Raw genomic sequence first — 228,468 nt, 5'->3', positions numbered from 1 at the left:
AAACCCAGGGTGGCGGACTGGCTGATGGAGCGCCCCTGGCCGGCCCGCTCCAGGCGCACGCCGCGGCAGCCGCGCACGAGCAGGGTGACGGGGCCGCGAAGGACGATGAAGCGCAGTTGCAGGGTGAGCCAGGCATGCAGGCTGCCCAGGCGCCAGTGGCTCGATATCGCCAGCGGCTGATTCGAGTCGCAGACCAGGCCGACGAGTCCCCGTGGCTGGAAGACCAATGCGCTGCCGGCCGGCAGGTGGACGACGGCCACTTCCAGCAGCGGGTCGTCGCTGGCGGATATCGTCACGCACGCTTCCTCGCCGCTGTGCAGGCGGGTCAGCGCCACCATGCCGGCGGCCAGGCTGGTGAACGGGAAGCGCCAGTCCAGCAGCCATTGCGTGCGCTTGGTGCTGCTGACGGGCGACGATTGCAGGTATTCGGGATGGATCAGCATCTGCTGGCCGGGCTGCAGCAGCAAGCCCTGCGAGACGGCGGAGATGCGCGATTCGCCCTGCGGCGGCAGTGGCAGTGAACTGCCCGCGACTTGCAGTTCGCGCGCGATCGACAGCGGCGGCAAACGGGAAGCGACGGGCGCCAGCACGAAGTAAAAGAAGGCCTTGATGGCGGCGGGCAGCAGGATGGCCGACAGCACCAGCAGGGCGGCCGTGGGCGCCACGTCCATGACGGGCGCGCGCCAGCGGGCTATCCAGTTGCGCGCCAGTTGTCCTTCACCGGCCGCGATGGCCTTTTGCACGGGCGCCAGGGCGGCGCTCAAGGCTTGCTCGTCGATGGCAAATGGGGCCGGACGGGCGGCGTTGCCGGTGCGGGTGCGCTGCGCCGCCCAGGCCTGATACGCTTGCAGGTTGATCTCGCGCAAACGCTGCCCCTGCGCTTCCAGCTGCGACAGCTGTGCGTAGGCGTCGCTGCCGGGCAGGCGCGCCGCCAGCGGGTGCTGCGTTTCCAGTTGCCGGCGCTGGCGCAGATTATTTTGCAGTGCAGCATATGCGCCCACGTGTTCCGCATGCAGGCGCGCCAGCGTGTGCCGCGCATCTTCGCCGCTGACCGCCGCTTGCAGGGCCGTCAGATAGCGGGCTTCCTGCGCCAGCACTTCGATCTCCACGCGGCGCGCCGCTTCCTCCTGCGCATGCCGGGCCAGGGTGCTCGCGTCGGGCAGGGGAAGGGTGAACAGCGACGCTTGCTGCCGCGCACGCAAGGCCGTCAATTGCGCCTGCACTTGCGCCAGGCGCGCGGCGATGGCCGCGTGCGAGGCCGTTTGCAGGGCGTTGACCCGCGCAGTGGCGGCAGCGGCCAGGCCGGCGCCATGGCTGTCGGCGCCGTCGGCGGCCAGCTTGAGCGCGGCGACAGCCTCGCTGCCGGTGCTGTAGGCGCGCCATTCGGCCAGCAGCAGGCGTCCGGCCAGCAGGATGACGATGAACAGCGCGAACTGCAGCGCGTGGCGCAGCAGGAAGCGCAGGATGGCCGTCAGCAGCTGGCGCAAGGAGGAGTCGCCTTAGGTGGCCGCGCTATCGGCGTCGGCGCAGCATTTTTTGTATTTCTTGCCGCTGCCGCAGTGGCACGGGTCGTTGCGGCCCGTCTTCGGCACTTCGCGTAAGACGGTGGCGCCGGGCTGGCTTTGGGCCTGGCTTTTCAGGTGGCGCTGGCGCGCCCAGGCCGCGTTGATGGCGATCACGGACGGAATCACGCCATCCATGGCCGTTTCGGCCGCATCGTCGTCGAGCTCGCCGGCCGTGGCCAGGTACTGGAACGGCGCCAGGTACTCCGGGTGGCTGACGGCCAGGGCCGCCCACTGGGGCTTGTCCAGGCTCGTGCCAAGGACAAAACCGGCGCACCAGGCGGGCACGCTCCATTCGGGGCCGCACACGTAGATGGGCTCGAAGCTGTCCGGGTCCTTCGCCAGCCATTCGACCATGTAGGCGTGGTGGCGTTGCGCCAGGCTGGCCGCCCGTTCGCTGGCTTCGTCCTGTGCCGGCAAGGCGCTGCCGGCCGCCTTGTCCCAGACCCAGGGCAGCCATTGTTCCGGCGCGATCTGTTTCGGACTCAGGGCGACGGCCGTGAGAAAACCTTCCAGCATCGACACATCCATGGCACGGCCGGCCAGGGCGGGCGCGGCCAGCAGGGTGTCGAGTTCGGCGTATTCGTCGTCGGAGAGGGGCGTGGTGGTGGAGAGGCTGGACATGGAATTTTTCAGTAATGTGGGTGGATGGCCGCTGGCCCTGGCGGTATTGTACCGTCCGGCACGGGGGAAACGGCTGCCGAATGAAAAACGGCGGCCCGCAGGCCGCCGTTTTGATCTACAACAAGACGCTTACTTCACGCCGTGCATCAGTTTGTTGATCAGCGGTGCGATCAGGAACAGGATCACGCCGGCGCCCAGCAGGGACCAGAAGCCGAAGGTGTAGCCGGACAGGGCCGACTGTACCGACATGCCGCTTTCGCCGCTGACGTGGCTGGCGAAGATGCCGGACAGGTTGTTGCCGATACCGGTTGACAGGAACCAGCCGCCCATGCCCAGGCCGACCAGGCGTACTGGCGCCAGCTTGGTGACCATCGACAGGCCGATAGGCGACAGGCACAGCTCGCCGATCGATTGCAGCATGTACACGGTCGCCAAGGTCCAGAACGGGATCTTGTTGTCGGCGCCAACCAGGCTCGACAGTGCGAAGATCAGCAGGCCGAAGGCCAGCGCATTGCCCAGCAAGCCCAGGCCGAATTTACGCGGGATCGATGGATTGACGTTGTGGCGCGCCAGGAAGACCCAGACGGCGGCGATGATCGGCGCAAAGACGATGATGGCGACCGAATTGACGGTCTGGAAGTAGGCGGTCGGGAAGATGGCGAAGCCCAGATCGCGGTTGACGATCTTGTCGGCCAGGAAGGTAAACGAGCTGCCTGCCTGTTCGAAGAACATCCAGAACAGGATGTTGAAGACGAAGATCAGCAGCATGGCGATGACGCGGTCGCGCGCCACTTTACCGTTGCGTATGCCTTCGATCATCAGCATCACGGCCAGGCCGACGAACAGCACGGTCAGGACGATCTGCAGCTTTTCAGCGCCGACGGTCAGCAGGAAGTACATCAGCGGGATCACGCACAGGGAGCCGACGGCCACCCAGACGACGCGCATCGGGCTGCCGGCACCGGCTTCCGGTGCGCCGATGCCCTTCAGGGCGCGGCGGCCGATGGCGAACCATACCAGGCTGATCAGCATGCCGAAACCGGACGCCATGAAGACCATCTTGTACGCAGGCATGTCGCTGGTGCCGAAGATCGACCCGGCCAGCCATTGCGTAAAGACGGGGGCGACCATGGCGCCCATGTTGATACCCATGTAGAAGATCGTGAAACCGCTGTCGCGGCGCGGATCGGCCGTTGTGTACAGCTTGCCGACCATGGTCGAGATGTTCGGCTTGAACATGCCGTTACCGACGATCATGGTGGCCAGGCCCAGGTTGAAGATGTCCTGGTTCGGTACCGAGATGCAGAACAGGCCGGCAGCCATGAAGACGGCGCCCAGCAGGATGGAGCGCTGGTAACCGATGACCCGGTCGGCGATGTAACCGCCGAACAGGGCGCCGGCGTACACCAGCGCGAGGAAGGAACCGTAGGTAAGGTTGGCCGCTGCCTGTCCCGAACCGTCGCCGCCGTGGAACTGGGCCACGATGTACAGTACCAGCGCCCAGCGAACTCCGTAGAACGCGAAGCGTTCCCAGAATTCAGTCATGAACAACATCCACAATGGGCTTGGATGGCCCATAATCTGCTTGAACTCGGGAATAACGGCTTCCTTGTTGGGCGTAGTCGCACCGCTCATGCGGTTCCTCCTGAAAAATTATTATAGTCAATCGATACAACGAACTTATGGAAGCCTGCGGGCGGCGGGGACTCTCATGAAGAACCTCACGCACGGGAATTCCAATAGGCTGGCATTCTAATCTACAAATTGCGCTGAGCGAAGATTTCGATTCGCATTAGCAAGAATGACTGTTTCATATTGGTCAAACCGGTTTGCAGGCAAGGGCGGCCCCGGCGATTTTGCGGCGGCACAGCACAACTTGCCTGACTTGTCGTATATTGAGGCTGCAAGACCTTCGAGCATCGATTTTTAAAGGGATTTTTCGCATTATGGAACACGACGTTATCGATACTCTGGTTTCACCGGAAGGCCGCCTGGACGTGCTCTCCAAGACTGAAGTCAACAAACTGCTCGACACCAGCCAGGGCGGCCTGTACAACACTTTCCGCCGCTGCGCGCTGGCGGTCCTGAATTGCGGCAGCACCATCGACGATGGCCGCGCCCTGCTGGAGCGCTACCAGTCGTTTGAAATCTCCATCATCCAGCGCGAGCGCGGCATCAAGCTCGACATCAAGGGCGCGCCGGCCATCGCCTTTGTCGACGGCAAGATGATCAAGGGCATCCACGAGCACCTGTTTGCCGTGCTGCGCGACATCATCTTCGTCAGCGATGAAGTGACGGGCAACCCGAAATTCGATTTGCAGAGCACGGAAGGCGTGACGGACGCCGTCTTCCACATCCTGCGCAACGCCAACGTGCTGCAAACCCAGCTCAACCCGAACCTGGTCGTGTGCTGGGGCGGCCACTCGATCAACCGTGCCGAATACAATTATTCGAAGGAAGTGGGCTACCAGCTGGGCTTGCGCAGCCTCGACATCTGCACCGGCTGCGGCCCCGGCGCCATGAAGGGCCCCATGAAGGGCGCCACCATCGGCCACGCCAAGCAGCGCCTGCACAATGGACGGTATCTCGGCATCACCGAGCCGGGCATCATCGCGGCCGAGTCGCCGAACCCCATCGTCAACGACCTCGTCATCATGCCGGACATCGAAAAACGCCTGGAAGCGTTCGTGCGCGCGGGCCACGGCATCGTCGTGTTCCCCGGCGGCGCCGGCACGGCCGAAGAGATTCTGTACATCCTCGGTATTTTGTTGCACCCGGACAATGCCGAGATTCCATTCCCGCTGATCTTCACGGGTCCGGAAACGTCGCGCGAGTACTTCGTGCAGATCAACCAGTTCATCAGCGATACCCTGGGCCCGGAAGCGCAGCAGCGTTATAAAATCATCATCGACGACCCGGAACTGGTGGCGCGCGAAATGCTCGAAGGCATCCGCCAGGTGCGCGAATTCCGCAAGGCGCACAGCGACGCGTATTACTTCAATTGGCTGCTGAAGATCGACCACGAATTCCAGAAGCCGTTCCAGCCCACGCATGAAAACATGCGCAACCTGAGCCTGCACAAGAACCAGCCCACGCACTTGCTGGCGGCCCAGCTGCGCCGCGCGTTCTCGGGCGTGGTGGCGGGCAACGTCAAGGATGACGGCATCCGCTCGATCGAAAAGCACGGCAACTTCGAAATCCACGGCGACAAATCCATCGCCGGCCCGATGGATGCGCTGCTCGCTTCCTTCGTGGCGCAGCACCGCATGAAATTGGCGGGCACGGCGTACGTGCCTTGCTATACCGTGGTCCAGTAAGTCGTTTTTCAAGCAGCGCCGCCCACCCCCTGCGTTTGCGGGGGGAGGGCGGCGCCTTTTCATCCGCGTTCCCAGCCATGCCCCCATCGTGTTCTTTCGCCGCCACAGGCAATCAAATCGCTTGCGTCATCGATTCGTGGGTGCTATCTTTGGAACCGGTTCCAAAATAAAAATATGCATATCAACAGGTAGTGGAGAGCAACCTTGGATTCAGTACGCGGCAATAAAAAGACAGTCTCCGGCGAGCCGGCACGGCCCGTGACCATCGCCCAGGTGGCGCGCGAGGCGGGCGTGTCGAAGACGAGCGTGTCGCGCTTTCTCGGCGGCGAACTGGACGCCCTGTCCGAAAACATCCGCCAGCAGATCACCAGCACCATCGCGCGCCTCGGCTACCAGCCGAACCAGATGGCGCGCGGCCTCAAGCGCGGCCGCACGCGCCTGATCGGCATGGTCGTGGCGGACATGCTGAACCCTTACACGGTGGCCGTGCTGCAAGGCGTGGAAGCGGCGTGCCAGCAACATGGCTATACCTTGATCTTGTGTAATACAGGCAATGACGAACAGCGCGAACGCCAGTCGCTTGCCGCGCTGCGCTCGTACAGCGTGGAAGGGCTGATCGTCAACACGCAGGGGCGCAACATCGAGTCGTCCGACTTGCAGCAGGCGGGCATGCCCATCGTGCTGGTCGACCGCCGCATCGAGGGTAGCGATTTCGACCTGGTGGGCCTGGACAATGTGCAGGCGGGCCGGCTGGCCACCGCGCATCTGATCGAACAGGGTTTCGACGCCATCGCCTTCGTCGCGCCGCCCTTGACGGGCGTCAGTTCGCGGCTGATGCGCGCCGAGGGTTTCCAGGCCGTGATGGCCGAACATCCGGATTGCGTGGGCGAAGTGCTGGCGGTGGACCTGGACGACCGGCCCTCCATCGACGCGCAGGTGCGTCTATGCCTGGCGCAGTGGCGCGGCCGCCGCGTGGCGCTGCTGGCGTCGAACGGCATGGTGGCGCTGGAACTGGCGCTGATGCTGCAGCGCCTGGCCTTGCGCATGCCGCAGGACGTGGGCTTGCTGGGCTTTGACGAATTGCCGTGGTCGCCGCTGGCGGGCCTGAGCACGATCGAGCAGCAGACGTACGAGATCGGCTTTTCGGCGATGACGTGCATGCTGTCGCGCCTGCAGGGCGATCAGTGCCCGCCGCGCGAGGTGCTGTTGCCAGGCAAGTTGATTGTGCGCAATTCCACCCGGAGCGGGGAGGTGCGCAAGGACGGCGATTGACGGAAGAGGGCGTACGCCCTTTTTTTTGGGAAGGTGATGGAACCGGTTTCATGAATTGTATTCACACTGGAAAGGGGCGTGGATAGTCAGGCAGGGCAATGGCAGGAGGTTGGTACGACACGGCAAGAGACGATCTGAATCGTCCATTTGACAATATTCCCGGAAGCGCCTCGACGAGGCCGGTACCGGGATCACAGGAGACGGAAACATGAAGATGACCACACTGTTCTATTCGAAAATACTGGCTTGCGCACTGGCAGCCACGTGCACCCTGGGCGCGGCGGCCGACGCCGGCGCGCAGACGCTTGGCGACCTGATCAAGAAAGGCAAGCTGACCATCGGCGTGGTCAGCGGCACGCCGCCGTTTGGCAGCATCGACGCCAAGGGCGCGCCCGTCGGCTATGACGTCGACGTCGCCAACCTGATCGGCAAATACCTGAACCTGCCCGTGGAAGTGGTGCCCCTGACGGCGCCGTCGCGCGTGCCGTCGCTGGAATCGGGCAAGGTCGATTTCCTCGTGGCCACCCTGGCGCCCACGCCGGAACGGGCCAAGACCCTGATGTTCACCATGCCCTACAGCGCGTTCGAACTGGCCATCGTCGCGCCGGTCGGCGGCAAACTCAAGGCCCTGGCCGACTTGAAGGGCAAGAAGGTGGGCGTGACGCGCGGCACCACGAATGACACGGCGCTGAGCCGCATGGCCCCGGCCGGCACCAGCATCGTGCGTTTCGAAGATGACGCCACCGTCACCCAGGCCTTGCTCAGCAAGCAGGTCGACGCCGTCTCGATTCCCAGCACGATGGCGCTGGACATCATCAAGACGCGCGGCGCGGGCAAGATCGAAGTCCGCTTCGCCTACTCGTTGCAGCCCAACTCGATGGCGGTGCGCCGCGGCGACTTCGAACTGCACCAGTGGCTCAACAACTTCATCTACTACGTCAAGCTGAACGGCGAACTCGACGCCATCGCGCGCAAGTGGAGCGGCGCACCGCTGCCGGCGCTGCCGACCTTCTGATACCGCGACCCGCACAGGGAAAGTGTTCGTCCGCACGGCGCGCCGCCACGGTGGCGCGGCCGGGGATGCGCACGTAGACAAGGAGTTGAGTATGCCGTATGAATTTCATTTCGAACTCGTCATGCAATCGCTGGACCGCCTGCTGTGGGGCGCGGCGCTGACGATACGCCTGAGCGCCCTGTCCATGGTGCTGGGGCTGGCGGTGGGCGTGTGCGCCGCCGTCATCCTGAAGAACGGTCCCACCTATGCCCGCACGGCGGTGCGCGCGTATGTGGAGGTGATCCGCAGCACGCCGTTCCTGGTGCAGCTGTTCATCATCTACTTTGGCTTGCCGTCGCTGGGCCTGCAGCTCGACGCGAACGGTGCGGCCCTGGTCGCCATGACGGTCAACCTGGGCGCCTACGCGGCGGAAATCGTGCGCGCCGGCATCGGCGCCGTGCATCCGTCGCAGCTGGAAGCGGCCCAGGCGCTAGGCATGACGCGCTGGCAGGTGATGCGCCACGTGGTACTGCTGCCGGCGTTGGAAAAGGTGTATCCGGCGCTGGCCAGCCAGTTCACGCTGATGATGCTCGCCTCGAGCGTCGTGTCGGCCATTTCCGCCGAAGAGCTGACCGCCGCCGCCCACCTGCTCGACGCGGAAACCTTCCGCAGCTTCGAGATCTACATCGTCGTGATGGTGCTGTACATCCTGCTGGCCCTGTTGTTCCGCTTCGGCTTCTGGGTGCTGGGCCAGATCGTCTTCAAACGCCGCCGCCGTCTGGGCGCGGTGCGCATGGGAGCATGACATGATCAGTGACTTTTCCTGGGATAACCTGCAATTCCTGCTCGAGGCCACGCGCTGGACCATCGGCCTGTCGCTGATCGTCTTTATCACGGGCGGCATCGCCGGCTTCGCGGTGGCGCTGCTGCGCACGGCGCGCAGCCGATTCCTGCGCTGCATCAGCGCCCTGTACATCCAGCTGATCCAGGGCACGCCCGTGCTGATCGTGCTGTTTTTGACCTATTACGGGCTGGCCCTGTTCGGCTACAAGCTGTCGCCGGTCATCGCGGCCGGCGCGGCGATGACGATCTTTGCCAGCGCCTACCTGGGCGAGATCTGGCGCGGCTGCATCGAAGGCGTGCAGCGGCAGCAGTGGGAGGCGTCCGCCGCGCTGGCGCTGAACCGCTACCAGCAGCTGCGCTACGTCATCCTGCCGCAGGCGCTGCGCCATTCGCTGCCGCCGACGGTGGGCTTCATGGTGCAGATCATCAAGAACACCTCGATCACCTCGATCATCGGCGTGGTGGAACTGACGCGGGCAGGGCAACTGGTCAGCAATGCGACCTTCCTGCCTTTCATCGTCTTCCCCATCGTCGCCCTGATCTACTTCGCGCTGTGCTATCCGCTGTCGCGCTACAGCCATTCACTGGAAAGGAAATTCCATGCCCATCGTTGAAATCGACCATATCAGCAAGAGCTTCGGCGCCAACCACGTGCTCAAGGGCGTGTCGTTCGCCGTCGAGCGGGGCCAGGTGATCGCCGTGATCGGCCGCAGCGGCTCCGGCAAGAGCACCATGTTGCGCTGTATCAATGGCCTGGAAACCATCGACAGCGGCAGCATCGTCGTGGCCGGCCACACGCTGACGGCGCGCCAGGAACATCTGCTCGACTTGCGCAAGGATGTCGGCATGGTCTTTCAGAGCTACAACCTGTTTCCCCACCTGACCGTGGAAGAAAACGTCATGCTGGCGCCGCGCATCGTCAAGAAGGTGCCCGACGCCCAGGGCCGCGCCACGGCGCTGCGCGTGCTCAAGCAGGTGGGCCTGGACCACAAGCGCGAGGCCTATCCCGAGCAGCTGTCGGGCGGCCAGCAGCAGCGCGTGGCGATCGCCCGCTCGCTGGCGATGGAGCCGCAAGTGATGCTGTTCGACGAAGTGACGTCGGCGCTCGACCCGGAACTGACGCAGGAAGTGCTGAAGGTGATGGAAGAGCTGGCGCAGGCGGGCATGACGATGCTGCTGGTGACGCACGAGATGGAGTTCGCGCGGCGCATGGCCGACGTCACCGTCTTCATGCACCAGGGATTGGTGTGGGAGAGCGGGCCGTCGGAAGCCTTTTTCAGCAATCCGCAAACGCCCGAAGCGCGTCAGTTCGTCGGTGCGGGAGCGATCAAGTGAGCCCCGTCCTGGTGGCGGCGTCGGCCTATGGCGCAAGCAGGGTAAGGCAGCTGGGGCAAAGCCAGTTCATCGACGTGGTGGCCGATGCGGGCGGCGCCGGCATCGAGATCCGCCGCGAACTGTTTACTTCCGACTTGCCGGACCTGGCGCGCATGGGCGCGGCGGTGGCCGCGCGCGGCCTGTACTGCGTGTATTCCACGCCCATCGAATTGTGGGGCGCGGACGGATTGCCGCAGCACGCGCTGCTGCAGCAGATGCTGGACGAGGCGGCGCGTCTGGGCGCGCGCTACCTGAAGGTGTCGCTCGGCCATTACCCGGCCGCGCCGGAGCTGGCGGCCTTGCACGCCCAACTGACGGCGGCGCCCGTGGCGCTGCTGGTGGAAAACGACCAGACGGCCCACGGCGGCAAGCTGGCGCCGATGGCGCGCTTCCTGGCGGCGGCGGACGAAGCGGGGCTGCCGGTGGGGCTGACCTTCGACATCGGCAACTGGCGCTGGGTGGGCGAGGATGCGCAGCAGGCGGCGCGCCTGCTGGCGCCGTACGTGCGCTATGTGCATTGCAAGGCTGTCCTTGACGACGGCGGAAGGCTGTCCGCCTGCGCCGTTTCCGACGCCGATCCGGCCTGGCGCGCCGTCTTCGCGCATTTCGCGCCGGGCGTGCAGCGGGCCATCGAATTCCCGCTCGAGGGCGCCGACCTGGTGGCCGAAACGGGCCGCTACATTCAGATGCTGGAGGCCGCATGATCAAACACGAAATGGTGTCAGGCGATTACGCGCTTGACGTCGTCACCTATGGCGAGGCGATGGCGATGTTCGTTGCCGAGCAAACGGGTGACCTGGCGGCCGTGGCGCACTTCACGCGCCGCCTGGCCGGCGCCGAGACGAATGTCGCCATCGGCCTGGCGCGCCTGGGGTTGAAGGTCGGCTGGCTGAGCCGGGTGGGCGACGATTCCTTCGGCCGCTTCATCCGCGCCAGCGTGCAGGCCGAAGGCGTCGATTGCAGCCGGGTCGTCACCGTCGCCGGCCAGTCCAGCGCCTTCCTGCTCAAGGAAAAGGCCGAGAATGGCGCCGATCCGCTGGTCGAATACTTCCGCAAGGGTTCCGCCGCCAGCCGGCTGGCGCCCGAGCACTTCGATCCCGCCTATTTCCTGTCCGCGCGCCACCTGCACGCCACGGGCGTGGCCGCGGCGCTGTCCGAGACCAGCCTGGCGTTCGCCGGCCAGGCGCTCGACTTCATGCGCGCCAACGGCCGGAGCGTGTCGTTCGACCCGAACCTGCGGCCCTCGCTGTGGCCGTCGCAAGCCGTCATGGTCGAACAGATCAACCGCCTCGCCGCCAAGGCGGACTGGGTGCTGCCCGGCCTGGGGGAGGGAAAAATCCTCACCGGCCACGACCTGCCGCACGACGTCGCCGGCTTTTACCTGCAGCGGGGCGCGCGGCTGGTGGTCGTCAAGCTGGGCGCCGACGGCGCCTATTACCGCACGGCCGAGGGCGACAGCGGCATGGTGCCGGGCGAGCGTGTGGCCAACGTGGTCGACACGGTGGGCGCCGGCGACGGCTTCGCGGCCGGCCTGGTCAGCGCCTTGCTGGAAGGCTTGCCGCTGGCGCAGGCGGTAGGGCGCGGCAACCGGGTCGGCGCCTTCGCCATCCAGGTGGCCGGCGACATGGAAGGCTTGCCGACCCGCGCCCAGCTCGACGCGCTGGTCCCATCTTGAACCGAACAGGGGAAATAATCGTGAAAAAACATGTGGTTGTGTATAAAAAGCTGGCCGAACCGCTGCTGGCGCGCCTGCGCGCCGAATGCGAGGTGACGTATTTCGAGGCGATCGATGCGGGCAACCGCGCCGCATTCGCCGCCGCCATCCGCGGCGCGCACGGCTTGCTGGGCGCCAGCGTGCGCCTGGACCGTGAATTGCTGGACCCGGCGGAAGGGCTGCGCATCATTTCCACCATTTCGGTGGGCGTCGACCAGTTCGACGTCGATTATTTGCGCGAACGGGGCATCCTGCTGGCCAATACGCCGGACGTGCTGACGGAAACGACGGCCGACACGATCTTCGCGCTGATCCTCGCCAGCGCGCGGCGCGTCGTCGAACTGGCCGAATTCGTCAAGGCGGGACGCTGGACGCGCAGCGTGGGCGAAAGCCAGTATGGCGTCAACGTGCATGGCAAGACCATCGGCATGCTGGGCATGGGCCGCATCGGCCGCGCCGTCGCCCGCCGTGCCGCGCTGGGTTTCGGCATGCAGGTGCTGTACGTGAACGGCGAAGCCGTGCCCGAGGTGGAGGCGGCGCTGGGTGCGCGCCAGGTAGCGCTCGACGACTTGCTGGCCGGGTCGGACTTCGTCTGCGTGGTGCTGCCGCTGACGGCGCAGACGGAACGCATGATGGGCCGGCGCGAATTCGCGCTGATGCGCCCCGGCGCCATCTTCATCAACGGTTCGCGCGGGCGCATCGTCGACGAGGCGGCGCTGATCGAGGCGCTGCAGCAGGGCAGCATCCACGGCGCCGGTCTCGACGTGTTCGAGCGCGAACCGCTGGCGCCGGACAATCCGCTGCCGCACATGGCGAACGTGGTGGCGCTGCCGCACATCGGTTCGGCCACGCACGAAACGCGCTACGCCATGGCGCAGCAGGCCGTGGACAACCTGCTGGCAGGCCTGCGCGGCGAGCGTCCGCGCCACCTGGTGAGCCAGGGACAGTTTTCACAAGAAGATAGACAGGGCAAGACATGAAGAAGAAGGTAGTAGGGGCAATGATCATCGGCGCCGGCAGCGGCTTGTGCTGCGCGCAGTCGAACGTGGCCGTGTACGGCATCATGGACATGGGCGTGGTGTCCGAGAGCGGCGGCGCCGGCGGCAGGGTGCTCAAGCTGACGAGCGGCATCGCCAATGGCTCGCGGCTGGGTTTCAAGGGCAGCGAAGACCTGGGCGGCGGCATGACGGCGCTGTTTACAATGGATGCGGGCATCCTGGCCGACACGGGCGCTTCGGCCCAGGGCGGCCTGCTGTTCGGGCGCCAGGCCTTCGTCGGCCTGGGCGGCGCGGCGGGCACGCTGCGCCTGGGCCGCCAGTACACGTTCATCGACAGCAGCCTGGGGGCGCTGGACCCGTTCTACCTGGGTTTTGCGGGCAGGATGAGCAACGTCTTCACGGCCGGCTACATCAGCCGCGTCGACAACAGCATCACCTACAGCTCGCCCGTGCGCGGCGGCCTTTCCGGCGAACTGGCGTACGGTTTCGGCGAAGTGCCCGGTGATGCTTCGGCCAGGCGCTACACGGGCGCGGCAGCCACCTATGCCAGCGGGCCTCTGTATGTGCGCCTGGCGCACCAGGATGCCAACACCCTGTCAAACGCGCTGGTGGCGGGCAGGGCGCGCAACACGGTGCTGGGCGCCACCTGGGACTTCGGCGTGGTCAAGGCGCATGGCGCCGTCGCCGTCAGCAAGAGCACGGCGGGCGCCGCCACCACGGTCGACAGCGCGGACCTGATGCTGGGCGCCACCGTGCCTTTTGGCCCGCACCGCGTCCTGTTCTCGTACGTGCGGCGCGACGACCGGCGCGCCGCCAACGGCGACGCTTCCCAGGTCGGCATCGGCTACACCTACGCGCTGTCGAAGCGCAGCACCTTGTACGCGGCATACGCGCATATCGACAACCGCAACGGCGCCGCCTACGTGGTGGGCAACGCCACCGACAACGGCACCGGCAACCAGGCCTGGAACCTCGGCCTGCGCCACACTTTTTAACGGGAGAATCGAATGAAGAAAATCGGATGGATACTGGTCGGCGCCAGCACCGTGGCGCGCGAATGGATGGTCGACGCGATCCGCCAGCAGGGCGATGCTGAGGTGCTGGCCGTGGTCAGCCGGGACGCCGCGCGCGGCGCCGCCTTTGCCGAGCAGTTCGGCATCGCCGCCAGCTATACGGACCTCGATGCGGCGCTGGCGCATCCGGGCGCGGACGCCGTGTACATCAGCACCACCAACGAATGGCACATGGCGCAGACCTTGCAGGCGGCGCGCGCCGGCAAGCACGTGCTGTGCGAAAAGCCGCTGGCGCTGAACCTGGACGACGCCCGCCGCATGGTCGACGGCTGCGCCGAAGCGGGCGTGGTGCTGGGGATTAACCACCACCTGCGCAACGCCGCCAGCCACGGCAAGGTACGCGAGCTGATACGCGCCGGCGAGATCGGCCAGCCCCTGTATTGCCGTGTGCTGCACGCGAACAACCTGCCGCAGCATTTGCGCGGCTGGCGCCTGGACGCGCCGGAATCGGGCGGCGTCACGCTCGACATGTTCGTGCACGACGTCGACACCCTGCGCTTCCTGCTGGATGCGGAGCCGCGCCACGTCACCGCCTGCGCCACCAGCGGCGGCATGACGGTGGCCGGGCTGGAAGAGGGCCTGATGGCCGTCATCGAGTTCGACAACGGCACCCTGGTGCAGGTGCACGACGCGTTCAACGCGCCGCATTCGCTGTCCGGCGTGGAAATCATCGGCACCAAGGGCACCATCTTTGCCACCGGCGTGATGACGCAGCGCCCCGTCGGCAGCATTACCCTGACGCGCGACAGCGGCAGCGTCGACATCTACGTCGAGCATGAAAACCTGTACGTGCGCTCGGTACGCGCCTTCCAGCGCGCCATGCGCGGCGAAGGGCAGCCTGCCGCCACCGGCGACGACGGCATGCGCGCGCTCGCCACCGCATTGGCGGCGCAGCAGGCCAGCCGCAGCCACCAGCGCGTAACCCTGGCCGGCTGACGGACTGCGGCAGGCGTAAAAAAACCGCCTGATCGCGAGACCAGGCGGCTTTTTTTGCCTTGAAGCATCGAACGCCTGAAAAATCGTAGCGAGCGGATGGGAGTTGCGGCTAAGAAGCGCAACTGTGCTATAGCACAGTGAGCATCGCAGGCCGCAAATCGCGACGCGCAGTAGATTTTTCAGGTGTTCATCACTCTTCGCGGCGCAGATGAGGGAACAGCAGCACGTCGCGGATGTTCGGCGAATCCGTGATGATCATCATCAGGCGGTCGATGCCGATGCCGCAGCCACCGGCTGGCGGCATGCCGTATTCCAGCGCGCGGATGTAGTCGGCGTCGTAGAACATCGCCTCTTCATCGCCGGCGTCCTTGGCGGCCACTTGCGCCAGGAAGCGGGCCGACTGGTCTTCCGCATCGTTCAACTCGGAGAACCCGTTGGCGATTTCGCGGCCCACCATGAACAGCTCGAAGCGTTCCGTGATGCCGGCCACCGTGTCGGAAGCGCGCGCCAGTGGCGACACTTCGACCGGGTAATCGATGATGTAGGTCGGTTCCCACAGCTGCGCTTCAGCCGTTTCTTCGAACAGCGCCAGTTGCAGCGCGCCCAGGCCGGCCGTGGCGAACGGCTTGACGCCGAATTTCTTCAGCTCTTCCTTGATGAATTCGGCATCGTTCAACTGCTCGGCGGTGTAGCCTGGAGCATACTTGTTGATCGCTTCGACGATGGTCAGACGGTGGAACGGTTTTGCCAGGTCCAGTTCGCGGCCGCCGTAGGTCAGGGTGGCGGTGCCGTGCGCATCGATGGCGGCCTGGCGGATGACGGCTTCCGTGAAGTCCATCAGCCATTTGTAGTCGGTGTAGGCCGCGTAGAATTCCATCATCGTGAATTCAGGGTTGTGACGGATCGACACGCCTTCGTTGCGGAAGTTGCGGTTGATCTCGAACACGCGGTCGAAGCCGCCCACGACCAGGCGCTTCAGGTACAGCTCGGGCGCGATGCGCAGGAACATCTGCATGTCGAGCGCATTGTGGTGCGTGATGAACGGTTTTGCCGCGGCGCCGCCCGGAATCGTGTGCAGCATCGGCGTTTCCACTTCCATGAACTCGTTCTTTTCCATGAAGCGGCGGATCGACGAGATGGCGGCGGTACGCGCCTTGAAGGTGCGGCGCGTCTCTTCGTTCATGATCAGGTCGACGTAGCGCTGGCGGTACTTCGTTTCCTGGTCGGCCAGGCCGTGGAATTTGTCCGGCAGCGGACGCAGCGACTTGGTGATCAGGCGCAGTTCCGTGACCTTGATGGTCAGTTCGTCCGTCTTGGTCTTGAACAGGGTGCCCGTCACGCCCAGGATATCGCCCAGGTCATAGTGGTGCAGGGCGGCCATGGCCGCTTCGCCGGTCAGGTCCAAGGTGGCGTAGATCTGGATGCGGCCGTCGGCCTTCGGGCCGGAGGCGTCTTGCAGGGTGGCGAAAGCGGCTTTTTTGCCCGCTTCGCGCTTGAGCATCATGCGGCCAGCCAGCACCACGGTGACAGGTTCGGCTTCCAGCTCTTCGCGCGTCTTGCCGCCGTATTGCGCGTGCAGGTCGGCCGCCTTGTGCTCGGGGCGGAAATCGTTCGGGAAGGCGACGCCTTGTTCGCGCAGTGCTGCCAGCTTGACGCGGCGCTCGGCGATGATCTTGTTTTCATCGGGGGCGGCGGCTTGTTCTTGGATATCCGTAGTCATGGTGTTCTTCGTTGGTGATTATTGATGATGTGGCGCCAGCGCTGGCGCCACGCTGGCAAACAGTGCGTCGACGTCGAGTGCGGAGAAATCCGGCACGATGGCAATGACGTTGTCGAAGGCGGCAAACGCCTCGGCCGGCAGGGTGGTGGTGAGCACCACGACGCGCATGCCGGCGCGGCGCGCCGCTTCCACGCCCAGGGGCGCGTCTTCGAAGACGATGCAGTCTTGCGGCAGCGCGCCGGCCAGCAGCGCGCCTTTCAGGAAAACGTCCGGGTGCGGCTTGCCCCGTTCCACGTCGGCAGCGCCGACGATGGCGTCGAAGCGGTGGCGCAGGTCCAGGCCATCGAGCGTGAACGCGATGTTCTCGTCCGGCGCGGCCGTGCCCACCACCAGCCCGACGCCAGCCTGGCGCGCGCTGGCGATCAGCCGGTCGAAGCCAGGCACCGTGGCCAGGTGCGGGCCATACAGTTCGCGGTAGACGACTTCCTTTTCCGCCAGCAGGGTGACATGGTCGGCATCCGCGCCCAGGTACTTGGCAATGATTTCGTGTCCCTGCCGTCCCGCCGTGTCGCGGAAAAAGGCGTCCGCGTCCAGCGCATGGCCGTGGCGTTCAAAGAACGCCAGCCACGACGTCGTGTGGAAGGCCATGTTGTCGACGATCGTGCCATCCATGTCGAACAGGAAGGCGCGCTGCGCCGGAGCGGATGCGTTCATCCTTATACGCCTTGCTTGAGCGAGGCGGAGATGAAGTCGTCGATGTCGCCATCGAGCACGCCCTTGGTATTGCCCGTCTCGAAACCGGTGCGCAAGTCCTTGATGCGGGACTGGTCCAGCACGTAGGAGCGGATCTGGTGACCCCAGCCCACGTCCGTCTTCGAGTCTTCCAGCTTCTGCTGTTCGCTCATGCGCTTGCGCAGTTCATGCTCGTACAGCTTCGCTTTCAGCATTTCCATCGCTTCGGCGCGGTTGCGGTGCTGCGAACGGTCGTTCTGGCACTGCACCACGATGCCGGTCGGCGCGTGGGTCATGCGGACGGCGGAGTCGGTCTTGTTGATGTGCTGACCGCCGGCGCCCGACGCGCGGTAGGTATCGACGCGGATATCGGCCGGGTTGACGTCGATCTCGATCGAATCGTCGACTTCCGGATACACGAACAGCGACGTAAACGAGGTGTGGCGGCCGTTGGCCGAGTCGAATGGCGACTTGCGCACCAGGCGGTGCACGCCCGTTTCCGTGCGCAGGAAGCCGTAGGCGTGATCGCCCTCGACCTTCAGGGTGGCCGTCTTGATGCCGGCGACCTCGCCGTCGGACTGCTCCAGGATTTCGACCTTGAAGCCCTTGCGTTCGCAATAGCGCAGGTACTGGCGCAGCAGCATCGAGGCCCAGTCCTGGGCTTCCGTACCGCCGGCGCCGGCCTGGATGTCGATGAAGCAGTTGTTCGGGTCCATCGGATTGTTGAACATCCGGCGGAATTCCATGCTTTCGATGACCTTGCGGATTTCCTGCACGTCCTGCTCGATCGCTTCCAGGGTCTCGTCGTCGCCTTCTTCGCGGGCCATGTCGAACAGGTCGCGGGTGTCGCGCAGGTCGGCATCGGCCTTGGCGAGCGTGAAGACGATGGCTTCCAGCGCCTTCTTCTCTTTACCGAGGTCCTGGGCGCGCTTCGGATCGTTCCAGACGGTTGGATCTTCCAGCTCTTCGTTGACTTGTTCTAGTTTCTCCGACTTGACAGTGAAGTCAAAGATACCTCCGAAGTTCGGCTTCGCGGACCGTCAGGTCGTTGAGCAGGGCGGAGATGATATTGATGCGTTCGGCTTCCATAATGTTCTGGTCTTCTATGGTGAAATCAAACCCTGAATTATACGCGAGCGCGGCCGGTTTCTGATGCCGGCAGCGCCGAATCGATGCCGCACGGGGCAATAAAATGACGATTTTGCTGTATTTACGACAATATTTTTGCCTTGATAGGGGCTGCCGTGCTGCGTATGATGCTGGCGATATTGTCTTTCCACAGGAATACATCATGCTTCAACTTCCCCGTCTCGCCCTGTTACCGCTGCTGCTGGCCGGCTGCGGCGCCTTGCCGCCCGCCGCCACGGGACCCGCCCGGTCGCCATCGGCCGCGCCGGCCGGCAGCAGCGCCACCCTGGCCCTGCTGGAGACGACGGACTTGCACGCGAATGTGCTCAGTTATGATTACTACAAGCTGCAGGCGGAACCGTCGATCGGCCTGGAACGCACGGCGGCCTTGATCGCCCAGGCGCGCGCGCAGTTTCCGAACAATCTCTTGCTCGACAACGGCGACACCATCCAGGGCACGGCCCTGGCCGACTACCAGGCCCTCGTGAAACCGCTGGCTTGCGACCAGACCCTGGCCATCTACAAGGCCATGAATTTGCTGAAAGTGGACGGCGGCGGCATCGGCAACCACGAATTCAACTACGGCCTGGCGTTTTTGAGCCAGGTGACGGGCAACCGCTTCGACGTCGACAGCGTCGACGCCAGCAAACCGCGCTGCGCCGGTCCCGCATTCCCGCAAGTGCTGGCCAACGTCTACAGCGTCAAGACGGGCCAGCCCCTGTTTGCGCCATATCACATCATCGACAAGCAGATCATGGCCACCGGCCCCGATGGCAAGGCCATCACCGCCACCGTGAAGGTGGGCATCATCAGCTTCGCGCCGCCCACCATCATGGCCTGGGACAAGCGCTGGCTGGAAGGCCGCGTCTACACGCAGGGCGTGCGCGAGACGGCGGAAAAATTCATTCCCGAGATGCGCGCCAGGGGCGCCGAGCTGGTGGTGGCGATCTCGCACGGCGGCCTCGATGACAGCCCGTATTCGCCGACCATGGAAAACGGCAATTACTACCTGTCGCAAGTGCCGGGCGTGGACGCCATGCTGATCGGCCATTCGCACCAGCTGTTCCCGAATGCCGCCAGCACGGTGCCGCAGTTTAATTTGCCCGGCGTCGACAAGGTCAAAGGGCTGGTCAATGGCGTGCCGACCGTGATGGCCAATTTGTGGGGCAAGCACCTGGGCGTGATCGGTTTGCGCCTGCGCCACGACGGCAAGCAGTGGGTGGTCGACAAGAGCGCCACGACGGTGGAAGCGCGCGGCATCCAGAACGCGGACAAGAGTTACGTCCAGCCCGACGCAGCCATCGCCGCACTGGTGGCCGAGGAGCACGCGGCGACGATCGCCTACGTGCAGACGCCGGTCGGCGCCACGGATTTCCGCATGTCGACGTATTTCGCCGACGTGGGCGACGTCAGCGCCATCGAAGTGGTGAACCAGGCGCAAGCGGGCTACCTGGCCGCCTACGTGAAGGCGAACCTGCCGCAATATGCCAATCTGCCCGTGCTGTCGATGTCGTCGCCGTTCAAGAGCGGCTCGGCCGGCGTGTCCGATTACACGGACGTCAAGGCGGGCAATGTGGCGCTGAACAACGCGGCCGATTTGTATCTGTATCCGAACGCGCTGTACGGCGTGAAGATGAATGGCATCGAATTGAAGGCCTGGCTGGAGCAGTCGGCGCGGCGCTTCAATACCATCGATGTCAACAAGACGGAGCCGCAGGAACTGATCAACACGGCCCATCCGAGCTACAACTTCGATACGCTCACCAGCGCCGACGTGCGCTACCAGATCGACGTCACGCAGCCGCCGGGCCGTCGCATCCAGGGCTTGACGTTCAAGGGCAAGCCGGTGGACGCGGGCCAGGAATTTCTCATCGCGACAAATAACTACCGCGCCAGCGGCGGCGGCAATTTCCCCGGCCTCGATGGCAGCAAGACGGTGGTGGCGTCGCCCGACAACAACCGCGAACTGCTGATCGCCTACGTCACGCAGCAGAAACACCTGACGCGCGCGAAAAACGGTTCCGCGCGCAGCTGGCGCTTCGCCAGGGTTGCCACCAAAGGCCCCGTGGTCTTCCATTCCGCGCCGAACGTGATCGAGCTGGCGAAAGCGGCCGGCATCGACAACGTCACGCAGTTGAAGCTTGATGACGGTGCCGGCAAGGGCTTTGCGCTGTATCAGCTCGACCTGTCGAAATGAAGGCATGGGTGTTTGCCGTCGCCCTGGCCGTATCGCCACTGGCATCGGCAGGGCCGGATGTCACGGCCCAGGCCAAGGTCTTGATGCGCGCGGGCGAGGCGAGCCAGCCGCAGGCGCGCGCCCTGTTCGAGCACGCGGCGGGGCAGGGCAGCGGTCCTGCCGCGTATTACCTGGGATTAATGCACAAGAACGGCATGGGCGGCCCGCAGGACAGCGCCGCCGCGTTGCGCTGGCTGGAACTGGCCGCGCAACGCGGCGTGGCGCCAGCCATGTTCATCGTGGCGAACATGCTGCAGGAGACTGATCAGGAACAGGCACGTCACTGGCTGGATGCCGCCTGCGACCTGGAATACCCGGAAGCGCTGCAGCAGAAGTCCGTCGCCCTGGCCGAAGGGCGCATGGGCTATGCGCACAGCGAGGAACAGGCAAACCTGTACTTGAAGATGGCCACGCATGCGATGGGGCACAGGGCGGAAGAGCCGTGATTGTTCGCCAGGTCAGGTTCGCAGGCTATTTGCAGCCTCGGCAATGGCCAGCGGGTTGCGCGACAGCAGGGCGGCGGCCAGGTCCAGCAGGCCTGCCGCCGCCTTGATGGCCGCGTGCGTGTGCCCGATGTCGGCCACGGTTTTCCTGCCTTGGTCGATGGCCGTGTTCACATTGGCCAATGCCTGCTGCGCACTCTGGTTGATCAGGTAGATGCCGTGGGCGCGGAAAAAGGACACCATCTGATCCAGGTGGCTTTCATATTGCTTGAGATCATGCAGCACGGCTGACGGCGTCGGCGGCGTGCGGTCGGTCAGCGCGATGCGCAGCTCCAGTACCTGGTTCGAGGCCTGTGCCAGCTTGTCGGCGATTTCCGTGGTTTGTTTTTCATCGAGTGCGATAACGTTGCCCATGTCCGACTCCTACCAGGGGGATGGTGAATAATTGGCGGCCTGTTTTTGCAGGGTATCGACTTGCTTGGCAAAAGTGTCCAGTTGACGCTCCAATGCCGGGTCTTGCATGGACTTGGCACGCAAGGTGCTGAGACTGTTTTGCAATTCCGTCATGGCGGCAAGATAGGCGTTGATGACCTTGCCACGCTCCTGCAGCTGCCGCCCGTCAAGGTAGAGCTTGGCCTTCAGATAGTTGCTGGTCACGGGTTCCCTGGCGGCAGCGTTGTCGAGCGAGCGATTCAGGGATGCCAGCGTCAGGCTCTCGTCGTGCAGATTGGCCTGGTAGTTTTGCTGCGCATATTTTTTCAGCGCATTGCTGATGATATAAATATCGTCTTCGCGCGCCAGCAGTTCGTTGATTCCCGACTGCTGTCTTTGCTGCGTGACGATCTGGCTGATCAGTGCGCTCAGGCGCGTGACTTTGTCCAGCTGGTCGGCGTCGAGCACCGGCGCCGTGCCGCCGGACTGCTGCAAGGCGCCCAGCGAACCGCCAAGGGCGCCGATCTCCTCCTTGTAGTTCGCCAGCTTGTCGTTGGCCAGCGCGGCAAGTACTTCCGCGTAGCGTTTCAATACATCGTTCAGTTCGGCTGTGCCCGCCAATTGCGCCGCATAGTCCTTGCAGCGCCGGAGCAGGTCCTGTTCCGTTTCCTGCGCAACGTAGGGGCGGTCGGTGATGATGCTGTTGCGCCGTACATTATTGGTGCAACTGCTCATGGAGTGCGTCAGCATGGGTTTGAATACTTTCGTTATCGCCACCGTCTGTCCCGCGAACTTGTCGACCGGCGTGAAGTTCTTGCAGGCGCTACTCATGCCGGCGATCAGCAGGCAGGCGCAGATGCTTGTCATGGGCTGGCGCATAGGGTCTCCATGGTAGGGAAGGGATTGCCGCCATGGCCGGTTGACCCTGGTTCAATGACCATATCACCATTGCATCGCCATACTTTTGACGCAGATCAGACATATGCATCGTGTGTCATGGTGTAGCACCTGTGTCAATTTGCGCCATATTTTCCTTACAAAAGACTGACAACAGGCCTGCAATTGCGGCTTTTCCGCATGTTGCGACGCGTCATATGTAGTTGTTGCTGGTGCATGTTTACTCACCTACAATGATTTATCGATGGGGCGGTTATCCAGCGTACGACTATAAAAATAAGTGGCATTAAAAACGTTGTATCAGAGGAGATGACAATGAATTTGAAACAGAAATTGCTCGTGGCAAGTTTGGTTTTGGGTTTCTCGCAGGCGGCAGTCGCAGCCGACCCCATCAAGATTGGCGTGTCCGGACCGTTTACGGGCGGTTCCGCGCCGATGGGCGTGTCGATGCGCGACGGCGTCAAGCTGGCCGTCGCTGAAATCAATGCCAAAGGCGGCGTGCTGGGCCGTTCCCTGCTGCTCATCGAGCGCGATGACGAAGCGAAGAACGAACGCGGCGTGCAGATCGCCCAGGAGCTGATCAACAAGGAAAAGGTCGCCGCCACCGTCGGCTACATCAACACGGGCGTGGCCCTCGCTTCGCAGCGCTTCTACCAGGAAGCGAAGATTCCCGTCATGAACAATGTGGCGACGGGTTCCATCGTCACCAAGCAATTCGCCGACCAGCCGGAAAACTACATCTTCCGCAATGCTGCCAATGACACCATCCAGTCCGGCATGATCGTGCATGAGGCGATCGAAAACCGCAAGTTCAAGAAAGTGGCGATCCTGGCCGACTCCACCAACTATGGCCAGCTGGGCCGTGAAGACCTGGAAAAGGCGCTCGACAAGAAGGGCATCAAGCCCGTTGTCGTGGAAAAATACAACATCAAGGACGTCGACATGACGGCCCAGCTGCTGAAAGCCAAGCAGGCGGGGGCGGAAGTCGTGCTGACCTACGGCATCGGCCCGGAACTGGCGCAGATCGCCAACGGCATGGAAAAACTGGGCTGGAAAGTGCCGCTGATCGGCAGCTGGACCCTGGCCATGGGTAACTTCATCGACAACGCGGGCAAGAACGGCAACGGCACGCGCATGCCGCAAACCTTCATCCAGGACGCCAGCACGCCGAAGCGCAAGGCCTTCATCGACGCCTACGTGGCCGCCTACAAGCCATCGGGCGGACGCATGCCGTCGGCCGTGTCGGCTGCGCAAGGCTACGATTCCATCTACCTGCTGGCCGCGGCCATCACGCAGGCGGGCGGCACGGACGGCCCGAAAGTGCGCGCCGCGCTGGAAAACCTGAACGAGAAGGTGGAAGGCGCCGTCACCACCTACAACAAACCGTTCAGCAAGACCAACCATGAAGCGATCACGGCCGACCTGACCGTGTTTGGCGAAGTCAAGGACGGCAAGGTCGTCCTCGCGAAATAAGCCTGGCGGACAGTCGCCGCGCAGTGGCCAGCCTTGAGGAATCAGGACTGGCCATTTTTTCATCTTTCGTCTTCCGGGGAATACCATGGAAATCTTCCTGCAGCTCGTCTTCAGCGGCATCGCGCTGGGCATGATCTATGCCGTCATCGCTTTCGGCTACCAGCTGACCTTTGCCACTTCCGGCACCCTCAATTTCGGCCAGGGCGAATCCCTGATGCTGGGCGCGCTCGTGGGCCTCTCCCTGGTGGGCACCATCCATGGCGGGCCGTACATGAGCTATCTGCTGATGATCCCCATCGTCATCGTCTTCGGCGCCTTGCAGGGCGTGTTCGTCGAATGGATAGGCGTGCGGCCCGCCATCAAGATCAAGTCCGAATTCGGCTGGATCATGTCGACCATCGCGCTGGCCATCATCTTCAAGAATGTGGCGGAAAATATCTGGGGCAAGGATGACCTGATGTTCCCGTCGCCGCTGTCGGCCGCGCCGTTCCAGGTATTCGGCGCCAACGTGCAGCAGATGCAGGTGGCCGTCATCGTCGGCGCACTGGCCATCATGCTGGCCGTGGAAGTATTCAACCGCAAATCGATCTATGGCAAGGCCGTCGTGGCGACGGCCAACGACCGCGACGCGGCCGGTTTGATGGGCATCAACACGGGCATGGTCATCACCTTTTCCTATGCGCTGTCATCGGCCACGGCCGCCTTTGCGGGCGTGCTGGTGGCGCCGCTGACCCTGACGGGCGCGACCATGGGCGCTTCGCTGGGCTTGAAAGCGTTTGCCGTGGCCATCATCGGCGGCCTGACGTCGGGCGTGGGCGCCATCGTCGGCGGGCTGATCCTGGGCATCGCCGAGACGACCACCGGCTACTACATCTCCACCGGCTACAAGGAAGTGCCTGGCCTGCTGCTCCTGCTGCTGGTGCTGGCCATCAAGCCGTCCGGCCTGTTCGGCAAAGCCGCGATCAAGAAAGTCTGAGGACGACATGAACAAGAAAATCACCATGCTGGCGTTGAGCGCGGCGGGATTGGCCGTGCTCGCGCTGTTCCCCATCGTCATTCCGAACCCATATTACATCCACCTGGCCGAGACCATATTGATCTATGCCATCCTGCTGTTCGGTCTCGATATCGTCGTCGGCTACACGGGGCAGGTGTCGCTGGGCCACGCTGGCCTGTTCGGCATCGGCTCCTACGCCACGGGCGTGCTGGTGTTCAAGCTGGGTGCGCCGTTCTGGCTGGCCATCCCCGCCAGCATCCTGGGCGCGGCCGTCTTCGGCGCCATCCTGGCCTTGCCGGCCCTGCGCGTGACGGGGCCCTACCTGGCGATGGTGACCCTGGCCTTCGGCACCATCGTGCAAATCCTGATCAATGAAATGAGCTTCCTGACGGAAGGGCCGATGGGCATCAAGATCCACAAGCCCGTCCTGTTCGGCCACAAGCTTTCCGAGGTCGAGTACTACTACATGGTCGCCGCGCTGCTGGTGATCTCGCTGGTGGTGGTGCACCGCATTTTGAAGTCGAACCTGGGCCGCGCCTTCGAAGCCTTGCGCGACAGCCCCATCGCCTCGGACTGCATGGGCGTGTCCGTGTATCGCTACAAGGTGTATGCCTTCGTCATCAGCGCCGGTTTCGCGGGCCTGGCCGGCAGCCTGTATGCGTATTCGGAAGAATACATCTCGCCCAATACCTACAACTTCGAGCTGACGATATTGTTCCTGCTGGCCGTCATCATGGGCGGACGCAAGACGCGTTCCGGCGCGCTGATCGGCGCCCTGATCGTCGTCATGCTGCCCAGCCTGCTGTCGGACATCGAATTGTTCCGCAAGATCGCCGTCGGCGCCGCCGTGCTGGGCGTGATCGGTTCCATCGTCATGCTGGCGAAGAAGCGCTCCACCGTGCGCGGCGTGCTCGTGCCCCTGGTGGCCACCATCGGCCTGGCCGCGTATTCGTACAAGCTGGAAAACATGGTCGACTGGCGCCTGACCATCTTCGGCCTGATGACCTTATTTGTCGTGTACTACCTGCAGGACGGCATCGTCGGCTTCCTGATGAGCTTTATCGGCAAGGGCCGGCGCCATGTGGAAGCCGTCGCTTCGCACGGCGTGGCGCCGTTCGACCACGCCCAGGGCGGGCAGCAGGGCGCGACCTTGCTGCGCGTGGACCAGGCCCTGATGCAGTTCGGCGGCCTGAAAGCGCTGAACCAGGTGGACTTGAACGTCACGCAAGGTTCCGTGCACGGCTTGATCGGGCCGAACGGCTCGGGCAAGAGCACGATGATGAACGTGCTGACGGGGATCTACAAGCCGACGGCGGGCAAGGTGGAATTTGCCGGCGTGGTGATCTCCGGCCGCACGCCGTCCGAAATCGCGCTGGGCGGCGTGGCGCGCACCTTCCAGAACGTGCAGCTGTTCGGCGAGATGACGGCGACGGAAAACGTGCTGGTGGGCCTGCACAACACGTTCAAATCGAACGTGCTGGACGTGATGCTGCATACGCCCCGCTACAAGCGCGAAGAGAAGGCGGCGCGCGAGCGGGCCGCCAGCATCCTCGAATTCGTCGGCCTGGCCGACCTGGCCAACGAAGAGGCGCGCAATTTGCCGTACGGCAAGCAGCGGCTGCTGGAAATCGGCCGTGCGCTGGGCCTGAACCCGCGCCTGCTGTTGCTCGACGAGCCGGCGGCGGGCCTGACGGCGCCCGACATCAAGGAATTGATGGCCATCATCCGCAAGATCCGCGAGCACGGCATCACCATCATCCTGATCGAGCATCACATGGACGTGGTGATGGCCCTGTCGGACGTGGTGACGGTGCTGGACTTCGGCCAGAAGATTGCCGAAGGCGTGCCGAGTGCCGTGCAGGGTGACCCGAAGGTGATCGAAGCCTACCTGGGCGGCAGCGCCGAAACCCTGGCGCCAGCGGCGCACTGAGAGGAAGACCATGCTGACCATTAACAATCTGCACGCCGCCTACGGCAAAGTCGAAGTCTTGCACGGCATTTCGCTCGACGTCCCGAAAGGCAAGCTGGTGACCCTGATCGGTTCGAACGGGGCCGGCAAGACCACCACCATGCGCGCCATTTCCGGCATGCTGAAACCCAAATCCGGCACTGTCACCCTGGGCGGCAAGGATGTCACGGGGCTCGATTCGCACCGCATCGCCCGCGCGGGACTGGCCCATTCGCCGGAAGGCAGGAGGGTGTTCGCCTCGATGTCGGTGACGGACAACCTGCTGCTGGGCGCCTTCCCCCGTTTTACGCGGGCGCGCCCGAAAGGCGACATCAAGGGCGACCTGGACAAGGCGTTGGAACTGTTCCCCCGCCTGAAGGAGCGGCGCGACCAGCTGGCCGGCACCTTGTCGGGCGGCGAGCAGCAAATGCTGGCCATGGCCCGCGCCGTGATGCTGAACCCGGAAGTGATCCTGCTGGACGAGCCGTCGATGGGCCTGGCGCCGATTCTGGTGGAAGAAGTCTTCCGCATCATCACGCGCTTGAAGGCGGAAGGCGTGACCATGCTGCTGGTCGAGCAATTCGCCGCCGCCGCCCTGAACGTGGCCGATTACGGCTACGTGCTGGAAAACGGCAGCATTTCCGTGCACGGGCCGGCGGAAAGCCTGAAAAATGATCCGAAGGTGATCGCGGCTTACCTGGGCGGCGGGCATTGAACATGGCTGGACAATGCGCTTGCTGCGCATTGTCAAATCCTCTACACTGCGCTTCCCAATCCGCAGTGTAGAAAAAGGCATCATGCGCAGCGCCAGCCCGTTTTCCCCGCTTTTCCCTCCGCTTTTATCCCCGCTTTTTTTCCTGCTCTTGCCCGCCGCGGCCTGCGCCGACGATGCGCCGCTGCAAAAGGTTGAAATTACCGCCGCCAGCGGCGTACAGCAGCGGCGCGACGACACGGCCGCGAAGATCATCGTCAGCCGCGACGACCTGGCCCAATATGGCGACAGCAGCCTGGCCGCGACGTTGAAACGCCAGCCCGGCGTCTCCATCGTCGGCGGCGAGGTGCGCATGCGGGGCCTGGGGGCCGGCTACACGCAGATGCTGATCAACGGCGACCCCGCGCCACCGGGTTTTTCCATCGAATCGATCGCACCCGAGATGATCGAGCGCATCGAGATTTTGCGCAGCGCGACGGCCGAATACAGCATGCAAGCCGTCGCCGGCAGCATCAACGTGGTCTTGCGCAAGGGCGCCAGCGGCGCCGAGCGCGAAGGGAAGTTGGGCACGGGCCGGCAGGATGGCCGCTGGCAGCCTGCCGCGTCGCTGCGCGTGGCGGACAAGCTGTCCGGTTTCGCCTATGCGCTGACGGGCGCTCTGGAGCGCACGGCCGACGATGTGGCGGGAAGGATGACTGAAACAAGCGCAGATGCCACCGGCACGCTGCTGGCGCAGCGTACAACGCGCACGCGCAATGCTTCGTCCGTCAACAAGGCCAGCCTGACGCCGCGCCTGCACTGGACCCTGGACAAGGGCGACACCATCACCTGGCAAAGCCTGCTGGACTGGTACCGCACGGGGTTTGACGGCGTGGCGCGCGAAACGACCTTGCTGGGGGCGGCCTCCAGTTATCCGCGCAATGGCGCCACCTCGCAAGCCAGCGTGTTTTCAGCGCGCAGCGATGTGAGCTGGGCGCATGCGCTGGGGGCGGTGGGCAAGCTGACGGCCAGGCTGGGCGTCAACCACAACCGGCGCGACACGGATTATGTTTTCCATGGCGAGGCGGCCGCTGGCGCGCCCCTGCTGCTGCGCGGCGTGGTTTCCGACGCTGTCGACGACAGCGTCAACAGCAGCGGCAAGTACCTGGGCCGGCTCGGTGGCGGCCACGCCCTGAGCCTGGGCTGGGATGGCAGCCTGATACGCCGCAGCGAGTCGCGCCGCCAGCGCGACACGTATCTTGCCGGCGGTGCGCCGTATGCGCTCGATGAAGACTACACGGCCGACGTGCGGCGCCTAGCCCTGTATGCGCAGGATGAATGGGAGGTGACGCCGCGCCTGCAAATGTATGCGGGCGTGCGCTGGGAGGGCTTGCAGACGGCGACCGAGGGCCGCACCTTGAGCGAAGTGCGCACGCGGGCCAGCGTCTGGAGTCCCGTGGCGCAGCTGCTGTGGAAGTTGCCGCAGCAGGAGCGCGACCAGCTGCGGCTGGCGCTGGCGCGCACCTACAAGGCGCCCACCACGCGCAACCTGGTGCCGCGCCGCTATACCGTCAACAATGGCAACAGTGCCAATAATCCCGATTTCCAGGGCAATCCCGACCTGCGCCCGGAACTGGCGTGGGGGCTGGACGCGGCGTATGAAAGCTATTTTGGCAAGAGCGGCGTGGCCAGCCTGTCGGCATTCACGCGGCGCATCAGCGACGTTACCGTGCAGCGCCTGTTCCTGCACGACGGCGTCTGGACGGCCAGCCCGTTCAACAATGGCGTGGCCATGGTGCGCGGCATCGAGCTGGATGTGAAATTTCCCGTGCGGACCTGGTGGGCGCAGGCGCCCGACGTCGACGTGCGCGCCAATGCGGGGCGCAACTGGTCCAAGGTCGCCGCCGTGCCGGGTCCCGGCAACCGACTGGCCAGCCAGGTGCCGGTCACGCTCAACCTGGGACTCGATTACCGGCGCTCGCCGGGGATGAGCATGGGCGGCAATCTGAACGTGCAGACGGGCGGCCTGGCGCGGCTCGATGCGCACGCCGGCAGCCATGCGGGCGTGCGGCGCACGCTCGACGCGTATGCGCTGTGGCAGCCGGACGCGAAAACGCGCGTGCGCCTGTCGGCGGCCAACCTGCTGCACCAGCAACAGGTGCAGGGGCAATCCTGGGGGGATGATGCAGGCCGCAGCGACAGCGTGACGACCCTCGATGGCAGCGTTGCGCTGCGCCTGATGCTCGAGCGCAGCCTGTAGGCATCAGTGTTTGGTGGGCTTTTCCTGCTGCACCAGAATGAACGGGCTGACGACGACGGCCCACAGCGCGGCATCGGCCGCCTGCCAGTCCAGCGCCTGCTGGTCCGACACCTTGGCGACCTTGCCATCGACCATCCATTGCGTGATGGTGGCCTTGTCGTCGTGCGAGATGCGCACGGCCACTTCGACCAGGTCCAGTTCATTGGCGACCCAGACGACGTTGCCTTGGGCGAAATGCTTTTCCAGCTCGCTCCAGGCCAGGCGGGCCGTTTCGCTGTTCACTTTGAGGCGCAGTTCGGTGTCTTTTTCAGGATTGGTTTGCATGCGAAATATCAGGTTGCGGTGAGTCGGGTGCCGGTGCGCGCGGTTTATTTGCCTGGCAAGGCTTCCACCAGCGGCGTCGGCGTACCCCGCCATGTTAACCGATAGGCGGCGCCTTTGCGAACATTGCCGACCAGGGCAGGACGGAAGCAGGCCAGGTTGGTGCCGCTGGCGTGACGCACGCTGGGGAAGATGACGCCCATGGAGCCCGCTTCGAGCAGGATGGCGGCCAGGTCTTGCGAGGCGATGTAGCTGGCCGGATCCAGGCAAGCCTGGTAGCGCTGCTGGCCGCGCAAGTCGTGGAAACTGGCGGAAAAATCGGCCAGCAGCGACTGGTAGTTGACGCTGTCGTCGAAATAATCGATTTCCTGGTATTCCACGGTCTTGTGGAAAATGATCTCGGCCAGCGCCGTTTTCATGTCGAAGGCGCAATACCAGGCACCCCGTTCGCCATCGTTGAAACGCGCCCCTTCCGGGCGGGCATACGTGTAGGCGGCGTTGATGATACGGAAGTGCGGCACGCCAAAAACCAGCTCGTCCACGCCAATTCCTGGCGCGCCGCCGTACTCGGCCACCAGGCGCGCGTTGGTCGCGTTGTCGAGCTCGAACAGCTCGCGCAGGTGATCGTCGTTCTCGGCCAGGGGCGCCAGCACGGAGTCTTCCATGTCGGCGAAGCGCGAGGGAATCAGGCGGCAAGTGTCGATCTGGCGCAAGGCGGCCAGCGGCGGCAGGTGCTCATTCGGGGCGGCAGGCACGATCACAGCCCTCCGCGGCGCGCGTCGAGCAGCTTGCGCACCGTCTGCATGGCCAGCAAGCCGCCGGCCAGCATCTGCGACAGGGGCGTGCGGCCGCCGAAGATGGGATTCTTGTTGGGCAAACTCACCCATTCGTCGGCCAGCTTGTCGCCGTACAGGATGTGCAAGGCCTTGTAGATGCCCAGCAAATAGGAAATGCGCGTGATGCGGTCCACTTCCAGCACGCGGTCCGGGTGCTTCTTCCACTCGTACCAGGCGCTGCTGGACAGGCCGCCCAGCAATTCGCGCGCATCGTCGTCGCGCAGCTTCCAGGCGGCGGCCAGCTTGAAAAACCCTTTCAAGGCCGCTTGCGACAATCGCTCGCGCTCGGCTTTGGCATTCAGGTCGACGAGCACGGCCGGCTCGAAGCGGCTCTTGGGGTAGGCGTAGGCGAGGTTCATGGCATGTCCTTCGTTAAAACTCTGTATATGGACTATTTATACTCCTTTTCTGGATTCGTTGCAATGGCCGCGCGCATGCAAAACGGGGCGCGCCAGGACGGGAGTCCCGGAGCGCCCCGTTGGCGGGCCCCGTTCGTTTATCTTGCCGTGACGGTGACGGGCACGGTGAGCTGCGCCGTCAAGCCGTTACTGTCCAGCGCCACGATCTTCAGCGCATAGCTGCCGGCCACCGGTTGCGGCCAGCTGGCCGTGATGGTCATGCCGCTCATGGAAAACTGCATGCCCAGCGGCGCGCCGAGGATGGAGATCCACAGGGCGTTCGCGCCGGGCGCCGTCAGCACGATGCTGCCGCTCATGGCCTTGCCGGCCACGCCCGTCATGGCGGCGGCGCTGATCGTGGGGCCGGCGGCGGCGATTTTTACCGTGGCCACGGCCTGGCCCGTCAAACCCGTCTTGCTGTCCCTGGCGATGACGGTCACGCTGTAGCTGCCCAGCACGGGGCTGGCCCAGCTGACGACGCCGGCGGCGCTGACGGCCATGCCGGACGGCGCGCCCGACAGGCTGTAGGTGACGGGGTTGGGCGCCACCGTCGTGGCGGCGAACGACAGGGCCACGCCCGGCTTGCCGCTCACGCTGGCTACCGTGACGACGGGGGGCAGCGGGGCGGCGATGGCCACCGTATAGATGCCTTTGCCGCTCAGGCCAGTCTTGCTGTCCGTGGCCGTCACGGTGACGGCGTAGGTGCCGGCCACCGGGGCGGCCCAGCTCACCAGTCCGGCGCTGCTGATGGTCATGCCGGCCGGCGCGCCGGCGAGCGTGTAGCTGACGGGGTTGGGGGCGGAGACGCTGACATTGAACGCCAGGGCCGTGCCAACCTTGCCCGTGATGGCGCCGGCGCCGACGACGGGCGGCGCGACGGGGGTAATGACGATGGCGTACACGCCCTGGCCACTGAGGCCGCTGACGGTATCCTTGGCTACCATGGTCACGGCATACGTGCCCGCGACGGGGGCGGCCCAGCTGACCACGCCCGTGGCGGCGATGCTCATGCCGGCCGGCGCGCCCAGCATGGTGTAGCTGAGGGGATTGGCCGCGGTGGCCGAGACGGTGAACGATAGCGGCTTGCCGGCCGCGCCGCTGATGCTGGCCGGCGCCACCACGGGCGCGGCGGGGGCAATCTGCGTGCCCGACAGGCCGGCCAGCAGGCTTTTCACGTTCGGCGTGCCCAGGCCGCCCAGCGGGTCATAGCCGACCCTGGCCGTGCACACGCTGCACGTGCCGTTGCTGCCGCGCGTGATGTCGGCAAAGCTGCTGGCGAAGGTGCCGGGCACGCTGGCGATCTGGCCGTACAAGATGTTGTGCGGCAATCCGAGTGCCGCCTTCGCTTGCAGTGCGCGGCTGGCGTTGGCGATGGCGACCAGGCCGGCCCATTGCGGCGTGGACAGGCTGGTGCCGCCGATGCTGAGCCAGCTGGCGGTGCTGCTGCCGGGTGTCATCACGGCCGTGTACTGGCCTGTGGCGGGGTCGGCATTGAAGGCCACGTCGGCCACGTTGCGGCGCAGCAAGTTGGTCAGGCCGGGCACGCTGGCCGTCTGGTAGGCGGGCAGTGCCGTATAGGCGCTGATGCCGCCGCCCGTGCCGGACCAGGCCGTTTCGCTGCGCACGCCGCTGCCGCTGTAGCTGAGCGTGGTGCCGCCCACGGCCAGCACGTTGGACGACACGGACGGCCAGGACACGCCGCTGCCCGAATCGCCCGTGGCGGCCAGGTAGCTCATGTTCTTGCCCGTGAAGGCGCTGTCGACGGATGCTGTCCAGTTGCCTTCGGCGGCGCCAAAGCTCATCGACACGACGCCAGGCCCCATCTGGTTGGCCAGGCGTACGGCGCCCAGCAGGCTGTTGATGGAAGCGTCGGGCGCCTCGATCAGCACGATGCGCGCCAGCGGCGCCGTGGCATGCGCCCACTGCACGTCGAGCGCGATTTCCATGGCCCAGCCTGAGTTATACGCGGGCGCCGTGGCCGTCATGGTGCTCGATGGCGTGTTGTAGACAACAGAAAATTCACAGCCGCTGGCCGGGGCGGGCGGCAGGGGCAGGGTGGCATTCGTGGCGATAGCCTTGGTGGTGCAGCCGGGCAAGCCGAATTTCTGGTTGAAGATGGCCAGTTCGGCCGCCGCGTTCGGGTTGTGCATGGCGTCGACGATGTAGATGGTCTGTCCCGCGCCCAGCTGTGCCGCCTGGGCTGGCGTCAGCGCCGTGCCGGCCGCCGGCAGGGCGGGCAAGTCGTAGGCGGCGCGGATTTGCGCGGGAGAATAGGTCGCCACCACGCTGCTGCCGGCCATGGGCGCGGCGATGTCGCCCGCACCGCCGTCCAGCAAGGGGGCGATATCCTGTGCCGCCTGTTCCGAGGCGGCGATTTTTTGCGCCGTCAGGCGGCGCGTGGTCATTTCCCGCATGGCGCCGGGCACGTTTTGCAAGTGCGGCCGCCAGTGGGCCGAGCCGCTGCTGTTGGCGCTGTCGCGCCCATCGGGCGCATCGAGCAGGGCCGGGGCTGCATGGAACATCGGTTGCACCACCAGCGCGCCGACGGCGGCGGGGACGACGGGCACCTCGACAGTGAACTGTGTCGCGGCCGTGGCGATGGCGGCAGGCGGCGTGGAAGTCTCCTGGCCGGGGCCGCAAGCGGCCAGCAGGAGGGCGGTTGTGGCGCCCAGCAGCAGGCGCCCGTGACGGTGATGCGGGGGAATGATTTTTTTCATGGCGAAACTCTCCGAGTTGGGCGAGGGCCACATCTCGACAATGCTTCCAGGCTGGCGCCGCGCGCTGGCGGTCCCGGCCCTGCATTGGCAGCCCCGCTGCCGTGGCGCTTGCGCGCGGTAGGCCGGTGGCTTTGCGTCCCCGCCTTTCGACGGGTTTGCCCTCAAAACTGATCATGCATCATTGGGAATTTTCTGATGCGTCATCGATTTTAGCGAATTTGCCAAATAAGTGTTAACTATTTTCAATCAATATTTTTATTTATGCAATAAAATGTGGCAAATTTGCCTATTGATGGATGGAATCTTGTCAGGCTGATTAAGTCTTAAAAGCAAGGTTATCAAGGGTATACCGAGGCGTGACAGTGTTTTTTCACGGCAACGGCGCTTGCACTTTTTGTTTTCTAATGAATCTAACGAATTTGCTAAATATGCGATCTTTCCGGTCTCAATCCTCGAACACCATGCCCGGATACGGCGCTGCGCGGCAGGCCGCCAGCCGCTGCGCCAGGCTGCCAGCATGGGCTTCCAGCCGGTGGCCGTCCGGGTCGAGAAAATACAGGGAATCGCCGGCGCTGCGGTTTTGCTGCCATTCGGGCACGCCGGCGGCGCGCAGGCGGGCGGCAAAGGCGGTGAAGTCTTCCGGGGCAATGGAAAACGCATAGTGCGTATAGGCGGGGCTGGCCAGCGCGGCCGTGCCCTGTCCATCCAGCGACAGGCACAGCCACAAATCCCCGGCCGACAGATACGCGCCCCTGTCCCAGCGCGCATGCAGGTGCAGACCCAAGGTGTCGCGGTAAAAGGCCATGCTGCGCGCCAGGTCGCGCACGGACAGGGTGAGGTGGTTCAGGCCGGTCAACATGGGGCTGCTTTCAGGTGGAGTGGAGGCCGGTTCCAGCTTCCGCAGTGGTTTGATGCGACATTGCTGCAGGTAAACATGAGACACAGCAATAAGACCGCAAACGTCGCAACATCTGACACAACCGTAGCGAGCGGAAGGAAGAGGTGGTCGAGAAGCGCAACCGTACTTCCAGTACGGTGAGCATCGCAGGCGACCTATGCCGACGCGCAGTAGGTGGTGTCAGGTGTCACTACGCAGGCTCGGCGTGCTCCACCATGAGTTGTACTTTGGTCGTGCCATTGTATTCATTCGCATCGAGCCGGAAGGCGACCCGCGTGCGCTCGCCCAGGGCGTCCGTGTGGCCGAACCAGATGGCGTCGAAGCGCACGCCGTTCTTTTCCAGCAACAGTTTCAAATGGCGCTCTTTTAATATGCGCTGGCTGACGACGCGGAATTCGTCGCAAAAGACGGGCGGGGCGAAGCCCTGGCCCCACACTTGCTCATCCATCAGCTCGATGAAGGCCGTCGTGTAATACGCGTCTTCCAGCGGGCCGTCCGTTTCCACCACCCGTTCCAGCTGTTGCTGGCTGAGCCAGGCCTGGCCTACGGCTTCGAAGGCCTGGGAAAAGGCGTCGAAGGCGTCGGCGCGGATGGTCAAGCCCGCCGCCATGGCGTGGCCGCCGAACTTGTCGATCAGGCTGGGCGCCCGTTTCGACACGAGGTCGAGCGCGTCGCGCAAGTGAAAGCCGGGGATCGAGCGTCCGGAACCTTTGATCCAGCCGTCCGCGCCCGGTGCGAACGTGATGGTCGGACGATAAAACTTTTCCTTCAGGCGCGAAGCGACGATGCCGATCACGCCCTGGTGCCAGGATTCATCGAAGACGCTGATGGTGCTGCTGTTGGCCGGTTCGAAAGCATCGAGGTGCAGCAGGGCCGTATCCTGCATTTCCGCCTCGATTTCGCGGCGCTTCAGGTTGATGTCGTTCAGTTGCTGGGCCAGCGCCCAGGCGCGGCCTTCGTCGTCCGTGACCAGGCATTCGATGCCCAGGGACATGTCCTGCAGGCGGCCGGCCGCATTCAGGCGCGGTCCCAGGGCAAAACCCAGGTCGAACGGCGTGGCGCTGCGCGCTTCGCGGCCCGCCACGCGGAACAGGGCGGCCACGCCCGCGTGCATATTGCCCTTGCGCATGCGCTTGAGACCTTGCGCGACGAGGATGCGGTTGTTCGTATCGAGACGCACCACGTCGGCCACCGTGCCCAGCGCCACCAGGTCGAGCAGGTTGTCGAGCTTGGGTTGCGTTTGCGCATCGAAGATGCCGCGCCGGCGCAGCTCGGCGCGCAAGGCCAGCAAGACGTAGAACACGACGCCCACGCCCGCCAGATGTTTACTAGGGAAACCGCAGGCGGGCTGGTTCGGGTTGACGATGACGGCTGCGTCGGGCAGGGTGTCGGCCGGCAAATGGTGGTCGGTGACAACCACCTGGATGCCGCGCCGGTTGGCCTCGGCCACGCCGTCGATGCTGGCGATGCCGTTGTCGACGGTGATGATGATGTCGGGCGACTTTTCTCGGGCGGTGAGTTCGACGATTTCCGGCGTCAGGCCGTAACCGTATTCAAAACGGTTGGGCACGATGAAGTCGACGTCGGCGCCCATGGCGCGCAAGCCGCGGATGGCGACGGCGCAGGCGGTGGCGCCGTCGCAGTCGTAGTCGGCCACGATGACCATGCGTTTCTTGGCAGCAATGGCGTCGGCCAGGAAGACGCCGGCCGCGCCGATGTGCAGCAAGCCGGACGGCGGTATCAAGTCCTTGGCCTCAATCGAGAGCTCTTTCGCGTCGGACAGGCCGCGCGACGCGTACAAGCGGGCCAGCACGGGGTGGATGCCGCCCTGGCGCAGCAGTTCGGATTCGCGGTAGGGGCAGGGACGGGTGGCGATGCGGGTACGGGTCATGATGTTTTCAACTTGTTCAGGGTAATCGCGCGCCAGAATTTGCGCTGCGCATGCTTGCTGGTGGTGCAGGCTAGCCAGGCGTCGCGGTGGCTCAGCACCAGGCGCAGCTGGCCCAGGCGGCCATCCTTGAGGGCCGCCAGCAGGGGCGCGAACCAGTCCGCCTCCAGCGCTTGCAACTGTTGCAGCCACATGCCCCATTCCTGCGCCTGCGCCGCTTCGGTCAATCCGCCCAGCACGACAATCGCATCCTGTTGGCTTGCCAGCACACTGTTTGGACTGGCATCGCGCTGCGCCGGTTCCGCCAGCGCGGCCAGCCAGCCCGGTGCGTCTTTCGTATGCAGGCTGGCCGCGCAGCGCGCAGGCGCAGATGCAGCCAGGCTGCCGCCCCAGATCCAGAAGGAATTGATGGCTTTCAAGCCCCGCGCTTCGCGTGCCGCGTTGACGGGATGTTCATGCCACAGCATCTGCACTTCGTTCTGCAGGCGGCGCGCGGCGCGCGCATGCTCGCCTTCCGGCATCCACACGGACAGGTCTTGCGTGGTGGCGGCGTCCGGCGTGGCGCACTGCAAGTCGCTCCAGCCATCGGCGCGCATGAACCAGGTGCCCGCGTCGCCATACGCCAGGGGCTGGCCGATTTCGTCGAAATACGGACGCGCCGTCTCGAACAGCGTGCGGCCATCGGCCTCGCTCAGCTTGAGCTGGCGCAAGTCTTCCAGGCTGATATGGCTGCGGGCGATGGCCAGGTGGGCCGGCTGCAGCAGGAAGTAGCGCGCGCCCGGTTCCGGCGCCAGACCGTAGCCGCGCATGGCCTGGGCCGCAAAGGCCGCCTGCGCCGCCTTGCCGTTGGGCGCGGGCGACAGGGTCAAGGCATGCGCCAGCCACGCTTCGTGCGGCAGCAGGCGGTTGGCGTTGTCAAAAGTTTCCAAATTGCAAGTGGAGGTGCGCGACAGCAGGGCCGCCAGGGCGGGTGCCTGCAAGACCTTGAGCAGGTCGGCAGCCAGTTCGGCATTGGGCAAGGCGAAGGGCAGGACGAGGGTAAGTTGATTCATCCCGAGATTGTAGGCGATTGTGGCGGTGGGGGAGTAGTTCCCGCGCTTTTTCCCTTGACGGCGGGCGCGGGAAAAGTCGCGCCACGGTGATGTGTTTCACGCATGAGTGTCATTTGTGTGGCACACTGCGCGCTCGCATATTACGTTGTCGCGGGAGCGCATGAGCATCATCAAACAATTTCCTTTTGAGTGGCAGGTTGGCGTGCGCTATACGCGTGCCGGGAAGCGCAGCGGCCGCAACAGCTTCATTTCCTTCATCTCCCTTATTTCCGTGGCCGGCATCGGCCTGGGCGTGGCCGCCCTGATCGTCGTCCTCTCCGTCATGAACGGCTTCCAGAAGGAAGTCACCGACCGGCTGATGTCGGTGCTGGCCCACGTCGAGGTGTTCGATACCAGCGGCTCCATGCCGAATTGGCAGGCGCAGGAGCGCGCCGCCTACGCCAACCCGCAAGTGAAAGCCGTGTCGCCGTTCGTGGAAACCCAGGGCATGCTGCTCAACGACGAAACCATGCGCCCGTCCGTCGTGCGCGGCGTGCTGCCGCAGCAGGAAGCCACCGTCTCCAGCGTGGCGAGCCAGATGAAGCAGGGCAGTTTCAAGGACCTCACGCCCGGCTCGTACAACATCGTGCTGGGCATCGACCTGGCCAAGGCGCTGGGCGTGCAGGTGGGGCAGAACGTCACCCTGATGCTGGAACGCGAGCCGAAGGCGGGCGATCCGGCCAACGGCATCGTCATGCCGCGCATGCGCGCGCTGAAAGTCGCCGGCATCTTCGAGGCCGGCCACAATGAACTCGATGGCAGCCTGGCGTTTGTCAACATGCAGGATGCGGAGCAGCTGCTGCAGCTCGACGGCCCGTCCGGCCTGCGTTTGCGCCTGCACGACATGAACCAGGCGCCGCAGGTGGCGCGCGAATTGAAAGCGTCGATGCCGGGCCAGCTGTGGATGCGCGACTGGTCGCGCGCCAGCGCCAGCTGGTATGCGCTGGTGCAAAGCCAGAAGAACATGATGTTCATCATCCTCAGCATGATCATCGCCGTGGCCGCGTTCAACCTCGTCTCGACCCTGGTCATGTCGGTCACCGACAAGCAGGCCGACATCGCCATTTTGCGCACCCTGGGCGCCTCGCCGTTCTCGATCATGAAGATATTCATGATCCAGGGCGCGCTGGTTGGCTTGCTGGGGAGTGCGCTGGGCGTGATCGGCGGCGTCGTGCTGGCGCTGAACGTGGGCGTCATCGTGCCCTTCATCGAAGGCATCTTCGGCCTGCACTTCATCTCGAAGGAAATCTACCAGATCAGCGCCGTGCCGTCGGACGTGCACTGGCTGGACGTGGCGCAGATCGGCCTGATCGCCTTTGGCCTGGCGCTGGTGGCGACCATCTACCCGAGCTGGCGCGCCGCGCGCGTCAAACCGGCCGAGGCGCTGCGCTACGAATAACACTCCAAGAAACGATAAAGACCGCCTGAACAATGAGTATTTTCAAGAATTTGCCCTTCGAATGGCTGGTTGGCCTGCGCTACACGCGGGCCGGCAAGCGCAGTGGCCGTAACAGTTTTATCTCCTTCATCTCGCTCATTTCCATGGCCGGCATCGGCCTGGGCGTGGCGGCGCTGATCGTCGTGCTGTCCGTGATGAACGGCTTCCAGAAGGAAGTGACGGACCGCATGCTGTCCGTGCTGGCCCACGTGGAAGTGTTCGACAACAGCGGCAGCATGCCGGACTGGCGCGCCGAAGCGGCGCAGGCGTTCAAGAATCCCGCCGTGAAAGGCGCCGCGCCGTTTGTGGAAACGCAAGGCATGCTGCTGCGCGACGATGCGCTGCGCCCCGCCATCGTGCGCGGCGTGCTGCCCGAGGAAGAGCCGAACGTCTCCGACGTGGCCGGCCAGACGCGCATGGGCAGCTTCAAGGCGCTGCAGCCGGGCACCTTCAATATCGTGCTGGGCATCGAACTGGCGCGCGCGCTGCGCGTCAACCTGGGAGAAAAAGTCACCTTGATGCTGGCGCAGGGCCAGGTCACGCCTGCCGGCGTGCTGCCGCGCATGCGCAGCTTCACCGTCAGCGGCATCTTCCAGGCGGGCCACAATGAATTCGACGCGGGTTTGGCCTTCATCAATATCGAAGACGGCCAGCGCTTGCTGCGCCTGGACGGTCCATCGGGCCTGCGTTTGCGCCTGGCCGACATGAACCAGGCGCCGCAAGTGGCGGCGGAGCTGAAAAAATCCATGCCGGGCGACCTGTGGCTGCGCGACTGGTCCAAGCTGAACGCCAACTGGTTCGCCGCCGTGCAGACGGAAAAGCGCATGATGTTCATCATTCTGACCCTGATCATCGCGGTGGCCGCCTTCAACCTGGTCTCGACCCTGGTGATGACGGTGACGGACAAGCAGGCCGATATCGCGATTTTGCGCACCCTGGGCGCATCGCCCCGTTCCATCATGAAGATCTTCATGATCCAGGGCGCGCTGGTGGGCATCCTGGGCACCATCCTGGGCGTGGGCGGCGGCGTGCTGGTGGCCATGAACATCGACGTCATCGTGCCCTTCATCGAGCACCTGCTGGGCGTGCAGTTCCTCTCCAAGGACATCTATTTCATCAGCACCGTGCCGTCCGACCTGCGCTGGCCCGACGTCACCAAGATCGGCGTGCTGGCCGTGATTCTCGCCTTCCTGGCGACCCTGTACCCAAGCTGGTGGGCCGCCCGCGTGAAACCTGCGGAAGCCCTGCGCTATGAATAAACCACTGACTATGACCATGACCGATCTGAACAAACCTGCCTCCAACGGCGCCTCCGCCGATTCCGTCGTCCTCAGCTGCCGCGGCCTGGGCAAGACTTTCACGCAGGGCAGCTACAAGGTGCAGGTCCTGGCCGGCATCGACATCGACGTCCACCGCGGCGAGCGCGTCGCCATCGTCGGTGCTTCCGGCTCGGGCAAGTCGACCCTGCTGCACCTGCTGGGCGGACTCGATACGCCCACCAGCGGCAAGGTGACCCTGCTGGGCAAGGATTTCGCCACCCTCAGCGAAAAGGCGCGCGGCGACTTGCGCAACGCCTCGCTGGGCTTCGTCTACCAGTTCCACCACCTGCTGCCCGAGTTTTCCGCGCTGGACAACGTCGCCATGCCGCTGATGATACGGCGCATGAAGCGCGCGCCCGCCACCGAGCTGGCGCAGCAGATCCTCACGCGCGTGAACCTGGCCAAGCGCGTCACGCACACGCCGGGCGAATTGTCGGGCGGCGAGCGCCAGCGCGTGGCCCTGGCCCGCGCCCTCGTCACGCAGCCGGCCTGCGTGCTGGCCGATGAACCGACGGGCAACCTCGATCACGCCACGGCCGAACAGATTTTCGACCTGATGCTGGAATTGTCGCGCACCCTGGGCACGGCCTTCGTCATCGTCACGCACGATATCGAGCTGGCCAAGCGCTGCGACCGCGTGCTGCGCCTGACGGACGAAGGGCTGCAGCCGTACCAATACTAGGAATTCGCCATGTGGATCGACACGCACTGCCACCTCGACGCGCATGAATTCGGCAGCGAATCGCTGCAGGTGGCGGCGCGCGCGCAGCAGCAGGGCGTGGGCATGATCGTCATTCCCGCCGTCGAACGGGCCAATTTCAGCATCGTGCGCGATCTGGCGGCAACGGCGCCCAACGCCTGCTATGCCCTTGGTATACACCCGATCTACGTGCCGCACGCCACGGACGACGATTTGATCGCCCTGCGCGAGGCCGTGCAAGCCGCCATGGCCGACCCGCGTTTTGTCGCCATCGGCGAAATCGGCCTCGATTTCTTCATTCCCATGCTGTGCGAACCGGCCATGCGCGCCAAACAGGAGCATTTCCTGCGCGAGCAGCTGAAGATTGCCCGCGATTTCGATTTGCCAGTCTTGACGCACGTGCGCCGCTCGCAGGATATCGTGCTCAAACATGCGCGCCAGATCCGCCCGAACGGCGGCATCGCGCATGCCTTCAACGGCAGCTTCCAGCAGGCGCAAGGTTATATCGACCTCGGTTTCAAGCTGGGGTTTGGCGGCGCCATGACGTTTACGCGCGCGCTGCAGATACGCCGCATGGCCGCCGACCTGCCTTTGGAAGCCATCGTGCTGGAGACGGACGCGCCCGACATTTCCCCCAGCTGGATCCACCCTGGCCGCAACAGCCCCGAAGAATTGCCGCGCATCGGCGCCGTGCTGGCCGAACTGCGCGGCCTTGATATTGCGCAAGTGGCGCTTGCCACCAGCGCCAACGCGCGCGCCGTGATGCCCCGATTACCCCTGATGGAGTGAGACCATGAACAAGAAAATGCTTGCGGGCGCCCTGGCAGCCTGTATGTCCACCGTGTTGGCGCCCGCCCAGGCGGCGACCGGCGCCCAGTGCGACGGCATGCCGCGCCTCGACGTCACCACGCCGGCCGGCTTTTGCGTGGCCGTGCTGGCCGACGGCCTGAAATTCCCGCGCGGCGTGCTGCCGCTGACGAATGGCGACATCGTCGTCACGGACATGGCGGGATGGGCGCCGAAGCAGGGTAAATTGTGGCTGTTGCAGCCCAAGGCGGCCGGTGGCGGCTACGAGCGCAAGCTGCTGCTCGACAAGCTCGATCGCCCGAACGGCATCGTGCAGGGACCGGACGGCATGGTCTACGTGGGCGAGGTGGGGCGCATCTTCCGCTTCGACTTGCGCGATCCGGCCCGCGCCATCACCGACGTGATCGGCGGCACGGCCAAGACGCCGCGCCTGCCGGGCCTCGGTTTGCACCTGCTGACGAACATGCGTTTCAGCCCCAAGGGCGACCTGTATGTGAACGTGGGGTCGAGTACCGACCATTGCGAGAACGACGGCAAGGCGCCCGATCCGGCCAAGGCTTGTCCATCGGCGGAAGGCCTGGAAGCGCTGGGCGCCATCCGCGAATACACGATGGCGTGGCCGGCCGGCACGGTGACGAGCTGGCGCACGCATGCGCGCGGCTTGCGCAATTCGATGGCGCTGGCCTTCCATCCGGCCACGGGCGAGCTGTGGCAGGCGGAAAACTCGCGCGATGCCATCCAGGCCGCCATGCCGCAGCTGAAAAGCGACGAAAACCTGCCGCATGAAGAACTCAATTTGATCAAGGCCGACCGGCACTATGGCTGGCCGTACTGCTACGACGACAATGTCGCCAGTCCCGAGTATCCGAAGACGGCTTGCGACGCCCAGTATGCGGCGCCGCAGCGCCTGCTGCCCGGCCACGCCGCGCCGCTGGGCATGACCTTTTACACGGCCAGCCGCTACCCGGCGTTGTACAAGAATAGCCTGATCATCGGCTACCACGGCTACCGCAGCAATGGCCACCGCCTGGTGGCCCTGTTGCCCGACAAGGCCGGCGCGCCGCTGGGCAAGTCCGTCGAGTTGATCGGCAACTGGGAGCGCAAGGGCAAGCAGGGCAGGGGCGCTCCTGTCGACGTGAAGCAGGGGCAGGATGGCGATATCTATATGGCCGATGACCATAATGGGCTGGTGTTGAAACTGCATTACGAGGCGGGCAAACCGTAATGCATATCGCTTGACCTCGCTCAGTGCGGGGGCTGCCGCATCCTCCTACAATCGGCCTGAGGTTCCCTATCGTCCAGGGGCAACGGGAGGCCGGCGTGAAACCCGCATTCATCAATCTGCGTGAAAATTACTCGAGCGTGGCGGCCGTCGACCAGGCGGCCTTGTTCGGCGAAATCGGCTGGGAAGACTTGATCGGCAAGGACAGCTTTGCCAATACCTGCGCCATCCGCGTCAGCCTGGCCCTGATCAAGGCCGGCGTCCAGGTCAGGGGCCGCATGGCCATCCGCAAGGGGCCGTTCAAGGGCGCGCTGATCGAACCGGGACAGGCCAAGCTGGCGCACATGCTGGCCAGCCCGTCGATGTTCGGCGCGCCCGAAAAATTCGCCAGGAATGCCGCCATCGCCGGCATCGGCCAGCGCCAGGGCCTCGTCGCCTTCTTCCGCATCCCCGGCTACCTGGGCGGCGCGGGCGGGCATATCGATATCCTGCTGCCGTCCATCGGCGTCAAGGAGTGCGGCACCGAATGCTACTGGGAGTGTGGCGAGGTCTGGTTCTGGCCACTCCGTTGACGCTTGCTTTCTACGCTTGTTTGAACTTCTTCGAACGTCCGCGCGAAGCCGCATTGTGCGCGCGCAGGATGGAATCGACCCGCTCGGACGCATCGCGCGACAGGTTTTGCGCCACGGCGATATCGGGGAAGAATTCGGGCAGGCGGTAGCTGAGCCACGCATACGCGGAATAGTAGCGACACGTGTCTTCCACCTGCTGCAGATTCTGCGTGCCGCCGCCATACGCGTGCTGGCGCAAGGTAGACGTTTTTCCCTGCGACAGATTCTTCGCCCAGTGTTCCCACGCCGTTTGCAGGGACGGCACCTTGCTCGATATCGGCACCAGCGACAGGGTGAACTTGTCGGTCACGGACAGGGGCAGGGTGTCGAGCCAGATGGCGCGCTCTTTCTGGTCTTCCGTGATGCGGGGGAAGAAAAAGCCATCCGGCACGTCGATATTGTGGATGAAGCGGCGCAGCAGTTTCGACAGCGACAGCTCGCCCGTCACCGATGAAATGCGGTGCAGGTGTTCCAGCGACGGCGCCACGGCAAAGCCGCTGGTGTTCAGCGGATGCAGTTTTTCCTTCAGCAGCGCGCGCATCACTTCATGCGTCTCGTTGTCGTAGCCGGCCACGAGTCCCTCTTCATGCACGCCGTAGCGGCCTGCGCGCCCGGCGATCTGGCGCGCCAGCGCGGCCGAAATCTCTTCCTCCTCGCGGCCATTGTATTTGACGCAGGTGGTCATGACGATGCGCGCGATCGGCATGTTCAGGCCCATCGCCAGCGCGTCCGTGCCGACGACGATATCGGCCGTGCCGTCGCGGAAGCGCTGCGCCTGCGCGCGCCGCACTTCCGGCGACAGGTTGCCGTACACAGTGGCCACCGACAACCCCGTTTCCGTGATCATGTCGCGCCACATCAGCACTTCGCGGCGCGAAAAGGCGATGACGGCGTCGCCGCGGCGCAGGTTGCGCACCTTGCGCACGGCCGTAGGCTCCATCGACAGGGGCGCCATGCGTTTCAGGACATGCACCTCCAGCGGGCAGTCCAGGCGCTCGGCCAGCGCCTCGATGGCGCGCCGCGCTTCGGGCGCCCCCACCAGGTAGACGGTGTGGGCGGGCGCGCCGCAGACGGCCGCCGTCCATGCGGCGCCCCGGTCCGGGTCGGCCAGCATCTGGATTTCATCGATGACGGCCACTTCGACGACGGTTTTCGTGTCCAGCATTTCCACCGTGCTGGCCACGTGCGTGGCGCCGTCGACGACCCGGCGCTCCTCGCCCGTGATCAGGCTCACGGCCAGCGGCTTGCCGTGCGGCGCGGCTTCCTGCAGGCGTTCGTAGTTTTCCAGGGCCAGCAGGCGCAAGGGGGCCAGGTAGATGCCGCTCTTTGCCTTGACCAGCGCTTCCATGGCGCGGTGCGTCTTGCCGGAATTCGTGGGCCCGAGCAGGGCGACGAAGCGGCGCGGCAGGCGGCGCGCCATCTCGAACGAGGCGGGATATTCTGCCAGGTTGATGCTCTGGCGCGTGCGCGCCGCATGCTGTTCTTCCTGCTGGCGCTCGATGGCGTGATTGAAACGCTGGCGGATGCGGTCGAACACCATGCCGGCCGGCTCCGACGTCTGCATGTCGGCCAGTGTGTGCAGGAAGACCATCGGGTCCGTGTCCACGTCCTCGCTCAAGCCCGCGATATCGGCGACGAAATCGATCACGTGCTGGCGCAGCTCCTCGAAGACGGCGGCGCTGGCCCGTTCGCGCACCAGGGCCAGCTTGGTCTCGCGGTCCATCTTGCGCCACTTGGCCGGCCGCGCCAGCACGCCCTGGCTTGGTACCAGCGCATATGGCACCACCAGGTGGCCCGCCTTGACGACGCCGGAAAAGCGCACGAAGACGCGGCCTTCCATCTTGACGAGGCGGATATGCTCGGCCAGTTCCCCCAGTTCCGCGACCAGGGTGGCGTCGTTATTGTCTTCAGTGCTGTCGGAAATGTCGGTGGAAGTATCGGGAGGAAGTGCGGAGGAAGTCATGTCGTGCCTGGGTGTTGAAGTAAGCGAGGCCGATTATACCGTGCGCAGGGTAAAGATTTTGTCCGGCGCGCGGTGCGGCCGCTGCAGCAGCGCTGATCTTGAAAGCGGTGATACCTGGGCTGGATAAGCTTCCGGCAAGCGTGGAAAACAGCGCTTCCACGGTATCGCGAATCAGGTTGCCTGGATGCGAAAAGGGCAGGCGATATCTGACGGTTTGCGCTTGCCGGTTTTTGCCTGTTGCGCTTATATCCGGCTGAAAAATTATCAAATATATTTTTATTAATAATGTTTAATTTTTTTAATTTAATTGTGGAATCTAAATTATCTTAACATTGATGGTGACAGAGAGTCTGTTTCTATCAGCGTATGGCGACGATATTTACATGGTGTGCAGATTGTTTTTTTGCGGGGCAGGCTTGCACATATTCGCTTGCGTGCATCGGCAATAAATAAACGCCGCGTTGTTCCAATGGCTCCAACGGCAGCCGGCGCGCCGATGACGGCCACCGAGACTGCAGATTTGAAATTCAACCTGGCGCACAGTGAGCGAACCGCGCCTGCAATGTTGATTGCATGAGCAATTGTGCAGCGGGGTGAAATGAATTGAATTATCTTGACAATTAATAATGGTGAGCTGATCATGGCCTCAGATTTTTCGAGGAAGTTTTGGCATGTTTTCAAAAACATCTGAAATCGACGGCGATATGCGGCATTATTTTCGCTGGCGGTCTTGCTATCGGCTGGGGCGTGCCGAATTTATATGAACGGCTGCAGCGTGCGTATGGCGAAAGGAATCACAGCGCGTATTTTGCCGGCACCGCCACCAAGGTTGTTGTGTATGGCACGCAGACCTGTTCTTATTGCGCGAAAGGGCGCGCCTGTCTCCAGGATTTCCACTTCGCGCTGACGCACAGCCAGCTAGCGATGAACCAAGACATACCTGTGTATGTGGCCCTGCGCCGGAGGATGGCGCGCGCAGGGATTCATCAGCCATCCGACTTGAGGAGAACACCATGAATAAAAAGCTCGCTGCGTTTCTTTTTGCGACCGGTCTCGGTTTAGCCGTGACTGCGACGCCAGCCTTTGCCAGCTGCTATAGCGCCTGCGCCGCCGAATGGCGGGCTTGCATTGCCAGCGGTACGTCTCAAGCCGAGTGCGGCGCCGAGCGGTCCGCCTGCCAGCAAGGCTGCAATTGACAGGAGAGCGCAGCCCGCCAGCGTAGCCTGTTGCCATCGACACCAGCAAGCCATGGCGTCGATGGCAGTTCAGGCGGCACGCGCGCGTACCAGGCGCAGGCCCCAGCCGGTGGCGATCTTGCCATCGCCGTCTTGCAGCGGCGCCATGGCCTCCATGAGCGCGCTGCGCAGGCGCCGCCTGGCGCCGTCGTCCAAGCGGTCGATATCGTAGGTGTCCAGCAGGGCGGTCCACAATTCGCCCGGCGTGGGCGTCCATGGCACGTCGATATCGTCAAACGCGACGTCTGCGAAACCGGCATCGAGCAGTTCGCGCCAGCCCGCTTCCGATCCAGCGCGCCGGTCGCCGAAGCGCATGCTTGGCAGCGCGTCACTGGCGATCGGCTTGAACACGCGCATGAAAACGTCGTTGACTTCGCCCAGCAAGAATGTCCGGCCGACGATGGCCGCAAACTGGCCAGCGGGACGCAGCACGCGGCGCATTTCGCGCACGACTTGTTCTATGTCGTTCATCAGCATCAGCGCCATGTGCGACACGAGATAATCGACGCTGGCCGATGGCAGGTCCAGCGCCTGGGCGCGTCCCAGCAGCAGCCGCACGGAAGCGGGCAGGGCTGCGCGCGCGGCGGCCAGTTCCGTTTCGCTCATGTCGGCGCCGAGCAATTGTAGCCGGGGCTGCCGCCTGGCTGCCAGCAAACCCAGCAGATGGCCATCGCCGCAGGCCAGATCGAGCACGCTCGATGGCTTGTCCGCGCTTGGTATCAGGCTGGTCAGCACGTCGTAGGACGAGGCCCAGCCGCGGGCGCGGGAACTGGCCGGCAGATGGGCAAACGCGGCGCTGGTGACGCCCACTTGCCTTTGATGAAAGTCCTGCAAATAGGTTTCGGCCGCTGTCAGTGGTGTCATGCAAGGTTCGCAAGTCATGGCGCCTTGGCGCCGGATGGTCATCTTAGCATGCGGAAAGTGTCGCCAGCGGTGGCGGCGGATGGCGTGCAGGGCCGCGCTTATCCACGCCACCATTGCGCCAGATCAGAGGGGAAATAATGGGAAAGGGCACAGTGGCTGAATCCCTTTCGCGTCGAGTTCCCATGCGCACCCTGATACTCGGCTTTGCCGCTGGCGCCGCCTGGTTGCAGACGCAGGCAAGCTTGCCGCCGCATGCGGGCGTGCTGCTGTGGGGGATCGTGGGCGCAGGGTGGGCGGCGAGTGTGGCGCTGCGCCGTCACGCGCGCTGGGGCTCCGGCTGGCGCTGCTTTGTTGCGCTTGCCGCTGGCGTGGGACTGGGCTTTTATTGGGCGGCCTGGCTGGCCCAGGCCGCCATGGCGCCGCAGCTGGCGCTGGCCGATGAAGGGCAGGACATCATCGTCACGGGCACCGTTGCCAGCCTGCCGTATCGCTTCGAGCAGGGCGTACGTTTCAATTTTGCCGTGGAAAAGGCGGTTGGCGCACAGGTTCCTCCCTTGATCGCCCTGTCCTGGTACGCGGGTTTTCGCGATGAGGTGACGAACGAGGTGGGCGACGTGCAGCCGGGCGAGCGCTGGCGCCTCACCGTGCGGCTGCAGCGTCCGCATGGCAATGCGAATCCCATGGGCTTCGACTACGAGGCGTGGCTGCTGGAGCAGGGCGTGCGCGCCACGGGCTATGTGCGGCCGCAGCCGCGCGCCGATACGCCGAACGTGCGCCTGGCTGCCTTCGTGCCCGGCTTTGGCAATGTGGTGGAAGCGAGCCGCGCGGCCTTGCGCGCGCGCATACTGCGCAGCCTGGAAGATAGGCAGTATGCGGGCGTGATCGTGGCGCTGGTGGTGGGCGACCAGCGCGCCATCCCCCAGTCGGACTGGCAAGTATTCAACCGCACGGGCGTGAGCCACTTGATCTCTATCTCGGGTTTGCACATCACGATGATCGCGGGACTGTTCGCCCTGGGCGCAGGCACGCTGTGGCGGCGCTCGTTTTTTACCGACTGGCAACTGCCCTTGCGGCTGCCGGCGCAAAAGGTGGCGGCGCTGGCCGGCGCGTTGGCAGCGTTCCTGTATGTGCTGCTGGCAGGCTTCGGCGTGCCCGCGCAACGTACCTTGTATATGTTGCTGGTGGTGGCGCTGGCCCTGTGGCTGGGGCGCATTACCAGCATCGGCCATATCCTGTGCCTGGCGCTGGGCGTGGTGGTGCTGCTCGACCCGTGGGCCGTGCTATGGCCTGGTTTCTGGCTGTCGTTCGGCGCCGTCGCCACCATGCTGTATGCGACGGCAGGCCGCACCACGGTGCCCTTGCCGCAGCAGGCGGGACGTTGGCGCCGCCTGCGCGCGGCCGTGGCGCTGGGCGCGCACACGCAGTATGTCGTGACGGTGGGGCTGGTACCGTTGACGATGCTGCTGTTTTCGCAAGTCTCACTGGTTTCTCCTGTCGCCAATGCGCTGGCTATTCCCGTCATCAGCCTGGTCGTCACGCCCCTGTCTCTGGCTGGCAGCCTGCTGCCGGCGCCCCTTTCCGATGGACTGTTGCTGCTGGCGCACGCCATCGTGCAGATGCTGGCACAGGTGCTGGACTGGCTGGGTGCGCGCCGCTTTGCCGTGTGGACGGCGCCCGCGCCGCCAATGTGGAGTTTTTGCTGGGCATTGTTCGGCACGGCATGGCTGCTGGCACCACGGGGATGGCCCCATCGCTGGGCCGGCATGCTGGGCTGGCTGCCCTTGCTGACGGCCTTGCCGTCCAGCCCGCCGCCGGGCCAGCTATGGGTGACTGCCTTTGACGTGGGACAAGGCATGGCCGTGCTGGTGGAAACGCACGGCCACCGCCTGCTGTACGACACGGGCCCCGCCTACAGTCTCGATTCCGATGGCGCCAGCCGGGTCATCGTGCCTTACCTGCGCGCGCGCGGCATCGCCAGGCTCGACGGCGTGATCATTTCCCACAGCGACCTCGATCACGCGGGCGGCGCTGTATCCTTGCTGGAAAACGTGCAAGTCGGCTGGCTGGCCTCGTCCCTGTTCGACGGCCACCCGGCCATCGAGGCCCGTCGCCAAGCCCGGCTCCCGTACCTGCACTGTACGGCGGGCCAGAGCTGGACCTGGGAAGGGGTGCATTTCGCCATGTTGCACCCCTTGCCCGCCAGCCATACGGACATCAGCTTGACGCCGAACGCCCGCAGCTGCACCGTGAAAATCACGGCAGGCAAGCATGCCATCTTGCTGGCCGGCGACATCGAAGCGGCGCAGGAAGCGCAATTGCTGGCGCGGTCGATGGAGGGCGAACTGGCGGCCGACGTGCTGCTGGCGCCGCACCACGGCAGCGGCACGTCATCGACGCCGGCGTTTTTGAGCGCCGTCCATCCGGCCCTGGCCATTTTCCAGGTGGGGCACCGCAACCGCTATAAACATCCGAAGGCGCAGGTGTATGCGCGCTATGGCGACATGGGCATTACCCGCTTGCGCACGGATGTCGAAGGGGCGGTGGCGATGGCGTTTGGGGACAATATCGAGGTGACGCAGTATCGGGCCAGTCGACCGCGCTACTGGCATTAAATAAAGCTCTGCGGTGTCGCTAAACTTTATAGGTCTTTTTTTGTTAAAGAGCTTTTTCTATTGCGGAGTAGCTTATAAAGTGTAACCATAAACACTTCACTGTGCGATCAAGCGAATTTATTTCATTTCTATCAAGGGTGTAGGGTGTCTTTGGTAATGTCTTGTTATCTAAAAGTGCGGAAAAAGAGCATTCCTTCAGATAAAGTCCCATGCATTGGGGAGTTTTGCCGGTTTATAGGGTAAGTAGTGCATGTTAGTGAGTTAATTGTTTCTAAGGTGATTTGTTGGATATTCGAATATTTTTGCGATCTATGAGAAAGTAAATTGCCGTAAATGTTATTTTGGATTTTTTGTAATAAATTTATATCGAGTATTGATTATGAGTAATTTGTTAATTATTTTTTTGCGTTGCAATAATATTTACGGGATTGGGTAATATTTAAAGGTGTTGCGTGTTATTTAAAAGCATGAATTTAAGTTTCGCAATTAAAAATCATTATTTTTGTTGGTATTTTTATTTGTATTTTATCCTTCATTATTTTTGACAATATGTGCCATATGCCTACGATTGCAGGAGTTAAAGTTTTTCCACCAAATTCTTGGGATGAGTTCGAAGATATTACATTGTCTGCCGTGAAAATTCGATGGGAAAGTCCAGATTTTTTTCGTAATGGTCGCCCAGGACAGCGCCAAGATGGTGTTGATATTTTTGGAATAATAAACGGAGTGACACCAATTGGGATTCAGTGTAAGAATACAGTAGATGAATTGTCAGAAAAAATAATTTTGAAAGAAATAAGAAATGCGGAGTCGTTTAATCCTCCAATTGCAATTTTGTACGTTGCGACAACGTTAAATCGTGATGCTAGGTTGCAGGAGAAGGTACGTATTCTGTCCGCAGAAAGGACGCTTCAAGGGAAATTTCCGGTACACGTACTTTTCTGGAGTGAGGTTGTGTTTGATTTGACTAAAGATAAGGCTGAGTTTTTTAAGTATTATCCTGATTATGCTCCAGAGCCATTGCAAACATCAGTTCAATCCGATAATGGTCATCTAGTGTTCAGTATTGAACAGATGAGAATAGAACGCCATCCTTCATTTTCAGGAAAATCTATCCGAAGGCTAGCATTGATTAAGGTAGGTGGTTTGGTAACTTTTTTTGGAGGTGTGTCATTATTTTTGACGTTATTTTCCTCGTTTTTTGGAGTATTTTCAAATTGGACTCCTTTGGCGATGTTGATTTTTTTTGTCGGGATGATGCTATTGGTTACTCCGTCGGTACTCAAGCGGCGGAGATTTGAGTGTATTTGGCTGAGGAGATTTTATGTGGAATTGAGTGCAGCGGACAATTTGTATATTAATAGCCTTACTGCAATATGTCCTTGGTGTGAGTCAAATATGGTTTTGCGTCATTGCGGTGATAAGGATGAGTCCAAGGAGGATATTTTTATTTGTGAAAGAAATCCTAGGCAGCACACAGTGATATTGGATCCTACTCTGTTACCGGAAATTGAGGATTAGTCTTTTCGAGAGGTATGGGAAGGAGATTTGTGAATTTTTTTTGGTTATTGGGTTTGTTTTATTTGTTTTTATTTTTGAGGAATATTTATTTTGAATTTTTAAAATTTCCACCTTGTTTTAAATTTAATTTTTCTTTTATTTTTTTGTGTTGCTAAATTGTGATAGCGTTTTAACATCTCTCTGTAAAATAAATGAACTTTGGTGCCAGTGCTGAATGACCGTTCTTGAGTCCGAAGATGCCAACTCTGCTGCGCACTGTTGCCGGCATCGGTCAATTGCAACTAGCTCGTCCTTTCATCGGGTATCTCCAGTCCCCGCTGCCGGACATACTCCAGAAACAACCGCGCCCCCTTGGCCATCCTCGACGTGCCGTAGACGGCATGAATGCTGGGGTCCAGCTCCTTCGATGACGTCAGCCGGTACGCCGTACAGACCCTGCGCAGGGTGCCGTTGGCCACGGCCGGTTCCGCCAGCCAGCTGGCCAGGCGCACGATGCCGGCGCCTTCCAGGGCCGCCTGGAAGGTGGCGATGCCGGAAGTGAAGCGGAAGCGGGGCTGCACCTGGTAGCGCACGTTGCGTTCGCTGGAAACGAAATGCCAGTCGCGCAGGATGCGGGGGGCCGAGTGCATGATGATGTCGTGGCCGGCCAGCTCTTCCGGTTCCCCGGGCGCACCCATGCGTTCTATATAGTCGGGCGAGGCGTACATGTAGCGGCGGTAATTCCACAGGGGGTAGCCGATCAGCTCGCTGGACTGGGGAAAGGCGCCGCGGATGGCAAAGTCCAGCTTTTCCTGGATGGGGTCGATGGATTTGTCCGAGAAATGGATATCCACCGACACGTTCGGGTAGTCGCGCGAGAATTGCGCCACCACTTTCGGCAGGAAGCCCAGCGAGAGGATTTCCGGCGCCGACAGGCGTACCCAGCCTTGCGGGGAATTGCTCAGTTCCGCCAGTTGGTCTTCCGCCTCGGCCTGCGTTTCCAGCAAGTGCTTGGCCGACGCGTAATACGTTTCGCCGGCCGTCGTCAGGGTGAACTGCTTTTGCGTGCGCAGGATCAGCTCGGCGCCGATGGCGTCTTCGAGGAACTGGATGGCGCGCGTGACGGCTGACGGCGAGCGCCCCAGCATGCGCGCCGCGTGGATGAAGCTGCGCTTTTCCACCACGGTGCAAAAGGCGCGGATCTCCCACATCAGTTTCATCGACATTGCGTGACTCCCGGCAAAAGAGGCCAGTAGACCGCACGGGGCGCATTCCGTCAAGCGTTACGCCTGATTGCGTTTTCCGCAATATGAAGTTGCATCCGGAAAAATCCACGGCGCCTATACTGCCGCTGTCGCCCATTCCTCATTGCCTATCATGTTGACCATCTCGCTGCTGTGTTTATTTGCCTTCTTTGCCGGCCTGATCGATGCCGCCGTGGGCGGGGGCGGGCTGATACAGCTGCCGGCCCTGTTCAACCTGATGCCGAACATGGCCTCGACCTCCTTGCTGGGCACGAACAAACTGGCCTCCGCCTGCGGCACCACGTTTGCCGCCCGCTCGTTTGTCGGCAAGGTGCACATCCCGTGGCTGCTGGTGCTGCCGGCCGTGGCCAGCGCCTTTGTCATGTCCTTCATCGGCGCGGCCGCCGTGTCGTATGTGCCGCAGCAGGTGGTGCGTCCCATGGTGCTGGTGTTGATCATCATCATGGCCATCTACACCTTCATCAAGAAGGATTTCGGCACGACACGCGAAGCGCGCCCCATCGGGCCGCGCGAACGCATCCTCGCCATCGTCATCGGCGGCGCCATCGGCTTCTATGACGGCCTGTTCGGGCCGGGCACGGGCAGTTTCCTGATTTTCCTGTTCATCCGCGTCTTCGGCTTCGATTTCATCCTCGCCTCGGCCTGCTCGAAACTGGTGAATATCGCCACCAACGTGGCCGCGCTGGCCTTTTTCATTCCCGCCGGTCACGTGGTGTATGCCGTGGCTGCGCCGATGGCTGTGTGCAATATCCTGGGCGCCCTGACGGGCACCTGGATCGCCGTGCGCCGCGGCGCCGCCTTCGTGCGCATTTTGTTCCTCGTGCTGCTGGTGTTGCTGATCGTCAAGTTGTCCTACGACATCTTCTTCAAGTAAGTTTCTGAACGACAACAAGCCATGAAAACCATCCAGGGCGTGCTGTGGGACAACGATGGCGTGCTGGTCAACACCGAGCAGCTGTTTTACGAAAGCAACCGCGACTTGCTCTTGCCCTACGGCATAGACCTGACGCCGAAGCAATTCTTTGACTGGTTCCTGGACAATAACTATGGCGCCTGGCATGTGCTGCTGGGGCAGGACCATGATATCGAGCTGGTCGAGCGCCTGCGGGCCGAGCGCACCGCGCTGTTCGCGCAACGCTTGCGCCAGGCGCGCCAGCTGGCCATGCCCGGCATCGGGCAAGTGCTGGCGGCGCTGCGCCCGCACGTGGCCATGGGCGTCGTCACCAGTGCCTACGAACAGCATTTCCGGATCAGCCATGCGGCCACGGGCTTGTTGCGCCACTTCGATTTCGTGCTCACGCGTGAAATGTATGGCGAAAGCAAGCCGGCGCCCGACGGCTACCAGCTGGGTTTGCAGCGCCTTGGCCTGGCCGCCGCCGACTGCGTGGCCGTGGAAGACTCGCCGCGCGGCTTGCGCGCCGCCAATGCGGCCGGACTGGAATGCATCGTCGTGCGCAATCCCATGAACCGTCACCATGCGTTCGACGACGCTTTTTGCGTCGTGGATTCAAACGCCGAGCTGGGCGAAGTGCTGGCGGCGTTCGTGCCCGGCATGGCCCATGCGCCCCGGCAATTAGAGTCCTTCCTCTGATACGTCTTGCCGGCATGCCATTACAATTGTTTATCGCATTCACCGGCACCGACCCACGATGACCCTCCCGCAACTGCACTTTGCCCATGCCAACAGTTATCCAGCCGGCACTTACCGCAAGCTGTTTGGCTTGCTGGGACAGCATTACACCGTGCAGGCGCTCGACATGCATGCGCACGATCCCGAATACCCCGTCAGCACGGGCTGGCCAGAGCTGGTGCGCGAGTATATCGACGACCTGGAGCGCCGCTACAGCGCGCCCGTGATCCTCGTCGGCCATTCGCTGGGCGGCATGCTCAGCGTCATGGTGGCCAAGCAGCGTCCCGACCTGGTGCGCTGCGTGGTCTTGCTCGATTCGCCCGTGGTGGCGGGCTGGCGCGCCTTGCTGGTGCGGCTGGCGCGCAACACGGCGCTGGGCGAGCGTTACTCTCCCGCCCGTTTTTCCGCCCGGCGGCGCAAGCTGTGGCCCGATGCGCAAGCTGCGTATGAGCATTTTGCCGCCAAGGACATGTTCGCCATCTGGGCGCCGCAAGTCTTGCGCGATTACATCGACAGCGGCCTGGCGCCACATCCGGACGGGGTGCAGTTGCGCTTTACGCGCGAAGTGGAAACGCAGGTCTACCGCAGCTTGCCGCACCACATCGGCGGCCTCGTCAAGGACGGATTTCCAGTGCCCATCGGTTTTATCGGCGGCACGGAATCGGTGGAATGCCGCCAGGCGGGCTTGACGGCCACGCGCAAGCTGGTCGGCAAATTTTTCCGCCAGGTGCCGGGCGGGCATCTGTTTCCCATGGAAAACCCGGAACTGACGGCGCAAGTGGTGCGCGAGATGATCACCTCGCTGTTGGCTAAACACTAGCCGACTGGCAAGGATTTTCAGCGGGCAAGGGCCAAAAGTGGCGGTTTTTCGCGTAAAATCCTGCCATCCGGGCCACGCCTGCAGCAGGCGTGCGGCCCCAGCCATTCCGATATTCTAGAAAGATACCCCTGCGATGACGATTAAAAGCGATAAATGGATACGCCGCATGGCGGAAACAACGGGCATGATCGAGCCGTTCGAACCGGGCCAGGTCAAGGAACGCGACGGCAACCGCATCGTTTCCTACGGCACCTCCAGCTATGGCTATGACATCCGTTGCGCCGACGAGTTCAAGTTGTTCACCAACATCAACACCACCATCGTCGATCCGAAGGATTTCGACGCGAACAACTTCGTCGACGTGTCCGGCAAGGGTTATTGCATCATCCCGCCGAACTCGTTCGCGCTGGCCCGTACCGTCGAGTATTTCCGCATTCCCCGCAACGTGCTGACGATTTGCCTGGGCAAGAGCACGTATGCGCGCTGCGGCATCATCGTCAACGTCACCCCGTTCGAACCGGAATGGGAAGGCTATGTGACCCTGGAGTTTTCCAACACGACACCGCTGCCGGCGAAAATCTACGCCAACGAAGGCGTGGCGCAAGTGCTGTTCTTCGAGTCCGATGAAGTGTGCGAAACGTCGTACAAGGACCGCGGCGGCAAATACCAGGGCCAGGTCGGCGTAACGCTACCCAAGACCTGATTGCGGTGAAGGGAGGGGCGCCAGCCGTCTTTCCCTGTCTTTACCTGCCTTTACACCTGCGGCACTACATCCGCGCCCATGCTTGCCGTTAACCTTGGTATCGAAACACTGAGGAGGCATCATGGTAGCGGCAATCGGTTCAGGCGGCGCGGTCAGCGCGGCGGGGAGCGCCAGTTCGGGCAGCAGTTCGCAGATCGCGGCGCTGCAAAAGCAGATCACGGCGGCGCAAAAGCAGTTGACGGAGTCGCAGAAGGGCGAGCAGACGGAGGCGTCGCAAAAGCTGCAGCAGCAGCTGGCGCAGCAAATCCAGGCCTTGCAGGCGCAAATTGCCCAGTTGCAAGCTGCCGCCGCGCAGAAGGCGGCGCAGCAAGATGCTCAGCCGGCCAGCAGCGCCGATACGGCGACGAGCCCGGCCAAATCGACCTCGTCTACCCTGGGCAGCATCATCGATACGCAAGCGTAACAGCAACTCCGCGCATAAAAGACGCCAGGCTCGCCGACAGGTCAGCCTGGCGTTTTGACGGGCAACAACATTTCCACGCACAGTCCGCCACCGCTGCGCAAGCTGGCCCCGATGCGGCCGCCATGGGCGTTGATGACGTGCTGGGCGATGGCCAGGCCCAGGCCATGGCCGTCCGTGCTGTGCTGGGTATTGCTGGCGCGGAAGAAAGGTTCAAAAATGCGGGCCAGGTCGGCGCTGGCCACGCCGGGTCCCCGGTCCAGCACGGCGATGCGCAAGCAATCATGCTGGCGCGACAGTTCGACATCCACCGTGCCGCCGTCGGGGCTGTGCTTGATAGCATTGCGCACCACGTTTTCCACGGCGCGCGCCAGCAGTTCGGGCTGGCCCGTGACGCTGGCGTCGGCCATGGCCGCGTCGACCGCCAGGTCGATGCCCATCAGGCGCGCCCTGGCTTCATAGCGGGCGTCGTCCACGATGTCGTGCACGAGGTCGGCGATGCCGACGTCTTCGCTGTGCGCGTGCCCCGCGCCCGCTTGCACGGCGCCCGCTTCCAGCCGCGACAGGGTCAGCAGTTCACCGATCAGCTTATCCATGCGCTCGCTTTCGCGTTCGATGCGCTGCATCGAGGCGGCCATCTTTTCCGGCTGCTGGTGCGCCAGGCCGATGGCGGCCTGCAAGCGCGCCAGCGGCGAGCGCAGCTCATGCGAGACATCATGCAGCAAGCGCCTCTGGCTGTCCATGAGGCTGCGCAAACGGCCCGTCATGCGGTCGAAATCGCGTCCCAGGTCCGTCAATTCATCGCCGCGCTTGCCGCTGGCGTGGAAGCGCGGCGCCAGGTTGCCGTGCGAGGCGGCCTCGAACGCCTGCCGCAGGTCGCGGATGGGACGCGCAAAATACCAGGCCAGCAAAAAGGCGAACAGCAGGCTGGCGGCGATGGCGGCGGCCAGGGGAATGAAAGTGCGATAGGGGCTGTCCATGCGCGGGCCGGGCGGCATGCCGCGGCCGAATTCGCCGCGTGGCGGCGGGGCGCCCGCTTCGCTGGGGCGTGGACCTGGTCCCATGGTGCGCGGGCCGCTCAGGGTGACGGCGTTGAGCGTGTCGCGCGCGGCGCCCGCCTCGGCATTGCGGAAGCGTTCGGACGAGGGCAGGAACAGCAGGTAGCGCTTGCCGTCGCTGCCGGCCACGTCGCGCACGACGGGATGAGCCTGGCTTTGTTGCAGCATGGCGCGCGCCTTGGCCAGCATGGCGGGATGCACGGCGCGGCCCATCAATTCTTGCCCTTTGGCATCGACAGCAAACACGCGCATGCGTTCGAGCTTGCCCAGGAATTGCCGCAAGGCCTGGCTGCCGCCCGCTTCCACGGTGGCGCTGGCGGCCTCGATGATCATTTGCGCGGGCGGGCTGGTGTCGATGTCGAGGGCCCGTTCCTGCTGCGCGGCCCGGTTTTTCAGCCAGAAGGTGCCGCCGATGCCGATGGTGGCCGTCACTTGCGCCAGCATGATGCACAGAAAAAACTTCCAGAACAGACGGCCCACGCTTACTCCTTGATCAGCTGGTAGCCGAGACGGTACACGGTTTGCAGGCAGGAACGGCCATCGGCCAGGCTGCCCAGCTTGCGGCGCAGGCTGCTCAAATGCACGTCGATATTGCGGTCGAAGCGGGCCATGGGCCGGCCCAGGCCCAGTTCGGACAGCTGATTCTTGCTCACGGGCTTGCCCGCATGGCGCACCAGCACTTCCAGCAGGTTGAATTCCGTGCTCGTCAGCTCCAGGTGCGCGCCGGCCCAGGCAACGCGGCGCTGTTCCGGCCACATCGTCAACTGGCCCACGGTCAGCGGCGCCAGGCCCGACGTGTCCTGCGGCGCCGCTTGCGCACGGCGCAGGATGGCGCGGATGCGCGCCGTCAACTCGCGCGGCGTGCACGGTTTTGTCACGTAATCGTCGGCGCCCAGCTCCAGGCCTACGATGCGGTCCGTATCGTCGCCGCGCGCCGTCAGCATCAGGATGGGCAGGTTGCTGCCGGCGCGGATGCGGCGCAGGGTTTCCAGGCCATTCATGCGCGGCATCATGACGTCGAGGATGGCGATGGCGTACAGGCCCGTCAGCGCCTCGGCCGCGCCGCTTTCGCCGTCATGCACGGCGCGGGCGTCAAAACCTTCCTGCGTCAGGTATTCCTGGAACATGCCGACCAGTTCCACGTCGTCATCGATTAACAAAACCTTGCTCATGCCTGTGCTTTTTTCGGGTGAATATCGCCCGATGATAGCAGTCAAAGGGGGCCGTTCAGGGCGGTTTTACCCGCTTTTACATACGTCCGCTTACATTTGCGCACCTTCCTTTACACGCTTTTACGCCGCCCTAACGTTGCTTTACATGCCAGACGCCCACAATCAGGGCTGATCGCCACGAAAGGAAAGCCCGATGAAATACCTGAGTATTGCCGTATCCCTGTTGCTGCTGTCCGCCTGCAGCATGCCGCTGCTGGCGCTGGCCCAGCAAGAAGCTGCACCCATGGAAGGGCCGCCGCCCGGCCTGCTTCACGGACCCGGCGGACCCGGTGCGCCGGGCTTGCCGCCATTCCTGCGCGGCATCGACTTGAGCGAAGCGCAGCAGGACAAGATTTTCGCCGCCACCTATGCCCAGGCGCCCTTGCTGCGGGAACAGGAAAAGATCGCCTTCAAGGCCCATGCGCAACTGCGCGCGCTGGCCGCGTCCAGCGCCTACGACGATGCGAAGGCCAGCGCGCTGGCCAGCACGGCGGCGCAAGCCATGGCGCAGATCAGCTTGCAGCAGGCGCGGCTGGAACAGCAATTGCTGGCCGTGCTGACGCCGGAGCAGCGCAAGCAGGCGCAGCAGCGGGGCGACAGCCGCCCCGGCCCGCGCCGCCCCCAATAAGCACAGGAGAGTGAGATGAGCATCAGTGCCTTGAGTTCGACCAGCGCCGCCAGCCAGCTGAGCGCGTTCAGCCGCCTGGGCGGCGGCAACAATACCGGCAGTACCAGCGGCGCGGGCGGCACGCGGCCGTCAAAACCCGACGATGGCGCATTTCTCGACGCTATTTCCAGCGCCTTGTCATCGATCGGCGTGACGGTCGATGCCAGCGATGGCGAAAGCGCGACGGACGGCACCAGCGCCGCCGGCAGCGGCGACGCGGGCCAGGCGCTGGGCGCCTTCCTGCACCAGCTGATGGGCAGCCTGCATGCACAGAGCGGTGGCGGTGCTGGCGGGCAAGAAGAGGGGGCAGAGCCGCCTTCGGGGCCGCCACCCGGCGGTGGCGCGCGCGGCGGTCCCGGCAATATCGAGTCGGATTTGCAAAGCCTGCTGCAAAAACTCTCGTCGTCCGGCAGCGATGCCAGCGACAGCGCGCAGAGCGCGGACAGCAGCGTGACGGACTTGCAGTCCAGCTTTGCCAGCCTGCTCAGCGCGCTGGGCGGCGATGAGGGCGGCACGAGCAGCAGCAGCAGCAAACTGAGCAGTTTCCTGCAGGCGCTGTCGGGCAGCCTGGGCGCGGCGAGTGCGGGCGGCAGCCTGTCCGCCAGCGGCAACCTGGTCGATACAACGGCTTGAGCCATGGAACGCAAGCTCGCCATCGCCGCCAGGAAGGCGCTCGCGCAACGGGCCACGCAGGCGCTGTTCCTGTGCGCCAGCCTGAGTCCTGCCTTGGCGAGCTTGCCCTATTTGATGGAATATATATGGACTTACATGATCACGGTCTGGCATCCGACCTCGAAATGATGCGGCAACAGGCGTTTGAACGGCGGCAAGTCCTGCGCTGGCTGCTGGCCGGCGCCGCCACCTTGCCGTTGATGAGCTGCGGCGGCGGGTCGGACGCCAGCGGCACGGCCGCGAGCGGCGGCGTCACAGGTACGTCCGGCGGCGCCGGCAGCGTCACGATACCGACCGCGGGCGCCTGCACGGTGATTCCCGAGGAAACGGGCGGGCCGTATCCGGCCGATGGCACGAACACGAATGGCGGCAGCATCATCAACGTGCTGAACCAGTCGGGCGTGGTGCGCAGCGATATCCGCGCCAGTTTCAACGGCGCCACTGGCGTGGCGGCAGGCGTGCCCTTGACCATCAATTTGCAGTTGCTCAACGCCAGCGGCGGCTGCGCCAGCCTGGCCGGCTACGCCGTCTATCTGTGGCATTGCGACCGCGACGGCCTGTATTCGCTGTATTCGAGCGGCGTGACGGCGCAAAATTATTTGCGCGGCGTGCAGGAAACGGACAGCGCGGGCAACCTTGCCTTCACGACCATCTTTCCCGGCTGCTACGCGGGGCGCATGCCGCACGTGCATTTCGAGGTCTATCCCAGTCTGGTCAAGGCTGCTTCTGCCGCGAACCGCATCAAGACGTCGCAGTTCACGTTCCCGATGGCAACGCTGAACGAGGCTTACGCGGCCAGCGGCTACACGGCCAGCGTGCGCAACCTGGCGCAGATCAGCTATGCCACCGACAATGTCTTTGCCGACGGCACCAGCTTGCAGATGGCGACGGTGACGGGCAATGCCACCGATGGTTATGTGGTCACCCTGACGGTGGCCGTGAACGGTTAAGTTGCCGTCATGAAACCGAGGTCGCGCCGGCTGAAGTTGCCGATGTTCGGGAACACGTCGGCCAGCTGGCTGTCGGCCACGCCGAACCATTTGGCCAGGGTGGCGCCATACTGGTCGACGGAGGTGGTCGGCAGCAGGGAGCCGGAACCCACGTCCAGCTCATGGCCCAGGCCCGTGGCGGGGAAGGCGCCGTAGATGTCGCGGCCCTTCACGGCGCCGCCCACGACAAAGTGGTGCGCGCCCCAGCCGTGATCCGTGCCGTCGCCGTTGCTGCTGAAGGTGCGGCCGAAGTCCGACGCCGTAAACGTCGTCACCTGGCGCCGCACGTCGGCGCCCTGCAGGGTGGCCAGGGTCGCGTCGAAATACGCGAGCGCGTGCGCCAGACGCGCCATCAGGTCGCCGTGCAATTCCTTTTGGCGGTCATGCGTGTCGAAACTGCCCAGTGTCACATAGAACACTTGCCGTTTCGCCCCCAGGGGACCGCGCCCGCCGATGATGCGCGCCACCGTCTGCAATTGCACGGCCAGCTGGTTGACGCTGGACGCGCCCGTGTTCGGGTTGATGTAGGGCGGCGGATTGGGCACGCCGCCCGCGCCGGCCGCCAGCATGGCGCCGCTCAGCACGCTCTGGCTGGAAATGGCGCGCTGCACCGTCGCCACGTGTTCCTGCTCCATCATGTCGTCGCCCGCCGTGCTGATGATGTCGCGCAAGGCGGTCTCGCCTTCGGTGGTGCCGAACAGGTAGCCGCCGCCGATATTGCGGATCGGCACGGCGCCTGCCTGGCCCACCTGGAACTGGCGCACCTGGCGCCCGCTCAGGAACAGCGCGTTTGACGCGGCCGAGATGGCCGTAAACGTCGCATTCGCGTTACCCGTGCCGAGCAGGTCGCCCAGGCGTCCGCCCCAGCCGATGCTGGCGCCTTCCGGCAAGCCCGATTGCCAGGTCGATTGCTGGTCGTTATGCGAAAACAGTTTCGGCGGCAGCGCCACATTGCCCGCCTTGTATTGCGCCAGGGTCAGGGGCTGGATCAGGGTGCCCACGTTGGCAACGATGGCGGCGCGGCCGCCGTCGAACAGGTCTTTCACGGGAGCGAGGGCGGGGTGCAGGGCAAAGCTGCGGCCCGTTTGCGCCGTGGCCGGCGTGATCGGCAGCACGCCGCCCGTTTCGCCGACGCCGGGCAGGTGGATCGAATCGTTGCTGCCCGTGTTGCGCAGGCGCAGGTATTCGCTCCACGATGGCGTGTCCGTGGCCAGCACCGTGTTGAAGGAATCGTTGCCGCCGGTCATGAACAGGCAGACGAGGGCCTTGTAGTCGTCGGCGGACTGGGCCGCGGCCTGGCCCATGGCGGCCAGGTTGAGGGCGAATGGCGTGGCCGCGCTGCCGGCCAGGCCCAGCATGGAGCCGAGGAAGCGGCGGCGCGAGAAATGAGAGGTGATGGTCATGCTGCTTCCTTATTTTTGAACCAGGTATTCAGGCGAGGCCATGGCCAGGAAAATGGCCAGGTGCACGCGGTAGGTTTTTGCCGTCGTCACTTGCGCGGCATTGCTGCCGCTGGCAGGGGGAATCGCGATGCTCGTGACGGCCGCCAGGATCTTGCCGCGCAGCCGGGACGACATATTGCCGGACATTAACAGCAAGTTGACCCGGTCCAGCAAGGCGGCGGGCTGGTCGGCCAGGGCCACTTCGGCCGAGTAGTCGGCTTGCACGGCGCTGTTTTCCGCCACGCCGCCGCGGATGGCGTCCTGCATGAAGTTCAGGTAACCGGTGACGGATGGCTCCGACGTGATCTGCATTTCCGGCGCCACCAGGCCCGCCGTCGCCAGCGCCGAATTGGGCGGCACGTACGAGGGGCGGAAGTAGTTGAAGACGGACGGCGCGTTCATGGGATTCTGCCCCAGTCCCGACAGCGGATCGCTCAGGTAATAGATGCGGTACTGCAAGGCCGCATCTTTGGCGTGAAAGGCGCGCATCCAGTTGCCCAGACGCACAAGCGGTTCGCGCAATTTGCCCGTGCGCAGGCTGCTGCCGGCTGGCGCCAGCGCGTCGGGGTCGAGCAGCACGGCGCGGATCACGGCCTGCATGTCGCCGCGCACGCCAGAACCATTATTGGCGAAGGCGGCCGCAACCCTGCCCACATAGGCCGGGCTGGGGTTGCTGGTCACCAGGCGCTGGATCAGCTGGCGGCCGAAGAAGGGGCCGGCATTCGGATGGTTGAACAGGGTGTCGAGGACCAGCGCCATGTCCGCTTCGCCGCCGGCGGCGCCCGCCGCGCTCACGCCCAGAAAGCGCTTTTCGCTGGTGGAGTGGTACGCCGCATAGTTCTGCATCGGTTTCCAGTCGCGGTCCGGATCGGCCACGCTGCCAAAGAAACGGTTCGCGCCCTGGTCCGGGCCGGCCCAGCTCCAGCCCGTAAATACTTTTGCCAGGCCGCCCACATCGTCGCGCGTGTAGGTGTCGATGGGCTTGCCGCCGGACAATTTCAATGAACCATCCGCATTCAGCTGGTACAGGCCGATGGTAAACAGCTGCATCACTTCGCGCGCGAAATTCTCGTCGGGCGTACGCGTGGCCGATTCCTTCTGGTTGCGCAGGTGCGACAGGTACAGCCCCATCATCGGATGGGTGGCCACGCCCTGCAGCAGGTTGCGGAAGTTGCCGAACGCATGTTGCCCCAGCATGTCGTAATAGCTGGCGACGCCCCGCGTTTGCGTCCATACGCTCTCGTTTTGCGTGGACACGACGAAGATTTCCGACAGGGCAAAGGCCACGCGCTGGCGCAACTGGTCGTCGCCGCGCACGGCTTGCTGCCAGAACGACTCGTAAAAGTCGTTCGGCACGGCCTTGGTGGCCGCCGTGCCCGCCACGGGATACTTGGCGTCGATATATTTGCGGTGCAAGGTTTGCGGCTTGGAAAACTGCGCGCGGAACCAGGCGTCGCTGTCGCTGGCGGCGAGGGCGTCGATGGCCGCCATGTCCGGCCCGAACGTGGCGCGGCCCAGGAAACGCGACGCTTCCGCGCGCGTGAAGGTGGCTGTCTGGTTGGCCGGCGGCGTGGTCAGGGGCGGCGGCGGGATCGTGTCGCCCGGCTTGGTACCGGGGGTGGCCGGATCGCCGGGGGCGGTGGTCGCGGGCGGCACGACCGATATGTCCGGGTTCTGGGTGGCGCCGGTCTTGCTGTCGCCGCCACCGCCGCAGGCGGCAAGCAGGCTGAGTAATGTGATGGCCAATAAACGGCGCAAGGTAGGGTCTATCATTTAGTTTCTTTCAGGCAATCAAATTCTGGCCCATTAATTGTAGGGCTTGCCTACCAAAATCCTGTTTCCAATTAACTATTTACGTGTTGGCCACGTTTATTTTTATCGTCCGTTGGTATGGTATTGGTGGTGTTTTTGGCGGGGTAGCGCGAAGTTTGCTTTTTAAAAATGAAAAATATTTTTTGCCGATAGCGGGCACTGTGGCGGATAGGCGACGTAATCATTCCTGCCAATTAAGCTTGTTTGAAAGCTCATCTTGACAACGAAACCCGCTTCGCCGGAAACCATGGTTTTTACGCTATCGGCGAAACGCCGTTCGCCGTCCTGTCCCATTCTTCCCCTGCGCCGGACTGGCATGGCCCTTGCATCAGGGAGGCATGGGCCACCCGCCCGCCTTCCACCGGAGCCTGTCATGACCAGCCGCCTGCTCGCCTATCGTCCCGAAATGGAATTGCCTGACGCGCCGGGCATGCTGCCGCTGCAGCAGGAAGATGCGCTGGCGCTGGCGGCGCAGTTGCTGGAATTGCAAGGGCCGGCCCAATTCGATGCTTTCCTGGCGCACCAGCTGGGCGCCACCGCGGCGGGCCAGCAAGTGCGCGGCACGCCGCTGGAAGGGCCGCTGCGCCAGTTGCTGGGCAAGGTGGTGGCGCCCTTGCTGCCACTGCATGGTGGCTCGCCGCAGGCGCTCAAGCGGCGCGCTGCGGCCATCTTCGGCATGGAACTGGAAGGATTGAGCCCGGAAGACAAGGAATTCGAACTGGCGCGCCAGGTCGTGCACCTGATCGATGCCGTCAACACGGCGCTGGTGCAGGACGGCGTCCTGGGCGCGCGCGACCCCAGGACGCGGGTGGACGCGGCCCTGCTGCAAGTGGCACGCCGCGTGGCGCCAGGCTTGCTCAGGCAGGCGGCGCAAACGCCGGGACGGGATGCTGGCCATTGGCGCCGCGAGGGCGGGCACATCGTCGTGCTCGATTGTTAGCCGGACGGCTGCTGCGTCCGGCACTGTTATGTCAACCGAGGTGCTAACTTTGAGGAGTTCATCATGCATGACTTGGATCGTACGACCCTGGAATACGGACAGGAAATGTCCGGCTTTGAAGCGGAACAGTTCGAGTTTGGCCAGGGCGATTGGAGCGGCGAGGGCGGCGCGAGCGCCATGTTTTCCGAGGCCGAGGAGATGGAACTGGCGAATGAATTGTTGTCGGTCAGCAATGAAGCCGAACTGGAACAGTTTCTCGGCAATTTCCTGCGCAAGGCCGCCTCCGTGGCGGGCGGCATCATCAAGTCGCCCGTGGGACAAGCGATCGGCGGCGTGCTCAAGGGCGTGGCGAAGAAGGCCATTCCCCTGGCGGGCGGCGCCATCGGCGGCTATTTCGGCGGCCCGCTGGGCGCCAAGATCGGCAGCGGCCTGGCCTCGGCCGCCGGCAGCGCTCTGGGGCTGGAAGCGGAAGCGTCGTCGAACGAAGACCGCGAATTCGAGGGCGCGAAGCAGTTCGTGCGCCTGGCGGCCGATACCGTCAACCGCGCCGCGCAAGCGCGCGGCAATGGCGACCCGCGCGCCGTCGCCCAGGCGGCGGCCAGCGCGGCGGCGCGCCAGTTCGCGCCAGGCTTGCTGGGCCGCCCGGGCGGCCAGGTCGCCACGCAGAACGGCAGCGGCCCAGCTGCGGGGGGCGGCATGGCGCCGGCCGGCGTGCGCAGCCAGGCCGGCATGCGGCCATCCAGCGGCCGCTGGGCGCGCCAGGGCCACAAGATCGTTCTGTACGGCGTGTGACATCATGGCCATCGGCGCTTATGCAGCCTGGATGCTGGAGCAGGAGGCGCGCTCGCTGCTGACGCGGCTGGCGCGGCTGGAACCGTTTGCGCTGATCGAGCCGACGGTGCTGGCGGCGTCCCTGATGCCCGGCGCCCAGTCGGCCATCGAAAGCCAGCTGGTGCAGGGCCGGCGCGCCTTGCGGCGCATGGTGGCCCAGTTCCAGTGGTGGCTGCAGCGCGAGCACGCCGACGGCGCCAGCATGGCCACGGCCGCCGAGGCCCAGCGCCGCTTCACTTTCCTGCGCCTGAAGTTCAATGCCGCGCTGACCCAGTTCGACCTGTTCAACGAAGTCATCACCCAGCGCAGCGAGCACAAGACGGGCGTGTGGCTGGCCGGCCTCGACATCGTTGCCGCCGATGCGCTGGCGCTGCCCGGCGATGTCTACCAGGCGCCGCCCGTCATCTGCTACCTGGACCGGGGGCCTGGCGCGGCCATCCGCCGCGCGCGCACGCGCCTGCCTGGCGGCGGTGACAATCCCGTCGCCATCATCCGCCTGCCGCGCGAACGCATGATCGGCAGCGGCATCGCCTCGTCGCTGGTGCACGAAATAGGCCACCAGGGCGCGGCGCTGCTGGACCTGGTGGCGTCCTTGCGGCCCGTGCTGCAAGCCATGCAGCACGGCGGCAGCGGCCTGGTGCACGTGTGGCAGTTGTGGGAGCGGTGGATTTCCGAGATCGTGGCCGACTTCTGGTCGCTGGCGCGGGTCGGCGTGGCCGCCACCCTGGGCCTGATCGGCGTGGTGAGCCTGCCGCGCGTGTTTGTCTTCCGCCTGAATATCGACGATCCCCATCCGGTGCCATGGCTGCGGGTGCGCCTGAGCTGCGCCATGGGACGGGCCTTGTATCCGCATCCGCAGTGGGACCGCCTGGAACAGTTGTGGCTATCGTACTACCCGCTGGCCGGCTTGCCGCCGGCCCGGCAGCGGCTGCTGGAACAGTTGCAGGCCAGTATGGATGCCCTGGTGGGCTTGCTGGTGCAGCACCGGCCGCCGGCCTTGCGCGGCGGCTCGCTGGTCGAAGCCATGGCCGTGCACACGCGCCAGCCGGCCATGCTGGCGCAGCTGTTTCGCAGCTGGACCCTGGCGCCGGCGCAGATGTACCAGGCGACGCCGACCCTGGTGTTCGCCGTGCTGGGCCAGGCGCGCGCCAGCGGCACCTTGAGCCCGGAAGACGAAAGCGAGCTGCTGGGGCGTTTGCTGACCCACTGGGCCCTGCGCAGCACCCTGGACACGTCGGAGCTGTGCGCGGATGTCGTGCGGCATGGCCGCCGGTCCGGCAGGCCGTTTGATTATCCATTGAGGAGAATGACATGAGCAGCAAGATGAGCAGCAAGATGAGCAGCAATATGGGTGGCAAGATGGGCAGCAGGAGCGGGGCGGCGGGCCAGGCGGGGCCGAAACAGCAGGGCGGCAGCATCGTCGTCACCGTGCACGAGCAGGACAGCGGGGCCATGGTCGTCAATGCCGCGATCAGCCTGTACCGGGGCGCCGACGCGGACTGCCATGATTTCAATGCCGCCGCCTGGCAAGCCGACCCCGCCATGCTGGTCGGCGTGCGCTGGACGGATGGCCGTGGCGGCACCGTGTTTGCCGACCTGGCGACGGGCAGCTACGTGGGCGTGTATGGCAATTTCCCCGCCACGGCGCCCCAGTGCGTGACGGTGCAGGCCGGCTGCAGTGCCGTGCTGTGCTTCAAGCCGCAGCTCAACCCGCAGGTGGGGCTGGCCTTCGAAACGCCGGACTGCCATCCCAGCGACTGCAATTTCGGCAGGGTGGGCGACCGCGCCGTGGCCACCGTCTCGTTTGACGGCGATCAAAGCGCGGACGGGCGCGACCAGGTGCAGGTGCTGGCCGCCGCGCCATGGGTACCCATGCGCGGCACGCCGAACGCCTTTTCCACACCCGTGCGGCGCGCCGGCATGCACCGTTTCATGGCGCAGATGATGCTGTCGCAGCGGCCCGACCTGCGCGGCGCCTTGCCCGTGCCGGAAGGGCTGAGTCCGAACGCCATGCTGGCCGTGGATGCGGAATACGAGACGGAAGAGCGCCAGCCGCAGCCCATCTCGGGCAATGTGGGCGTGTCGCTGACGCGCACGGAAACGGAACCGACGGAAGACTTGCCCCTGTGGACCTTGATACGCAACAGCACCGAGGCGATGTCGTTTACAAATTACCTGCATTTCATGGACAGCCTGTTTTGCGGTGACCTAGCCGCCGTGCGCGGCTTCGAGCAGGAGCGCTTCGTCAAAAAGGCCGACATGTTCCAGCAGCTCAAGCAGCGCCGCGCGCTGCCGTTCTCCGATTCGGACTCCTACCGCGTGCTGAAAGTGGCGACGGAAGCGTTCGTGATGGTCAATTGCGGCGTGCTGAACCAGCCGCTGGCCTTCAATCCGGCCGAAGACAACGCCTATCTGGACCGGCGCGACATCCCCCAGGGGCGCGACCTGGAAACCGTGCTGCGCAACGATTACCTGGAAAACATCGACGGCTTCCAGACCTTGCCCTATCTGGCCGTGATCCGGCGCAAATTGCCCGACATCCCCATCAGCATCCCGCGCGGCCAGGAAGGCGAAGTGGACCTGTGCTTCGGCATCATCCAGGAAAAGCTGGCCAATCCCTGCCTGCTGGAACTGATCTGGTCGTACTGGCACGAAGAGGGCATGCTGGTGCAGACCATGAACGCCATCGCGCAACGCTTCCAGAACCTGCGCGCCCCCGGCGGCGGCCTCGACCCCCTGTCGAACACGGAAATCGACATGCTGCGCCCGCTGAATAACTTGCTGTGGGGCTACACCCAGGATGAGCAGCACCGGCTCACCGTGGTGCGCCGCAACTATGAGTATGACCATCACTACGGCGTGCGCCTGGACGGCAAGGCAGTGCAGCACTTCCGGCCGGCCGACAGCCGCTCCAAATTCCTGGAAGCATTCCACCACCTGCTGCGCCTGTTGACCTCGTTCTACAAGCAGGATGACGACACCACCGTGAAGGCGGACGCCTTCCCCGTGCTGAATGCCTTGAAGGAAATTCATTTGATCCTGTCGCAGGGCGCGCACAACCAGTTCGGCGACTTGCCGTCCACGGCGCGCATCGAGATGCTGATGCAGCAATGGATGCTGGCGCGCCCCGAATTCCGCGAATTCTTGCCGACGCGCGTGATGGTGGCCTATCCGGAACCGTGGATGGACCGGGTCGATGCCATGAAGAAACTGCAAGGCTGGACGGATACGAGCGTGATGCATTTCCGTAACCTGGCCATCTTTGGCGAGCAATTGCTGCTTTCCGTGCGCTATGGCAACTGGAGCGACATCTACGAACCCACGCAGGCGTTCAACTGGGCGCGCTTCTGGCGCCCGCAAGTGCAGGGCTATATCCACGGCTACCGCGCCGCCACCGGGGTCGACCTATCCGTCGACAGCAGCGACCCGGCGATCGAAGCAACGATGCCCTCGGTATTGCTGCGCCAGCGCCTGAGCCAGCAGCTGCGCAGCGTCTAGGACGGGAGCGGGGCGCGTGCATGCTCGATTTTACCAGTGCGCTGTACCTGGGCATGCGCCATCCGGCGGCTACGCTGGCGCCGTGGAGCAGCCTGACTCAGGGACAGCCGGCCGCGCTGCAGGAGCCGCCCGGCGCGCAAACCCTGGCAGCAAGCCTGGCTGCGCTGCAAGGCTGCGAGGCCGCTTGCGTGCTGCCGTCGACCCTGCACCTGTTCTGGGACCTGTTCGGCATGCTCGCTGCCGAGCGGCTGGTGATCCTCGTCGATGGCGGCAGCTACGCCATCGCGCGTTGGGGCGCCGAGCGGGCGCAGGCGCTGGGCTTGCCCCTGCGGATGTTCCCCAGCGGCGAGATGGCGGTGCTGCGGCGCCTGGCGGCGGACTGGGGCCGGCAGGGGCGGCGCCCGCTGATCCTGGCCGATGGCTATGTGCCGGGCAGCGAACAGGTCTTGCCGCTGGCCAGCTACGCGGCCCTGGCGCGCCAGGGGGGCGGCTATCTGCTGCTGGACGACACGCAGGTGCTGGGCGTGATGGGCACGGCTGGTGGCGGCTCGGCGCGGCTGCATGGCTTGCCGGGCGGCTACGACAAGGGGGGCAGCCACCTGATCGTCGGCGCCTCGCTGGCCAAGGGCTTTGGCGTGCCGCTGGCCGTGCTGGCCGGCAGCGGCAACTTGCTGCGGCGCTTCGCGGCGCGCAGCCAGACGCGCGTGCATGCCAGTCCGCCTTCGGCAGCCGTGCTGGCGGCGGCGCGGCGCGCGCTCGCGCTCAATGCGCGCCATGGCGATGCCTTGCGCGCCAGGCTGGCGGAGCGGGTGGCGCAATGGAGGGCGGGGATGGCGGCGGCCGGCATCGCCTGCCAGGGTGGCAGCTTTCCCGTGCAGCGCCTGCCCGGCCGCGCCCATTTGCAACAGGTCTTGCGCGCAGCGGGCGTGCTGTCGCTGGCGCAAGCGGGGGACGGTCCCGGCGCGCTGACTTTTCTGCTGCGGGCCGACCAGACGTCGCGGCAACTGGAGCAGGCGATGGGCTTGCTTGAACATCACATCAGGAGGCGATATGAACGAAGCGTTTGAAATGCTGCCCTTTGCGGGGCAGCCGGGAGCGGCCGGCGAGCAGGAATGGCAGGGGGAGTGGTCTCTAGAGTGGTCGCAGGAGTGGCAAGGGGAGGAAGAGGGCGAGGCCGAATGGGAGGGCGAGCGCTGGGCCCCCGGTGGCGCGCGCGGGGGCATGCGCGGCGGCGGGCTGCGCGCGCGGCCTCCCCTGCGCGGACAGCGCCGTCCCGCGCCGCCGCGCTACCAGGCGAATCCGGCGCGCAGGCCGCCGCGTCCCGCACCGCCGCCCTTGCCCTATCTGCCGCCGCGCTACCGGGGCTGGGGCGGTTATGTGCCCCTCTACCCGACCCTCTATCCGCAGGCCTATCCCGTGGCGGAGCCGGCGTTTGGCGACCAGCCGGAACCGGAGCCGGGCATCGATGCGGGCCAGGGACAGGATCAAGGGCAGGGCCAGGACGATGGCGGGCAACAAGGTGAAATCCCGCCCACCCTGGCCGGCACCATGGGCCGGGTGCCGGAAGCGGCCGCCTTGACCTACCAGGCGCTGGGGCCGCTGGCCAATGCCTTGCGCGACCCGAATGGCCGCGGCCCGGGCCTGTACGTGGTCGAATTCGATGCGGGCGGACGGCGCCGCGCCTACAGCGGCCAGACGGACGATCTGCACCGCCGTTTGCTGCAGCACCGGCTGTGCGGCCAGATGATGGGCGTCGACTTGAGCGGTCACCAGGTGTACGTGGCGGCCCTGTCCTCGGCGGCGCAGCGGCGCCGCATCGAGCAGCGCATCCACGACGACATGTTCGCCAACCAGCGCGGCGTGCTGACCAACCAGCGGCGCGAACTGGAACTGGCCGTGCTGGGTGAAATGTGGAACTGACGACAGCGCTTTGACGACTGCGAAGGAGTACATCATGCATCAACTTGAATGTGAATGCGCGCAATGCCGCCAGCGGGCCGGCGCCGCGTTTGAAGTGCTGGAATTTGGCGAAACCTGGTCCGGCAAGGGGAGCGCCCCGGCCGTCTTCAGCGAAGAGGAAGAGCTGCAGCTGGCCATGGAATTGCTGGAAGTGTCCAGCGAGGAGGAACTGGAACAGTTTCTCGGCAACGTCTTCAAGAGCGTGTGGAAGGGCGTCAAGAAGGTGGGTGCTACCATCGCCAAGGTGGCCAAGCCCCTGGGCGGCGCCTTGAAGGCCGTGGCCAAGACGGCCTTGCCCTTTGTCGGCGGCGCCCTCGGTTCGATGATACCGATACCGGGCGTGGGCACGGCGCTCGGTTCGGCCCTGGGGCGCGCCGCCAGCAATGCGCTGGAACTGGAAATGGAAGCCGAGGCGCCGGCCGACCGCGAACTGGAGCTGGCGCGCCGCTTCGTGCGCATCGCCGGGCAGGCGGCGCGCCTGGCGGCCGACGGCGACGGCAGCGCGCGCGCCGTGGAAAGCGCGCTGACGCGGGCCCTGCACCAGCAACTGCCGCACTTCCGCTCGGCCGCGCCGCAGGGCGAGGACGAGAGCGGGCGTTGGCGCCGGCGCGGCAACCGCATCGTCGTCATGGGCGACTGGCAATAGCGCGGCAAGATGATCATCGACTGCCATTGCCATGCGGGACCGGGCGACGGCTTGAGCGGGCCGTGGGACGGCGATGCGCCGCTGCAAGCCTATCTGCGCCGCGCGCAGGCGGCCGGCATCGCCCGCAGCGTGCTGTTCGCCACCTTCCACTCCGATTACGCCATCGCCAACCATGGCGTGGCGCGCCTGGTCGCCTCCGATCCGCAGCGTTTCTACGGTTTTGCCTTCGTGCATGCGCGGCGCGACCGGGGCCGCATCCAGGATCTGGTGCGCACGGCCGTCGAGCGCTACGGTTTTGTCGGCATCAAGGCGCACCGCCTGGATGCGCGCATCAGCGGCGAAGTGTGCGACGCGGCGCGCTTCTTCGGCTTGCCCGTGCTGTACGACCCGGCCGGCGAAGTGGCCGTGGCCGAACTGCTGGCGCAGCAGTATCCCGACGTCGATTTCATCCTGCCCCATCTGGGCAGCTTCGGCGACGACTGGGCCGCGCAGCTGGCGCTGGTCGACCATCTGGCGCGCCACCGCAACATCCATGCGGACAGCTCGGGCGTGCGCCGCTTCGACTTGCTGCAGCAGGCCGTGCAGCGCGCGGGGCCGCACAAGGTCTTGTTCGGCTCGGATGGCCCCTGGCTGCATCCGGGGCTGGAATTGCACAAGATTCAGCTGCTGGGCTTGCCGCCGGCCGATGCGGCTTTGATCACGGGTGGCAATTTCTTGCGGCTGGCGCGGCTGGCTTGAGGCAGATCAAGGAGCGGTCGCCTTGCGGCGTATCTGCAGGGCGCGGTCGGTCACGCCCAGGCGGGCGGCGGCGCGCTGGTTGTTGCCGTGTTCCTCGGCCAGCACGAGGCGGATGGCCATGTCGGTGGCGCAGCGTGCGATGTGCGACAGCTTGCAGCCCTGAGCCAGGGCCCGCCGCACGGCCGCTTCGAAGTGCTGGTCGGGCCAGGGCGGCGCCAGCAGCCGTTCTTCGGGGGGCAGGGCGCCGATGGTGATGGGACCGGGGCCGCAATGGCGGTGCCAGATGCGCGTGACGGTCTGGCGCAGCTCGCGCACATTGCCCGGATAGTCGCGCAGCAGCAGGTATTCGCGCACGGCGGCGTCCAGCGGGGGCGGCTGCTGCTGGGCCAGTTCGGCGAGGAAATGCCGTGCCAGTGGCAAGATGTCGTCCTGGCGCTCGCGCAACGGCGGCGTCTGGCAACGCCAGCCGGCGATGCGGTAATACAGGTCGGCGCGGAAGGCGCCGCGCGCCACCTCGTCTTCCAGTGCGCGGTTGGTGGCGCAGACGAGGCGAAATTGCGTCGGTTGCCAGGTATTGCCGCCCACGCGCTTGTATTTGCGTTCCTGGATGGCGCGCAGCAGCTGCGCCTGCAGGGGCAGTTGCAGTTCGCCCACTTCGTCGAGGAAGAGCACGCCGCCGTCAGCCAGGGCGAAAGCGCCGTCGCGCGGTGCCGCCGCGCCCGTAAACGCGCCCCGTTCATGGCCGAACAGTTCGCTGCCCGCCAGTTCCGGCGACAGGGTGGTGCAGTCGAGGATGGTGAAGTCGCCCCGGCAGTTGCCCAGGCGGTGGACCAGTTGCGCCAGCAAATCCTTGCCCGTGCCCGTCTCGCCCGTGATCAGCATCGGGGCCTGGCTGAAGGCGGCCATTTCCACCACCTGGTGCAGCAAGGCGGTCCAGGCAGCGCTGCCGCCCACCAGTTGCTGGCGCACGGCGCTGGACGCCAGCAGCTGCGCCACGGCTTGCCAGCGCTGCAGGCGCGCCAGCACCTGGCCCGCATCGACGGCGCCGCCAGGCCACAGCAGCACATCGAGCGCGCCGGCCGCCAGCAGGGCCCGCTGTTGCGCGCAGCTGAGGGCCTGGCCGCAGGCGGCGATGGCCAGCACGCGGGCTTGGCTGCACAGCGCCGGCAGCGCTTGCAGCAGCGCCGTATTGGCTTCGGCGAACAGCACGATGCCCGTTCCATCTGCTTCGCCATCGTGCCGCCGGGCTATAGTTACCTGAGCCTGCTTCAAGGCCGTCGCCAGCATGGCGCCACTGCCAGCCGCCGCCTGCTGCATGATTTCCAGCCACACCTTGAGCGTCATAGGCCTGCCGTCACGAGGGCACGAGTCGCCCATCTTAGAAGCCCGATACCGCAGCCGTTTGATCTGGCACAAGCGTGCGCGGTAGCCGGAAATGAAAAACGCCGCCTGATCTGCATCAGGCGGCGCTAGTGAGCGCGGTTCCAGCAACGTCATCAAGCAACGTCACGAGAATGGCTAAAAACGTTCAGGGCAAGGCGCATTGCCGAAGACAGTACGAATAGTGCGGCTAGGCAATGCAACGCAGCCATGGACGATTTTTAGGCGTTCTCATCCATCTTGACGCAGTCGACGAAATATCCGCGTTTGCCATCGACTTCGCGTTTCACGAGGCCATGCACATCCGTCTCGAAGCCGGGGAAGCGCTCGTTGAAGTCGCGTGCGAAGCGCAGGTAGTCGACGATGGTCTTGTTGAAGCGCTCGCCCGGGATCAGCAGCGGGATGCCTGGTGGGTACGGCGTCAGCAGGATGGACGTGATGCGGCCTTCCAGTTCGTCGATGGCCACGCGCTCGATTTCGCGGTGCGCCATCTTGGCGAACGCGTCCGACGGCTTCATGGCCGGGATCATGTCCGACAGATACATTTCCGTCGTCAAACGGGCCACGTCGTAAGCCTTGTAGAAATCGTGGATTTGCTGGCACAGGTCGCGCAAGCCCATTTTTTCGTAGCGTGGGTTGGCCGCCGCAAATTCCGGCAGGATGCGCCACATCGGCTGGTTCTTGTCGTAGTCGTCCTTGAATTGTTGCAAGGCCGTCAACAGGGTATTCCAGCGGCCCTTGGTGATGCCGATGGTAAACATGATGAAGAACGAGTACAGGCCGCATTTTTCAATGATGACGCCGTGCTCGGCCAGGTACTTGGTGACGATGGACGCGGGGATGCCCGTGTCGCCGAACTGGCCATCCAGCGACAGGCCCGGGTTGACGATGGTCGCCTTGATCGGGTCGAGCATGTTGAAGCCGGGAGCGAGGTCGCCGAAACCGTGCCAGTCATCTTCGGCGCGTATCATCCAGTCTTCCTGCTGGCCCATGCCTTCGTCGTTGAAGCTGGCCGGACCCCACACCTGGAACCACCAGTCCTGGCCCCATTCCTGGTCGATCTTCTTCATGGCGCGGCGGAAATCGAGCGCTTCCATGATCGATTCTTCCACCAGGGCCGTGCCGCCCGGCGCTTCCATCATGGCTGCGGCCACGTCGCACGAGGCGATGATGGAATACTGCGGCGAGGTCGAGGTGTGCATCAGGTAAGCCTCGTTGAAGGCGTCCTGGTCCAGCTTGACCGTGTCCGATTCGCGCACGAGGATTTGCGAGGCCTGCGACAGGCCGGCCAGCAATTTGTGCGTGGACTGGGTCGAGAAGATCATCGATTCCTTGGCGCGCGGACGGTCCTTGCCGATGGCGTGCATATTCTTGTAGAAATCGTGGAAGGTGGCGTGCGGCAGCCATGCTTCATCGAAGTGCAGGGTGTCGATCTTGCCGTCCAGCATTTCGCGCAGGGTTTCCACGTTGTAGATCACGCCATCGTAGGTCGATTGCGTGATGGTCAGGATGCGCGGCTTCTTGTTCTTCGCTTCGCGCGCGAACGGATTCGCTTCGATCTTGCGGGCAATGCTTTCCGGCGTGAATTCATGCAGCGGGATAGGGCCGATGATGCCCAGGTGATTGCGCGTCGGCATCAGGAACACGGGAATGGCGCCGCACATGATGATCGAATGCAAGATTGACTTGTGGCAATTGCGGTCGACGACGACGATGTCGCCTGGCGCCACGGTCGAATGCCACACCATCTTGTTCGAGGTCGAGGTGCCGTTCGTGACGAAATAGCAATGGTCGGCATTGAAGATGCGCGCCGCATTGCGTTCGGACGCGGCGACAGGGCCGGTATGGTCGAGCAGCTGGCCCAGTTCCTCGACGGCGTTGCAGACGTCGGCGCGCAACATGTTTTCACCGAAGAACTGGTGGAACATCTGGCCGATCGGCGACTTCAGGAAGGCCACGCCGCCCGAGTGGCCGGGGCAGTGCCACGAGTAGGAACCGTCGTTGGCGTAGTGCACCAGCGCGCGGAAGAACGGCGGCGACAGGCCATCCAGGTAGGATTTCGCTTCGCGGATGATGTGGCGCGCGACGAATTCCGGCGTATCTTCGAACATGTGGATGAAACCATGCAGTTCGCGCAGGATATCGTTGGGAATATGGCGCGAGGTGCGCGTTTCGCCGTACAGGTAAATAGGGATGTCGGCGTTCTTGTAGCGGATTTCCTCGACGAAGGCGCGCAGCGACTTCAAAGCGTGATCGGTTTCCTCGATGGAACCGGCGCCGAATTCTTCATCGTCGATCGACAGCACGAAGGCTGACGCGCGCGATTGCTGCTGGGCAAATTGCGACAAATCGCCGTAGCTGGTCACGCCCAGCACTTCCATGCCTTCTTTTTCCATTGCGGCGGCAAGGGCGCGAATGCCCAGGCCGGACGTATTTTCAGAACGGAAATCCTCGTCAATGATGACGATGGGGAAACGAAATTTCATGCATGTCTCCAAAAAAGCAAGCCGCCCCTGACAGATGTGAAGGGGCGGACTAGGGCGCGACGGTCAGGCGGTAGTGCAACCCGGCAGCCACATAAAAAAAATAAGAACGGGATTCTCGCAGAAATGCGGCCTCTGCGGGAAAAAAATATCACCCCAAAGCGCCACAAGCTTGCGCTAGCGTGACGCAACGGTGTGACAGGGGTATTACAGCAACATTCTGTTAATCAACATCAACCTTATCAGGCTTTGCGTTGCAAGGTGACAAAGGCGTAAGGCAGGCCGGATTTCTCCGAAACATGCGCTTCGCGCGCGGTTTCTTGCCACACGGCATGATCCACGGCGGGGAAAAACGCGTCGCAATCGAACGTCTGGCCGATTTCCGTGATGATCAGGCGCTGCGCCAGGGCCAGCGACTGTCTATAGATGTCGGCCCCGCCGATGACATAGCCTTCGGCGCCGTCCAGCAGGGCGATGGCCGCTTCCAGCGACGGCGCCGCTTCCACGCCTTCATGGCGCCAGTCCGGATTGCGCGTGATGACGATATTGCGGCGGTTCGGCAGCGGGCGGCCGATGGAATCGAAGGTCTTGCGGCCCATGAGGATGGGGTGGCCCGTCGTCAAGCGCTTGAAATGCGCCAGGTCTTCCGGCAATTTCCACGGCAGGGTGTTGTCGATGCCGATGCCGCCTTGCTGGTCGGTGGCGACGATGATGGTCAGTAAGCTCATTGGTTCTGTGAAAAAGGTGGGGGCGAGGCCCGATGCCCGTCATTATCGTTGAAATTGCCGGCAGCCTCCAGATGCGCACGCATGGCTTGCGCCAGCGCGCCTGGCGCTTCCAGCGGAATCATGTGGCCGGTGTCGTCTTTGAGTATGTGCAAGGTGGCTTGCGGCAGGCGGGCGGCCATGGCGCGCAGGTCGTCGGGATCGACGAGCTTGTCGTCTTCGGCGCCCACGATCAGCACGGGGAAATCGAGTTCCGGCAAGCGCGCCATCAGGTCGGGGCGGTCTATCGTGGTGAGAAATTGTGCCAGCAGCACCTCCTTGCCCAGGTCCAGCCCCATCTGCTGGATCAGGCCCGTGATCGCGCCGTCCTGCAAGTGCGACGGGTGCAGCAATTCGCGCAGGCGCTGGCGCGTGATGCCCGTATAGGCATTGCGCTCGAGCATGGCGACGATGCGCTGGCGCGCTTCGACCTCCGCCGGCAGCAAACCTTTGGCCGAATTGGCGATCAAAGTGAGGGATTTCACACGCTGCGGATGCGCCAGCGCGTGTTCGAGCGCCAGGTAGGCGCCCAGCGAAAAGCCCACCAGATGGGCTTGCGGAGCGCTTTGGCTGGCGATCATCTGCTGCATCTGCGGGCGCGTGCGCGCCTGGTGCAGGGGCATGTGCCGCAGCTCAAAGGCGTCGCCCAGGGCAGGCGCCAGGTGCGACCACAGGCGTGCGTCGCACAGGGTGCCAGGAATGCAGTCGAGTCGTATATTGATCAAGGACAAACCTAGTGTGAAAAAATTTTTGTCGAGCGGCATTATCCGTCATTTTGCGCATGGGGACAGCGGCACGATTTTTCCGTATGGCATTATTTTCAATAGTGCGCGGCTGGCAAGCCGGAACTTTATGGTAGGCTCATGGCTCATCAAGCCGGCGTGCCGGCGACGTGACCTGAAACACCGAATGCAACCCCCACATTAAAGAGGAATTACCATGGCGATCAGTTTGCAAAAAGGCGGCAATGTCAACCTGAGCAAAGAAGCTCCCGGCTTGAAGAAAATCGTGATTGGCCTGGGCTGGGACCCGCGCGCCACCGATGGCGCCGCTTTTGACCTGGACGGCAGCGCTTTCCTGCTGAAAACGGATGGCAAGGCCCGTTCCGATGCCGATTTCATTTTTTATAATAACCTGAAGTCGGCTGACGGCTCCATCGTCCACGCGGGCGACAACACGACCGGCGGCGGCGATGGCGACGACGAGAAAGTGGCCGTCGACCTGGCCAGCGTGCCCGCCGACATCGACAAGATCGCCATCGCCGTGACTATCCACGACGCGGAAAATCGCAAGCAGAACTTCGGCATGGTGGGCAAGGCCTACATCCGCTGCCTGAACGGCGACAACGGCGCGGAAATCGCCCGCTACGACCTGTCGGAAGACGGCTCGACGGAAGCGGCCATGATCTTCGGCGAAATCTACCGCGCCGGCAGCGAATGGAAATTCAAGGCCATCGGCCAAGGTTTCAAGGGCGGACTCGGCCCGCTGGCACGCTCGTTCGGCATCAACGCCTAAGAGCTCCGGAAAACGGCCCATGGCCGCGTTGCGTCACCTCGCCGTACTATTCGTACTGTCTTCGGTGACGCGCCTTGCCCTGAACCGTTGTCCGAAGCTCTTTTAGCTTTGTATAGAACCCAAAACGGCAGTCCATGGCGGCGTTGCGCCGCCATGGACTGACTGTACATTCGTACTGTCTTCGGACGACGCGCCTTGCCTTGAGCCGTTGTCCGAAGCTCCCATACCTGAATAAATAATCGCATGGAAAACCTGATCAAGGGGCAGCGCCTGGCGCTGTCCGGCCTCGTCACGGGCAACGTCGTGCAACTGGGACTCGCCAGCGCTGGCGTGCCGCTGGACTTTGCCTGTTTCGGCCTCGACGCCAACGGCAAGCTGTCCGACGACCGCTACATGACTTTCTTTAACCAGCCGCGCACGCCGTGCGGCGGCGTGGAAGCGGCGGCGCCGTCCGGCGATGCGGCCGGTTTCAGCTATCAGCTGGACCGCTTGCCGTCTTCCATCGAGCGCCTGGTCGTCACGGCCGCCATCGATGGCGCGGCCACCATGGCGCAGCTGGGCAGCGGCTACCTGCGCTTACAGGACGGCGGGCGCGAGCTGGCCCGCTACACGTATGCGGGATCTGATTTTGCGCAAGAAAAAGCTGTCATGCTGGGCGAGTTCTACCGCAAGGACGGCGGCTGGCGCTTCATGGCCGTGGGCCAGGGTTTCAATGGCGGCCTGGACGCTCTGGTCGCCCATTTCGGCGGCGAAGTGGCGCAGGCGGCAGCGGAGCCGGCGCCGCCGCCCAAAATTTCCCTGTCGAAAATCTCGCTGACCAAGGCGGGCCAGACGCACAAGGTGTCGCTGCAAAAGGGCGCGGGCGCGCCGGGCAAGCTCACCGTCAAGGCAAGCTGGGTCGATAACGGCGATGGCGACGACGATAACGACGACCTCGATTTAAGAGTCGGCATCCTCTTGCCGAACGGCCAGATGCGCTTCATCCAGGCGCCCGATACGCCGGGCAGCTTCGACGTCATGCCGTACGTGCGCCACCTGGGCGACGTGGCGGGCGCATCGGGCAAGGAACCGGCCACGGAAACGGTGGAAGTCAATCCCGCGCTGGCGCAACAGTACGGCGGCACGGTGGGCCTCGTCTTCAGCGTGTATTCGGCGCTGGCCAATGGCGCCGTGTCGGTCGCTTCCATGCGGCCGAAGATGGTCATGCAATATGGCGAGCAGATCGTCGAGTGCGCGTTCGACTTCCGCCTGTCCAAGGCGGCCGAGGACGATTCCGTCTACACCTATGTGATCGGCATGGCGCGCATCACGCCCGACAGCATCATCCTCGAACCGTCCGGCAAGACGTCGGAACCGGGCAGCGAAGCCACGCCGTGGCTGAGCTGGCAGGGCGAGAACCTGCAACTGGCCTTCAACGGTCCCGTCGTCTTCAAGGGCGAGGACAAGGAAGACGAAGATGATTTTAACGCGGACAATCCGCGCCGCTATATCGCCTAGGAGGCACTGATGGAAACCTTGTCCAAGGGACAGCGCTTGCCGCTGGCCAATCTCGTTCCCGACGGCGTGCTGCAGGTGGGCGTCGCTGCGCAGGGGCTGGCGCTCGACGTGGCCTGTTTCGGCCTCGACGCCAACGGCAAACTGTCCGACGAGCGCTACATGACCTTTTTCAACCAGCCGCGCACGCCGTGCGGCGGCGTGGAAGCGCGCCCCGGCAGCGGCGGCGACATGGCCGAGTTTGCCTTGCAGCTGGCGCGCTTGCCGGCCGGCATAGACCGCCTCGTCGTGACGGCGTCCATCGATGGCGGCGGCGTGATGTCGCAGCTGCAAGCCGGCCACGTGCGCCTGCAGGCGGGCGGACGCGAGCTGGCCCGCTTCGCCTTCGCGGGTAGTGATTTCGCACAGGAAAAAGCCGTGATGCTGGCGGAAATCTACCGCAAGGATGGCGGCTGGCGCTGCATGGCCGTGGGGCAAGGTTTTAATGGCGGACTGGACGCGCTGGTGCGCCACTTCGGCGGCGAAGTCGACCAGGCCGCTTCTGCTGCCCCTGCGGCGGTTTCGGCCGTCATGCAGGCAAAGATCAACCTGGAAAAACGGGTCGAACGGGAAGCGCCGCAACTGGTCAGCCTCGTCAAGCAGGCGGGTGTGTCGCTGCAAAAAGTGGGTTTGCTTGACCACCGCGCCAAGGTGTGTTTGTGCCTGGATATTTCCGGCTCCATGGGACGACTATATAAAGAGGGGCTGGTGCAGCGCTTTGCCGAACGCATCCTGGCCCTGGGCTGCAAGTTCGACGACGATGGCGAGATCGATGTTTTCCTGTTCGGCAAGAATGTCCACCATCCGGCGCCCATGGCCTTGAGCAATTGCAATACCTACGTGGGCCAGGCCATACAGCGCCATCCGCTGGAAGGCGACACGCGCTATGGCGCCGCCATGCAGGCGATACGCGCATTTTATTTCCCCGATGGCGCCGGCGGCGAGCGCACGCGGCCCGTCGCCGCGGAATTGCCCGTGTACGTGATGTTCGTCACCGATGGCGGCACGAGCGACCAGGCGACGACGGAGAAACAATTACGCTGGGCCAGCCATGAACCGATCTTTTGGCAATTCATGGGCATCGGCAAGGGGCGCAAATCGAAAAGCAAGTTTCTCGCCGCCTTTGCCGATTCCGACTTCCCCTTCCTGGAAAAGCTCGACGAATTGCAGGGTCGCCTGGTCGACAATGCCAATTACTTTTCCGTCAGCTCGCCCGACGAGCACAGCGATGCGGAACTGTATGACTTATTGATGACGGAATATCCGGGCTGGCTGAAGCTGGCGCGCGGCAAGGGCTTGTTGAGGTAGCGCAAAGGTGGCGCAAAGGTCATCGGATGAGGCTATGCGACCACAAGTGCGAGAGATTTGTAAATTGAAGTAAATAACAATGGTTCGCATTTGCTTTGCTCCTTGCAATCGTGGCATGCTTTGAGAATGTGCTCTCACGCTGCGGCGTAGTGCCTCATCCGTAGCGTCTCGATTATTTTTTAAGCCAATGCATAAAATCCTCTTTCACTGTCTGGCGGGCGGCAGCCTGCTCGTGTCCGGCGCCGCTGTCCAGGCGCAAACCGTCACCGGCGATACCGTCGTCAAGCCCGCACCGGCCAAGGCGCCCGCCGTCGATGCTCCCGCTACCGTCAGCGTGACGGCCGAACGCCCCACGGGCCGCATCGACCGGCAAGTCTACGACGTCAAGTCCGACGTGGGCAGCACCAACGGCACGGCGGCCGATGCCTTGAACAATGTGCCTTCGGTGGCCGTCGACCCCGACGGTTCCGTGTCCTTGCGCGGCAGCAGCAATGTGCAGATATTGATCGATGGCAAACCGTCGGCCATGCTGCAGGGCGACTCGCGCGGCGCTACGTTGAACGCCATGGCGGCCGACGATATCGAATCCGTGGAAGTGATCAACAATCCCGGCGCCCAGTTCGGCAACGAAGCCGGTGGCGGCCCGATCCTGAACCTGGTGATGCGGCGCAACCGCAAGCCGGGCGGCTTTGCCACCGTCAACGCGAATGCGGGCATCGCCGGGCGCTACAACAGCTCCGTCTCCGGCACCTACAATGAAGGGCCATGGGGCTACCAGGGCGGCATCAACGTGCGCCATGACGGCCGCAATTCCGTGGGCGAAGTCAGCCGTGAACGCCTGGACCGCGGCACGGGCGCCTTTGCCCCCAGCAGCCAGAGCTCCACGAACAATGGCTTGAACGATTCGCTGGGCTTGCACGGCACCGTCAATTACAACCTGAATGCGAACGACACCCTGGCCGCCAGCGTGTCGTACAACGGGCGCAGCAACGACCAGCGCTCGCTGGACCGTTACATCAACGGCGACAGCACGGGCAGCACCATCGGCGACTATGTGCGCAGCACCGTGCGCAACGGCGACAGCCGCAACTACAGCTGGGGCGGGCGCTATGACCACAAGGGCGAGTTGCCCGGCGAAACCCTGAAAATCGACTTGCGCGTGTCGTCGTCGACCAACGAGAGCGACAGCGATTACGCGAATGCCTATGCGATCGCGCCCGTCAACGCGTTTGACAGCCGCGCGCGCCAGCATAGCGAGACGGGCAACCGCATCGTCGACTTCAGCGGCGACTACGAGCGTCCGCTGGCGGGCGGCACGGCCAAGCTGGGCTACAAGGTGGCCGACAACAAGAGCAGTTTCGACACTTTATATACGGACATCAATCCGGCCAGCCTGGCCGAGACCGTCAATCCCATGCGCAGCAACCGTTTCGAGCTCGACGAGCGCACCATCGCGCTGTACGGCTCTTACCAGATGCGCCTGAGCGAACGCTGGGGCGCGCTGGCCGGCTTGCGCGCCGAATACACGGACTTGAACGTGCGCCAGATCACCAGTGGCGTTGAGGCTGGCAACAATTACGTCAACTATATTCCCAGCCTGTTCGCCACCTATAAAGTCAGCGACGAGAGCAATTTGCGCTTCAGCTACGCGCACCGCATCCGCCGCCCGAATGCGGGCGATCTGAACCCCTACGTGGTCTACCGCGACGAGTTCAATGTGTCGGCCGGCAACCCCAAGCTGAAACCCACGCAGACGGATTCCTTCGAAATCGGCTATGAAACGAAGATCGCGGGCCTGGAAAGCAGCTTGCGCGCCTACCACCGGCGCGACACGGACGCCATCGTCGATTACCGCTATTTTATTAGCGACAATGTGCTGCTGACCACGCGGGAAAACGGCGAAGGCAGCCATTCGAGCGGCCTGGAATTCAGCGTCAGCGGCAAGCTGACGCCGTCCCTGACCCTGAACACGAGCGGCAACCTGGCGCGCAGCCAGCAGACGAGTTCCGACGACCTGGGCAACCGCAGCACGCGCACGGCCAACGCACTGAGCGGCCGCGCGCGCCTCAATTACCAGATCAATGCGGATAACCAGCTGCAACTTGCCCTGCAAATGCAGGGCAAGATGCTGTCGGGACAGGGCTACCGCTCGCCGAACAACACGCTGAACCTCAGTTTACGCCACACGGTGACACCGCAATTGAGCCTGGTCATGAATGTGACCGATGTGTTCAGCAGCAACAAGATGGAAACCGTCATCAACAGCGCCTCGCTGCGCGAAACGAGCACGCGCCGTTTTGACGGCCGCATGATTTATGTGGGCTTGTCGTACCGCCTGGGCGGCGCCACGTCGGCGGCCAAGGAGGGCGAACGGGAGCCGCGCTTCGGTCCGCCGGGCGGACGGGGGCCAGGCGGCCCCGGTCCCGGCGGACCGGGCGGCGAAGCAGGCTAGGCCGCCCACGCGATTTCGCGCAGGAAGTCGATGAAATCGTCCATATGGAGCTCGAAGCGCCATTCGCCTGCGCCATGTCTGGCGCGGTACACGGGCAAGTCGCCGTCGATGCTTCTTTCTTCCAGGTGTACGCAGTACGGGTCGCCGCCCGCATCGGCAATCACCACGAGCTTCGACTGCCAGCTCGCGATGTTGTGATGATGCACGGCATGGACGGCGTAGCCGTGCTGGGCCTCCACCAGCTCCGCCGCGCCGTACAGATGCAGGCCCTGCGGGAAGCGCTTGCCGTCGACATGCACGCGCAGCGGCGAATAGAATTGCAGGAAATGGCGGTAGATTTCCGGCAAGACCCATTGCGCGTCGATCTCGGCCATGTCCTTGGCGCTGGCCATGGTCAGCCAGTTCGACGGTTGCGCCAGGTCTTGCTCGCGCTGGCGCCGCAGCGCCAGTTTCCGCTCCAGGAAGGCGGCTGCTACTTGCAGGCGCGACCGCGGCTTGGCCAGCGTCTCATGCTTGGCGGGCGCCTTGTAGCCTGCACCGTCAGGGTAGCCGTCCGCTTGCCAGTCCAACACGGCGCTTAGTCGCAGCTGCTCTGCCTTCCAGTGGCCGGGATCGGACGGCAAGTCCTGGTCAAACGGCTGGCGGCTGAACACGGCCAGGCTCTTGATCGCCTTGGCGCGCACTTCCAGCCTGGTGGCGCCGGACGCTGCCAGCGCCACCAGGGGCGCATACGCGTCCACGCCTATACTTTTCAGCAAGCCATCGACGCCCCAGTACGCCAGTGCGGGCTGCTCCAGTGCCCAGGCGAAAAAGGCCGCATGTTGACTGCCTTCCACCAGATGCACGATATCCGTCATCAAAAAGGTGCGCCAGTGCAGCAGTTGTCCATCGCGCGCATACGCCGTCAGGATGTCGAGCACGGCCAGCCTGTCGTCCGCGGCATGCTTTTTCAGCAGCCGCTCTTTCAGCCTGGCGAACTTGCTGCCATCCGTTTCGTCAAACAGCTTGCGGTGCAGGGCTGCCAGCGGTGTGACCGCCATCAGACGGCCATCGCCGCCTTGATGGGCGCATGGTGTTCATAGCCTTCCAGCGAGAAATCCGACGGTTCGATCTTTTCCAGCCATTCCGGCTCGTACTTGCCCGTTTTCGCGTAGTCGGGCACGCGCTCGGAAATGACGAAACGGGGCGCCGGGAACGGCGTGCGCTTCAATTGTTCTTCCACCATGTCGAGGTGGTTTTCATAGATGTGCGCGTCGCCGATGAAGTAGGTGAACCAGCGCGGCGTGTAGCCCGTCAGGCGCGCCACCAGGTGCAGCAGGGCGGCGCCTTCGGCGATGTTGAACGGCGTGCCCAGGCCGATATCGTTGCTGCGTACATATAAACACAGCGAGATTTCGCGCGTGCTGGCGTTCGGGATGAACTGGTACAGCAAATGGCAGGCGGGCAGGGCGACGGCGTCCAGCACGGCCGGGTTCCAGCCGTGGAACAGGATGCGGCGGCTGCCCGGGTTGCTCATGATGGTGTCCAGGCATTCGCGCAACTGGTCGACGGCCTTGTACAGCAGCACTTTTTGCACGCCGTTCTCGACGATGGGGGCGATCAAGGTAAAGCCGTTGGCTTGCGCATCGGCGATCTGTGCGGGCTGGTCGGCGTCGAGCAGCTTATATGCGGGCCATTGGCGCCATTGCACGCCGTACACGGGGCCCAGGTCATCCTCGCCTTCGCGGTAGGGGTTGGCCAGCCATTGCGCGTTTTCATTGGCGTTCTGGTCCCAGACCTTGCAGCCCAGGGCGCGGAACTCGGCCGCGTTGCGCGAGGCGCGCAGGAAGGCGCACAATTCGCCGATCACGGATTTGAAAGCCAGTTTCTTGGTTGTCACGGCAGGGAAGTTGCCGTTGGCCAAGTCGAAACGCATCATGGCGCCCGGCACGCTCAGGGTGCGGATGCCCGTGCGGTTGTCTTGCCAGCTGCCCGTTTCGAGCACGGTCTTGATCAAATCTTGATATTGCTGCATGTATTTCTCCAACGGTAAGGATGGTGATTGTAACGCAGGCGCGACAGGCGGGCCGCGGCCCACGCACATAATTACGCTGCCGTCTTACCTGCAAACATGACTCTGTGGTAATTTGTGTGTCCTTGAAGAAATACATAGAAACGGCAGATGCTGCACCATGTTCTTGCGACAATTTGTAAATAATAATAACGCCGCCGTGGTGGAGATGAGCAGGGCCGATTTTCTCAAGGCTAACCTGCGCCTGATCCTCGCCTGGCCCTTGCTGGGCCTGATCCTGTGCGCGGTATTGTGGACGGCCACCTTGCTGCAGCTGGAAGCGGAAAAGAAGGTGGCGCAGCAGCAGGCGCTCGACAGCGTGTCTTCCTTGTCGAAAGCATATGGCCAGTACCTGCTGCGCACCCTGGAGCAGATGGACCAGCTGACCTTGCAGCTCAAGTATGAATGGGAAAACTCGCGCGGCCAGCTGCGCCTCGATCAATTGAAGACGCAGGGCATGTATGCCTTGCCGCAATTTGCCATCGTCGCCATCCTCGACCGCAAGGGCCATCCCGTGACGGCCACGGCGCCGCTGCAGCGGCTGCGCGTCAACGAGCGCAGCGATTTCCTGTTGCGCCACTGGCGCAGCAATTCCAGCGCGCTGCGCATCGCGCTGGGGAGGGCCAGCGAGGCGGCCCCGTCAGCGCCGGGCGCCGGCGAAAGCCTCGTGCATTTCACGCGCCGGCTGGAAGACGAGGATGGCAACTTCGACGGCGTGCTGCTCATTTCCATCCATTCCAGCTATTTTTCCGAATTCTATAACAGTGTTAATTTTGGCAAGTTCGGCATGTCGGCCATGGTGGGCGAAGAGGGCGAGCTGTTCAGTACGCGCCTGGGCTCGCGCGTGCTGCCGACCCAGAGCGGCCAGGGCACGCCGTTTCTCGACACCAGCTTCCTGGAAACGGAGAGCGGCGCCCTGCATTCGGGCGGCAGGATAGCTTTTTCCGACAAGCAAAATCGTTATGTGGGCTGGCAGGCGCTGAAAGCCTATCCGTTTACGGCCGTGGTCGGACTGTCGGACGGCGAAATGCTGCATCCCTACGAGGAAACGCGCACGATTTATCTCGGCATCGCCCTGGCCGTCACCGTGCTGCTGCTGGCCTTTGCCGCCGTCGCCACCGTGCTGTCGCTACGCCTGGCGTGGCGCCACCACCAGTCCGAAGGCGTGCGCAACGCCTACCGCATGGCCACCGAAGGCACGAGCGACGGCTTTTATATCATCGCCGCCCTGCGCGGCGCGGATGGTAGCATCCTCGACTTCGAGATCGTCGATTGCAACGAGCCGGGCGCCGGCTACTTTGGCGTGCGCCGCGAACAGTTGCTGGGCATGCGCCTGCAGTCGCGCGCCCACGAGCCGTATTTCCGCGACTTGATCCATAATTACCGGGCCGCCATGGTCTCCGGCTTTTCCGAGGAAGAGATCGAGTTGCCAGAAGGCAACCCCTTCAAGCTGCGCTGGATACGCCGGCGCCTGGTGCGCAGCGGCGACCGCCTGGCCGTCACCCTGCAAGACATCAGCACGGCCAAGGAGCACGAGCGCGACTTGCGCCGCCTGGCCAATGAAGACGGCTTGACGGGCTTGCCCAACCGCTACTGGCTGCAGCAATTCCTGCCCGGCGCCCTGGGCCGCGCCGCCATCGCGCGGCACATGCTGGCGCTGCTGTTCATCGACCTGGACGGCTTCAAGGATATCAACGACACGCAGGGCCACGCGGAGGGCGACAAGGTGCTGCGCGCCGCCTCCTTGCGCCTGAAGGCCGTGCTGCGCCCGGGCGACCACGTGGTGCGCCTGGGCGGCGACGAATTCGTCGTCGTGCTCGACCCGGTGGAGGACGACAGCCGCGCCGAGCAGGTGGCGCAGCGCATCGCCATCGCCTTCGACGAACCGTTTTACCTGGGCAGCGAACGCCACAAGATGGGCGCCTCGATCGGCATCAGCCTGTATCCGCGCGATGGCGCTGAGACGGAAGTGCTGCTGAAGAACGCCGATATCGCCATGTATGCCGTCAAAGTGGCGGGCAAGGGCCATCACCGCTTTTTCCAGCCGGAATTGTTCGAAACCATCCGCAACCGCCGCGAACTGGAGCAAAGCCTGGTGGCGGCGCTGGAGCAGGATCAGTTCCTCGTCGTCTACCAGCCGAGGGTCGACGCCATGAGCGGGCAGCTGTGCAGCATGGAGGCGCTGGTGCGCTGGCACCATCCGCAGCACGGCATGGTGCCGCCGCTGGAATTCATTCCCGTGGCCGAGAGCAGCGGCCTGATTTCCCAGCTGGGCGAAGTCGTCATCGAAAAGGTGTGCCTGCAGATGGCGCGCTGGCAAGCCAGCGGACTGGAACTGGTACCAGTCTCCATCAACGTCTCGGCGCGCCAGTTTGGCCGCGGCGACGTGCACCAGGTACTGGCGTCCGCGCTGACGCGCCACCGCATCGATGCGCGCCTGATCGAGGTGGAAATCACGGAATCGGCCATGATGGATGAACAGAACCGCGCCGTGGAGCAGTTGTCCGCCATCCGCGCGCTGGGCGTGCGCCTGCTGGTCGACGATTTCGGCACCGGCTATTCCTCGCTGTCGCAGCTGCAGAAGTTCGCCATGGATGGCTTGAAGATCGACCGCGCCTTCACCATGGAGCTGGGCCGCTCGGAGCAGGGCGAAGTGTTCGTGCGCGCCATCCTGTCGATGGCGCATGCGCTGGGCATGAGCGTGGTGGCCGAAGGGGTGGAGACGCGCGAGCAGCTCGACATCCTGCGCACCCTGCAATGCAATGAGGTGCAGGGCTATTTCATCTCGCGCCCCGTGCCGGCGGAACAGATGCTGTCGCTGATGCATCAGCGCTTTCTGATACCGCTTCCAGCCCCTGCATTGGCACTGTAGAAGGTCGTATGCGCAAGAAAAACAACGCCGTTTCATAAAAAGAGCGAACGTTCGCTTTTTTCTAAAAAATATTATATGCTTCGCTCATGCCGTCAGTGAATTGGAGTTCACGGCGGCAAGAAAAGTGCAAGACGGGGCAGCTGGATATGCCCGCGATAGTGTGCCGAAGACAATTTCATATAATAAAGAGAGACCAACTTGAAACATAAATATCTGCCCCTCCTGATCGTTGCCGCATTCGCCGGCATTTCCTCCACCGCACAAGCATCGGGCTACCGTTTTGGCTCGCAAAGCGTTTCCGCCCAGGGCACGGCCGATGCCAGTGGCGCCGAAGCGGCCGACGCATCGACCATTTTCTACAACCCGGCCGGCCTGTCGCGCCTGGAAGGCACGCAATTCGTTGGCGGCGGTACTTTGGTGGTACCGCATTCGACCTACACGGATGCGGGTTCGAAGCCTTTCTTCCCTGGTAATCGCACGCCGTACGCGGCCACCAAGGACTATGCGCCGGACGCCGTATTCGCGCCTGCGCTGTACGCCAGCAAGAAAATCAATGACCAGTGGACCGTCGGTGCCGGCCTGTTCGTGCCGTATGGCGCCAAGCTCGACTACGGCAATGACTGGTATGGCCGCTACGCGATCACCAATATCAAGCTCGAAGCCATCGCCCTGAATCCTTCCGTGTCGTTCAAGCTGGACCAGCACCACTCGTTCGGTTTCGGCATCACGGCTGAATACATGAAGGCGGAACTGGGCCAGGGCGTGGACGTGCCGGGTTCGGTTGCCTTCCTGGGCAAGTTCGCGCCTAGCGCATCGCAGGCATTCCTGGCCAATATCGCCAAGACCCAGGGCCTGGCCGCCGCGCAAGCTGCGGGCGCGGCGTTGCAGGGCCAAATCAAGGATGGCCATGCGTCGATGGATGGTCATGACTGGGGCTTTGGCTTCAATCTCGGCTATCTGTACCAGCTGAACGAAGGCACGCGCTTCGGTATCGCCTACCGCTCGTCGATTTCGCACAAGCTCAAAGGCAGCACCATCTGGGATTTCTCGCAAGTGACGAGCAATCCTGCCGTGAACGGCTTCATCGCCAAGGCCTCGAACAAGGTCAATTCCGAGGCGCTGGTGGAACTGCGCACGCCGGAAACCCTGTCGATCAATGCCTTCCACCAGATAGATGATCGTTGGGCCTTGATGGGCGACGTCACCTGGACCCGCACTTCGCGCCTGCAGAACCTGGACATCCAGTTCCCGCCGACGGCCGAAGGCGCCGAGCGCATCCGCCAGAACTGGAAAGATACCTATCGCGTCTCGCTGGGCACCAACTACAAGTACAGCGAAAACCTGCTGTTGCGCGCCGGTATCGCCCACGACCAGGCGCCAGTACGCAGTGCCGAACTGCGCCACCCGGCCTTGCCGGACAGCGACCGCATGCAGTACTCGATCGGCGCGAACTGGAAGCTGAACGCCAATTCCTCGATCGACCTGGCGTACAGCTATATCGACTTCAAGGACGCCAGTGTCAACTACACGAATGACTGCTCGCCTGTCAAAACTGGCTGCACCGGCAACGGTGAAACCACCAAGGGCCTGTTCAAGACCCGCATGCAGTTGATCGGTCTCGCTTATAACTACAAGTTCTAAGCAGGTAGTGGCGGCCAACCCAGCTGCCATGAAAGAAAAAAAGCGCCTTCGGGCGCTTTTTTTTTGGTGTCACGATTGTCAATTAATCCCTGGCGCGCATGGCCTGGTCCAGCAGGGTCAAGGCCAGCCGCACGCTGTCGTCGGGCAGTTCCAGCAACTGGTCTCCCACATACCATTCCACCACGCTGTGCCCGGGGAGGGCTGCGTGGCTGGCGCGGCTGAACAGCCAGATGCCGTGGTCGGCGGCCACCTGGTTGCGGATGGCGATGGCCCGTTCGCGCGAGACGGGCAAGTGCAGGTGCAGCATGTTCGCTTGCGGACTGGCGGGATTGACGGCAATGGCCGGGAAGTCGCGCAGCAGCGCGTACAGCCACTGCGTGCGCGCAAAATACCGCGGCATGGCGGCGAGGCGCGCGTCGAACTGCATGGCGGCGGCCACCACGTAGGGCGTGCGGTGCACGATATTGCCGCCCTGGCGGCGGAACCACTCGCGCGCCCGTTCGACGAACGAGCGGCTGCCGGCCAGCATGGCGCCGCCGAGGCCGCCGATGCCCTTGTACAGCGACACGTAGACGGAGTCAAAACCTGCGCAGATGGCGGGCAGGGACTGGCCAAAACCCGCTTGCGCCTCCCACAGGCGCGCGCCATCCATGTGCAGGTGAATATTGTGCTCGCGGCAGTGCTGCTTGATCTGGCTCAAGTCTTCCCAGGAAGGGCACTGGCCGCCGATTTCGCGCATCGGCAGTTCCAGCTGCGCGGCGCCCAGATGATCGGGCACGGCGCGCAAGTCGTCCACCGTCCAAGGGCGGTGCGGGTCGCCGATCATCAAACCCTTGAAATGATCGAGCAATTCATGGTTGCCCCGCTCGTGGCGCAGGATGTGCGAGGTGGGATGCAGCGCCACCAGGCGCGAGCCCCGGTCCTGGCACGCCAGGCGCAGGGCCGTGACCTGCGTCATGGTGCCCGTGATGCAGAACACGGCCGCTTCGAAACCGAGCAGGCTGGCGATCTTGTTCTCGAACTGTTCGATCAGCGCGCCTTCGCCGTAGGTATCGTGCGCAACATCGTTGGCGTCGCACCAGGCGGCCATGGCGGCGAAGGTGGCGCTTGGGGCGGGCTGGCGGTGACCGGGCAGGACGGTATGGCAGCGCTGGCGCAGTTCGAGTTCGGTCACGGTGGTTTCCTTACAGGGTGGCCGTGGCCAGTTTCGCGCCGAAGCCGATGAACATGGCGCCCACGCCGCCGCCCATGCCGGCCGACAGGCGGCGACGGCGGCGGAAGGTCTCGGCCAGGCGCGCGCCGACAAAAATGATGGCCGTCAGGTAGGTAAAGCTGATCACCTGGCAGATCAGGCCCAGGCCGATGAAGGACAGTACGGGATTCGGGAAGGCCGGGTCGACGAACTGGATGAAGAAGGAAATGAAGAACAAAATGGCCTTCGGGTTCATCAGGCTGATGATCAGGGCCTTGCGGAACGGGTCGCTTTCCTTGACGGGGGCAGGGACGGCCGCCGCTTCGCCTTCGGCCGGTGCCGGCGCGCGCAGCTTGCGCCAGCAGCCGATCAGCATCTGCAGGCCGATCCAGCCCAGGTAGGCGGCGCCGATGTATTTCACCACGTAGAACAGGGCCGGGCTGGCTTTCAGCAGGGAGGCCACGCCGCAGGCCGACAGCACCATCAGTATCAGGTCGCCGGCGAAGATACCGAAGGCGCCCTGGTAGGCGGGACGCACGCCGCGCTGGGCGGCGACCGACAGCACATACATGGAATTGGGACCGGGCAGGATGACGATGAAGATGGTCCCCAATAAAAAGGTCCAGAAATCGGTGATGCCCAGGTTGGCGTGGAAAAGTGCGTTCATGGCTGTTTTTGCTTAGTTGATCTGTACGTTGTGAAATTGCAGTGCGGCAAGGTTCGCATAGATGCCTTTCATTGCGACCAGCGACGCATGCGTGCCTGTCTCGACGATCTTGCCGTCTTCCATGACGATGATGCGGTCGGCGCGCTGCACGGTGGCCAGACGGTGGGCGATGATGACCGTGGTGCGGCCTACCATGGCCGCTTCCAGCGCCTTTTGCACCAGGCGTTCCGATTCTGCGTCCAGCGCGCTGGTGGCTTCATCGAGCAGCAGCAGCGGCGGGTTTTTCAGCAGGGCGCGGGCGATGGCGATGCGCTGGCGCTGGCCGCCGGACAGGCGCACGCCCCGTTCGCCGAGGAAGGATTTGTAGCCGTTCGGCAGGCGCTCGATGAATTCGTGGGCGGCCGCCATCTTCGCCGCGGCGATCACTTCCTCGTCGCTGGCGCCGGCGCGGCCGTAGCGGATGTTTTCCATGGCGTCGGCCGAGAAAATCACGGTATCCTGCGGCACGATGCCGATGGCGTCGCGCAGGGTGTGCAGGTCCAGCTGCTTGATATCCACGCCATCGAGGCGGATGCTGCCGCTTTGCGGGTCATAGAAGCGCAGGAACAGCTGGAACAGGGTGGTCTTGCCGGCGCCGGAAGGGCCGACGACGGCCACCGTTTCGCCGGCGCGGATGTCGAGGCTGACGTGATCCAGCGCGTGGGTGTCCGGGCGCGACGGGTAGGAGAACATGACATTGTCCAATGTCAAGGCGGCGCCGGTGGCGGCGCGCGCGGGCAGCGGCAGCGGCGTGGCCGGCGATGCGATTTCCGATTTGACGGCCATCAATTCCAGCAGGCGCTCGGTGGCGCCGGCGGCGCGCTGCGCTTCGCCCATGACTTCGGACAGGGCGCCGATGGCGCCGGCCACGATGGAGGCGTACAGGATGAACTGGCCCAGGTCGCCGCCCGTCATCGAGCCTTCCAGCACGGCGCGCGCGCCCAGCCACAGCACGAAGACGATGGTGCCGAACACCAGCAGGATGGCGATCATGGTGAGCAGGGCGCGGGCGCGGATGCGGCGCATGGCCGTCATGAAGGCGCCTTCGACGGAGTCGCCGAAGCGTTTCGATTCGATTTTCTCGTGCGTGAACGCTTGCACGGTGGGCATGGCGTTGAGGATTTCGCCGGCCATGGCCGACGCGTCGGCGATGCGGTCCTGCGAGTCGCGCGACAGCTTGCGCACCTTGCGGCCAAACACGATGATGGGCACGACGACGAGTATCAAGAGGCCGATGATGATGCCCGCCAGCTTGGCGCTGGTGACGAACAGCATCACCAGGCCGCCCAGGAACAGCAGCACATTGCGCAGCGCCATGGAGATGCTGGTGCCGACGACGGCCTGTATCAGGGTCGTGTCGGTGGTGATGCGCGACAGGACTTCGCCCGTCTGCGTGGTTTCAAAGAATTCGGGGCTTTGCGTGACGACGTGGCGGTACACGGCGCTGCGGATGTCGGCCGTGACGCGCTCGCCCAGCCACGACACCGTGTAAAAACGCGCGGCCGTGGCCAGCGCCAGGATGGACGCCACGCCGAACAGGGCGAGGAAGACCAGGTCGACGTGCTGGATGCTCTTCGAGCCGGCCGCGCCGCCGAAACCGAGGTCGATCATCTGCTTGAAGGCGGCGGGAATGGCCAGGGTGGAGGCGGCGGCCACCACCAGCGCGATACCGGCCAGGAAGAACTGCTTGCGGTACGGCGTCAAAAAGGGCATCAAGCCCTTGAATGCGGCCAGGCTGCCTTTTTTCAGTTCGCGGCTGGTGCCGGTGTCGGGAGTCGGTGCGGTGCTTGCTGTACTGGTACTGCCTGTTTCTGTGCTGGTTGTCATTGTTTTTCGCTTTGATTTACATATTCGGTAGTGCTTACAACTTCATCGGCTGGACATAGCCCGTCATTTCCAGGTAGGCGCGGCCCACGGGCTGGCCGTCGCGCTCCACCGTCACGGCGCCTTCCCAGTACACGGCGCCCGTCGAGCGGCGCGAATCGAGTTCCTGGTCCGCTTGCAGCGGCTTGATCTGCCAGCGCGTCGCGCCCGTGCGGATCTCGGTGGCGACCGGGTATTCGGCCTGCGTGCGGGGCGAACGCCACAGCTGCGTGGGTGTGAAATCGACGTCGCCGGGCGCGAACTGCGTCATCTTACCGGACGCGTCGCGCCATGTCGCGTGCGCCCATAGTTTAGCACCTGTCTTGCTGCGGATATGGAAGGCCATCAGGGCGCCGCCGTCGTCGAGGTTGGCGCCTATCCAGTTCCAGCCGCTGGCGTCCGCATCGAGCACCTGGCTGGACCACTCGTGATCGAGCCAGGTGGCGCCCGTCACGGCTTCCGGCCTGCCGCCCGCGCGCGCGATGGTGCCCGTCGTGCGCAGCTGCGGCTTGCTGTAGTAGTAACTCGATTGCGCGGGCCGGGCGCCCTTGCGCGAGTAGCCGCCAACGCCTTGCAGCAGCACGGGCTGGGTGGGCGCGAGGGTCAGCTGCAGGTTGAATTCGCGCGCGGCCAGGCTGACCCGGTAGCTGCCATCCGCCTGCCGCTGCATGCGCCAGTCGTCGAGTTTGACGTCCGTGTCGCCCACCTTGGCGTAGGCCAGGCCGAAACCCTCGCGCGCGCTTTTCTCGTCGTGCAGCAGCTTGCCGACCTTGGGATCGGACAGGGCCGCATGGCCGATGATCAGCTGTTTCGGCGCAAACGCGCTGGGATTGTCCGTATCGGTGGCCGTGGCGCTGCGAAAGAAGGTCACCTGGTAGCCCAGCTGCTCGCCGCCGGCCGTTTTGACCCAGCCCGTGGCGTACCACCATTCCGTTTTATACGCGGGATGGGCGCCGAAGTCGTGCGGCAGGCGCAGGGTCTGGCCGGCCGGCAGCGGCGTGACGGGGGCAAAGGTGGGCGGCGCGGCCAGCGCAGGTAGCGCCAGCGCCAATGACAAGATGAAAACACGGCGCATTACCAGTCCTCCCTGACGGCGCGGATGGGGCCAGCGGACAAGGCTTGTCTGCCCGCGATCAGCGCCGTGGCGGCGGCCGCCGTCAGCAGGGCGCCGGCCACGGTGGCGATCAAGGGCCACGGCAGGTGCAGTTGCATGGTCCAGTGGAACGATTGCGGATTGACGATGAAGACGAGCACAAAGCTGATCAAGAGGCCCAGGATGAAACCGGTGGCGATGCCCAGCGCCGTCAGCGCGCCTCCTTCGAGCGCCAGGATGGACAAAATCTGCCCGCGCGTCACGCCCACGTGGCGCAGCATGCCGAATTCGCGGGCGCGCGCCAGCGTTTGCGCGGAAAACGTGGCGGCCACGCCGAACAGGCCGATGACGATGGCGATGGCTTCCAGCAGATAGGTGACGGCGAAGCTGCGGTCGAAAATCTGCAGGCTCAGGGCGCGGATGGCCGACGGATTCGACACTTCCAGGCTGGCGCCGAAGGGCAAGGCTTTCAGGCGCTGTTGCAGTTCGTCGCCCGTGATATCTTTGGCCAGCCACAGGGCGGCGTCGCTGACATCAAGGTCGCCCGTCAGCGCGCGGTAGTCGTCCAGCGGCATCTGGATGGCGCCGGAAGAGCGCGCATAGTCGCGCCAGATGCCGGCGATGAAGAACTTGTGCAAGCCGCCTGCCAGCGGCAGGGCTATCTGCTGGCCCGGTTTGACGTTGTACAGGTCGGCCGCCGCCTCCGACAGCCACACGGGCCGGCTACCTGCCGGCACGGGCAGGGTGTCACCCACCAGCACCATGCTCTTGCCCGGATCGGACAGCAGGATCGGGCGCGCCAGCAGCATCACATTCGGACGGTCGGGCGCCAGCGACAGCGAGCGCAGGCGCTGGAAATCCACCCTGGCCACTTCGGGCAGTGCGGTGATGCTGGCCTGTTCGCGTGGATTCAAGCCTGCCGTGCCGCCGCTGGCGGCCGTGCGCGCATACACGTCGGCCGGCAAGATCTGCAGCAGCCAGTCGTCGACGGAAACGCGGAAACTCGACACCATGATGGCCATCGCCACCATCAGGCTAAAACTCGACAGCACGCCGCCGAGGGCGATGCCCGCCTGGCCAGAGGCGTTCGCCAGGCGGGCCAGGGTCAGGCTGCGCACGGGCGCATGCTGGCTGGTCTCCGTGCGCAGCCAGGCGCGCTGCAGGAAACGGAAGACGACGGCGGCCAGTTGCGGCATCAGCGCGATGGCGCCGATCAGCAGCAGTGCGATGGACAGATAGCCGAACAGGGGCAGCTCGAACACGGGCGGCAGGAAGGTCAGGGCGCCGGCCAGCAGCAGGCAGACCAGCGCGGGCCAGGTTTTCGCCAGGCGCGTCGTCACGACTTCCTCGCTGCCCGATTTCAGGGCGATGGCGGGCGCCGCGCGCGCCGCTTCCAGCGCGGGCGCGGCGCAGCCCAGCAAGGCGACGCCGAGGCCGAGGATGAAGTAGACGAAGGCGGCGACGGGCGTGAAATGCACCTGCGGCTGCACGCCCGCGAAATAGCCGGCGCCCAGGTCGCCGCCGAAGAAGCGCAGGGCCACGGCCGCAATGGCGTAGCCTCCCGCGATGCCCAGGCCGGCGCCGACGATGCCGAGGCTGGCGCCTTCCAGCAGCACCTGGCGCAGCAGCCGGCCCCGTTCCATGCCCAGCACGCGCAGCAGCGCGAACTGGCCGCGGCGGCGGATGACGGACAGCGCCTGCGTGGAAAACACGAGGAAGGCCCCCGTAAACAGGGCGACGAGGGCCAGCACCGTCAGGTTGACCCGGTAGGCGCGGCTGAGATTATTGTTGCGGCTATTCTGGTTTTCGTCGTTGGGCTGGCCCACCTGGAAGCGCCCCGGATAGCGGGCTTCCAGCGCCCGCGCCAACTCGGCCTGGAAGGCGTCGCGGTTGACGCCCTGGCGCAGTTTCAGGTCGATGCGCGACAGCTTGCCCAGCTTGTTGAAGCGCCATTGCGCCGCGCCGATATCCATCACGGCGATGCGCTGGCCGGCGCGCGCGCGCTGCAGCGAACCGGCCACGCGCAGCGGCACCGTGCCCGTGCCCGATTGCAGCGCGACCTGGCCGCCTTGGGCGATAGCCAGCCAGCGCAGGGCGGCCGGCGATAAAAAGACGGCGTCGTCGGCCAGGGTATCGAAAGGCTGGCCTTCGGCCGGCGCGCCGATCAGGTCGGGCGAGATGAAGCCGGCGCGGAAGACGTCGAGCGCCAGGATGTGCAGCGGGCCGCCGTCCTTCTTGCCCGCCACCGTGGCCTGCAGTTCCAGCACGGGCGAAGCGACAGCCACGCCGTCGCGCTGCGCCAGCCATGGGTAGATGGCTTCATCGAACAGCGCTTCGCGCCCGGCCACCTGCACGTCGGCCTGGCCGGACAGGCTTTTGACGGCCGTGGAAAATTCATTGAAGGCGGCCGCGTTGATCAGGTGGATGGCAAAGCCCAGCGACACGCCGATGGCGATGGCCAGGATGGCGACGAGGGCGCGCACGGGATGCGCGCGCCATTCGCCCAGCAGCAGCCAGCGCGACAGCAGGCGCGTGCCCGCAGGATCGGCTGCCGGCGCACTCAATGCAGGCATTCGACGGCCAGGCGTTCGCCGGCGCGCCGTGCTTTCAATTGCGCCGCATCGCGGTTCTTGTCGCCCGCGCCGACGGCGTCCTGCGCCGCCCATTTCTGCTCCAGGCGCAGCTGCGCGCAGTGCTTCTCGTGGATTTCCTGCTGCCTGGCGCCCCGTTCGCGCGCCTGGTCTTCCAGCTGCTCCTGCTTCTTGCGCGCCGCTTCCATCTGGCTGGCCACCCGTTCCTGGCGCGTGGCCGCGCCCTTGTCGACGGCGGGCGGCGGCGCGGGGATTTCCAGGATTTGCAGCTGGCCGGCCGTGCAGGGCGTGGCGCTATAGCTGCTCTGGCCATCCTTCACGCACTTGTAGACGTCCTGCGCACTGGCGGAGCCGGCCAGCAAGGCCATGGCGCATAGCAGGAGGGGCGACGGCTTCACAATATCTTCCCCGGATTCATGATGTTCTGCGGGTCCAGCGCCTGCTTCACGGCGCGCATCAGCTGCAATTCCAGCGGCGACTTGTAGTGGGCGAGATCGGCCTTTTTCAGCGCGCCGATGCCGTGTTCGGCCGAAATCGAACCACCAAAAGCGTGGACCTGGTCGTGCACGATGCGGTTGATGGCATCCTGGTTGGCGAGGAAATCCTGGTCCGTCATGCCGGCTGGCGGCGCCACGTTGTAATGCAGGTTGCCGTCGCCCAGGTGGCCGAAGCACACGAGCTGGCAGCCGGGGAAGGCCGTTGCCAATGCGACGTCGGTAACGGCGATGAAATCGGCGATGCGGGAAATCGGCAGCGAGATGTCGTGCTTGATGTTCTTGCCCGCCTGCGCCTGCGCCAGCGGGATGTGTTCGCGCAGCTGCCACAGTCCCTCGGACTGCGCCACGGAACTGGCGACGACGGCGTCTTCGATCAATTCGTCTTCCAGGGCCGCACCGATGCTCGCTTCCAGCAATTCCACGGCGTGCGCCTCGGACTGGCTGCTGGACAATTCGAGCAGCACATACTGGCCGTGCGCGTCGGCGAATGGGCGCGGCAGCTGCGGGAACTGCTCCGCCACCAGCTGCAGACAGTACTGCGACATCAGCTCGAACCCCGTCAGGCTGGCGCCGCAATGGTCCTGCATCAGGCTTAATAAACGCAGGGCATGGGCGGGCGAGGGCATGGCGGCCAGCGCCGTGATGCAGGCTTTCGGCTGCGGGTACAACTTCATGACCGCGCCGGTGATAATTCCCAGGGTGCCTTCGGCGCCGATGTACAGGTCGCGCAGATCGTAGCCCGTATTGTCCTTGCGCAAGCCGCGCAAGCCGCTCCAGATCTCGCCCTGCGGCGTGACCACTTCCAGGCCCAGGCACAGTTCGCGCGTGTTGCCGTAGCGCAGCACGGCCGTGCCGCCCGCGTTGGTCGCCAGGTTGCCGCCGATGGTGCAACTGCCTTCGGCAGCCAGCGACAGGGGGAACAGGCAACCGGCGGCGCTGGCCGCTTCCTGGATGGTTTGCAGGATGCAGCCCGCGTCCACCGTGATGGTGCGGTTGACGGGATCGAGCGCGCGGATGCCGTTCAGGCGCGCCAGCGACAGCACGATGGCCGTGCCGGCGGCGTCCGGGATGCTGCCCAGGACCAGGCCCGTGTTGCCGCCTTGCGGCACGACGGGGACGCGCCATTGCGCGCAGGCGCGCAGGATTGCTGCCACTTGTTCCACTGTGGCGGGGCGCAGCACGGCCAGGGCCTTGCCCGTGAAACGGTCGCGCCAGTCGGTGAGGAAGGGCGCCGTGTCGGCGTCCAGGGTGAGGACGTAGGCGTCGCCCAGCAGGTCGCGGCAGGCGGCGAGGAAATCGGCTTGGTCAGTCATGGGCTTGTCGTTCATTTCTTGATGCTCACTTTAGTCACTTTTTCCAGCAATTCCCTGGCCATGCGCTTGGCCGCCTTTTTATATGGGCGCAGATACAGCACGGCGCAGGCAAAATAGATGCAGACGATGGCCGCCTCGCCCCAGGCCATCCGGGCCGAGACGGGGTTCGTGTCGCTGTAGCCGCGCACCACGCCTTCCGTGAAGTACAGCAGGATCACCATCGACGACCATTGCAGGGTGTACACGTCGCGCTTGATGACGCCGTACAGGGGTATGAGCAGGGGCGCCGCCTTCAGGACGACCCAGGAGCCGCCCGGCTGCAGCGGCGCGACGACGGTTTCCCACAGCACGCACCAGACGATCAGGGTGACGAGGCTGGCGATGGCGCCCCAGTGAAAATATTTGTGCAGTGCGCCGTGCATCACGCGCCCGCCAGTTTCGCGGCGTTTTCCGCCAGGCGCCGGCCCAAGGCGATGGCCAGGCGCTTTTCATCGTCGCTCAGGGCCTTGTCGCCGTCTATGCCCGACCAGTGCGTGGCGCCATACGGCGAGCCGCCCGTGGACGTCGTCATCAGTTCCGGATGCGTGTAGGGCAAGCCCATGACCAGCATGCCGTGGTGGAAGAGGGGGATCATCATCGACAGCAGGGTCGATTCCTGGCCGCCGTGCAGGCTGCCCGTGGACGTGAACACGCAGGCGGGCTTGCCGGACAGGCTGCCGGCCAGCCAGTCGCTGGCCGTGCCGTCCCAGAAGTACTTCATGGCAGCGGCCATGTTGCCGAAGCGCGTGGGCGAACCCAGGGCCAGGCCCGCGCACTCCTGCAAGTCTTCCAGTTCCACGTAGGGCGCGCCAGCGGGCGGCACTTCCGGCGCCGTCGCTTCGGTGACGGTGGATACGGCGGGCACGGTGCGCAGGCGGGCGTCGCAACCGGGCACGCTTTCCACTCCCTGGGCTATCAACTCGGCCAACTGGCGCGTGGCGCCATGGCGTGAATAAAACAATACGAGAATAATCAGATTGGTTGGCTTCATCATTGGTATTATAGGGCGCTTTACAGCCTGATACGACTGCTGTCATGGCGCCGTTCTGATTTTGCACATGTTTTCAAAATATATATTCCCGTTCTTCCAATACCTGTGGCGCGCCCTGAGCATCGGGCTGGCCGTCGTGCGCGGCCTGACCTGGTCCGAAACGCGCGACCTGCTGCAGTTCGCGCGCCGCCGCGTGCGCGAGGAAAGCCTGCCGCAGGTGGCCGGCAGCCTGACGTTCGCCACCGTGTTTGCGCTGGTGCCGCTGCTGACCCTGGCCCTGGCGATCTTCACCACTTTCCCGCTATTCAATACCTTCCGCCATGCGCTGGAAGATTATTTCGTGCAAAGCGTGATGCCCAAGGGCATATCGAACACCATCCTCGATTATCTGACCACGTTCGCCTCGAAGGCCACGCGCCTGTCTGCCATCGGCGCGGGCGCCCTGATCGTCACGTCGGTGGGCATGATGGGTTTGATCGAGCGCGTCTTCAACCGCATCTGGCGCGTGCGCCAGGAACGCCGCTGGACCAAGCGCTTGCTTGTCTACTGGGCCATCGTCACCCTGGGGCCGCTGCTGGTGGGCGTGTCGCTGACGGTGACCTCGCGCCTCTTCATGGCCACCAGCGGCGTGGTGGGCGCCGTGCCTTTCCTGGGCGCCGTGTTTTATACCCTGGTGTCGATCGGCCTGACCATGCTGGCGTTTACCCTGCTGTACATTGCCGTGCCGAACCGCGACGTGGATTGGCGCGACGCGGCCTGGGGCGGCTTGCTGGCGGCGCTGGCGTTCGAGGTGGCCAAGCGGGGTTTTGGCGAATTCATCCAGGAATTTCCCACCTATTCGCGCATCTACGGCGCACTGGCCGCCTTGCCGCTGTTCCTCGTGTGGATTTACCTGAGCTGGATGATCACCCTCGTGGGCGCCTTGCTGGTCGCCGCCTTGCCCGTCGTGAAATACGAACGCTGGTGGTATGAGGCGGCGCCGGGCAGCGAATTCGTCGACGCCGTCGCCATCTTGAAAGTGCTGCACCAGGCTTGCCACTGCGGCGATTCGGCCCTGGTGGGCGCCGCCGAGATCCGCCGCAGCACGCGCCTGGGCTTCGAAGAGATGGAAACCCTGCTCGACAAGATGGTGCAGCAGGGCTGGGTGGGAAGAGTCAACGTGGAGGGCGCCGTGCGGGTGCAGTGGGGCAAGCGCGTGGCCGACAGTTCCGACCACTGGGTCTTGCTGGGCAATGTCAACCGCATCAGCCTGGCCGACGTCTACCGCTTGTTCGTCTTCGGCGGCATGCGCGTGAACTCCGGCTATCCGGCCGGCTCCACCAATGAACGCGATATCCAGGCGGCCGAAGAAGCGGCCGCCCTGGCGGCGCAGGTGGAAAACGCCGTGGAGCAGGGACTGGGCCTGACTTTGGCGCAGCATTTCGGCACCGTCAAATGCAACTGAGCGGTCTTAACTGAGCGGTCTTAGTACACCACGGGCCGCAAGGCCGCCAGCAGCGCCGCTGCCTTGAACGCGGCCGCATCCTGCGCCCGCACCACCCCCAGATAATACGTGTCTTCGCCGCCGTGCATGTTGATCAGGCGCAGCTGATGCGGCGCCAGGTGGGCGGCGATGGCGGCCAGGCCCTCGGCCATCGCGTCGCCATCCTCGCGCTCTGACCACGAAAAATCGCGCAGCGCGGGCAGGCCGATATGCTGGATCAGGCGCGGCACTTCATCGACGGCTTTCCAGTCCAGGGTGGTGCCGTGGCCCAGCGTGTGGGCGGCCGTGGACCACAGCAGGAAGAAACAGGCCGCTGCGGGCGTGTCGCCTTCGTATTCTTCTTCCGGATCATCCTCCGCCAGCTCGTCGAGCGTGATGTCCACGCAGCGCGCGGCCAGGTCCGCATCGCCCTGCAAGAACAGGGCGGCCATGCTGCGCAACTGCGCGCGGTCGGCCTTTGCCAGGATTTGCGCGGGCGTAAAGCTGCGGCGCCGGACGGGCTTTTTCTTGCTCAGGCCCATGGCCTCGCTCAACTGGGCCGTGATGGCCGCCTTGAAGTTTTCCACGGTGTCGAACTGTTCCAGCAGCTGGCCCGTGAAATCCATGCTCCAGGCCATGCCATCCTTGACGACATATAAAAAGTCGCTTTGCACGGCCACGCCGCGCAGATGGTGGGCGGGCGGGTACAAAGGCACAAACGCCTGCTTGCCGTCCAGGGTCAGCATGCAGGCCAGGCCTTGCGCATCGATGGCGAAGATCAGGTTCTTGCGCAGCCTGGGAGGCGACGACGTCGTGGCGCAGTCGATGGCTTCGTACCGGCAGGGCGCCAGCAGCTCGCCCTGGCTATTAATCATGCCAAACAGGAAGCGGCCGGCTATGCGCTGGCTGACGATGGCAATCTTTTTCTTGGTGCCGAAATCCTGCACGGAGCTGTAGGCGGGCGGCACCACCATCGCGCCCGCGGCGTCCAGCACGCCGTGGACATTGCGCTCGTCCTGTTCGCCCGTCAGGCGCATGAAGTCGATATACCCATCGTCGCGCTGGCACAGGTTGTCCACGCCTTCGAGGAGCCGTGCGCCGTCCGGCAAGCGCCGGAGGCAGGTGGCGCCGTCCGGCGCGACCTGGTGGAGCAGGTGGGGACTGATTACGTACAGGTCGCCGGGCGCGGGCATCAGCACCACCGTGCCGTTCAGGTCCATGACGCCGTGTGCGTCGGGCTTGTCCGCCGTGGCAAAGGTGATCCAGCCATCGTCCGCGTCGCTGGCGTCCAGGTGAACGAGGCCCCGCGACAGCGGCGCGATCCAGCGGCCGTACGGCGTGACGAGGCCCCGAATGTCCGGCTGTCCCGCCGCTGCCACCGCGTAGCACAGCGCGTCTTCCACCCATTCCCGCACTTCCAGGCCTTGCAGGAAGGGCAGCGCATTCGCATCCAGTTCCTCGACATCGGCCAGCTGCGCATCGGCCGTGGCCGACCAGTAGCCAATGGCGGGCGATGCGGCGCCGGCACCCAGCAGGGGCGCCAGCGCTTCCTTGTCGCCGCGCTGCAGGGCAGAGTGCAGGGCTTGCGCCTCGGCGCGCAGGGCATCGAGCCCGGCCGCGTACTCCGGCGTGTCGATATCGTGCGGGATCAGCTGCACGCAGTCAAACACCAGCCACGCCTGCCCCCCCGCCAGCAGGGCGCTGATGGCGGCGCGCGCGACGATGGCGGCCGCGTCGCGCGGCCTGTCCATCAGGGCGGACAAGGCTTGCCAGCTGGCCTGCGCCTGCGCCATCGGCGCGGCCAGCACGCAGGGGCAGTCCTCGCCATCGCCGTAGATGGGCCAGGCGACGGCTTGCGTGCCGGCGCCGATGAGCAGCTTGAACAGCATGGGGGTATCGAGCCGCCATTCGGCCAGGCCCGTGATCGTATCGGTGTCGAAGCCGGCCTGGCCGGGCAGGAAGGCGGTGCTGAACAGGGCTGCGGTATTGATCATTGATATTTATTATCTAAAAGTGTACGGGGTATTCAGGGCGTTGGCGGCATGACCCAGTGCGCCAGGGCGCCGCGCTCCAGCCCCAGGCGTTGCGCCACGGCGGCCGCTTCGAAGGCCCACAGGCCGTAGTAGCCGCCCAGTCCCTGCGCGCGCAAATGGCCGTTGAACCAGTCTTCGCGCACCAGCGCGCCGTGCCAGCCGGCCAGGTATTGTTGCAGGTGCTCCAGCTGCTGTGCGCGGTCGTCCGCGTCGAGGCAGTCGTACAGGGCCGTATAGGGTTCGGCGAAATACCATTCGTCGACGGCAGGACGCTGCGGATCGATGGCGGACAGCAGCGCTTCGTACACGCCATCTTCGCCATCGAAGGCCGTTTGCAGGGCGGCCAGGCGCGTGGCCAGGTCGTGACGGCCGAACAGCAGGGTCGCGCCCAGCAGCTGCAGGGTGCGCGCGTAATCCGTCAATTGTTCGAAATCAAAGGCGGGCAAGGCGTCGTCAGCGTAGGCCGCGGCCAGGGCTGCGCGCGCCGTTTCGCAGGCGGCGATGGCCGCTTCCAGCGCCGTTTCCACGTCAGGCAAGGGCAAGCCTGCCGTGTAGCGCAGCGAGAAGACCTGGTACGCCGTGCTGGCGGCCGCGCAAGCCCAGTAGGCGTCGTCGCCGCCATCGTTTTGTGCCTGCGCCTGCGCGCGGACATAGGCAGCCAGCAGGGCGTCGAGGTAGGCGAGGTTGCGGGCAAAATCGAACGCAGTGTCGTACGTCTCGGGCGGCGCCTGGCGCGGTGCATCGGGCCAGGGCGCGGATGCCGGCGGGCAGGCATCGGCGCAATCGCGCTGGATGGCCCAGTCGGCAAAGACTTGTTGCAGATACTGCGCCGTCTCGTCGTCGTGCGCGATGGCGCCCGCGCCCACCAGGGTCGTGCCCAGCAGGGTGTAGCCGGGAAAGCGGCTGCTCTCGTAGGCGATGGTGGTCACGCTCTGGATGGCCTTGCCGTCGCTCAGGTCGCGCACGCGGAAGTACACGTCGTCCCAGCCGGCCAGCGGCGGCGCCGCCTGGCCCGCCGTCACGGTGCTCCAGCTGCCGTCGGCCTGTTCTTCATAGGCGTCGAGCAGTTCGTCGAGGCCGCCGGGGCGGTCGATGCGGTTGTTGGCGTCGTATTGCAGGCCCAGTTCGGCCGCGAAAGCCGCCGCGTGGCGGCCCGCGAACACCAGGTACTGGGCGTTCAGGGTGCCGACCAGCAGCTCGGATTCTTGTCCGGCGACGCCGAGCGCCTGCGGCAGCCGGTACCAGTGGTGGCCCGGGATGCCGGCCATGGGACCGCCTTCGGCCGCTTGCGGATTGGCGCAGCGCAGCTGTTCCAGCCATTCATAGCGTTCGCGCCGCGCCGCTTCCGTGCCGCTGCCGCGGCCTGTCAATTCGTCAAACAGGGTATTCAACAACATGGTGCATCTATCCTAAAAAAACACGTGCGTGGCGTGGCGTCATGCCGGCGTGCTTTGCGCAAACGCAAACAGCGCGTCGAGCACGGCGTCCGGTTGTTCGGCCATCAATTCGTGCCCGCTGTCGACCTGCACCACGGTGCCATGCGCGATGCTTGAAGTCAGCAAGCGGGTCGATTTGGGCGGCGTCATCATGTCGCGCGCGCCGAAAATGAATAAAGTGGGGAAGTGTACCGAAGCGGCGGCGATTTCGCCGTTCGCGTAGGCATTGCAGGCGAAAAAATCCGTGTGAAACACGTGATCGGGGTTGAGGGCGGCGATGCGCTGTTTCAGACGCCGCGCGCCGCCCATGGCGTAAAAGCCCGGGCCGGGAAACGACGGCTTTTGCGCGATCGACGAGTGCGACCAGATATTGACCATGTCGATGGCCGCCTGTTCATCGCTCAGCGACGTTTCCAGCAGCGCGGGCGAAACCTTCATCGGGTAGGTGGACCCCAGCATGGCCAGGTGGCTGATCCGCCCGGGCGCCAGGAATGCCGCTTCCAGCGCGATCAATGAACCCATGCTGTGGCCGACCAGCATGGCTTTGGGCGCGCCGGCCGCGTCCAGCACGGCCAGGATCCAGCGGGCCAGGTCGGTCACATTGTCCCTGGCCTTGCCCCCGCTGCGGCCGTGTCCCGGCAAGTCGACGGCCAGCACGTTCCAGCCGTGGTGGGCAAAGTAGCGCGTTTGCAGGGCCCACACGGAATGGTCGTTCTGCGCGCCGTGGATGAAGACGGCCGTGGGTTGATTCGGGTCAAAAGCTTTGCCGCCCGTGTAGCAGTAGGCGGTGGTATTGTCGATGGTGAACAGCATCTCAGGCGCCTTTCTGCGACAGTTTCAGGCCACGGGCCAGGTCTTCGATCAAATCGTCCGCGTCTTCCAGCCCCACCGATAGACGCATGGTGCCCTGCGTGATGCCCGCCTGCGCCAGCTGATCGTCGGGCACGCGGAAATGCGTGGTGGAAGCGGGGTGGATGACGAGCGACTTGGCGTCGCCCACGTTGGCCAGGTGCGAAAAGATCTTCAGGCTGTCGACAAAGCGCTGGCCGGCCGCGCGGTCGCCGCGCAGGCGGAAGGTGAACACGCCGCCCGCGCCTTTCGGCAGCAGGGTTTTCGCCAGTTCGTAATCGGGATGCGACGGCAGTTCTGGGTAGGACACGGATTCCACGGCCGGATTGGCCAGCAGGAAGTCGATGATCTTGCGCGTGTTGGCCACGTGGCGGTCCATGCGTAAACCCAGGGTTTCGATGCCTTGCAGGATGGCGAAGGCATTGTGCGGGCTCATGACGGCGCCGAAATCGCGCAAGCCTTCGCGCCGCGCGCGCAGGGCGAACGGCGCCACCGTCGATTCCTCTGCGAAGACCATGCCGTGGAAACCGTCATACGGCTCGCACAGTTCGGCGAAACGGCCCGTCTTGTCGTAGGCCGCCTGCCAGTCGAAGGTGCCGCCATCGACGAGCAAGCCGCCGATGGCCGTGCCGTGGCCGCACAGGAACTTGGTGGCCGAGTGGAACACCAGGTCGGCGCCATGCTCGAAGGGGCGCAGCAGATACGGCGTGGTGAAGGTCGAATCGAGCATCAGCGGCAGGTGGTGCTCGTGCGCCAGGGCGGCAATCCGGGGGATGTCCAGCACGTCGAGGCCGGGATTGCCCAGGGTTTCGGCGAACAGCACCTTGGTATTCGGGCGGATGGCGGCGCGCCAGGCGTCCACGTCGCGCGGGTCGACAAACGTCGTGGCTATGCCGAAGCGTTTCAAGGTATAGGCCAGCAGGTTCTGCGAGCCGCCGTACAGGGCGCGCGACGCGACGACGTGCGATCCCGCGCCCGCGATGGTGCATAAACCCAGGTGCATGGCGGCCTGGCCGCTGGCCGTGGCGATGCCGGCGACGCCCCCTTCAAGGGCGGCGATGCGCTCTTCCAGCACGGCGTTGGTGGGATTCGAGATGCGCGAGTACACGTGGCCGGCCCGCTCCATATTGAACAGCGAAGCCGCATGCTCCGAACTCTTGAAGGCAAACGAGGACGTGAAATGGATGGGCGTGGCGCGCGCGCCCGTGGCCGGGTCGGGCGCCGCGCCCGCATGCAGGGATAAAGTGTCGAAACCGGGGTATTTCGGGCCGCTCATGGTGTCTCCGCCAAGTTTTATAGTGGCAAGATCGTAACCTGATTTGCATCTGAGCAAAAGGGCTCGTGTGCAGGGCGCATGGCGCCGTGCTGGCGGGGGGCGTGTGTAACCTGCAGTGTAAAAAAAGTGACCGCTGCGGTGCGGCGGTGGTAGGATACCGGATCAGCGATATTCGGGCTGTTTGACCTGTGCGCGTGCGCCGCGCCGCAGGGAAGGCTGCTACGTGCCAGCGAAATCCTGGGCTTCAGGCGAACTCTCATCGCATGTCCACCAGGAAAGATTTTATGCCCGCAATATCGTTCGACGGCGCCCTTGCCGTACCCGGACCTTCTATCGTCGACGGCCTGTGCCACGCAGGCTGGCTCATGCAAGAGCATTTTATCTCCCTTGAACTGAGCCGCCAGCTGGCCGCCGAATGCGTGCAATCCATGCTCAGCGGCAAGATGAAGGGCGCCGGCGTGGGCAGCGGCCATGCGCCGCTGCTGCAGCCGGACATCCGCGGCGACCATATCGAATGGCTGGAAACGGGCAGGTCAAGCGCTTGCGACCGCTACCTGGAACACATGGAAGCGCTGCGCTGCATGCTCAACCGCGAGCTGTTCCTGGGGCTGGACGAGTACGAAAGCCACTTCGCCCTGTACGCGCCGGGCGCCTTTTACCGGGCCCATCTGGACCGTTTCCGCGATGACGACAAGCGCACCGTGTCCGTCGTGCTGTACCTCAACGACGATTGGCTGCCGGAGCACGGCGGCGCGCTGCGCCTGCACCCGCAGGGCGGCGAGCACATCGATATCGCGCCGCAAGCGGGCCGCATGGCCATGTTCATGTCGGGCGAGATGCTGCACGAAGTGTTGCCGACGGCGCGCGAGCGCCTGTCGATAGCAGGGTGGTTCCGCCGCAGGGCATGAAAAAAACTACTGTGCGTCGCGGGGCACGGCCGGCGATGCTCACGGTACTCGCGTACCGCTGCGCTTCTCGGCCGCGCCGGGCATCCGCTCGCTACGTTTTTCTTGCCCGACAATCCCCGTCGATTTGATTGCGCGCAAGGCTGGATTTTTCCGCAGGCATAGGCTACAGTCGCAGTAAGGGCTAGAATAACTAAAATACCAATCACGCGGACAGGACGGCCAATATGAAAGTATCTGAAATTCTCCAAGTCAAGGGCAATATCCTCTACACGGTCACGCCTGACCAGCCCCTGCTTGACGCGGCCAATACCATGGCTGAAAAGGACATCGGTTCGCTGGTGGTCATGGAATTTGGCGACCTGGTCGGCATGCTGACCTTCCGCGAAGTGTTGAACGCGCTGCATGAAAACGCGGGCCAGATCGGCGGCGGCACCGTGCGCAAGCACATGGACGACCACCCGATCACCGTCACGCCTGACACGGAAGTCAATGAAGTGCGCCGCATCATGCTGGAAAAGCATGCGCGCTACCTGCCCGTCATGAATGCCAAGACCTTGCTGGGCGTCATTTCCTTCTACGATGTGGCGCGCGCCGTGCTCGAAGCGCAAAGCTTTGAAAACCAGATGCTCAAGGCCTATATCCGCGACTGGCCGGCCGAAACCACCGACTAAGCTTCACTCATGCAGTAAAAACAACGCCGGCAACTGCCGGCGTTTTGCATTGTCTATCCAGGGTGGCGTCTATGCGGCGCCCTGCAGCGCTTCATTGTTGAGCCAGCTGCCCAGCGCCGTGGCCGTCATGGGGCGGGCGAACAGGAAACCTTGCGCCATCGGGCAGCCCAGCGCCTGCAGTATCTGCGCCTGGCGCTCGTCTTCCACGCCTTCCGCGATCACGGCCAGGCCCAGGTTGCGGCCCAGCTGGATGACCATTTCGGCGATGCTGCTGCCGCGCGCGGAACCCGTGATTTCCGTCACGAAGGCGCGGTCGATCTTCAGGCGATCCACTTGCAGGCGCTGCAAATAGGATAGGGAGGAAAAACCCGTGCCGAAGTCGTCGATGGCGATGCTCACGCCCGTTTGCTTGATCTGCCACAACATCTTGATCAATAAATCGGGCTCTTCCATGGCCATCGATTCCGTGATTTCCAGTTCGATGAACTCGGGCGGCGCCTGCGTTTCTTCCAGCGCGGCGCGCAGCATTTCCAGGAACAGGGGGTGGCGGAATTGCACTTGCGACACGTTGACGGACATGACGAAGTTGCGGTGGCCTTGTTCGCGCAGCAGCACCAGTTCGCGGCACGCCGTGCGCAGCACCCATTCGCCCAGGTCGATGATGATGCCGGAATACTCGGCAATGGGAATAAAACGGTCGGGCGAGATGAACTTGCCGTCCGGCGTCTGCCAGCGCAGCAGCGCTTCGGCGCCCACGGGGCGGCGCGTGGTCAGGTCGATCTGCGGTTGATACACGACAAACAGCTGGCCCTGGCTGAAAGCCGTGCGCAGCGCGTGCATCATGCGCACCCGTTCGCGGATTTCGATGCCCATGCTGCGCGAGAAATAGAAATGCCCGGCGCGCTGCTGGCTTTTCGCCCGTTTCAGGGCGATATCGGCATCCTTCAGCGCATCGGCGCCCGTGCCCGCATGTTCGCCCAGGCGCACCAGGCCCAGGGTGGCGGACAATTGCACGTCCTGGCCGTCGATGCTGAACGGCGCCTGGAACAGGGCCAGGATCTTGCTCGGATTGACTTGCGACGAGTCGCCCAGCACGCAAAAGATGTCGCCGCCCAGGCGCGCCACGGTCAGCTGCGGGCCCAGCTGGGTCTGCAGGCGTCCCGCCACGGCCACGAGCAGCATGTCGCCGAACTGGTGGCCCAGCGCGTCGTTGGTCTCGGCGAAATGGTCGAGGTCCACAAGCGACAGGGTGGCGTCGTCGCGCGCGGGACCGGCCAGGGTGGCATCGAGGATTTCCACCAGGCGCGTGCGGTTGGGCAGCTTCGACAACTGGTCGTAGAAGGCGGCATTGTGCAGGTGCGACACCAGTTCGACGTTGTCGAGACCCACGGCGACGTTGCTGCAGAATACTTCCAGCAGGCTTTCATCGATGGCCGAGAGGGGACGCGGCAGCACCAGGTAGGCGGCCGCGTCGCGGCTGGCCTTGCCCGCGAAGTACAGGGTGGCGTAGTCGTGCGCATACACATTGCGCCGCTGCGCCAGCGTGTGCTCAACGGCGGCCATCACGCGGGGGTTTTGCAGGCCGCACAGGGCGCTGTGCGGCAAGCTGGAAAAGCTGCCCGTGCAGGCCGAGACGAGCAGCTCCCGCGCACCGTTGTCCTGCAAGTCTTGCACGCACAGCACGCCGTCGGCGCGGATGCCCAGCAGGTCGGCGATCTGCGCCAGCACGCCGGCCGAGAAGTTTTGCACGCCGTGCAGCGCCATCAGCTGCGTGCTGGCGTGGACGATGCGGTCCAGGCCGCGCCGGCTGCTGCTGATCGAACGGATCTGCTCGTACGAGCGGATGGCCGCCGTCACCGTGGTAAACAGCTTGATGCGCGTCAACTCGGACTTGGTCTTGTAGTCGTTGATGTCGAAATCGCGGATGGCGTCGATTTCCGGCGCATAGCCGGGCTGGCCCGTGCGCAGGATGATGCGCACATCCGTCATCTTGAGGGTTTCGCGGATATAACGCACCAGGTGCAGGCCCGCGTCATCCTGTTCCATCACCACGTCGAGCAGGATGACGGCGATGTCGTCTTCATGCTTGAGCAGTTCGCGCGCCTGGCCGGCCGAATACGCATGCACGAATTCCAGCGGGCGGTGCTGCATTTCCAGGTTGCCCAGGGCGAAAGTGGTGGTGGAGTGGACGTCTTCATCGTCATCGATGATCATCACCCGCCAGACGCTGCGCGGTGCGACGGCCAGCGGCGCCGCTGGTTGCTCATCGAGGAATACCAGGTCGTCGTGATCGTCCTTGTTGGCGTCAAGGGGGATGATCGGTGCGGGCATGTATAGCTTCTCCAGGATGACTCGATATTTTTACGAGCACGTCACAAAAAGCCCATGGCGTTGTTGCGTTGCCTCGCCGTACTTGCGTACTGTCTTCGGCAACGCGCCTAGCCCTGGGCATTTTGTGACGTGCTCTCGGCGCAGCCCAAATCCGGTTTGGTAACCTGTATTGTGTAGCGCGCTTTGATCCAAGTATATAGCTATTTAATAAGCAAAATGTTTTTTTAAGTCTATTCTGTGGGGCAATATTTCTTGTATTGCACGATTGCAACTCTTATTTGGTATTTTTTACATGAAAAAATACGCGGGATTTTAAAATGGCGAGACGGGCGGGGGAATATCCGGTCCTGGTGGGGCATTAGCGGCATGGCATGCCCCGCAGGCTGGTAGAATTGAGTTTTCCAGTCCTCACACTTCCTACTATGTCCGGCAATTCTTTTGGCAAGCTGTTTACTGTTACCACTTTCGGCGAATCGCATGGCCCGGCCATCGGCTGCGTGATCGATGGCTGTCCTCCGGGATTGATCCTGTCGGAGGCCGATATCCAGCCCGAGCTGGACCGCCGCAAGCCCGGCACGTCGCGCCATGTGACGCAGCGCCAGGAATCGGATACGGTGGAAATCCTCTCCGGCGTGTACCAGGGAGTGACCACGGGCACGCCGATTGCCCTGCTGATCCGCAACGAAGACCAGCGCAGCAAGGATTATGGCAATATCGCGGAAAGCTTCCGTCCCGGCCACGCCGACTACACCTACTGGCACAAGTATGGCGTGCGCGATCCGCGCGGCGGCGGACGCTCGTCGGCGCGCCTGACGGCGCCCGTCGTGGGCGCGGCGGCGATCGCCAAGAAATGGCTGCTGCAGCAGTACGGCACCACGTTCAAGGGTTGCATGAGCCAGCTGGGCGACATTCCCGTGCCGTTCCAGTCGTGGGAGCACGTGCATGCGAACCCGTTCTTTGCCGCCAGCGGCGACGCGGACCTGATCGCGCGCATGGAAGAGGCCATGGACCAGTTGCGCCGCGACGGCGATTCCATCGGTGCGCGCATCGACGTGATCGCGCAAAACGTGCCGGTGGGACTGGGCCAGCCCATCTACGACAAGCTGGATGCCGACATCGCCTACGCCATGATGGGCATCAATGCCGTCAAGGGCGTGGAAATCGGCGCCGGCTTCGATTCGGTGGCGCAAAAGGGTTCCGAGCACGGCGACGAACTGACGCCGGAAGGTTTTATCGGCAATAACGCCGGCGGCGTCCTGGGCGGCATTTCGACGGGGCAGGATATCAGCGTCTCGATCGCCATCAAGCCGACCTCGTCGATCCGCACGCCGCGCCGCTCGATCGATAAAGAGGGCAATCCCGTACTGGTGGAAACGTTCGGCCGCCACGACCCCTGCGTGGGCATCCGCGCCACGCCGATCGCCGAAGCCATGCTGGCGCTGGTATTGATCGACCACGCGCTGATGCACCGCGCGCAGTGCGGCGATGTGTCGGTTTCGACGCCGAAGTTGAAATAAGCTGAATGTTGTCGGATGACGGGCCTGCGGCCCTGATCCGACCTGCGACCTTGATGGTCGTTTTCTCGTTTAACAACGACACTTGCGACACCTGACAAAACCGTAGCGAGCGGAAGGGAGAGGTGGCTAAGAAGCGCAACCGTACTCTAGTACGGTGAGCATCGCAGGCCGCCTATGCCGACGCGCAGTAGGTTTGGTCAGGTGTACTCATGCCACCTTATTTGCCACCAATTCCAATTGGTGGCGCATCTCCACCGACTGCACCAATAACGCCCGGATATCGTTGATCAGGTTGAACTCCGTCTGGTTCAACTGGATCGGCGGGAAGCTGTCGTCCCAGTCGCCGTATAAAAATCCCGTGGGGTGGCCGTTGGCCGACAGGGGCAGCACGACGAAGCTGCGCGCTTCGGACAGCGTCGCTTTCCACCATTGCGGCAGCTTGGCGGCAAATTTCGGGTCGCGCGCATTGTCGATGAAGATCACGCGGTCGCTGTTGAGGGCCGCGTGGAAGACGTTTGGTTCATACGCGTCGCCAAATACCATCAGGTCCTGCAGGTCGGCCATGCCTTCGCCCATGCTGATGCGCGCTGAATACAGATGGTCCCTGTGGTTGCGCACGAACGCCACCGAGCGCGAAAAATCGAAGCCCTGGTGCAGCGTTTCGAGCGCCATCGAGACCATCTGGCCCGGGCTGGCGCTGCCGATGGCGCCGCGCAGGTCGGCCAGGCCGCCGATCAGCACGCGGTTGCCTTCGGCGCGCATGCGCGTCGACGCCAGCTGGCGCGCGCGCCGTTCCGCCGGTTTCGACAGGGGCGCGATCGACAGGTCGGCCGCCGCCATCGCCTTGGCCTTGTCCACGGCCACCACCAGGTCGGTTGCGGTGATGCCCAGGGTGCCCGCATAATCGTCGATCAGCGCGTGCACCTGCGCCGCGCCGGCCGCATCGTCATGCCACAGCGAGTCGGCGCAGCGCGCCGCCATCGTCGACAGGCCCGCCATCCAGTCGGCGCCGCTGACGGGCGCATTGTCCGGCGACGGGTCCATCGGACGCATGCCGTTGATCAGGTGTTGCGGCAAGCCCCAGTGGGCGGCCGTGGCATAGCCCACTTCCGGCAGCGACAGGCCGAGGATTTCGCGCGCGGCGGCCGCCTCGTTGCCGGGACCCGCATGCGCCTGCATGCGCGCCCAGAAGTCCGTCATGTAGAACGTCACCATCATGCGGCCCAGGGTGTGCAGCATCGAGCAGACGACGGCTTGCTCCGCCTGCAGGCTGCCGGCGCTGGTGGCCACCTGCTGCGCCACCATCCCGGCCAGCACGGCCTTTTCCATTTCCACGTGGGCGCTGACGGAATCGGGCGACGCCTGCGACAGCTCCTCGATCAGTTTCAGTCCCAGCGCCAGGTGGCCGATGGCATCGATGCCCAGCACCAGCACGGCCTTCGAGACCGTGTTGACGCGCTGGCCGAAGGCGGAATACATGCCGCTGTTGGCCAGCCGCAGCACCTTGTGCGTGAGGACAGGGTCGGACAGCACCGTTTGCGTGATGTCGAATTCGTGGTCATCCTCGCCGCGCATGGCGCCGAGGATGGCGCTGATGGCCTTCGCGAAGCCAGGCATGTCGCCCTGCTGGCGCGTGCGCGCCCACAGCAGGTCCAGGGTGTTTTTGCCGAGCTGTGTCGGCGCCGTGAAATGACCTGGATTCATTGCACCCCTCCGCGCGGTTCATTGGCAGACGGCGCAGGCACCAGCGCCGCATAGGTTTTGTCGCTCAAGGCCGATAGCGCGGCGTGGGCCGGCATCGGTTTGCCCGTCAGGTAGCCTTGCACATACTGGCAGCCGCGCGATTCCATGAAGTGCATCTGCTCCTCGGTTTCCACGCCCTCGGCCACCACGGACAGGTTCAAATGCTTGGCCAGGTCGAGAATGGTGTTGCAGATGGCCGCATCCTTGCTCGATTCGGGCAAGTCCTTGATGAAGGTGCGGTCGATCTTCAGCACGGAAATGGGGAAGCGCTTCAGATACGCGAGCGAGGAATAGCCGGTGCCGAAATCGTCGATGGCGATGCGCGCGCGGCGCTCCGTCATCTTGACGAGGATGGTTTCCGCATGCACGGGGTCGATCATCAGGGTGCCTTCTGTAATTTCCAGCACCAGGTGTTCGCCGGACAGCCCCGAAAACGCGATGGCGTCGTCGAGGATATCGAGGAATTTGTCGTTGCGGAACTGGCGCGGGCTGATGTTGACGGAGATGTACAGCGGCCGTTTGGCCACTTCCTGGAACTGCTTGAGCTGCACGCAGGCCGCCTTCAGCGCCCAGGCGCCCAGCAGGTTGATCAGCCCATTGGCTTCGGCAATCGGAATGAAGCGCACGGGCGGCACCAGGCCCAGGGTCGGGTGCTTCCAGCGCATCAGGGTTTCGAAACCCTGGATCTGCCGCGTGTGCGCATCGACGATGGGCTGGTAAAAGAGTAAAAACTCGCCTTCGCGCACGGCGTGGAACATGGCCGCTTCCAGCGAAATATCGTGTTCCGACGGGCCGTTCAGGCGCGGGCTGTAGACCAGGCAGCGGGCCTTGCCCGTTTCCTTGGCGCGCGACATGGCAGCATCGGCCAGCGCCACCAGGCGCACTTCATCTTCCGCATGCAGCGGATAGATCGATACGCCGACCGAGGCGCCCACGTAGATCGTGTGGCCATCGACTTCGAACGGCGCCTGCAGGGTCGCCAGCAGGCGGCCCGTCACCAGCTTGATCTGCGCGTCCGTGGCGCTGCCGGGCAGCACGGCAACGAATTCGTCGCCGCCCACGCGCGCCAGGGTGTCGCTGTCGCGCAGCGTCTTGCGCAGGCGCGCCGCCGCCAGGCGCAGCACGGCGTCGCCGACGGGGTGGCCCAGGCCATCGTTGACCTTTTTAAAGCCATCGAGACCGATCGTGGCGACGGAAAACCCCTGGCCCGAACGGGCGGCCTGGGCGATCACCATGCGGATGCGGTCCGACAGCAGCAAACGGTTCGGCAAGCCCGTGAGCGCATCGTGCGTGGCCATGTGGCGCAGCCGTTCTTCCGTATTGTGCTGGGCCGACGTGTCGCGCCCGACCACCAGCAATTCGGCCACGCCGGCCGCGTTCATATATGAAGACAGGCGCAGCTCGAACCAGATTTCCTGGTCCGGCGTCTGCAGCCGCACTTCCAGGCGGCCCGGTTCTTCCAGGGCGTCTTCCAGCGCCGCCTGCAGCGCCGCGCGCGACGCTTCGGCGGCCAGCGGCAGCAGCAAATGGCCGGACAGGCCCGCAGGTGCGCCAAACAGGGTGGCCGCGCGCTTGCTGGCGAACAGGATCAGGCCGTCCGTATCGAGCCGGAACACGACGTCGCCTGCCTCTTCCATGAGGTTGTCCAACTCGTGGCGAGCCTCGCGGTGGGCGGCGGATGGGGTACTGGAAAACATCGTGCTGGCTTTTACCTTTTTGTTATCAGTGCCGGCGCTCGCTGCAGGGCAGGGCGCCAACGGAAAGAATGCATCGTGCGTGACGCGTGCCATAGTGGCCGGAAGGCGGCTATCGGAACGCGATCCACACGAAATGTATCATTGAAAAGCACCCGATTACATGAAATAGAGCAACATTGCTTCAGGTTTTGTAAATATTCCTGCCTTCCATGAAAAAAATCATGCCGCGCGACACACGCAGGCATTTTCGTTCCACATGGAAACATTTATCTGCGCTTGCTTCCACTGGCGCGCTTGCCCCGTCATGCGCTTTGCGCTAGTCTGGCTGGCAGACGGTGTTGACGGTGCGCCAGCGACGGCAAGGGCGCCATGATAACAAATCGCGGGAGACCTCCATGAATGCCTTTGACACGCATGAAGTTTTCAACCAGGCCACGCCCTTTGAAAATGTCAATCTGTTCGCCTGCGACCCGGCGCTGATCGAAGCGCTGCTGCGCGAGGGCGGCGGCGCGGCGTTGCAGGAGCTCGACGCGCTGGGCGACAGGCTGGGCCGCGCCGAGACCTATGCGCTGGCGCGCCTGGCCAATATCCACACGCCCGAGCTGCAGCAGTTCGACCGGGCCGGGCGCCGCATCGACGAGGTGCTGTTCCATCCGGCCTGGCATGAGCTGATGGCCATCCTCGTGGGCGCCGGCGCGCACGCTTCGCCGTGGGCGTCGCCCGGTCCCGGCGCCCAGGTGGCGCGCGCGGCCGCTTATCTATTAGTGGGGCAGGTGGAAAACGGCACGCAATGTCCCGTGACGATGACGTATGCCTCGGTGCCGGCCTTGCGCCAGGCGCTTGATCTGCCGCAAATCGCGCAGCGCTGGCTGCCGAAAATCCTGTCGCGCGACTACGATCCCCGCTCGCTGCCCGTGGAGCAGAAACGGGGCGCCCTGATCGGCATGGGCATGACGGAAAAGCAGGGCGGCTCCGACGTGCGCAGCAACACCACGCGCGCTACGCAGGTGCCGCCGGCCGAGGCGCAAGCGCTGTTCGGCGACGAGGCCGCCGGCGCCTGGCGCATCGTCGGCCACAAGTGGTTTTTCTCGGCGCCGCAGTGCGACGCGCATCTGATCCTGGCGCAGGCGGACGAGGGGGGATTGTCGTGCTTTTTCCTGCCCCGCTACCTGCCCGACGGCAGCCGTAACGCCATCCGCGTGCAGCGCCTGAAGGATAAGCTGGGCAACCGCTCGAATGCCTCGTCGGAAGTGGAGTTTACGAATGCCTACGGCTGGCTGGTGGGGCAGCCGGGGCGGGGCATCCCGACCATCCTGGAAATGGCCAGCCACACGCGCCTCGACTGCGTGCTGGGCAGCGCCGGCATCATGCGCGCCGCCTTGACGCAGGCGCTGCACCATGCGCGCCAGCGGGCCGTGTTCGGCAAGCCGCTGGCCGAACAGCCGCTGATGCAAAACGTGCTGGCCGACCTGGCGCTGGAATCGGAAGCCGCCACGGCGTTTGCGCTGCGCCTGGCCCGCTGTTTCGATGAAAAGGATGATGCAGGGCAAGCCATGCTGGCGCGCGTGCTCACGCCGGCCGGCAAGTACTGGATTTGCAAGCGGGGTCCCGGTTTCGGCTTCGAAGCGATGGAAGTGCTGGGCGGCACCGGTTATGTGGAAGAGGCGCCGCTGGCGCGCCTGTATCGCGAATTGCCCGTCAATTCGATCTGGGAAGGCTCGGGCAACGTCATGTGCCTCGACGTCTTGCGCGCCTTCGGCAAATCGCCGGCCGCGCGCGACGCCCTGGCGGCCGAGCTGGCGCTGGCCGGCGATGACGATGCCATTTTCACCGGCTACCGCGCGCGCCTGCTGGCCGACGTGGATGGGCCGCAGACGGACGAATTTGGCGCCCGGCAATTATCCGAGCGCATCGTGCTGGCCGTGCAGGCGGGATTGCTGCTGCGCCATGCGCCGCCGTTCGTCGCGCAAGCGTTCCTGCAGTCGCGGCTGGTGCAGGCGCCGGGCGGGGCGTATGGCCGCTTGCCGGCAGGCACCGATTGCGCGGCCATCCTGGCGCGCGCGCTGCGCGAGTACTGAGTTTGCCTCCGCTTGTGTATGCAATTATTTCGAAAATTCCGGCCACAGGCGGGCTGGGGGCTGGGATAATGCTGCAATCCATCATTTTATCGATACACAGCGCGCTTGCGGCCCAGGCTTGCCGCCGCGCCAGCTAGCATAGAAAGAAAAACAATATGAAACAAGACCCGCGCTTCCCGAATTTGTTCATTACCGATCACCCTTTGATCCAGCACAAACTGAGCCACATGCGCGAGCACGACACGTCGACGCGCACCTTCCGCGAATTGCTCAAGGAAATCACCTTGCTGATGGGCTATGAAATCACGCGCGACTTGCCGCTGACGACGCGCGAAATCAAGACGCCGCTGGTGACCATCGACGCGCCCGTCATCGCCGGCAAGAAACTGGCCATCGTGCCCATCCTGCGCGCCGGCATCGGCATGAGCGATGGCTTGCTGAACCTGGTGCCATCGGCGCGCGTGGGCCACATTGGCGTGTACCGCGACCCGGCCACCCACATGCCCGTGGAATACCTGGTGCGCCTGCCGGACCTGAACGAGCGCACCTTCATCTTGTGCGACCCGATGGTGGCGACCGGCAATTCGGCCGTGTATGCCGTCGACGTGTTGAAAAAACGGGGCGTGACGGACGAACAGATCATTTTCCTGGCCCTGGTTGCCGCACCGGAAGGCGTGACCGTGTTCCAGAATGCGCATCCGAACGTCAAGATGTTCTGCGCCTCGCTCGATTCGCACCTCGACGACCACGCCTACATCGTGCCGGGCCTGGGCGACGCCGGCGACCGCATCTTCGGCACCAAGTAAACCGGTTCAGGCGAGTATTGCGATGGCAACCTTGATCGACCCGGATTTTCGCGCGCGTTTGCGCGCCCTGAATGAAAAATATGCGGCTGGCGTGCCGGCCCTGATGCAGGCGATCACGCAGGCAAGCGGCCGCTGCGACAGCGAAGGCCCCCGCCTGGATCCGTTGACGGAGCTGCACCGCGCGCTGCATGCGGTGGCCGGCTCGGCCGCCACCTTCGGTTTTGCCGCGCTGGGGCAGGAGTGCCGGCGCCTGGAACAGCTGGTGCGCGCCATGCTCAATGCCCCTGCGCAAGCGGTGGCGGATTGGCCTGGCGTGCGGGCGCAAGTGGTGGCGCTACTGGACTGGGCGGGACGCGACGCGGCGGCCACCCATTTCACCGCCTAGGTGACCTCGCGCATAGTCATGTGGTTGCAATGATTCATTTGATACAACGCAAAGCACCCGCGTCGCAGATTAGGATATAGTGTCTCCATGCCGCTGGTACAGGGCGCCGCAAGACGGGGATTTGGCTATTAAAGTAGTGTTCGCAAGTTTATTTTGCGAAAGAATGGTTTTTCTCAGTTTTGTTGGTATAATTGGGCATCGTTGGATTCGAGGTAGTAGTGCAGTTTGTCTGTCATTTCTTTCTTGCTTCAAACGATATAACGGGCGCAAGCCCAACTTAACTGAAATAGGAAATTGTAATGGCAACTGGCATCGTAAAATGGTTCAATGATTCGAAGGGTTTCGGCTTTATTACCCCTGACGAAGGCGGCGAAGATCTGTTCGCTCACTTCTCGGCTATCCAGTCGAACGGCTTCAAGTCCCTGCAAGAGAACCAACGCGTTTCTTTTGAAGTGACCGCTGGCCCTAAAGGCAAGCAAGCTTCGAACATTCAGCCAATCTAATACGCTGGATCAAACGAAATAAAGAAATCCTCGGTCTCCGAGGATTTTTTTTCGCCTGAATTTCCGTGAGGCATGGGTTTTGCGTGCGTTTGATGGGCTACGCGGCCTCTGCGCGGCTGTCTTTCGCCTACTTTGCCTCATTGCCTCCGGGTAGGCCTGCCTGGTCAGCGCAAGTCTCTAAGCCGAGCTCTGCGGTGTTCCCATTGATGTCACGAAGCGGGACAAAACCGACGCGCAGCAGGTTCGCTCCCGCGTCCTCAGATAGCCCGTTCGCGCCAGTAGTCTGGCTGTGAGTATGAGTGCCTTAAAAAATCCACGAACGCCCGTATGCGCAGCGGCAAGTGGCGGCGCTGGGCGAACACGGCGTAGATATCGTTGCCCGGGGCGGCGAACTGGTCCAGCACCGTCACCAGCTGGCCCGAGGCGATCTCGGCACCCACTTCCCACATCGAGCGCCACGCCAGGCCCTTGCCGGCCAGCGCCCAGTCGTGCAGCACTTCGCCATCGTTGCAGACCATATTGCCCGCCACTTTTAAAATCACATTCTTGCCGTTTTCGCGGAAAGTCCAGCCCCGCTGGCTGCCTTCGCTGCTGATCGCCAGGCAATTGTGTTTCGCCAAGTCGGCCGGGATGCGGGGCGTGCCGGCCCGTTTCAAATAGGCGGGCGAGCCGACGAGCACGCGCTGGTTGTCCGCCAGCTTGGTGCTCACGAGCGAGGAATCGGACAGGCTGGCGATGCGGATGGCCACGTCGATGCCTTCGCCGATCAGGTCGACGAGGCGGTCGTTCAGATTCAGCGATACCGTCACGTCGCGGTGCTCGGCGACAAACGAGGGGATCAGGGGCGCCACATGCTGGCGCCCGAAGCCGGCCGGCGCGGAAATGAGCAGGTGGCCGCTGGCCTTCACGCTGCGCTCGGCCACGGCCGCTTCCGCCTCTTCCAGTTCGCCCAGGATGCGCTGGCAATCTTCCAGGAAGGCGGCGCCTTCATTCGTCAAGGCCAGCTTGCGCGTCGTGCGCTGGAGCAATTTGACGCCCAGGCGCTGCTCCAGCGCATCGAGGCGCCGGCCTATCATGGCTGGCGCGATGCCTTCCGCGCGCGCGGCGGCCGACAGGCTGCCCTTGGCCACCACTTCCACGAAGGTTGATATTTGTCTGAACTGGCCCATGTCGTGCTCCCGCAATGCCATCACTTGTGATAAAAACGCATAGATGAAGTGATTTTTAATCTCGTTTCCATGCCTTATAGTGCAATACTATAGAACAAATGCGCCGCCCGGCAGAGTGTTTTTGCGCCTCTGTCCAGCTTGCCTGCGCAGTCGTTCGGCTTATACTTGGATCACCAGATTACCTTTGCTTATATTTACTAAAAACCGGAGAACTTCATGACGCAGAACACGATCGCACTTCCCGAAGGCATGCAAATCACGGGTGAAATCCAGCCCGGCTATGAACAGATCCTGACGCCGGCCGCGCTGGCCTTGGTGGCCAAGCTGACGCGCGCCTTCGAGCCGCGCCGCCAGGAATTACTGGCCGTGCGCGTGGAGCGGGCCAAGCGCCTCGACGCGGGCGAGCGTCCTGATTTCTTGCCAGAAACCGCACACATCCGCGACGGCGACTGGAAGATCGCGCCGATCCCGAAGGCGCTGGAATGCCGCCGCGTGGAAATCACCGGACCCGTCGAGCGCAAGATGGTCATCAACGCCTTCAATTCCGGCGCGGACAGCTACATGACGGACTTCGAAGATTCGAACACGCCGAACTGGGATAACCAGCTGACGGGCCAGATCAATATGTTCGACGCCGTGCGCAAGACGATTTCGCTGGAGCAAAATGGCAAGTCCTACAAGCTGAACGACAAGATCGCGACACTCGTCGTGCGTCCGCGCGGCTGGCACCTCGATGAAAAGCACGTGCTGGTCGACGGCAAGCGCATTTCCGGCGGCATTTTCGATTTCGCGCTGTTCATGTTCCATAACGCCAAGGAACAACTGGCGCGCGGCGCCGGCCCGTACTTCTACCTGCCGAAGATGGAATCGCACCTGGAAGCGCGCCTGTGGAACGATATCTTCGTCATGACGCAAAACGAATTGGGCTTGCCACAAGGAACGATCAAGGCGACAGTGCTGATCGAAACCATTTTGGCCGCCTTCGAGATGGATGAAATCCTGTACGAGCTGAAAGAGCACAGCTCGGGCTTGAACGCGGGCCGCTGGGATTACATCTTCTCGTGCATCAAGAAATTCAAGCTGGACAAGGATTTCTGCCTGGCCGACCGCGCGAAAGTCACGATGACGGCGCCGTTCATGCGCGCCTACGCCTTGCTGCTGCTGAAAACCTGTCATAAACGTGGCGCACCGGCCATCGGCGGTATGGCAGCCTTGATCCCGATCAAGAACGATCCGGAAAAGAACGACATCGCCATGGGTGGCGTGCGCAACGACAAGGCGCGCGACGCCACCGACGGCTACGACGGCGGCTGGGTTGCCCATCCGGGCCTGGTGGAACTGGCCATGGGCGAGTTCACGAAAGTGCTGGGCGACAAGCCGAACCAGATCGAGAAACAGCGTCCCGACATCGACGTGAAAGCGTCGGACTTGCTGAACTTCCAGCCGGAAGCGCCGATCACGGAAGCGGGCTTGCGCTACAACATCAACGTGGGCATCCATTACCTGGGCAGCTGGCTGGCCGGAAACGGTTGCGTGCCTATCCACAACCTGATGGAAGATGCGGCCACGGCCGAGATCAGCCGTTCGCAAGTGTGGCAATGGATTCGTTCGAGCAAGGGCGTGCTGGAAGATGGCCGCAAGGTGACGGCCGAGATGGTGCGCGCCATGATTCCGGAAGAGCTGGCCAAGGTGCAGCGCGATGCGCCGGGCGGCAACGGCCCGACCTATGTGCGCGCCGGCCAGATTTTCGAGGAAATGTCGACGTCGGAATCGTTCGCCGAATTCCTGACCTTGCCGCTGTATGAAGAAATCTGATCCTGATCAACTAGATCGATAAAAAAATCCCGGCGATGCATACAAGCATCTGCCGGGATTTTTTAGGCTCTGTCATCGGCAAGTAGGGGAAATGCCGGAATCTTCCGTTGGCTGCGCTGTCTGACTCTGCATATTCACCACGCAGGGAGTAGATCATGCAGCCAGCCGACTGGATCAACTTTATCGCACAGTTTGCTTACCTGAACCGGCGCCAGCGCCAGGCAGGCATGGCCTTGCTGCGTGGTAACGCGCCACATGACGCGACCGTCGCGCTGCTGGAAAGCGTGGCGCAGCCGCGCTTGGCCTGTCCCGCCTGCCACTTGCATCAGCTGCACCGGCATGGCCATGCGCATGGCTTGCAGCGCTACCGTTGTGTGCCGTGCGGGCGCACTTTCAATGCCTTGACGGGCACGCCGCTGGCCCGCTTGCGTCACAAGGCCCTATGGATCGCCTATGCCGATTGCCTGCTCGATTCCAGGTCGGTACGTCAGGCCGCTCAGCAGCTGGGCTTGCACCGCAACACCACGTTTCGCTGGCGCCACCGTTTTCTCCGCGTCGCCAGGACGGATCGGCCGCATGGCCTGCATGGCATTGCCGAGGCAGACGAGTTATATGTGCTGGAATCGGAAAAGGGATCCAGGCAGATGACGCGTCCGGCCCGCCGCCGGGGCGGCCATGCCCGCCAGCGCGGCATTTCCGATGAGCAGGTCTGTATCCTGGTGGTGCGCGACCGCACAGGCCAGACCCTCGATTTCATCACGGGCAAAGGGGCGTTGACGAAGGCACAGCTGCACCGCTGTTTATTGCCCGTCATCGATAAGGATGTCCTGCTGGTAACGGATGGCCATGCCGCCTACCGGGCGTTTGCCAGGGAAGCGGGCATCAGCCACCAGGCCGTCAACTTGCGCGCAGGCATCCGTGTGCAGGGTGCCGCGCATGTGCAGAACGTCAATGCGTATCACAGCCGTCTGCGGGACTGGCTGCGGCCCTTTCGCGGCGTGGCAACGCGCTACCTGCCGAATTACCTGGGCTGGCGCTGGATACTCGACGCCAGGCGCATCCGCTCACCAGAAACGTTATTGAAAGCAACACTGGGAGCATTCCCACATTTGACGGTGACATAGCCATTTTTTATGGCGGAAGGGCGGACTTAAAAGCTGTTTTTCCACATCCGCAAGGCGGCAAATGCTTCCACGGGCGACGCATCGGTGGCCAGCTTGCCTTCCACCTTCAAGCTGGTCAGGATCGCCGGTTCGCGGTAGCGCAGGAAGGGATTCGTGGCCTTCTCCAGGGCAATGGTCGACGGCACGGTGGACAAGCCTTGCTGGCGCTTTTCCGTGTCGATGGCGATGCGTTCCTGCAAGGCCTGGTTGCCCGGTTCGACGGCGTTGGCGAAGCGCAGATTGGACAAGGTGTACTCATGCGCGCAAAATACCTCGGTATCGTCGGGCAGGGCGGCCAGCTTGCCCAGCGAGTCGGCCATCTGGCCCGGCGTGCCTTCGAACAGGCGGCCGCAGCCGCCCGCAAACAGGGTGTCGCCGGAAAACAGCCAGGGTGCGCCGCTACGCTCGTCGCGCTGGCGCACGTAGGCGATATGGCCCTTCGTATGGCCGGGCACGTCGATGACGGTCAGTTGCAAGCCCAGTTCGGGCACGTGGGCGACATCGCCTTCGGCAAGCGGTTCCGTGATGGCTGTGATAGCCTCATTGCGCGGGCCGAAGACGGGGACGGCGAAATGCTGCAACAATTCAGGTACGCCGCCCGTGTGGTCGGCGTGGTGATGCGTGAGTAAAATGGCGGACAAGGTCAACTGATGGGCTTGCAGCGCATCGAGGATGGCCGTCGCATCGCCGGGGTCGACCACGGCGGCATGGCTGCCGTCATGGATCAGCCACAGGTAATTGTCGGCAAAGGCGGGCACGGCAAGTACCGATAAAGCGTGTTCAGGGGAGTGTGTCATGAGCAAAAGAGAAAACTGAATGGACAGTGTGGCATCCGAAAAATCCATTATAGCGCTTGACGGCTGGCTGCAGACACCGGCCGGTCTGTACGTGCGTGCCTGGGAGCAGCAATGCCTCGACAGCCTGACTGTCGATATCTTCGGTTTTAATGCCGTGCAGATCGGCTTGCCCCAGCTCGATGCGCTGGCGGCCAACCGCATGCCGAACAAATGGCTGCTCGATGCGCGCCTGCCGTCGCGTCCGCCGCAGGAAAGCCGTTTGACCCTCGTGTCGGCCTTCGACGAGCTGCCGTTCGACTCGCAAAGCCTGGACCTGGTGGTCTTGCCGCACGTCCTCGAATTTGCCGCCGAGCCGCACCAGGTCTTGCGCGAAGTCGAGCGCGTGCTGATCCCGGAAGGTCGCGTGATCGTCTGCGGCTTCAATCCGGCCAGCCTGTGGGGCATGCGCCAGGGACTGGGGCGGGTCACGGGCCGGCATTACTTGCCGCAGGCGGGCGAGCTGATCTCTATGCCGCGCATGAAAGACTGGTTAAAATTGCTGAACATGGGCGTCAGCCAAAGCCACTTCGGCTGCTACGCACCTGCTTGCAGGACAGAAAAATGGCTGCGCCGCAACGCCTTCATGGACAAGGCCGGTGCGCGCTGGTGGCCATATCTGGGCGCAGTGTATATAGTGCAGGCGATCAAGCGCGTCAAAGGGATGCGTTTGATCGGTCCGGCGTGGACCAAGAAACCGGCGACGGCGCCCGCAGGCGCACCGGTCACGAATAAAAGGCGGGAGCAGCAAGATGGATAAGGTTGAGATTTACGCCGATGGCGCATGCAAGGGCAATCCCGGCACGGGCGGCTGGGGCGCGCTGATGGTGGCCGATGGCGCCAAGAAAGAAATTTACGGCGGGGAACTGAATACGACGAATAACCGCATGGAATTGAAGGCCGTGATCGAAGCCTTGACGGCGCTCAAACGTCCCTGCCAGGTAGTGTTGTATACCGATAGCCAGTACGTGCAAAAGGGCATCAGCGAATGGATCCACGGCTGGAAAGCGCGCGGCTGGAAAACGGCCGCCAAGGCACCCGTGAAAAACGTCGACTTGTGGCAGGCGCTCGATACGGCCCAGGCCGTGCATGAAGTGGAATGGCGCTGGGTGCGCGGCCATAACGGCCATCCGGGCAATGAGCGGGCCGATCAGCTGGCCAACCTGGGCGTGGAAACCGTGCGCGCCTGAGAACGCCCAACCAAACCTGCTGCGCGTCGCGCTTTGCGGCCTGCGATGCTCACCGTACTAAAGTACGGTTGCGCTTCTCTGCCACAAATCACTGCCGCTCGCTACGGTTTTGTTGAGCATTCGGGCATGCCATGATGTAACCGGAGGGCACAGGTTTGCTATACTGTGCCCTTCGCTTTTTGCTTTTAAGACTGAATCTGCCATGCGTCAAATTGTCCTCGATACTGAAACCACCGGCCTGAACCCGCGCACGGGCGACCGCATCCTGGAGATCGGGGCGGTCGAACTGAACAACCGCATGTTGACGGGGAATAATTTCCACCATTACATCAATCCCGAGCGCGATTCGGAAGAGGGCGCGCTGGCCGTCCACGGATTGACGACGGAATTCCTCAGCGACAAGCCGAAATTCGCGGAAATCGCCGACGAGTTTCGCGCTTACATCGCCGACGCCGAACTGATCATCCACAACGCCCCGTTCGATATCGGCTTCCTGAACGCGGAATTCAAGCGCCTGAACTTGCCGCCAGTCCACGAGCAAGTGCATGGCGTGATCGACACCCTGGTGCAGGCGAAGGAAATGCACCCAGGCAAGCGCAACTCGCTCGACGCCCTGTGCGACCGCTACGGCGTCTCGAACGCCCACCGCAAGCTGCACGGCGCGCTGCTTGACTCCGAATTGCTGGCTGACGTCTACCTGGCCATGACGCGCGGGCAAAACAGCCTCAGCATGGAAGAAGAGGTGGAAGTGGCCGCCGACGGCGCCGCCCTGGAAATCGTGCCCCTGGCCGAAGTCATCTTCCAGAGCGCCAGCGCCGACGAACTGGCCGCCCACGAAGCCACCATCGTCGGCCTCGACAAGGCCGCCAAAGGCCAGTGCATCTGGACCGCCGTCACGTCGCCGCCAGCGGCCGCCTGAGGAAAAAACGGGGGCGTGGCAAATTTCCTCTCGCCAGCCCTTGCAGATGCCGCAACACCTATGCGATAATTCGCCTCGCTTCGGGAGGTTAGCTCAGGGGTAGAGCACTGCATTCACACTGCAGGGGTCGCAAGTTCGAAACTTGCACTTCCCACCAAGAATTCGCTGTAAAATCAAGTACTTAAATTAAAGCCGACACATTACGTGATCGGCTTTTTTTGTGCCTGTGTAATTGGCCTGTGTAATTTTATTTTTTGTTTGTACTAGCACCGATAGCTTATCCAACGCAGCACGCTGCGCATCGACCTGGAGGTGCGCATAGCGCTGGGTCGTCTGCACATTGCTGTGACCGAGAATCTTGCTAATAGTATAAAGATCGACTTCCAAGCCAAGCATGATGCTGGCACAAGAATGCCGTAGGTCATGAAAGTTCACATGCTCCATACGCGCTTTCACGCGCGCTCGGCGCCAAGCGGATTTCAGCCCATCAACACTCACTTCAAGCGGAAAGTGGGCGAGCCAAGGTCGCAGCGCGGGGATGATTGGAATTACACGCGCCCGTAAGGTCTTTGTGTGGCTCGAAGGCAAGGTGATCGTGTCAACGCCAATATCCTCCTCACGAATTTGGAGCAACTCTCCACGACGGGCAGGTCAGCCTGATGTATCCGCCAGGCCAGGGCACAGCCAGCGCCGGCGCGCGAGCTGAAATGATCAAGGAGCTGTTCCGCCGCGGCGCAAGCTTCACCAAGGGTGATGTGACCGTGCAGATCGAGCGCACGCCTGAAATCGCGGATGGCCGCGAGGACGGCGACCGTTGGATGGTCCCGGTCAAGATTCGCTGGTTCTGCAACCTGTAACCCGCATTACCCCACATAGATCGCCTCGGCGGTCTTTTTTTTCGACCAAAGAAAGGCAATCCACACCATGACCACTGCAAACGGCATCGACAGCCTGCTCGTTATCGGCAAGCAACCTGCAGAAGGCACGAAGGCCCTGGCCGCTGCCGGCCGCCTCTATCCGCGCGTGACAGCGACGTTCGATACGGAAGCCGACAAGTATTCGAGCAACGAGATCGACCCGAGCCAGCAACAGAGCGATACCCGCCTGGGCAACTTCCGCACCTCGGGCGCTATCAAAGGCGAAGCATCGTGCGACACCTACGCCGTGCTGCTGGCCGCGCTGCTGCGCCGCGACTTCACGGCCGGCGGTACCACCGCGGCGCAAAACACCATCGCATCGGGCGCAATGGGCCTGACGCGTAGCGCCGGTTCCTGGCTGGCCGACGGTCACCGCGCCGGTACCGTCGTGCGCATCGGTGGCTTCTTGACCACCGGCGCCGCCAACAACGGCAAAAATTTCTTCGTTAAGTCGGCAACGGCGCTGAAGCTCGCTGGCCAGTTCATGGACGGCAGCGCGATGACGGTGAAGGTCGAGGGCGACCCGGTGACCGTGACCGCGCCCGGCAAGCGCAGCTTCACGCCCCTGACCGGCCACACCACGGACTGGTTCACGGCGGAAGTGCAGGATCCGGGCATTGCCGTGAATCGCTGCTTCATCGACCAGTTGGTCAGCAAGGTTGACGTCGCTGTGCAGCCGAATGGCATCACGAGCATGGACTTCACCCTGATGGGCAAGCTGGAGGGCCCGACCACGCCGGCGGCGTACTTCGCGGCACCGGCCGCCACGCCCGGCACCGGCAAGTTCTCCAGCGCCACCGCGATGCTGTCGGTGGCGGGCATCCCGTCGCAAATCTGCACGGGCATGTCGTTGTCGCTGGATGGCCAGGTCAAGATCGATCCGGTGATCGGTTCGAAGTTCGCCACGGCCGCCTCGCGCGGCAAAGTGGTGGGCTCGGGGCAGTTCACCGTGCTGATGCAGGATTCTGCCTATATCGACTACTTCAAACAAGAAGTCGAGCTGCCGCTGGCCTACGCCATGGCGGCCAGTACGGCGCCGCTGGCCGAGGTGATGACGATTGCCATGGGTCGCATCAAGATCACCTCTGCCAAGGTCGATGATGGCGAGAAAAACAAGATCGTCACGTGCGCTTTCGACTACCGCAAGTCCGCTAAGCGCAAGACGGCCATCGACGCCTCGACTGACGAAGGCTCCAATCAGCTGGTGAGCGTCATCGACGACAACCAGAAGCGCATGGCGCTGGCCGTGGCCGTTGACTGGTATGGCTTCACCAGTAACGGCGCGGCCGTGCCGTTCGACAAGAGCATGATTGACGCGGCGTTTGACAAGTACCCGACCTGGCAGGACCGCGTTACGACCGCCCTGGAAAACGACGCCAATTTTTTGAAGGTTTGATCCAGGCCCTGCTGCTGTACGCCGATCATCTGTTTGATCGCGCGGCAGCGGCAGGCGACGGCAACGCCAAGGGCGATCATCTGGAAACCGCCCGGAAAAACCCGCTTTATCGGGCGCCCGAGGCGCCCGCGGTGCCTCAGCTGCCGGCCGAGCTGGCCTACATCTGGACCTGGTTCACCCAGTTGAACCAGAAACGCCAGTGCGGCATGGCCGTGAACGCGCTCGCCAGCGCTGAAATACTGGCCTGGCAGGCGCGCCACGGCGTCCGCTTCGATCCGTTCGAGGAGTCGGTCATTGACCGCCTCGATGCGCTGTTTATTTACCACCAGAACAAGAAGGTCAACTCTGATTTGCCATAACTTTTGAGCAATCGGGGTGGGTGACAGCACCGCACAGGAGCGCTAGGATTGGCATGCATTTAACACAAACGCGGCGAAAAGTCGTGCGAACCGTTCCGCATGACTTTGTTGTGCCAGGTGTGTATTGTTGCTGGGTGGCATGCGAAACGATGGAAATTTCGGCAGGCATTTGAGGCGAGGTTACTGCGTCGATCAAGTGCAATTGGTGCTGGTGTAAAATTGCCTCTTTAACTTCTGAGGTAGAAATGAAGAAATGTATTTTTGCCGTAGCATTGATAGCAGTATCTGCCTTGTCTGTTGCTGCAACGAACAAGCCCTTTGTTTGTGAGCAGATAAAGGAAAAGGCCGTACGTACTTCATGTATAGAGTCGCGAGATGCTGAAAATGCAGAAAAAGTGAAAAGCAATTCTGTAGATGAGTCTGCGCGATTAGCTGCTCTCGATAAAAGTCGGATATTGGATGAGTTTGTTGCAAAGTCAAAAGAAGCATTGGTGAAAAATTACAAGGATCCAAGTTCTGCGCAGTTTGCAAACCTTGTGGTCAGTGATAGGTCCAAGGTAATGCCGAATTGGTTAGCCCTTTGTGGCTCGGTCAATGCGAAAAACTCTTATGGTGGCTACGTTGGCGCCAAGCTTTTTTACGTAAGTTGGACAGGCCCCGGTGCTCCGGAAATTTGGAACGAGGGCGCGAGAACTGCAACGTGGCGCGGATCGAGGAAGGCAGCCGAGGAAGTCGAGTTAGCTGAAATGGATGTCTATAAGTTGACTTGTGAGCCATCCGCTGTGGCTGTTATTACACAGGTGAAGTAATGCATTAATGAATTAGTATTTTTTATTATCCATTTGGCCCGCTTCGTGCGGGTCTTTTAATTTCAAGCTCACTTTGGTGAGCTTTTTTTATGGGCGATCTATGCCGGACATTGCAGAACTTGGTCTTTCGATTGATACGCGCCAAGTGGTCGAGGGCAGTAAAGCACTGGATTCGCTCGGTGAGGCAGCGGTGCGCGTCGAGCAAAAGACGGCTGGCGCCACGGCGGCTGTCGACAAGTTGGGCGAGGCCAGCGCTGGGGCAAAGGCCAAGGCCTCTGAAGGTGCTGTCGCTGTCGATGCGCTGGGCGATGCTGGTGCGCGCGTTGCGCCAAAGGTTGCTGGCGCGACCACGTCCGTGGATTCGTTGAGTGCTGCGACGGCGCGCGTGCGCTCGACATCGACCGAGGGCGTTAGCGCGCTGGACAACTTTACAAATTCCTCGGCCGGTGTGTGGCGCCGCGGCGTCGATGCGGCCAAAAGTGTCGAGGCCCTGGGCGATGCCACGCAGCGCACTGGTCAGCGTGCGGCGATCAGCAATGGCCAGATGGATGACACGTCCAAAATTATGCGCGCTCAGGCTGAGCAGGCGCGCCAGGCAGCCCAGGCCACGACGGCGCTGGGTGGTTCGACCACGCAATTGACGCTTGGCCAGCAGCAACTGATCGAGCGCATGCGCGAGCAGGCGGCGACGATTGGTATGAGTTGCACCCAGTTGCTTGCCTACCAGGCCGCGCAGATGGGTGTCACCAAGGAAACGCAACAAGCAATTGCAACAATCAAGGCGCACGAGGACGCACTCAAGGCCGCCGCAAAGGCTAAGGAGGAGGCATCTGCAGCATCTGGTCGACTGACCGGTGCGCTGCAATTATTGGCTGCCGGCTTTGCCCTACTAAAGATTGCTGATTACATTAAAGAATCCACTTTGCCGACTGCCCGATATGAAACATTGGGCGTGCTGATGGAGGTAGTCGGGCGCAATGCTGGCACCGCTGAACGCGGCCATGCTGGAATTCGGCATCACGACCCCGGCGCGCCAGGCATCGTTCCTGCCCCAGGTTGGCCACGAGTCTGGTCAGCTGCGCTATGTGCGTGAGCTGGCCAGCGGCCAGGCCTACGAAGGGCGCGCCGACCTGGGCAACACGCAACGCGGTGACGGCGTGCGCTTTCGTGGGCGTGGCCTGCTGCAGGTAACTGGCCGCGCCAACTATGCGGCCTGCGGCAAGGCGCTGGGCCTCGACCTGCTGGCCAAGCCCGAGCTGCTTGAGCAAACTGTCAACGCCTGCCGCTCGGCGGGCTGGTTCTGGCAGATGAAGGGGCTGAACGCCTTGGCCGATGCAGGTGACCAGGAACGCGTGACGCGTCGCATCAACGGCGGCGTGAACGGCTTGGCCGAACGCCTGGCCTTGTATGCAGCAGCGCGCAAGGTGCTGGCGTGAGCGCGCTGGCCAAGCTGGCGGGCAGGGTGCCTGGCTGGCTGTACGGCGCCGTGCTGGCATGCGTGCTGGTCGGCGCCGGTATGCTGTACCAGCGAGCGCAGGGCGTCGCCCAAGGCCGAGCGGCCGTGCAGGCGCTGTGGAATACCGACAAGAAGACCCGCGCGGCAGCGGAAACGAAGGCGGAGGCGCCGCGCGCCGCCGAGAACCTGGCGCAAGCCAGGCAACAGGCCATCAAAGCGGCGGCCATCAAGAAAGTCTACGATGACGAAATCAACGATGTCCGCGCTCGCCTTGCTGCTGCTGAGCGCATGCGCAAGCCCGCCTTCTGTGCAAGTGCTGGACCTGCCGCCCCGGCCGGTGCCGGTGCCAGTGGCTCCGAAGGAGGCGCTGCAGTCAATCCCGCCGGAGGGCTACTTCCTGACGCGGTGGCGCGAGATATTCAAGCCTTGATCCTGCAGAAGGAGGAAGTGGCCGCGACGGGACGCGCGTGCCAGGCGTTTGTGCGGGATAGTAGCATAGGGCTGTAGCGCTGATTCGGAGTGTTTGCGCAGGTAGACAGTAGGGGGAGTGAGCTAGTCGATTGAGTCTTGAGACCTTCAGATCAACGCAAGTTTAGTGCCGCAGGTGTCTTTGTGCAGTCGCGCGTCCATCTCTCCAGCACGGCGGGGCCGGATAGAGTAAATACTGTCTAAGTTGATAACTTCGGCTCTTGGTATACACTCAATAGAAGGAAATTGGACGTTAGAAGAGGAGTCTTACCATGAGGCATATCTCTACACTGGCCGTGATCGGTACTGTTCTGTTTATCACGGGAACAGTTGCAACTGCAGGGAATGGCGGCGTTAAGGCCGGTCCGCATTTAGGAACCTCGATCGCAACAACAATGCACACGACGACAACGCACACAACGACAACTGCACCAGCTTTACCTACCCCATCGCATTCGGGGCAACCAAATCAAAGCTGCGGCAGTGCCACTGCTCCCAATACTCCTGGTAATTCAGCTTCAGCACCTGGGTCAGCTTTCAATCCAGATGGCCAGGCTGGAACAGTATATGCTGGACAGCAGCCACAAAATTCGCGCAATCCTATGAGTGTGTCACAGTATGATGTTGCTTGCGCGAAACAGCCATCTAAGTAAGGTGCAAGCGTAAAGCCGATGCCGCACCGGCCAACCTACTAGTTCGACCAGTTGGCGCCAGCGGCAACGGACGGCGAGATCGTCCTGGCGCTGGCGTGGGACTGGCCGCATGGGCGGAAATACGAGAGTGAAGTTGAGGCGGTGATTGCAGGCTGCGATTTGCCAGAGGCAAAAGCAGAGCGCTGAGCGCATGCGCAAGCCCGCCTTCTGTGCAAGTGCTGGATCTGCCGCCCCGGCCGGTGCCGGTGGCGCCGAAGGAGGCGCTGCAGCCGATCCCGCCAGCGGGCTACTTCCTGACGCGGTGGCGCGAGATATTCAAGCCTTGATCCTGCAGACAGAGGAAGTTGCCGCGACAGGCCGCGCATGCCAGGCGTTTGTGAAGGGGGATGTGGAGTAGTCGAGCCAAGCGTTGATTGTATCTGTGCGCACAGCGGCAATCATCATGGGCCTACTCGCTGACCAGTTTCAATCAGATGTTTGAACAATTAAAGTCACCAAGAGTAAATGTTTTTGCATTATTATTGTGGTTATAAATGCTCTTTAGTGATTGAAAATGTCAATATCCGATCTTCCTGAAACTATATTTGGCGTGATAAAGAATAGATTTAGTAATCCTCTTCTGGCGTCAGCCTTCATTTCCTGGCCATTTTTGAATTACAAATTAATGCTTGTTGTTTTTGGGGAAGGCGCATATTCTGAGAAAATTAACTTCATAGATGGAAAGTTGTATACTTTCCCCCTCGAGTATTATCTTCATGTTTTTGTTTTTCCATTGTGTGTTGGTATTATTTACTGGTACTTTTATCCTTCTTTTGATGAAAAAATAACCAGATATTCTATCCGAAAGCTTGCGGATAAAATGAGAATGGTTCTGAGTGAAGAAAGAAAGATACCTTTTGATAGTGACCTTCAGATAAGTTATTTTAAGAAGTATGATGAGGAAAAAGAAGTTTGGAAAAATGCTCTACATGAAGTAAACGATGCTGCAGCAAACAAAACTGATGTAGCTAATGTTGTGATTGATGAAATTTCCAATAGACTAAAGTTTCAAACCCGAGTGCTTTTCGCTCTGCAATGTGGAATGACGCTAGATGATTCGGATTTGTTGAAATGCGTGCTTCTCAATGGGCGTATTAGTCCTGATGATCGCGATAATTATAAAAAAATTAAAAACTACAAGTATTATGATCAACTAAAAGGGGTCGTAAAGGAATCGATTAATATTAAAAGGCATCATGGCAGCGCAAAAAGACAGGTCTCTATGGAGTGGTTTAAGACCATTGCTCCTCTTCCGGATGGTGAGTTGCAAGGATTCGCCGAGGTCCTTTGGGCATTGGAAGTCTTTAGTATTGTAAATTCACAGCCTCTGATTTTTGCTGCTCGAGATGACATGCAAATTAAACAAATGAACGAAAATTTTGAAAGATTGGATGCCGTGGAATAGTGCTATGGAACAGACTCTTCCGAACAAATGATTAAATTTTAATGCACAAGCCAGTGACGGATAGACGTTAAAATGTGTGCGGACTACACCCCCAGCCGCAAAGATCAGATCGAAGAAAGCTTTCGAACCGGATACCCGCTGCTTGACCTGTCACCCGAGACATGGCCCGGCTACATGGCGCCCATCCTTCGCGGCTCTCACGAAGCGCCCGGTGAACTGGAAATCGCTCCCGCCATGTTTGGCCTGGTGCCTCATTAGGCGGATCTGAAGCTGGCCCGCCAGACCTACAACTCCCGCACCGAGACGGTGGCCAGTAAGCCATCCTTTCGCAGCGCCTGGAAGTGCAAGCAGTTCTGCATCATCCCGGCCGCCAACTTCTTCGAACCCAACTACGAAATGGCAAGCCCGTGCGCTGGCGCATCGAGCGTGCCGACGGTGGCCCGGTGGCCATAGCCGGCATATGGGAGTACCGCCCGGAGGATCAGTTGCTGTCGTTCTCGATGCTGACTATCAACGCCGACGGGCACTCGCTGATGCAGCGCTTCCACAAGCCCTATGACGAAAAGCGCATGGTGATGAGCCTTGATCCTGATCAGTGCCTAAGTTGGTTGGACGGTTCTCTTGTGGCGGAGACGAGTGGGGAAGGGTGCGCTCCGGTTTGGCAATTGCCGCGCTGGATATCACAAGCAAACGTAATTGCCGTAATACGGTGCGTCTGGGTTCGGCAGACCTGACGCGGCGGTGGGCTATGCTTTCAGAAAATAAAGCGCCTCGCTACGCAGCGAGCTGGAGTTGCCGAGAGTTATAACCAAGTAGCTGCGCTAGATTTTGATGTCTCGGTGCAACTTTTAACGAGCATGGTACTGTCGACGTCCGTGCTCTCTTAGATCGTACCCTGTCTACCGCCTGTCTTGCCTGGAATGACAACATCCTCCAAATCATTGTTCAGGTGCTCGAACAAGGCTTTGGAGGTTTGGGTGATGGCCTTTTGACGTTGGCATCCCGGTACTGTGCAATACTTACCGTCGGCCAATTCAATATAAGCGGGACAATTCTTGTATTCATGATCAATGCAAGGCATATATCCTCCCAGGTTGTGGATGTTTGCATACTGCCTATATGTACAGATTACACCGCAGCCAGCGGTTTGTTCGAAATATTACATTTATCTTGCGGCATATCGGGAAGGGAGGGGCATGCTTGGCGGAGGCTGTTCATTTGGATTTTCCGGCAATTAAGGCAGGATCTCCCGCGCGCCCATCCTCGTGTCGGTATAGTCGTGGTGCCAGCCAGTGCTAGCATACCCTTCCTTGTTTCGCCCAATAGTCATATCTGGAATTGCAGGTCGATGTAACTCCCTTGCTTTTGAGCATTACAGCCCTGTGTAATTTGGTGCAATTAAGCGACTTCTCTTGATAGTCATGACGAAACTCTCCCTGTAAGAACCCTGCAAAATGGCGCTTTCAATGGCATTCACACTGCAGGGCTCGCAAGATCGAAACTTGCACTTCCCACCAAAATTTTCGTTTGTATTCAATGGCTTAGGATTTTACATCTTGTCGGAATACGAACTTGGGGCAAATTTTGGGCAATGGGATTTCTAATCCACCGCCCAGCCTCAACGATACGGCCGCTTTCTGCGGCCGTTTTCACGTCAAGCGGGCTTAGAACGCCTGACAATCCTCTTCCTTGCTTTCAAAGCAACAAGTTCGTACACTAAGGACGCCTAACAAAACCGCTGAATGTATCTCCAGCAGATGAGTATGCAGGCAAGCGAGAGAAGCGCCTGGTGGATATCGGCACGGCGCTCGTAGCGGACGCGTAATCGGCGGAAGCGGTGCAATCAGCCCAGTGTGCGTTTGACTGTCAAGCGCCATTTACCCAGGCGTTCGCGCGGCTCGATGTGATTGCACAACAACGCTTTACCCGCACCCCGCCTCACACACATAAGCGATAGCAAACGATTCGTATGGCTGCAGGCTGAGGTGGTCGGTCCAGCTGTCACGCTGGGCATAGTTACTGATCAAGCCTTGCCCGGCAATGCCGTGCAGCGTTGCCGGCAGATCCAGTTCGACGTGTTCGCCGGAGAAGTTGTTGACGACAACCAGCTGTTGGCTTCCCAAGCTGCGCCGGTAGGCGAATACCTGCGGATGCTGCTCCAGCAACGGCAGGTAATTTCCGTAAACCATGACGTCCCAGTGCTTGCGCAGTTCGATCAGCTTCTGGTAGTAGAAGAAGACCGAATCGGGTTGTTCCAGTGCGGCCGCGACGTTGATCTCCGGGTAGTTGGGATTCAGCTTGAGCCATGGCGTGCCAGTACTGAAGCCGGCGTTGTGTGTGCTGTTCCACTGCATGGGGGTGCGTGCATTGTCCCGCCCGTTAGCGTGGATGCCGGCCAGCATCGTCTCCGGTGACACGCCGGCGGCCGTGCGTTCACGGTAGAGGTTGAGCGATTCGATGTCGCGATAGTCGTCGATAGAGTCGAAACGTACATTGGTCATGCCTATTTCCTCGCCTTGATAGACGTAGGGGGTGCCCTTGAGAAACTGTAGCGCGGTGGCCAGCATCTTGGCCGATTCGACCCGGTAACGGCCGGGGTCGCCGTATTTGGATACGGCGCGCGGCAGGTCGTGGTTATTCCAGAACAGCGAGTTCCAGCCGGTATCGGCCAGCTCGGTCTGCCACTTGCTGATGATTTGCTTGAATTCGATCAGATTGAACGGCTGCGGCTTCCATTTCCCCTCCTTGGTATCGTGGGTCATGGTGATGTGCTCAAACTGGAAGACCATCGACAGCTCCTGACGCGCCGGGTCGGAATACAGCTTGGCTGTCTCCGGGGTGGCGCTCCAAGTCTCGCCCACCGACAAGACATCGCGTGCCGCCAAGGTCGCTTGGTGCATTTGCTGCAGCAGCGGGTGCAGTCGTGCGCCGTTGGCGATGATCTGCTGGTCGACCTGTTTGCCGATGAGATCGATCACATCCATGCGGAAGCCGCCGATGCCCTTGTCCAACCACCAGTTCATCATGCGATGCACCTCTTCCTGCACCTGGGGATTTTCCCAGTTCAGGTCCGGCTGTCGTTTCGAGAACAGATGGAAGTAGTATTCACCGCTGGCGGCATCGTATTCCCATGCACTTCCGCCAAAATACGAACGTTGCTGGTCGGGCGGGGAGCCATCGGCGCCTCCATTGCGCCAGATGTAGTAGTCACGGTAGGGGCTATCCCTGGATTTCTTCGCCTCGACGAACCAGGCATGCTCGTCAGAGGTGTGGTTGACCACAAGATCCATCAAAATACGGATGTCGCGCCTGGCCGCCTCTGCGATCAACTGCTCCATCTCGGCCAATGTGCCGAATTCAGCGGCGATATCCTGATAGTCGGAGATGTCATAGCCGTTATCGTCCATCGGCGACCGGTACACTGGTGACAGCCAGATCAGGTTGATTCCCAGATGTTGCAGGTAGTCCAGTCTGCCGATGATGCCGGCCAGATCACCGACCCCATCGTGATTGCTGTCTTGAAAACTACGTGGGTAGATCTGATACACGACGGCGTTATGCCACCATTTCTTATCCAACATGATTATCTTTCTCGCTTATTGATTGGCGGCACTGTCTTGCAACGTGCCAAGGGATCGCCAGGGGTAGGGCAGATCCGATTTCGTTGTTGGATCAGGCAGCTAGGAGACCGCATACCTGGAGCCTGGCATGGCACCCAGGCTCCTAACCCGATCCATCTGTTTCTCATCAGCCAAGAACGATGGATCAGGAGTGTCGTAGGTACCTGCAGCGACTTACCCCGATCACACCGTCCGCTTCTGCTCCGTTTGCGGACGTTGGAGGCACTTGTTTTTAAGTCTGGGGTAAGATTCCGGCTGACCTAATCAGCACCCTAAAGGTGAACAATCGCTGGGCGATTACTGATTAACGAGCCTCAATAATCACGATTGACCGAGCTGTAGACGCGCCGATTGCCACTCCGGCCAGACAGCTTCTGCGACAATGTCTGGGTAGCCGCGTTCCTCTTCCATCATTTCAGCTTGTGAAACGGGCATCGGCATGCAACTCGCGTTGTCACGGATAGCAATGACTTCGGGCTGTGTCAATGGTCTGCCCAACGTTTTTTCAGCGTGGAGAAGAACGGTCACAAGCGCAGGGATGAAAACCAAGCAGAGACGGTCTTCAGAATCGTGCGTAGGCGGGGACGGCGGCGCTTGCCGCTTTTTGAACATTCCAAACATTTAAATGTAGAAAGACATAAAAATAATAATCAATTAAGTTCTGGCAATGACCGCTTCTGGCTGCTGATTCAATCGGTCAACGCAACACTTTAACTTAAATGCATCGTTGCAGAACAGAAATTATGTGAAAGAGACCTCGAATCGATTGCTCCGCGCTCCGCGAAACCCGGGATTAACGTTGTAAGAGGTTGAGCCACGGAAGAGTGCATGGTAGAACCCGCCAAAGCTCAAGCAGCTTGTGCTTGAATGCGGTAGAAGTCTCCGCAGGGCCAGGGGGATAGACAGGTCAAGCCCGATCACGTCGTTGGATCAGGCAGCTACTAGATTGAACCCCAGGCGTCTGCTAGGACGCCCAGGTCTTTAACACGATCCATCAGTGTTTCATATTTCAAAAAACTATGGATCAGGAGAGTCTAAGTTCCTGGTGGCGATTCACGGTTCTGTGCTATGGGAAAGGGAGACCGTTTAGGCCACGCGCTCGCACTCGGAATGCAGCTCATTTCTGGTCGCCTTTGGTGCTTGCCGTTTCACATCACGGACATGCGGCATTCGCTGCGCCCCCGGTGTTGCAAGCGTTGAGGTAGCTTTGCGCCACTGCGGGCGTCAATTTACCACCCGCCTGGGCGTTTATGAATGCTGTGCGACAAGCGCTTTGACCGTTGGCCCCCGGGACAATCGCTTGAGCGTTCATGCGTTGAACATAGCTGACGGGGTTGACGCCACAGAGCAGGGCGTTGTTTTGCGCGACAAACGCTCCGGCAGCGTTCCGGACGATATTGGTCGCTTGTTCGCAGTTGTTGGCCTGAGTACGCACTGTCAGGTGGAGAGGGGTGGGCGGGTTCACGCCATTTGGCAGGAGGCCGAAGGTCAAGTGAACGTCGGGTTGTGCGGCCGTCAATTCGCACACTTGCAGGTTTTGCGTAGCAGGGCTTAGGCTTTTGCAGAGGCCGCTGGCGGCGGCATTGCCATAAAACGCCAGCGATGGGCATCGATTTGGAGTCTGCGCCAAAGCACTGGCGGAGGCGGACAACAGCGAAACGGTCATTGCTGCAAGACGCATCTGGGATTTCATCTTGTTCCTTTCGACTTGGTTGAATGGTTGAGTCTGGTATCTCAAATTGAGGTCTGGTTGGTAGCTCCAAGATATAAGAAGTACAAATCCTACATGTTTCTACTAAAGACAAACTATTCAAATGTAATAATATTATTTTTTTGAAAATATCGTTGATGTGCATCGGTAGTGTCCCGTCCGAACTGAGGACAAGTACGTTTTCCAGCTATCGGTGATGTTATCTGCTGATGCGATAGCCCTCTTGATCCTTTCCTTGAGCGGCAAAATCATCAATCCGGCTGCCGTGCGATCGTCCCGATTGCGGCTCAGTAAGTACGGATCGTCTTCGGTCAAGTGTGGCAGGGCATCAATGCCATGCGCTCAACATCAATGTGCCGGGCGCGCTCCCGATGCGCATACAGGCACCTATGTCTGGGGCAAGACTGAGCTCGTCGTCGGTGGTGACGACAAGCATCTGGATTTCCGGATCTGGATAAGCATTCAACCGAGTCTGAAGGGATCGGAAGTGACGGTTTCAACCTTGGTTAAAATAAACAATCTCTTTGGAAGAGTGTATTTGTTTATCATCATGCCGTTTCATAAGCTCCTGACGCGCTCGCTGTTGGAGCGCGCGGTCAACCGGCGCGACTAGGCGCACCGCAAGCCAGAACGGTGACCTCATTGTTGCCGCTAACCGAATATTGACCATATAAACGCAGAGTAGGCCATGGGACATTATCACAGGTCCGACGTTGCGCTCCCATCGGGAATGACCAGTACAAAATCGTAGCCCTGAATCATGCCTTGGACACTGCTGTTTCCATTCGCCAGGGTTTTCGCCGATCCCAGCAAGGGGCGTACGTCGAACAATGACCATTCCTTATGCTCGCTCGCTGCGGCGAAGAAGGGCAATACGCCAGCCATGGCGGACTTGATATCGGTTTTTTTGATTTCTGTCGAGACCGATGCGCGTCCAATTCCAGCAAATTGCGCCTGCTGGCCTTTGGACGCCAGCACTAATACATGCAGCGATTTTTGCCCGCGGCCTTCCGCATATTCAGCCAAATAATTGCCGATCTCCCGGCTGCCGGCACTCAGCGGGTTATAACCTCGGAATACATGAACTGCACCGGCTTTCAGCAACATTCGCTGTGCAGGCGCAAGCGTCAAATGGCTGGCCACATTCCGCTTCATTAGTTTGGCACGTTGTGTATTGGATGCATATCCCTGTCCCGGAGTGATGTTTTTGCTATAAATGCTGCGGCTTTCGATCAACGAATTTAACATCGCCAAGGCGGGCATGTCCTTGGGGGCCGTGAGCAGCTTCTGTAGCGCGAACAATTCCTCTTCTTTGACTTTCAACATGAAAAGATCACGCGGGTCTCCGCTCGCCGACGCCCGGCCATAGTCATCGTTTTCAAGCTTGCGGAAGGCCTCGATTTTTGATTTCGCCAAAGGACCAAGCGGTTGCCCGGCCATTTGGTCGAGCAAATATTTCGAAGCGCCCATGAGTTCCTGATCCATTCCCACTAATTGGAACGATGGTCCTGCAGCTTTAGCGAAACGGGCCAGGAATTGCGCCTCAGCTTGCCAATTGTAGAAAGCAGTAGCGACCGGATAGGCCTTATTAAATGCTGCTATGCCAGCAACGCCAGTATTGGCCTTCAACGTCTTTGCCAAAGCATCAGCAACAGCCGGCCCATTTTCGACAATCAGTGTCGTAAATCCTTGACTTGCCAATTCTTCAAAATACGCCGCCGAAAAATTCGCAATTTCTGCAATGCCATGGTCCTCGCCGATGAGCACGAATTGGCTCTCCCGACCTGCATCTATCAATGTTGCCGCGCCGGAACCAACCATCTTTCCATGATCGATTGCGATCGTCGTGCGAAGGGCGGCCAAGCGGTCCGGCAGGGATAGTGGCTGATCCGCCGACAATGCAGGCATGGCCAAGCCGGCCAAAATGATAGAAAGAATTATGGAATGAGTTTTTCGCATTATTTTTCGCAAGAATTGTGTTCTGGTCGGCGATTTCAGTCGCGGGGTATCAGCATGCTACGCGTAATCAGGGTCGGCTGACCTTGAAGGACATTTTCCTTTTATGGATTTTCCATATTGGCTGGAAGGAAGAATTTGCCAATGCTACGGTAAATCAGGTGACGCGACAACTATCCTGACACGGGAAAAAATTAATAATTTCGCAAACGGTCATTGGACAGGACCCTGCCGCCATTAAGGTAGCGGGCGGTTGGCAATGCCAACCGCGCCGCCAGCCGCTAATGCGACAGCACGGAATCGCGCGACCTGTGCCCGAGGTAAGGCAGCAAGCTGAGGAGACCAAGCAGGGCCAGCGCGACGCCGACCCACAGCGGGGAGCGCAGGCCGTAGCCGGCGGCGATGCCTAGGCCGCCTAACCATGATCCGGCGCCCAGGCCGATGTTGATGACGGAAGTGTGCACCGTGTTGACCAGCGGCCCAGGGTGGGCCGTTTTCATCACGCGGGCGATGATGGCGGGGTTCATCGACATGCCGACCAGGCCTGTGACGACCAGCAAGGCGACGCTGATGCTCTTGTCGTGCGCAAAGACGGCGAACAGCGCCAGGCTGATGCCCAGGATGACCATGCCCCAGACCATGATGACGGTGGTGTAGCGGTCCGCATAGCGGCCGACCACGGCATTGCCCACCACGTTGGCGACGCCGTAGACGCCCAGCAGCCAGGGGATAGCGGAGGCTGGAAAGCCGGTAATTTCCGTCAGGATGGCCGCGAAGTAGCTGAACGCCGCGAAAATCGCTCCGATGATGAGGCCGCTGCTGGCATACGCTGCCCACAGGTGGCGGTTGCGGAATTCTCCCAGTTCATTGCCGAGGCTGACGACCTCGGATGGTTTGGCGCGCGGCACCAGCACGGTGATGAGCGCCAGGCACAAGAGCGCCAGCACCACCACCAGCCAGAAGCTGGCGCGCCATCCCAGGTGCTGGTCGATGAGCGTGGCGACGGGCACGCCCACCACGGAAGCGAGCATGAGGCCGCCGATCACGACGGCGGCGGCTCGTCCGCGCGCGTTGGGCGCGACGATGTCGGCACAGATCGCCAGGGACAGGCCAAAGCAGGTGGCGGCGGCCACGCCCGTGACTACCCGCGCGATGGCCAGGATGTCATAGCTGGTGGCGGACGCGGCGACTGATTGGGCAAGGACATACAAGCACAGCAGCCACAGCAGTCCCTTCTTGTTCGGCACGCGCAGCTTGAGCAGGATGATGGTGCTCAGCGGTCCGCCGATGACCATGCCCATGGCATAGAGCGAGATCAGATAGCCGATCCGCGTCACCGGTTCGTCCATGGCCAAGGCCAGCGACGGCATCATGCCCGCCACCATGAATTCGGATGTCGTCAACGAAAAGATCGTCAACCCCAGAATGTAAACAACCAGCGGCATAGCAATATCCTTCGAAAGTAATAACTAAAACACTCGCCAGGCGTGGCGCACACCCCGGCCGCATGCGGCCCTTGCGCGCGCCACGTCGTGGTCAGGTGTTGCAAGACGTAAAGACGCTGTCCGGAATGTCGCCGACAAACAGGTTGGGGAAGTCGCGTACCGAAAGATGCTGCGGGTCGTTGCCCGTGACCATGCGCAGCAGGCGGTTGCCGCCGGCCTCCAGGTAAAAGACCGATGACGGCTTGCCCGTCCGCTCCACTACCCAGGCGTCCGCCTCCCGGCCCAGCACGGTGTGGCGGCCGTCGTGGCGGGCGCCGCCGTCCGCCAGCACCGCTTGCGGCAGGAACAGCTCATGGAACGGGATCACCTCATCGGCCAGCGCCGTGCCCTGCAGCTGCTCGCCGGTGGCTTGCGCTTGCCTCGCGTAGGCCACTTTCTGCTTGCGGCTTTGTTCACGCCTGGCGTCGCCGATTTCCGACATCCACAGCAAGTGTCCATGTTCCTTTTCCGACCAGGGGTTGAACAGGCCATCGATGCGGCAGATGTTGCGCGCATAGTCGAACCAGCAATAGCCGGACGTGACCTGGTCGTCCTCTTGCATCGGCGTCCAGTAGGAAATGTAAGCGCTGCTCCATTGCATTGGCAGCAGCGGCGGGGCGACATGTGTCGGCATGGCAGCTCCCTAGCGGCCCAGCGCGTAGCCGAGGCTGGCCATCAGCGCTTCTTGTAGCGACGGCAAGTCCTTGCGGCGGGCGTCAAAGCTGGTGGTCAGCTCTGCATTGCTCAGTCCGATACGTTCGCCCACGCTTTCAAACCACAGGCGGCTGCTGTTGGCGTGCTCCTTGAACAATTGCATCAGGGGCACGGCGCGGGTATTGAAACTGTCCAGGGCGGCGGCCGTGCTGGCTTCGGTATCGAGGATTTTCACCAGCAGCAAGGCTGCCACCACCGCCATGGTGGTGCCGTGGCCGATGGAAAAATGCCCCGATTGCAGCGCATCGCCCAGCAGCACGAACTTGCCGTCGCAGGCCCGGTCACGGCTGAGAGTCATGAAGTTGCGCCAGCCCTGGCCTGGTTGGCTCTGCAGCCCGTGTTCACCGAGTTCGGCTTTGAACGTCCTGGCGATATACGCGGCGGCATCGCGCTCGGAAAGCGCTTCCAGCCCGGCCTTGGCGTACGTTTCTTCGCTGCATTCGACGATGAAGGTGCTCATCGTGTCCGAGTATTTGTAGGCATGGCCGATGAAAATGCCTTGTTCATTGCTGCGGAACACCAGGTTCATCTGGTCGAACAGCTGGGTGGTGCCGTACCAGATGTATTTGTTGCGGCCGAAATCGATGTGCGGCGCCAGGGCTGGCGGCAAGTCCAGCGATTTGTAATTGACGCCATTCGAGACCACCACCAGGTCGTACTCGGCTTCCAGCTGCGCCTTGTCGTCTGGCGGCGTTTCGTAGCGGATGGCGATGCCGGCCGCCACGCACTTGGCGCGCAGGGCTTGCACCAGGGCCTGGCGTCCGACGCCGCACAGGGTAACACCCGTGCTCATCAGGTTGGGCTGGTCGTGATGCACGAGCTTGAATTCTTCCAGGAACTGCGGATTGAGTCGTTCCGGCTGCTCCAGGTAAGAGAGTGGATTGGCGGGATGGCGCGGCGGCCGTCCGGGCAGCACCACGCCCCAGCCCAGCACTTCCTCCGGGGTATTTTTTTCCGTAATGCTGATATTCCAGCCGGGCTGGGCCTGTTTCATCTGGCTGGCGAAGAGCAGGCCTGCGGGGCCTGCGCCGATGACGAGAATGTTCATTAATTTACCCTTCCAAGTTTGTACCAAACGTTTTGTTTCTTCTGGATTTGCTGCAATTCATCGTAGGGAACCGATGTGAAGTACAGTTTCTCCGCCATGTCCGGCGGATAAACACGGGGGAATTTCTTGTGCATGTAGCGCGTGTAGCGCGTCTGCAGGAAGAAAATCAGATTCGGGTTGCTCAGCGCTTCATAGTTGGCGATCGCCATGTCCTGCATGGCGTCCGCCTGCACCTTGCGCTGCTGCGTGAACTCGGACAGGGCAGGGCCCAGGGCATTGCCGTGCTTTTCCAGCAAGGAAACGAAGACGTGGACGTCTTCCAGCGCCATGTTCATGCCTTGTCCGAGGAACGGGGCGGTGGCATGCGCGGCATCGCCGATCAGCAGGATATTGGCCTTGTAGTGGAAGGTGCTGGAGCGGACGTTGATGAGGTCGTTGCTGGGCAGCGCCATGAACTGGTCGAGCATCTCCTTGCGGCGTTCCGGCGGCAGGCTGCCGAAGTAGCGGCTGAAGAAGTCGGCCATGGCTTCGCGGTTGAGCGTGCCCAGGCTGGGCGTGCCGGTGTAGGGCAGGCACAGGGCAAAGCTGATGCTGCCGTCCGGGATGGTGGCGGCGCGGCCCGCAAACAGGCCCTTGGAATCCATGCCGAAGAAGTACAGCAAATCCTTGCGGAAACCGAGATCTGCCGCGTGCGGCAACACGAGAGTCTTGTAGCCGTGGCGGAAATAGCTCTGCCTGAACTCGAAACGGCGCATGCCGCTTTGCATGGCGCGCCGCACGGCCGAGTGGGCGCCGTCGGCGCCAATGACCAGGTCGCCATACAGCTGCTGCACGGCGCCGTCCGGGCCCTGGACCAGCACGATCTTTCTTTCCAGATCGACATCCAGGCATTTATGCTCAAAGTAATACTTCACTTCGTGCTTGACGGCATGCCGGTTCAGCAGGCGCTGGAAGGCCGTGCGGTCCAGCGACAGGGGAAACAGGCCTTCGAGCGGCGTCAGTTCGCGTATCCGGTGCCGGCCGCCCACGCTGAATGCCATGCCGACGATGGGTTCGCCGCACTGGTCGAGCTCCTGTTTGCTGATGCCAGCTCCCAGGACGGCCTTGATGCCGCGCACCGTCATGCTCACGCCGATGGCGCGCGAGTTGACCGGGTCGGCGTTGGCGGCATTCTCCAGCAGCGGATCGCCGCGTTTTTCGATGACGTGGACATCGTGCCCCCGTTGCGCCAGATAAATGGCGCTGAGGCTACCTGCCAGGCCTCCGCCGACGATAATGATTTTATGCATTTCAGGCCTCTCTTGACATCTTTCCCCGAGATAAATCGGTAAGTTGCTGATTAAAAAACTCCAACATTTCTATCGGCGCCATGCCGATGACATCGCTCTCCAGGCTGCGCGCGTACTGCGCCAGCGCCAGGCACTTCTGCGCCAGCATGTCGCAGCCCAGGCTGTAGTCGCTGCTGACCTGGCTGCTGACCGGTTCGGGCACGGGCGGTCCCGCATGGCGGCCGGGCACGCCCGATGGCATGTTCATCAGGGCCGCCGACAGGGGGCGCAACAGGCCGGTCATGATGTCGATGGAGGCGTTCATCAGGCGTGAGCGGCGCAGGCTGCCCAGCGGCCGCTGCGCGAAATGGTGGGCCATCAGCAGGAAGGTCAGTTCGTAGCAGCCTTGATACAGCTGCATCAGCGCGCGCGCCGTTTGATCCGTCACCACGCTGCAGTCCGCCCGCGCTTCCAGCACCGGATTCTTCAGCGCCGGCAGCGCCGGCTCGAACGGCTTGCCGCAGGCGGAGAACTTGCCGGCGACGGTGCGCAGCCGCTGGAAGTGCGACGAGGCGAAATGCGGCGAATCGACGGCCACGCCTTCGCCCTGCTCGGTGACGAAGTCGATGGCGAACAGCGCGCTGTCGCGGTCGGACACTTCCAGCTGGTAGCCGGGATAGGCGCGGTTGGTCAGTTCTTTCAGGAACAAATGGTGTTCGCCGCCGCGCTTGCCGCCGCCGCTCTCGAACAGGCCGGGCAGCTCGGCTACGGCCCGGCGGATCGCGATATAGAAGGTGGCAATCGATTTGCCGGGCGTGGGAATGTAGTCGGGCCATTCGAAACGCACGAAACGGGCCAGTACGTGTTCGGAAAATGGCTCGAATGCAAATTCCGTGTCCAGGCCGAAACGCTGGCGCGCCTGCTGGCCCAGCACCGGGGTGCCTCTATGGAACGGTTCGCCGAGCGCCATCAGCACATTGTTGACCAATAAATAGTGAATCATTTCTTCGTGGGCGATTTCCAGCAACATGCCGCGCGTGCCGCTGTTGCGCCGCCGGTCTTCGGCGCCGCAGGCCAGTTCCAGCTCGGCCGGCAGCCAGCGGCCCGCCTGCACCAGCGCCGCCCCTTGCGCATAATTGGGAATGGAATACGCGGCATACAGGTATTGCAGCATGAGCGACAGTTCCAGGTCGATGGCCTTTTTCAGCTCGTCGATCAGTTCCGCCTTGCTGCCGATGGCGTGCGGCGTGGCCGGTGCCGGCACCGCCGCCTTGGCCTTTGCCTCGACCTGCGTCAGGTATTTCAGGAACAGGCGCGATTTTGGCAGCGACAGTTCGCGCGTGCTGGGCATGTAGTAGCTCTTGTCGCGGTTTTGCGGATCGCACATCTGCCACATCAGGCGCGCATATGTTTCGCACTTGCACTGGTCCGCCAGGCTGAAGACTTTGTCCGACATGAAGGGATACACGAGCTCGTAGTAACTCATCACATGCCGGTAGAGGAAGGCGTAGTCGACCTGTTCTGCCGGTACGTCGTCCAGATGCCAGTCGTCGGGCAGTACCCGCACGCCGAGGTACTGTTTGTGCTTGCCTGTCCCCAGCACGATGCGGGTCGCGCCCGGCTGGCGCCCCGTCAGGGTCAGTGCCGTGTAGCCGTGCCCGAGCGGCGACGGCTGCTGCTCCACGGCCAGCAGCGCGCCGTCTTCCGCCTGCGCCAAGGACGGGGGCGCCGCCAGCTCGCCGCGGAAGCGGCTTTGCACGGTGATGGCCTGCGGGAATGCCTCGTGCTTGTTGCGGTTCGGCGCTTCCAGGTACAGCTGGTTGCTGTCCGATTGCGATACCCAGTCGGCCTCGTCCCACTGCGCCTGCGCGCTGCCCAGGCTGAGCGAACCCGGGGCGGGGGCATGTTGCAGCGGCAGGTCGAAGACGCCGTGATGGCGCCAGTGGTCGCGGTACAACTGCTCGGGAATCCGCGCCAGCAAGGCGCCGGAGTCATCCTGCAGCAGCAGGTCGCCGAGCGCCTGCTTGCCGCCCAAGGCATGCGTGGGATGCTGTTCCGAGACGGCGTCCGCGTCGCGCGTGGTGAAGGGGATGGCGGTCGGCATGTTGAACGAGACGCGGTCCGCATGCAGTTTCACCAGCACCGGTCCCAGGCTGGCCTGGCGCGGCTGCAGCAGGCGGCCGGCCGGATAGGTGGCCAGCTCGTCGCGCCGCCACAGGCCGATGCTGCCGGCCAGGTCGTAGAACACGGGCGAGTCCGGTTTTTGCGGCGTCGACATATTGAACAGGCAATACTGCACCGTCAGGCCCAGCACCTCGTCGTCGGCCAGGGCTTGCTGTAAGGCATGCATACTGGCCGGCAACGGTAGCTCCGCATTGAACAGGAAATGCGGGTCTTGCTTGGACACGGAGAACTGGAACAGCCTGGAGCGGCCGATTTCCTCGTCCAGGAAATGCCCGCTGCGTTCCGTGATATGGCCGCTGCCGAGCCAGCGCACCGAGTGCGCCTGCGCGATGTCGGCGGTAAACAGCGTGGGTGTGTTGGGTGTGGCCAGCTTGTCGCTCAAGGTGAACTGGCCCGCGTAGATCAGCGTGGTGTCCGGCTGGGCCGGGTTGTTGTCGATCCACCTGGCGCGGTTGAAGGTCGTGCGCAGGTACTCGTTGTAGTGGCCCCACAGGCCCAGCTTGGCGCCCACCAGCGGGTCTTGCGTATCGATCTCGCCATCGCGCAGCTGGACGCCCGTGATCCTCGCGTTTTCCCACGAAAAATGATTATTCCCGCAAAAATTGTGGCCTGCCGCCAGGCTGAAGATGCCGTCCGGATCGGGCTTGCCCTTGGCGTTGAAGCGGGGGGCAAGCTGTTTCAGGTGCGCATGGAATTCAGCCGGCGGCCGGCTCAGGTCGACAGGCTCGCCCGCCATCGATACCGTGTTCGTGGCGATATAGATGTTGCCGTGCGTATTGCGATTCCCCGTCGGCACATTGGCGCGGGCAAAACCCCGAAAATGCAGACGGGGGAAGTCAAGTAGGCTCATGCGCGCTCGGTCGAGGAAGTGATGAAGGTATCGTTGGCGGCGGCGACGTCTTCCCGTTGATCTAGTCGCTGCAGCAACAGGCCGCTGGCGTGCTGGGCGCTGATCAGGCTGCCTTCCATCCAGCCGCAATGCGCGGTATAGGCATCCGAGCAAGAGATGATGCCGTCCCGGTGCAGCAGGACGGCCGGGTGCTCGGCTTCCGGTTCCACGCAAAACTCGACGCCATGCGGCCAGAACTTGTGGAAGTGCGCCTTGATGGGCGGCAGCGGCTGGCCATCGAGCGGCAGGACGTCTTCCAGGTGGCGGCGGACGCGCTCCAGGTACACGTCTTCACCGAGTTCCAGGCTGTCCCGCCAGTAGGTGGCGCTTTTGCTGTCGGTGTAGAACAGCACATACTTGTCGCTCTTGAAGTAGACCTTGCGCAGGGGATTGGCCGCCATCAGCACCTTGTCGGTCAGCCCCAGCTCTTCCCACCAGGCCGTGTCGAACGTGAGGAAGCCCTTGAACAGGGGCAGCGAGTCGTACTGGAACGGGCTCCAGGCGTTCGGGAAATCCAGGTTCAGGCGCGGCATGGCGGACGGCGGGATGGCCATCACCAGGTGGCGCGTGCGGTGCATCTGCGTGTCGCCCTGGTGGCTGAAGGCGAGCACATGATCGGCGCCGGATTTTTCAACGGACAGCAAGCGGTGTTCCAGGCGGAATTCCACCCCGGCGGCCTGGGCCTGGTACTGCAGTTGGCACAGCAACGCGTGGTAGCCGTCGGTGGCATAGCGCCACTGGTTGGCGGCGTTTTCCGTAAAGTGCTGCGTTTCCGGGTGTTTCTTGATGATGTCGTAGGCCATGGCCGCCGACACCATCGGCAGCAGCAGGGCGTCATAGCCGGTCGCCTTGATGATGTGGGTGGCCTTGGCGGCGCCCAGGTAATGGCTGAAGAATTCGAGGAAGGAGTCGTTCGGATGCTCCTTGAGCATCGGGCTCAGGCCATGCAGCGTTGCCTTCAGCTCTTCCAGCACGCTGTCGTGGGAGATGACCTCGGTGAACGGGTAGACGGCATGCGGCAGTCCGCTGCCCTGCATCAGTTGCTGGAAGTGCGGATGCAGCTGCGGCGAGTAGCGGGCGGCGCCGAGTTCGGCGATTTCCTCGCCATCTATTTTCCGCGACTGGATGCGGCCGCCGACGGTGGGATTCAGGTCGAAGACCCGGATGCGCAGCTTCCTGCTGGCGGCGGCGTCGATCAGGCGGTTGGCGCAAGTCAAGCCGCCTATGCCGGCGCCTACGATGCAAATGTCAGAATACGTGCTCATACGAAATTCCTTTTTAACGTTCATTAATCAAAAAGCTGCAAAATCGCTAGCAAAAGTTTCCCCTGCACGTGTAGGCAAGGGAGGTGGGACGCTGGGTGTTACCGCACTTGGCGAGCGTTATCGGCTGGGGAATGAAGAGCCTGGCGAGAACTGGCGTTGTTTCTGGAATGGTCGATTCTTGGCTGCAGAGTTTCTGTTTCAAATCAAAGATGGCACCGACAGTAGCCCAGGCATCGGGCAGTCAATTTGATAAATATCAATGTAGTTGTCGTTCGGTGTTGCGTCCTTGTCGACGCAGCGAGGCAGGCGGGATGGCGGCGGCAGTGCGCCGGGCAGTGGCAGGGAGGTATGGAATGCAGTGCGGTGCGGCGTATCGAGCCGCTGCGGGAGTGTCGCCGTTTGCTGATGATGCCAGGACCAGCGGTGGATCCTGGCGCCATCGGCGGTGGCTTGGTCTGCTTATTGCTATATTTATTGTTTCTGACTTTGCGGCTGGCGCGCAGTGCATGCGCCAGCCGGGCGATGCCGGATGCCGGCGCCCGTCAGAAATCCACGGCGGCCGACAGTTGCACGCTGCGGGGCGCCGATTGCGAGACGGTGCCATACGAAGCCACGCCGGCCCAGTAATGGCGGTCGAACGCGTTCATCAGGCCGCCGCGCAAGGTCGTCGCCTTGCCGGCGATGGCCGTGCGGTAGCGCAAACCCAGGTCCACCTTGGTCCATGACGGCACCGACTGCACATTCGTCTGGTCGACAAACTGCTTGCCGGTGTAGCTGACGGCGCCCGTGGCCGTCAGGCCGGGCCAGTACGGCACATCCCATTCGCCGCCCAGGTTGGCCATGGACGTGGGCACGCCCACGGGGCGCTTGCCCATGGTGGCGGCGTTGTTGGTCTTCACCAGGCGCCCGTCGAGCAAGGTGATGCCGGCCAGCAGGCGCACGGCCTTGCTGGCGGCGCCCGACAGGTTCAGTTCCAGGCCCCGGTTGCGCTGCTCGCTGTCCATGCTGTAGACCTTGCCATACAGCTGGCCGCTGGGTTTCGTCACCTGGAACACGGCCAGGGTCGCCAGCACCACGCCGAAATCGGCTTTGGTGCCCACTTCATACTGCTTGCTCTTGTAGGGCGCGAAGACCTGGCCCGCGTTGTCGGCGATGTTGGGCGCGATATCGCCCTTGCTCAAGCCCTCGATATAGTTCGCGTACAGCGACACGTGGCGCAATGGCTTGACGACGATGCCGGCCAGCGGCGTCAGGGCGCCCTGCTTGTAGTGCGTGGTCAGCGCGCCCGTCGTCGCATGGTAGTTTTTCGCTTCGACCAGCTGGCGGCGCACGCCCAGGGTCAGCTGCACGCGCTGGTCCAGCATGTCCAGGGTGTCGGCCACGGCCAGGCTGGACAGGGTGGAGGCGGACAGCTTCGGCGCGCGGGCCGGGGCGGCAATGCCGGGGTCGGCCACGGCGACAGGGTGGTAGATATTCGAGGTGATGAGCTTGCCGGAATTGCTCACGCTGCCAAATTCGTCCTGGTAGACATTGCCCATCACGACCAGCGCATGCTCGACGTCGCCCGTGCGAAAGCGCGCGCGCACGCCCGTGTCCGCGCTGGCGCGCCGCACGCGGAATTTCCAGTTCATGGGCGTGACCGTCATGTCGCCCGCCGCGCTGGTGATGGTCGGCGTCTGGTCCGAATAGCGCGACACGTCGGAGCGCGTGCCGCCCACGTCGGCAAACACGGTGACGTTGTCGTTCAGGTCGTATTCGACCTTGCCCAGGGTGGCCAGGTCGTTGGACTTCCACCAGCCCCAGGATTGGGCGATGTTGCGGCGGCCGTCGGGCGCTGCCGGCACGGGCAGGCGCGCGGCCACGAGGAAGGGGCGCGTGGGCGCGTCGATCCATTGGTATTGCTCGATCACGTCGAGCGAGGCGCGCAGCCGCTGGCCCTGGTAATCGAGGGCGATGGCCGCCACTTCCGCGCGCGACGTCTGGTGGTCGAGCGGCGTCTTGCCCTGGCGGTGCAAGCCATTGACGCGGATGCCGAAACGCCGTTCCTCGCCGAAGCGGCGGCTGACGTCGATGGCCGCGCCAGCCTGCGAGCCCGCGCCGTAATCGACGGTCAGGCGCGTCAGGTCGCGCGGCAAGGAACGTTTCGGCACGGCGTTGACGACGCCGCCCACGCCGCCGTTCGGCGACATGCCGTACAGCAAGGCGGCCGGTCCCTTGAGCACTTCCACGCTCTGCAGATACTCCGTAAATAAATGGTAGTTGGGCGAGACGCCATACACGCCGTCGAACGCCACTTCGCTCAGATTGCCCTCGTTGAGGGGAAAGCCGCGGATGAAGAAGGAATCCGTGACGCCGCCGATCTGGCCCGTGAAGCGCGTGGACGGGTCGCCGCCCAGCACCTCGGCCAGGGTCAGCGCCTGCTGGTCCAGCATGCGCTGGCTGGTGTAGCTGTTGACGCTGAATGGCGTATCGAGCAAGTCTTTTTCGCCCAGCATGCCGGCGCGCGCGCTCTTGGCGATCTGTCCGCCGGCGTCCGCTTCGGCTTGTCCGTTGACCAACACGGTGGCGAGCGGGGCGGATGCATCGGCCGTCGCCTGGGCGATCGCCTGCGGCGTCACGCTGGCGACGAGCAGGCCGGCGAGGATCAATCGGGTGGTGAGGTGGGGGCGGGCGAGTCGGGAATGTGGAATGGGCATCAGGGGCAAGCGTATAAAGTTGATAGGGAGGAATTGCACACAGGATATTATAAATGAGAATCATTGCGATTTATAATGATTAATATATTCATTGCCGCCACGGCCACGTACATGCCGCGCGCATGCCTGGAGGGCATTTCAGCGCGGAAAATGACCATCCTGGGCCTTCAGATCCGGATATTTGCTGTCTTATATAAGATTCGTCGCCATCTGATACACAAACAGCGGCAGGACAGTCTAAAATACGTGGTGGGCAAGCACGGCGTCACCGCCGGCACACTAGCCGTCCAAAGCAAGGCTAACCGTCCTGTGTTTGGAATGAAGAAAGTTAACCACCAGGCATCACCGCATACAAGGGAATGAACATGGCAACACAAAAATCCAAAATCATCTACACGCTGACTGACGAGGCGCCGCTGCTCGCGACGTATTCCCTGCTGCCAATTATCAAAAAATTCACCGCGCCGGCTGGCGTGGACGTGGTCGCCAGCGATATTTCGGTGGCGGCCCGTGTACTGGCTGAATTTCCCGAATTCCTGACGGACGCGCAAAAAGTCCCGAACACCCTGGCTGAACTGGGCAAATTGACCCAGAGTCCGGACACCAACATCATCAAATTGCCGAACATCAGCGCCTCGCAAGGCCAGCTGATCGCCTGCGTGCGCGAATTGCAAGGCCGTGGCTACAAGCTGCCGGATTACCCGGAAGATGCGAAGACGGACGAAGAGAAAGCCCTGAAAGCCCGCTACGGCAAGTGCATCGGCAGCTCGGTCAACCCGGTCTTGCGCGAAGGCAATTCCGACCGCCGCGCACCGAAGGCCGTCAAAGAGTACGCACGCAAGCACCCGCATTCGATGGGCGAGTGGAGCCAGTCGTCGCAAACGCACGTGTCGCACATGCACCATGGCGACTTCTACCACGGCGAAAAATCGCTGACGCTGGAAAAGGCGCGCGACGTCAAGATGGAACTGGTCACGGCCTCGGGCAAGACCATCGTGCTGAAACCGAAGGTTTCCCTGCAAGCGGGCGAAATCATCGACAGCATGTTCATGAGCAAGAAAGCGCTGCTGGAGTTCTACGAGAAGGAAATCGACGACGCCTTCAAGACGGGCGTGATGTTCTCGCTGCACGTCAAGGCGACCATGATGAAGGTTTCGCACCCTATCGTTTTCGGCCACTGCGTGCGCATCTTCTACAAGGACGCGTTCGCCAAGCACGCCGAACTGTTCGACAAGCTGGGCGTGAATGTCAACAATGGCATGAGCAACCTGTACGACAAGATCGAAACGTTGCCAGCGTCGCAAAAGGATGAAATCCTCAAGGATCTGCACGCTTGCCACGCCAACCGTCCGGAACTGGCCATGGTCGATTCGGCCAAGGGCATCACCAACTTCCATTCGCCGAACGACATCATCGTCGACGCGTCGATGCCAGCCATGATCCGTATCGGCGGCAAGATGTGGGGCGCCGATGGCCGTCCGAAGGACGTCAAGGCCGTCATGCCGGAATCGACTTTCGCGCGTATCTACCAGGAAATGATCGGCTTCTGCAAATGGCATGGCAACTTCGATCCGAAGACCATGGGCACCGTGCCGAACGTGGGCCTGATGGCGCAGCAAGCGGAAGAATACGGTTCGCACGACAAGACGTTTGAAGTGCCGGAAGGCGGCATCGCCAACATCACCGACCTGGAAACGGGCGAAGTGCTGCTGACGCAAACGGTGGAAGAGGGCGATATCTGGCGCATGTGCCAGGTCAAGGACGCGCCGATCCGCGACTGGGTCAAGCTGGCCGTCACGCGCGCGCGCAACTCGGGCATGCCTGCCGTGTTCTGGCTCGATTCCTACCGTCCGCACGAGAATGAAGTCATCAAGAAGGTACAGGTTTACCTGAAGGAGCACGACACCAAGGGCCTGGACATCCAGATCATGTCGCAAACGCGCGCCATGCGTTACACCCTGGAACGCGCCTTCCGCGGCCTGGACACCATCTCGGTGACCGGCAACATCCTGCGCGACTACCTGACCGACCTGTTCCCGATCCTGGAACTGGGCACGTCCGCCAAGATGTTGTCGATCGTACCATTGATGGCCGGTGGCGGCATGTATGAAACGGGCGCCGGCGGTTCGGCACCGAAACACGTCAAGCAACTGGTGGAAGAAAACCATTTGCGCTGGGATTCGCTGGGCGAGTTCCTGGCCCTGGCCGTGTCGCTGGAAGACATGGGCATCAAGACGGGCAATGCGAAGGCCAAAATCCTCGCAAAAACCCTGGATGAAGCCACCGGCAAGCTGCTGGACAACAACAAGTCGCCATCGCCACGTACCGGCGAGCTGGACAACCGCGGCAGCCATTTCTACCTGGCCATGTACTGGGCGCAAGCCCTGGCTGCGCAGAAGGACGATGCGGAACTGGCAGCGCATTTTGCGCCGGTGGCCAAGGCCCTGGCTGACAACGAAGAAAAGATCGTTGCCGAGCTGAAAGCAGTACAAGGTAAGGAAACGGATATCGGCGGCTACTACCTGCCAGATCCGGCGAAGACGGAAGCCGTTATGCGTCCTAGCGCCAGCCTGAATGCGGTGCTGGACAGCATCTGATGCAGTCTTGACAGGCAGTAAGTTCTTGATTGCTGCCTGATAGAAAAACGCCGCCGGAAGCGATTCCGGCGGCGTTTTTCATTTCCGTGCAGGTTTTTTACTTGTAATGCTTGTAGACCTCGGTGCTGCCATTGTTCTTGACCAGCAAGACGTCATACGCATCCTTGCGCGGTCCTTCCATGCCTGGCGAGCCCATCGGCATTGCCGGCACGGCCAGGCCTTTCGCCTTGGGTTTGTCGCGCAGCAACTGCTTGATCTCGCTGGCCGGCACATGGCCTTCGATGGCGTAGCCGTTGACGAGGCCCGTGTGGCAGGAGCCGAGCGCGTCGGGAATGCCGGCCAGCTTGCGGTATTGCGCCGGCATCTCGACATTTTTCGCACGGACCGTAAAACCGTTCGCTTCCAGGTGCTTGATCCAGTCGGCACAGCAGCCGCACGAGGCGCTCTTGTAGACTTCGATGACGGGCAGGGCCGCCATGGCGAACGTGGGCAGGCCCAGCATGGCGGCGAAGGCGCCGCGCAATAAGAAATGTTTGATCATGTGTTGCTTTCAGACGGAATAGGGCTATCGTGGCCACCTTGGTGGCTTGCTTGGGATCTAGGCGGAAAGCGGCCGCGGCGGCCGGCGCGGGCCGTCGGGAATGAATCCCGTCAGCAAGGTGGCCGCAGCGATGGTGACTTGTTGTGCGCCGCTGCAGGCGGCGGCAGGCAGGGCCAGGCCAGGCGGCATCAGCGCGCCCAGGCAAAAGCTGGCGCAGGCGCCGCACGCGGGGTGCTTGGCAGGGGTCTTGTCGTCTTCCGGCGTGCCGGCGTCGTGCGGGATGGCGAAGGATGGCGCAGCGTGATGCTGGCAAGCCGCTGTCATCGCGACGGCAGGCACGGCAGCGAGCGGCGCGCATAGCCGCGTGGCTCCCGCAGCGGCCGCTTGCAGCGGCACCGCCGCGATCAGCAGCAGGATCAGCCATGTTTTGAAGAGTCTTAGCATCGCCGGAAAGTATAGCATAGGGGCAACTGCCGCCAGGAGCGGGCGTCCGCTAGCGCGAGGCGGCGGCTAGCATTTTCGACGCGTACATGGCCCGGTCCGCATGGCGCAGCAGCAGTTGCATGGTATCGCCGTCTTCCGGATAGTGGGCCACGCCGATGCTGACGGCGATCTGCAAATGCTGTCCGTTGCCCAGGTGCAGCGGCGCAGCTAGGGCCGCGTGGATCTTTTGCTCGATCAGGCTGACGTCGGCCGGTGCGGCATTGCTTTCCAAAAGCACGACGAATTCATCGCCGCCCATCCTGGCCAGGGTGTCGGTTTCGCGCATGCAATCGCGCAGGCGGCTCGCCACCGTTTGCAGCAGCAGGTCGCCACAGGCATGGCCGTGGTCGTCGTTGACCCGCTTGAAGTTGTCGAGGTCGAGGAACAGCAGCGACAGCCGGCCTTCCTGGCGGTGCGCGCGCGCGAAGGCCGTGTGCAGGCGGTCGTGGAACAGGCGGCGGTTCGGCAGGCGGGTCAGTTCGTCGTGCATGGCCATGAATTGCATCTGCGTCTGCAACTGCCGGCGCTCGATGGCGGTGGCAAGTTGCTTGGCGACAAATTGCAGCAAATCCTGGTCCTGCTCCGTGCCGATGACGGCATCCTGGCCGCCTTGCAAGGCCAGCGCGCCGATGCTGCCCAGGGAAGAATACAGCGGCACGGCCAGCCAGCACGAGGACAGGGCGCAGGCCGCCGTTTGCAGCGCCGCCGGCAGGCCGGCCAGTTGTCCCGCCTGCAGCAGCAGAGGGCGGCCGCTGCGCAGGACTTCGTCGCACAGCAGGCTGGCCAGCGACGACGTGGGCTGGGGCGCGCTGTCGTCGGCATGCGAGGTCATGGGAGGCTGGGCGCCGTGTTCGTCATGCAGCAGCAAGGTCAGGCTGCGCGTGGGCAAGTGTTCGCCGATGATGTGCTGGATGCGGTGCAGCAAGGAGGACAAGTCTTGCGTCGCCTGCATGGCTTCGGAAATGGCGTACAGGGCGGCCTGCTTTGCCTGCGCCTGTTTCAGCAGGGTGACGTCGCGCGCCACGGCCACGCGCAGCTGGTCGGCGGCGGACCAGCGGGCCGACCACATGATGTGCGCCAGGCTGCCATCCTTGCGCAGGTAGCGGTTCTCGAAGTGTGTCTGCGCATGGCCATCCATGATGGCGCGCGCGGCGGCCAGGGTGCGCGCGCGGTCGGCCGGGGCGACCATGTCGAGCATGAGCTTGCCGATCATTTCCTGCTGCGTATAGCCGAAGATGCGTTCGCAGGCGGCGCTGACGAAGACGAAGCGCCCCTCCACGTCGACCATGCACACGGCATCGAGCAACAAGTCGGTAAAGCTGGCCAGCGGCGCGCGCAGAATCTTGTGTTCCATGGTGGCATTTTAATGGACATTCCCGGCGGTGATTCAACTTGTTGGGGGTAGGCGAGGTCGGCGGCATGAAAATGTTTCATTTCCCCGACGCTCATGCTTTTCCGTTTCTTGCCGTTAATGCAGTATTGCCATGCAGTACTTGCCATCACGCCAGATAACGTGACGCAAGGTTTGCCTGGCGCCAGGTAATTGCAAAATACTTAACCATATCGAACTTTTATGATGCATCTTCTCTCCATTTGCAAGGTGACAGCGCCATGACCTCCATTTCTCCACTGTCCAGCTGGAACAGCGCCCCGTCGCGGGCTGCCGCCGCCACGTCGAACCGCGCGGAGGCGCCAGCGCCGTCGCCCGTATCGACGCCATCGTCCATCGTCGCTCTCAGCCCGGAAAGCGTGAACGACGGCAAGCCGGCGGCGTTCGTCAAACCGCCGATGGTGTGGGAAAGCGCGACGCGCGACAAGGTGAGCGAGGCGATGACGAAGAGTTTTTCTTCGTACGCGTTTGGCGGCCGCTTCAGCGGCCTGGGCGCGGCCATGCTGGGACAAGCCAAGCTGGGAAACTACAATTTCTCGCAGGCGATGCGGCAGCCGCCGCCGAGCACCACGCCGAACATCTATGCGGCGTCCGGCATCGCGCCCGGCAGCCTGCATGGCAATGGCGAAGACCGGGTTTCCCTCAGCATCACGACGAAGAGCGGCGTGGAAGTCAAGCTGTCGCTCGACAGCCAGGGCGACGGCCTGGCCGTGAACATGACGACCAGCGGCGACCTCAGCGACGCTGAAGCGAGCGCCCTGGGCGAGCTGGCAAAAGGTTTCCAGGAAGCCATCGACGGCATGGGACAAAGCACGCCGAAAATCAAGCTGGAAGGCTTGATGCAGTTCGATCAGCAAGTGCTCGAGTCGGTGAAGCTGCATGCGGAAGTCAAGGTGCGCGGCGAAACGGAAAGTACTCAAACCCTGGATTTCCAGGCCGATGGCGTGCAGCGCAAGGTCAGCTTCAGCGGCGAGGCCGGCAGCCTGGACCTGAAGGTCGATGCCAGCGCGCTCAATACCCTGGGCAGCCCCGAGCGGCAAGCCAAGGCGCTGGGCAGCTATATGAAGCAATTCGACCAGGCGGCATCGCGCGGCCATGGCGACGCGGGCCTGGTGGCCATGCTCAAGGATAGCTTCACTGCCTTGCACAGCAATACCGCCGCGCCGCAAGTGGCCACGGACAATCCCGAGACGGGCAAGTGGCGCCTGGCGGCCGAGGACAAGTCCATCCTGACGGGGCTGGCCGATTTCAGCGCCTCCGTGTCGCAGACCGTGAAATTCAGCAATCCCATGCGCAGCGCGGAAAAGGATGGCTTCAATTATGAAGTGTCGCAGAAGACGGAGCAGGCCGGCGCCCGCCAGGACGAGCGGTCGATCAGGCAGCAGCAGCAATCGAAGCTGAGCGCCAGCTACCACCAGACGCTGGTCCCCGGCGTGCCGCTGCGCCTGCTGGACAACACGGAATCGCAGAACTATACCTACCACCAGATCGAGGATACGGCCAGCAGCGAGGCGCAAGTGGCCTACAAGGATGGCAAGATGGTGAAGGCGAGCTTGCGGCAGGAGGGCAGCCAGTCCGAACACGTCATGAAGTATTTCCTGGGCAAGCTGCAATCGGACAAGACCACGCCGGGCAATTTCTCCGTGCTGCGCGACTTGCTGCCCGTGCTGGGGCCGTACAAGTCGGGCGAGAAGGAGATGACGCCCGAAGCGCGGCTGGAACAGCGCAAGCAGGCGCTGCTGACCTTGAGCGACGAAGTGCTGCTGCAGTCGTATGCGGGCCAGACCATCAGCCTGTGGCAAGCCGATGTGCCGCCCGAGGAGGCGGTCCGTTAATTGCCCCTTGCCTCATATTAAAAAAAGCCCGTCTTCCTGCGAAGACGGGCTTTTTGTTTGATGCGGCGCAAACAGCTTACGCTTTGGCCTTGCTTTGCTTGATCCAGTAACCGACGCCCAGCGCGGCGAGCCACACGGGGATCAGGTAGACGGAAATGCGCAGGCCCGGCGTCAGGTACATGATCACCAGGATGCCGGCCAGGAACGCCAGGCACAGGTAGTTGGTGAACGGGTAGCCCAGGCTCTGGAACAGGGTCGTCTTGCCTTCGATTTTTTTCTGTGCGCGGAAGCGCAGGTGGATCCAGCTGATCATGGCCCAGTTGATGATCAGCGCCGACACCACGAGTCCCATCAGCACTTCGAACGCTTCGCCCGGCATGAAGTAATTGACCACCACGCACGCACCCGTCGCCAGGGCCGACACGCCCAGGGCGACCAGCGGTACGCCGCGGCGGTTCAGGTGCAGCAGCGCGCGCGGCGCATTGCCTTGCTTGGCCAGGCCGAACAGCATGCGCGTGTTGCAGTACACGCCGCTGTTGTAGACGGACAGGGCGGCCGTCAGCACCACCACGTTCAGGGCCGTGGCCACCAGGTTGCTGTCGAGCGCATGGAAGATCAGCACGAAGGGGCTGCCGCCGGTGACGACGTTTTGCCACGGGTACAGCGACAGCAGGATGCCCAGCGCGCCGATGTAAAAGATCAGGATGCGGTAGATGGCCTGGTTGGTGGCGCGCGGGATCGTCGTGCTCGGGTCATCCGCCTCGGCCGCCGTGATGCCGACCAGTTCCAGGCCGCCGAACGAGAACATGATGACGGCCATGGCCATCACCAGTCCCTGCCAGCCATTCGGGAAGAAGCCGCCGTGCTGCCACAGGTTGGCCACCGACGCCTGCGGCCCCGCGTCGCCGGAGGCCAGCAGGTACGCGCCGAAGACGATCATGCCGATGATGGCGACCACCTTGATGAGGGCGAACCAGAATTCCATCTCGCCGAAGGCCTTGACATTCAACAAGCTGATGGCGTTAATCACGCAAAAGAAGACGAGCGCCGACACCCAGGTGGGCACGCCCGGCCACCAGTACTGCACGTAGATGCCGACGGCCGTCAGTTCGGCCATGCTGACGAGCACGTACAGCACCCAGTAATTCCAGCCCGACAGGAAGCCGGGCAGGTGGCCGCAATATTTGTCGGCAAAGAAGCTGAAGGAGCCGGCGACGGGTTCGTCGACCACCATCTCGCCCAGCTGGCGCATGATCAGGAAGGCGATGACGCCGGCGATGCCATAACCCAGCAGCACTGAAGGGCCGGCCATCTTGATGGTTTGCGCGATGCCCAGAAACAGGCCGGTGCCGATGGCGCCGCCCAGGGCGATGAGCTGGATGTGGCGGCTTTTCAGGCCGCGCTTGAGCTCTTGTGGTTCGGTAATCCCGACTGCCGTCATATGTTTTATCCTGTTTTTACGGGGCTGAGGTCGCTGATTCTAAAGCATGAATGGGCAAATCAGGAGCGAAATGCATGTTGCACTGCGGAGGCGCAAGAAAAGCCCCGCATCTTCGCCGAACGGCGCGCAAAACGGCGGCCCAGGCGTCCGCTTTTACGCGCCGGCCGCCACGATGGCCGGTTCGTACGCGGCCAGGAACTCGGGCGGCAGGCGGCGCGCGCGGCCGCTGCTCAATTCGATGCAGATCAAGTCCCAGCGTCCGCGCACGACGGTGGCGCCGTCGCTGTCGCGGACCAGCTGGAAGCGCCGCTCCATGCTGGAACGGCCATCGCTGGCGCACAGCCAGGTGGCCAGGGTCAGCGCTTCGCCGGCCCGCGTCGGCAGCAAATAGTCGTATTCGCCGCGGCGTATCGCCATGGCCCGGTCCAGGCGCCGGTAATCGTCCAGGTCCAGCCCCAGGGTGGCCGAATGGTGCCAGGCGATATGCTCGCACCAGCGCACGTAGACGGCGTTGTTGGTGTGCTGCAAGCCGTCGATGTCGCCCGGTTCTGGCGTGACGGGCAGGGTATGGGCGTGCGGATAATCCCAGTTCAGGAGCATTCCTTTCGATACGGTGGCCGCTGATTGTACGGTCTCGCGGCGCTTCCTGTCTGCGGCGCACGCGTGGAAAAACACTGTTTTTCACATTGATGTATGATGCATCATAATTTATCAGCGATCAAAAACACGCATGAACCATCCATTGGACACTCTGCTGCACGTCAATCTGGGCAAGTCCGTGTACGCCATGCTGCGCGAAGCGCTGGCGGCCGGGCGCTTCCAGCCGAATGACCGGCTGCGCATCCGCGAACTGGCGCAGCAGCTGGGCACCAGCGTCACGCCCGTGCGCGACGCCATGCTGCAGCTGGTGCAGGAAGAGGCGCTGGTGCTGCGCTCGCCGCGCGACTTCCGCGTGCCCGTGCTGAGCGTGGCGCGCTACCTGGAAATCCGCGCGCTGCGCCTGGAACTGGAAGGACTGGGCGCGGCGGAGGCGGCGCAGCGCATCGACGCCGCGACCCTGGCCGACCTGGAACGCCTGCTGCAGGCGAACGAAGAGGCCATCGCACGGCACGACCTGGCCGCGGCGCTGCAATGCAACCAGGCGTTTCACCTGGGCCTGGCGCAGGCGGCCGGCATGCCGACCTTGAAACGCTTCGTCGACCATCTTTGGATGCAGACGGCGCCCCTGATCGCCGCCGGCTATGCCAGCTTTTCGCCCGACATGCGGGTGGGCCACCACCACGCCATCATCAGCGCGCTGCGCCAGCGCGACAGCGGGGCCGCGCGGCGCGCCATCGAGCAGGACATCCTCGACGGCGGCACGCAGATGCTGGCCTACGTGATGCGCCAGGAGCGCATCCACGCCGGCACAACCGAAGAAGACAAGGAAGAACATGACGCACATCAAGCACAAGATTGAACAGAACTTGGAACAGAAAACCGCCATCGTCACGGGCGCCAGCCGCGGCATCGGCCATGCCGTGGCCGAGCGCTTCCGCAGCCTGGGCTGGCGGGTCATCACCGTCTCGCGCAGCCCGATTCCCGGCGGCTGCCCGCGCAGCCAGGAGCACAACACGCATGTATGCATGGATTTGTCGGACCTGAGCCAGATCGGGCAGATGGTCGAGACGCTGCGCCCCATGCTGGGCGACGCCAAATTGCACGCGCTGGTCAACAATGCGGGCGTGTCGCCGAAGGGGCCGGGCGGTTCGCGCGTCAATTCGCTGACGACGGACATGCAGACCTGGCAGGAAATGTACAACACGAATTTCTTTGCGCCGCTGGCGCTGACGCGCGGCTTCGCGCAGGAATTGTCGAACGCGCGCGGCTCCGTCGTGAATCTGTGCTCGATCGCCGGCTACCGCGTGCATCCGTTTGCCGGTTCCGCCTACGCCAGTTCGAAGGCGGCGCTGGCGTCGCTGACGCGCGAAATGGCCAACGACATGGCGCCGCTGAACGTGCGCGTGAACGCCATCGCGCCGGGCGAGATCGACACGGCCATCCTGTCGCCGGGCACTTCGCACATCGTCGACACGCAAATCCCCCTGCGCCGCCTGGGCACGACGGCCGAAGTGGCCGATCTGGTGGAGTTCCTGTGCAGCGAGCGCGCCTCGTACATCACGGGCGCGGAAATCCCCATCGATGGCGGGCAGCGTATTTAATTGAAAAGGAAGATCGCATGACACAACATATCGGCATCGTCGGCTGCTCGGCCGAAGGCGCGGCCCTGTGCTACCGCACGATCTGCGAAGAGGGCGCGCATGCGCTGGGGCCATATGAACACCCGGAAGTATCGATGCACACGCCGCCGCTGGCGCGTTACGTGGATTGCCTGAATGCGGGCGACCTGGCAGGCGTGGCCGAACTGATGCTGGCGTCGGCGCGCAAGCTGGCCGCCGCCGGCGCCGATTTCCTGATCTGCCCCGACAACACCATCCATCAGGCATTCGAGCTGATGGCGCCCCGTTCGCCGCTGCCATGGCTGCATATCGCCGACGTCGTGGCCGCCGAAGCGGCGGCGCGCGGTGTCCAACGGGTGGGCTTGACGGGTACGCGCTGGCTGGTCGACAGTGCCGTCTATCCGGACAGGCTGGCCGCGCGCGGCATCGCTTGCGTGCGGCCCGGCGAGGACGAACGCAGCGAGATCAACCGCATCATCATGGAAGAGCTGGTGCCGGGCGTGGTCAAAAGGGACAGCGTGGCGCGCTTCCAGGCCATCATCGCCGGCCTGCGGGAGCAGGGCTGCGATGCCGTCATCCTCGGCTGCACGGAGATCCCGCTGATCATCAGCGACGCCAATTCGCCGCTGCCGACGCTCGATTCCACGCGCTTGCTGGCGCGCGCCGCCTTGCGCCGGGCGCTGGAAACCTAGCGTTCCAGCTGCGCCTGCAGCGCGGCCACCACCAGCGCGTGGTCGTCCGCCTGCGCCAGGCCGGAAACGGTCACCGTGCCGACCAGTCCCACGCCGCGTATCAGCAGGGGGAACGCGCCGCCATGGCCCGCGTACTCGATGTCATCGAGGTATTTCACGTCTTCGAAGGTGCTGCCGCGGCTCTTGTACGAGATGCCCATGTAATAGGAACTGCGGCAAAAGCGCTGCACCGTGTTGTTCTTGCGGCGTATCCAGTCCGCCTGGTCCGCCGTGGCGCCCGTCATGGCGTGGTGGAACAGGATCTGACCGTTGCGCGTGATGTTCACGGTGACGGCCTTGCCCCGCTTGCGCACTTCCTCGACGATCCACAGGCCTACGGCCAGCGCGGCGTCGTTGTCGAAGCGTTCGAATTGCAGGGATTCTTCCTGTTGCGCCAGGGTTTGCAGCAAATCGGCGTAATGATCCATCGTGGAGGAGGGCGGTAGTGGCTGGAAGCGCTACTGTAGCGCACCATGGGCCGGCCGCGCGCGCTTTTTCCGTGGCGCGGCTAAAATAAGCGGCATGAACCTGTCCCTGTTTGCCGATGAAGACCAGATCCCGGCCGGCCCGGTGCCGCTGGTGCCAGGCTCGCGCGCCTCGATCCTGCTGCGCGGTTTTGCGCTGCCGTACCTGCACGAGCTGCTGCCGGCGCTGGACGCCGTCGTGCTGGCGGCGCCCCTGCGCCACATGGCCACGCCGGGCGGCTTGCGCATGTCGGTTGCCATGAGCAATTGCGGCCCCCTGGGCTGGGTCACGGATGGGCGCGGCTACCGCTACACGCGGCACGATCCTGCCAGCGGCCTTCCCTGGCCGCCCATGCCGCCCGTGTTCCTGCGCCTGGCGCGGCAGGCGGCGCTGGCGGCCGGCTATCCCGACTTCACGCCCGACGCCTGCCTCGTCAACCGTTATGCCCCCGGTGCGCGCATGGCCCTGCACCAGGACCGCGACGAATGCGACTTCACCGCGCCCATCGTTTCCGTCTCGCTGGGGCTGCCCGCCACTTTCCTGTTCGGCGGCGCCGAGCGGGCCGACAAGGCGGCGCGCATCGCCTTGCTGCATGGCGACGTGGTGGTGTGGGGCGGCGCCGACCGCCTGCGCTTTCACGGCGTGGCGCCCCTGAGGGAGGGCGAACACGCGCTGCTGGGCGCGCAGCGCATCAATTTGACGTTTCGCAAGGCCAGCTGATCCGTCAATACACCCATTAATGCAAGGCACTTGCAAATGCGGCCGTTTTTCTCCATGATATGCAACTTGTTTGCATATGGAGTGTTCAGCATGAAGCGCGATCCGATTTCCTTGCCCCTGCCCGACGTGGCGGCCGGCCCCCATCTGGGCAATCCCTTGCCGCTCGAGTGGGTCGGCATGCAGGGCATCGCCTTGCCCCTGTGGCTGGAAGAGGGCGGGCAGGCGCAGCAAGTGCATGCCTGGGCCGACGTGCAGGTCGACTTGCCCGACCCGCACGTCAAGGGCATCCACATGTCGCGCCTGTATCTGCTGCTCGACGCGTTCGCCGCCGCGCAGCCGCTCGATGCGGCCGCGCTGGCCGCCGTGCTGCGGCGCATGGTGGACAGCCATGCCGATTGCGGCAGCACGCAGGCGCGCCTGGCGCTGGCGTTCCCCCTGCTGCGGCGCCAGCCGGCGCTGCTGACGGCGGGATTGTCCGGCTGGAAATCGTACCCTGTGCGCCTGCAGGCCAGTGTTTCTCCGCAGGGCTTTGCCTTGTCCTTGACGGTGGAGATCGGCTACTCGTCGACCTGTCCGTGCTCGGCGGCGCTGGCGCGGCAATTGCTCGCCGACGCCTTCGCGGCGCGGTTCGGCGCGGGCCCCATCGATGGCGCGGCTGCGCGTGAATGGCTGCGGGAACACGCGAGCCTGGCCACGCCGCACAGCCAGCGCAGCACGGCGACGGTCACCGTGCCCTTGACGGAACAGGCGGAACTGGACCTGTTTCCCCTGATCGACGTGGTGGAAGCGGCGCTGGCGACACCGCTGCAGACGGCCGTGAAACGGGCCGACGAGCAGGCGTTCGCGCGCCTCAATGGTGCTAACCTGATGTATGTGGAAGATGCGGCCCGCCGCGTACAGGCGGCGCTGGCGCCATTGGTGCCACCGTATGCGCGGGCGCGTGTTACCGTACGGCATATGGAAAGCCTGCATCCGCACGATGCCGTGGCGCAGGCGGGCAAGCTTGCCGGAGATTGGTAGTCAACCACCGTGGAGGAGGGCAACATGCCGGAGAACATCGAGCGGGACGTCAACGATGACAGCCTGGAAGAGGAACTGGAGCGCGAACGGCGCGAGCATGCGCTGATCGACGAGGAAAAGCTGGGCATGGACGAGCTGGAAGAGGAGCACCTGAAGCGGGAACGCCAGCCCGGCGGGCCGGCGGGGCGCTAGCGTCAGGCGCGGGAGTCAAGGCGGCGCGATCATCGCTGGCATCGCGCGGCGCTGCCCGGTACAATTTCGCTTTGTCCTGCTCCCCCAACCCCGGAGGCCCATGAAATATCGCGCATTTTTCCCGTTCATCCTCGGCCTGACAGGCGCCGTCCTGGCCGCCTCGCAAGCCCAGGCCGCCACCATCTGCACCGCCATGGCGGACGCCAAAACGGGCACCGTCTTGTTGCAAGAGGGTAATTGCCTCGACCGCGTCACCCCCGCCTCCACGTTCAAGATTGCACTCAGCCTGATGGGCTATGACGCCGGCTTCCTCAAGGACGAGCACAAGCCGACCCTGCCGTACCGCCAGGGCTATGTGGATTGGGGCGGCGAAGCGTGGCGCCAGGAGACGGACCCGTCGCGTTGGATGCAGTATTCCGTCGTCTGGTATTCGCAGCAGGTCACGCAGGCGCTGGGCGCCGAGCGCTTCCAGAAATATGCGAAGGCTTTGCGCTATGGCAATGCAGACGTGTCGGGCGATCCGGGCAAGGACAATAGCCTGGAGCGCTCGTGGATCAGTTCTTCGCTGAAGATCTCGCCGCTGGAACAGCTGGGCTTTCTGCGCAAGCTGGTCAACGATCAGTTGCCAGTCAGCAAACAGGCGATGGAGCAGACGCGCCGCCTGACCCGCCTGGCGGACGTGGGCGGCTGGCAAGTGCATGGCAAGACGGGCGCGGCCTTCCCGCGCAAGGCCGACGGCAGCTTTGACGAAGCGCATGGCTACGGCTGGTTCGTGGGCTGGGCCAGCAAGGGCGAGCGCAGCATCGTGTTTGCGCGCCTGGTGCAGGACGAACAGAAGGGACAGCAATCCGCCGGCTTGCGCACGCGCGACGCCATGCTGAAGGAATTGCCGGCCCTGCTGGAGCAGGCGCAGAAGTGACGGCCAGCATCGTCGCCGCCACCTTCATCGCTTCCGACGGCGAGTATCTGGAAGCCGTCATCGAGGTGGAGGGCCAGCGCCTGCACGTGATGGACGAGTTCGGCGGCGGGCAACTGGCCGCCGGCACGCAAGTCCGGCTCGAACTGTGGCCCATGACCAGCGAACAGGACGACTGGGACGCCATCTTCGGCGCCAACCCCGGCTGTGTAAAGGGCGTGCGCCGGCTCGATGGCTGGCGCTACCTGGCGCTGGGCGTCGTGACCCAGGTCGATCCCGTCATCTGCGATTGCGGCTTGCTGCAGCTGGAAAACCCGTTTACGACGCATGATGCGCGCTGCGTGGGCGCGTATGTCGGCGTTACGCTGGCGCGCCTGGATGCTTGCCTGGCGTAAAATCCGGCCCGCTTTGTTGCCCGCCCTATATACTTGCTGAAACGGATCATCCGGCATCAGACAAGGTTACAAGCATGGCATCAGGCATGGAGCAGTTTCAGGAAAAAGCACGGCAGGCATGGACATGGACGCGCGCGCAAGCCGTGCGCGTGGCGGGAGTGGCGTGGACAAAGGCGGTGGCGCTGTACCGGCGCGGCCACGCGCACCTGATGACCTTGCCGCCCGTGCGGCGCGCGCTGGTGCTGGGGCTATGGTCGTTCCTGGCCGTGCTGGCGCTGGTGATCCTGTACATGCTGCTGCTGATCCCCCTGACGCCGAGCATCCACGATTTGCGCCAGGCGCGCGCGGCCGCGCCGAGCACCATGGTCAGCGCGGACGGCGAGGAACTGGCCCGCTTCGACCAGGGCTTGCAGGAGCGGGTCACGTTAAAACAGATTTCGCCGAACGTGATCAGCGCGCTGATCTCGACGGAAGACCACCGTTTCTATGAACATCACGGCATCGATTTCACGCGCACGGCGGGCGCCGTCCTGCATACGGCGGGAGGCAACCCCCAGGGCGGCTCCACCATCACGCAGCAACTGGCGCGCAATATGTTCCCCGAGGAAATCGGCCGCTCGCGCAACCTGAACCGCAAGCTGAAGGAACTCATCACGGCCCTCAAAATCGAGGCCACCTACAGCAAGACGGAAATCCTGGAAGCCTACCTGAACACGGTCCCCTTCCTGTACAACACCTACGGCATCGAAATGGCGGCGCGCACCTATTTCGACAAGCCCGCCTCGCGCCTTGACATCCTGGAAAGCGCCACCCTGGTCGGCATGCTCAAGGGCACGAATTACTACAATCCCGTCGGTAATCCCGAACGATCCTTGCAGCGGCGCAATGTGGTGCTGGGGCAAATGCGCAAACATGACGTCATCGACGAGGCGCGCTACAGGCAGTTGATCAAGCGTCCCCTGCGCCTGCATTTCGAGCGCCAGAGTGAGCGGGCGCAATCGGACAGCCATTTCACGGCGTATGTGCGCAAGTGGCTGATCGACTGGGCCGACGAGAACGATTACAACCTGGAGCGCGACGGCTTGATCGTGCACACCACGCTGGACCAGGATTTGCAGCAGGCGGCCGAGCGCGCCGTCGAGCGCCAGGCGAATGCCTTGCAGGCGATCGCCGACGTGGAATGGAGCCGCGCGGGCGTGCCGTCATCCACGTCGACAGGCATGTATGCGGGCATGCAGGGCGGCAGCGTGCCATTCGATTATTTCTGGAAATCGCATCCGGCCCTGCTCGACGCCTTCGTGCGCGAGTCGGGCGACTACCGCAAGCTGACGGCGGCCGGCGCCACGCCGGACGACGCGCTGGCGCAACTGAAGGGCGACCGCGCCTTCATGGCGGCCTTGCGCAAGTCGAAGACGCGCCTGGAAGCGGGCTTCGCGGCCATGGACCCGGCCACGGGCGCCGTGCGCGCCTGGGTGGGCAGCCGCGACTTTGCGCGCGAACAATTCGACCACGTGTCGCAGGCGGCGCGCCAGCCCGGTTCCACCTTCAAGCCCATCGTGTATGGCGCGGCGCTGGAAAAGGGTCTGAGCCCCGAGCACGTCTACCGCGATGCCGTGATGGATATCAAGGCGTCCGACGGCACGATATGGCGCCCGACGGACATGAGCGGCACGACGGGGCGCGACATGACCATGCGCGACGGCCTCGTGTACTCGAAAAACACCATCACGGCGCAAGTGATGCAGGACGTCGGCTTGTCGCCGATCATCAAGCTGGCGCGCGCACTGGGCATCCGCGACAGCAAGCTGGAAAAAGTGCCGTCGCTGGCGCTGGGCACCAGTCCCGTGACCCTGCTGGAAATGGTCAACGCCTACGCCAGCATCGCGGCCCAGGGCGAGGCGCGCCTGCCGTTCGTCGTCACCCACATCACGGACCGCGAAGGCAAGGTCATCGCCCGCTTTGGCGACGACAAGCCGCAGCGCGCGATGAAGGCGGAATCGGCGGCCACCCTGACGGACATGATGCGCGGCGTCATCGACCGCGGCACGGGCACGGCCATCCGCAGCCGCTTCGGCATCCGCTCCGACGTGGCGGGCAAGAGCGGCACCACGCAAAACAATGCGGACGGCTGGTTCATCCTGATGCACCCGGAACTGGTGGGCGGCGCCTGGGTCGGTTTCAATGACGCCAGGGTCACCATGCGCAGCAATTACTGGGGCCAGGGCGGTCACAATGCCGTGCTGGTGGTGGGCGACTTCTTCAAGACGGCGCTCGACACGGGAAAACTGTCGCGCGACGCCATCTTCCCTGGCGGCAAGCCTCCACCGCCGCTGCGCCATGTGGAACCGGTCGACGAGCCCGCGGACGAACCCGTGGAAGAGCCGGGCGATTTGCTGCAGGAAGGCGCACCGGCCGCGCCGCTGGCCATGCCGGCCGAAGGCGAGGGCGGACAGGAATCGCATGGGAAGGCGGTGCCGGAGGCGGCTCCCGCACCTGCGCCGCTTCCGTTGCCATCGGATTGAGATGACACTTCTATATGGCGTCGTTATTGCGGCCTTCGGGTTTCATATCGTGCCATCCTCGTTGCTGTTCGTCACGCGGTGCACTTGAAGGCAGAAACTTGGCCATAGCATGTCGCTAACTGTGCTCCAGTTTGTTTCGGGCGAATCAGGATGAAATCGGTTTGCGCACAGTCTTTAGCGAAGTGCAGGAAAATCACGTCCGTTTGGAGTTCTTGAGTTTATTATATGGAACTTCAGTGTTCTATTTTATTAAGGTGATACGATGAATAAAGATACTCCTTTCTATTTTTCTTGTCCGGACTCCGTAGAGATTCAAGTGAAGGTTGACTGGTCGCTTCCAGTGACGCATGACGTGTTGTTTCATGGGCTGGTTGAGGAAGATGCGACTGCCTACTTCTACGCCATAATTGCCATTCATGAGAAAGAATGGTGGCCGTACTACATCGGGAAAGTATTTTCTCAATCTACATCGCAGCGACATCGTGCTGCCGACCATATCGCCAGAATCGCGAGATTACGTGAAGAGTATCCTGAAAAGACATTTCATATTTCGCTTGGTACGCCAATCTTGAAAGACATGCACGAGGTCCCTGACTCGGAAACTGTCGATGATATTGAAGGCCTACTAATTATTTCTAATTGGAGCGAAAAAATGATCAATAAACGAAAAGTTGATCGCTTCATATGCACCCGTCAGATATCGCTTGAAAATACGGGTTTTTCAGAGCATCTTTACAAACGAGCTGCCTATGGATTGTTCTGGGCGGGGGAATGATTGATGATTTTGGTCGGAATGTTCCGATTTATAAGTACGGTAGATGGTCCAGAAAGTTGATGTATAAATTTAGATTATTTTAAGAGGGAGGAAAGTAATGGAGGGAAATACTGATTCCAGAACCTGTGAAGAGCGGTGTAGCGATCGGGTTCGCACTCCTGCGGAGCGGGCCATTATCTATGCTGGGGTTTTGGGCGGATTGAGTCTGGAACAGTTAAATAATTTACTGGCGCAAACCAATACGCGATGTGTTCCTGCGGCGAGTTACGAATCCATGAAAAAAACTTATGTCCCTTTCTGGATTGCAGGCATGGAAACTAAAGGGGAAGGGCCGAATATATTCGGTAAGGAGATATATCATCCAACACCTTGGGGGCGTTTGAACGCGGCGGCAGACGTTGACGACTGACACTAGCGTGTATTGCGCCTCAACCCCGCTTCGCGCACGAACACTTGCAGCGCCGCCAGCGTCTGCTGGTGCAGCGCTTTCAATTCTTCTCTCAGCGCAGGCTTGACGGCCAGGCTGCCATCCGCCTGCCGGCGCACGGGCAGGCCCAGCGCCTGCGCCATTTCCACCGGGTAATTCGTGAAGTTGCCATACGGCCGCTTGCCGTCCACGGACGGGGTGGGCCAGTAGCCTTCGGCCAGGTAATCCTCCGCACTGCCCATGCCCAGCATTTCCACCGTCAGCCACGACTGCTGGCGCAGCAGCGTCAGGTGCCGCTCAGTCAGGGTGAACGGCGTTTTGCCGTGGGCATAGCTGCCCGGCTTCAGGTCGGCCATCTGCACGAAGTGGGGCAGCAGCAGCGATGCCTCCATCAGGCGCTGCGCGGCCAGGGCCGCATCCTTGCCGGCGATGGCTTGCATGGCCAGTTGCAGGGTATCGCCATTGCCCAGCGGGTGCTCCGGATTGAGCATGGGCGCGCCGCTTTCCACGGGCGACCAGCCGATGTTGAAACGCCGTATCAGCGCCAGGTGGTGCACATTGAGCACCTTGGGCAGCGGAGCGTCGAGGGTGGCCAGGATGCGCTGGCGCACGTCGCGCGGCAGGCCGTCGTCGGCCGCGCGCGCGAGCATGGGCGAGCACAGCAGGGCGCCGGCGAGGCGCAGCAGCTGGCGCCGCAGGGGCCGGTTCAGGCCAGGCATCACGGTGCCGTCAAGTCCTGGCGCTGGAATTCGATGCGGTTTTCTTGATAAGCCCACTTGGTGTAGGGCCCGAACACGCGCCGGTTTTCCTTGCTGTCGGCATTCGACAGTTCGCGCTTCATGCGCCGCACGAGGGCGGGGTCCGTGAGCGGCGCCGTCGTGGCGGCAAATACGTCGTGCCGCACGCTCTGTTTCGCGTCGGCGCCGCGCGAGATGATGGTGAGCTTGCGCGAGGCGGGATCGAAGTACACGCGCATGGCGAAGGTATTCATGTCCTGCAGATACAGGCCGTCGTCGCGCTGCTGGGCATAGAAATAGTCGCCGCACACGGCTTTCGGCTCGCGTTTCCACTCGCACGACAGGACGATCATCAGATGCTGGTCATCGAGTTGCTTGACCGAAATGCGTCCCTTGGAATAGCCCCAGGTGCTGGCCGGCACGGTCGCCGACGAGGCCAGGTTGTAGTCGCCCACGAGCTTGGTCAGGGGAGCTTGCGCCGAGGCGCCCGCGCAGAAAGTAAAGGCGGCGGCCGCAAGGGCGCCTGGTATCTTGGAAAAGGATGTCATGATGGCCATAAAGAAAAGTTGCCATATTATAGATGGCAACTTGCCAAGATGGCCGCGCGCTTGAACGCGCTGCTGGCCGTTACTTCAGCTTGCTTAATTCCGCCACGTCGATCTTGACGGTCTTGCCGTCAGTGGCGGCCACCAGGGTCAGGAAGTGGGGCGTCGCGTAGTGCGCCGTCAGGGCCGCCTTGTCGGTCCATTCTTCCAGCATGATGAAGCGCATGGGAATCTTATTGTCGAGGTGCAATTCGTAGCGCAGGCAGCCGCTTTCGGCGCGGCTGGGCGGCACGACGGCTTCCAGGGCGGCGCGCACGGCGTCGATTTGGTCGGCTTGGGCATCGATGGTGGCGACGACGGTCAGGGTCATGGTGGTCCTTGTGTAGTGGTGGGGCGGATGCAGCTTAGCGCATCCTGGACTTTCATGCCTGTCATGTCCAGTCTGGCTGCGCCGAAACAGTTTCCGTCGCAGCCAGAAAATCCGCCGCCGCTTACGCTGCCTGCAGCGCGCCGATCTGTTCAAACGCAGCCGTCAACGCCTGCACCCTGGCGTCGTCGCTGACCTTGACGCCTTCGGCGCGCACGATCTCGATCTGCGTGACGCCGAGGAAGCCGAAGAAGGCGCGCAGATGGCTTTCCTGGTGTTCCAGGGCGGCCATCGGCGTGTCGGCGCCGTAATAGCCGCCGCGCGTCGAGGCGATGATCACGCGCTTGCTGCCCAGCAAGCCTTCCGGGCCATTGGCGCCATACTGGAACGTTTTGCCGGGCACGGCCAGCGCATCGAGCCACGATTTGAGCTGGCTGGGGATGGCGAAGTTGTACATGGGCGCGCCGATGACGATGACGTCGGCGGCCAGCACCTGCTCCAGCGCGCCGGACAAGTCGGCTGTGTCGGCGGCGCCGGGCGCGGCCGTAAATTGCGGCAACGGTTGCGCGGCCAGGTCGCGGTACTGGGCGACGGCGCCCGGCGCGGCCGCTTGCAGGCGGGCGACGATGGCGGCGGACAATTGGCGGCTGAGGGATTGCTCGCCGAGGATGCTCGAATCGATGTGCAGGATGTTCATGTGGGCCTTCTTGGGTGATATGATCGGGTGGTATGCTTTTGTAACCGAGTTAAATATAGTGACTATCAAATGAACGCACAAGAAGGCACTTTTTCCACACTGGGGCACACGGATGTGACTATTGGCGACGCCGCCGCGCAAGGAGCGGAGCTGGAACGGCGCATGCGTGACGAGGGCGGCCATGCGGGCGTGGCCGCTTCCTGCCGCCCGATCACGGATATCCTGACCCGCGTGGGCGACAAATGGAGCGTGATGGTGGTGATATTGCTGGGTAATGGCACCAAGCGCTTCAATGAGATGCGCCGCCTGATCGGCGGCATCTCGCAGCGCATGCTGACCCTGACCCTGCGCGGGCTGGAACGCGATGGCCTGGTGACGCGCACCGTATTTCCCACCGTGCCGCCGCGCGTCGATTACGCCCTGACGGACCTGGGCCGCTCGCTGTTGATCCCCATCAGCGCGCTGGGCGCCTGGGCCCATGGCCACCGCGACGCCATCGATGCGGCGCGGCTGGCGTTCGATGCGAGGGCGGCGAACCAGTCGCCAGCGGCGGAGTAGGCATGGCGCTGCAAACCATTTGGCGAGAAAGTGAAACAATGCCCCAGATACAATTATTCTACCCCCGCAAGGAAGCCGTGGATCTTGCCTTGCTGCTGGCCGTGTGCGATGAGTTGAGCCAGGAGTGGAAAGACCATGCGCTGGGCGTGGAGCCGATGCCCGTGTATGGTGACAATAAATCGCTGGCGGAGCGCTTGCGCGCCAATCCGCACTACGCCTGCAGTTTTGACGTCGCTTGCCGGCTGCTCAGCAGCCAGCGCAATACGCGGCAAACCTCCCGCGCACTGTTCGACCATGTTGACAATGCGCAATGGTTTGAGCGCGTCAAGGCGCCGCATGGTTTGGGTGGCAGAAACGTGGATTGCGTGGAATTTACCGCGCCATGCCTGGCGTACTGGCATGGCTTGCCGGATGCCGCGCGCGCGCAGCTGGCGCTGCAGGCGCAGCAGCTGATCTGCGCCGACGTCGAGCTGGGCACCGGGGAGGACGTGGCGGTGGTCACCATGCAGTGGTCCGATCCGCAGGCGATTGCCGCGCTCGCCAACACGGTCGAGGTACCGGCAGGCGGCACGCTGGACCGGCGCCAGCTGCTGCAATTGCTGGTCGCCGATATCGGCCAGACCCCGTTCCAGCCGCGGTATCGCCGGCAGAATATCGGTGCCCCGGTCACGGGCTGGGACCGGCGCCTGCTCGCGTATTTCTGGCCGCATAAGTCGGTGGGCTATGCCGGCACGGCGCAGAAGACAAAGCCCTTGATTGCGGCGGCCGCGCAGTTGGCCCTTTGCCTGGAGGACGGGCGCGACTGGGACGGTCAGCAGCAAGGCGAGGCTGTCGATTTGGCGGAGGCGATTTTCAGCTGGGGAGGCGTGCCGCAAAAACACGGCACGGTGACGCCGGCCAATGTCGCAGCCGTGTTCCGCGCCGCGCTGGCCGCGGATGGCAAGGCTGCCGCGCTGATGAACAGCGGCTGGACCAAGGTGGCGGCTTTTGCCACCGCCCACCGCGATCACGCCCGGGCGGCTGGCTGCGCGCAAGTCATCTGGGATAGCCGGGTCGCGACCTCGCTGATTTCGCGTCTCGACCATCTATTGTCGGCCAACGGGCAGTCCGCGCCCGGCAGTCTGTTTCCCGGCATCGGCACCGTTGCCGGACGCGGCGGCAGCCGTCCGCGCCCGCTTCGGCTGCGCTGGCCCGACGGTTACCGCAAATGGAGCGCGCAAGTGGCCGGCAGTGCGCTGGTCCGCGACATTTGCGGCTTGCTCAATGCCGGCAACCATCCGGCGATGCCCTTGCCAGAGGGCGGCACGGGGCCGTGGACCATGCGCGGCGTTGAAATGGTGCTGTTCATGGATGGTTATTGAGCGTCACCCGCGCCCGTCAGCTGCGCCATCGTCTGGCGCAGCTGACGGTTCGACGCACGACGGATCTGCCTGACTAGAGTCCGGCCGCATCGCTCCGGTAGCGCGCCGGCGGCAGTTCGAACTGGGTCTTGAAGAAGCGGGTGAACGCGCTTTGCGAGGAAAAGCCCAGGCGCTCGCTGATTTCCACCACGCTCAGGCTCGTTTCGCGCAGCAAACGGCGCGATTCGCGGCTCTTGGCGCGCAGTTCCAGCGCGCGGAACGACGTTTTCTCCTGCTGCAGCTGGCGCTGCAGGGTCCAGCGGTTCATCGCCAGGCCGTCGCACAGGGCCGGCAGCAGCGCGGCGCCATCGGCGTCGGCTTGCTGGCCCAGCAAATCGATGATGGCTTGCTCCACGCGGGCCGAAAACAGCTGCGCGCCCTGCAACTGCTGCAATTGTCCCTGCGCGTGCCGCAGCGCGTGCGGCGCCAGCATGGCGTTGAACTGGGCGAAAGGCCGGTCCAGCGCGGGCGCGTCAAACGTCAGCGTGTTGCGCGCCTGGCCGAAGGTGGCGGCGGCGCCGAAGCACTCGCCAATGGCTGGCGCGAACCACGGCGCCTTGCCCTGGAAACCGGCATGGAAGGCCGTGGCTGCGCCATCGTCGTAGGCGCGCGCCACCAGCGACAGCATGCGGAAATTGGCCAGCGCCTGCATGGCGCCCCCCAGCGGGCAAAACTCGGACAGGTATTCGATCTCGATGCGCGTCCCATTCTCACTCATCAGCATGAAGTCGAATTCGCCGATCAGGCCCCGCAAGTGCAGCAGCTCGTGCAGGGCGCTGCGCAGGGTGGGGCGGTTGAAGCAGACGTGGGCGATGCCCGAGTAATGGGCGAACCAGTGCGTCACGTCGAGGTCGAGCAAGCCGCGGTGCTGCGGCAGCTGCTGGGCGTAGGCCGTCATGCGGCGGTGCCGCTCGGCGTTGATGCGTCCGCCCGGCTCCTCGAGCTGCGCCGGCGTGATGCCCGTCTGCCGGAAAAAGTCGGCGGGGTCGTGCCCATCGGCTTGCATGGCGCGCGCGCATTGCTGCGCGATCCGGTTCGAAACCGTGCGCGTATCGGGTTTGTGCAAGGGTATCTCCTGCTTGTTGTAGTAATTTTTCACAAATATTAGCACTTTGTAGGAGATTGTTGGTTGTCGTGCCGTCTAACCAAAAATTGTTCTCGCGGGTATAAAACGCGTGCTGTGCGGTCAAGAAACTCACGCATTCTCACGCTATATTGATTTCGGGCTGGCCCTGATGCCACCCGGATACCTACAAAAACAGTCTTGGAGATAATGATGAATTGCACTATGAAACCGATGGCCCGCATGGTCGCCGGCTGTGTCGCCACGCTTGCCCTGGCCGCCTGCGGCAACGACACCGTCAGCGAGGAATACACGCAGCCCGTGTTCGGCGCCACCACCTATAGCCAGCTCAAGGTCGACGGCTATACCTTCAAGGACATGAACCGCAACGGCAAGATCGACCCGTACGAAGACTGGCGCCTGTCCGCCGAGGCGCGCGCCGACGATTTGCTGTCGCGCATGAGCCTCGACGAGAAGGCCGGCCTGATGATGCACGGCACGGCGCCCACCGTGTCCGACCCTTCCGGCATCGGCCTCGGCGGCGCGTATGACTTGACGGCACTGCAAGACCTGATCGTCAAGCAGTACGTCAATACCTTCATCACGCGCATGGCGGGCGATACGGCCAACATGGCGTCGCAGTACAACAAGGTGCAGGAAATCAGCGAAACGTCGCGCCACGGCATTCCCGTGTCCATCAGCACGGACCCGCGCCACCATTTCCAGTACACGGTGGGCGCCAGCGCCGGCACCAAGGGATTTTCCCAGTGGCCGGAAACCCTGGGCCTGGCCGCCATTGGCGACGATGCGCTGGTGCGCCGCTTCGGCGACATCGCGCGCCAGGAATACCTGGCCGTCGGCATCACGCAAGCGCTGTCGCCGCAGGCGGACCTTGCCACCGAGCCGCGCTGGTCGCGCATCAACGGCACCTTCGGCGAAGATGCGGATCTGGCCAAGCGCATGGTGCAGCACTATATCGAAGGCTTCCAGGACGGCAATACGGGCTTGCACGACGGCAGCGTGGTGGCCGTCGTCAAGCACTGGGTCGGCTACGGCGCCACGAAAGAGGGTTTCGACGGCCACAATTACTATGGCCGCTACATGACTTATCCGGGCAACAACTTCGCCTACCACGTGAAGCCGTTCGAGGGCGCCTTCACGGCCAAGGCGGCCTCCGTCATGCCTACCTACGCGTTGCCGGATGGCAATATCACCATCGACGGCATCACCCTGGAGCAGGTGGCGGCCGGTTTCAGCAAGACCATGCTGACGGACTTGCTGCGAGGTAAATACGGCTTCGAAGGCGTGATCCTGTCCGACTGGGGCATCACTTCCGACTGCGACGCCAACTGCCGCAACGGCACGCCGGCCGGAGTGGCGCCTTCCTTCATCGGCTTCGGCACGCCGTGGGGCATGGAAAACGCCACCAAGGCCGAGCGCTACGTGAAAGCCGTCACGGCCGGAATGGACCAGTTTGGCGGCGTGACGGAAGCGCCCTACCTGACGCAAGCCGTGCAGCGGGGCCAGTTGACGGAAGCGCGCATCAACGCGTCGGCGCGGCGCATCCTGATCCAGAAATTCAAGCAAGGCCTGTTCGAACACCCATTCGTCGATGCGGCCAAGGCGGCGACCACGGTGGGCAAGGCGGACTTCATCGAGGCGGGCCTGGAAGCCCAGCGCCGCTCGCTGGTCTTGCTGGAAAACAAGGACAAGGTCTTGCCGCTGGCGGCCACCGTCAAGAAGGTTTACCTGTATGGCATCGATGCGGCCGTGGCGAAGCAGTATGGCTACACGGTGGTCGCCACGCCGCAGGAAGCGGACGTGGCCCTGCTGCGCGTGGCCGCGCCGTATGAAATCCTGCACCCGAACTACATCTTCGGCAGCATGCAGCACGAAGGGCGTTTGAACTATGTCGATGGCGACGCCGACTACGAAGCCATCAAGAACGCGGCGAAATACGCGCCGAAGACGGTGGTGACGGTCTACCTGGACCGCCCGGCCATCCTCGGCAACGTGCAGGACAAGGCCAGCGCCATCCTCGCCAACTTTGGCGTCAGCGACGGCGCGCTGTTCGATGTCTTGACGGGCAAGGCCAAGCCGCAAGGCAAGCTGCCGTTCGAACTGCCATCGTCGATGGCCGAAGTGCAGGTGCAGAAATCGGACGTGCCATATGACACGGCCCATCCGCTGTACAAGTTCGGTTACGGCCTGGCGTACTGATAACGCCCCTGTCGTCAGCGCAAGGTAATCCAGCTGCGCTCCTGCACGGAGCGCAGCGCGGCGGCTATCAGCCGGTCCACTTCGTAGCCGTCGCGGAAGGTGGGCCAGACTGGCTGGCCGCCGGCGATCGCCTGCAGAAAATCGCGCGCCTCGATGACGATTTGCTCGTTGTAGCCCGTGCCGTGTCCGGCTCCCTGGCTGAACGCCAGGTAGTCGGGGTGGGCGGGGCCCATCAGCAGGCGCTGGAAACCCTGGCGCTGCGCCGGGCGGCTGGCGTCGTACAGCCACAGCTCATTCTGGTTTTCCTGATCAAACGCAATGGCGCCTTTCGTCCCCGTGATACGGTAGGTGTAGCCCATCTTGCGCCCGGCCGCCACGCGGCTGAAGGTCAGCGCGCCCAGCGCGCCGCTGGCAAAGCGCAGCATCAGATTCCCCTGGTCGTCGTTGTCCACCGCTTCCATGCCATGCGGGCCGTCGCGCCGTGCATGCACGGTATTCATGTCGGCCACCAGCGAGTCGACGGGGCCGCCCAGGCGCAGGGCCAGGTTGAGCAGGTGCGAACCCACGTCGGCCAGCGCGCCGGCGCGCGTTGCCGTGGCTTCCCGCGTGCGCCAGGACGCGGGCGCGCGCGGGTCGTGCAGGTAGTCTTCCACGTGCTCGGCGGCGACGTGGATGATGTCGCCGATTTCCCCCGATTCGATGATGTGCCGCGCCAGCTGGCTGGCGGGCGTGCGGATGTAGTTGTAGCCGACCATGTTGGCCACGCCCGCGCTTTCCGCCGCCTGCGCCAGCAGCAAGGATTCGGCGGCCGTCATGCCCAGCGGCTTTTCGCAAAACACGGGTTTGCCCAGGGCCAGCGCCGCCAGCACGATGTCCTTGTGCGTGGCGGGCGGCGTGGCGACGACGATGGCGTCGATGGCGGGGTCATTGACCAGTGCGCGCCAGTCGCCGGTGGACCTGTTCCAGCCCAGTTCCCGCGCGCTGCGCGCCGCGCCTTCTTCGCTGCTGGTGGCGATGCAGGCGCAGACGGGGTTGCGGGCCGTGGGAAAGATGCTGCGCACGGTCTTGTAGGCGATGGTGTGGGCCTTGCCCATGTAGCCGGCGCCGATCAGGCCGATGTGGATGTCTTGCATAGGGAGTCTCCGAGGGTGACGCGTAGGGGATTCAGGCTTGCTGGCGCCAGGCGTGGCTGTCCAGGGCGTCGAGGAAGCGGGCCGCGGGCCAGTCCTGCGCCAGCGCTTCGCGCATGAGCTGCTGCTGCGTGGGCGGCGCCATGCCATCGATGGGCTGGTCGCGGTCCAGGTTACTGGGAAAGGCATAGCCTTCGGCGCAGGCGGCGATCGCGTGGCCGACGCCAGCGTCATCCAGGGCACCCTGCGCGCGCAGCGCCTGCAAGGCGGGATATAGCGCGGCGCTCATGGCGCGGCGGTCCAGCGTTTCCATGGCACGCCCGAATGGCGACGACACTTGCAGCAGGTTGGCCATGCGGCGGATGTCGGGCGAACGGTTATGCCCGGCCGCGTGGAACAGGGCGGGATTGAAGAACACGGCGTCGCCCTTCGACAGCGGCAGCTGCACGCAATGCTGCGCGAAATAGTCGCGGAACGGCCGCTGCTGCCACGCGAGAAAACCGGCCCGGTAGCGCTGCGAATAAGGCAGGTACAGGGTGGGACCGGATTCCAGCGGCATGTCGCAATGGGCGACGGCGCCCTGCAGGGTCAGGAGGGCAGACATCTGGTGCACGGGCGCGGGATAGGCGGCGCAGGCGGCGGCGCTCTGGAAGCCCAGGTGATAGTCGCGGTGCGGCGCCTGGGCGGCCCCGCCGGGATTGACGACGTTTACTTGCGCCGTCATCTGGTAGGCGGGCCCCAGCCAGGCCTCGGATATCCAGGCGAAGACGGGATTGGCGTAGTAGCGCGCGAACGTTACGGGCGCGCGCAGGCAAAGCTTTTGCTGGGCGTTCCAGATGCGGTCATTCGCGCCCGGCCTGGCGAAATGGTCGCCGCCCGCCTGGCCGCTGGCATGCTGCCCGGCGATCAGGTCGCGGAACACGCGATTCGCCTGTTCCAGCGTCTCCATGTCGGTGACGGCCCGTTTGAGCACGATGACGCCGGGACCGTCCATCAGCGCCTTGCCCCATTCGGCCTGCAGCGCGCGCAGCGAGGCCGGATTGGCAGCCAGTTCGCGCACGGCGTCGCAGTCATAGACGAGGATATTTTCCTGCACCGCGGCGGCGTGGGGATAGTCGGCCAGCGTCGTGCGGCAACTGACGGTGCCGATGAAGTCTTGCAGGTCGCAGCTTTCCGGCGTCAGCCAATACGGGACGGGCGGCTGGGCGCCGGCGTTAGTGATGTGCATGCGGTGTCTCCTGATTATTTAAGTTGTAGAATCAGTATAGGGATGAAAATCCGCATTTTTCATCAGAAAATCCATCAAAAAACCATCAATCCGAAATGGAGAGCACGTGACGCATCCTTTCCCTGTCAAGGTCGTGGCGCTGCAGGCCGGCGTCAGCGTGGCCACGGTCGACCGCGTGATCAAGCAGCGCGGCGGCGTGCACGCCAATACGGTGCGCCGCGTGATGCAGGCGCTGGATGAACTGGCGCGGCAAAGCACGCAGGTGGGCCTGTCCGGCAGAAAATTCATGCTCGACGTGCTGATGGTGGCGCCGCGCCGCTTTACGGATGCCGTGCGCGCCGCGCTGGAGGCGGAGCTGCCGTCGCTGCATCCGGCCGTGCTGCGTTCGCGCTTTCACCTGCATGAAACCCTGGAGGTGGACGGCATCGTCGACCTGCTGGAGCGCATCCGCAAGAACGGCAGCCACGGCGTGCTGCTCAAGGCGCCCGACTTGCCGCCAGTGGCCGAGGCGGTGAACCGGCTGGCGGCGGCCGGCATCCCCGTGGTGACCCTGGTGACGGACTTGCCGGCTTCCGCGCGCCGCAGCTATGTGGGCATGGATAACCGGGCGGCGGGCGAGACGGCCGCTTACCTGGTCGGCCAGTGGCTGGGCAGCGTGAGAAAAAAACAGCAGGTGCTGGTGACCCTGAGCAGCAACCGCTTTCATGGCGAGGAAGAGCGCGAGATCGGCTTTCGCCGCGCGCTGCGCGAACGGCACCGCCATTTATCCATCGTCGAAGTGAGCGAAGGCCACGGCATCGACGGCGCCACGGGCGCGCTGGTGCGGCAGGCGCTGGCCGACCATCCGGGCATCGCCGCCGTGTATTCCATCGGCGGCGGGAATGCCGCCATCGTGCAGGCGTTCGCCAAAGCGGGCCGGCCTTGCCAGGTCTTCATCGGCCATGACCTCGATGCGGACAACCTGGCGCTGCTCAAATCGGGCGCCATCCACGCCGTGCTGCACCACGACCTTGGCCAGGACATGCGCCGCGCCTGCCAGGAAATCCTGCGGGCGCAGGGCGCGCTGCCGGCATTGGCGCAGCCGGCCTGCCTGTCCGCCATCCAGATCGTCACGCCGTGGAACCTGCCCGCCCTGAATGGCCTGAATTGACAGGCATGCGAGGCTGGCCGATACTCGCCGCTTCGCTCATCGCTCACCTTTGAAGGAATCCCCCGATGTCCGTCATCCCGAAATTGCATCAGACCGTGCTTGCCGCCTTGCTCTCCACCGCGTTTGTCATGCCGGCCATGGCAAACGCCACCCCGTCGGCCTGGGTCGAGGCCAGCAACCGCAACGCGGCCATCGTGCTGGCGGCGCAGGCGCAGTTCTCGCCTGAAAACGCTTCCGACACGGGCCTGGCGCAGTACGACGGCCTGGCCGCCGACCTGGGGCCCAATATTGTCGAACGCCAGGTGGCGGCCATGCGGCAGGCGCGCGCGCAATTGCAGCGCAAGCTGGCGGCGGAAAAGGATGAGCGCATCCGCCAGGATCTGCAAATCCTGACGCAGGCCGTCGACCAGGAGATCGCCGGCGCCCTGCTGGAAGCCAAGTACGCCTTGCCGTGGGTTGATGTGCCGCAAATGGTCTTTGGCAGCATGCAAAGCCTGCTGCAGGAACAGCGCCCGGCCGCGCGCCGCGCCAAGGCGCTGGAACGCCTGCAGCGCTATGTCGGGCAATACCCGGGCAGCACGCCGATCACGCAGCAGGCCAAGGCGCGCTTCACGGAAAAGATCGGCAAGCAGGGCCTGGCCGGTCCCGTGCGGCTGCAGGTGGAGCAGTCGCTGGAAAACGTGCCGACGTATATCGCCGGCATCCGCAAGCTGTTCGCCGACATGAAGATCACCGGCGCGGAAAGCGCGCTGGCGGCCATGGAGCAGCAGCTCAATGACTATGCGGCGTGGGAAAAGCAGGTGGTGCTGCCCCTGTCGCGCACGGATTTCCGCATGGCGCCCGAGCTGTATGCGTTTCGCCTGAAGCAGGTGGGCATCGACATCGAGCCGCGCGCGCTGGTCGAACGGGCGCAAGTGGCGTACCTGGAAACGCGCGCCGCCATGCAGGCGCTGGCGCCCGTGGTGGCGGAGAGAATGTCGCTGAAAGGTGTCGACGGCAGCGATTACCGCCAGGTGCTGCGCGCGCTGAAAAGCGCGTCGATTCCCAACGAGCAGCTCGAAGCGCATTACAAGGGCGTCAATACGCAGCTTGAAGAACGCATCGCCCGGCAGCGCGTGGTCGATATTCCTGCGCGCGCCATGACCATGCGCCTGGCGTCCGCCGCCGAATCGGCGGCCCAGCCGGCGCCGCATATGCGTCCGCCTCCGCTGATCGGCAATACGGGAGAGCACGGCCAGTTCGTCCTCCCCGTCAGCAATCCGGCCGCCAGCGGCAAGGGCGAGGCGTATGACGATTTCAATTTCGCTGGCGCCGCCTGGACCCTGAGCGCGCACGAGGGCCGCCCTGGCCACGAGCTGCAGTTCAGCGCCATGGTGGAGCGGGGCGTGTCGCAGGCGCGCAGCCTGTACGCGTTCAACAGCGTCAACGTGGAAGGCTGGGCGCTGTACGCGGAAGCGGAGATGATTCCCTACGAACCGGCCGAAGGCCAGTTCATCGCGCTGCAGTTCCGCATGCTGCGCGCGGCGCGCGCCATGCTCGACCCGATGCTGAACCTGGGGCAGGTCACGCGCGAAGAGGCGGGCCGCATCCTGACGGACGAGGTGATGCTGTCGAAACCGATGGCGCGCCAGGAACTGGACCGCTACACCTTCAATATGCCGGGCCAGGCGGGCAGCTATTTCTATGGCTATACGCGCATCCTGCAGCTGCGCGCGGAAACGGAGCTGGCGCTGGGAGACAGATTCGACCGCCTGGCCTTCAACAACTTCCTGCTGGGCCAGGGCTTGCTGCCGCCGGACTTGCTGGCCAGGGCCGTGCGCGAACACTTCATCCCCGCACAGAGAAAAGCCGGGGGCTGACGGCGGTCTCCTGCGCATGCCATACTGGCGCCCTTGAGTGAAAACGTGAGAGTGGCAGGCATGTGGCGTGGGATCGTATGTGGTGTGCTGGCCGGCGCCTTTTGGGGCGCCGTTTTCATTGTGCCCGTCTTGCTGCCGGACTTTTCCCCGGTCGAGCTGATGGTGGGGCGCTACATCTGCTATGGCGCGCTGGCGGCCGGCCTGATGCTGCCGCGCCTCTTGCCACTGCTGCGGCGCTTGCGGCGCAGCGACTGGCTGGCCATGCTGCGCCAGGCGCTGGCCGGCAATGTCGTGTATTACCTGCTGCTGGCCTACGGCGTCAAGCTGGCCGGCGTGGCGCCCACTTCCCTGATCATCGGCTTGCTGCCCCTGAGCGTCACCATCCTGGGCCGCAAGGACCACGGCGCGCTGCCGCTGCGCCAGCTGGCCTGGCCGCTGCTGGTGGTAGTGCTGGGCATCGCCTGTATCAATGTCGATATCTTCAGCCATGCAGGCGGCGCGGGCGGCGCCGGTCTGGCGCACAAGCTGGCCGGCGTGCTGTGCGCCGTTGGCGCGCTCGCCTGCTGGACCTGGTATGCGCTCGACAATGCCCGTTTCCTCAAGCGCCACGCGCATTTCAGTTCCGTGGAATGGGCCATGCTGTATGGCCTGGCCAGCGGCGTCATCGCCCTGGCCGTTGGCGCCGCGATGCTGGCGCTGCAGCAGGCAGGCGGCGCCGACGACGCGCCGGCGCGCGACTGGCACCGCTACTGGATCGTGTGTTTGCTGCTGGCGCTGGGCGCTTCCGTGATCGGCAATTACCTGTGGAATCTGGCGTCGCGCCTGGTGCCGGTCACCTTGTCGGGCCAGCTGATCCTGTCGGAGACCCTGTTCGCGCTGCTGTACGGCTTCGTCTACGCGCAGCGCATGCCGCGCCCTCTGGAATGGGCCGCCATGGTCTTGCTGACGGCGGGCGTGCTGTGGTCCGTGCGGCGGCATGCGCAAGAGGAGGGAGCAGGGCAGGAGGCAGGGCGGACGTAGCGAAAAATACATCGTTGCCGGCCTGCCGTTTGCAGTGGCCGGGCCGTATAATTACGCTAATTTTCCGCCCACCCAGGGAGTTCCGCTTGCAGCTACCGATCCGTTATCCGAACATGCCGCAACTGCTGCTGAAGGCCCGCGACAGCCTGCTCCAGCATTTCCGCCCCATCCTCAACCACTTCGGCGTGACGGAGCAGCAGTGGCGCATCATGCGCGCGCTGAACGAAAGCCCGACCCTGGAACCGCGCGAACTGTGCGAGATCTGCCAGATTTCCAGCCCCAGCATGAGCGGCATCCTGGCGCGCATGGAAGAAATCGGCTTGATCGGGCGCAGCAAGTTCGAAGGCGACCAGCGCCGCCGCAAGGTGCACCTGTCGGAAGCGGGCGCCAGCCTGCTGCTGCAGATGGGCAAGCTGATCGACCTGCAATATGAACACCTGGAAGCGGCCTACGGCAAGCAAGTGTTCGAAGACATGCGCCGCACCCTGGAAGCCTTCATTGCCCTCGAAACCCTGCCGGTGGCGCCCGCCATCCTGCGCTGACCATCCCGCTTTTTCATCGTTTTTCCGCCTGCCTGATTAGCCACCGGGCGCGTGTTTTTCGACACGCGCCGCCGCTGCTTTCCCCATGCCTGTTCCGCGTATTTCCCCATCCTGCCGGGCGTGCGCCCGCATATCTGACGGTTTTGCTATAAGACACAAGAAAGTTTTGCTATAAGACTACGCCTTACAGTCAATTACTTACATGTGAGTAATTAGGCGTATAATTTGCTCCACTTGATCCAAATCAAGAAGAAAAGCGGACGCCCCACGCGCTGTATGGGGCCGCAACGCGGCGCCTCGCCAGTATGTCGCCATCACGGCGGCAATGCCGGCCGGGCGTACTATAAAACAGGAAAGTCAGGAAAAAATGAACACTACATGCATGCGCGCTGCGGCGCTGGCCGTCTCCACGCTCATCGGCGCAAACGTTTGCGCCCAAAGCAATGTCAGCATTTATGGCGTGGTCGACGCGGCCATGGCGTACACCAGCAACCAGGGCGGCAATTCGAACACTTACATGCGCAGCGGCAACTTGTCCGCCAGCAAGATCGGCTTCCAGGGCGTGGAAGACCTGGGCGGCGACCTGAAGGCGCTGTTCCTGCTGGAAAACGGCTTTGAAAGCGACACGGGCGCGCAAAGTTCGGCCAGCTCCCTGTTCAACCGTCAGGCTTACGTGGGCTTGCAATCGGCAGCCTACGGTAGCGTCACGGCCGGCCGCCAGTACACGCCGTACTACCTGCTGGTGGGCTCGCTGGCGTCGAGCAATGTCTTGACGGGCGCCACCGGCGCCCACCCTGGCGATATCGACGGCCTCGATACGACCGTGCGCATCAGCAATTCCGTCACCTACAGCATGCCGGCCTGGCGCGGCCTGCAGGCCAGCGCGCAGTACGGCTTTGGCGAAGCGGCAGACGGCAACGCCGTGGGCAGCAGCTTCAGTGCCGCCGTCAAGTACAGTACCTCGCCAGCCGAATTCGCGCTCGGCTACCTGAAACTGAAAAACGGCCAGAACAATGCCAGCGCCATGGCCATGAGCACCCAGGGCGGCTGGAACGGCAATGCTTCGGGCAGCTTCGGCATTTCCGCCATCAACCAAGGCTACGCCTCGGCTGAAAGCGTGCAATTCATCGCCGCCAGCACGCGCTACACCATGGGCAAGTGGATGGTGGGCGCCAACGCAAGCAACGTGCAATACGAGGCGGGCAGCCGCTCGGCCTTCCGCGACACGGCCATCTTCAACACGGCCGGCCTGATTTCCAGCTACCAGTTGACGCCGCAGTGGTTCCTGGCCGCCGGCTACAGCGACACCTTCGCCAGCCACGCCAACGGCATCGCCGACCGCGCGCGCTACCGCCAACTGTCGTTCGAACAGACGTATGCGCTGTCGAAGCGCACCGCGATCTACCTGATCGAGGCGCGCCAGCTGGCGCGCGGCCAGACCCTGGGCCAGGACGGCGCCATCGTCAACGCCGTCGCCTCGGTCGGCGATTCGCAGAACGGCACGCCGTCGTCGACCGGCGGCCAGTCGGTGGTCATGGTCGGTCTCAAGCATTCTTTCTGAACGGTTGCTGAACTCACGGGAGCTTCAAGTGGACGCTACACATCACAAGGAGGGCCGCGGCCCTCTCAATCCCGGCCGCCGCATGGTGCTGGCCGGCTTGCTGTCGGCTTCGGCCGCGGCGCTGATTCCCTGGGCGCTGGCCGAACCGGTCGCCAATGCGGAGCAGGGCGCCTTCCTGGGCGTGTCGGCCATGCTGGTGGGGCGGCAAGTGCTCGACCCCGTGCTGGCCAGGCGCCTGTATGACGCGCTGGTGGCGCAGGATACGGCCTTCCCGGCGAAGGTGCGCGCGCTGCTGGCGCTGATCAATGCGCAGGGCTTGCAGGCGGCCGGCCTGCAGGAAGCGCTCGACGGGCTGGACCCGGCCCAGTCGCCGCTGGCTGCCTTGCCGCGCCAGATCGCCAGCGCCTGGTACCTGGGCATCGTCGGCACGGGCGAGGCGGCCGTCTGCGTCGCCTACGAGCAGGCGTTGAACGCGGCCGTCGTGGCCGACGTGCTGAAACCTCCCACGTATTCCTACGGCGCCTACGGCAGCTGGGCCAGAAAACCAATTTAAGGAGCCATCATGGCTGAAGAACTCTCTGCCGATTACCTCGTGATCGGTTCCGGCATCATCGGCTCCCTGGCTGCGCGCAAGCTCGCGCTGGCCGGCGCCTCGGTGCTGATCCTGGAAGCGGGACCGCGCGTGTCGCGCGGCGAAATCGTCGCCCGTTTCCGCAACACGACGCGCCGCAGCGACTGGATGTCGCCGTATCCGTCCGTCGCCACGGCGCCGCACCCGATCTACCAGCCGACCGATAACGGCTACCTGGTGCAGGCCGGCCCGTATCCGTACCCGGCCGAATACATCCGCCAGTTCGGCGGCACGTCGTGGCACTGGGCCGCGCAGGCGTGGCGCAATGTGCCGAACGACTTCCGCATCCATACGCTGTATGGCGTGGGCGTCGACTGGCCGATCAGCTATGAAGACCTGGAGCCGTTCTACCAGGAAGCGGAAGAGATCATGGGCGTCTCGGGCGCCGAGAACACAGGTTCGCCGCGCAAGCAGGCGTTCCCTATGGACCCCGTGACGGAGCCGTACGCGATGCGCCGCATCCGCGAGCGCCTCGATCCCACCTTCAAGGTTGTCGGCAACACGGTGGCGCGCAACAGCGTCAGCTACGATGGCCGCCCGGCCTGCTGCGGCAACAACAGTTGCCAGCCGATCTGCCCCATCGATGCGCAATACCATGGCGGCATCGCCGCGCAGCAGGCGGAAGACGCGGGCGTGAAGATCGTCTGCAACGCCAACGTCTACAAGCTGGAACACGACGCGCAGGGCCGCATCACGGCCGCGCTGTACTACGACGTCGACAAGAAAAGCCACCGGGTCACGGCCAAGACTTTTATCCTCGCCGCCAACGGCATCGAAAGCCCCCGCTTGCTGCTCGTTTCCGCCTCGGACAAATACCCGAACGGCCTGGCCAACAGCAGCGACATGGTGGGCCGCAACCTGATGGACCATCCGAGCACCTCGATCACCTTCGACGCTGATGAAGACTTGTGGCTGGGCCGGGGCCCGCAAAGCCCCAATTCCATCAACACCATGCGCGATGGCGACTTCCGCAGCGAGCACTCGCCGTACCGCCTGGATTTCACGAACATTTCTCGCGTCGACGGCGCCACCAGGGAATTGATCGGCAAGGGCGTGTTTGGCGAGGCATTCGAGCAGCAGCTGCGTTTCCGCTCGGCCCGCGAAATGAGCCTGAAAAACGTGCTGGAAGTGCTGCCGAACCCGGAAAACCGCATTGCCTTGAGCAGCGAAAAGGATGCCATGGGCATCCCCAAGCCGCAGGCGCACTATTCGATCGACGAGTATACGAAGCGTGGCCACGAGCGTTCGAAGCAGGATTTCGAACAGATCGCCAAGCTGATGGGCGGCACCAATCTGCGCCACAGCAAGGAAGGCGTGTTTGCCAACAACCAGCACATCTGCGGCACCCTGTCGATGGGTTCCGACCCCGCCAAGGCCGTGTGCGACCAGTGGGGCCGCACCTTCGACCACGCCAACCTGTTCCTGTGCAGTACCGGCGTGCTGCCCACGTCCGGCACCTGCAACTCGACGGAAAACGGCCTGGCCGTGGCGCTGCGCACCGTCAAGCACATCCTCGACGAACAACAGGGAGGCACAGCATGATGGCGGCCTTCAGACTGACGGCGGGCGCCGTCTTGCTGTCTCTCGCGGCCATGCCCGTGCTGGCGGCCGACAAGGGCGTGCCCGATGCGGCGGCGATCGAACGCGGCCGCTACCTGGCGACGGCCGGCGACTGCATCGCCTGCCATAGCGTGCCTGGCGGCAAACCGATGGCGGGCGGGCTGTCCCTGGCGACGCCATTGGGCGCCATCGTTGCCACCAATATCACGCCGTCGAAAACGCACGGCATCGGCAATTACACGCTCAAGCAGTTTTCCGACGCCGTGCGCCATGGCGTGCGGGCCGACGGCGCCAACCTGTACCCGGCCATGCCCTACACGGCCTACGCCAAGGTGACGGACGAGGATACGGCGGCCCTGTATGACTACTTCATGCACGGCGTGGCGGCCGTGGATGCGGCGCCGGCGCAAAAGACGGACTTGCCGTTCCCGTTCAACATCCGCCTGTCGATGGCGGGCTGGAACATGCTCTTCCTCGACAAGAAGCCCTTCGTGGCCGATACGGCGAAAAGCATGGAGTGGAACCGGGGCGCCTACCTGGCGCAAGGCCTGGCCCACTGCACCACCTGCCACACGCCGCGCAATGCGCTGATGGCCGAACAGCTGTCGAAGGAGCTGGGAGGCGCTGACCTGGGCACCTGGCATGCGCCGAACATCACGTCGGATATCAACAGCGGCATGGGCGGCTGGAGCCAGCAGGAACTGGTCGATTACCTGCGCACGGGCCGCACCGCCAACAAGGCGCAAGCCGCGGGACCGATGGCCGAAGCCATCGACCATAGCCTGAAGCACCTGAGCGACGCGGACTTGCACGCCATCGCGCACTACGTCAAGAGCGTGCCGGCCATTCGCGACAAGGCCGACACGCAGTCGGTGACGCAATGGGGCAAGGCGGGCGACGAGCTGGCCAGCATCCGCGGCGTGCCGCTGCCGCAAAACCTGAACAAGATGTCGGGTGCGCAGTTGTACGATGCGCAGTGCGCCAGCTGCCACCAGGCCAGGGGCGAGGGCAGTTTCGACGGCAGCCTGCCGCCGCTGTTCCACAACTCGGTGACGGGCCGCAGCAACAGCAACAACCTGGTGATGGCGATACTCGATGGGGTGGAGCGGCAGGATGGCAAGGGCAGTCATGCGGGGCACCTGATGCCCGCCTTCCGCCAGACCCTGTCGGACGAACAGATCGTCACCCTCGGTAATTACGTGCAGAAGATGTACGGCAATCCCGCCATCAAGGTGACGGCGGAGCAGGTGACGACCCTGCGCAACGGCGGCGCGCCGTCCAACCTGATCGGCCTGGCCCGCGCGGGCATCATCGTCGGCGTGCTGGTGCTGCTGGCATTGCTGCTGTGGTGGCGGGGACGCCGGCGCAAGCAGGCGTAGAAGCAGCCGCGAATAACAGGCGCTGAAGTACAGACGCTGAAGTACAGACGCTGAAGTACAGGCAGGGGCCAGGCTGAATAGTCTGGCCCCTTTTTTTACGTCTTGATGTTGCAACTGGTTTGCATCTGTGTAAATTATGTACTATCATTAGTTACATGAGACGCGACAGCAAACTATCATCGATCCTCCATGTGCTGCTGCACATGGCTCACGCGGGACGCCCGATGACGTCCGAGGAACTCTCCGCTTACCTGGATACCAATCCCGTGCTGGTGCGGCGCGTGATGGCCGGCTTGCGCGAGCGGGGCTACGTGGCTTCGGTCAAGGGCCACGGCGGCGGCTGGCGCATCGTCTGCGACCTGCACCGCGTCACGCTGCACGACATTTACGTGGCCGTGGGATCGCCCACTGTCTTCGCCATGGGCAACCGCGTCGATCAGCCGGGCTGCCTGGTCGAGCAGGTGGTCAACCAGTCGCTGGCCGGCGCCTTCGACGAAGCCGAGGCGCTGCTGATCCGGCGCTTTGGCGCCGTCACCCTGGCCGACCTGGCCGACCGTTTCAGCCAACAATACGCCATCCACAAAGGAGCACCGCATGCACATTCCTGAACCCCGAGGCGCAGACAGCGCCACGCCCGCCGCCCCGTTCGACGCCATCATCGTCGGCGGCAGCTACGCGGGCCTGTCGGCCGCCACGCAACTGGCGCGCGCCCGCCGCCGCGTACTGGTGGTCGACGGCGGCCAGCGCCGCAACCGCTACGCCAGCCATTCCCACGGCTTCCTGAGCCAGGACGGCAGCGGGACGGCTGCCATCGCGGCCGAGGGCAAGGCGCAGCTGCTGGCGTATGCCACCGTCACCTGGCTGGACGGGATGGCCGTGCAGGCAGCGGCCAGCAGCGCTGGCGATGGCTACGACGTGACCCTGGCGGACGGCCCGCGCGTGCGGGGCCGCCGGCTGGTGCTGGCCACCGGGGTGGTCGACGAATTGCCGCCCGTCGATGGCCTGACCGAGCGCTGGGGCCGCAGCGTCTTCCACTGCCCGTACTGCCACGGCTATGAGCTGGAGCAGGGCGCCATCGGCGTGCTGGCCACCGGCCCCCTCTCCATGCACCATGCGCTGATGCTGCCCGACTGGGGCACGGTCACTTTTTTCCTGAATGGCGCGTTCGAACCCGATGGCGCGCAGCTGGAGCAGCTGGCCGCGCGCGGCGTCACGGTGGTGCGTGCGCCCGTGGGGCGGATCGCCGGCGTGGCCGACGTGGTCATGCACGATGGCAGCCGCCATGCGATGGCCGGCCTGTTCGTGGCGACCCGCACCCGCCTGGCCAGTTCCCTGGCTGTTGAGCTTGGCTGCGTGCTGGAAGAGGGGGGCATGGGCCCGTTCGTGCGCACCGACGAGCAAAAGGCCAGCAGCGTGCCTGGCGTCTTTTGCTGCGGCGACGCGGGGCGCATGGCCGGCAGCGTGGCGTTCGCGGTGGCCGATGGCGCCATGGCTGGCGTGGCAGCGCACCGCTCGCTGATGTTCGGACTGGCCCCGGCGGCCTAATGCCGGGGCCGTGGTGCGTGCTGGCGCTCAGGCGGCAAAACCGCCATCGATCTTCAGCCCGGCGCCCGTGACGAACGCCGCTTCCGGGCTGGCCAGGTAAGCGACCATGCCGGCGATTTCATCGGCCGTGCCGTGGCGGGGCAGGGCCATCAGACCGTGCATCAGGTCGGCGAAGTCGCCCGTCGGCGGGTTCATGTCCGTGGCGACGGGGCCCGGCTCCACGTTGTTGATGGTGATGCCGCGCGGACCCAGGTCGCGCGACAGGCCTTGCGTCAGGCCGCTCAGTGCCGATTTGCTCATGGCGTAGGCGGCCGCGCCGCCGAACGGCATGCGGTGCGCGTTCGTGCTGCCGATGTTGATGATGCGCCCGCCCGTCTGCATGTGCGCCACGGCTGCCTTGATGGCCACGAACACGGCGCGCACGTTGACGGCCACGGTCTTGTCGAAGTCTGCCAGCGAAAAGTCGTCGATGGCACCAGGCAGGAACACGCCTGCGTTGTTGACGAGGATATCGATGCGGCCAAATTGCGCCGCCACCTTGTCGATGGCCGCCGTCAGGGCGGTGGCGTCAGCCGCATCGGCTTGCACGCCTAGGGCCTTGCCGCCGCTTGCCTCCACCGTGGCGGCCAGCGCCTGGGCTTCGGCGGCCGAGCTTTGATACGTGAAGACGACGTTGGCGCCCTGGCTGGCCAGGCGGCGCACGATGGCGGCGCCGATGCCGCGCGAGCCGCCCGTCACAAACGCGATCTTGTCTTGCAGTGGCAGGGAGGTGGTGGTTTGGGTTTGCATGATGTGCTTTCTAAGTGAGGAATCGAGGAGTTCAGTATCTGCCTTTCATTCCTGCCGCGCTAGCCATGAATCGCTACAATCACTTTCAACCATTGGTATCAGCTGAGCGGGTAGAATAGGCGCATGGACGCCCTCAATCACTTGCAATCCTTCGTGCTGTCTGCCGAGCTGGGTAGCTTTTCCGCCGCCGCGCGTCGCCTGGGACTGACGCCGGCCGCCGTCAGCAAGAACGTGGCGCGCCTGGAAGCGAGCCTGGGATTGCGGCTGTTCCAGCGCAGCACGCGGCGCCTGACCCTGACGGAAGGGGGCGAGCGTTTCCTGCAGCAGATAGGCGGCGCCCTGACCACCCTGCGCGAAGCGATCGCCGGCGTGGCGGAAGAGGGCGGCCAGCCGGCGGGCATCCTGAAAATCAGCATGGCGCCGTCGTTCGGGCGCAGCTACGTGGTGCCCCTGCTGGGCGACTTCATCGCGCGCCACCCGGGCGTGGTGCCCGACTGCCATTTCGACAACCGGCAAGTCGACTTGATCGGCGAAGGCTTCGATGTCGCCATCGGCGGCGGCATCGAGCTGACTCCGGGCGTGGTGGCGCGCGAGCTGGGTCACGCCCACATCGTCGCCACGGCGTCGCCCGCCTTCATGCAGGGCAAGGCCATGCCCAGGCATCCGTCGGACCTGGCGCAATTCGATGGCGTGGCGCGCCGTTCTGCCGGCAGCGGCAGGTTGCGCAGCTGGATATTGCGCGACGGCGCGGGCGGCGAAGGCGTGGCCGAATGCCGGCCGCGCGCCATCTTCGACGACCCGGAAGCGATGGCGCAGGCGGCCATCCTGGGCGTTGGCGTGGCGCTGCTGCCCATGCCGCACGCGCTGACCCACTTGCGCAGCGGCGCCCTGATCCGGCTGCTGCCAGGCTGGCACGCCGATTCCGGCCCTCTGTCCGTGTACTATCCCAGCAAGAAGCTCTTGCCCGCGAAGACGCGCGTGTTCGTCGATTTCCTGCTGGAGCAATTCCACCAGCGCGATTTCGCCGCGCAGATGCGGCCCGATTAACCGATGAACAATTCCCATGCATAGTAATTACAGCCTGTTTTACACCTTCGACGGCGACCGGCCGGCCCGCTTCCGGGAAGCGCGCGTCTTCGGCACGACCGTCTGGAGGGCCAGCGGTGCGGCCATGACCTGGGGCGAGGAGACGCGCAACGACTACGCCAGGGAAGCCGAAGCGCACGCCGTCTACCTGGCGCATGGCCGGGCCGCGCTGGCCGACGGCTACGTGCTGGCGCGCGAAAGCGTCATCGACCCGGCCGTATTCGATTTCGCGCTGCTGCAAACCCTGGTGGCGGATGCCGCGCGCCTGGCTGTCGAAGCCGCGCGCCGCGCGCATCCCGACCAGCACATCGACGCTTTCGCGTTGGTCAGCGACGACAGCGCCATGACCATCGGCCCCATGGCGAATAGCCGCGAAGCGCTGGCCGCCTCGGAGTATGGCGAGGAGATGCTGTGGAATCCCGCCGAATGGGCGTTCGAGGACGGCGGCGAATATTTTGACAGCGCCTACCGATTGCTGCTGCAGGCGCACCGTGACTTGCCGTTCGACGTGGACTTCGCCACCTTGCGCAGCGGCGTGTTCGACGCCTGCATCGCGGCGCTGGCGCAGCTTGACGCCGAAGGGGTATTCGGTAGGGGCGCCCGGCGTGACGAGAGCGTGCTGCTGTTCGAGGTCAGCGACAGCGAAGCGGTGGAAGGCGCGATGGCGCGTTTGAATCCGCCGGCGGTGGTGGCGCGGTTCGAGGCGTGGATGGCCAGTTGGGTCGACTAGGTTCTACGCCGCCACCAGCCTGAGTCTCGTAATCTCCGCCGGCGCGCCGATGCGTTTCGGCGGCCCCCAGTAGCCCGTGCCGCGGCTCACATAGATCCACAGGCGGCCTTGCCGGTGCAGGCCCGCCACATACGGCTGCTGCAGCGGCACGAACAGGTTCCACGGCCAGAACTGGCCGCCGTGCGTGTGGCCCGACAATTGCAGGTCGTAGCCGGCCGCTTCCGCCTCGGGCGCGCTGCGCGGCTGGTGCGCCAGCAGGATGCGGGGGATGCCGGGCGGCGCGCCGGCGATGGCCGCTTGCGGGTCGCTTGCCTGGGCAGGGTCGAAGGCGGCCGCGTTGAAGTCGGTGACGCCGGCCAGCGCCAGGCGCGCGCCGTCGCGGTCGAGGACGACATGTTCATTCATCAGCACGCGCAAGCCCAGGCGGCGAAATTCCGCCACCCACGGCGCGGCGCCCGAATAGTATTCATGGTTGCCCGTGACGAGGAAGACGCCGTGGCGCGCGCACAGCTCGCCCAGCGGCGCCGTGTGGCTGCCCAGTTGCGCCACCGTGCCGTCGACCACGTCGCCCGTGATGGCGATGAGGTCCGCCTGCAAGCCGTTGGCACGCGCGACGATGGCCTGCACGTAGGCGCGCTTGATGGTGGCGCCCACGTGGATGTCGCTCAGTTGCACGATGGTGTAGCCCTGCAAGGCGGCCGGTAGGCCGGCGATGGGCACGTCGACCTCGCGCACGCGCGCCACCCGGCGGGCGTTGATGAAGCCGACGACGGTGGCCAGCAGCGCCAGGAGCAGCACAAGCACGGCGGATGCCTGCGCGTGCGGGCGGGTGGCAGGAATCAGCATCAGCAGTGCGCGCAGCGCGGTCAGCACGAACAGCGAGGAAAAAAAGCCCATGCACAGCGAACCGGCCCAGCTCAGACGGTCGGCCAGGCGCGCATCGTTGGTGACGGCGCGGGCGAAGATCGTCATCGGCATGAGCATGGTCGACGCCAGCAGGACCAGGCCGCCCAGCAGCCAGCCGGCCAGGCCGACGGGGAGCGACGGCAGCAGCAGCCAGCCCAGGAGGGCGTGCAGGGCGCCCAGTATCATGGTGATGCGCAGCAGCGGCGTGCGGGTTGTCATGTCATGCTTCCAGAGGTGAGGCGGCCGCCGATTATAGCCGACGCCTTGGCCGCAGGCAGCCGCCACCCCGCTCAGGGGGCGATATGCAATCCCAGCATGGCCAGCTTGCCGAAATCGACGGGTTTGGCGAAGTGTTCGTTGAAACCGGCCTGCAGGGCCGCCTGGCGGTCGTGTTCCTGGCCGTAGCCGGTCAGCGCGACGAGCAGGAATTGCTGCGGTATCGGCAGTTGGCGCAGTTTGACGGCCACGTCGTAGCCGCTCATGTCGGGCAGGCCGATGTCGAGAAAGACGATGTCGGGCTTGAATTCCAGCGTGCGCTCGGTGGCTTGCGCGCCCGTGTAGGCCGTGCGCACCGTGTGGCCGTACATTTCCAGCAGTTCGGCCAGGGTATCGGCCGCATCGCGGTTGTCATCGACGACGAGGATGCGCTGGCTGCCGCCGGTGGCGGTCTGCGGCGCTGGTGCTGCCGCCACCGGCACGTTGGCGTCGAGCGGCAGCAGGACTTCGAAGGTGCTGCCCAGCCCTACGCCGGGGCTGCGCACGCTGACCTGGCCGCCGTGCAGGGTCACCAGGTTGCGCACCAGCGACAGGCCGATGCCCAGGCCATCCTGCACCCGGTCGGGCGCGTGTCCGCTCTGCTCGAACAGGCCGAAGATGCTGTCGATGCTGGCGGCGGCGATGCCGATGCCGTTGTCGCTGAGGCGGATGCGCACATTGTCGCCTTCGCGTTCGGCGGTAATGGCGATGCGCCCGCCCGGCGCCGTGAACTTGGCCGCGTTGAGCAGCAGGTTGGCGACGATCTGCGACAGGCGCACGGCGTCGCCGCAGACCCACAGTTCTTCCCGGGGCAGGTTGACGTCCAGCGCATGGCCGCGCGCCTCGATGCTGTGCGAACTCGTTTCCAGCGCGCTGCGGATGACGCTGGCCAGGCTCACGCTTTCCCATTGCAGCGAGATTTTCCCCTGCGAAATGCGCGACACGTCGAGCAGGTCGTCCACCAGGCGCACCAGGTGATCGGTATGGCGGGCGATGGTGCGGCGCGCATTGTCCTGCACGGCCGGCACGACGGGGTCGAGCTTGCACAGCAGGGCCAGCGCCGTGCGGATGGGGCCCAGCGGGTTGCGCAATTCGTGCGCCAGGGTGGCCAGGAATTCATCCTTGCGGCGGTCCACGTCGCGCAGCGCGCGCTCGACGCGGCCCAGGCGCAGCAGGGCCTTGACGTTGGCGATCAGTTCATCGGCCTCGATGGGCTCGACCAGGTAATTGTCGGCGCCGCCGTCCAGGGCGCGGATCTTGTCGGCCGTGCCGATGCAGGAAGCCGACGTCTGCAGCACCAGGATGGTGTTTGTCTCGGCGCCGCCCTTCAACTGGCGGCACACTTCCAGGCCGTTGATGTCGGGCAGCTTGACGTCGAGCAGGATCAGGTTGGGGCGGTCATGGCGGGCGCGCAGCAGCGCGTCGCCACCGTTCGACGCTTCGATGACCTTGAAACCGGCGCGTTGGAGGATGCGCGACTTGGCGTAGCGTGCGCCATCGCTGTCATCGACGTTCAGGATCAGAGCATCGCTGTTGTTATCCGGTAGCATGCGCATTGTCCCAGGTGGTTGTGCCTTGCGGCGGAACCGGCTCTTGCCGGTGGTGGGGATTGCCGATCAGCGCGCGCAGGGTCGCCAGCAATTGCTGGCGCGGCAGCGGCTTGACGTAGTAGGCGTCGGCGCCCAGGGCCAGGCCCTTGCGCACGTCGTCGATCTCGGTGGCGACGATGACGGGCACCTGGCGCCGCAGCGGGTCGTTTTTCAGCTCGGCCAGCCAGTGCCAGGCCGTTTCACCGTGCAGCAAGATATCGAGGATGACGGCGGCGGGGCGCTGCTGTTCCCAGCGCTCCTGCGCCTCGCGCACGCTGCGCGCGGGGACGACGCGAAATTCGCTGCCGGCCAGGAATTTTTCATACAGCAGGCGCACGGGCGGATTGTCTTCCACCACCAGCACGGCGATGCGCTGGTCGTTGCCATTGTCGTTGGCTGGCGCGCACGGGGGCAGGCTGCCTTCGGGCGCGTGGTAGCTGGCGGGCAGGACGACGGAAAACAGCGAACCGTGGCCCGGCGTGCTTTCCACGCTCACCGTGCCATTGAGCAGGGTGGCCAGGTTGCGGCACAGGGGCAAGCCAAGACCCGTGCCCTTGACCTTGCGCTGCATGTGGTTTTCCACCTGGCTGAATTCCTCGAAGATCATCTGCACGTCTTCGGCGGCGATGCCCAGGCCCGTGTCGGAGACGGAAAAGCGGATCGCGTCCTGCTCCGGCAAGGGCGTGGCGCTGACGATGATGGCCCCGGCCTCGGTGAACTTCAGGGCGTTGGAGATGAAATTGCGCAGGATTTGCGACAGCTTGCCTTCATCCGTGTGGATGTGCAGCGCCGGATCGGGATCGATGAAGGTCAAGGTGAGCGTATCGGACACCAGCAGCGGGCGCAGCATGCCGCGCAGGGCGCTGAACAGGTCCGCCACCTGGAAACTGTTGGCGTGCACGTCGACCTTGCCCGCCTCGATCTTGGCCAGGTCCAGCAGGTCGTTCACCAGGTCGCTCAGGCTGACGGCGCTTTGCAGGATGAACAGCACCTGCTTTTCCTGTTCCTCCGACAGATCGCCGTCGATGCGGTCGAGCAGCAGCTTGGACAGGGCGCGGATGGAGCTGAGCGGCGTGCGGAATTCATGGCTCATGTTCGACAGGAAGCGCGATTTCATCTGGTCGGCGCGGCGCAGGTGGTCGGCCTTTTCGTCCAGTTCCGCGAACAGCGCCACCACGCCGCGGTTGGTGTCTTCCAGTTCGCGCGTCAGCTGCAGCAGGTCGTCCTGTCGCGTCTTCAGTTCGGCCAGGGTGGTCAGCAGCTCGCGGTTCTGCTGCTGCACTTCCGACAGCGTGATGTCCGGCGGCAGCGCCTGCAGGCTGCCGGACAGCGTGCCGATCTTGCCGCCGTCGAGCAGGGGTGCGTCGCGCGGGAACAGCTTGTGCAGGGTGATCTGCGTGCCGTCGCCCGGCGCGCTGCGGATATGGCAGCGGTCCATCAGGCGCTGGGCGCCCAGGATGCCCAGGCCCATGCCCGTCGGCGAGCGGTAGGTGCCGGCCAGTATGTGGTCGAGCTGCGCGATGCCGGGGCCCTGGTCCTCGATGCGGATGCTGAGCACCTGCGGCGCCGTCTGGCCATCGATGGCGAAATGCACCTTGCCGCTGCCGGCGTAGTTGTAGACGTTGCGCGCCAGTTCCGATACGGCCGTGGCGATGCGCACCTGGTCCTGCACGCCGAAGCCGCACAGGGCGGCGATCTGCCGCGCGCGCTGGCGCGCGCCCACCACATCGAGTTCGCTGCCGATATGGGCCGTCAATATGCGTCGTGTCATGTCGTTTCGCTCCTTTCCCCCATCACGGCCTGCTGTTCCTCGTGTTCGCGCAGCACCACCACCGTGACGTCGTCGCGCCCGCGCGCAAAGTCGCGGTACAGCACGGCGGCGACGAGGCTGGGGTGGCAGTGCGCCAGGCCCGGATACTGTTCCAGGTCCCAGCGCGTGTGCAGGCCGTCGCTATGCATGATCAAGGTCGCGCCAGGCTGCCACGGATAGCAGAATTCCTGCACCTTGCGCAAGTTGCTGCCAACGATGCCGTTGTGCGACAGCAAATGCCGGCGCTGCCGCGCATCGAAGGCGCAGGCGGCGATATTGCCCACGCCCGCGTAGCGCAACTGACGGCGTGCGCTGTCGATATGCGCCAGGGCCAGGGCCGCGCCGCGCGTGGCGCGCAGGGCGCCGTTGGCCAGCTCGATGAAGGGGGCGGGCAGGGGCGGCAGGCCGGGCGTGTCGTGTTCCAGCAGGGCGCTGGCGCATTCCGAGGCGCGCGCCGCCAGCGGGCCGTGGCCCAGTCCATCGGCCACCATCAGGCTCAGTTCATGGCCTTCGCAGACGACGTTCCAGGCGTCGCCGCATACCTGTTCCGAGGCCAGCGGCAGGCAGACGGCGCCGATCTGCCAGTTCGGGCTGGCCGGGATGGCGCTGCTGGCGTTCGGCCCCCAGACCACCATCATCAGCACCGTGCCCTTGCCGGGCGCCGTGTACAGGTCGAATTCCTGGCTCAGGCGGCGTATCGCGCCCAGACCCACGCCGTAGGTGCCCGTGGTGGAATGGCCATCCTGCATGTGCTGGCGCACATTCGCCATGCCGGGGCCGTTGTCGATGGCCAGCACTTCGATGCCGCTGGTGCCGCCGCGCAGCACCTTGCGCAGCAGGATTTCGCCGCGCTGCGCGTGCTTGACGATGTTGGTCGCCGCTTCGCTGATGATGATGGCCAGCTGGCCCGTGCGCACGTCGTCGAAGCCGATGTGGCGCGCCAGTTCGTTGCCGGCGCGGCGGGCCGTGGCGATTTCGCTCGGTTCGCCGACGGAAAAACGGCGTTGCCTGGCAATGTCAGGGGCTTGCTCGAGGTGGTTCAAAACAGCTTCCATTTCGCGATGGTGACAGTGGTGCCCGCGCCGGGCGCCGTGTCGATGTGAAAGGCGTCGGCCAGGCGCTTGGCGCCACCCAGCCCCAGTCCCAGCCCGCCGCCGCTGGTATAGCCATCGGTCAGCGCCAGGGGAATATCGTCGATGCCCGGTCCCGCATCGACAAAGCGCAGTTCCAGTCCCTGGCGCGCGCCATCGCTGACGCGCGCGATGCGCGCTTCGCCGCCGCCGCCGTAGCGCAGGGTGTTGCGCGCCAGTTCGCTGGCCGCCGTGATGATCTTGGTCTGTTCGATCAGGCCAAACCCCATGGCGACCATGCTGTCGCGTACCTGCTTGCGCAGCCGCACGACGTCTTCGTCGCTGTGCAGGGGCAGAATCTGCTGCGCACGCTCCTGTGCCTGCGCGCCTAGCACGGCGCCCCCGTCATGCGCATGCGCCGCCCCGTTCCAGCAGCTTGATCCCCCGTTCCACGTTGAGCGCCGTGCTGACGCCTTCCAGGGTCAGGCCCAGTTCCACCAGGGTGATGGCGACGGCCGGCTGCATGCCGACGACGACGGTGCGCGCGTCGAGGATTTTCGCCATCGCCGCCGTGTTGCTGATCATGCGGCCGATGAAGGAATCGACGATGTCGAGCGCGGAGATGTCGATCAGCACGCCCGTGGCGCGGTCCGTCACGATGCGGGTGGTCAGGTCGTCCTGCAAGGTCATCGCCAGGCGGTCGTGCATGTCCACCTGGATCGTCACCAGCAGCAGCCGGCCCATGCGTAAAATGGGGATTCTTTCCATAGGCGCCTCAGTGTGTTTGCTGCTGGTAGGTGATGCTGGAGCCCGTGCGCTTCAGGGCCACGACGAAGGCGTCGGCCAGGGTAGCCTTGGTCATCACGTCTTCCAGGTTCACGCCCAGGTGCACGATGGTTTGCGCGATCTGCGGGCGGATGCCGCTGATGATGCAGTCGGCGCCCATCAGGCGCGCGGCGGCGATGGTTTTCAGCAGGTGCTGCGCCACCAGGGTGTCGACCGTGGGCACGCCCGTGATGTCGATGATGGCGATCAGCGCGCCCGTGTCGACGATCTTTTGCAGCAGGCTTTCCATCACCACCTGCGTGCGCGCGCTGTCGAGGGTGCCGATCAGGGGCAGGGCCAGCACGTTTTGCCACAGCTGCACCACGGGCGTGGACAGTTCCAGCAATTCCTGCTGCTGGCGCAATATCACCTGTTCGCGCGCCTTCTGGTAGATGGCGATGGTGAGCAAACCCAGCTCGTCGAACAATTTGCTGGTGCTGACGATGGCGTCGCCCAGTTCCTGCGGCTGCGCCGTGATTTCCTGGCGCAGGTAGGCGAACAGCGGTTCCTTGAGCGAGAACATGAAGCTGGCCGTGTCGATCGGCGAATAGCCCTGGCGCACGCGCGACTGCGATATTTCCGCGAGCAGCTGGCGCGTGTCGTCCCAGGCGCCGCCTTCGATGTCGAACGAGTCGCCGTTTTCCAGCGCGCCCGCCAGCAGCGGCAGGAATTGCGATGCCTGCTGGCGCAGCTCGTTTTCGGCGATCTTGTCGCGCCGCACCAGGCGGGCGATCAGGCCGGCCATCCAGCCGTCCAGCAATGCCGTGTGGTGTTCGTTGATGATGCCGGCCAGTTGCTGCGCCTGGCCCGTGCCCGTCTTGACCGTGTCCGTCTTCATACTCATGCTCATCCTTGGCTGGAGTGGAGGGTGCGGCGCGGCCGCAAACGGACACGCGCTGTGATGAATAAATTATAGGCAGGCGTGGCCATAGCTTGTGTTCTGTGCCGCACATAGTGGCGCATGTCGCTATACATTCTTGTGGGAAACATTTGCGCTTTTAAAGATGCATGTAATTTGCATGTTTAAGAGAATTCCGCTACACTGGAAACACTCAACAAGAGAAAAACATCATGAATATCGACAAATTCAAACAGCAGCACCTGGCCATCCTGGCCGCCATCGATGACTTGCGCCAGCTGGCGCGCGGCGGTGTCGGCGCGCAGGCGCAGGCCATTGCCGACCAGATCATCGCCATGAGCGGCTTGATCAAGCTGCACCTGGCCGTCGAGCAGCGTTACCTGTATCCGGCCGCGCAAGCGTGCGGCGTGGCCGAGGTGGCCCGGCTGGGACGCCAGTACGAAAACGAGATGCACGGCATCGCCGGCGCCTACCTGGATTTCGCCGGCCGCTGGAATACGCCCGTGCGCCTGGAAGCCGAACCGGACGCCTTCCGCAGCGAAGCCAATACCGTGCTGCACGCGCTGTTCCAGCGCATGCGGCGCGAAGACCACGATCTGTATCCGGCCATTGAATCGCTGGCCTGACACCGCTTACTAATAGATACACTAATAGATACACAGGAGTTTTACATGCTGACCCAAGAACAACGCGCCATCATCACGGCCACCGTCCCCATCCTCGAGCAGGGCGGCGAAGCGCTGACCCGCCATTTCTACAAGAATCTGTTCCGCGACCATCCCGAAGTGCTGCCGTACTTTAACCAGGCGCACCAGCACAGCGGCGACCAGCAGCGCGCGCTGGCCAATGGCGTATTGATGTATGCCAAGAATATCGACAAGCTTGCCGCGCTGGGCGACCTGGTGGCCACCATCGTCAACAAGCACGTGGCTCTGCAGATTCGCGCCGAGCACTATCCGCTGGTGGGCGCCAGCCTGCTGCAAGCCATCCGCGAAGTGCTGGGCGAAGAAGTGGCCAGCGACGCCGTCATCGATGCCTGGGGCGCGGCCTACGGCCAGCTGGCCGACATCCTGGCCGGCGAGGAAGGGCGCATCTACAAGGCGCAAGCGGCCGCGCCAGGCGGCTGGAGCGGCGCGCGCGATTTTTTAGTGCGCAGCAAGAGCGTGGAAAGCGCCGAGATCACGTCATTCCTGCTGGCGCCGGCCGATGGTCAGTCCGTGCTCGACTTTGCGCCAGGTCAATACATTGGCGTGCTGGCCACCGTCGATGGCGTGCCCATGCGCCGGCAGTACTCCCTGTCCGCCGCCAGCAATGGCCAGACTTACCGCATCAGCGTCAAGCGCGAAGAGGGCGGCAAGGTATCGAATTTCTTCCACGACCACGTGCAGGCGGGCGACACCGTGCAGCTGACGCCGCCATCGGGCGACTTCGTGCTGACGCAGAGCGACAAGCCGCTGGTGCTGATCAGCGGCGGCGTGGGTATCACGCCGACCCTGGCCATGCTGACGGCGGCCCTGCGCGGCAAGCGTCCCGTGCATTTCATCCACGCGGCGCGCAACCACGGCGTGCATGCATTCCGTGCGCAGATCGATGCACTGGCCGCGCAGCACCCGCAGCTGCAGCGCTATTACTGCTATGCGGAACATGGCGGAGAACACGATGCGCCGGGCGCCGCCGCGCCGGACGCCGTCGGCTTGCTGAATAAAGAGCAGTTGAACAGCTGGCTGCCGGTCTCGCGCGACGTCGACGCCTACTTCCTGGGGCCGCAGCCATTCATGCGGGCCGTCAAGCAATACTTGCGCGAACTGGGCGTGCCGGAACAGCAGACGCACCACGAGTTCTTCGGACCGGCTGCCGCACTGAATTGATTTTTTGCCCGCCTTGTGTTGTCCCCGCGAGAAAAAACGCTGCCGTAAGGGGCGGGTAAGCCTTGCGCTGTACTGTGAATCCAAGCTCGAAAACAAAAGAGCAGCTTTTACATAACAGGAGGCAACACAATGCATGACGATCTCGTTCAAAAAATCAAGAGCGACCCCAACTATCATCAACTGGTCAAGGTGCGTTCCCGCTTCGGCTGGGCGCTGACGGGCCTGATGATGCTGGTGTATTACGGCTACATCCTGCTCATCGCCTTCAACAAGGAATTCCTCGCCACTAAGACGGGCACCGGCGTGATGACCTGGGGCATGCCGATCGGCCTGTTCGTCATCGTGTTTACCGTGCTGGTCACGGGCATCTATGTGCGCCGCGCCAACAAGCAATTCGACGACTTGAGCAACGCCATCCAGGCACGGGTGCAAGCATGAGCGGCACCACATTGACGCAACGCAAACTCTCCTGCCTGGCAAGCCTGGCCTTGCTGGCGGGCGCCAGCAGCAGCGTGCTGGCGGCCGGCGCCGACCTGGGCCAGGCGGTCAAGCAGCCGACCAACTGGACGGCGATCATCATGTTCGCCGCCTTCGTCATCTTCACGCTGTTCGTCACCAAGTGGGCGGCCGCGAAAACCAAGTCGGCTTCCGATTTCTACACGGCCGGCGGCGGCATCACGGGCTTCCAGAACGGCCTGGCCATCGCGGGCGACTACATGTCGGCCGCTTCCTTCCTCGGCATTTCCGCCGCCGTCTTTTTGAACGGCTACGATGGCCTGATCTACGCCATCGGCTTTCTCGTCGGCTGGCCCGTCATCACCTTTTTGATGGCAGAGCGCCTGCGCAACCTGGGCCGCTTCACCTTTGCCGACGTGGCCGCCTACCGCTTCAAGCAGGCGCCGATCCGCATTTTCTCCGCGTCCGGCACCCTGGTCGTCGTGGCCTTTTATCTGATCGCGCAGATGGTGGGCGCGGGCCAGCTGATCAAGCTGCTGTTCGGCCTGGAATACTGGATCGCCGTCGTCCTGGTCGGCACCCTGATGATGATTTACGTGCTGTTTGGCGGCATGACGGCCACCACCTGGGTACAGATCATCAAGGCCGTGATGCTGCTGGGCGGCGCCACCTTCATGGCCGTGGCCGTGCTGGCGCAGTTCAACTTCAGCCCGGAAGCGCTGTTCGCCAAGTCGGTGGACGTGCACGCCACCAAGGAAGCCATCATGGGCCCCGGTTCCTTCATCAAGGATCCTATTTCCGCCATTTCGTTCGGCATGGCGCTGATGTTCGGCACGGCCGGCTTGCCGCACATCCTGATGCGTTTCTTCACGGTGCCCAGCGCCAAGGAAGCGCGCAAATCCGTGTTCTGGGCCACCACCTGGATCGCCTATTTCTACATTCTGACCTTCATCATCGGCTTTGGCGCCATCGTGCTGGTGAGTACCAATCCCGAGTTCAAGGATGCCGCAGGTAAATTGCTGGGTGGCAACAACATGGCGGCCGTGCACCTGGCCAAGGCCGTGGGCGGCAACGTCTTCCTCGGCTTCATGTCGGCTGTCGCGTTTGCCACCATCCTGGCCGTCGTGGCGGGCTTGACCCTGTCGGGCGCGTCGGCCGTGTCGCACGACCTGTATGCCACCGTCATCAAGAAGGGCAAGGCCACGGGCGCCAATGAATTGAAAGTGTCGCGCGTGACGACGATCGTGCTGGGCATTATCGCCGTGGTGCTGGGCATCGCCTTTGAAAAGCAGAACATCGCCTTCATGGTTTCGCTGGCTTTTGCGATTGCCGCCTCGGCCAACTTCCCCGTGCTGTTCATGTCGGTGCTGTGGAAGGATTGCACCACGCGGGGCGCCACCATCGGCGGCTTCCTGGGCTTGATCACGGCCGTCGCGCTGACGGTGGTGTCGAAGTCCGTGTGGGTCGACGTGCTGGGCCATGGCGAAGCGCTGTTCCCGTATGCCTCGCCGGCGCTGTTCTCGATGACGGCCGGCTTCGTCGGCATCTGGCTGTTCTCGGTGCTCGACAAGAGCCCCCGCGCGCGCATCGACCGCGCCGGTTACGAAGCGCAGCAAATGCGTTCGGAAACGGGCATCGGCGCGGCAGGCGCCAGCGCGCATTGATGTAAACAGGAGTTACTGAAGGAAACAATGCCCGGTTCGCCGGGCATTGTTGTTTCTGGCGCGCTTACTTTGCCACGCGCAGGGGGATGACGCCCGCCGCCAGCGCCGGCGCGCCCGGCGTCGCGTCGAGTATCGATGCCAGCGTCACCGTGTCGAGCACGGCCAGGAAGGCGGCCGTGGCCTGGCCCAGCTTGGCCTTCAGCAGGCAATCGGGCGTGAGCGGGCAGGTATTGTTTTCCTTGTTAAAACATTCGGCCATGAAAAAATCGTTTTCCGTTTCGCGCACGACGGTGCCGATATTGATCTCGGCCGGGTCGCGCGCCAGGCGCAGGCCGCCATTTCTCCCACGCACCGTTTCCACGATGCCCGACAGGCCCAGCTGGTGCACCACCTTCATCAAGTGATTCTTTGAAATCGCATGCAGGTCGGCGATGTCCTGGATGGTCACGAGCCGGTCGCGGTGCACACCCAGGTACATCAGGGTGCGCAGGGTGTAGTCAGTATAGGCAGTCAGTCGCATGGGAGAAGAGAGTAAAACACCCGACAAACCTGCTGCGCGTCGCGATTTGCGGCCTCCGATGCTCACTGTGCATCCGCACAGCTCCGCTTCTCGGCCACAACTCACATTCGCTCGCTACGGTTTTGTCCGGTGTGTGAAAGATGTGGATTACATCCTTGTTTCAGCCGCCAGCATACAGGAGAGCGCCGGCCATGTGTGTTGCGCCGTCACTTTTCAGCCTCGAAAGACAAAAGTTGATTGCCTTTCGCTTAAATGCGTAGTAAATTTTCATATTGTTGCCCTGGCAAACAGCTCGTAAGCCCTTGTCGGCCCTTTGGATATGATTTTTATTGATGGAAATCAAGAGGATGGTGAAGCAATAAGGTAAATTTACTACAAATTCGACGATGGGCGTTTCCCGGGCCGGGAAGCGCGTACTACGCAATCTGTGCGGTGCCGCCGTGGCCGCCCCAGGAAATGAATACCATGCAAATGAATGAAGTGAAAGACGAGCTGCTGAGCAGCGATATCCGCCAGCTGGGCCGTCTGCTGGGCGACGCCATCCGCAACCACCTGGGCGACCCCGCCTTCGAACGCATCGAACATGTGCGCCAGCTGGCCATCCGTTTCCGCCGCGACAATGATGAAGCGGCGCGCGCGCAGCTGTCGGACGCGCTGCAAGCGCTGTCGCAGGAAGAAACCACGCAATTGACGCGCGCTTTCAGCTATTTCTCGCTGCTGGCCAATATTGCGGAAGATCAACATCACATCCGCCGCACGCGCGCCCATCTGATCGCCGGCTCGCCGCCGCGCCAGGGTAGCCTCAGCCATGCCGTCGGCAATGTGTTTGACGCGGGCAAGGCCGATGCGCTGGAAACGTTCTTCGAAGATGCGTTCGTCAGCCCCGTCTTCACGGCGCATCCGACGGAAGTGCAGCGCAAGAGCATCCAGAATTGCCAGATGGCCATCGCGCGCCTGTTGAGCGAGCGCGACCGCGTGCAAATGACACCGGAAGAAGCGGAACAGAACGAAGAAGCGCTGGGCCGCGGCATCGTCACCTTGTGGCAGACGCGTCTGTTGCGCACGAGCAAGCTGTCCGTCATGGATGAAGTGGCCAATGGCCTGTCGTTCTACGACCACACGATCTTGCGTGAATTGCCGAAATTGTATTCTTCGCTGGAAACCATGCTGGCCCAGCGCGATGCCCGCTGGGAAGATGCAGAATTGCCCAATTTTATGAAGGTCGGCAGCTGGATAGGCGGCGACCGCGACGGCAACCCGTTTGTGACGGCCGACATCCTGCGCAGCACCCTGCAGACGCAGGCCGACAAGGTGCTCGATTTTTACCTGGGCGAATTGCGCAAGCTCGCTTCGCAACTGTCGCTGGCGCAAATACTCAATGCCTGCAGCGAGCCGCTGCGCGCGCTGGCCGAACGCTCGGCCGACGCCTCGCCGCACCGCGTCGACGAGCCGTACCGCCGCGCCTTGCACGGTATCCACGCGCGCCTGGACGCCACGCGCGTCGTGCTGTCCAAGAAGGGTGACAATGCGGGCAAGCAGGCCGACGGCGTGCAGCCCTACGCTGCCGCTGCTGACCTGCTGGCCGACCTGGACGTGGTCCAGCATTCGCTCGTCAGCAATGGCTTGCGCGCGCTGGCCCGTGGCCGGCTGCGCCAGCTGCGCCGCGCCGTCAAGGTGTTCGGCTTTTCGCTGGCGCCGCTCGATTTGCGCCAGAATTCCGACGTGCACGAGCGCGTCGTGGGCGAACTGTTCGCGGGCGCCCAGCCTGGCCTCGTCTACCTGGATCTCGATGAAGAGCAGCGCATCAGCTTGCTGTTGGCCGAACTGGAGTCGCCACGCCTGCTGACGTCGCCGTATGCGCAGTACTCGGAGGAAACGACGTCCGAACTCGACATCTTCCGCGCCGTGCGCGAGGCCCATGTCAAATATGGCAAGGAATCGGTGCCGAACTGCATCATTTCCAAGGCGGCCAGCGTCTCGGACTTGCTGGAAGTGGCCTTGCTGCTCAAGGAAGTGGGCTTGCTGCGCCAGGACAGCCGTGAAGTGGACGTCAACATCATCCCCCTGTTCGAAACCATAGCCGACTTGCGCGCCGGTCCCGCCATCATGGCGCGCGCCTTCGGCTTGCCGTTCTACCGTGGCTTGCTGGCATCGCGCGCGGATCAGCAGGAAGTCATGCTCGGCTACTCGGACAGCAACAAGGACGGCGGCTTTTTGACGTCCGGCTGGGAACTTTACAAGGCCGAGATCGAGCTGGTGACGGTCTTCAAGCAATACCAGATCAAGCTGCGCCTGTTCCACGGCCGCGGCGGTTCCGTGGGACGCGGCGGCGGACCCAGCTACGAAGCCATCCTGGCCCAGCCGGCCGGCGCCGTGCAGGGACAGATCCGATTGACGGAGCAGGGCGAAGTCATTACGGCCAAGTATGCGAACCCGGAAGTAGGGCGCCGCAACCTGGAAGTGCTGGTGGCCGCCACCATCCAGTCGACCCTGCTGCCGCAGGCGCAATTGCAGCCGAAGGCTTCGGCCGGCGCGGGCCATTTGGCTGCCATGGAAGAGCTGTCCGGCACGGCATTGAACGCCTACCGCGACCTCGTGTATGGCACGGAGGGTTTCGAGCAGTATTTCTGGGAATCGACGGTGATCGCGGAAATTGCCGCGCTGAATATCGGCAGCCGTCCCGCCTCGCGCAAGAAATCCACGTCCATCGAGGATTTGCGCGCCATTCCCTGGGTCTTGAGCTGGGCGCAATGCCGTTTGATGCTGCCGGGCTGGTTCGGTTTCGGTTCCGCCGTGCAAGCCTACCTGGCCGCCCACCCGGCCGATGGCGCGGACGTGCTGCGCGGCATGTACATGGATTGGCCTTTCTTCACGTCCTTGCTGTCGAACATGGACATGGTGCTGGCCAAGAGCGACATCGCCATCGCCGGCAAGTATGCGGAACTGGTCAAGGACAAGGCCTTGCGCGACGCCATCTTCACGCGCATCCGCGCCGAATACGCGGCCACCCTGGACGCCCTGAAACTGATCACGGGCCAGGAAGAGTTGCAGCAAGCCAATCCGCTGATGCAGCGCTCGATACGCAACCGTTTCCCGTACATCGATCCGCTCAACCACGTGCAGGTGGAATTGCTGAAACGCTTCCGCGAGGGCAAGCAGGACGCAGCGGCGCGCACGGGCATCCATTTGTCGATCAACGGCATCGCGGCGGGACTGAGAAATAGTGGTTAAGTAAGTCATTCAAACAATATCAAGGAGACAGCATGACCATCAAAGTTGCCATCAATGGCTATGGCCGCATCGGCCGCAATGTCTTGCGCGCGTTTTATGAAGGCGGCAAGCAGCAGGATATCGAAATCGTCGCCATCAACGACCTGGGCGACGCCAAGTCGAATGCGCACTTGACGCGCTACGATACGGTGCACGGCAAGTTTCCCGGCGTCGTCACCATCGACGGCGACAATATGCTCGTCAACGGCGACCGCATCCGCGTCTTCGCGCAGCGCGACCCGGCCCTGATCCCCTGGGGCGAACTCGGCGTCGACGTGGTGCTCGAATGCACGGGTTTCTTCACCACCAAGGAAAAAGCGTCGGCCCATTTGAAGGGCGGGGCGAAGAAAGTCATCATTTCCGCGCCGGGCGGCAAGGACGTGGACGCCACCATCGTGTTCGGCGTCAACCAGCACGTCTTGAAAGCCTCGGATACGGTCATTTCGAATGCTTCGTGCACGACGAATTGCCTCGCGCCCTTGGTGAAACCACTGAACGACGCCATCGGCATCGAATCGGGCCTGATGACCACCGTGCACGCCTACACGAATGACCAGGTGCTGTCCGACGTGATGCATGAAGACTTGCGCCGCGCCCGTTCGGCCACGCATTCGATGATCCCCACCAAGACGGGCGCGGCGGCCGCTGTCGGCCTCGTCTTGCCGGAACTGAATGGCAAGCTCGACGGCTTTGCCGTGCGCGTGCCGACGATCAACGTGTCGCTGGTCGACCTGTCCTTCATCGCCAAGCGCGATACCACGGTCGAGGAAGTCAACGCCTTGCTGAAAACGGCATCGGAAGGCGCCTTGAAGGGTATTTTGACGTACCAGACGGAACCGCTCGTTTCCATCGATTTCAACCATAACCCGGCCTCGTCGAACTTCGATTCGACCCTGACCAAGGTTTCGGGCCGCCTCGTGAAAGTGTCGTCGTGGTACGACAACGAGTGGGGCTTCTCGAACCGCATGTTGGACACCACGGTCGCCCTGATGGCGGCCAAGTAAGAACGTAGTACCGCTGATCCAGCGCACCAGGACGGCCGGCCCACAAGGCCGGCCCTTGTAGCAGCACGAACTTTATAGAAAGCAGCACACCATGACCATGCAAGTACAGCAACGCGCCACCAAGATCGTTTCCACCATCGGCCCCGCTTCGAACGATATCGATACCCTGGTCCGCATGTTCAAGGCCGGCGTCGACGTCGTGCGCCTGAACTTTTCGCATGGCAAGGCGCAAGACCATATCGACCGCGCCCGCATGGTGCGCGAAGCGGCAGCCCTGTGCGGCCGCGAAGTGGCCATCATGGCCGACTTGCAAGGCCCGAAGATTCGCGTCGGCAAGTTTGAAGAAGGCAAGATTTTCCTGGAAAACGGCACCAAGTTCATCCTCGACGCGAAATGGGGCGAAAACGGCGAACTGGGCAACATCGAGCGCTGCGGCCTCGACTACAAGGAATTGCCGCGCGACTTGCGCGCCGCTGACGTATTGTTGCTCAACGATGGCCTCATCGTCTTGACGGTGGACAAGGTCGTCGGCAGCGAAATCCACACGACGGTGAAAATCGGCGGCGAATTGTCGAACAACAAGGGCATCAACCGCCAGGGCGGCGGCTTGTCGGCCCCGGCCCTGACGGCGAAAGACATGGAAGACGTCAAGACGGCGATGAGTTTCCAGGCCGATTACGTGGCCGTGTCCTTCCCGAAAAACGCCACCGACATGGTCATGGCGCGCCAGCTTGCGAATATCGCCGGCGAAGCATGGGACCACAAGCCGATGATGATCGCCAAGATCGAGCGCGCGGAAGCTATTCCTGCGCTGCAAGAAATTCTCGACGCGTCCGACGGCATCATGGTGGCCCGCGGCGACCTGGCCGTCGAGGTGGGCAATGCGGCCGTGCCGGCCCTGCAAAAGCGCATGATCAAGATGGCGCGCGCGTCGAACAAGCTGGCGATCACGGCCACGCAGATGATGGAATCGATGATCGTCAACGCCGTGCCGACCCGCGCGGAAGTGTCCGACGTGGCCAATGCCGTGCTGGACGGCACGGATGCCGTCATGACGTCGGCGGAAACGGCCTCGGGCCGCTATCCGATCGAAACGGTGGAAGCGATGGCCGCCATCTGCCTGGACGCGGAGAAATGGGATACCTGCAAGCTGGACGCCGATTTCCTCAACGCCACGTTCTCGCGCATCGACCAGTCGATCGCCTACGGCGCCCTGTTTACGGCCCATCACTTGCGCGTAAAAGCCATCGCCACCCTGACGGAATCGGGTTCCACGGCGCTGTGGATGAGCCGTTGCAACATCGACATCCCCATCGTCGCGCTGACCCCGAGCGTGGGCACGCGCCGCAAGCTGGCCCTGTACCGCAACGTCAGCACGCTGGAATTGACGTCCGGCACGGACCGCGACAAGGTCTTGCAACAGGCGGAAGATTTGCTGGTGGAGCATAAAGTCGTGGCCAAGGGCGATACCGTCGTGCTGACCTGGGGCGAGCCGATGGGCAAGGTCGGCGGCACGAATGCGCTGAAAATCATGAAGATCGGCCAGCACTGAGCGCATCGCCGGCCGGCCGCCGCCTGCAGTCTTAAGAATGACTGAAAGCGGGGTGCCTGGCCGCCCATCGCAATGGCAGATGCCCGATTTGCCATTGCGGTGCTCATATTTCCGTGTCAGCATGGTTTCCTGCCTTCCAAGGCGCTTCCGGAGTTCATGATGACTACCTACCTGCCGGCCCTGATCTGGTCCCTGTCGGCCTTCGCCTGTCTCTTCATCGCCAAACGCCGTTCCTTGAAAACAACTGCTCTCAGGTCCATCCTGGTGGTATTTTTTGGGCCGTTTGCCATTCCCCTCGTGCTGGCGGCCAAGTCCGGGAAACCCCATCCGGCGTAACCGATCGCCACGGCAAGCGATACGCGCTGAACGGCCAGCCGCCGCGCTGAAACAACAGTTTGCCGGACGGGACGGGCGCCGGCATTGACGCCGCGGGCAATGATTTGTGATAATGAGAATTATTATCAATTGAGTCGCTTGCCTTGCGGCCGGCCAGCGTCCTGGCCGCGCCTTGCCTTGAGCGCATCGGAGTCCCTAGTGAACATTGCGCAATCCGGCGAATCGATCGCAGTCATTTACAGCAATCACCACGGCTGGCTGATGCGCTGGCTGCGCGCCAAGCTGCAGTGCGCCGACCATGCGGCCGACCTGGCGCAGGATACCTTCGTGCGCCTGCTGACGGCGCCGCCGGAGGGCCGGCAGACCATGCGCGAGCCGCGCGCCTACCTGACCACCGTGGCGCAGCGCCTGCTGATCGACCATTACCGGCGCCTGTCGCTGGAGCAAGCGTGGCTGGAAACCCTGGCGCAGCAGCCCGATCTGCTGATGCAGTCGCCCGAGGAGCGTTTGCTGGTGCGCGAAGCCCTGCAGCGCATCGATGCCATGCTCGACGGCTTGCCGCCGCTGGTGCGCAATGCCTTCCTGCTGGCGCATGTCGACGGCCTCGGCTACGGGGAAATCGCCCGGCGCCTGGCCGTGAGCGAGCGCAGCATCAAGCGCTACATGGTGCAGGCGTTCGAGCGCTGCATCTTGCTGATCCTGTGAGCACCGCCAGCACGGCGGCCATCGATCCCCGCGCCGCGCGGGTGGCGGCGCAATGGCTGGTGCGCCTGCACGCGGGCCCCTTGACTCCAAGCGAGCAGCAGGCGTTCCAGGCCTGGCGCGCCAGCGATCCCGCGCACGAAGCGGCCTGGCAGCGGGCCGAGCTGGTGTGCAGCGCCCTGGCCGGCGTGCCGCCCGCGCTGCGCCAGGCGGCGGACGCGGCGCCGCAATCGCCGCGGCGGCGTGCCGTCCTCTACGGCCTGGCCGGGCTGATCGCGGCCGCACCCGCGCTGTGGCTGGCCAGCCAGTCGGCGCCCTGGCAAGCGTGGCGCGCCGCGATCCGCACGGCGCGCGGTGAAATCCGGCATATGGCATTACCCGACGGCACGCAACTGGTGCTCAATACGGATACGGCCATCGACGTGCGTTTTGACGACGCGGCGCGGCTGGTGGCCTTGCATGCGGGCGAAATCCACGTTGCCACGGCGCATGATGCGGCCGTGCCGGCGCGACCGTTCCTCGTGCGCAGCAGCAATGGCACCGTGCGCGCGCTGGGCACGCACTTCAGCGTGCGCCACCTTGGCAGCGTGCTGGCGCCGCGCACCGAGGTGGGCGTCAGCGAGGGCGCCGTGGAGATCGAGCCAGCGCAGGCGCCCGACGGCTTGCGCACGATCGATGCGGGCCGGCAGGGCAGTTTCGACGACGTGGCCGTGTCCGCCTTGACGCCGTCGTCACCCCATGCGGACGCCTGGCTGCGGGGCGTGCTGATCGCAGAACGCATGCCACTGGGGGAGGTGCTGGAACAGGTGGCGCGCTATCGCTATGGCGTGCTGCGCTGCGATCCGGCGCTGGCGGCCTTGCCCGTGGACGGTATTTTCCAGTTGAACGACCCGGACAACATCCTGCTCTTGCTGCAACGTTCCCTGCCGATCCGGCTGGCGCGCCGCACGCGCTACTGGATCAGTGTCGAGGCAGCCTGAAGAAATTACTTGCCGCTTGCCTGTCCCTTTTTTGAGATTGCTTCGTCATACAAGGTAGAGAACGAACAATCCGAACCATCGAAAGGGTTTTACATGGCTGTGCAGCACCGCTTCTTTTCCCCGTGGACGCCACTCGCGCTCCATCCCACCACGGGCGCCGTGCGCGCCGCGCTGGTCTTGCTGCTGGCCGTGGGCGCGGCTGGCGCCGGCTTGCCGCAGACAGCGCTGGCCGCTGAAGCCGGCCCGTCCGCAAGCGTGCGCGATTACAGCATTCCCGCCGGCAGCCTGCGCAGCGCCTTGGCATCGTTCGCCATCGCCGCCGGCGTGAACCTGTCCACCCAGGGCGTGGCACTGGACGGCCTGGCGACGCCGGGCTTGCAGGGGCGCCATGGCGTTGCCGCCGGCCTGCAACAACTGCTGCAAGGCAGCGGCCTCGAAGTGACGGACGGTGGCAACGGCAATTATCTGTTGCGCAAGATCAATACCAATACGGCCGATGGCGGCCTGGCCAGCATGCCCGCCGTGGTCGTCAGCGCCGAGGCGGACCGCACCACGGAAGGCACGGGCTTGTATACCTCGCGCAATCTGTCGACGGCCACGGGCTTGAACCTGTCGCAGCGCCACACGCCGCAAACGGTCAGCGTCATTTCGCGCCAGCAAATGGAAGATTTCGATCTGACCACCCTGCAGGACGTGGCGCGCGCCACGCCCGGCCTGTATGGCAAGACGCAGGGCGTGTCCGACCAGGAAACCACGTATTTCGCGCGCGGCTTCGCCTTGAGCCACATCAATGTCGATGGCTTGCCGCTGGACGTCACGGGTTTCAATGAGCGCAACGTCTCCGCCGACATGCTGATGTACGACCGCGTGGAAGTGGTGCGCGGCGCCACCGGCCTGATGGAAGGGGCGGGCGCGCCGTCGGGCAGCATCAACATGATACGCAAGCGCCCCACGGCCACGCCCTTGCTGGACGCATCCATTCACCTGGGCAGCTGGAAGGACCGGCAATTGACGGTGGACGCCAGCAATGCCCTGAACGACTCGGGCAGCGTGCGCGGGCGCGTGGCGGCCAGTCTGCGCGACAGCGACAGCTTCGTCGACGTGGTCAACAACAAGAACAGCACCGTGTATGCGATCGTCGAGGCGGACCTGACGCCGTCGACCACGGCCGGCATCGGCTTTTCGCGCCAGCACAGCCGCACCGACGGCGTGTTCGTCGGCTTGCCGACCTTGCCCGACGGCCGCCACATGGACTTGCCCCGCTCGACTTTCCTGAACAATGCCGATTCCTTCCAGAAACGCGACAACAACGTCGTCTTTGCCGACCTGGAAACGAAGCTGGCGCAGGGCTGGCGCAGCCGCTTCGCCATCACGCATATCGACGCCTCGTCGAGCACGCGCAATACCACCAACGGCCGCGTCGCTGGCGAAACGTTTTTGCTGGAACAGTCGGAAACAGGCTGGAAGTACAACACGGAGCAAGTGGTGGCGGACTGGCGCTTGAGCGGCCCTGTCACCTGGTTCGGCCGCCAGCATGACGTCATCGTCGGCGCCAGCTACCGCCACGACGATTCGGACGCGGGTCAGAGCTGGGAAGGCGCGCAAACGCGCGTGTTCGACATCCGCAGCTGGAATCCCCGCGCCTACCGCATGAACGGCGCGCCGTTCGAGCCCTACAACTGGGGCCGCAAGACGGACGAGAAGGGGCTGTATGCGGCCGGCAACTTCAGCCTGGCCGATCCGCTGCGCCTGGTGCTGGGCGGGCGCTTCGGCTGGTATGCGCAGGATGTCACGGGCTGGTATGCCGCCAATCCGACGTGGCGCCGCGACCTGACGGAAAACGCGAAATTCACGCCGTACGCTGGCCTCGTCTACGACCTGGACCCGCATCACTCCGTGTATGCGAGCGGCACGCAGATATTCCAGCCGCAAAGCGTGCTCGATGTCAAAGGCAATGGCTTGCCGCCGTTGAGCGGCACCAACCTGGAAGTGGGCGTCAAGGGCGAATATTTCGGCGGCAGGCTCAACGCCAGCGGCGCCTTGTTCCGCATCAAGCAAAACAACCGCGCCATGACCGATGAAGTCAACTGCCCCACGGGCGGCCCCATCTATTGTGCCCGCGCGGCGGGGCAGGTGCAGAGCGAAGGCGTCGACTTGCAATTGTCGGGCTCGCCATTGCCGGGCTGGCAGATCTCGGGTGGCTACACCCATGTGCTGGCCAAGTACACGAAGGACAGCGTGGCCGCGAATATCGGCCAGCGCATCGCCACGGACGAGCCGAAGCAATTGTTCAAGCTGTACACGAACGTGCAGCTGAGCGGCAGCCTGGCGCGCTGGAACCTGGGCGCCTCCGTGTATGCGCAGGACAAGATCGACCGCCGCGACAAGGCTTACCTGACGCAGCAGGGCGGTTACGCCATCGTCGGGCTGACGGCCGGCTATCGCATCAACGAGCAGCTGCAGCTGCGCGCGAACATCGATAACGTGCTCGACCGCCGCTACTACCAGGCGCTCGGCTATTCCTGGTCCGGCGGGCTGGCGCGCTACGGCGCGCCGCGCAGCGTACTTGTCTCGCTGAACTACAAGATGTAGCGGCTGTTCCAGCGGAGCGCGCCCGTCCGGGCGCCTCTGCTACACTGCCGCCGTCTTTATCTTTCCACTTTGCCATGACCGCCATTCCTCTCCTCACGCCCCTGAAAAGCGCTTTCCAGCAATCGCGCGCCGAGAATAACATCGAGCTGATCCTGCCCGAACTGCTGGCCGCGCAATTGCACGTCGTCATCGGCGGGCAAAGCGAGCAGATCGACCTGTTCCTCGTGCCGTCGCCGAATCCCGAGCGCCGCTGCGTGACGGTGGCGGAAGATCCCGCCTTCCTGGCCGGCATCAATTTCCCCAAGATTCCCGTCACGGGCGCGCAGCTGCTCGCCTCGATTCCTCCCGAAATCGAAATCGTCCTGCTGCATGGCGATGGCGCCAATTACCTGACGCGCGAGCAACTGGCGTGGTTCCGCGGCATGCTGACGCAGAACGCTTGAGCGGCAGTCCCGCCCGGCCGTGCAAGCCGGCGCGCGCCGAATGGATACGCTTTGCGCCGGCCGACGATGCCAGCTGCCATGCGGCGATGATGGCCAATATGCGCCCCGTGCTGTGGCGCAGCGTGCTGCTGGGCGGCTGCGTCCTGATCCTTGCCTTCATCGTGCAAGCCGTCTGGCGCGACGTGCCGTATGCGGGCGAGGCGGTGCTGCTGGGCCTGCCGGCGCTGACCGCCTGGATCGTCGGCGTGCTTTTTCTGCCGGGCCCCGATCTGTCTTTTCATGTCGAGATCAATGATGCGGGCGTGTTGCTGCGCCGGCTGGCGCGGGGCTTGCCCGGCCATGACAAGGTGCTGCAACTGACGCCGCAGCAGATGCGCGCGCTGGAGGTGGTCACTTACGCGGGCGCGGTGGATGTCTACCGCGGCGGACCGCCGATGGCGCGCGTGGAGCTGCTGCTGCACACGACCCTCGACGATTGCCCGCTGATCCGCGTGGTGGGCATGGATCTGCCCGTGCCGCAGCGCTGGTCGTTGCGGCAGATCAAGGACGAGCTGGGCCGCCGCTGTACACTGGCAGGTATCCCTGTGGCCGAGCGCGCCGGTGCGACCTATCAGGCCTCTTCCGCCATACGCGCGCTGTGGCCGCCAGCCTGAACGGACGAGCGCTGTCGCATCGCGACCTCAGAATATTGCCTTTCTTGCTATAGTATTGCTGAAGTCCTATGAATATGTTCGCAAAGCAACTATACTCATGGCTCTTTAAAAAATCATCGTCACGCTGGCGGCCAGCCATCCGCGCCAGAGTTCGTACGCATTCCGCTTTTTCACTCTGTAAAAAGCACCTTTCCCCCGCGCGGCAGGCGCGGGCGTGATGACCGAGCCTTGCCCTGGTCGACTGCTACCGTTGTCATTTCCGCTGTGTTGCCGCTTTAGTAAAAAGCGTGGCGCCGGCGCGCGCGGTGCGCCGTCATGTTTTGCGACGTCACGTTTCACTCACCTTATGCCACGACAGTATGTTTAGTTCCATCTTTGCCGTATCGACCGATACCATGCAGTACATCTACGGCACGCACAACGCCTGGCTGGTGCTGTTTTCCATCGGCATCGCCATCTTTGCCTCGTTCATGGCCTTGCAGATCGCCGGCATGGCGCGCAGCAGCGAGCGCGGCTTCCAGCGCCAGACGGCCATCATCACGGGCGCCATCGCGCTCGGCGGCGGCATCTGGTCGATGCACTTCATCGGCATGCTGGCTTTCGACATCTGCACGCGCGTCTCCTTCGACCCCAGCCTGACCCTGCTCTCCATGCTGCCCGGCGTGGCCGCTTCGTGGGTGGCGCTGCACATGCTGGCGCGCCCGAGCATCAACTGGCGCCAGCTGGTGGTGGGCGGCGTGCTCGTCGGCGTGGGCATCGGTTCCATGCATTACAGCGGCATGGCCGCCATGCAGACGTCGCTGACCCTGCATTACCAGCCCTGGCTGTTCGCCCTGTCGCTGGTGGTGGCCGTCGTCATGGCCATGCTGGCGCTGTGGATACGCTTCGGCCTGAGCGCCATGCGTTTGCGCATGAGTCCCCTGGCGTCCTTGCTGGTCAGCAGTGCCGTCATGGGCTTGGCCATTTCCGGCATGCATTACACGGGCATGCTGGCGGCGCGCTTTTCCGGCACCCCCACGGCAGGCGACAACACGATCACGGTGCAAGCGTCATTCGTGGCCCTGGCCGTGGCGCTGATCACCGTCACCCTGACTGTGTTTGTCGCCGCCGCGAACGGCTTGCTGCGCTACCGCCAGCTGCTGCGCCATGCGAGCGCCAGCGAATCGCGCCTGCGCGCCATCGTCGATACGGCGGCCGACGGCTTGATCACCATCGATGGCCAGGGCAAGGTGCGCTCCTTCAATCCCGCCGCGGAAAGCCTGTTCGGCTGGCGCGAAGCGGAGATCGTGGGGCGCGACGCCAGCGTGCTGCTGCAGCAGTCCGACGCGGCCGAGTACGAGGGCTATCTGCGCGACTACCTGGAAACGGGCGCCTCGCGCATCCTCGACAGCGGACGCGAACTCGATGGCTGCCACAAGGATGGCGCCGTGCTGCCCATGCGCGTGGCGATCGGCAAGATCGACACGCCGGGCCAGCCCCTGTTCGTGGCGTTTGTCACGGACATGCGCTCGTCGCGCAGCATGGAGCAGGCGCTCAAGGACAGCGAGCGCCAGTACCGCACCCTGATCCGCAACATTCCCGGCGTCTCGTTCCACTGCAGCTTCGCGCCCGAATGGAAGATGATCTTCATCAGCGACGCCGTCTTCAACCTGACGGGCTGGATGCCGCAGGACTTCGTCGAGGGCCGCGTCAGGCTGTTCGACCTCGTACACCCGGACGACCGCCAGCGCGTCAACGACACCTGCGTGCAGGCGGCCGGCGAAAAGCGCGACTTCGAGAACGTCTACCGCCTGATCCACCGCGACGGGCGCGAGCGCTGGGTGCGCGAAAGCAGCGGCCCCGTGCTCGACAACGACGGCGTGGTGCGCTGGATCGACGGCGTCATCCTCGACATCACGGAAAGCGAATTGCGCAACGCCGAGTACGAAGGCAAGGTGACGGCCATCTCGCGCGCGACGGCCGTCGCGGAATTCGACCTGCAGGGGCGCATCCTGGCGGCCAACGAGAACTTCCTCGATCTGATCGGCTACCGTCCCGACGACGTGCTGGGCTTGCACCACAGCATCTTCTGCGAACCGGGCTATGTGACTTCGCCCGATTACATCGCGTTCTGGCAGCACCTGGCGCAGGGTGAATTCAACACGGGCGAGTACAAACGCATCGGCAAGGATGGCCGGGAAGTGTGGATACAGGCGTCGTACAACCCCATCTTCAATACGGACGGCAAGCCGTTCAAGGTGGTCAAGCTGGCCACCGACGTGAGCGAACGGCGCGCCATGCAGGAAAACCTGCGCGCGGCCAAAGACCGCGCCGAGCTGGCCGCCGAATCGAAGACCAGCTTCCTGGCCAACATGAGCCATGAAATCCGCACGCCGATGAACGCCATCATCGGCTTCACGGAAGTGCTGCTGGGGACCGCCCTGGACAGCCTGCAGCGCCGCCACCTGGGCACGGTGCGCCAGTCGGCCCGTTCCCTGCTCGAACTGCTCAACGACATCCTCGACACGGCCAAGCTGGAAAAAGGCGCCACCGAGCTGGAACTGGTGGACTTTTCGCTGCCGGACCTGGTCGACCACGTGGCCGCGTCGCTGCGCATCACGGCCCATGCGCGCGACCTGGTGCTGCATGTCGACATCGACCCGGGCATGGGCCAATTCTTCCTGGGCGACGCGCGCCGGGTGCAGCAGGTGCTGACGAATTTGATCGGCAACGCCGTCAAGTTCACGGAAGTGGGCCATGTGCGCGTGGCCGTCGGCATGCAGGGCGAGCAGGTGCATATCGCCGTGCACGATACGGGCATCGGCATCCCCGCCGACCGCCTGGACAAGATCTTCGCGCCGTTCACGCAGGCCGATTCCTCGATGAGCCGGCGCTTTGGCGGCACGGGCCTGGGCACGACGATTTCGCTGCAGCTCGTCGAGCTGATGAAAGGCACCATCACGGTGGAAAGCACCCTGGGCGTGGGCAGCGTGTTCCACGTGCTGTTGCCGCTGGCGCCGGGCAAGGCCGTGGCGCGCCGCAGCGAGCAGCCCGTGGTGGCCTTGCCGCCGCTGCGCATCCTGGCGGCCGACGACGTGCCGCAGAACGTGGAGCTGCTCCTGATCAGCCTGGGCGCGGCCGGCCACCAGGTGATCGCCGCCAGCGATGGCGAGAGCGCCGTGCGCGAATTCGGCAAGGGCAGCTTCGACATCGTCCTGATGGATGTGCAGATGCCGCGCATGGATGGCCTGGAAGCGACGCGCCTGATCCGCGTGCACGAGCGCGAGCAGGGCTTGAAGGCGACGCCCATCATCGCCCTGACGGCCAGCGTGCTGGAACAGGACCGGCGCGCCGCGCAGACGGCCGGCATGAACGGTTTCGCTTCGAAGCCGCTGGAAATGCACAAGCTGACGGCGGAAATCGCCCGCCTGCTCGATATCGCCGTGGCCATGCCGCCGCCGGCGGCCGGTGCGGCGGCGCGCGCCGCTGCCGGCCAGGTGGACTGGCAGCGCGGCATCGCCCTGTGGGGCGGACGCGAAGCCCTGCAGCGGGCCATCGCGCGCTTCGTGCAGGCCAATGGCGACTGCGCCGCCATGCTGGCGGCGGAACTGGAACGGGGCGGCAGCAGCGTGGCCGGCCACCTGCTGCACCGTATCAAGGGTGCGGCGGGCAACCTGTGCCTGGTGCAGGTCGAAAGCCTGCTGGGGCGCATCGAACAAGCGATTGCGCGCCAGTTGCCGGTGACCGAATTGCTGGTGCAGCTGGCGGCCGCCTTCATGGCGCTGGCCGGCGAGCTGGAAGAGGCGGGCATGCCGGCCGTGGCCATGCAGGCGCCGGCCGCCAGCGCGCCCCTCGATGCAGCCGCCGCTGGCGCCTTGCTGCGGCAAGCTATCGCCAGCCTGGAAGGCGGGCAGCTGGACGACGCCTTGATGGCGCAGATCGCCGCCATGCTGGCGCCGCACGGCCAGCAGCCGCGCCTGCAGGCGCTGGCCAGCGCCATCGACGACTTTGAATTTGCGCGTGCCGCGGGCGTGCTGCGCCAGCTGCTGGCGTGGCTGGAAGCGCCGACGCCTGCCGACCTTTCCTGATATTGGGCTAACGATGACCTTACACGAAGACAAACCGATCCTGCTGCTGGTCGACGATGAAGCGACGAATCTGCAGGTGCTGCGCCAGATTTTGCAGGACGATTACCGCCTGCTGTATGCCAAGGATGGCGAGAAGGCGCTGGAACTGGCGCAGAACAATCCCGTCGAACTGATCCTGCTCGACATCATGATGCCCGCCATGACGGGCTATGAAGTGTGCCGCCAGCTGAAAGCCATGCCGGCCACCGCGTCCATCCCCGTCATTTTTGTGACGGCCCTGTGCGACGTGAAGGACGAGGCGGACGGCTTCGACGCGGGCGCCGTCGACTACATCACGAAACCCGTCAGCCCGCCCATCGTGCGCGCCCGCGTGCGCACGCATCTGTCGCTGGTGGACGCCGAGGAATTGCGCCGCTCGCGCCTGCAGGTGATCCAGACCCTGGGCCAGGCGGCCGAGTACAAGGACAACGAGACGGGCATGCACGTCATCCGCATGAGCTATTACGCGCGCCAACTGGCGCTGGCGGCCGGCTACAGCGCGGGCAGGGCGGAAGACTTGCTCAACGCGGCGCCCATGCACGACGTGGGCAAGATCGGCATCCCCGACGCCATCCTGCAAAAACCGGGCAAGCTCGATGCGGACGAATGGAAAGTCATGCGCAGCCACGCGGAAATCGGCGCGGCCATCATCGGCGAGCATGCGGGCGGCCTCTTGAAAATGGCGCGCACCATCGCCCTGACGCACCATGAAAAATGGGACGGCAGCGGCTATCCGCAAGGCTTGAAGGGCGAGGAAATCCCCCACGAAGGCCGCATCGTCGCCATCGCCGACGTCTTCGACGCCCTCACCAGCGAACGCCCGTACAAGCGCGCCTGGACGGTCGACGAAGCCATCGCCACCATGCAGCGCGACAGCGGCACGCACTTCGACCCGCAACTGCTGGCGCTGTTCATCGAGCAGCTGCCGGCCATGCTGGAAATCAAGGACAAGTGGCGCGAGCCTGCGTAAGGGAGTCGCAGGTCAGGGCGGGTCCACGCGCAGGCGGTCGGCAAGCAGGCGTGCGCAGGCAGCGGCGTCGCCGAATCGCACGTGTTGGCACGCCATGTCGCTGCCCAGCTTGCTCATGTGGCGCGATGAAATGGCATACGCAAGTTTGCCGGGCGGGCGGCGCGATGGATACATGAAACCGTGAATCGCGCCGGCTTCCTGCGCAATGATCCGATCCAGCTGCCAGCCCAGCCATTGGCACCAGCCGTGATCGGGGCTGCGCAATTGCTCATAGATGCCCAGCCGGCTGGCGGCCAGACCCGTCAGGTCGAGCAGCCGCAGTGGCACGCTGAATGACAGCGTCGCGATCAGCGCTTGTTGCGCGTTGTGGTCGAGGTAAAAGGTGCCCGGGCGCGTGACGTCGTTACGGAAAAGCTGGGCTTCCCAGGCTGCCGTGTAGGCATCGTCCGCAATATATACCCAGTGATAGGGTAAGCCGTGCGCATTGGCCAGCTCGGCGGGCGGACCGAAGCGGTAGGTCCGTTCAACCTTCGCTGGCCAGATGGATGCCGTGTTCCACGCCGCGCGCACGAGGGCCTGGCCGGCCTGAAGGATGATGATATTGCTCAATAATTCAGTGTGCAGCGATGCCAATGCCGGCAGGCGTGCGGCCATGTCTGGCGGAATTGGTGTTTCTTGCAGTTCAGACGTCATGCGGGACTAGCCTATGATGTCAGCCATCCCCCTATGCTGCCACTTTGCCGATGCCATGACCTTGCGTAATCTCTCGCTGGCCGGCAGATCCAGCAGCGCCTGCTGGCTGGTATGCACTGCGGGCCGCGTTTCAAACGATTTGCCTGCGAGCATCTCTGCTGGCGAAAGTTCGTTGAGTTCGTCTGCACTGCTGATCCAGAAAGCATGGATTTCACTGCTTGGCTGGCCGGCCAGGATGGCCAGCACGGGCGCGATCAGTTCCGGCACGGGCTGTATAAATTGCCATGCTGGAAATTCCTTGCCGATACTGCGTCCCTTGGGCGTCACGCAATAAAACCGCTGGCTTTCCACGGCGCGATACAGCGACGCTTGCGACAGTTCCACCCATCCCTGGCCAATGACTTCTGAAACCTTGAGTTTTGATGCAGGAAGTTGCAGCAGGATCGATGGCGGCGTGGCGACCAGCGAGGCGCGCGCCGCATGGAGCGCGCGCGTGGCCAGCTCGATCAGGCGCTCGCGCTCGGGACCGTGCGCCAGTATGTCGAGTTGCGCACCCACCAACTGCGAGAATTGTTCCACTGCCCGCAAGTCCCTATCTGTCCATTCCTGTCGGTCTGGCGCCAGGGTGCTGTGAGTCAGATGTGCTGTCATGTTCACTCCTCGGATAAATGCGGCTGACATCTCACTCACAAGATTATCATGTTTCGCAACTTTATCAAGCGAGCAGCGCACTTTTCCCGCATCAGGCAGCTGGATATGCGGCCGTGCGGTCATGGTCATTGCTTTCTTGCATCTGGATCGGCGCCGTGGCGATGCTGATGAGCAATGGCTGGAGGCAGGCAGGCAGGCAGGGTAGGTGGGATTACGCAGGCTGCTCCGCGCATCCGACCTGCGATGCCTTATGGCAAGCTGTCCGGCAGCCGCAAAATCCGCCGTATCTCCAGAATCGCCTGCGGGCTTTCCTGCACGCTGTGCCAGGACGGGATGACTTTTTCGGACAACGCGCCGTCGAGGTGGGCGCTGGCATAGGGCACCACGCCATCGCTCGATTCGGCCAGCGGCAGGTCCGGCGTGTCGTTGCCCATGATGGAGTAGTAGCGCACTTTCGGGCTGATGGGCAGGTCGGCCACCAGGCGCACGAACGGGTCCTTGTCGCTGAGGTTATCGATGCTGTTGGGGATGCGCAGCGGTTCGCTGCTGCCCGTGTCGAGCTGCGCCAGGCTGCCGGCCGCGTCGGACAACTGGTCGAGCATGGTGATCGGCAAGGTGACGAGGTTGGCGATCCAGCGCGCCACCTTGTGGTTGGCGAACGAGGTGCCGCGGTGCGGCGCGGCGATGAAGATGGCGCGGTTCACCTGCGGCATGGCCGTGAAATTCAGGTAGGGCGCCAGGCCGGCGCGCACTTTTTCCGCCTTCTTGCCCTTCAAATTGTATTCTTCCGTGATGGCGTCGAGCAGGGTGTTGCTGGCGTCGGACACCATCAGGCGCGCCAGCACGCCGCCCATGCTGTGGCCGATCAAGACCATGTCGTTGGCGGCGTCCGCCTTGCCAGCCGGGTCGAACTGCGCCAGGGTGGCGGCAAGCGCCTGGCGGATGGCGGCGTTGTTGGCCGCCAGCGGCGCATTGCTCGGGTAGTACACTTGCCAGATCTGGTAGCGTCGGCGCAGCTGTTCGTCGCCCATCAGTTCATTCGCCACGTTGATCCACGCTTCCGGGCTGCTGGCCAGGCCGTGCAGCATGACGATGGTGCGCTTGTTCGGGTCGTAGGGCTGCATCAGGTGCACCTGCGGGCGCGAAATGCCGTCGGCGCGGCCGAACAGGGTGCGCAGCGCCTGCACGCCGAAGCCGGAGCGGGCCAGCCACAAACCATAGCCGGCCGTGAAATTGGCGGCCACGGGCAGTTCCTGGCCCGCCATGCGCGTCGATTCGCTGCGCGTCGGGTCGACCAGCATCACCAGCAGCTGTTGCGTGGCCAGCACTTCCTGCAGGCTGTTGCCGTCGAAGCGGATCAGCGCCGTGACGACGGGGAAGCGGGTTTCCTGGTAGGGCA

Annotated in this window: 204 protein-coding genes, 1 tRNA gene and 1 riboswitch (2 of these 206 only partly in view); of the genes, 121 read left to right on the top strand and 84 right to left on the bottom strand. The window is 63.5% G+C overall.

Annotated elements, in window-relative coordinates; translation table 11 throughout:
• The 3 genes from O3300_RS05255 to O3300_RS05245 form a co-directional block, all read right to left on the bottom strand.
• Positions 1-1,487, bottom strand: the 5' portion of a protein-coding gene (locus O3300_RS05255) for a hypothetical protein (protein WP_305052288.1). The gene continues 208 nt to the left of window position 1, outside the view; only the first 1,487 of its 1,695 coding nucleotides appear in the window; it begins with the start codon at positions 1,485-1,487; its stop codon lies off the left edge, out of view.
• A 12-nt stretch (positions 1,488-1,499) separates the two neighbouring features.
• Entirely contained in the window at positions 1,500-2,186 is a 687-nt protein-coding gene (locus O3300_RS05250) for a UPF0149 family protein (protein WP_305052287.1), read from the bottom strand.
• Positions 2,187-2,315: 129 nt separating this feature from the next.
• Positions 2,316-3,821, bottom strand: coding sequence for a peptide MFS transporter (locus O3300_RS05245; RefSeq protein WP_099667564.1), 1,506 nt, complete (start codon positions 3,819-3,821; stop codon positions 2,316-2,318).
• 311 nt (positions 3,822-4,132) lie between these two features.
• Between O3300_RS05245 and ppnN the strand changes: the two genes are divergently transcribed.
• The 11 genes from ppnN (at position 4,133) to O3300_RS05190 (ending at position 14,707) form a co-directional block, all read left to right on the top strand.
• Positions 4,133-5,503: a nucleotide 5'-monophosphate nucleosidase PpnN gene (ppnN, locus tag O3300_RS05240; RefSeq protein ID WP_289897568.1), complete on the top strand. Its 1,371-nt coding sequence runs from the start codon at positions 4,133-4,135 to the stop codon at positions 5,501-5,503.
• A 204-nt stretch (positions 5,504-5,707) separates the two neighbouring features.
• A complete protein-coding gene (locus tag O3300_RS05235; RefSeq protein ID WP_305052286.1) occupies positions 5,708-6,775 on the top strand; it encodes a LacI family DNA-binding transcriptional regulator in 1,068 nt (355 codons plus the stop codon).
• A gap of 208 nt (positions 6,776-6,983) precedes the next feature.
• Positions 6,984-7,790, top strand: a complete 807-nt coding sequence (locus tag O3300_RS05230; RefSeq protein ID WP_305052285.1) for a transporter substrate-binding domain-containing protein — start codon at positions 6,984-6,986, stop codon at positions 7,788-7,790.
• 91 nt (positions 7,791-7,881) lie between these two features.
• On the top strand, positions 7,882-8,574 hold the full coding sequence (locus O3300_RS05225) for an amino acid ABC transporter permease (protein WP_305052284.1): 693 nt from the start codon (positions 7,882-7,884) through the stop codon (positions 8,572-8,574).
• Between the two features lies 1 nt (position 8,575).
• Positions 8,576-9,226 carry an amino acid ABC transporter permease gene (locus O3300_RS05220; RefSeq protein WP_251348358.1) on the top strand — a complete coding sequence of 217 codons (651 nt, stop codon included), beginning with the start codon at positions 8,576-8,578 and terminating at the stop codon, positions 9,224-9,226.
• A complete protein-coding gene (locus tag O3300_RS05215) occupies positions 9,213-9,947 on the top strand; it encodes an amino acid ABC transporter ATP-binding protein (protein ID WP_099667569.1) in 735 nt (244 codons plus the stop codon). The genes O3300_RS05220 and O3300_RS05215 overlap by 14 nt, the downstream gene beginning before the upstream one ends.
• Positions 9,944-10,690, top strand: coding sequence for a sugar phosphate isomerase/epimerase (locus O3300_RS05210; protein ID WP_305052283.1), 747 nt, complete (start codon positions 9,944-9,946; stop codon positions 10,688-10,690). Before O3300_RS05215 ends, O3300_RS05210 begins: the two co-directional genes overlap by 4 nt.
• Complete coding sequence (locus tag O3300_RS05205) at positions 10,687-11,661, top strand: sugar kinase (RefSeq protein WP_305052282.1); 975 nt, start codon at positions 10,687-10,689, stop codon at positions 11,659-11,661. Before O3300_RS05210 ends, O3300_RS05205 begins: the two co-directional genes overlap by 4 nt.
• 20 nt (positions 11,662-11,681) lie before the next feature.
• On the top strand, positions 11,682-12,680 hold the full coding sequence (locus O3300_RS05200) for a D-glycerate dehydrogenase (protein ID WP_289897573.1): 999 nt from the start codon (positions 11,682-11,684) through the stop codon (positions 12,678-12,680).
• Positions 12,677-13,693 carry a porin gene (locus tag O3300_RS05195; RefSeq protein WP_305052281.1) on the top strand — a complete coding sequence of 339 codons (1,017 nt, stop codon included), beginning with the start codon at positions 12,677-12,679 and terminating at the stop codon, positions 13,691-13,693. The genes O3300_RS05200 and O3300_RS05195 overlap by 4 nt, the downstream gene beginning before the upstream one ends.
• Positions 13,694-13,705: 12 nt before the next feature.
• On the top strand, positions 13,706-14,707 hold the full coding sequence (locus O3300_RS05190) for a Gfo/Idh/MocA family protein (protein WP_289910431.1): 1,002 nt from the start codon (positions 13,706-13,708) through the stop codon (positions 14,705-14,707).
• A gap of 190 nt (positions 14,708-14,897) precedes the next feature.
• Here the strand turns inward: O3300_RS05190 and lysS are convergent, their stop codons facing one another.
• From lysS to O3300_RS05170, 4 genes are all read right to left on the bottom strand, one after another.
• Complete coding sequence (gene lysS / locus O3300_RS05185) at positions 14,898-16,427, bottom strand: lysine--tRNA ligase (protein WP_099667574.1); 1,530 nt, start codon at positions 16,425-16,427, stop codon at positions 14,898-14,900.
• 18 nt (positions 16,428-16,445) lie between these two features.
• On the bottom strand, positions 16,446-17,141 hold the full coding sequence (locus O3300_RS05180) for an HAD family phosphatase (RefSeq protein ID WP_289897576.1): 696 nt from the start codon (positions 17,139-17,141) through the stop codon (positions 16,446-16,448).
• A 2-nt stretch (positions 17,142-17,143) separates the two neighbouring features.
• A protein-coding gene (prfB, locus tag O3300_RS05175) for a peptide chain release factor 2 (protein ID WP_139143151.1) occupies positions 17,144-18,248 on the bottom strand; the annotation gives its coding sequence in 2 pieces (ribosomal slippage) (positions 17,144-18,166 and positions 18,168-18,248; 1,104 coding nt in all).
• The gene (locus tag O3300_RS05170; protein ID WP_305053155.1) at positions 18,165-18,452 is read right to left on the bottom strand and encodes a hypothetical protein; all 288 of its coding nucleotides are present in this window, start codon (positions 18,450-18,452) and stop codon (positions 18,165-18,167) included. Before O3300_RS05170 ends, prfB begins: the two co-directional genes overlap by 84 nt.
• Here O3300_RS05170 and O3300_RS05165 point away from each other — a divergent pair.
• Positions 18,451-20,484: a bifunctional 2',3'-cyclic-nucleotide 2'-phosphodiesterase/3'-nucleotidase gene (locus tag O3300_RS05165; RefSeq protein ID WP_305052280.1), complete on the top strand. Its 2,034-nt coding sequence runs from the start codon at positions 18,451-18,453 to the stop codon at positions 20,482-20,484. The two genes, O3300_RS05170 and O3300_RS05165, sit on opposite strands and share 2 nt — an antisense overlap.
• Positions 20,481-20,969: a tetratricopeptide repeat protein gene (locus O3300_RS05160; RefSeq protein ID WP_305052279.1), complete on the top strand. Its 489-nt coding sequence runs from the start codon at positions 20,481-20,483 to the stop codon at positions 20,967-20,969. The genes O3300_RS05165 and O3300_RS05160 overlap by 4 nt, the downstream gene beginning before the upstream one ends.
• 12 nt (positions 20,970-20,981) lie before the next feature.
• Here the strand turns inward: O3300_RS05160 and O3300_RS05155 are convergent, their stop codons facing one another.
• On the bottom strand, positions 20,982-21,380 hold the full coding sequence (locus O3300_RS05155; protein WP_251348366.1) for a hypothetical protein: 399 nt from the start codon (positions 21,378-21,380) through the stop codon (positions 20,982-20,984).
• Between the two features lie 9 nt (positions 21,381-21,389).
• The gene (locus O3300_RS05150; RefSeq protein ID WP_305052278.1) at positions 21,390-22,265 is read right to left on the bottom strand and encodes a hypothetical protein; all 876 of its coding nucleotides are present in this window, start codon (positions 22,263-22,265) and stop codon (positions 21,390-21,392) included.
• A gap of 345 nt (positions 22,266-22,610) precedes the next feature.
• Here O3300_RS05150 and O3300_RS05145 point away from each other — a divergent pair, with 345 nt between their 5' ends.
• From O3300_RS05145 to O3300_RS05125, 5 genes are all read left to right on the top strand, one after another.
• On the top strand, positions 22,611-23,768 hold the full coding sequence (locus tag O3300_RS05145) for an ABC transporter substrate-binding protein (RefSeq protein ID WP_046682990.1): 1,158 nt from the start codon (positions 22,611-22,613) through the stop codon (positions 23,766-23,768).
• Positions 23,769-23,853: 85 nt separating this feature from the next.
• Positions 23,854-24,744: a branched-chain amino acid ABC transporter permease gene (locus tag O3300_RS05140; RefSeq protein ID WP_034782923.1), complete on the top strand. Its 891-nt coding sequence runs from the start codon at positions 23,854-23,856 to the stop codon at positions 24,742-24,744.
• A 7-nt stretch (positions 24,745-24,751) separates the two neighbouring features.
• Positions 24,752-26,695: an ATP-binding cassette domain-containing protein gene (locus tag O3300_RS05135; RefSeq protein ID WP_305052277.1), complete on the top strand. Its 1,944-nt coding sequence runs from the start codon at positions 24,752-24,754 to the stop codon at positions 26,693-26,695.
• A gap of 10 nt (positions 26,696-26,705) precedes the next feature.
• Positions 26,706-27,428, top strand: coding sequence for an ABC transporter ATP-binding protein (locus O3300_RS05130; RefSeq protein ID WP_099667581.1), 723 nt, complete (start codon positions 26,706-26,708; stop codon positions 27,426-27,428).
• An 82-nt stretch (positions 27,429-27,510) separates the two neighbouring features.
• A complete protein-coding gene (locus tag O3300_RS05125; RefSeq protein WP_305052276.1) occupies positions 27,511-29,664 on the top strand; it encodes a TonB-dependent siderophore receptor in 2,154 nt (717 codons plus the stop codon).
• A gap of 3 nt (positions 29,665-29,667) precedes the next feature.
• Here O3300_RS05125 and O3300_RS05120 read toward each other — a convergent pair whose 3' ends face one another.
• From O3300_RS05120 to O3300_RS05090, 7 genes are all read right to left on the bottom strand, one after another.
• A complete protein-coding gene (locus O3300_RS05120; RefSeq protein WP_251348370.1) occupies positions 29,668-29,988 on the bottom strand; it encodes a DUF2288 domain-containing protein in 321 nt (106 codons plus the stop codon).
• A 44-nt stretch (positions 29,989-30,032) separates the two neighbouring features.
• Entirely contained in the window at positions 30,033-30,740 is a 708-nt protein-coding gene (locus tag O3300_RS05115; RefSeq protein WP_305052275.1) for an RES family NAD+ phosphorylase, read from the bottom strand.
• 2 nt (positions 30,741-30,742) lie between these two features.
• On the bottom strand, positions 30,743-31,180 hold the full coding sequence (locus O3300_RS05110; RefSeq protein WP_071076812.1) for an MbcA/ParS/Xre antitoxin family protein: 438 nt from the start codon (positions 31,178-31,180) through the stop codon (positions 30,743-30,745).
• Positions 31,181-31,317: 137 nt separating this feature from the next.
• A complete protein-coding gene (locus O3300_RS05105) occupies positions 31,318-33,936 on the bottom strand; it encodes a putative Ig domain-containing protein (RefSeq protein WP_305052274.1) in 2,619 nt (872 codons plus the stop codon).
• An 83-nt stretch (positions 33,937-34,019) separates the two neighbouring features.
• A riboswitch (cyclic di-GMP riboswitch) is annotated at positions 34,020-34,106 on the bottom strand.
• A 275-nt stretch (positions 34,107-34,381) separates the two neighbouring features.
• Complete coding sequence (gene fos, locus O3300_RS05100; protein WP_305052273.1) at positions 34,382-34,795, bottom strand: fosfomycin resistance glutathione transferase; 414 nt, start codon at positions 34,793-34,795, stop codon at positions 34,382-34,384.
• Positions 34,796-35,024: 229 nt separating this feature from the next.
• Positions 35,025-36,725, bottom strand: coding sequence for a single-stranded-DNA-specific exonuclease RecJ (gene recJ / locus O3300_RS05095; protein ID WP_305052272.1), 1,701 nt, complete (start codon positions 36,723-36,725; stop codon positions 35,025-35,027).
• Positions 36,722-37,774, bottom strand: coding sequence for a hypothetical protein (locus O3300_RS05090; RefSeq protein WP_305052271.1), 1,053 nt, complete (start codon positions 37,772-37,774; stop codon positions 36,722-36,724). Before O3300_RS05090 ends, recJ begins: the two co-directional genes overlap by 4 nt.
• 160 nt (positions 37,775-37,934) lie before the next feature.
• Between O3300_RS05090 and O3300_RS05085 the strand changes: the two genes are divergently transcribed.
• The 6 genes from O3300_RS05085 to O3300_RS05060 all read left to right on the top strand — a co-directional run bounded on the left by O3300_RS05085 (position 37,935) and on the right by O3300_RS05060 (position 43,871).
• Entirely contained in the window at positions 37,935-39,212 is a 1,278-nt protein-coding gene (locus O3300_RS05085) for a lipoprotein-releasing ABC transporter permease subunit (RefSeq protein ID WP_305052270.1), read from the top strand.
• Positions 39,213-39,244: 32 nt separating this feature from the next.
• Complete coding sequence (locus O3300_RS05080; RefSeq protein ID WP_071076820.1) at positions 39,245-40,510, top strand: lipoprotein-releasing ABC transporter permease subunit; 1,266 nt, start codon at positions 39,245-39,247, stop codon at positions 40,508-40,510.
• Positions 40,511-40,526: 16 nt separating this feature from the next.
• Positions 40,527-41,252 carry a lipoprotein-releasing ABC transporter ATP-binding protein LolD gene (gene lolD / locus O3300_RS05075; RefSeq protein ID WP_305052269.1) on the top strand — a complete coding sequence of 242 codons (726 nt, stop codon included), beginning with the start codon at positions 40,527-40,529 and terminating at the stop codon, positions 41,250-41,252.
• Positions 41,253-41,261: 9 nt separating this feature from the next.
• Entirely contained in the window at positions 41,262-42,059 is a 798-nt protein-coding gene (locus O3300_RS05070; protein WP_305052268.1) for a TatD family hydrolase, read from the top strand.
• Between the two features lie 4 nt (positions 42,060-42,063).
• Positions 42,064-43,302, top strand: coding sequence for a sorbosone dehydrogenase family protein (locus O3300_RS05065; protein ID WP_305052267.1), 1,239 nt, complete (start codon positions 42,064-42,066; stop codon positions 43,300-43,302).
• A gap of 95 nt (positions 43,303-43,397) precedes the next feature.
• On the top strand, positions 43,398-43,871 hold the full coding sequence (locus tag O3300_RS05060) for a T6SS effector amidase Tae4 family protein (RefSeq protein ID WP_305052266.1): 474 nt from the start codon (positions 43,398-43,400) through the stop codon (positions 43,869-43,871).
• Between the two features lie 10 nt (positions 43,872-43,881).
• Here the strand turns inward: O3300_RS05060 and O3300_RS05055 are convergent, their stop codons facing one another.
• A complete protein-coding gene (locus O3300_RS05055) occupies positions 43,882-45,873 on the bottom strand; it encodes a helicase-related protein (RefSeq protein ID WP_305052265.1) in 1,992 nt (663 codons plus the stop codon).
• A gap of 321 nt (positions 45,874-46,194) precedes the next feature.
• On the bottom strand, positions 46,195-46,515 hold the full coding sequence (locus O3300_RS05050; RefSeq protein WP_305052264.1) for a hypothetical protein: 321 nt from the start codon (positions 46,513-46,515) through the stop codon (positions 46,195-46,197).
• 24 nt (positions 46,516-46,539) lie between these two features.
• Here O3300_RS05050 and O3300_RS05045 point away from each other — a divergent pair, with 24 nt between their 5' ends.
• Together O3300_RS05045 and O3300_RS05040 are read left to right on the top strand one after the other, a co-directional pair.
• Positions 46,540-46,890 (top strand): hypothetical protein, encoded by a 351-nt coding sequence (locus O3300_RS05045; RefSeq protein WP_305052263.1) that lies wholly within the window; start codon positions 46,540-46,542, stop codon positions 46,888-46,890.
• Positions 46,887-47,069: a hypothetical protein gene (locus O3300_RS05040; protein ID WP_143451532.1), complete on the top strand. Its 183-nt coding sequence runs from the start codon at positions 46,887-46,889 to the stop codon at positions 47,067-47,069. Before O3300_RS05045 ends, O3300_RS05040 begins: the two co-directional genes overlap by 4 nt.
• Positions 47,070-47,138: 69 nt before the next feature.
• Here O3300_RS05040 and O3300_RS05035 read toward each other — a convergent pair whose 3' ends face one another.
• The gene (locus O3300_RS05035) at positions 47,139-47,972 is read right to left on the bottom strand and encodes a class I SAM-dependent methyltransferase (protein WP_305052262.1); all 834 of its coding nucleotides are present in this window, start codon (positions 47,970-47,972) and stop codon (positions 47,139-47,141) included.
• 182 nt (positions 47,973-48,154) lie between these two features.
• Here O3300_RS05035 and O3300_RS05030 point away from each other — a divergent pair, with 182 nt between their 5' ends.
• A complete protein-coding gene (locus tag O3300_RS05030; RefSeq protein ID WP_305052261.1) occupies positions 48,155-50,584 on the top strand; it encodes a DNA internalization-related competence protein ComEC/Rec2 in 2,430 nt (809 codons plus the stop codon).
• Positions 50,585-51,142: 558 nt separating this feature from the next.
• Complete coding sequence (locus O3300_RS05025; protein ID WP_305052260.1) at positions 51,143-52,105, top strand: hypothetical protein; 963 nt, start codon at positions 51,143-51,145, stop codon at positions 52,103-52,105.
• 281 nt (positions 52,106-52,386) lie between these two features.
• Here O3300_RS05025 and O3300_RS05020 read toward each other — a convergent pair whose 3' ends face one another.
• Positions 52,387-53,310 (bottom strand): LysR family transcriptional regulator, encoded by a 924-nt coding sequence (locus O3300_RS05020; RefSeq protein WP_305052259.1) that lies wholly within the window; start codon positions 53,308-53,310, stop codon positions 52,387-52,389.
• Positions 53,311-53,461: 151 nt separating this feature from the next.
• Between O3300_RS05020 and O3300_RS05015 the strand changes: the two genes are divergently transcribed.
• The 5 genes from O3300_RS05015 to O3300_RS04995 all read left to right on the top strand — a co-directional run bounded on the left by O3300_RS05015 (position 53,462) and on the right by O3300_RS04995 (position 56,965).
• Positions 53,462-54,223, top strand: coding sequence for a TSUP family transporter (locus tag O3300_RS05015; protein ID WP_034756294.1), 762 nt, complete (start codon positions 53,462-53,464; stop codon positions 54,221-54,223).
• A 21-nt stretch (positions 54,224-54,244) separates the two neighbouring features.
• Positions 54,245-54,940: an HAD family phosphatase gene (locus O3300_RS05010; RefSeq protein WP_305052258.1), complete on the top strand. Its 696-nt coding sequence runs from the start codon at positions 54,245-54,247 to the stop codon at positions 54,938-54,940.
• A 58-nt stretch (positions 54,941-54,998) separates the two neighbouring features.
• On the top strand, positions 54,999-55,799 hold the full coding sequence (locus tag O3300_RS05005; protein WP_099667598.1) for an alpha/beta fold hydrolase: 801 nt from the start codon (positions 54,999-55,001) through the stop codon (positions 55,797-55,799).
• Between the two features lie 133 nt (positions 55,800-55,932).
• Entirely contained in the window at positions 55,933-56,502 is a 570-nt protein-coding gene (dcd, locus tag O3300_RS05000) for a dCTP deaminase (RefSeq protein ID WP_034755486.1), read from the top strand.
• Positions 56,503-56,623: 121 nt separating this feature from the next.
• Positions 56,624-56,965, top strand: coding sequence for a FlxA-like family protein (locus O3300_RS04995; RefSeq protein ID WP_305052257.1), 342 nt, complete (start codon positions 56,624-56,626; stop codon positions 56,963-56,965).
• A gap of 41 nt (positions 56,966-57,006) precedes the next feature.
• On the opposite strand, the gene O3300_RS04990 is transcribed toward O3300_RS04995, so the two are convergent.
• Together O3300_RS04990 and O3300_RS04985 are read right to left on the bottom strand one after the other, a co-directional pair.
• On the bottom strand, positions 57,007-58,500 hold the full coding sequence (locus tag O3300_RS04990; RefSeq protein WP_305052256.1) for an ATP-binding protein: 1,494 nt from the start codon (positions 58,498-58,500) through the stop codon (positions 57,007-57,009).
• A gap of 2 nt (positions 58,501-58,502) precedes the next feature.
• Positions 58,503-59,192, bottom strand: coding sequence for a response regulator transcription factor (locus O3300_RS04985; protein WP_251348393.1), 690 nt, complete (start codon positions 59,190-59,192; stop codon positions 58,503-58,505).
• 193 nt (positions 59,193-59,385) lie between these two features.
• Between O3300_RS04985 and O3300_RS04980 the strand changes: the two genes are divergently transcribed.
• The 4 genes from O3300_RS04980 to O3300_RS04965 are packed head-to-tail and all read left to right on the top strand — an operon-like array spanning position 59,386 to position 61,520.
• A complete protein-coding gene (locus O3300_RS04980) occupies positions 59,386-59,859 on the top strand; it encodes a Spy/CpxP family protein refolding chaperone (protein WP_099667602.1) in 474 nt (157 codons plus the stop codon).
• Between the two features lie 15 nt (positions 59,860-59,874).
• A complete protein-coding gene (locus tag O3300_RS04975) occupies positions 59,875-60,531 on the top strand; it encodes a hypothetical protein (protein WP_305052255.1) in 657 nt (218 codons plus the stop codon).
• Positions 60,532-60,534: 3 nt separating this feature from the next.
• On the top strand, positions 60,535-60,699 hold the full coding sequence (locus O3300_RS04970; RefSeq protein WP_171985041.1) for a hypothetical protein: 165 nt from the start codon (positions 60,535-60,537) through the stop codon (positions 60,697-60,699).
• Positions 60,657-61,520: an intradiol ring-cleavage dioxygenase gene (locus tag O3300_RS04965; protein ID WP_305052254.1), complete on the top strand. Its 864-nt coding sequence runs from the start codon at positions 60,657-60,659 to the stop codon at positions 61,518-61,520. The genes O3300_RS04970 and O3300_RS04965 overlap by 43 nt, the downstream gene beginning before the upstream one ends.
• Here the strand turns inward: O3300_RS04965 and O3300_RS04960 are convergent.
• Together O3300_RS04960 and O3300_RS04955 are read right to left on the bottom strand one after the other, a co-directional pair.
• The gene (locus O3300_RS04960; RefSeq protein WP_305052253.1) at positions 61,517-62,962 is read right to left on the bottom strand and encodes a DUF1501 domain-containing protein; all 1,446 of its coding nucleotides are present in this window, start codon (positions 62,960-62,962) and stop codon (positions 61,517-61,519) included. The two genes, O3300_RS04965 and O3300_RS04960, sit on opposite strands and share 4 nt — an antisense overlap.
• Before the next feature lie 9 nt (positions 62,963-62,971).
• The gene (locus tag O3300_RS04955; RefSeq protein ID WP_305052252.1) at positions 62,972-64,774 is read right to left on the bottom strand and encodes a DUF1800 family protein; all 1,803 of its coding nucleotides are present in this window, start codon (positions 64,772-64,774) and stop codon (positions 62,972-62,974) included.
• Positions 64,775-65,186: 412 nt separating this feature from the next.
• Here O3300_RS04955 and O3300_RS04950 point away from each other — a divergent pair, with 412 nt between their 5' ends.
• The 8 genes from O3300_RS04950 (at position 65,187) to O3300_RS04915 (ending at position 73,425) form a co-directional block, all read left to right on the top strand.
• Positions 65,187-65,753, top strand: coding sequence for a hypothetical protein (locus O3300_RS04950; protein ID WP_305052251.1), 567 nt, complete (start codon positions 65,187-65,189; stop codon positions 65,751-65,753).
• Between the two features lie 63 nt (positions 65,754-65,816).
• The gene (locus O3300_RS04945) at positions 65,817-66,545 is read left to right on the top strand and encodes a hypothetical protein (RefSeq protein ID WP_305052250.1); all 729 of its coding nucleotides are present in this window, start codon (positions 65,817-65,819) and stop codon (positions 66,543-66,545) included.
• A 4-nt stretch (positions 66,546-66,549) separates the two neighbouring features.
• Positions 66,550-67,899: a hypothetical protein gene (locus tag O3300_RS04940; protein ID WP_305052249.1), complete on the top strand. Its 1,350-nt coding sequence runs from the start codon at positions 66,550-66,552 to the stop codon at positions 67,897-67,899.
• Positions 67,896-70,082, top strand: a complete 2,187-nt coding sequence (locus O3300_RS04935; RefSeq protein ID WP_305052248.1) for a hypothetical protein — start codon at positions 67,896-67,898, stop codon at positions 70,080-70,082. The genes O3300_RS04940 and O3300_RS04935 overlap by 4 nt, the downstream gene beginning before the upstream one ends.
• A 20-nt stretch (positions 70,083-70,102) precedes the next feature.
• Complete coding sequence (locus O3300_RS04930) at positions 70,103-71,149, top strand: aminotransferase class I/II-fold pyridoxal phosphate-dependent enzyme (RefSeq protein ID WP_305052247.1); 1,047 nt, start codon at positions 70,103-70,105, stop codon at positions 71,147-71,149.
• Positions 71,133-72,002 (top strand): hypothetical protein, encoded by an 870-nt coding sequence (locus O3300_RS04925; protein WP_305052246.1) that lies wholly within the window; start codon positions 71,133-71,135, stop codon positions 72,000-72,002. The genes O3300_RS04930 and O3300_RS04925 overlap by 17 nt, the downstream gene beginning before the upstream one ends.
• Before the next feature lie 34 nt (positions 72,003-72,036).
• On the top strand, positions 72,037-72,687 hold the full coding sequence (locus tag O3300_RS04920) for a hypothetical protein (RefSeq protein ID WP_305052245.1): 651 nt from the start codon (positions 72,037-72,039) through the stop codon (positions 72,685-72,687).
• 9 nt (positions 72,688-72,696) lie between these two features.
• The gene (locus tag O3300_RS04915; protein WP_305052244.1) at positions 72,697-73,425 is read left to right on the top strand and encodes an amidohydrolase family protein; all 729 of its coding nucleotides are present in this window, start codon (positions 72,697-72,699) and stop codon (positions 73,423-73,425) included.
• Positions 73,426-73,431: 6 nt separating this feature from the next.
• Here the strand turns inward: O3300_RS04915 and O3300_RS04910 are convergent, their stop codons facing one another.
• From O3300_RS04910 to O3300_RS04895, 4 genes are all read right to left on the bottom strand, one after another.
• Entirely contained in the window at positions 73,432-74,769 is a 1,338-nt protein-coding gene (locus O3300_RS04910) for a sigma-54 dependent transcriptional regulator (protein ID WP_305052243.1), read from the bottom strand.
• Positions 74,770-75,026: 257 nt separating this feature from the next.
• Positions 75,027-77,291 carry an arginine/lysine/ornithine decarboxylase gene (locus O3300_RS04905; RefSeq protein ID WP_099667615.1) on the bottom strand — a complete coding sequence of 755 codons (2,265 nt, stop codon included), beginning with the start codon at positions 77,289-77,291 and terminating at the stop codon, positions 75,027-75,029.
• A gap of 239 nt (positions 77,292-77,530) precedes the next feature.
• Positions 77,531-78,016 (bottom strand): dihydrofolate reductase, encoded by a 486-nt coding sequence (locus O3300_RS04900; protein WP_305052242.1) that lies wholly within the window; start codon positions 78,014-78,016, stop codon positions 77,531-77,533.
• Complete coding sequence (locus O3300_RS04895; RefSeq protein ID WP_305052241.1) at positions 78,013-78,777, bottom strand: alpha/beta fold hydrolase; 765 nt, start codon at positions 78,775-78,777, stop codon at positions 78,013-78,015. Before O3300_RS04895 ends, O3300_RS04900 begins: the two co-directional genes overlap by 4 nt.
• 214 nt (positions 78,778-78,991) lie before the next feature.
• Between O3300_RS04895 and O3300_RS04890 the strand changes: the two genes are divergently transcribed.
• From O3300_RS04890 to O3300_RS04875, 4 genes are all read left to right on the top strand, one after another.
• Positions 78,992-79,567: a TerD family protein gene (locus tag O3300_RS04890; protein WP_099667617.1), complete on the top strand. Its 576-nt coding sequence runs from the start codon at positions 78,992-78,994 to the stop codon at positions 79,565-79,567.
• A 243-nt stretch (positions 79,568-79,810) separates the two neighbouring features.
• Positions 79,811-81,064: a TerD family protein gene (locus O3300_RS04885; RefSeq protein WP_305052240.1), complete on the top strand. Its 1,254-nt coding sequence runs from the start codon at positions 79,811-79,813 to the stop codon at positions 81,062-81,064.
• Between the two features lie 9 nt (positions 81,065-81,073).
• Positions 81,074-82,408 carry a VWA domain-containing protein gene (locus O3300_RS04880; protein ID WP_305052239.1) on the top strand — a complete coding sequence of 445 codons (1,335 nt, stop codon included), beginning with the start codon at positions 81,074-81,076 and terminating at the stop codon, positions 82,406-82,408.
• A 187-nt stretch (positions 82,409-82,595) separates the two neighbouring features.
• Positions 82,596-84,860, top strand: coding sequence for an outer membrane beta-barrel family protein (locus tag O3300_RS04875; protein ID WP_305052238.1), 2,265 nt, complete (start codon positions 82,596-82,598; stop codon positions 84,858-84,860).
• Here the strand turns inward: O3300_RS04875 and O3300_RS04870 are convergent.
• Both O3300_RS04870 and O3300_RS04865 read right to left on the bottom strand, forming a co-directional pair.
• Positions 84,857-85,900, bottom strand: coding sequence for an SMI1/KNR4 family protein (locus O3300_RS04870; RefSeq protein ID WP_305052237.1), 1,044 nt, complete (start codon positions 85,898-85,900; stop codon positions 84,857-84,859). The genes O3300_RS04875 and O3300_RS04870 overlap by 4 nt on opposite strands.
• Positions 85,900-86,874 (bottom strand): thymidylate synthase, encoded by a 975-nt coding sequence (locus O3300_RS04865; protein ID WP_305052236.1) that lies wholly within the window; start codon positions 86,872-86,874, stop codon positions 85,900-85,902. The genes O3300_RS04870 and O3300_RS04865 overlap by 1 nt, the downstream gene beginning before the upstream one ends.
• Before the next feature lie 157 nt (positions 86,875-87,031).
• Here O3300_RS04865 and O3300_RS04860 point away from each other — a divergent pair, with 157 nt between their 5' ends.
• The gene (locus tag O3300_RS04860) at positions 87,032-89,782 is read left to right on the top strand and encodes an EAL domain-containing protein (protein WP_305052235.1); all 2,751 of its coding nucleotides are present in this window, start codon (positions 87,032-87,034) and stop codon (positions 89,780-89,782) included.
• A 198-nt stretch (positions 89,783-89,980) separates the two neighbouring features.
• Entirely contained in the window at positions 89,981-91,423 is a 1,443-nt protein-coding gene (locus O3300_RS04855) for an OmpP1/FadL family transporter (protein ID WP_305052234.1), read from the top strand.
• Between the two features lie 82 nt (positions 91,424-91,505).
• On the opposite strand, the gene O3300_RS04850 is transcribed toward O3300_RS04855, so the two are convergent.
• From O3300_RS04850 to wrbA, 9 genes are read right to left on the bottom strand one after another with little or no spacing between them, the layout of a single operon-like run.
• A complete protein-coding gene (locus tag O3300_RS04850; RefSeq protein ID WP_305052233.1) occupies positions 91,506-92,597 on the bottom strand; it encodes a low specificity L-threonine aldolase in 1,092 nt (363 codons plus the stop codon).
• A gap of 10 nt (positions 92,598-92,607) precedes the next feature.
• The gene (gene leuE, locus O3300_RS04845; RefSeq protein WP_099667626.1) at positions 92,608-93,282 is read right to left on the bottom strand and encodes a leucine efflux protein LeuE; all 675 of its coding nucleotides are present in this window, start codon (positions 93,280-93,282) and stop codon (positions 92,608-92,610) included.
• 12 nt (positions 93,283-93,294) lie between these two features.
• Positions 93,295-95,148 (bottom strand): ABC transporter transmembrane domain-containing protein, encoded by a 1,854-nt coding sequence (locus O3300_RS04840; protein ID WP_305052232.1) that lies wholly within the window; start codon positions 95,146-95,148, stop codon positions 93,295-93,297.
• Between the two features lie 34 nt (positions 95,149-95,182).
• Positions 95,183-96,259, bottom strand: coding sequence for a carotenoid 1,2-hydratase (locus tag O3300_RS04835; protein WP_305052231.1), 1,077 nt, complete (start codon positions 96,257-96,259; stop codon positions 95,183-95,185).
• Positions 96,259-98,850: an FtsX-like permease family protein gene (locus O3300_RS04830; protein ID WP_305052230.1), complete on the bottom strand. Its 2,592-nt coding sequence runs from the start codon at positions 98,848-98,850 to the stop codon at positions 96,259-96,261. Before O3300_RS04830 ends, O3300_RS04835 begins: the two co-directional genes overlap by 1 nt.
• Positions 98,838-99,266: a DUF4124 domain-containing protein gene (locus O3300_RS04825; protein WP_305052229.1), complete on the bottom strand. Its 429-nt coding sequence runs from the start codon at positions 99,264-99,266 to the stop codon at positions 98,838-98,840. The genes O3300_RS04830 and O3300_RS04825 overlap by 13 nt, the downstream gene beginning before the upstream one ends.
• Positions 99,263-100,678, bottom strand: coding sequence for an FAD-binding oxidoreductase (locus tag O3300_RS04820; RefSeq protein ID WP_305052228.1), 1,416 nt, complete (start codon positions 100,676-100,678; stop codon positions 99,263-99,265). The genes O3300_RS04825 and O3300_RS04820 overlap by 4 nt, the downstream gene beginning before the upstream one ends.
• 11 nt (positions 100,679-100,689) lie before the next feature.
• Positions 100,690-101,100 carry a DUF2069 domain-containing protein gene (locus O3300_RS04815; protein ID WP_099667632.1) on the bottom strand — a complete coding sequence of 137 codons (411 nt, stop codon included), beginning with the start codon at positions 101,098-101,100 and terminating at the stop codon, positions 100,690-100,692.
• Complete coding sequence (wrbA, locus tag O3300_RS04810) at positions 101,100-101,708, bottom strand: NAD(P)H:quinone oxidoreductase (protein ID WP_305053131.1); 609 nt, start codon at positions 101,706-101,708, stop codon at positions 101,100-101,102. The genes O3300_RS04815 and wrbA overlap by 1 nt, the downstream gene beginning before the upstream one ends.
• A 67-nt stretch (positions 101,709-101,775) precedes the next feature.
• Here wrbA and O3300_RS04805 point away from each other — a divergent pair, with 67 nt between their 5' ends.
• Positions 101,776-103,152, top strand: a complete 1,377-nt coding sequence (locus O3300_RS04805) for a YihY family inner membrane protein (RefSeq protein WP_305052227.1) — start codon at positions 101,776-101,778, stop codon at positions 103,150-103,152.
• A 20-nt stretch (positions 103,153-103,172) separates the two neighbouring features.
• Here the strand turns inward: O3300_RS04805 and O3300_RS04800 are convergent, their stop codons facing one another.
• Genes O3300_RS04800 through O3300_RS04785 form a run of 4 tightly spaced genes read right to left on the bottom strand, consistent with a single transcriptional unit; the run spans position 103,173 to position 108,764 of the window.
• Positions 103,173-105,164, bottom strand: a complete 1,992-nt coding sequence (locus O3300_RS04800; RefSeq protein WP_305052226.1) for a WG repeat-containing protein — start codon at positions 105,162-105,164, stop codon at positions 103,173-103,175.
• Positions 105,165-105,196: 32 nt separating this feature from the next.
• Complete coding sequence (locus tag O3300_RS04795) at positions 105,197-106,600, bottom strand: PoNe immunity protein domain-containing protein (RefSeq protein ID WP_305052225.1); 1,404 nt, start codon at positions 106,598-106,600, stop codon at positions 105,197-105,199.
• Between the two features lie 39 nt (positions 106,601-106,639).
• Positions 106,640-107,452 (bottom strand): alpha/beta fold hydrolase, encoded by an 813-nt coding sequence (locus O3300_RS04790; protein WP_305052224.1) that lies wholly within the window; start codon positions 107,450-107,452, stop codon positions 106,640-106,642.
• Position 107,453: 1 nt separating this feature from the next.
• Positions 107,454-108,764, bottom strand: coding sequence for an O-acetylhomoserine aminocarboxypropyltransferase (locus tag O3300_RS04785; RefSeq protein ID WP_305052223.1), 1,311 nt, complete (start codon positions 108,762-108,764; stop codon positions 107,454-107,456).
• A gap of 284 nt (positions 108,765-109,048) precedes the next feature.
• Here O3300_RS04785 and O3300_RS04780 point away from each other — a divergent pair, with 284 nt between their 5' ends.
• Together O3300_RS04780 and O3300_RS04775 are read left to right on the top strand one after the other, a co-directional pair.
• Positions 109,049-109,672, top strand: coding sequence for a 2OG-Fe(II) oxygenase (locus O3300_RS04780; RefSeq protein ID WP_305052222.1), 624 nt, complete (start codon positions 109,049-109,051; stop codon positions 109,670-109,672).
• Positions 109,673-109,896: 224 nt separating this feature from the next.
• Positions 109,897-110,343: a CBS domain-containing protein gene (locus O3300_RS04775; protein ID WP_010398828.1), complete on the top strand. Its 447-nt coding sequence runs from the start codon at positions 109,897-109,899 to the stop codon at positions 110,341-110,343.
• A 69-nt stretch (positions 110,344-110,412) separates the two neighbouring features.
• Here the strand turns inward: O3300_RS04775 and O3300_RS04770 are convergent, their stop codons facing one another.
• Entirely contained in the window at positions 110,413-112,674 is a 2,262-nt protein-coding gene (locus O3300_RS04770) for a bifunctional diguanylate cyclase/phosphodiesterase (RefSeq protein ID WP_305052221.1), read from the bottom strand.
• Between the two features lie 422 nt (positions 112,675-113,096).
• On the opposite strand from O3300_RS04770, the gene aroC reads away from it, so the two are divergent.
• On the top strand, positions 113,097-114,191 hold the full coding sequence (aroC, locus tag O3300_RS04765) for a chorismate synthase (RefSeq protein ID WP_305052220.1): 1,095 nt from the start codon (positions 113,097-113,099) through the stop codon (positions 114,189-114,191).
• 207 nt (positions 114,192-114,398) lie between these two features.
• Here aroC and O3300_RS04760 read toward each other — a convergent pair whose 3' ends face one another.
• Entirely contained in the window at positions 114,399-115,895 is a 1,497-nt protein-coding gene (locus O3300_RS04760) for an HDOD domain-containing protein (RefSeq protein ID WP_251348431.1), read from the bottom strand.
• Entirely contained in the window at positions 115,892-117,631 is a 1,740-nt protein-coding gene (locus O3300_RS04755; RefSeq protein ID WP_099668486.1) for a bifunctional diguanylate cyclase/phosphodiesterase, read from the bottom strand. The genes O3300_RS04760 and O3300_RS04755 overlap by 4 nt, the downstream gene beginning before the upstream one ends.
• Positions 117,632-118,026: 395 nt before the next feature.
• Between O3300_RS04755 and O3300_RS04750 the strand changes: the two genes are divergently transcribed.
• The 4 genes from O3300_RS04750 (at position 118,027) to O3300_RS04735 (ending at position 121,403) form a co-directional block, all read left to right on the top strand.
• Positions 118,027-119,709: an isovaleryl-CoA dehydrogenase gene (locus tag O3300_RS04750; RefSeq protein WP_305052219.1), complete on the top strand. Its 1,683-nt coding sequence runs from the start codon at positions 118,027-118,029 to the stop codon at positions 119,707-119,709.
• Between the two features lie 155 nt (positions 119,710-119,864).
• A complete protein-coding gene (upp, locus tag O3300_RS04745; protein WP_010398816.1) occupies positions 119,865-120,515 on the top strand; it encodes a uracil phosphoribosyltransferase in 651 nt (216 codons plus the stop codon).
• Positions 120,516-120,537: 22 nt separating this feature from the next.
• Positions 120,538-120,900 carry an Hpt domain-containing protein gene (locus O3300_RS04740; protein ID WP_305052218.1) on the top strand — a complete coding sequence of 121 codons (363 nt, stop codon included), beginning with the start codon at positions 120,538-120,540 and terminating at the stop codon, positions 120,898-120,900.
• A gap of 299 nt (positions 120,901-121,199) precedes the next feature.
• Positions 121,200-121,403 (top strand): cold-shock protein, encoded by a 204-nt coding sequence (locus O3300_RS04735; protein ID WP_010398811.1) that lies wholly within the window; start codon positions 121,200-121,202, stop codon positions 121,401-121,403.
• Positions 121,404-121,660: 257 nt separating this feature from the next.
• On the opposite strand, the gene O3300_RS04730 is transcribed toward O3300_RS04735, so the two are convergent.
• A complete protein-coding gene (locus O3300_RS04730) occupies positions 121,661-122,572 on the bottom strand; it encodes a LysR family transcriptional regulator (protein WP_035819455.1) in 912 nt (303 codons plus the stop codon).
• Positions 122,573-122,788: 216 nt separating this feature from the next.
• Here O3300_RS04730 and aceB point away from each other — a divergent pair, with 216 nt between their 5' ends.
• Complete coding sequence (gene aceB, locus O3300_RS04725; RefSeq protein ID WP_305052217.1) at positions 122,789-124,387, top strand: malate synthase A; 1,599 nt, start codon at positions 122,789-122,791, stop codon at positions 124,385-124,387.
• Between the two features lie 155 nt (positions 124,388-124,542).
• A complete protein-coding gene (locus O3300_RS04720; RefSeq protein ID WP_305052216.1) occupies positions 124,543-125,511 on the top strand; it encodes an IS1595 family transposase in 969 nt (322 codons plus the stop codon).
• Positions 125,512-125,537: 26 nt separating this feature from the next.
• Here O3300_RS04720 and gloB read toward each other — a convergent pair whose 3' ends face one another.
• Complete coding sequence (gene gloB, locus O3300_RS04715) at positions 125,538-126,347, bottom strand: hydroxyacylglutathione hydrolase (protein WP_305052215.1); 810 nt, start codon at positions 126,345-126,347, stop codon at positions 125,538-125,540.
• A gap of 19 nt (positions 126,348-126,366) precedes the next feature.
• Between gloB and O3300_RS04710 the strand changes: the two genes are divergently transcribed.
• The 4 genes from O3300_RS04710 to O3300_RS04695 all read left to right on the top strand — a co-directional run bounded on the left by O3300_RS04710 (position 126,367) and on the right by O3300_RS04695 (position 128,649).
• A complete protein-coding gene (locus tag O3300_RS04710) occupies positions 126,367-127,143 on the top strand; it encodes a class I SAM-dependent methyltransferase (RefSeq protein ID WP_289897638.1) in 777 nt (258 codons plus the stop codon).
• The gene (gene rnhA, locus O3300_RS04705; RefSeq protein ID WP_034784447.1) at positions 127,136-127,573 is read left to right on the top strand and encodes a ribonuclease HI; all 438 of its coding nucleotides are present in this window, start codon (positions 127,136-127,138) and stop codon (positions 127,571-127,573) included. The genes O3300_RS04710 and rnhA overlap by 8 nt, the downstream gene beginning before the upstream one ends.
• Positions 127,574-127,775: 202 nt before the next feature.
• Positions 127,776-128,492, top strand: a complete 717-nt coding sequence (gene dnaQ, locus O3300_RS04700) for a DNA polymerase III subunit epsilon (RefSeq protein WP_305052214.1) — start codon at positions 127,776-127,778, stop codon at positions 128,490-128,492.
• Between the two features lie 82 nt (positions 128,493-128,574).
• Positions 128,575-128,649 (top strand) — tRNA-Val (locus tag O3300_RS04695).
• A gap of 29 nt (positions 128,650-128,678) precedes the next feature.
• Here the strand turns inward: O3300_RS04695 and O3300_RS04690 are convergent.
• Entirely contained in the window at positions 128,679-129,125 is a 447-nt protein-coding gene (locus O3300_RS04690; protein WP_305052213.1) for a site-specific integrase, read from the bottom strand.
• A 26-nt stretch (positions 129,126-129,151) separates the two neighbouring features.
• On the opposite strand from O3300_RS04690, the gene O3300_RS04685 reads away from it, so the two are divergent.
• The 11 genes from O3300_RS04685 (at position 129,152) to O3300_RS28400 (ending at position 136,802) form a co-directional block, all read left to right on the top strand.
• Positions 129,152-129,349 carry a phage tail terminator-like protein gene (locus O3300_RS04685; RefSeq protein WP_099667689.1) on the top strand — a complete coding sequence of 66 codons (198 nt, stop codon included), beginning with the start codon at positions 129,152-129,154 and terminating at the stop codon, positions 129,347-129,349.
• 67 nt (positions 129,350-129,416) lie between these two features.
• Positions 129,417-130,805, top strand: a complete 1,389-nt coding sequence (locus O3300_RS04680; RefSeq protein ID WP_099667690.1) for a phage tail tube protein — start codon at positions 129,417-129,419, stop codon at positions 130,803-130,805.
• Positions 130,802-131,164, top strand: a complete 363-nt coding sequence (locus tag O3300_RS04675; RefSeq protein WP_099667691.1) for a hypothetical protein — start codon at positions 130,802-130,804, stop codon at positions 131,162-131,164. Before O3300_RS04680 ends, O3300_RS04675 begins: the two co-directional genes overlap by 4 nt.
• Before the next feature lie 245 nt (positions 131,165-131,409).
• On the top strand, positions 131,410-131,973 hold the full coding sequence (locus tag O3300_RS04670) for a hypothetical protein (protein WP_143451541.1): 564 nt from the start codon (positions 131,410-131,412) through the stop codon (positions 131,971-131,973).
• 100 nt (positions 131,974-132,073) lie between these two features.
• Positions 132,074-133,066: a hypothetical protein gene (locus O3300_RS04665; protein ID WP_143451542.1), complete on the top strand. Its 993-nt coding sequence runs from the start codon at positions 132,074-132,076 to the stop codon at positions 133,064-133,066.
• On the top strand, positions 132,951-133,409 hold the full coding sequence (locus tag O3300_RS04660) for a glycoside hydrolase family 19 protein (protein WP_099667692.1): 459 nt from the start codon (positions 132,951-132,953) through the stop codon (positions 133,407-133,409). The genes O3300_RS04665 and O3300_RS04660 overlap by 116 nt, the downstream gene beginning before the upstream one ends.
• On the top strand, positions 133,406-133,936 hold the full coding sequence (locus tag O3300_RS04655) for a hypothetical protein (protein WP_305052212.1): 531 nt from the start codon (positions 133,406-133,408) through the stop codon (positions 133,934-133,936). Before O3300_RS04660 ends, O3300_RS04655 begins: the two co-directional genes overlap by 4 nt.
• Positions 133,937-135,103: 1,167 nt before the next feature.
• Entirely contained in the window at positions 135,104-135,994 is an 891-nt protein-coding gene (locus tag O3300_RS04650) for a hypothetical protein (protein ID WP_305052211.1), read from the top strand.
• 264 nt (positions 135,995-136,258) lie between these two features.
• A complete protein-coding gene (locus O3300_RS28405) occupies positions 136,259-136,447 on the top strand; it encodes an SOS response-associated peptidase family protein (protein ID WP_369812283.1) in 189 nt (62 codons plus the stop codon).
• On the top strand, positions 136,402-136,728 hold the full coding sequence (locus O3300_RS04645) for an SOS response-associated peptidase family protein (RefSeq protein ID WP_305052210.1): 327 nt from the start codon (positions 136,402-136,404) through the stop codon (positions 136,726-136,728). Before O3300_RS28405 ends, O3300_RS04645 begins: the two co-directional genes overlap by 46 nt.
• On the top strand, positions 136,704-136,802 hold the full coding sequence (locus O3300_RS28400; protein ID WP_369812261.1) for a hypothetical protein: 99 nt from the start codon (positions 136,704-136,706) through the stop codon (positions 136,800-136,802). The genes O3300_RS04645 and O3300_RS28400 overlap by 25 nt, the downstream gene beginning before the upstream one ends.
• A 1,114-nt stretch (positions 136,803-137,916) precedes the next feature.
• On the opposite strand, the gene O3300_RS04635 is transcribed toward O3300_RS28400, so the two are convergent.
• Both O3300_RS04635 and O3300_RS04630 read right to left on the bottom strand, forming a co-directional pair.
• Positions 137,917-139,575, bottom strand: a complete 1,659-nt coding sequence (locus tag O3300_RS04635; RefSeq protein ID WP_305052209.1) for an alpha-glucosidase — start codon at positions 139,573-139,575, stop codon at positions 137,917-137,919.
• Positions 139,576-140,767: 1,192 nt separating this feature from the next.
• Positions 140,768-141,307 carry a hypothetical protein gene (locus O3300_RS04630; protein WP_305052208.1) on the bottom strand — a complete coding sequence of 180 codons (540 nt, stop codon included), beginning with the start codon at positions 141,305-141,307 and terminating at the stop codon, positions 140,768-140,770.
• A 253-nt stretch (positions 141,308-141,560) separates the two neighbouring features.
• Between O3300_RS04630 and O3300_RS04625 the strand changes: the two genes are divergently transcribed.
• Positions 141,561-141,938, top strand: coding sequence for a DUF2867 domain-containing protein (locus O3300_RS04625; protein ID WP_305052207.1), 378 nt, complete (start codon positions 141,561-141,563; stop codon positions 141,936-141,938).
• A gap of 86 nt (positions 141,939-142,024) precedes the next feature.
• Here O3300_RS04625 and O3300_RS04620 read toward each other — a convergent pair whose 3' ends face one another.
• From O3300_RS04620 to O3300_RS04590, 7 genes are all read right to left on the bottom strand, one after another.
• Positions 142,025-143,233, bottom strand: a complete 1,209-nt coding sequence (locus O3300_RS04620) for a hypothetical protein (protein ID WP_305052206.1) — start codon at positions 143,231-143,233, stop codon at positions 142,025-142,027.
• A 329-nt stretch (positions 143,234-143,562) separates the two neighbouring features.
• Positions 143,563-144,726, bottom strand: a complete 1,164-nt coding sequence (locus O3300_RS04615) for an MFS transporter (protein ID WP_305052205.1) — start codon at positions 144,724-144,726, stop codon at positions 143,563-143,565.
• A gap of 91 nt (positions 144,727-144,817) precedes the next feature.
• Complete coding sequence (vioE, locus tag O3300_RS04610) at positions 144,818-145,399, bottom strand: violacein biosynthesis enzyme VioE (protein WP_305052204.1); 582 nt, start codon at positions 145,397-145,399, stop codon at positions 144,818-144,820.
• A 9-nt stretch (positions 145,400-145,408) separates the two neighbouring features.
• A complete protein-coding gene (locus tag O3300_RS04605; protein ID WP_305052203.1) occupies positions 145,409-146,527 on the bottom strand; it encodes a tryptophan hydroxylase in 1,119 nt (372 codons plus the stop codon).
• Positions 146,527-147,816 (bottom strand): NAD(P)/FAD-dependent oxidoreductase, encoded by a 1,290-nt coding sequence (locus O3300_RS04600; RefSeq protein WP_305052202.1) that lies wholly within the window; start codon positions 147,814-147,816, stop codon positions 146,527-146,529. The genes O3300_RS04605 and O3300_RS04600 overlap by 1 nt, the downstream gene beginning before the upstream one ends.
• Position 147,817: 1 nt before the next feature.
• On the bottom strand, positions 147,818-150,829 hold the full coding sequence (gene vioB / locus O3300_RS04595) for an iminophenyl-pyruvate dimer synthase VioB (RefSeq protein WP_305052201.1): 3,012 nt from the start codon (positions 150,827-150,829) through the stop codon (positions 147,818-147,820).
• Entirely contained in the window at positions 150,826-152,133 is a 1,308-nt protein-coding gene (locus O3300_RS04590; RefSeq protein ID WP_305052200.1) for an FAD-dependent oxidoreductase, read from the bottom strand. The genes vioB and O3300_RS04590 overlap by 4 nt, the downstream gene beginning before the upstream one ends.
• Between O3300_RS04590 and O3300_RS04585 the strand changes: the two genes are divergently transcribed.
• The gene (locus O3300_RS04585; protein ID WP_150130958.1) at positions 152,108-152,383 is read left to right on the top strand and encodes a hypothetical protein; all 276 of its coding nucleotides are present in this window, start codon (positions 152,108-152,110) and stop codon (positions 152,381-152,383) included. The two genes, O3300_RS04590 and O3300_RS04585, sit on opposite strands and share 26 nt — an antisense overlap.
• Positions 152,384-152,675: 292 nt before the next feature.
• On the opposite strand, the gene O3300_RS04580 is transcribed toward O3300_RS04585, so the two are convergent.
• Complete coding sequence (locus O3300_RS04580) at positions 152,676-154,829, bottom strand: TonB-dependent siderophore receptor (RefSeq protein WP_305052199.1); 2,154 nt, start codon at positions 154,827-154,829, stop codon at positions 152,676-152,678.
• Between the two features lie 365 nt (positions 154,830-155,194).
• On the opposite strand from O3300_RS04580, the gene O3300_RS04575 reads away from it, so the two are divergent.
• Positions 155,195-157,426 (top strand): NADP-dependent isocitrate dehydrogenase, encoded by a 2,232-nt coding sequence (locus O3300_RS04575; protein WP_305052198.1) that lies wholly within the window; start codon positions 155,195-155,197, stop codon positions 157,424-157,426.
• 97 nt (positions 157,427-157,523) lie between these two features.
• Here O3300_RS04575 and O3300_RS04570 read toward each other — a convergent pair whose 3' ends face one another.
• Genes O3300_RS04570 through O3300_RS04560 form a run of 3 tightly spaced genes read right to left on the bottom strand, consistent with a single transcriptional unit; the run spans position 157,524 to position 159,804 of the window.
• Positions 157,524-157,967: a DUF411 domain-containing protein gene (locus O3300_RS04570; RefSeq protein ID WP_099667723.1), complete on the bottom strand. Its 444-nt coding sequence runs from the start codon at positions 157,965-157,967 to the stop codon at positions 157,524-157,526.
• Positions 157,968-158,024: 57 nt separating this feature from the next.
• Positions 158,025-158,411: a hypothetical protein gene (locus O3300_RS04565; RefSeq protein WP_305052197.1), complete on the bottom strand. Its 387-nt coding sequence runs from the start codon at positions 158,409-158,411 to the stop codon at positions 158,025-158,027.
• 49 nt (positions 158,412-158,460) lie between these two features.
• Positions 158,461-159,804, bottom strand: coding sequence for a bifunctional diguanylate cyclase/phosphodiesterase (locus tag O3300_RS04560; protein ID WP_305052196.1), 1,344 nt, complete (start codon positions 159,802-159,804; stop codon positions 158,461-158,463).
• A gap of 257 nt (positions 159,805-160,061) precedes the next feature.
• On the opposite strand from O3300_RS04560, the gene O3300_RS04555 reads away from it, so the two are divergent.
• On the top strand, positions 160,062-161,675 hold the full coding sequence (locus O3300_RS04555; protein WP_305052195.1) for a hypothetical protein: 1,614 nt from the start codon (positions 160,062-160,064) through the stop codon (positions 161,673-161,675).
• 76 nt (positions 161,676-161,751) lie between these two features.
• Here O3300_RS04555 and O3300_RS04550 read toward each other — a convergent pair whose 3' ends face one another.
• Together O3300_RS04550 and O3300_RS04545 are read right to left on the bottom strand one after the other, a co-directional pair.
• The gene (locus tag O3300_RS04550) at positions 161,752-163,116 is read right to left on the bottom strand and encodes an amino acid permease (protein ID WP_305052194.1); all 1,365 of its coding nucleotides are present in this window, start codon (positions 163,114-163,116) and stop codon (positions 161,752-161,754) included.
• A gap of 153 nt (positions 163,117-163,269) precedes the next feature.
• A complete protein-coding gene (locus O3300_RS04545) occupies positions 163,270-163,716 on the bottom strand; it encodes a thioesterase family protein (RefSeq protein WP_305052193.1) in 447 nt (148 codons plus the stop codon).
• A gap of 130 nt (positions 163,717-163,846) precedes the next feature.
• Here O3300_RS04545 and O3300_RS04540 point away from each other — a divergent pair, with 130 nt between their 5' ends.
• Genes O3300_RS04540 through O3300_RS04530 form a run of 3 tightly spaced genes read left to right on the top strand, consistent with a single transcriptional unit; the run spans position 163,847 to position 166,027 of the window.
• Positions 163,847-164,575 (top strand): GntR family transcriptional regulator, encoded by a 729-nt coding sequence (locus O3300_RS04540; RefSeq protein WP_289914514.1) that lies wholly within the window; start codon positions 163,847-163,849, stop codon positions 164,573-164,575.
• A complete protein-coding gene (locus O3300_RS04535; RefSeq protein ID WP_305052192.1) occupies positions 164,550-165,317 on the top strand; it encodes an SDR family NAD(P)-dependent oxidoreductase in 768 nt (255 codons plus the stop codon). Before O3300_RS04540 ends, O3300_RS04535 begins: the two co-directional genes overlap by 26 nt.
• 17 nt (positions 165,318-165,334) lie before the next feature.
• On the top strand, positions 165,335-166,027 hold the full coding sequence (locus tag O3300_RS04530; protein ID WP_305052191.1) for an aspartate/glutamate racemase family protein: 693 nt from the start codon (positions 165,335-165,337) through the stop codon (positions 166,025-166,027).
• Here the strand turns inward: O3300_RS04530 and O3300_RS04525 are convergent.
• The gene (locus O3300_RS04525; RefSeq protein ID WP_034786432.1) at positions 166,024-166,494 is read right to left on the bottom strand and encodes a heme-degrading domain-containing protein; all 471 of its coding nucleotides are present in this window, start codon (positions 166,492-166,494) and stop codon (positions 166,024-166,026) included. The two genes, O3300_RS04530 and O3300_RS04525, sit on opposite strands and share 4 nt — an antisense overlap.
• A 94-nt stretch (positions 166,495-166,588) precedes the next feature.
• Here O3300_RS04525 and alkB point away from each other — a divergent pair, with 94 nt between their 5' ends.
• The 8 genes from alkB to O3300_RS04485 all read left to right on the top strand — a co-directional run bounded on the left by alkB (position 166,589) and on the right by O3300_RS04485 (position 173,480).
• Entirely contained in the window at positions 166,589-167,251 is a 663-nt protein-coding gene (gene alkB, locus O3300_RS04520) for a DNA oxidative demethylase AlkB (RefSeq protein WP_305052190.1), read from the top strand.
• Between the two features lie 90 nt (positions 167,252-167,341).
• Complete coding sequence (gene folE2, locus O3300_RS04515) at positions 167,342-168,271, top strand: GTP cyclohydrolase FolE2 (RefSeq protein WP_305052189.1); 930 nt, start codon at positions 167,342-167,344, stop codon at positions 168,269-168,271.
• A gap of 24 nt (positions 168,272-168,295) precedes the next feature.
• The gene (locus O3300_RS04510; RefSeq protein WP_180278775.1) at positions 168,296-168,463 is read left to right on the top strand and encodes a hypothetical protein; all 168 of its coding nucleotides are present in this window, start codon (positions 168,296-168,298) and stop codon (positions 168,461-168,463) included.
• Positions 168,464-168,563: 100 nt separating this feature from the next.
• A complete protein-coding gene (gene blaOXA / locus O3300_RS04505; protein ID WP_305052188.1) occupies positions 168,564-169,382 on the top strand; it encodes a class D beta-lactamase in 819 nt (272 codons plus the stop codon).
• Positions 169,379-169,774 (top strand): hypothetical protein, encoded by a 396-nt coding sequence (locus O3300_RS04500; protein WP_289910258.1) that lies wholly within the window; start codon positions 169,379-169,381, stop codon positions 169,772-169,774. The genes blaOXA and O3300_RS04500 overlap by 4 nt, the downstream gene beginning before the upstream one ends.
• 86 nt (positions 169,775-169,860) lie before the next feature.
• A complete protein-coding gene (locus O3300_RS04495) occupies positions 169,861-172,296 on the top strand; it encodes a penicillin-binding protein 1A (protein WP_305052187.1) in 2,436 nt (811 codons plus the stop codon).
• A 262-nt stretch (positions 172,297-172,558) separates the two neighbouring features.
• Complete coding sequence (locus O3300_RS04490) at positions 172,559-173,071, top strand: hypothetical protein (RefSeq protein WP_251348475.1); 513 nt, start codon at positions 172,559-172,561, stop codon at positions 173,069-173,071.
• A 97-nt stretch (positions 173,072-173,168) separates the two neighbouring features.
• Entirely contained in the window at positions 173,169-173,480 is a 312-nt protein-coding gene (locus O3300_RS04485) for a hypothetical protein (RefSeq protein ID WP_251348476.1), read from the top strand.
• A gap of 2 nt (positions 173,481-173,482) precedes the next feature.
• On the opposite strand, the gene O3300_RS04480 is transcribed toward O3300_RS04485, so the two are convergent.
• From O3300_RS04480 to O3300_RS04465, 4 genes are all read right to left on the bottom strand, one after another.
• Complete coding sequence (locus O3300_RS04480; RefSeq protein WP_305052186.1) at positions 173,483-174,217, bottom strand: hypothetical protein; 735 nt, start codon at positions 174,215-174,217, stop codon at positions 173,483-173,485.
• Positions 174,217-174,783 (bottom strand): hypothetical protein, encoded by a 567-nt coding sequence (locus O3300_RS04475; protein WP_305052185.1) that lies wholly within the window; start codon positions 174,781-174,783, stop codon positions 174,217-174,219. The genes O3300_RS04480 and O3300_RS04475 overlap by 1 nt, the downstream gene beginning before the upstream one ends.
• 79 nt (positions 174,784-174,862) lie before the next feature.
• Positions 174,863-175,150, bottom strand: coding sequence for a putative quinol monooxygenase (locus tag O3300_RS04470; protein WP_305052184.1), 288 nt, complete (start codon positions 175,148-175,150; stop codon positions 174,863-174,865).
• 121 nt (positions 175,151-175,271) lie between these two features.
• Positions 175,272-175,844, bottom strand: a complete 573-nt coding sequence (locus O3300_RS04465) for an FMN-dependent NADH-azoreductase (protein WP_305052183.1) — start codon at positions 175,842-175,844, stop codon at positions 175,272-175,274.
• 162 nt (positions 175,845-176,006) lie between these two features.
• Here O3300_RS04465 and O3300_RS04460 point away from each other — a divergent pair, with 162 nt between their 5' ends.
• Positions 176,007-176,402: a helix-turn-helix domain-containing protein gene (locus O3300_RS04460; protein WP_251349211.1), complete on the top strand. Its 396-nt coding sequence runs from the start codon at positions 176,007-176,009 to the stop codon at positions 176,400-176,402.
• A 77-nt stretch (positions 176,403-176,479) separates the two neighbouring features.
• Entirely contained in the window at positions 176,480-177,763 is a 1,284-nt protein-coding gene (locus O3300_RS04455; RefSeq protein WP_305052182.1) for a hypothetical protein, read from the top strand.
• 73 nt (positions 177,764-177,836) lie between these two features.
• On the opposite strand, the gene O3300_RS04450 is transcribed toward O3300_RS04455, so the two are convergent.
• Positions 177,837-178,868: an AraC family transcriptional regulator gene (locus O3300_RS04450; protein WP_251348482.1), complete on the bottom strand. Its 1,032-nt coding sequence runs from the start codon at positions 178,866-178,868 to the stop codon at positions 177,837-177,839.
• A gap of 222 nt (positions 178,869-179,090) precedes the next feature.
• Between O3300_RS04450 and O3300_RS04445 the strand changes: the two genes are divergently transcribed.
• Positions 179,091-181,085 (top strand): glycoside hydrolase family 3 protein, encoded by a 1,995-nt coding sequence (locus tag O3300_RS04445; RefSeq protein WP_305052181.1) that lies wholly within the window; start codon positions 179,091-179,093, stop codon positions 181,083-181,085.
• A gap of 14 nt (positions 181,086-181,099) precedes the next feature.
• On the opposite strand, the gene O3300_RS04440 is transcribed toward O3300_RS04445, so the two are convergent.
• Complete coding sequence (locus tag O3300_RS04440; RefSeq protein ID WP_305052180.1) at positions 181,100-182,218, bottom strand: Gfo/Idh/MocA family protein; 1,119 nt, start codon at positions 182,216-182,218, stop codon at positions 181,100-181,102.
• 31 nt (positions 182,219-182,249) lie between these two features.
• Positions 182,250-183,443, bottom strand: a complete 1,194-nt coding sequence (locus O3300_RS04435; protein WP_305052179.1) for a phytanoyl-CoA dioxygenase family protein — start codon at positions 183,441-183,443, stop codon at positions 182,250-182,252.
• Positions 183,444-183,549: 106 nt separating this feature from the next.
• On the opposite strand from O3300_RS04435, the gene O3300_RS04430 reads away from it, so the two are divergent.
• The 10 genes from O3300_RS04430 (at position 183,550) to O3300_RS04385 (ending at position 194,690) form a co-directional block, all read left to right on the top strand.
• Positions 183,550-184,593: a LacI family DNA-binding transcriptional regulator gene (locus O3300_RS04430; RefSeq protein ID WP_305052178.1), complete on the top strand. Its 1,044-nt coding sequence runs from the start codon at positions 183,550-183,552 to the stop codon at positions 184,591-184,593.
• A 65-nt stretch (positions 184,594-184,658) separates the two neighbouring features.
• The gene (locus O3300_RS04425) at positions 184,659-186,452 is read left to right on the top strand and encodes a DUF885 domain-containing protein (RefSeq protein ID WP_305052177.1); all 1,794 of its coding nucleotides are present in this window, start codon (positions 184,659-184,661) and stop codon (positions 186,450-186,452) included.
• Positions 186,453-186,512: 60 nt separating this feature from the next.
• Positions 186,513-187,472, top strand: a complete 960-nt coding sequence (locus O3300_RS04420; RefSeq protein WP_305052176.1) for a DMT family transporter — start codon at positions 186,513-186,515, stop codon at positions 187,470-187,472.
• Positions 187,473-187,558: 86 nt separating this feature from the next.
• Positions 187,559-188,014, top strand: coding sequence for a homoprotocatechuate degradation operon regulator HpaR (hpaR, locus tag O3300_RS04415; protein ID WP_251348489.1), 456 nt, complete (start codon positions 187,559-187,561; stop codon positions 188,012-188,014).
• A 367-nt stretch (positions 188,015-188,381) separates the two neighbouring features.
• Positions 188,382-189,575, top strand: a complete 1,194-nt coding sequence (locus O3300_RS04410) for a porin (protein ID WP_257219000.1) — start codon at positions 188,382-188,384, stop codon at positions 189,573-189,575.
• Positions 189,576-189,603: 28 nt separating this feature from the next.
• Complete coding sequence (locus O3300_RS04405; protein WP_251348491.1) at positions 189,604-190,128, top strand: sorbitol dehydrogenase family protein; 525 nt, start codon at positions 189,604-189,606, stop codon at positions 190,126-190,128.
• Positions 190,129-190,137: 9 nt separating this feature from the next.
• Complete coding sequence (locus O3300_RS04400; RefSeq protein WP_099667748.1) at positions 190,138-191,748, top strand: GMC family oxidoreductase; 1,611 nt, start codon at positions 190,138-190,140, stop codon at positions 191,746-191,748.
• Positions 191,745-193,145, top strand: a complete 1,401-nt coding sequence (locus tag O3300_RS04395) for a cytochrome c (protein WP_305052175.1) — start codon at positions 191,745-191,747, stop codon at positions 193,143-193,145. Before O3300_RS04400 ends, O3300_RS04395 begins: the two co-directional genes overlap by 4 nt.
• Before the next feature lie 155 nt (positions 193,146-193,300).
• Positions 193,301-193,753: an Rrf2 family transcriptional regulator gene (locus O3300_RS04390; RefSeq protein WP_305052174.1), complete on the top strand. Its 453-nt coding sequence runs from the start codon at positions 193,301-193,303 to the stop codon at positions 193,751-193,753.
• Complete coding sequence (locus O3300_RS04385; RefSeq protein WP_305052173.1) at positions 193,740-194,690, top strand: NAD(P)/FAD-dependent oxidoreductase; 951 nt, start codon at positions 193,740-193,742, stop codon at positions 194,688-194,690. Before O3300_RS04390 ends, O3300_RS04385 begins: the two co-directional genes overlap by 14 nt.
• A 27-nt stretch (positions 194,691-194,717) precedes the next feature.
• Here O3300_RS04385 and O3300_RS04380 read toward each other — a convergent pair whose 3' ends face one another.
• A complete protein-coding gene (locus O3300_RS04380; protein ID WP_305052172.1) occupies positions 194,718-195,479 on the bottom strand; it encodes an SDR family oxidoreductase in 762 nt (253 codons plus the stop codon).
• Between the two features lie 123 nt (positions 195,480-195,602).
• Between O3300_RS04380 and O3300_RS04375 the strand changes: the two genes are divergently transcribed.
• Positions 195,603-196,526, top strand: coding sequence for a LysR family transcriptional regulator (locus tag O3300_RS04375; protein WP_305052171.1), 924 nt, complete (start codon positions 195,603-195,605; stop codon positions 196,524-196,526).
• Between the two features lie 16 nt (positions 196,527-196,542).
• Positions 196,543-197,295 (top strand): DUF4303 domain-containing protein, encoded by a 753-nt coding sequence (locus tag O3300_RS04370; RefSeq protein ID WP_305052170.1) that lies wholly within the window; start codon positions 196,543-196,545, stop codon positions 197,293-197,295.
• A gap of 3 nt (positions 197,296-197,298) precedes the next feature.
• On the opposite strand, the gene O3300_RS04365 is transcribed toward O3300_RS04370, so the two are convergent.
• The 7 genes from O3300_RS04365 to O3300_RS04335 form a co-directional block, all read right to left on the bottom strand.
• Positions 197,299-198,420, bottom strand: a complete 1,122-nt coding sequence (locus tag O3300_RS04365; protein WP_305052169.1) for a metallophosphoesterase — start codon at positions 198,418-198,420, stop codon at positions 197,299-197,301.
• A gap of 71 nt (positions 198,421-198,491) precedes the next feature.
• Entirely contained in the window at positions 198,492-200,006 is a 1,515-nt protein-coding gene (locus O3300_RS04360; protein WP_305052168.1) for a response regulator, read from the bottom strand.
• Positions 199,993-201,816, bottom strand: a complete 1,824-nt coding sequence (locus O3300_RS04355) for an ATP-binding protein (RefSeq protein WP_305052167.1) — start codon at positions 201,814-201,816, stop codon at positions 199,993-199,995. Before O3300_RS04355 ends, O3300_RS04360 begins: the two co-directional genes overlap by 14 nt.
• Entirely contained in the window at positions 201,813-202,898 is a 1,086-nt protein-coding gene (locus O3300_RS04350) for an ATP-binding SpoIIE family protein phosphatase (protein WP_305052166.1), read from the bottom strand. Before O3300_RS04350 ends, O3300_RS04355 begins: the two co-directional genes overlap by 4 nt.
• Positions 202,895-203,320, bottom strand: a complete 426-nt coding sequence (locus O3300_RS04345; RefSeq protein WP_305052165.1) for an ATP-binding protein — start codon at positions 203,318-203,320, stop codon at positions 202,895-202,897. The genes O3300_RS04350 and O3300_RS04345 overlap by 4 nt, the downstream gene beginning before the upstream one ends.
• A gap of 10 nt (positions 203,321-203,330) precedes the next feature.
• Complete coding sequence (locus O3300_RS04340) at positions 203,331-203,693, bottom strand: STAS domain-containing protein (RefSeq protein ID WP_099667758.1); 363 nt, start codon at positions 203,691-203,693, stop codon at positions 203,331-203,333.
• Between the two features lie 7 nt (positions 203,694-203,700).
• Positions 203,701-204,594, bottom strand: a complete 894-nt coding sequence (locus O3300_RS04335) for an STAS domain-containing protein (RefSeq protein WP_305052164.1) — start codon at positions 204,592-204,594, stop codon at positions 203,701-203,703.
• Between the two features lie 227 nt (positions 204,595-204,821).
• Between O3300_RS04335 and O3300_RS04330 the strand changes: the two genes are divergently transcribed.
• The 4 genes from O3300_RS04330 (at position 204,822) to O3300_RS04315 (ending at position 208,597) form a co-directional block, all read left to right on the top strand.
• A complete protein-coding gene (locus O3300_RS04330) occupies positions 204,822-205,235 on the top strand; it encodes a hemerythrin domain-containing protein (protein WP_289910226.1) in 414 nt (137 codons plus the stop codon).
• Between the two features lie 45 nt (positions 205,236-205,280).
• Positions 205,281-206,477 carry an NO-inducible flavohemoprotein gene (gene hmpA, locus O3300_RS04325; protein ID WP_305052163.1) on the top strand — a complete coding sequence of 399 codons (1,197 nt, stop codon included), beginning with the start codon at positions 205,281-205,283 and terminating at the stop codon, positions 206,475-206,477.
• Between the two features lie 129 nt (positions 206,478-206,606).
• Positions 206,607-206,915: a DUF485 domain-containing protein gene (locus tag O3300_RS04320; protein WP_099667762.1), complete on the top strand. Its 309-nt coding sequence runs from the start codon at positions 206,607-206,609 to the stop codon at positions 206,913-206,915.
• The gene (locus O3300_RS04315; protein WP_289897696.1) at positions 206,912-208,597 is read left to right on the top strand and encodes a cation acetate symporter; all 1,686 of its coding nucleotides are present in this window, start codon (positions 206,912-206,914) and stop codon (positions 208,595-208,597) included. Before O3300_RS04320 ends, O3300_RS04315 begins: the two co-directional genes overlap by 4 nt.
• A 64-nt stretch (positions 208,598-208,661) precedes the next feature.
• On the opposite strand, the gene O3300_RS04310 is transcribed toward O3300_RS04315, so the two are convergent.
• The gene (locus O3300_RS04310; protein ID WP_099667764.1) at positions 208,662-209,117 is read right to left on the bottom strand and encodes an Rrf2 family transcriptional regulator; all 456 of its coding nucleotides are present in this window, start codon (positions 209,115-209,117) and stop codon (positions 208,662-208,664) included.
• Between the two features lie 465 nt (positions 209,118-209,582).
• On the opposite strand from O3300_RS04310, the gene ppc reads away from it, so the two are divergent.
• From ppc to O3300_RS04255, 11 genes are all read left to right on the top strand, one after another.
• Positions 209,583-212,348: a phosphoenolpyruvate carboxylase gene (gene ppc, locus O3300_RS04305; protein ID WP_305052162.1), complete on the top strand. Its 2,766-nt coding sequence runs from the start codon at positions 209,583-209,585 to the stop codon at positions 212,346-212,348.
• 32 nt (positions 212,349-212,380) lie between these two features.
• On the top strand, positions 212,381-213,391 hold the full coding sequence (gene gap / locus O3300_RS04300; protein WP_099667765.1) for a type I glyceraldehyde-3-phosphate dehydrogenase: 1,011 nt from the start codon (positions 212,381-212,383) through the stop codon (positions 213,389-213,391).
• 91 nt (positions 213,392-213,482) lie between these two features.
• Positions 213,483-214,943 (top strand): pyruvate kinase, encoded by a 1,461-nt coding sequence (pyk, locus tag O3300_RS04295; protein ID WP_305052161.1) that lies wholly within the window; start codon positions 213,483-213,485, stop codon positions 214,941-214,943.
• 156 nt (positions 214,944-215,099) lie between these two features.
• Positions 215,100-215,279: a hypothetical protein gene (locus O3300_RS04290; RefSeq protein WP_305052160.1), complete on the top strand. Its 180-nt coding sequence runs from the start codon at positions 215,100-215,102 to the stop codon at positions 215,277-215,279.
• Positions 215,280-215,477: 198 nt separating this feature from the next.
• Positions 215,478-215,984: a sigma-70 family RNA polymerase sigma factor gene (locus O3300_RS04285; protein ID WP_305052159.1), complete on the top strand. Its 507-nt coding sequence runs from the start codon at positions 215,478-215,480 to the stop codon at positions 215,982-215,984.
• Positions 215,981-216,961, top strand: coding sequence for a FecR domain-containing protein (locus O3300_RS04280; RefSeq protein ID WP_305052158.1), 981 nt, complete (start codon positions 215,981-215,983; stop codon positions 216,959-216,961). The genes O3300_RS04285 and O3300_RS04280 overlap by 4 nt, the downstream gene beginning before the upstream one ends.
• Before the next feature lie 93 nt (positions 216,962-217,054).
• Positions 217,055-219,553: a TonB-dependent receptor gene (locus O3300_RS04275; RefSeq protein WP_305052157.1), complete on the top strand. Its 2,499-nt coding sequence runs from the start codon at positions 217,055-217,057 to the stop codon at positions 219,551-219,553.
• Positions 219,554-219,627: 74 nt separating this feature from the next.
• Positions 219,628-219,996, top strand: a complete 369-nt coding sequence (locus O3300_RS04270) for a hypothetical protein (RefSeq protein ID WP_305052156.1) — start codon at positions 219,628-219,630, stop codon at positions 219,994-219,996.
• Entirely contained in the window at positions 219,993-220,649 is a 657-nt protein-coding gene (locus O3300_RS04265; RefSeq protein WP_099667771.1) for a hypothetical protein, read from the top strand. Before O3300_RS04270 ends, O3300_RS04265 begins: the two co-directional genes overlap by 4 nt.
• 359 nt (positions 220,650-221,008) lie before the next feature.
• The gene (locus O3300_RS04260) at positions 221,009-224,716 is read left to right on the top strand and encodes a PAS domain S-box protein (protein ID WP_305052155.1); all 3,708 of its coding nucleotides are present in this window, start codon (positions 221,009-221,011) and stop codon (positions 224,714-224,716) included.
• Positions 224,717-224,729: 13 nt separating this feature from the next.
• Positions 224,730-225,725, top strand: coding sequence for an HD domain-containing phosphohydrolase (locus tag O3300_RS04255; RefSeq protein ID WP_289897706.1), 996 nt, complete (start codon positions 224,730-224,732; stop codon positions 225,723-225,725).
• Between the two features lie 12 nt (positions 225,726-225,737).
• Here the strand turns inward: O3300_RS04255 and O3300_RS04250 are convergent, their stop codons facing one another.
• The 3 genes from O3300_RS04250 to O3300_RS04240 all read right to left on the bottom strand — a co-directional run.
• Complete coding sequence (locus O3300_RS04250; protein ID WP_305052154.1) at positions 225,738-226,418, bottom strand: RES family NAD+ phosphorylase; 681 nt, start codon at positions 226,416-226,418, stop codon at positions 225,738-225,740.
• 6 nt (positions 226,419-226,424) lie between these two features.
• Entirely contained in the window at positions 226,425-227,198 is a 774-nt protein-coding gene (locus O3300_RS04245; RefSeq protein WP_305052153.1) for a hypothetical protein, read from the bottom strand.
• Positions 227,199-227,317: 119 nt separating this feature from the next.
• Positions 227,318-228,468, bottom strand: partial view of a triacylglycerol lipase gene (locus tag O3300_RS04240; protein WP_305052152.1) — the 3' portion only. Its footprint extends 724 nt past the window's final position; the window shows 1,151 of its 1,875 coding nt (coding positions 725-1,875); the start codon falls outside the window, past its right edge — the gene reads right to left on this strand; its stop codon occupies positions 227,318-227,320.

The organism is Janthinobacterium sp. SUN206 (genome assembly GCF_030587305.1).
In the GTDB taxonomy this organism is placed as follows: domain Bacteria; phylum Pseudomonadota; class Gammaproteobacteria; order Burkholderiales; family Burkholderiaceae_D; genus Janthinobacterium; species Janthinobacterium kumbetense.
The sequence above is the reverse complement of the archived record's forward strand: the minus strand, read 5'-3'. Positions and strand labels throughout refer to the sequence as shown.

What these genes read in the sequence shown, in the direction of transcription:
- ppc (WP_305052162.1), top strand. Translation starts at nt 209,583, where the DNA reads ATGCAAATGAATGAAGTGAAAGACGAGCTGCTGAGCAGCGATATCCGC.
- O3300_RS04730 (WP_035819455.1), bottom strand. Translation starts at nt 122,572, where the DNA reads ATGGGCCAGTTCAGACAAATATCAACCTTCGTGGAAGTGGTGGCCAAG.
- O3300_RS05085 (WP_305052270.1), top strand. Translation starts at nt 37,935, where the DNA reads ATGAGCATCATCAAACAATTTCCTTTTGAGTGGCAGGTTGGCGTGCGC.
- O3300_RS04945 (WP_305052250.1), top strand. Translation starts at nt 65,817, where the DNA reads ATGCATGACTTGGATCGTACGACCCTGGAATACGGACAGGAAATGTCC.
- O3300_RS04820 (WP_305052228.1), bottom strand. Translation starts at nt 100,678, where the DNA reads ATGACTGACCAAGCCGATTTCCTCGCCGCCTGCCGCGACCTGCTGGGC.
- O3300_RS04830 (WP_305052230.1), bottom strand. Translation starts at nt 98,850, where the DNA reads ATGCCTGCATTGAGTGCGCCGGCAGCCGATCCTGCGGGCACGCGCCTG.
- O3300_RS04555 (WP_305052195.1), top strand. Translation starts at nt 160,062, where the DNA reads ATGACCTCCATTTCTCCACTGTCCAGCTGGAACAGCGCCCCGTCGCGG.
- O3300_RS04980 (WP_099667602.1), top strand. Translation starts at nt 59,386, where the DNA reads ATGAAATACCTGAGTATTGCCGTATCCCTGTTGCTGCTGTCCGCCTGC.
- O3300_RS05005 (WP_099667598.1), top strand. Translation starts at nt 54,999, where the DNA reads ATGACCCTCCCGCAACTGCACTTTGCCCATGCCAACAGTTATCCAGCC.
- gap (WP_099667765.1), top strand. Translation starts at nt 212,381, where the DNA reads ATGACCATCAAAGTTGCCATCAATGGCTATGGCCGCATCGGCCGCAAT.
- lolD (WP_305052269.1), top strand. Translation starts at nt 40,527, where the DNA reads ATGACCGATCTGAACAAACCTGCCTCCAACGGCGCCTCCGCCGATTCC.
- vioB (WP_305052201.1), bottom strand. Translation starts at nt 150,829, where the DNA reads ATGAGCCTACTTGACTTCCCCCGTCTGCATTTTCGGGGTTTTGCCCGC.
- O3300_RS04360 (WP_305052168.1), bottom strand. Translation starts at nt 200,006, where the DNA reads ATGCTACCGGATAACAACAGCGATGCTCTGATCCTGAACGTCGATGAC.
- O3300_RS04465 (WP_305052183.1), bottom strand. Translation starts at nt 175,844, where the DNA reads ATGAACATCCTGCACATCGATTCGAGCATCCTCGGCGAGCAATCCCTC.
- O3300_RS05250 (WP_305052287.1), bottom strand. Translation starts at nt 2,186, where the DNA reads ATGTCCAGCCTCTCCACCACCACGCCCCTCTCCGACGACGAATACGCC.
- O3300_RS04370 (WP_305052170.1), top strand. Translation starts at nt 196,543, where the DNA reads ATGCATAGTAATTACAGCCTGTTTTACACCTTCGACGGCGACCGGCCG.
- O3300_RS04665 (WP_143451542.1), top strand. Translation starts at nt 132,074, where the DNA reads ATGCCGGACATTGCAGAACTTGGTCTTTCGATTGATACGCGCCAAGTG.
- O3300_RS05205 (WP_305052282.1), top strand. Translation starts at nt 10,687, where the DNA reads ATGATCAAACACGAAATGGTGTCAGGCGATTACGCGCTTGACGTCGTC.
- O3300_RS04800 (WP_305052226.1), bottom strand. Translation starts at nt 105,164, where the DNA reads ATGATCAATACCGCAGCCCTGTTCAGCACCGCCTTCCTGCCCGGCCAG.
- O3300_RS04525 (WP_034786432.1), bottom strand. Translation starts at nt 166,494, where the DNA reads ATGGATCATTACGCCGATTTGCTGCAAACCCTGGCGCAACAGGAAGAA.
- O3300_RS04340 (WP_099667758.1), bottom strand. Translation starts at nt 203,693, where the DNA reads ATGGAAAGAATCCCCATTTTACGCATGGGCCGGCTGCTGCTGGTGACG.
- O3300_RS04335 (WP_305052164.1), bottom strand. Translation starts at nt 204,594, where the DNA reads ATGAGTATGAAGACGGACACGGTCAAGACGGGCACGGGCCAGGCGCAG.
- O3300_RS04365 (WP_305052169.1), bottom strand. Translation starts at nt 198,420, where the DNA reads ATGACAACCCGCACGCCGCTGCTGCGCATCACCATGATACTGGGCGCC.
- O3300_RS05025 (WP_305052260.1), top strand. Translation starts at nt 51,143, where the DNA reads ATGCCTACGATTGCAGGAGTTAAAGTTTTTCCACCAAATTCTTGGGAT.
- O3300_RS04790 (WP_305052224.1), bottom strand. Translation starts at nt 107,452, where the DNA reads ATGCTGTTCACCATCGACAATACCACCGCCTACTGCTACACGGGCGGC.
- O3300_RS05165 (WP_305052280.1), top strand. Translation starts at nt 18,451, where the DNA reads ATGCTTCAACTTCCCCGTCTCGCCCTGTTACCGCTGCTGCTGGCCGGC.
- O3300_RS04880 (WP_305052239.1), top strand. Translation starts at nt 81,074, where the DNA reads ATGGAAACCTTGTCCAAGGGACAGCGCTTGCCGCTGGCCAATCTCGTT.
- O3300_RS04630 (WP_305052208.1), bottom strand. Translation starts at nt 141,307, where the DNA reads ATGAAATCCCAGATGCGTCTTGCAGCAATGACCGTTTCGCTGTTGTCC.
- O3300_RS04530 (WP_305052191.1), top strand. Translation starts at nt 165,335, where the DNA reads ATGACACAACATATCGGCATCGTCGGCTGCTCGGCCGAAGGCGCGGCC.
- O3300_RS05035 (WP_305052262.1), bottom strand. Translation starts at nt 47,972, where the DNA reads ATGACACCACTGACAGCGGCCGAAACCTATTTGCAGGACTTTCATCAA.
- O3300_RS04545 (WP_305052193.1), bottom strand. Translation starts at nt 163,716, where the DNA reads ATGCTCCTGAACTGGGATTATCCGCACGCCCATACCCTGCCCGTCACG.
- dcd (WP_034755486.1), top strand. Translation starts at nt 55,933, where the DNA reads ATGACGATTAAAAGCGATAAATGGATACGCCGCATGGCGGAAACAACG.
- O3300_RS05120 (WP_251348370.1), bottom strand. Translation starts at nt 29,988, where the DNA reads ATGCAAACCAATCCTGAAAAAGACACCGAACTGCGCCTCAAAGTGAAC.
- O3300_RS04410 (WP_257219000.1), top strand. Translation starts at nt 188,382, where the DNA reads ATGAACACTACATGCATGCGCGCTGCGGCGCTGGCCGTCTCCACGCTC.
- O3300_RS05090 (WP_305052271.1), bottom strand. Translation starts at nt 37,774, where the DNA reads ATGAATCAACTTACCCTCGTCCTGCCCTTCGCCTTGCCCAATGCCGAA.
- O3300_RS04600 (WP_305052202.1), bottom strand. Translation starts at nt 147,816, where the DNA reads ATGCATAAAATCATTATCGTCGGCGGAGGCCTGGCAGGTAGCCTCAGC.
- O3300_RS05230 (WP_305052285.1), top strand. Translation starts at nt 6,984, where the DNA reads ATGAAGATGACCACACTGTTCTATTCGAAAATACTGGCTTGCGCACTG.
- O3300_RS04760 (WP_251348431.1), bottom strand. Translation starts at nt 115,895, where the DNA reads ATGAATCCAGGTCATTTCACGGCGCCGACACAGCTCGGCAAAAACACC.
- O3300_RS05030 (WP_305052261.1), top strand. Translation starts at nt 48,155, where the DNA reads ATGCGCACCCTGATACTCGGCTTTGCCGCTGGCGCCGCCTGGTTGCAG.
- O3300_RS04590 (WP_305052200.1), bottom strand. Translation starts at nt 152,133, where the DNA reads ATGAGCACGTATTCTGACATTTGCATCGTAGGCGCCGGCATAGGCGGC.
- ppnN (WP_289897568.1), top strand. Translation starts at nt 4,133, where the DNA reads ATGGAACACGACGTTATCGATACTCTGGTTTCACCGGAAGGCCGCCTG.
- O3300_RS04755 (WP_099668486.1), bottom strand. Translation starts at nt 117,631, where the DNA reads ATGTTTTCCAGTACCCCATCCGCCGCCCACCGCGAGGCTCGCCACGAG.
- O3300_RS04385 (WP_305052173.1), top strand. Translation starts at nt 193,740, where the DNA reads ATGCACATTCCTGAACCCCGAGGCGCAGACAGCGCCACGCCCGCCGCC.
- wrbA (WP_305053131.1), bottom strand. Translation starts at nt 101,708, where the DNA reads ATGAAGCCAACCAATCTGATTATTCTCGTATTGTTTTATTCACGCCAT.
- O3300_RS04495 (WP_305052187.1), top strand. Translation starts at nt 169,861, where the DNA reads ATGGAGCAGTTTCAGGAAAAAGCACGGCAGGCATGGACATGGACGCGC.
- O3300_RS04435 (WP_305052179.1), bottom strand. Translation starts at nt 183,443, where the DNA reads ATGCACATCACTAACGCCGGCGCCCAGCCGCCCGTCCCGTATTGGCTG.
- O3300_RS05140 (WP_034782923.1), top strand. Translation starts at nt 23,854, where the DNA reads ATGGAAATCTTCCTGCAGCTCGTCTTCAGCGGCATCGCGCTGGGCATG.
- O3300_RS04890 (WP_099667617.1), top strand. Translation starts at nt 78,992, where the DNA reads ATGGCGATCAGTTTGCAAAAAGGCGGCAATGTCAACCTGAGCAAAGAA.
- O3300_RS04875 (WP_305052238.1), top strand. Translation starts at nt 82,596, where the DNA reads ATGCATAAAATCCTCTTTCACTGTCTGGCGGGCGGCAGCCTGCTCGTG.
- O3300_RS04330 (WP_289910226.1), top strand. Translation starts at nt 204,822, where the DNA reads ATGAATATCGACAAATTCAAACAGCAGCACCTGGCCATCCTGGCCGCC.
- O3300_RS04995 (WP_305052257.1), top strand. Translation starts at nt 56,624, where the DNA reads ATGGTAGCGGCAATCGGTTCAGGCGGCGCGGTCAGCGCGGCGGGGAGC.
- vioE (WP_305052204.1), bottom strand. Translation starts at nt 145,399, where the DNA reads ATGCCGACACATGTCGCCCCGCCGCTGCTGCCAATGCAATGGAGCAGC.
- O3300_RS04940 (WP_305052249.1), top strand. Translation starts at nt 66,550, where the DNA reads ATGGCCATCGGCGCTTATGCAGCCTGGATGCTGGAGCAGGAGGCGCGC.
- O3300_RS04960 (WP_305052253.1), bottom strand. Translation starts at nt 62,962, where the DNA reads ATGACCATCACCTCTCATTTCTCGCGCCGCCGCTTCCTCGGCTCCATG.
- O3300_RS04460 (WP_251349211.1), top strand. Translation starts at nt 176,007, where the DNA reads ATGCGTGACGAGGGCGGCCATGCGGGCGTGGCCGCTTCCTGCCGCCCG.
- O3300_RS04785 (WP_305052223.1), bottom strand. Translation starts at nt 108,764, where the DNA reads ATGAGCGGCCCGAAATACCCCGGTTTCGACACTTTATCCCTGCATGCG.
- O3300_RS04310 (WP_099667764.1), bottom strand. Translation starts at nt 209,117, where the DNA reads ATGCGACTGACTGCCTATACTGACTACACCCTGCGCACCCTGATGTAC.
- O3300_RS04245 (WP_305052153.1), bottom strand. Translation starts at nt 227,198, where the DNA reads ATGACCATGACCGCACGGCCGCATATCCAGCTGCCTGATGCGGGAAAA.
- O3300_RS04565 (WP_305052197.1), bottom strand. Translation starts at nt 158,411, where the DNA reads ATGCTAAGACTCTTCAAAACATGGCTGATCCTGCTGCTGATCGCGGCG.
- O3300_RS04860 (WP_305052235.1), top strand. Translation starts at nt 87,032, where the DNA reads ATGTTCTTGCGACAATTTGTAAATAATAATAACGCCGCCGTGGTGGAG.
- O3300_RS04550 (WP_305052194.1), bottom strand. Translation starts at nt 163,116, where the DNA reads ATGACGGCAGTCGGGATTACCGAACCACAAGAGCTCAAGCGCGGCCTG.
- O3300_RS05105 (WP_305052274.1), bottom strand. Translation starts at nt 33,936, where the DNA reads ATGAAAAAAATCATTCCCCCGCATCACCGTCACGGGCGCCTGCTGCTG.
- O3300_RS04865 (WP_305052236.1), bottom strand. Translation starts at nt 86,874, where the DNA reads ATGCAGCAATATCAAGATTTGATCAAGACCGTGCTCGAAACGGGCAGC.
- hmpA (WP_305052163.1), top strand. Translation starts at nt 205,281, where the DNA reads ATGCTGACCCAAGAACAACGCGCCATCATCACGGCCACCGTCCCCATC.
- O3300_RS05070 (WP_305052268.1), top strand. Translation starts at nt 41,262, where the DNA reads ATGTGGATCGACACGCACTGCCACCTCGACGCGCATGAATTCGGCAGC.
- O3300_RS05170 (WP_305053155.1), bottom strand. Translation starts at nt 18,452, where the DNA reads ATGATGTATTCCTGTGGAAAGACAATATCGCCAGCATCATACGCAGCA.
- O3300_RS04805 (WP_305052227.1), top strand. Translation starts at nt 101,776, where the DNA reads ATGTTTTCAAAATATATATTCCCGTTCTTCCAATACCTGTGGCGCGCC.
- O3300_RS04900 (WP_305052242.1), bottom strand. Translation starts at nt 78,016, where the DNA reads ATGAGCTTACTGACCATCATCGTCGCCACCGACCAGCAAGGCGGCATC.
- O3300_RS04490 (WP_251348475.1), top strand. Translation starts at nt 172,559, where the DNA reads ATGAATAAAGATACTCCTTTCTATTTTTCTTGTCCGGACTCCGTAGAG.
- O3300_RS04905 (WP_099667615.1), bottom strand. Translation starts at nt 77,291, where the DNA reads ATGAAATTTCGTTTCCCCATCGTCATCATTGACGAGGATTTCCGTTCT.
- O3300_RS04440 (WP_305052180.1), bottom strand. Translation starts at nt 182,218, where the DNA reads ATGCAAGACATCCACATCGGCCTGATCGGCGCCGGCTACATGGGCAAG.
- O3300_RS04840 (WP_305052232.1), bottom strand. Translation starts at nt 95,148, where the DNA reads ATGACAACCAGCACAGAAACAGGCAGTACCAGTACAGCAAGCACCGCA.
- O3300_RS05010 (WP_305052258.1), top strand. Translation starts at nt 54,245, where the DNA reads ATGAAAACCATCCAGGGCGTGCTGTGGGACAACGATGGCGTGCTGGTC.
- aceB (WP_305052217.1), top strand. Translation starts at nt 122,789, where the DNA reads ATGACGCAGAACACGATCGCACTTCCCGAAGGCATGCAAATCACGGGT.
- recJ (WP_305052272.1), bottom strand. Translation starts at nt 36,725, where the DNA reads ATGACCCGTACCCGCATCGCCACCCGTCCCTGCCCCTACCGCGAATCC.
- pyk (WP_305052161.1), top strand. Translation starts at nt 213,483, where the DNA reads ATGACCATGCAAGTACAGCAACGCGCCACCAAGATCGTTTCCACCATC.
- O3300_RS04635 (WP_305052209.1), bottom strand. Translation starts at nt 139,575, where the DNA reads ATGTTGGATAAGAAATGGTGGCATAACGCCGTCGTGTATCAGATCTAC.
- O3300_RS04375 (WP_305052171.1), top strand. Translation starts at nt 195,603, where the DNA reads ATGGACGCCCTCAATCACTTGCAATCCTTCGTGCTGTCTGCCGAGCTG.
- O3300_RS05190 (WP_289910431.1), top strand. Translation starts at nt 13,706, where the DNA reads ATGAAGAAAATCGGATGGATACTGGTCGGCGCCAGCACCGTGGCGCGC.
- O3300_RS05065 (WP_305052267.1), top strand. Translation starts at nt 42,064, where the DNA reads ATGAACAAGAAAATGCTTGCGGGCGCCCTGGCAGCCTGTATGTCCACC.
- O3300_RS05145 (WP_046682990.1), top strand. Translation starts at nt 22,611, where the DNA reads ATGAATTTGAAACAGAAATTGCTCGTGGCAAGTTTGGTTTTGGGTTTC.
- O3300_RS04315 (WP_289897696.1), top strand. Translation starts at nt 206,912, where the DNA reads ATGAGCGGCACCACATTGACGCAACGCAAACTCTCCTGCCTGGCAAGC.
- O3300_RS04380 (WP_305052172.1), bottom strand. Translation starts at nt 195,479, where the DNA reads ATGCAAACCCAAACCACCACCTCCCTGCCACTGCAAGACAAGATCGCG.
- blaOXA (WP_305052188.1), top strand. Translation starts at nt 168,564, where the DNA reads ATGAAATATCGCGCATTTTTCCCGTTCATCCTCGGCCTGACAGGCGCC.
- upp (WP_010398816.1), top strand. Translation starts at nt 119,865, where the DNA reads ATGAAACAAGACCCGCGCTTCCCGAATTTGTTCATTACCGATCACCCT.
- O3300_RS04950 (WP_305052251.1), top strand. Translation starts at nt 65,187, where the DNA reads ATGACCAGCCGCCTGCTCGCCTATCGTCCCGAAATGGAATTGCCTGAC.
- lysS (WP_099667574.1), bottom strand. Translation starts at nt 16,427, where the DNA reads ATGACTACGGATATCCAAGAACAAGCCGCCGCCCCCGATGAAAACAAG.
- O3300_RS04750 (WP_305052219.1), top strand. Translation starts at nt 118,027, where the DNA reads ATGAATGCCTTTGACACGCATGAAGTTTTCAACCAGGCCACGCCCTTT.
- O3300_RS04475 (WP_305052185.1), bottom strand. Translation starts at nt 174,783, where the DNA reads ATGACATCCTTTTCCAAGATACCAGGCGCCCTTGCGGCCGCCGCCTTT.
- O3300_RS05155 (WP_251348366.1), bottom strand. Translation starts at nt 21,380, where the DNA reads ATGGGCAACGTTATCGCACTCGATGAAAAACAAACCACGGAAATCGCC.
- O3300_RS04795 (WP_305052225.1), bottom strand. Translation starts at nt 106,600, where the DNA reads ATGTTGTTGAATACCCTGTTTGACGAATTGACAGGCCGCGGCAGCGGC.
- O3300_RS04915 (WP_305052244.1), top strand. Translation starts at nt 72,697, where the DNA reads ATGATCATCGACTGCCATTGCCATGCGGGACCGGGCGACGGCTTGAGC.
- O3300_RS04770 (WP_305052221.1), bottom strand. Translation starts at nt 112,674, where the DNA reads ATGCCCGCACCGATCATCCCCCTTGACGCCAACAAGGACGATCACGAC.
- O3300_RS05015 (WP_034756294.1), top strand. Translation starts at nt 53,462, where the DNA reads ATGTTGACCATCTCGCTGCTGTGTTTATTTGCCTTCTTTGCCGGCCTG.
- O3300_RS04425 (WP_305052177.1), top strand. Translation starts at nt 184,659, where the DNA reads ATGTCCGTCATCCCGAAATTGCATCAGACCGTGCTTGCCGCCTTGCTC.
- aroC (WP_305052220.1), top strand. Translation starts at nt 113,097, where the DNA reads ATGTCCGGCAATTCTTTTGGCAAGCTGTTTACTGTTACCACTTTCGGC.
- O3300_RS04290 (WP_305052160.1), top strand. Translation starts at nt 215,100, where the DNA reads ATGATGACTACCTACCTGCCGGCCCTGATCTGGTCCCTGTCGGCCTTC.
- O3300_RS04670 (WP_143451541.1), top strand. Translation starts at nt 131,410, where the DNA reads ATGAAGAAATGTATTTTTGCCGTAGCATTGATAGCAGTATCTGCCTTG.
- O3300_RS04605 (WP_305052203.1), bottom strand. Translation starts at nt 146,527, where the DNA reads ATGAACATTCTCGTCATCGGCGCAGGCCCCGCAGGCCTGCTCTTCGCC.
- O3300_RS04620 (WP_305052206.1), bottom strand. Translation starts at nt 143,233, where the DNA reads ATGCCTGCATTGTCGGCGGATCAGCCACTATCCCTGCCGGACCGCTTG.
- O3300_RS04870 (WP_305052237.1), bottom strand. Translation starts at nt 85,900, where the DNA reads ATGGCGGTCACACCGCTGGCAGCCCTGCACCGCAAGCTGTTTGACGAA.
- O3300_RS04975 (WP_305052255.1), top strand. Translation starts at nt 59,875, where the DNA reads ATGAGCATCAGTGCCTTGAGTTCGACCAGCGCCGCCAGCCAGCTGAGC.
- O3300_RS04320 (WP_099667762.1), top strand. Translation starts at nt 206,607, where the DNA reads ATGCATGACGATCTCGTTCAAAAAATCAAGAGCGACCCCAACTATCAT.
- O3300_RS04720 (WP_305052216.1), top strand. Translation starts at nt 124,543, where the DNA reads ATGCAGCCAGCCGACTGGATCAACTTTATCGCACAGTTTGCTTACCTG.
- O3300_RS04570 (WP_099667723.1), bottom strand. Translation starts at nt 157,967, where the DNA reads ATGATCAAACATTTCTTATTGCGCGGCGCCTTCGCCGCCATGCTGGGC.
- O3300_RS05150 (WP_305052278.1), bottom strand. Translation starts at nt 22,265, where the DNA reads ATGACAAGCATCTGCGCCTGCCTGCTGATCGCCGGCATGAGTAGCGCC.
- O3300_RS04420 (WP_305052176.1), top strand. Translation starts at nt 186,513, where the DNA reads ATGTGGCGTGGGATCGTATGTGGTGTGCTGGCCGGCGCCTTTTGGGGC.
- O3300_RS04540 (WP_289914514.1), top strand. Translation starts at nt 163,847, where the DNA reads ATGAACCATCCATTGGACACTCTGCTGCACGTCAATCTGGGCAAGTCC.
- O3300_RS04485 (WP_251348476.1), top strand. Translation starts at nt 173,169, where the DNA reads ATGGAGGGAAATACTGATTCCAGAACCTGTGAAGAGCGGTGTAGCGAT.
- O3300_RS05220 (WP_251348358.1), top strand. Translation starts at nt 8,576, where the DNA reads ATGATCAGTGACTTTTCCTGGGATAACCTGCAATTCCTGCTCGAGGCC.
- O3300_RS04835 (WP_305052231.1), bottom strand. Translation starts at nt 96,259, where the DNA reads ATGCGCCGTGTTTTCATCTTGTCATTGGCGCTGGCGCTACCTGCGCTG.
- O3300_RS05225 (WP_305052284.1), top strand. Translation starts at nt 7,882, where the DNA reads ATGCCGTATGAATTTCATTTCGAACTCGTCATGCAATCGCTGGACCGC.
- O3300_RS04400 (WP_099667748.1), top strand. Translation starts at nt 190,138, where the DNA reads ATGGCTGAAGAACTCTCTGCCGATTACCTCGTGATCGGTTCCGGCATC.
- O3300_RS05125 (WP_305052276.1), top strand. Translation starts at nt 27,511, where the DNA reads ATGCGCAGCGCCAGCCCGTTTTCCCCGCTTTTCCCTCCGCTTTTATCC.
- O3300_RS05130 (WP_099667581.1), top strand. Translation starts at nt 26,706, where the DNA reads ATGCTGACCATTAACAATCTGCACGCCGCCTACGGCAAAGTCGAAGTC.
- O3300_RS05055 (WP_305052265.1), bottom strand. Translation starts at nt 45,873, where the DNA reads ATGACTTCCTCCGCACTTCCTCCCGATACTTCCACCGACATTTCCGAC.
- O3300_RS04535 (WP_305052192.1), top strand. Translation starts at nt 164,550, where the DNA reads ATGACGCACATCAAGCACAAGATTGAACAGAACTTGGAACAGAAAACC.
- O3300_RS04660 (WP_099667692.1), top strand. Translation starts at nt 132,951, where the DNA reads ATGCTGGCACCGCTGAACGCGGCCATGCTGGAATTCGGCATCACGACC.
- O3300_RS04575 (WP_305052198.1), top strand. Translation starts at nt 155,195, where the DNA reads ATGGCAACACAAAAATCCAAAATCATCTACACGCTGACTGACGAGGCG.
- O3300_RS04710 (WP_289897638.1), top strand. Translation starts at nt 126,367, where the DNA reads ATGGACAGTGTGGCATCCGAAAAATCCATTATAGCGCTTGACGGCTGG.
- O3300_RS04275 (WP_305052157.1), top strand. Translation starts at nt 217,055, where the DNA reads ATGGCTGTGCAGCACCGCTTCTTTTCCCCGTGGACGCCACTCGCGCTC.
- folE2 (WP_305052189.1), top strand. Translation starts at nt 167,342, where the DNA reads ATGAAGCGCGATCCGATTTCCTTGCCCCTGCCCGACGTGGCGGCCGGC.
- O3300_RS05180 (WP_289897576.1), bottom strand. Translation starts at nt 17,141, where the DNA reads ATGAACGCATCCGCTCCGGCGCAGCGCGCCTTCCTGTTCGACATGGAT.
- O3300_RS04685 (WP_099667689.1), top strand. Translation starts at nt 129,152, where the DNA reads ATGTATCCGCCAGGCCAGGGCACAGCCAGCGCCGGCGCGCGAGCTGAA.
- O3300_RS05020 (WP_305052259.1), bottom strand. Translation starts at nt 53,310, where the DNA reads ATGTCGATGAAACTGATGTGGGAGATCCGCGCCTTTTGCACCGTGGTG.
- O3300_RS05080 (WP_071076820.1), top strand. Translation starts at nt 39,245, where the DNA reads ATGAGTATTTTCAAGAATTTGCCCTTCGAATGGCTGGTTGGCCTGCGC.
- O3300_RS04510 (WP_180278775.1), top strand. Translation starts at nt 168,296, where the DNA reads ATGCCGGAGAACATCGAGCGGGACGTCAACGATGACAGCCTGGAAGAG.
- O3300_RS04255 (WP_289897706.1), top strand. Translation starts at nt 224,730, where the DNA reads ATGACCTTACACGAAGACAAACCGATCCTGCTGCTGGTCGACGATGAA.
- O3300_RS05195 (WP_305052281.1), top strand. Translation starts at nt 12,677, where the DNA reads ATGAAGAAGAAGGTAGTAGGGGCAATGATCATCGGCGCCGGCAGCGGC.
- gloB (WP_305052215.1), bottom strand. Translation starts at nt 126,347, where the DNA reads ATGACACACTCCCCTGAACACGCTTTATCGGTACTTGCCGTGCCCGCC.
- O3300_RS04955 (WP_305052252.1), bottom strand. Translation starts at nt 64,774, where the DNA reads ATGATAGACCCTACCTTGCGCCGTTTATTGGCCATCACATTACTCAGC.
- O3300_RS04965 (WP_305052254.1), top strand. Translation starts at nt 60,657, where the DNA reads ATGGACTTACATGATCACGGTCTGGCATCCGACCTCGAAATGATGCGG.
- O3300_RS05160 (WP_305052279.1), top strand. Translation starts at nt 20,481, where the DNA reads ATGAAGGCATGGGTGTTTGCCGTCGCCCTGGCCGTATCGCCACTGGCA.
- O3300_RS04250 (WP_305052154.1), bottom strand. Translation starts at nt 226,418, where the DNA reads ATGACGTCTGAACTGCAAGAAACACCAATTCCGCCAGACATGGCCGCA.
- O3300_RS04925 (WP_305052246.1), top strand. Translation starts at nt 71,133, where the DNA reads ATGAACGAAGCGTTTGAAATGCTGCCCTTTGCGGGGCAGCCGGGAGCG.
- O3300_RS04910 (WP_305052243.1), bottom strand. Translation starts at nt 74,769, where the DNA reads ATGACGCTCAAGGTGTGGCTGGAAATCATGCAGCAGGCGGCGGCTGGC.
- O3300_RS04480 (WP_305052186.1), bottom strand. Translation starts at nt 174,217, where the DNA reads ATGCCTGGCCTGAACCGGCCCCTGCGGCGCCAGCTGCTGCGCCTCGCC.
- alkB (WP_305052190.1), top strand. Translation starts at nt 166,589, where the DNA reads ATGAACCTGTCCCTGTTTGCCGATGAAGACCAGATCCCGGCCGGCCCG.
- O3300_RS04615 (WP_305052205.1), bottom strand. Translation starts at nt 144,726, where the DNA reads ATGCCGCTGGTTGTTTACATTCTGGGGTTGACGATCTTTTCGTTGACG.
- O3300_RS04585 (WP_150130958.1), top strand. Translation starts at nt 152,108, where the DNA reads ATGCAAATGTCAGAATACGTGCTCATACGAAATTCCTTTTTAACGTTC.
- rnhA (WP_034784447.1), top strand. Translation starts at nt 127,136, where the DNA reads ATGGATAAGGTTGAGATTTACGCCGATGGCGCATGCAAGGGCAATCCC.
- O3300_RS05215 (WP_099667569.1), top strand. Translation starts at nt 9,213, where the DNA reads ATGCCCATCGTTGAAATCGACCATATCAGCAAGAGCTTCGGCGCCAAC.
- O3300_RS04970 (WP_171985041.1), top strand. Translation starts at nt 60,535, where the DNA reads ATGGAACGCAAGCTCGCCATCGCCGCCAGGAAGGCGCTCGCGCAACGG.
- O3300_RS04935 (WP_305052248.1), top strand. Translation starts at nt 67,896, where the DNA reads ATGAGCAGCAAGATGAGCAGCAAGATGAGCAGCAATATGGGTGGCAAG.
- O3300_RS04580 (WP_305052199.1), bottom strand. Translation starts at nt 154,829, where the DNA reads ATGCCCATTCCACATTCCCGACTCGCCCGCCCCCACCTCACCACCCGA.
- O3300_RS04470 (WP_305052184.1), bottom strand. Translation starts at nt 175,150, where the DNA reads ATGACCCTGACCGTCGTCGCCACCATCGATGCCCAAGCCGACCAAATC.
- dnaQ (WP_305052214.1), top strand. Translation starts at nt 127,776, where the DNA reads ATGCGTCAAATTGTCCTCGATACTGAAACCACCGGCCTGAACCCGCGC.
- O3300_RS04885 (WP_305052240.1), top strand. Translation starts at nt 79,811, where the DNA reads ATGGAAAACCTGATCAAGGGGCAGCGCCTGGCGCTGTCCGGCCTCGTC.
- O3300_RS04260 (WP_305052155.1), top strand. Translation starts at nt 221,009, where the DNA reads ATGTTTAGTTCCATCTTTGCCGTATCGACCGATACCATGCAGTACATC.
- O3300_RS04395 (WP_305052175.1), top strand. Translation starts at nt 191,745, where the DNA reads ATGATGGCGGCCTTCAGACTGACGGCGGGCGCCGTCTTGCTGTCTCTC.
- O3300_RS04390 (WP_305052174.1), top strand. Translation starts at nt 193,301, where the DNA reads ATGAGACGCGACAGCAAACTATCATCGATCCTCCATGTGCTGCTGCAC.
- leuE (WP_099667626.1), bottom strand. Translation starts at nt 93,282, where the DNA reads ATGAACGCACTTTTCCACGCCAACCTGGGCATCACCGATTTCTGGACC.
- O3300_RS05050 (WP_305052264.1), bottom strand. Translation starts at nt 46,515, where the DNA reads ATGATCAGCTCACCATTATTAATTGTCAAGATAATTCAATTCATTTCA.
- O3300_RS04775 (WP_010398828.1), top strand. Translation starts at nt 109,897, where the DNA reads ATGAAAGTATCTGAAATTCTCCAAGTCAAGGGCAATATCCTCTACACG.
- O3300_RS04735 (WP_010398811.1), top strand. Translation starts at nt 121,200, where the DNA reads ATGGCAACTGGCATCGTAAAATGGTTCAATGATTCGAAGGGTTTCGGC.
- O3300_RS05245 (WP_099667564.1), bottom strand. Translation starts at nt 3,821, where the DNA reads ATGAGCGGTGCGACTACGCCCAACAAGGAAGCCGTTATTCCCGAGTTC.
- O3300_RS04355 (WP_305052167.1), bottom strand. Translation starts at nt 201,816, where the DNA reads ATGACACGACGCATATTGACGGCCCATATCGGCAGCGAACTCGATGTG.
- O3300_RS04445 (WP_305052181.1), top strand. Translation starts at nt 179,091, where the DNA reads ATGAAACCGATGGCCCGCATGGTCGCCGGCTGTGTCGCCACGCTTGCC.
- O3300_RS04270 (WP_305052156.1), top strand. Translation starts at nt 219,628, where the DNA reads ATGACCGCCATTCCTCTCCTCACGCCCCTGAAAAGCGCTTTCCAGCAA.
- O3300_RS04650 (WP_305052211.1), top strand. Translation starts at nt 135,104, where the DNA reads ATGTCAATATCCGATCTTCCTGAAACTATATTTGGCGTGATAAAGAAT.
- O3300_RS04680 (WP_099667690.1), top strand. Translation starts at nt 129,417, where the DNA reads ATGACCACTGCAAACGGCATCGACAGCCTGCTCGTTATCGGCAAGCAA.
- O3300_RS04815 (WP_099667632.1), bottom strand. Translation starts at nt 101,100, where the DNA reads ATGCACGGCGCACTGCACAAATATTTTCACTGGGGCGCCATCGCCAGC.
- O3300_RS04780 (WP_305052222.1), top strand. Translation starts at nt 109,049, where the DNA reads ATGCCCGCAATATCGTTCGACGGCGCCCTTGCCGTACCCGGACCTTCT.
- O3300_RS05040 (WP_143451532.1), top strand. Translation starts at nt 46,887, where the DNA reads ATGAATAAAAAGCTCGCTGCGTTTCTTTTTGCGACCGGTCTCGGTTTA.
- fos (WP_305052273.1), bottom strand. Translation starts at nt 34,795, where the DNA reads ATGTTGACCGGCCTGAACCACCTCACCCTGTCCGTGCGCGACCTGGCG.
- O3300_RS04740 (WP_305052218.1), top strand. Translation starts at nt 120,538, where the DNA reads ATGGCAACCTTGATCGACCCGGATTTTCGCGCGCGTTTGCGCGCCCTG.
- O3300_RS04985 (WP_251348393.1), bottom strand. Translation starts at nt 59,192, where the DNA reads ATGAGCAAGGTTTTGTTAATCGATGACGACGTGGAACTGGTCGGCATG.
- O3300_RS04560 (WP_305052196.1), bottom strand. Translation starts at nt 159,804, where the DNA reads ATGGAACACAAGATTCTGCGCGCGCCGCTGGCCAGCTTTACCGACTTG.
- O3300_RS05135 (WP_305052277.1), top strand. Translation starts at nt 24,752, where the DNA reads ATGAACAAGAAAATCACCATGCTGGCGTTGAGCGCGGCGGGATTGGCC.
- O3300_RS04930 (WP_305052247.1), top strand. Translation starts at nt 70,103, where the DNA reads ATGCTCGATTTTACCAGTGCGCTGTACCTGGGCATGCGCCATCCGGCG.
- O3300_RS04920 (WP_305052245.1), top strand. Translation starts at nt 72,037, where the DNA reads ATGCATCAACTTGAATGTGAATGCGCGCAATGCCGCCAGCGGGCCGGC.
- O3300_RS05110 (WP_071076812.1), bottom strand. Translation starts at nt 31,180, where the DNA reads ATGAACCTCGCCTACGCCTACCCCAAGAGCCGCTTCGAGCCGGCCGTG.